Annotated in this window: 214 protein-coding genes and 1 other RNA gene (2 of these 215 cut by a window edge); 139 read left to right on the top strand and 76 right to left on the bottom strand. The window is 41.0% G+C overall.

All coding sequences use genetic code 11. From position 1 onward, the window contains the following. Nucleotides 1–1,201, top strand: partial view of a translational GTPase TypA gene (gene typA, locus BST86_RS08580; RefSeq protein WP_105982910.1) — the 3' portion only. It extends 605 nt beyond the left edge of the window; the window shows 1,201 of its 1,806 coding nt (coding positions 606–1,806); its start codon lies off the left edge, out of view; the stop codon is at nt 1,199–1,201. A 159-nt stretch (nt 1,202–1,360) separates the two neighbouring features. Here typA and BST86_RS08575 read toward each other — a convergent pair whose 3' ends face one another. From BST86_RS08575 to BST86_RS08565, 3 genes are all read right to left on the bottom strand, one after another. Continuing rightward, nucleotides 1,361–3,901, bottom strand: coding sequence for a M14 family zinc carboxypeptidase (locus BST86_RS08575; RefSeq protein ID WP_105982909.1), 2,541 nt, complete (start codon nt 3,899–3,901; stop codon nt 1,361–1,363). Between the two features lie 72 nt (nt 3,902–3,973). Then, complete coding sequence (locus BST86_RS08570) at nt 3,974–4,360, bottom strand: PUR family DNA/RNA-binding protein (RefSeq protein WP_105982908.1); 387 nt, start codon at nt 4,358–4,360, stop codon at nt 3,974–3,976. 68 nt (nt 4,361–4,428) lie between these two features. After that, a complete protein-coding gene (locus BST86_RS08565; RefSeq protein WP_105982907.1) occupies nt 4,429–6,177 on the bottom strand; it encodes an ABC transporter ATP-binding protein in 1,749 nt (582 codons plus the stop codon). 109 nt (nt 6,178–6,286) lie between these two features. On the opposite strand from BST86_RS08565, the gene BST86_RS08560 reads away from it, so the two are divergent. From BST86_RS08560 to BST86_RS08540, 5 genes are all read left to right on the top strand, one after another. Beyond that, nucleotides 6,287–7,411 carry a Glu/Leu/Phe/Val family dehydrogenase gene (locus tag BST86_RS08560; RefSeq protein ID WP_231717829.1) on the top strand — a complete coding sequence of 375 codons (1,125 nt, stop codon included), beginning with the start codon at nt 6,287–6,289 and terminating at the stop codon, nt 7,409–7,411. A gap of 113 nt (nt 7,412–7,524) precedes the next feature. Beyond that, nucleotides 7,525–8,463 carry a transcription antitermination protein NusB gene (locus BST86_RS08555; protein WP_105982906.1) on the top strand — a complete coding sequence of 313 codons (939 nt, stop codon included), beginning with the start codon at nt 7,525–7,527 and terminating at the stop codon, nt 8,461–8,463. A gap of 70 nt (nt 8,464–8,533) precedes the next feature. Further along, a complete protein-coding gene (locus tag BST86_RS08550; protein ID WP_105983984.1) occupies nt 8,534–8,998 on the top strand; it encodes a DUF1573 domain-containing protein in 465 nt (154 codons plus the stop codon). An 8-nt stretch (nt 8,999–9,006) separates the two neighbouring features. Continuing rightward, nucleotides 9,007–9,300: a preprotein translocase subunit YajC gene (gene yajC, locus BST86_RS08545; RefSeq protein ID WP_105982905.1), complete on the top strand. Its 294-nt coding sequence runs from the start codon at nt 9,007–9,009 to the stop codon at nt 9,298–9,300. Nucleotides 9,301–9,425: 125 nt separating this feature from the next. Further along, nucleotides 9,426–9,737, top strand: a complete 312-nt coding sequence (locus tag BST86_RS08540) for a GIY-YIG nuclease family protein (RefSeq protein ID WP_105982904.1) — start codon at nt 9,426–9,428, stop codon at nt 9,735–9,737. A 273-nt stretch (nt 9,738–10,010) separates the two neighbouring features. On the opposite strand, the gene BST86_RS08535 is transcribed toward BST86_RS08540, so the two are convergent. Then, nucleotides 10,011–10,490, bottom strand: coding sequence for an SRPBCC family protein (locus BST86_RS08535; protein WP_105982903.1), 480 nt, complete (start codon nt 10,488–10,490; stop codon nt 10,011–10,013). A gap of 112 nt (nt 10,491–10,602) precedes the next feature. Here BST86_RS08535 and BST86_RS08530 point away from each other — a divergent pair, with 112 nt between their 5' ends. The 5 genes from BST86_RS08530 to BST86_RS08505 all read left to right on the top strand — a co-directional run bounded on the left by BST86_RS08530 (nt 10,603) and on the right by BST86_RS08505 (nt 17,357). Continuing rightward, the gene (locus tag BST86_RS08530) at nt 10,603–12,537 is read left to right on the top strand and encodes an alpha-1,4-glucan--maltose-1-phosphate maltosyltransferase (protein ID WP_105982902.1); all 1,935 of its coding nucleotides are present in this window, start codon (nt 10,603–10,605) and stop codon (nt 12,535–12,537) included. A 103-nt stretch (nt 12,538–12,640) separates the two neighbouring features. Beyond that, nucleotides 12,641–14,263, top strand: coding sequence for a maltokinase N-terminal cap-like domain-containing protein (locus BST86_RS08525; protein WP_105982901.1), 1,623 nt, complete (start codon nt 12,641–12,643; stop codon nt 14,261–14,263). Continuing rightward, the gene (gene glgB / locus BST86_RS08520; protein WP_105982900.1) at nt 14,260–16,158 is read left to right on the top strand and encodes a 1,4-alpha-glucan branching protein GlgB; all 1,899 of its coding nucleotides are present in this window, start codon (nt 14,260–14,262) and stop codon (nt 16,156–16,158) included. Before BST86_RS08525 ends, glgB begins: the two co-directional genes overlap by 4 nt. A 432-nt stretch (nt 16,159–16,590) precedes the next feature. Continuing rightward, complete coding sequence (locus BST86_RS08510; RefSeq protein WP_105982898.1) at nt 16,591–16,872, top strand: hypothetical protein; 282 nt, start codon at nt 16,591–16,593, stop codon at nt 16,870–16,872. Between the two features lie 86 nt (nt 16,873–16,958). Further along, nucleotides 16,959–17,357, top strand: coding sequence for a GlcG/HbpS family heme-binding protein (locus BST86_RS08505; RefSeq protein ID WP_105982897.1), 399 nt, complete (start codon nt 16,959–16,961; stop codon nt 17,355–17,357). Between the two features lie 107 nt (nt 17,358–17,464). On the opposite strand, the gene BST86_RS08500 is transcribed toward BST86_RS08505, so the two are convergent. Continuing rightward, nucleotides 17,465–18,247: a DUF4382 domain-containing protein gene (locus BST86_RS08500; RefSeq protein ID WP_242446497.1), complete on the bottom strand. Its 783-nt coding sequence runs from the start codon at nt 18,245–18,247 to the stop codon at nt 17,465–17,467. Between the two features lie 249 nt (nt 18,248–18,496). Here BST86_RS08500 and BST86_RS08495 point away from each other — a divergent pair, with 249 nt between their 5' ends. Next, nucleotides 18,497–19,087 (top strand): DUF4136 domain-containing protein, encoded by a 591-nt coding sequence (locus BST86_RS08495; RefSeq protein ID WP_105982896.1) that lies wholly within the window; start codon nt 18,497–18,499, stop codon nt 19,085–19,087. Nucleotides 19,088–19,248: 161 nt separating this feature from the next. Here BST86_RS08495 and BST86_RS14900 read toward each other — a convergent pair whose 3' ends face one another. Continuing rightward, entirely contained in the window at nt 19,249–19,401 is a 153-nt protein-coding gene (locus tag BST86_RS14900; RefSeq protein WP_172443336.1) for a hypothetical protein, read from the bottom strand. 35 nt (nt 19,402–19,436) lie between these two features. Here BST86_RS14900 and BST86_RS08490 point away from each other — a divergent pair, with 35 nt between their 5' ends. Further along, on the top strand, nt 19,437–21,842 hold the full coding sequence (locus BST86_RS08490; RefSeq protein WP_105982895.1) for a glycoside hydrolase family 31 protein: 2,406 nt from the start codon (nt 19,437–19,439) through the stop codon (nt 21,840–21,842). A gap of 121 nt (nt 21,843–21,963) precedes the next feature. Here the strand turns inward: BST86_RS08490 and BST86_RS08485 are convergent, their stop codons facing one another. From BST86_RS08485 to BST86_RS08465, 5 genes are all read right to left on the bottom strand, one after another. After that, entirely contained in the window at nt 21,964–23,178 is a 1,215-nt protein-coding gene (locus BST86_RS08485; RefSeq protein WP_105982894.1) for an amidohydrolase family protein, read from the bottom strand. Between the two features lie 130 nt (nt 23,179–23,308). Continuing rightward, entirely contained in the window at nt 23,309–24,544 is a 1,236-nt protein-coding gene (pepT, locus tag BST86_RS08480) for a peptidase T (RefSeq protein ID WP_105982893.1), read from the bottom strand. A gap of 155 nt (nt 24,545–24,699) precedes the next feature. Next, nucleotides 24,700–25,119: a hypothetical protein gene (locus BST86_RS08475; RefSeq protein WP_146126736.1), complete on the bottom strand. Its 420-nt coding sequence runs from the start codon at nt 25,117–25,119 to the stop codon at nt 24,700–24,702. Between the two features lie 23 nt (nt 25,120–25,142). Further along, complete coding sequence (locus tag BST86_RS08470) at nt 25,143–26,573, bottom strand: CCA tRNA nucleotidyltransferase (RefSeq protein ID WP_105982891.1); 1,431 nt, start codon at nt 26,571–26,573, stop codon at nt 25,143–25,145. A 5-nt stretch (nt 26,574–26,578) separates the two neighbouring features. Continuing rightward, on the bottom strand, nt 26,579–27,226 hold the full coding sequence (locus tag BST86_RS08465; RefSeq protein ID WP_105982890.1) for an L-threonylcarbamoyladenylate synthase: 648 nt from the start codon (nt 27,224–27,226) through the stop codon (nt 26,579–26,581). Between the two features lie 114 nt (nt 27,227–27,340). Between BST86_RS08465 and BST86_RS08460 the strand changes: the two genes are divergently transcribed. Both BST86_RS08460 and BST86_RS08455 read left to right on the top strand, forming a co-directional pair. Further along, on the top strand, nt 27,341–28,117 hold the full coding sequence (locus BST86_RS08460) for a lipopolysaccharide kinase InaA family protein (RefSeq protein ID WP_242446496.1): 777 nt from the start codon (nt 27,341–27,343) through the stop codon (nt 28,115–28,117). 1 nt (nt 28,118) lies between these two features. Next, nucleotides 28,119–28,958 carry a glycosyl transferase gene (locus BST86_RS08455; protein WP_105982888.1) on the top strand — a complete coding sequence of 280 codons (840 nt, stop codon included), beginning with the start codon at nt 28,119–28,121 and terminating at the stop codon, nt 28,956–28,958. Here the strand turns inward: BST86_RS08455 and BST86_RS08450 are convergent. Continuing rightward, nucleotides 28,938–29,702 carry a glycosyltransferase family 2 protein gene (locus BST86_RS08450; RefSeq protein WP_105982887.1) on the bottom strand — a complete coding sequence of 255 codons (765 nt, stop codon included), beginning with the start codon at nt 29,700–29,702 and terminating at the stop codon, nt 28,938–28,940. The genes BST86_RS08455 and BST86_RS08450 overlap by 21 nt on opposite strands. 87 nt (nt 29,703–29,789) lie before the next feature. On the opposite strand from BST86_RS08450, the gene BST86_RS08445 reads away from it, so the two are divergent. Further along, a complete protein-coding gene (locus tag BST86_RS08445; protein ID WP_105982886.1) occupies nt 29,790–30,635 on the top strand; it encodes a glycosyltransferase family 2 protein in 846 nt (281 codons plus the stop codon). A gap of 51 nt (nt 30,636–30,686) precedes the next feature. On the opposite strand, the gene BST86_RS08440 is transcribed toward BST86_RS08445, so the two are convergent. The 3 genes from BST86_RS08440 to BST86_RS08430 are packed head-to-tail and all read right to left on the bottom strand — an operon-like array spanning nt 30,687 to nt 33,446. Beyond that, nucleotides 30,687–31,625, bottom strand: coding sequence for a stealth family protein (locus BST86_RS08440; RefSeq protein WP_105982885.1), 939 nt, complete (start codon nt 31,623–31,625; stop codon nt 30,687–30,689). A 45-nt stretch (nt 31,626–31,670) separates the two neighbouring features. Next, the gene (locus BST86_RS08435) at nt 31,671–32,585 is read right to left on the bottom strand and encodes an ATP-grasp fold amidoligase family protein (RefSeq protein ID WP_242446495.1); all 915 of its coding nucleotides are present in this window, start codon (nt 32,583–32,585) and stop codon (nt 31,671–31,673) included. A gap of 45 nt (nt 32,586–32,630) precedes the next feature. Next, the gene (locus tag BST86_RS08430; protein ID WP_055413787.1) at nt 32,631–33,446 is read right to left on the bottom strand and encodes a 2,3,4,5-tetrahydropyridine-2,6-dicarboxylate N-succinyltransferase; all 816 of its coding nucleotides are present in this window, start codon (nt 33,444–33,446) and stop codon (nt 32,631–32,633) included. Nucleotides 33,447–33,539: 93 nt separating this feature from the next. Here BST86_RS08430 and ruvX point away from each other — a divergent pair, with 93 nt between their 5' ends. From ruvX to BST86_RS08415, 3 genes are read left to right on the top strand one after another with little or no spacing between them, the layout of a single operon-like run. Further along, the gene (ruvX, locus tag BST86_RS08425) at nt 33,540–33,953 is read left to right on the top strand and encodes a Holliday junction resolvase RuvX (RefSeq protein WP_105982883.1); all 414 of its coding nucleotides are present in this window, start codon (nt 33,540–33,542) and stop codon (nt 33,951–33,953) included. A 19-nt stretch (nt 33,954–33,972) separates the two neighbouring features. After that, nucleotides 33,973–34,563 (top strand): peptide deformylase, encoded by a 591-nt coding sequence (def, locus tag BST86_RS08420; protein ID WP_105982882.1) that lies wholly within the window; start codon nt 33,973–33,975, stop codon nt 34,561–34,563. Between the two features lie 43 nt (nt 34,564–34,606). Next, on the top strand, nt 34,607–35,014 hold the full coding sequence (locus BST86_RS08415; RefSeq protein WP_055413421.1) for a DUF5606 family protein: 408 nt from the start codon (nt 34,607–34,609) through the stop codon (nt 35,012–35,014). A gap of 107 nt (nt 35,015–35,121) precedes the next feature. On the opposite strand, the gene BST86_RS08410 is transcribed toward BST86_RS08415, so the two are convergent. From BST86_RS08410 to rlmD, 4 genes are read right to left on the bottom strand one after another with little or no spacing between them, the layout of a single operon-like run. Continuing rightward, nucleotides 35,122–35,823, bottom strand: coding sequence for a DUF6048 family protein (locus BST86_RS08410; protein ID WP_105982881.1), 702 nt, complete (start codon nt 35,821–35,823; stop codon nt 35,122–35,124). Beyond that, entirely contained in the window at nt 35,804–36,316 is a 513-nt protein-coding gene (locus BST86_RS08405; RefSeq protein WP_105982880.1) for a DUF6452 family protein, read from the bottom strand. Before BST86_RS08405 ends, BST86_RS08410 begins: the two co-directional genes overlap by 20 nt. Then, complete coding sequence (locus tag BST86_RS08400; protein WP_105982879.1) at nt 36,309–37,772, bottom strand: TlpA family protein disulfide reductase; 1,464 nt, start codon at nt 37,770–37,772, stop codon at nt 36,309–36,311. Before BST86_RS08400 ends, BST86_RS08405 begins: the two co-directional genes overlap by 8 nt. Before the next feature lie 4 nt (nt 37,773–37,776). Continuing rightward, a complete protein-coding gene (rlmD, locus tag BST86_RS08395) occupies nt 37,777–39,198 on the bottom strand; it encodes a 23S rRNA (uracil(1939)-C(5))-methyltransferase RlmD (protein WP_105982878.1) in 1,422 nt (473 codons plus the stop codon). Between the two features lie 145 nt (nt 39,199–39,343). On the opposite strand from rlmD, the gene rocD reads away from it, so the two are divergent. Continuing rightward, nucleotides 39,344–40,615, top strand: a complete 1,272-nt coding sequence (gene rocD, locus BST86_RS08390; RefSeq protein ID WP_105982877.1) for an ornithine--oxo-acid transaminase — start codon at nt 39,344–39,346, stop codon at nt 40,613–40,615. A 90-nt stretch (nt 40,616–40,705) separates the two neighbouring features. Here the strand turns inward: rocD and BST86_RS08385 are convergent, their stop codons facing one another. Genes BST86_RS08385 through BST86_RS08375 form a run of 3 tightly spaced genes read right to left on the bottom strand, consistent with a single transcriptional unit; the run spans nt 40,706 to nt 43,366 of the window. Next, nucleotides 40,706–41,068, bottom strand: coding sequence for a CCC motif membrane protein (locus BST86_RS08385; RefSeq protein WP_105982876.1), 363 nt, complete (start codon nt 41,066–41,068; stop codon nt 40,706–40,708). 13 nt (nt 41,069–41,081) lie between these two features. Further along, a complete protein-coding gene (locus tag BST86_RS08380; protein ID WP_105982875.1) occupies nt 41,082–41,375 on the bottom strand; it encodes a DUF2752 domain-containing protein in 294 nt (97 codons plus the stop codon). 5 nt (nt 41,376–41,380) lie between these two features. Then, the gene (locus BST86_RS08375) at nt 41,381–43,366 is read right to left on the bottom strand and encodes a T9SS type A sorting domain-containing protein (protein ID WP_105982874.1); all 1,986 of its coding nucleotides are present in this window, start codon (nt 43,364–43,366) and stop codon (nt 41,381–41,383) included. Nucleotides 43,367–43,477: 111 nt separating this feature from the next. On the opposite strand from BST86_RS08375, the gene BST86_RS08370 reads away from it, so the two are divergent. Both BST86_RS08370 and BST86_RS08365 read left to right on the top strand, forming a co-directional pair. After that, nucleotides 43,478–43,669, top strand: a complete 192-nt coding sequence (locus BST86_RS08370) for a hypothetical protein (protein WP_055413411.1) — start codon at nt 43,478–43,480, stop codon at nt 43,667–43,669. Then, complete coding sequence (locus BST86_RS08365) at nt 43,662–44,198, top strand: Smr/MutS family protein (protein ID WP_105982873.1); 537 nt, start codon at nt 43,662–43,664, stop codon at nt 44,196–44,198. Before BST86_RS08370 ends, BST86_RS08365 begins: the two co-directional genes overlap by 8 nt. 3 nt (nt 44,199–44,201) lie before the next feature. Here the strand turns inward: BST86_RS08365 and BST86_RS08360 are convergent, their stop codons facing one another. Beyond that, on the bottom strand, nt 44,202–45,179 hold the full coding sequence (locus BST86_RS08360) for a hypothetical protein (RefSeq protein ID WP_105982872.1): 978 nt from the start codon (nt 45,177–45,179) through the stop codon (nt 44,202–44,204). Between the two features lie 71 nt (nt 45,180–45,250). Between BST86_RS08360 and BST86_RS08355 the strand changes: the two genes are divergently transcribed. Further along, nucleotides 45,251–46,408, top strand: a complete 1,158-nt coding sequence (locus BST86_RS08355; protein WP_105982871.1) for a cysteine desulfurase family protein — start codon at nt 45,251–45,253, stop codon at nt 46,406–46,408. On the opposite strand, the gene BST86_RS08350 is transcribed toward BST86_RS08355, so the two are convergent. Further along, nucleotides 46,405–48,882: a TonB-dependent receptor gene (locus tag BST86_RS08350; protein WP_317046537.1), complete on the bottom strand. Its 2,478-nt coding sequence runs from the start codon at nt 48,880–48,882 to the stop codon at nt 46,405–46,407. The genes BST86_RS08355 and BST86_RS08350 overlap by 4 nt on opposite strands. A 9-nt stretch (nt 48,883–48,891) precedes the next feature. Next, a complete protein-coding gene (locus BST86_RS08345; RefSeq protein ID WP_105982869.1) occupies nt 48,892–50,601 on the bottom strand; it encodes a M23 family metallopeptidase in 1,710 nt (569 codons plus the stop codon). 118 nt (nt 50,602–50,719) lie between these two features. Here BST86_RS08345 and BST86_RS08340 point away from each other — a divergent pair, with 118 nt between their 5' ends. From BST86_RS08340 to rny, 4 genes are all read left to right on the top strand, one after another. After that, nucleotides 50,720–51,007, top strand: coding sequence for a hypothetical protein (locus BST86_RS08340; RefSeq protein WP_105982868.1), 288 nt, complete (start codon nt 50,720–50,722; stop codon nt 51,005–51,007). Between the two features lies 1 nt (nt 51,008). Beyond that, nucleotides 51,009–51,299 carry a cell division protein ZapA gene (locus BST86_RS08335; protein ID WP_055413405.1) on the top strand — a complete coding sequence of 97 codons (291 nt, stop codon included), beginning with the start codon at nt 51,009–51,011 and terminating at the stop codon, nt 51,297–51,299. A gap of 51 nt (nt 51,300–51,350) precedes the next feature. Next, nucleotides 51,351–51,460, top strand: a non-coding RNA gene (gene ssrS / locus BST86_RS08330) — 6S RNA. 45 nt (nt 51,461–51,505) lie between these two features. Beyond that, the gene (gene rny, locus BST86_RS08325; protein ID WP_105982867.1) at nt 51,506–53,083 is read left to right on the top strand and encodes a ribonuclease Y; all 1,578 of its coding nucleotides are present in this window, start codon (nt 51,506–51,508) and stop codon (nt 53,081–53,083) included. A gap of 228 nt (nt 53,084–53,311) precedes the next feature. On the opposite strand, the gene BST86_RS08320 is transcribed toward rny, so the two are convergent. After that, entirely contained in the window at nt 53,312–54,259 is a 948-nt protein-coding gene (locus BST86_RS08320; RefSeq protein WP_105982866.1) for an aldo/keto reductase, read from the bottom strand. Between the two features lie 69 nt (nt 54,260–54,328). Further along, nucleotides 54,329–55,231 (bottom strand): site-specific tyrosine recombinase XerD, encoded by a 903-nt coding sequence (xerD, locus tag BST86_RS08315; protein ID WP_105982865.1) that lies wholly within the window; start codon nt 55,229–55,231, stop codon nt 54,329–54,331. A 201-nt stretch (nt 55,232–55,432) separates the two neighbouring features. On the opposite strand from xerD, the gene BST86_RS08310 reads away from it, so the two are divergent. Together BST86_RS08310 and aroQ are read left to right on the top strand one after the other, a co-directional pair. Next, the gene (locus BST86_RS08310) at nt 55,433–56,026 is read left to right on the top strand and encodes a porin family protein (protein ID WP_105982864.1); all 594 of its coding nucleotides are present in this window, start codon (nt 55,433–55,435) and stop codon (nt 56,024–56,026) included. Between the two features lie 94 nt (nt 56,027–56,120). After that, nucleotides 56,121–56,552: a type II 3-dehydroquinate dehydratase gene (gene aroQ, locus BST86_RS08305; protein WP_105983982.1), complete on the top strand. Its 432-nt coding sequence runs from the start codon at nt 56,121–56,123 to the stop codon at nt 56,550–56,552. Nucleotides 56,553–56,624: 72 nt separating this feature from the next. Here aroQ and BST86_RS08300 read toward each other — a convergent pair whose 3' ends face one another. Continuing rightward, on the bottom strand, nt 56,625–56,972 hold the full coding sequence (locus tag BST86_RS08300) for a TM2 domain-containing protein (protein WP_105982863.1): 348 nt from the start codon (nt 56,970–56,972) through the stop codon (nt 56,625–56,627). A gap of 46 nt (nt 56,973–57,018) precedes the next feature. On the opposite strand from BST86_RS08300, the gene BST86_RS08295 reads away from it, so the two are divergent. Continuing rightward, entirely contained in the window at nt 57,019–57,897 is an 879-nt protein-coding gene (locus BST86_RS08295) for a hypothetical protein (protein ID WP_105982862.1), read from the top strand. A gap of 310 nt (nt 57,898–58,207) precedes the next feature. Here BST86_RS08295 and lpdA read toward each other — a convergent pair whose 3' ends face one another. Then, the gene (lpdA, locus tag BST86_RS08290) at nt 58,208–59,599 is read right to left on the bottom strand and encodes a dihydrolipoyl dehydrogenase (RefSeq protein ID WP_105982861.1); all 1,392 of its coding nucleotides are present in this window, start codon (nt 59,597–59,599) and stop codon (nt 58,208–58,210) included. Between the two features lie 75 nt (nt 59,600–59,674). Here lpdA and BST86_RS08285 point away from each other — a divergent pair, with 75 nt between their 5' ends. The 4 genes from BST86_RS08285 (at nt 59,675) to BST86_RS08270 (ending at nt 62,202) form a co-directional block, all read left to right on the top strand. Beyond that, nucleotides 59,675–60,787 (top strand): quinone-dependent dihydroorotate dehydrogenase, encoded by a 1,113-nt coding sequence (locus tag BST86_RS08285; protein WP_105982860.1) that lies wholly within the window; start codon nt 59,675–59,677, stop codon nt 60,785–60,787. 177 nt (nt 60,788–60,964) lie between these two features. Next, nucleotides 60,965–61,582: a LysE family translocator gene (locus BST86_RS08280; RefSeq protein WP_105982859.1), complete on the top strand. Its 618-nt coding sequence runs from the start codon at nt 60,965–60,967 to the stop codon at nt 61,580–61,582. Nucleotides 61,583–61,631: 49 nt separating this feature from the next. Further along, entirely contained in the window at nt 61,632–61,883 is a 252-nt protein-coding gene (locus BST86_RS08275) for a ribbon-helix-helix protein, CopG family (RefSeq protein ID WP_105982858.1), read from the top strand. Then, complete coding sequence (locus BST86_RS08270; RefSeq protein WP_105982857.1) at nt 61,870–62,202, top strand: type II toxin-antitoxin system PemK/MazF family toxin; 333 nt, start codon at nt 61,870–61,872, stop codon at nt 62,200–62,202. Before BST86_RS08275 ends, BST86_RS08270 begins: the two co-directional genes overlap by 14 nt. A 31-nt stretch (nt 62,203–62,233) precedes the next feature. On the opposite strand, the gene BST86_RS08265 is transcribed toward BST86_RS08270, so the two are convergent. Beyond that, on the bottom strand, nt 62,234–64,012 hold the full coding sequence (locus tag BST86_RS08265) for a glycoside hydrolase family 15 protein (RefSeq protein WP_105982856.1): 1,779 nt from the start codon (nt 64,010–64,012) through the stop codon (nt 62,234–62,236). A gap of 95 nt (nt 64,013–64,107) precedes the next feature. Between BST86_RS08265 and BST86_RS08260 the strand changes: the two genes are divergently transcribed. From BST86_RS08260 to BST86_RS08190, 14 genes are all read left to right on the top strand, one after another. Further along, entirely contained in the window at nt 64,108–66,324 is a 2,217-nt protein-coding gene (locus tag BST86_RS08260) for a bifunctional alpha,alpha-trehalose-phosphate synthase (UDP-forming)/trehalose-phosphatase (protein ID WP_105982855.1), read from the top strand. A gap of 36 nt (nt 66,325–66,360) precedes the next feature. Then, nucleotides 66,361–67,224 (top strand): hydroxymethylglutaryl-CoA lyase, encoded by an 864-nt coding sequence (locus BST86_RS08255; protein WP_105982854.1) that lies wholly within the window; start codon nt 66,361–66,363, stop codon nt 67,222–67,224. Between the two features lie 834 nt (nt 67,225–68,058). Next, the gene (paaE, locus tag BST86_RS08245; RefSeq protein WP_105982852.1) at nt 68,059–69,135 is read left to right on the top strand and encodes a 1,2-phenylacetyl-CoA epoxidase subunit PaaE; all 1,077 of its coding nucleotides are present in this window, start codon (nt 68,059–68,061) and stop codon (nt 69,133–69,135) included. Nucleotides 69,136–69,337: 202 nt separating this feature from the next. Beyond that, nucleotides 69,338–70,300 (top strand): 1,2-phenylacetyl-CoA epoxidase subunit PaaA, encoded by a 963-nt coding sequence (gene paaA, locus BST86_RS08240; RefSeq protein ID WP_055413390.1) that lies wholly within the window; start codon nt 69,338–69,340, stop codon nt 70,298–70,300. Nucleotides 70,301–70,354: 54 nt separating this feature from the next. Beyond that, nucleotides 70,355–70,651, top strand: coding sequence for a 1,2-phenylacetyl-CoA epoxidase subunit PaaB (paaB, locus tag BST86_RS08235; protein WP_055413389.1), 297 nt, complete (start codon nt 70,355–70,357; stop codon nt 70,649–70,651). Nucleotides 70,652–70,692: 41 nt separating this feature from the next. Next, nucleotides 70,693–71,046 carry a four helix bundle protein gene (locus tag BST86_RS08230; RefSeq protein ID WP_105982851.1) on the top strand — a complete coding sequence of 118 codons (354 nt, stop codon included), beginning with the start codon at nt 70,693–70,695 and terminating at the stop codon, nt 71,044–71,046. Between the two features lie 53 nt (nt 71,047–71,099). Then, nucleotides 71,100–71,900, top strand: coding sequence for a 1,2-phenylacetyl-CoA epoxidase subunit PaaC (gene paaC / locus BST86_RS08225; RefSeq protein ID WP_105982850.1), 801 nt, complete (start codon nt 71,100–71,102; stop codon nt 71,898–71,900). Nucleotides 71,901–71,960: 60 nt separating this feature from the next. Then, the gene (gene paaD / locus BST86_RS08220; protein WP_105982849.1) at nt 71,961–72,458 is read left to right on the top strand and encodes a 1,2-phenylacetyl-CoA epoxidase subunit PaaD; all 498 of its coding nucleotides are present in this window, start codon (nt 71,961–71,963) and stop codon (nt 72,456–72,458) included. A 106-nt stretch (nt 72,459–72,564) separates the two neighbouring features. After that, complete coding sequence (locus BST86_RS08215) at nt 72,565–73,344, top strand: enoyl-CoA hydratase-related protein (RefSeq protein ID WP_105982848.1); 780 nt, start codon at nt 72,565–72,567, stop codon at nt 73,342–73,344. 44 nt (nt 73,345–73,388) lie between these two features. Next, nucleotides 73,389–73,742 (top strand): four helix bundle protein, encoded by a 354-nt coding sequence (locus BST86_RS08210; protein WP_105982847.1) that lies wholly within the window; start codon nt 73,389–73,391, stop codon nt 73,740–73,742. After that, on the top strand, nt 73,742–74,959 hold the full coding sequence (locus BST86_RS08205; RefSeq protein WP_105982846.1) for a 3-hydroxyacyl-CoA dehydrogenase NAD-binding domain-containing protein: 1,218 nt from the start codon (nt 73,742–73,744) through the stop codon (nt 74,957–74,959). Before BST86_RS08210 ends, BST86_RS08205 begins: the two co-directional genes overlap by 1 nt. Beyond that, on the top strand, nt 74,956–75,363 hold the full coding sequence (locus BST86_RS08200) for a PaaI family thioesterase (protein ID WP_172443335.1): 408 nt from the start codon (nt 74,956–74,958) through the stop codon (nt 75,361–75,363). Before BST86_RS08205 ends, BST86_RS08200 begins: the two co-directional genes overlap by 4 nt. Nucleotides 75,364–75,428: 65 nt before the next feature. Further along, nucleotides 75,429–75,809 (top strand): four helix bundle protein, encoded by a 381-nt coding sequence (locus BST86_RS08195; protein ID WP_105982845.1) that lies wholly within the window; start codon nt 75,429–75,431, stop codon nt 75,807–75,809. Nucleotides 75,810–75,841: 32 nt separating this feature from the next. After that, nucleotides 75,842–77,050, top strand: a complete 1,209-nt coding sequence (locus BST86_RS08190; protein ID WP_105982844.1) for an acetyl-CoA C-acyltransferase — start codon at nt 75,842–75,844, stop codon at nt 77,048–77,050. Between the two features lie 12 nt (nt 77,051–77,062). On the opposite strand, the gene BST86_RS08185 is transcribed toward BST86_RS08190, so the two are convergent. From BST86_RS08185 to BST86_RS08175, 3 genes are all read right to left on the bottom strand, one after another. Beyond that, complete coding sequence (locus BST86_RS08185) at nt 77,063–77,788, bottom strand: hypothetical protein (protein ID WP_105982843.1); 726 nt, start codon at nt 77,786–77,788, stop codon at nt 77,063–77,065. A gap of 82 nt (nt 77,789–77,870) precedes the next feature. Continuing rightward, nucleotides 77,871–78,671: a hypothetical protein gene (locus BST86_RS08180; protein ID WP_146126735.1), complete on the bottom strand. Its 801-nt coding sequence runs from the start codon at nt 78,669–78,671 to the stop codon at nt 77,871–77,873. Nucleotides 78,672–78,675: 4 nt separating this feature from the next. Next, nucleotides 78,676–79,479, bottom strand: a complete 804-nt coding sequence (locus tag BST86_RS08175; protein ID WP_105982841.1) for a hypothetical protein — start codon at nt 79,477–79,479, stop codon at nt 78,676–78,678. Between the two features lie 318 nt (nt 79,480–79,797). Between BST86_RS08175 and paaZ the strand changes: the two genes are divergently transcribed. The 6 genes from paaZ (at nt 79,798) to BST86_RS08145 (ending at nt 88,080) form a co-directional block, all read left to right on the top strand. Next, nucleotides 79,798–82,341, top strand: a complete 2,544-nt coding sequence (gene paaZ, locus BST86_RS08170; RefSeq protein WP_105983980.1) for a phenylacetic acid degradation bifunctional protein PaaZ — start codon at nt 79,798–79,800, stop codon at nt 82,339–82,341. A gap of 149 nt (nt 82,342–82,490) precedes the next feature. Further along, nucleotides 82,491–82,796 carry a GIY-YIG nuclease family protein gene (locus tag BST86_RS08165; RefSeq protein ID WP_317046534.1) on the top strand — a complete coding sequence of 102 codons (306 nt, stop codon included), beginning with the start codon at nt 82,491–82,493 and terminating at the stop codon, nt 82,794–82,796. Between the two features lie 90 nt (nt 82,797–82,886). Beyond that, entirely contained in the window at nt 82,887–83,639 is a 753-nt protein-coding gene (locus tag BST86_RS08160; protein WP_105983979.1) for an enoyl-CoA hydratase/isomerase family protein, read from the top strand. Between the two features lie 49 nt (nt 83,640–83,688). After that, on the top strand, nt 83,689–84,297 hold the full coding sequence (locus tag BST86_RS08155) for an acyltransferase (RefSeq protein ID WP_105982839.1): 609 nt from the start codon (nt 83,689–83,691) through the stop codon (nt 84,295–84,297). 193 nt (nt 84,298–84,490) lie between these two features. Continuing rightward, nucleotides 84,491–85,864 (top strand): dihydrolipoamide acetyltransferase family protein, encoded by a 1,374-nt coding sequence (locus BST86_RS08150; RefSeq protein ID WP_105982838.1) that lies wholly within the window; start codon nt 84,491–84,493, stop codon nt 85,862–85,864. Between the two features lie 11 nt (nt 85,865–85,875). Beyond that, nucleotides 85,876–88,080 (top strand): alpha-ketoacid dehydrogenase subunit alpha/beta, encoded by a 2,205-nt coding sequence (locus BST86_RS08145; protein WP_197709225.1) that lies wholly within the window; start codon nt 85,876–85,878, stop codon nt 88,078–88,080. Nucleotides 88,081–88,136: 56 nt separating this feature from the next. Here BST86_RS08145 and BST86_RS08140 read toward each other — a convergent pair whose 3' ends face one another. Next, nucleotides 88,137–88,619 carry a GIN domain-containing protein gene (locus tag BST86_RS08140; protein WP_105982837.1) on the bottom strand — a complete coding sequence of 161 codons (483 nt, stop codon included), beginning with the start codon at nt 88,617–88,619 and terminating at the stop codon, nt 88,137–88,139. Nucleotides 88,620–89,033: 414 nt separating this feature from the next. On the opposite strand from BST86_RS08140, the gene BST86_RS08135 reads away from it, so the two are divergent. Genes BST86_RS08135 through BST86_RS08125 form a run of 3 tightly spaced genes read left to right on the top strand, consistent with a single transcriptional unit; the run spans nt 89,034 to nt 91,528 of the window. Further along, nucleotides 89,034–89,456, top strand: coding sequence for an OsmC family protein (locus BST86_RS08135; RefSeq protein WP_105982836.1), 423 nt, complete (start codon nt 89,034–89,036; stop codon nt 89,454–89,456). Next, nucleotides 89,453–90,619, top strand: coding sequence for a trans-sulfuration enzyme family protein (locus BST86_RS08130; protein WP_105982835.1), 1,167 nt, complete (start codon nt 89,453–89,455; stop codon nt 90,617–90,619). Before BST86_RS08135 ends, BST86_RS08130 begins: the two co-directional genes overlap by 4 nt. Nucleotides 90,620–90,655: 36 nt before the next feature. Beyond that, nucleotides 90,656–91,528 (top strand): cation diffusion facilitator family transporter, encoded by an 873-nt coding sequence (locus tag BST86_RS08125; protein WP_105982834.1) that lies wholly within the window; start codon nt 90,656–90,658, stop codon nt 91,526–91,528. A 173-nt stretch (nt 91,529–91,701) separates the two neighbouring features. On the opposite strand, the gene BST86_RS08120 is transcribed toward BST86_RS08125, so the two are convergent. The 5 genes from BST86_RS08120 to BST86_RS08105 form a co-directional block, all read right to left on the bottom strand. After that, complete coding sequence (locus tag BST86_RS08120) at nt 91,702–92,121, bottom strand: META domain-containing protein (RefSeq protein WP_105982833.1); 420 nt, start codon at nt 92,119–92,121, stop codon at nt 91,702–91,704. A 109-nt stretch (nt 92,122–92,230) separates the two neighbouring features. Then, entirely contained in the window at nt 92,231–92,770 is a 540-nt protein-coding gene (locus BST86_RS08115) for a DUF4136 domain-containing protein (RefSeq protein ID WP_105982832.1), read from the bottom strand. Nucleotides 92,771–92,867: 97 nt separating this feature from the next. Beyond that, nucleotides 92,868–93,023 (bottom strand): C1orf53 family protein, encoded by a 156-nt coding sequence (locus tag BST86_RS14895; protein ID WP_172443334.1) that lies wholly within the window; start codon nt 93,021–93,023, stop codon nt 92,868–92,870. A gap of 52 nt (nt 93,024–93,075) precedes the next feature. Beyond that, on the bottom strand, nt 93,076–95,325 hold the full coding sequence (locus BST86_RS08110) for a PA14 domain-containing protein (protein ID WP_105982831.1): 2,250 nt from the start codon (nt 95,323–95,325) through the stop codon (nt 93,076–93,078). Nucleotides 95,326–95,564: 239 nt separating this feature from the next. Then, nucleotides 95,565–96,716, bottom strand: coding sequence for a hypothetical protein (locus tag BST86_RS08105; RefSeq protein ID WP_105982830.1), 1,152 nt, complete (start codon nt 96,714–96,716; stop codon nt 95,565–95,567). A 201-nt stretch (nt 96,717–96,917) separates the two neighbouring features. On the opposite strand from BST86_RS08105, the gene BST86_RS08100 reads away from it, so the two are divergent. From BST86_RS08100 to hemL, 3 genes are read left to right on the top strand one after another with little or no spacing between them, the layout of a single operon-like run. After that, complete coding sequence (locus BST86_RS08100; RefSeq protein WP_242446494.1) at nt 96,918–98,198, top strand: 1-aminocyclopropane-1-carboxylate deaminase/D-cysteine desulfhydrase; 1,281 nt, start codon at nt 96,918–96,920, stop codon at nt 98,196–98,198. Then, nucleotides 98,182–99,027: a glucosaminidase domain-containing protein gene (locus BST86_RS08095; RefSeq protein WP_105982829.1), complete on the top strand. Its 846-nt coding sequence runs from the start codon at nt 98,182–98,184 to the stop codon at nt 99,025–99,027. The genes BST86_RS08100 and BST86_RS08095 overlap by 17 nt, the downstream gene beginning before the upstream one ends. 2 nt (nt 99,028–99,029) lie before the next feature. Then, entirely contained in the window at nt 99,030–100,322 is a 1,293-nt protein-coding gene (hemL, locus tag BST86_RS08090; protein ID WP_105982828.1) for a glutamate-1-semialdehyde 2,1-aminomutase, read from the top strand. 60 nt (nt 100,323–100,382) lie between these two features. On the opposite strand, the gene BST86_RS08085 is transcribed toward hemL, so the two are convergent. Together BST86_RS08085 and BST86_RS08080 are read right to left on the bottom strand one after the other, a co-directional pair. Beyond that, entirely contained in the window at nt 100,383–100,763 is a 381-nt protein-coding gene (locus tag BST86_RS08085) for a hypothetical protein (protein WP_105982827.1), read from the bottom strand. A gap of 111 nt (nt 100,764–100,874) precedes the next feature. After that, a complete protein-coding gene (locus BST86_RS08080) occupies nt 100,875–101,324 on the bottom strand; it encodes a hypothetical protein (RefSeq protein WP_146126734.1) in 450 nt (149 codons plus the stop codon). Nucleotides 101,325–101,415: 91 nt separating this feature from the next. Between BST86_RS08080 and BST86_RS08075 the strand changes: the two genes are divergently transcribed. Further along, on the top strand, nt 101,416–101,691 hold the full coding sequence (locus tag BST86_RS08075; RefSeq protein WP_105982825.1) for a hypothetical protein: 276 nt from the start codon (nt 101,416–101,418) through the stop codon (nt 101,689–101,691). Between the two features lie 79 nt (nt 101,692–101,770). Here the strand turns inward: BST86_RS08075 and lysS are convergent, their stop codons facing one another. Continuing rightward, nucleotides 101,771–103,462: a lysine--tRNA ligase gene (gene lysS / locus BST86_RS08070; RefSeq protein ID WP_105982824.1), complete on the bottom strand. Its 1,692-nt coding sequence runs from the start codon at nt 103,460–103,462 to the stop codon at nt 101,771–101,773. A 204-nt stretch (nt 103,463–103,666) separates the two neighbouring features. Between lysS and BST86_RS08065 the strand changes: the two genes are divergently transcribed. Then, nucleotides 103,667–103,825, top strand: coding sequence for a YqaE/Pmp3 family membrane protein (locus BST86_RS08065; protein ID WP_105982823.1), 159 nt, complete (start codon nt 103,667–103,669; stop codon nt 103,823–103,825). Nucleotides 103,826–103,861: 36 nt separating this feature from the next. Here BST86_RS08065 and BST86_RS08060 read toward each other — a convergent pair whose 3' ends face one another. Then, nucleotides 103,862–105,427: a TlpA family protein disulfide reductase gene (locus tag BST86_RS08060; protein WP_105982822.1), complete on the bottom strand. Its 1,566-nt coding sequence runs from the start codon at nt 105,425–105,427 to the stop codon at nt 103,862–103,864. An 87-nt stretch (nt 105,428–105,514) separates the two neighbouring features. Here BST86_RS08060 and lipB point away from each other — a divergent pair, with 87 nt between their 5' ends. Together lipB and BST86_RS08050 are read left to right on the top strand one after the other, a co-directional pair. Further along, entirely contained in the window at nt 105,515–106,213 is a 699-nt protein-coding gene (gene lipB / locus BST86_RS08055; RefSeq protein WP_105982821.1) for a lipoyl(octanoyl) transferase LipB, read from the top strand. Nucleotides 106,214–106,280: 67 nt separating this feature from the next. Continuing rightward, the gene (locus tag BST86_RS08050) at nt 106,281–107,366 is read left to right on the top strand and encodes a DNA topoisomerase IB (protein WP_105982820.1); all 1,086 of its coding nucleotides are present in this window, start codon (nt 106,281–106,283) and stop codon (nt 107,364–107,366) included. On the opposite strand, the gene BST86_RS08045 is transcribed toward BST86_RS08050, so the two are convergent. Together BST86_RS08045 and BST86_RS08040 are read right to left on the bottom strand one after the other, a co-directional pair. Continuing rightward, nucleotides 107,367–109,799: a hypothetical protein gene (locus BST86_RS08045; protein WP_146126733.1), complete on the bottom strand. Its 2,433-nt coding sequence runs from the start codon at nt 109,797–109,799 to the stop codon at nt 107,367–107,369. Between the two features lie 67 nt (nt 109,800–109,866). Next, nucleotides 109,867–110,466, bottom strand: a complete 600-nt coding sequence (locus BST86_RS08040) for a ribonuclease HII (RefSeq protein WP_105982818.1) — start codon at nt 110,464–110,466, stop codon at nt 109,867–109,869. 125 nt (nt 110,467–110,591) lie between these two features. On the opposite strand from BST86_RS08040, the gene BST86_RS08035 reads away from it, so the two are divergent. The 5 genes from BST86_RS08035 (at nt 110,592) to BST86_RS08015 (ending at nt 117,199) form a co-directional block, all read left to right on the top strand. After that, on the top strand, nt 110,592–112,568 hold the full coding sequence (locus BST86_RS08035; protein ID WP_242446493.1) for a putative porin: 1,977 nt from the start codon (nt 110,592–110,594) through the stop codon (nt 112,566–112,568). 179 nt (nt 112,569–112,747) lie between these two features. After that, nucleotides 112,748–113,752, top strand: a complete 1,005-nt coding sequence (locus BST86_RS08030) for a YncE family protein (protein WP_105982817.1) — start codon at nt 112,748–112,750, stop codon at nt 113,750–113,752. Between the two features lie 88 nt (nt 113,753–113,840). Further along, nucleotides 113,841–114,128, top strand: coding sequence for a hypothetical protein (locus BST86_RS08025; protein WP_105982816.1), 288 nt, complete (start codon nt 113,841–113,843; stop codon nt 114,126–114,128). Nucleotides 114,129–114,179: 51 nt separating this feature from the next. Beyond that, nucleotides 114,180–116,624: a TonB-dependent receptor gene (locus BST86_RS08020; protein WP_105982815.1), complete on the top strand. Its 2,445-nt coding sequence runs from the start codon at nt 114,180–114,182 to the stop codon at nt 116,622–116,624. Nucleotides 116,625–116,647: 23 nt separating this feature from the next. Next, a complete protein-coding gene (locus BST86_RS08015) occupies nt 116,648–117,199 on the top strand; it encodes a type 1 periplasmic binding fold superfamily protein (protein WP_105982814.1) in 552 nt (183 codons plus the stop codon). Nucleotides 117,200–117,454: 255 nt separating this feature from the next. Here the strand turns inward: BST86_RS08015 and BST86_RS08010 are convergent, their stop codons facing one another. From BST86_RS08010 to BST86_RS07985, 5 genes are all read right to left on the bottom strand, one after another. Then, nucleotides 117,455–117,622, bottom strand: a complete 168-nt coding sequence (locus BST86_RS08010) for a lmo0937 family membrane protein (RefSeq protein ID WP_105982813.1) — start codon at nt 117,620–117,622, stop codon at nt 117,455–117,457. A gap of 136 nt (nt 117,623–117,758) precedes the next feature. After that, nucleotides 117,759–119,300: a cryptochrome/photolyase family protein gene (locus BST86_RS08005; protein ID WP_105982812.1), complete on the bottom strand. Its 1,542-nt coding sequence runs from the start codon at nt 119,298–119,300 to the stop codon at nt 117,759–117,761. A 363-nt stretch (nt 119,301–119,663) separates the two neighbouring features. Then, a complete protein-coding gene (locus BST86_RS07995; protein ID WP_105982810.1) occupies nt 119,664–120,974 on the bottom strand; it encodes a DASH family cryptochrome in 1,311 nt (436 codons plus the stop codon). 126 nt (nt 120,975–121,100) lie between these two features. Further along, nucleotides 121,101–121,244, bottom strand: a complete 144-nt coding sequence (locus tag BST86_RS07990; RefSeq protein ID WP_082438634.1) for a DUF2256 domain-containing protein — start codon at nt 121,242–121,244, stop codon at nt 121,101–121,103. A 23-nt stretch (nt 121,245–121,267) separates the two neighbouring features. After that, complete coding sequence (locus tag BST86_RS07985; RefSeq protein WP_105982809.1) at nt 121,268–121,912, bottom strand: flavin reductase family protein; 645 nt, start codon at nt 121,910–121,912, stop codon at nt 121,268–121,270. Nucleotides 121,913–121,995: 83 nt separating this feature from the next. Here BST86_RS07985 and BST86_RS07980 point away from each other — a divergent pair, with 83 nt between their 5' ends. Together BST86_RS07980 and BST86_RS07975 are read left to right on the top strand one after the other, a co-directional pair. Next, a complete protein-coding gene (locus tag BST86_RS07980) occupies nt 121,996–122,790 on the top strand; it encodes a class I SAM-dependent methyltransferase (RefSeq protein ID WP_105983975.1) in 795 nt (264 codons plus the stop codon). An 85-nt stretch (nt 122,791–122,875) separates the two neighbouring features. Next, entirely contained in the window at nt 122,876–124,402 is a 1,527-nt protein-coding gene (locus tag BST86_RS07975; RefSeq protein WP_105982808.1) for a GH3 family acyl-acid amido synthetase, read from the top strand. A 54-nt stretch (nt 124,403–124,456) separates the two neighbouring features. Here the strand turns inward: BST86_RS07975 and BST86_RS07970 are convergent, their stop codons facing one another. From BST86_RS07970 to hemG, 3 genes are all read right to left on the bottom strand, one after another. Then, a complete protein-coding gene (locus tag BST86_RS07970) occupies nt 124,457–125,041 on the bottom strand; it encodes a hypothetical protein (protein ID WP_105982807.1) in 585 nt (194 codons plus the stop codon). Nucleotides 125,042–125,175: 134 nt separating this feature from the next. Continuing rightward, nucleotides 125,176–127,386: a TonB-dependent receptor family protein gene (locus tag BST86_RS07965; RefSeq protein ID WP_105982806.1), complete on the bottom strand. Its 2,211-nt coding sequence runs from the start codon at nt 127,384–127,386 to the stop codon at nt 125,176–125,178. Nucleotides 127,387–127,549: 163 nt separating this feature from the next. Next, nucleotides 127,550–128,857, bottom strand: coding sequence for a protoporphyrinogen oxidase (gene hemG / locus BST86_RS07960; protein ID WP_105982805.1), 1,308 nt, complete (start codon nt 128,855–128,857; stop codon nt 127,550–127,552). A 174-nt stretch (nt 128,858–129,031) separates the two neighbouring features. Between hemG and guaB the strand changes: the two genes are divergently transcribed. The 11 genes from guaB (at nt 129,032) to rimO (ending at nt 138,028) form a co-directional block, all read left to right on the top strand. Next, on the top strand, nt 129,032–130,507 hold the full coding sequence (gene guaB / locus BST86_RS07955; RefSeq protein WP_055413338.1) for an IMP dehydrogenase: 1,476 nt from the start codon (nt 129,032–129,034) through the stop codon (nt 130,505–130,507). Then, on the top strand, nt 130,508–131,122 hold the full coding sequence (locus BST86_RS07950; RefSeq protein WP_105982804.1) for a fumarylacetoacetate hydrolase family protein: 615 nt from the start codon (nt 130,508–130,510) through the stop codon (nt 131,120–131,122). Continuing rightward, entirely contained in the window at nt 131,119–131,451 is a 333-nt protein-coding gene (locus BST86_RS07945) for an Hpt domain-containing protein (RefSeq protein WP_105982803.1), read from the top strand. The genes BST86_RS07950 and BST86_RS07945 overlap by 4 nt, the downstream gene beginning before the upstream one ends. Nucleotides 131,452–131,454: 3 nt before the next feature. Beyond that, entirely contained in the window at nt 131,455–132,711 is a 1,257-nt protein-coding gene (locus BST86_RS07940; RefSeq protein ID WP_105982802.1) for a competence/damage-inducible protein A, read from the top strand. Nucleotides 132,712–132,770: 59 nt separating this feature from the next. Then, nucleotides 132,771–133,010, top strand: coding sequence for a 50S ribosomal protein L28 (gene rpmB / locus BST86_RS07935; protein WP_105982801.1), 240 nt, complete (start codon nt 132,771–132,773; stop codon nt 133,008–133,010). Nucleotides 133,011–133,030: 20 nt separating this feature from the next. Then, the gene (gene rpmG / locus BST86_RS07930) at nt 133,031–133,213 is read left to right on the top strand and encodes a 50S ribosomal protein L33 (RefSeq protein ID WP_055413333.1); all 183 of its coding nucleotides are present in this window, start codon (nt 133,031–133,033) and stop codon (nt 133,211–133,213) included. A gap of 7 nt (nt 133,214–133,220) precedes the next feature. Further along, nucleotides 133,221–133,373, top strand: a complete 153-nt coding sequence (locus BST86_RS07925; protein WP_082438633.1) for a DUF4295 domain-containing protein — start codon at nt 133,221–133,223, stop codon at nt 133,371–133,373. Nucleotides 133,374–133,593: 220 nt separating this feature from the next. Continuing rightward, on the top strand, nt 133,594–134,547 hold the full coding sequence (gene ftsY, locus BST86_RS07920) for a signal recognition particle-docking protein FtsY (protein ID WP_105982800.1): 954 nt from the start codon (nt 133,594–133,596) through the stop codon (nt 134,545–134,547). An 85-nt stretch (nt 134,548–134,632) separates the two neighbouring features. Then, nucleotides 134,633–136,300, top strand: coding sequence for an amidase family protein (locus tag BST86_RS07915; protein WP_105982799.1), 1,668 nt, complete (start codon nt 134,633–134,635; stop codon nt 136,298–136,300). Between the two features lie 3 nt (nt 136,301–136,303). Next, a complete protein-coding gene (locus BST86_RS07910) occupies nt 136,304–136,633 on the top strand; it encodes a hypothetical protein (protein ID WP_105982798.1) in 330 nt (109 codons plus the stop codon). A gap of 90 nt (nt 136,634–136,723) precedes the next feature. Further along, complete coding sequence (gene rimO / locus BST86_RS07905; protein ID WP_105982797.1) at nt 136,724–138,028, top strand: 30S ribosomal protein S12 methylthiotransferase RimO; 1,305 nt, start codon at nt 136,724–136,726, stop codon at nt 138,026–138,028. Here the strand turns inward: rimO and BST86_RS14890 are convergent. The 7 genes from BST86_RS14890 to BST86_RS07875 all read right to left on the bottom strand — a co-directional run bounded on the left by BST86_RS14890 (nt 138,025) and on the right by BST86_RS07875 (nt 151,114). Further along, the gene (locus tag BST86_RS14890; protein WP_172443333.1) at nt 138,025–138,189 is read right to left on the bottom strand and encodes a hypothetical protein; all 165 of its coding nucleotides are present in this window, start codon (nt 138,187–138,189) and stop codon (nt 138,025–138,027) included. The two genes, rimO and BST86_RS14890, sit on opposite strands and share 4 nt — an antisense overlap. 76 nt (nt 138,190–138,265) lie before the next feature. Then, a complete protein-coding gene (locus BST86_RS07900; protein ID WP_146126732.1) occupies nt 138,266–139,132 on the bottom strand; it encodes a PorT family protein in 867 nt (288 codons plus the stop codon). 33 nt (nt 139,133–139,165) lie between these two features. Beyond that, a complete protein-coding gene (locus tag BST86_RS07895; protein ID WP_146126731.1) occupies nt 139,166–146,089 on the bottom strand; it encodes a beta strand repeat-containing protein in 6,924 nt (2,307 codons plus the stop codon). A gap of 20 nt (nt 146,090–146,109) precedes the next feature. Continuing rightward, a complete protein-coding gene (locus BST86_RS07890; protein WP_242446492.1) occupies nt 146,110–146,703 on the bottom strand; it encodes a phage tail protein in 594 nt (197 codons plus the stop codon). A 479-nt stretch (nt 146,704–147,182) separates the two neighbouring features. After that, nucleotides 147,183–147,872 carry an ABC transporter ATP-binding protein gene (locus tag BST86_RS07885; protein WP_105982794.1) on the bottom strand — a complete coding sequence of 230 codons (690 nt, stop codon included), beginning with the start codon at nt 147,870–147,872 and terminating at the stop codon, nt 147,183–147,185. Between the two features lie 48 nt (nt 147,873–147,920). Next, nucleotides 147,921–148,700, bottom strand: a complete 780-nt coding sequence (locus BST86_RS07880) for an O-methyltransferase (RefSeq protein ID WP_105982793.1) — start codon at nt 148,698–148,700, stop codon at nt 147,921–147,923. Nucleotides 148,701–149,236: 536 nt separating this feature from the next. Next, entirely contained in the window at nt 149,237–151,114 is a 1,878-nt protein-coding gene (locus BST86_RS07875) for an ABC-F family ATP-binding cassette domain-containing protein (protein ID WP_105982792.1), read from the bottom strand. 1,192 nt (nt 151,115–152,306) lie between these two features. Between BST86_RS07875 and BST86_RS07865 the strand changes: the two genes are divergently transcribed. The 23 genes from BST86_RS07865 (at nt 152,307) to BST86_RS07755 (ending at nt 176,555) form a co-directional block, all read left to right on the top strand. Continuing rightward, nucleotides 152,307–152,570, top strand: coding sequence for a hypothetical protein (locus tag BST86_RS07865; RefSeq protein ID WP_105982790.1), 264 nt, complete (start codon nt 152,307–152,309; stop codon nt 152,568–152,570). Nucleotides 152,571–152,880: 310 nt separating this feature from the next. After that, nucleotides 152,881–153,666, top strand: coding sequence for a polysaccharide biosynthesis/export family protein (locus BST86_RS07860; protein ID WP_105982789.1), 786 nt, complete (start codon nt 152,881–152,883; stop codon nt 153,664–153,666). Continuing rightward, on the top strand, nt 153,667–156,135 hold the full coding sequence (locus BST86_RS07855; RefSeq protein ID WP_105982788.1) for a polysaccharide biosynthesis tyrosine autokinase: 2,469 nt from the start codon (nt 153,667–153,669) through the stop codon (nt 156,133–156,135). Between the two features lie 15 nt (nt 156,136–156,150). Then, a complete protein-coding gene (locus BST86_RS07850) occupies nt 156,151–157,005 on the top strand; it encodes an ABC transporter permease (protein ID WP_105982787.1) in 855 nt (284 codons plus the stop codon). 13 nt (nt 157,006–157,018) lie between these two features. Next, the gene (locus tag BST86_RS07845) at nt 157,019–157,735 is read left to right on the top strand and encodes a glycosyltransferase (RefSeq protein WP_105982786.1); all 717 of its coding nucleotides are present in this window, start codon (nt 157,019–157,021) and stop codon (nt 157,733–157,735) included. Then, complete coding sequence (locus BST86_RS07840) at nt 157,723–159,165, top strand: DUF6056 family protein (protein ID WP_105982785.1); 1,443 nt, start codon at nt 157,723–157,725, stop codon at nt 159,163–159,165. The genes BST86_RS07845 and BST86_RS07840 overlap by 13 nt, the downstream gene beginning before the upstream one ends. A gap of 16 nt (nt 159,166–159,181) precedes the next feature. Then, nucleotides 159,182–160,018, top strand: a complete 837-nt coding sequence (locus tag BST86_RS07835) for a polysaccharide pyruvyl transferase family protein (protein ID WP_105982784.1) — start codon at nt 159,182–159,184, stop codon at nt 160,016–160,018. Further along, nucleotides 160,008–161,318, top strand: a complete 1,311-nt coding sequence (locus BST86_RS07830; protein ID WP_105982783.1) for an ABC transporter ATP-binding protein — start codon at nt 160,008–160,010, stop codon at nt 161,316–161,318. Before BST86_RS07835 ends, BST86_RS07830 begins: the two co-directional genes overlap by 11 nt. Further along, nucleotides 161,319–162,611: a class I SAM-dependent methyltransferase gene (locus BST86_RS07825; RefSeq protein WP_105982782.1), complete on the top strand. Its 1,293-nt coding sequence runs from the start codon at nt 161,319–161,321 to the stop codon at nt 162,609–162,611. 196 nt (nt 162,612–162,807) lie between these two features. Next, a complete protein-coding gene (locus BST86_RS07820; protein ID WP_105982781.1) occupies nt 162,808–163,704 on the top strand; it encodes a class I SAM-dependent methyltransferase in 897 nt (298 codons plus the stop codon). After that, nucleotides 163,704–164,990, top strand: a complete 1,287-nt coding sequence (locus tag BST86_RS07815; RefSeq protein ID WP_105982780.1) for a glycosyltransferase — start codon at nt 163,704–163,706, stop codon at nt 164,988–164,990. Before BST86_RS07820 ends, BST86_RS07815 begins: the two co-directional genes overlap by 1 nt. Then, nucleotides 164,987–165,763: a glycosyltransferase family 2 protein gene (locus BST86_RS07810; protein ID WP_105982779.1), complete on the top strand. Its 777-nt coding sequence runs from the start codon at nt 164,987–164,989 to the stop codon at nt 165,761–165,763. The genes BST86_RS07815 and BST86_RS07810 overlap by 4 nt, the downstream gene beginning before the upstream one ends. A gap of 61 nt (nt 165,764–165,824) precedes the next feature. Continuing rightward, the gene (locus BST86_RS07805) at nt 165,825–166,601 is read left to right on the top strand and encodes a glycosyltransferase family 2 protein (protein WP_105982778.1); all 777 of its coding nucleotides are present in this window, start codon (nt 165,825–165,827) and stop codon (nt 166,599–166,601) included. A gap of 3 nt (nt 166,602–166,604) precedes the next feature. After that, nucleotides 166,605–167,549: a glycosyltransferase family A protein gene (locus BST86_RS07800; protein WP_105982777.1), complete on the top strand. Its 945-nt coding sequence runs from the start codon at nt 166,605–166,607 to the stop codon at nt 167,547–167,549. Between the two features lie 5 nt (nt 167,550–167,554). Next, nucleotides 167,555–168,415 (top strand): glycosyltransferase family 2 protein, encoded by an 861-nt coding sequence (locus BST86_RS07795; RefSeq protein WP_105982776.1) that lies wholly within the window; start codon nt 167,555–167,557, stop codon nt 168,413–168,415. Continuing rightward, on the top strand, nt 168,409–169,284 hold the full coding sequence (locus tag BST86_RS07790) for a glycosyltransferase family 2 protein (RefSeq protein WP_105982775.1): 876 nt from the start codon (nt 168,409–168,411) through the stop codon (nt 169,282–169,284). The genes BST86_RS07795 and BST86_RS07790 overlap by 7 nt, the downstream gene beginning before the upstream one ends. After that, entirely contained in the window at nt 169,284–170,066 is a 783-nt protein-coding gene (locus BST86_RS07785; protein ID WP_105982774.1) for a glycosyltransferase family 2 protein, read from the top strand. Before BST86_RS07790 ends, BST86_RS07785 begins: the two co-directional genes overlap by 1 nt. After that, nucleotides 169,952–171,145, top strand: a complete 1,194-nt coding sequence (locus BST86_RS07780; RefSeq protein WP_105982773.1) for an acyltransferase family protein — start codon at nt 169,952–169,954, stop codon at nt 171,143–171,145. Before BST86_RS07785 ends, BST86_RS07780 begins: the two co-directional genes overlap by 115 nt. Nucleotides 171,146–171,157: 12 nt before the next feature. After that, on the top strand, nt 171,158–172,114 hold the full coding sequence (locus BST86_RS07775; protein WP_105982772.1) for a glycosyltransferase family 2 protein: 957 nt from the start codon (nt 171,158–171,160) through the stop codon (nt 172,112–172,114). Further along, nucleotides 172,111–173,286: a glycosyltransferase family 4 protein gene (locus BST86_RS07770; RefSeq protein ID WP_105982771.1), complete on the top strand. Its 1,176-nt coding sequence runs from the start codon at nt 172,111–172,113 to the stop codon at nt 173,284–173,286. The genes BST86_RS07775 and BST86_RS07770 overlap by 4 nt, the downstream gene beginning before the upstream one ends. Before the next feature lie 85 nt (nt 173,287–173,371). Next, nucleotides 173,372–174,451, top strand: a complete 1,080-nt coding sequence (locus BST86_RS07765; RefSeq protein WP_105982770.1) for a glycosyltransferase family 2 protein — start codon at nt 173,372–173,374, stop codon at nt 174,449–174,451. Between the two features lie 66 nt (nt 174,452–174,517). After that, nucleotides 174,518–175,675, top strand: coding sequence for a glycosyltransferase family 4 protein (locus BST86_RS07760; protein ID WP_242446491.1), 1,158 nt, complete (start codon nt 174,518–174,520; stop codon nt 175,673–175,675). Nucleotides 175,676–175,685: 10 nt separating this feature from the next. Further along, entirely contained in the window at nt 175,686–176,555 is an 870-nt protein-coding gene (locus tag BST86_RS07755; RefSeq protein WP_172443331.1) for a beta-1,6-N-acetylglucosaminyltransferase, read from the top strand. 505 nt (nt 176,556–177,060) lie between these two features. Here BST86_RS07755 and BST86_RS07750 read toward each other — a convergent pair. Further along, on the bottom strand, nt 177,061–178,017 hold the full coding sequence (locus tag BST86_RS07750) for a class I SAM-dependent methyltransferase (RefSeq protein WP_105982767.1): 957 nt from the start codon (nt 178,015–178,017) through the stop codon (nt 177,061–177,063). Nucleotides 178,018–178,210: 193 nt separating this feature from the next. On the opposite strand from BST86_RS07750, the gene BST86_RS07745 reads away from it, so the two are divergent. From BST86_RS07745 to BST86_RS07685, 13 genes are all read left to right on the top strand, one after another. Continuing rightward, nucleotides 178,211–179,371: an acylneuraminate cytidylyltransferase gene (locus tag BST86_RS07745; protein WP_105982766.1), complete on the top strand. Its 1,161-nt coding sequence runs from the start codon at nt 178,211–178,213 to the stop codon at nt 179,369–179,371. Further along, a complete protein-coding gene (locus BST86_RS07740; RefSeq protein ID WP_105982765.1) occupies nt 179,364–180,239 on the top strand; it encodes an N-acetylneuraminate synthase family protein in 876 nt (291 codons plus the stop codon). Before BST86_RS07745 ends, BST86_RS07740 begins: the two co-directional genes overlap by 8 nt. A 352-nt stretch (nt 180,240–180,591) precedes the next feature. Then, complete coding sequence (locus BST86_RS07735; RefSeq protein WP_105982764.1) at nt 180,592–180,900, top strand: GIY-YIG nuclease family protein; 309 nt, start codon at nt 180,592–180,594, stop codon at nt 180,898–180,900. Nucleotides 180,901–181,259: 359 nt separating this feature from the next. Then, nucleotides 181,260–182,678: a glycosyltransferase family protein gene (locus BST86_RS07730; RefSeq protein ID WP_105982763.1), complete on the top strand. Its 1,419-nt coding sequence runs from the start codon at nt 181,260–181,262 to the stop codon at nt 182,676–182,678. After that, nucleotides 182,678–183,832 (top strand): glycosyltransferase family 4 protein, encoded by a 1,155-nt coding sequence (locus BST86_RS07725; RefSeq protein WP_105982762.1) that lies wholly within the window; start codon nt 182,678–182,680, stop codon nt 183,830–183,832. Before BST86_RS07730 ends, BST86_RS07725 begins: the two co-directional genes overlap by 1 nt. 38 nt (nt 183,833–183,870) lie before the next feature. After that, complete coding sequence (locus BST86_RS07720; protein ID WP_105982761.1) at nt 183,871–185,379, top strand: glycosyltransferase family 2 protein; 1,509 nt, start codon at nt 183,871–183,873, stop codon at nt 185,377–185,379. Further along, nucleotides 185,376–186,161, top strand: coding sequence for a glycosyltransferase family 2 protein (locus tag BST86_RS07715; RefSeq protein WP_105982760.1), 786 nt, complete (start codon nt 185,376–185,378; stop codon nt 186,159–186,161). The genes BST86_RS07720 and BST86_RS07715 overlap by 4 nt, the downstream gene beginning before the upstream one ends. After that, nucleotides 186,158–187,189 (top strand): exostosin domain-containing protein, encoded by a 1,032-nt coding sequence (locus BST86_RS07710; RefSeq protein ID WP_105982759.1) that lies wholly within the window; start codon nt 186,158–186,160, stop codon nt 187,187–187,189. The genes BST86_RS07715 and BST86_RS07710 overlap by 4 nt, the downstream gene beginning before the upstream one ends. Then, nucleotides 187,186–188,229 carry a glycosyltransferase family 2 protein gene (locus BST86_RS07705; RefSeq protein WP_317046531.1) on the top strand — a complete coding sequence of 348 codons (1,044 nt, stop codon included), beginning with the start codon at nt 187,186–187,188 and terminating at the stop codon, nt 188,227–188,229. Before BST86_RS07710 ends, BST86_RS07705 begins: the two co-directional genes overlap by 4 nt. 269 nt (nt 188,230–188,498) lie before the next feature. Next, on the top strand, nt 188,499–189,515 hold the full coding sequence (locus BST86_RS07700) for a hypothetical protein (protein ID WP_105982758.1): 1,017 nt from the start codon (nt 188,499–188,501) through the stop codon (nt 189,513–189,515). Beyond that, complete coding sequence (locus tag BST86_RS15170) at nt 189,512–191,356, top strand: glycosyltransferase (protein WP_394340885.1); 1,845 nt, start codon at nt 189,512–189,514, stop codon at nt 191,354–191,356. The genes BST86_RS07700 and BST86_RS15170 overlap by 4 nt, the downstream gene beginning before the upstream one ends. 127 nt (nt 191,357–191,483) lie before the next feature. Beyond that, entirely contained in the window at nt 191,484–192,566 is a 1,083-nt protein-coding gene (locus BST86_RS07690) for a glycosyltransferase family 4 protein (RefSeq protein WP_105982757.1), read from the top strand. Beyond that, the gene (locus tag BST86_RS07685) at nt 192,553–193,968 is read left to right on the top strand and encodes an O-antigen ligase family protein (protein WP_105982756.1); all 1,416 of its coding nucleotides are present in this window, start codon (nt 192,553–192,555) and stop codon (nt 193,966–193,968) included. Before BST86_RS07690 ends, BST86_RS07685 begins: the two co-directional genes overlap by 14 nt. Nucleotides 193,969–194,141: 173 nt before the next feature. On the opposite strand, the gene BST86_RS07680 is transcribed toward BST86_RS07685, so the two are convergent. Then, entirely contained in the window at nt 194,142–194,894 is a 753-nt protein-coding gene (locus BST86_RS07680; protein WP_105982755.1) for a hypothetical protein, read from the bottom strand. A 653-nt stretch (nt 194,895–195,547) separates the two neighbouring features. On the opposite strand from BST86_RS07680, the gene BST86_RS07675 reads away from it, so the two are divergent. From BST86_RS07675 to BST86_RS07665, 3 genes are read left to right on the top strand one after another with little or no spacing between them, the layout of a single operon-like run. Next, complete coding sequence (locus BST86_RS07675) at nt 195,548–195,790, top strand: hypothetical protein (protein ID WP_146126729.1); 243 nt, start codon at nt 195,548–195,550, stop codon at nt 195,788–195,790. Beyond that, nucleotides 195,790–196,902 (top strand): glycosyltransferase family 4 protein, encoded by a 1,113-nt coding sequence (locus BST86_RS07670; protein ID WP_242446490.1) that lies wholly within the window; start codon nt 195,790–195,792, stop codon nt 196,900–196,902. Before BST86_RS07675 ends, BST86_RS07670 begins: the two co-directional genes overlap by 1 nt. Nucleotides 196,903–196,937: 35 nt before the next feature. After that, the gene (locus BST86_RS07665) at nt 196,938–198,329 is read left to right on the top strand and encodes a sugar transferase (RefSeq protein ID WP_105982753.1); all 1,392 of its coding nucleotides are present in this window, start codon (nt 196,938–196,940) and stop codon (nt 198,327–198,329) included. Between the two features lie 329 nt (nt 198,330–198,658). Here BST86_RS07665 and lnt read toward each other — a convergent pair whose 3' ends face one another. Then, nucleotides 198,659–200,287 carry an apolipoprotein N-acyltransferase gene (gene lnt, locus BST86_RS07660; protein ID WP_105982752.1) on the bottom strand — a complete coding sequence of 543 codons (1,629 nt, stop codon included), beginning with the start codon at nt 200,285–200,287 and terminating at the stop codon, nt 198,659–198,661. A gap of 68 nt (nt 200,288–200,355) precedes the next feature. Continuing rightward, nucleotides 200,356–201,426 carry a putative type IX sorting system protein PorV2 gene (locus BST86_RS07655; RefSeq protein ID WP_105982751.1) on the bottom strand — a complete coding sequence of 357 codons (1,071 nt, stop codon included), beginning with the start codon at nt 201,424–201,426 and terminating at the stop codon, nt 200,356–200,358. Nucleotides 201,427–201,544: 118 nt separating this feature from the next. Here BST86_RS07655 and BST86_RS07650 point away from each other — a divergent pair, with 118 nt between their 5' ends. After that, nucleotides 201,545–202,309, top strand: a complete 765-nt coding sequence (locus BST86_RS07650; RefSeq protein ID WP_105982750.1) for a CDP-alcohol phosphatidyltransferase family protein — start codon at nt 201,545–201,547, stop codon at nt 202,307–202,309. Here the strand turns inward: BST86_RS07650 and lptB are convergent. Further along, complete coding sequence (gene lptB, locus BST86_RS07645; RefSeq protein WP_055413284.1) at nt 202,306–203,052, bottom strand: LPS export ABC transporter ATP-binding protein; 747 nt, start codon at nt 203,050–203,052, stop codon at nt 202,306–202,308. The two genes, BST86_RS07650 and lptB, sit on opposite strands and share 4 nt — an antisense overlap. 83 nt (nt 203,053–203,135) lie before the next feature. Here lptB and BST86_RS07640 point away from each other — a divergent pair, with 83 nt between their 5' ends. Next, entirely contained in the window at nt 203,136–203,366 is a 231-nt protein-coding gene (locus BST86_RS07640; protein ID WP_055413283.1) for a hypothetical protein, read from the top strand. Then, nucleotides 203,359–203,934 carry a phosphatase PAP2 family protein gene (locus BST86_RS07635; protein ID WP_105982749.1) on the top strand — a complete coding sequence of 192 codons (576 nt, stop codon included), beginning with the start codon at nt 203,359–203,361 and terminating at the stop codon, nt 203,932–203,934. The genes BST86_RS07640 and BST86_RS07635 overlap by 8 nt, the downstream gene beginning before the upstream one ends. Here BST86_RS07635 and meaB read toward each other — a convergent pair. The 9 genes from meaB to BST86_RS07590 all read right to left on the bottom strand — a co-directional run bounded on the left by meaB (nt 203,917) and on the right by BST86_RS07590 (nt 212,990). Continuing rightward, nucleotides 203,917–204,933, bottom strand: coding sequence for a methylmalonyl Co-A mutase-associated GTPase MeaB (gene meaB / locus BST86_RS07630; RefSeq protein ID WP_105982748.1), 1,017 nt, complete (start codon nt 204,931–204,933; stop codon nt 203,917–203,919). The two genes, BST86_RS07635 and meaB, sit on opposite strands and share 18 nt — an antisense overlap. A 39-nt stretch (nt 204,934–204,972) precedes the next feature. Further along, nucleotides 204,973–205,317 (bottom strand): DUF3140 domain-containing protein, encoded by a 345-nt coding sequence (locus BST86_RS07625; protein ID WP_105982747.1) that lies wholly within the window; start codon nt 205,315–205,317, stop codon nt 204,973–204,975. Nucleotides 205,318–205,815: 498 nt separating this feature from the next. Continuing rightward, a complete protein-coding gene (gene secA / locus BST86_RS07620; RefSeq protein ID WP_105982746.1) occupies nt 205,816–209,232 on the bottom strand; it encodes a preprotein translocase subunit SecA in 3,417 nt (1,138 codons plus the stop codon). 117 nt (nt 209,233–209,349) lie between these two features. Next, the gene (locus BST86_RS07615; RefSeq protein ID WP_055413277.1) at nt 209,350–209,571 is read right to left on the bottom strand and encodes a DUF2795 domain-containing protein; all 222 of its coding nucleotides are present in this window, start codon (nt 209,569–209,571) and stop codon (nt 209,350–209,352) included. Nucleotides 209,572–209,763: 192 nt separating this feature from the next. Then, complete coding sequence (locus BST86_RS07610; protein WP_105982745.1) at nt 209,764–210,336, bottom strand: cob(I)yrinic acid a,c-diamide adenosyltransferase; 573 nt, start codon at nt 210,334–210,336, stop codon at nt 209,764–209,766. Nucleotides 210,337–210,341: 5 nt separating this feature from the next. Then, complete coding sequence (locus tag BST86_RS07605) at nt 210,342–210,695, bottom strand: PH domain-containing protein (RefSeq protein WP_172443330.1); 354 nt, start codon at nt 210,693–210,695, stop codon at nt 210,342–210,344. 131 nt (nt 210,696–210,826) lie between these two features. After that, complete coding sequence (locus BST86_RS07600; RefSeq protein ID WP_105982743.1) at nt 210,827–211,183, bottom strand: carboxymuconolactone decarboxylase family protein; 357 nt, start codon at nt 211,181–211,183, stop codon at nt 210,827–210,829. Between the two features lie 4 nt (nt 211,184–211,187). Next, nucleotides 211,188–212,021, bottom strand: a complete 834-nt coding sequence (tatC, locus tag BST86_RS07595) for a twin-arginine translocase subunit TatC (protein WP_105982742.1) — start codon at nt 212,019–212,021, stop codon at nt 211,188–211,190. Further along, entirely contained in the window at nt 212,022–212,990 is a 969-nt protein-coding gene (locus BST86_RS07590) for a KpsF/GutQ family sugar-phosphate isomerase (protein WP_172443329.1), read from the bottom strand. An 86-nt stretch (nt 212,991–213,076) separates the two neighbouring features. On the opposite strand from BST86_RS07590, the gene recQ reads away from it, so the two are divergent. Further along, on the top strand, nt 213,077–215,269 hold the full coding sequence (gene recQ, locus BST86_RS07585; RefSeq protein WP_105982740.1) for a DNA helicase RecQ: 2,193 nt from the start codon (nt 213,077–213,079) through the stop codon (nt 215,267–215,269). A 91-nt stretch (nt 215,270–215,360) separates the two neighbouring features. Here the strand turns inward: recQ and BST86_RS07580 are convergent, their stop codons facing one another. Continuing rightward, complete coding sequence (locus BST86_RS07580; RefSeq protein ID WP_105982739.1) at nt 215,361–215,894, bottom strand: hypothetical protein; 534 nt, start codon at nt 215,892–215,894, stop codon at nt 215,361–215,363. A gap of 305 nt (nt 215,895–216,199) precedes the next feature. On the opposite strand from BST86_RS07580, the gene BST86_RS14750 reads away from it, so the two are divergent. From BST86_RS14750 to BST86_RS07540, 8 genes are all read left to right on the top strand, one after another. Beyond that, nucleotides 216,200–216,784, top strand: a complete 585-nt coding sequence (locus BST86_RS14750; RefSeq protein WP_146126728.1) for a hypothetical protein — start codon at nt 216,200–216,202, stop codon at nt 216,782–216,784. A gap of 111 nt (nt 216,785–216,895) precedes the next feature. Then, nucleotides 216,896–217,828 (top strand): peptidylprolyl isomerase, encoded by a 933-nt coding sequence (locus BST86_RS07570; RefSeq protein WP_105982737.1) that lies wholly within the window; start codon nt 216,896–216,898, stop codon nt 217,826–217,828. Nucleotides 217,829–217,941: 113 nt separating this feature from the next. Beyond that, nucleotides 217,942–219,036, top strand: coding sequence for a BT_3928 family protein (locus BST86_RS07565; protein WP_105982736.1), 1,095 nt, complete (start codon nt 217,942–217,944; stop codon nt 219,034–219,036). After that, complete coding sequence (locus BST86_RS07560) at nt 219,033–220,106, top strand: ABC transporter permease (RefSeq protein WP_105982735.1); 1,074 nt, start codon at nt 219,033–219,035, stop codon at nt 220,104–220,106. Before BST86_RS07565 ends, BST86_RS07560 begins: the two co-directional genes overlap by 4 nt. Nucleotides 220,107–220,209: 103 nt before the next feature. After that, nucleotides 220,210–220,806: a hypothetical protein gene (locus BST86_RS07555; protein ID WP_146126727.1), complete on the top strand. Its 597-nt coding sequence runs from the start codon at nt 220,210–220,212 to the stop codon at nt 220,804–220,806. Then, nucleotides 220,803–221,555 carry a triose-phosphate isomerase gene (gene tpiA / locus BST86_RS07550; RefSeq protein WP_105982733.1) on the top strand — a complete coding sequence of 251 codons (753 nt, stop codon included), beginning with the start codon at nt 220,803–220,805 and terminating at the stop codon, nt 221,553–221,555. Before BST86_RS07555 ends, tpiA begins: the two co-directional genes overlap by 4 nt. Beyond that, complete coding sequence (gene prmA / locus BST86_RS07545) at nt 221,556–222,404, top strand: 50S ribosomal protein L11 methyltransferase (protein ID WP_105982732.1); 849 nt, start codon at nt 221,556–221,558, stop codon at nt 222,402–222,404. A gap of 60 nt (nt 222,405–222,464) precedes the next feature. After that, nucleotides 222,465–222,740 carry an ATP-dependent Clp protease adaptor ClpS gene (locus BST86_RS07540; RefSeq protein WP_055413777.1) on the top strand — a complete coding sequence of 92 codons (276 nt, stop codon included), beginning with the start codon at nt 222,465–222,467 and terminating at the stop codon, nt 222,738–222,740. Nucleotides 222,741–222,795: 55 nt separating this feature from the next. Here the strand turns inward: BST86_RS07540 and BST86_RS07535 are convergent, their stop codons facing one another. Further along, on the bottom strand, nt 222,796–223,470 hold the full coding sequence (locus tag BST86_RS07535) for a M24 family metallopeptidase (protein ID WP_105982731.1): 675 nt from the start codon (nt 223,468–223,470) through the stop codon (nt 222,796–222,798). 148 nt (nt 223,471–223,618) lie between these two features. Here BST86_RS07535 and BST86_RS07530 point away from each other — a divergent pair, with 148 nt between their 5' ends. The 6 genes from BST86_RS07530 to BST86_RS07505 all read left to right on the top strand — a co-directional run. Then, on the top strand, nt 223,619–224,296 hold the full coding sequence (locus BST86_RS07530) for a TetR/AcrR family transcriptional regulator (RefSeq protein WP_105982730.1): 678 nt from the start codon (nt 223,619–223,621) through the stop codon (nt 224,294–224,296). Then, nucleotides 224,293–225,972, top strand: coding sequence for a peptidase domain-containing ABC transporter (locus BST86_RS07525; protein WP_105982729.1), 1,680 nt, complete (start codon nt 224,293–224,295; stop codon nt 225,970–225,972). The genes BST86_RS07530 and BST86_RS07525 overlap by 4 nt, the downstream gene beginning before the upstream one ends. Before the next feature lie 2 nt (nt 225,973–225,974). Further along, nucleotides 225,975–227,330, top strand: coding sequence for an HlyD family secretion protein (locus BST86_RS07520; protein WP_105982728.1), 1,356 nt, complete (start codon nt 225,975–225,977; stop codon nt 227,328–227,330). Between the two features lies 1 nt (nt 227,331). Beyond that, the gene (locus BST86_RS07515) at nt 227,332–228,774 is read left to right on the top strand and encodes a TolC family protein (protein WP_242446489.1); all 1,443 of its coding nucleotides are present in this window, start codon (nt 227,332–227,334) and stop codon (nt 228,772–228,774) included. A 227-nt stretch (nt 228,775–229,001) separates the two neighbouring features. Beyond that, entirely contained in the window at nt 229,002–230,099 is a 1,098-nt protein-coding gene (locus tag BST86_RS07510) for an L-dopachrome tautomerase-related protein (RefSeq protein ID WP_105982726.1), read from the top strand. 43 nt (nt 230,100–230,142) lie between these two features. Next, nucleotides 230,143–230,686 carry the 5' portion of a 3-ketoacyl-ACP reductase gene (locus tag BST86_RS07505; RefSeq protein ID WP_105982725.1) on the top strand. 176 nt of this gene lie beyond the right edge of the window, so the window shows 544 of its 720 coding nt (coding positions 1–544); its start codon is at nt 230,143–230,145; its stop codon lies off the right edge, out of view.

The raw sequence follows: 230,686 nt of genomic DNA, 5'->3' as shown, positions 1-230,686 counted from the left end.
CACTCAAATGTTGATTACTTCTCTAGACTTCTCAAACTACACCGGTCGTATAGCGATAGGTAGAGTAAAAAGAGGCTCCATTAAAGAAGGACAAAATGTAACGTTGTGCAAACGTGATGGTTCTATGACCAAAACAAAGGTCAAAGAAGTATACGTTTTTGACGGTATGGGAAAAGCCAAGGCAGAAGAAGTCATGGCAGGTGATATTTGTGCGATCGTAGGTCTGGAAGGTTTTGAAATAGGCGACAGTGTTGCTGACTTTGAAAATCCAGAAGCTATGGAAACCATCGCTATCGATGAGCCTACCATGAGCATGCTGTTCACCATAAACGATTCACCATTCTTTGGTAAGGACGGTAAGTTTGTGACCTCACGTCACATCAAGGATCGTTTGACTAAGGAATTGGAGAAAAACCTTGCGTTGCAGGTACACGATACCGGTGCTGCAGATAAGTTCATGGTATTTGGCCGTGGCGTATTGCACCTTTCTGTATTGATTGAAACCATGCGTCGCGAAGGTTATGAATTACAGATAGGTCAACCACAGGTAATCATCAAGGAAGTAGATGGTGTAAAATGTGAGCCTATTGAAGAGTTGTCTATCGACTTGCCAGAGAATGTAAGCGGTAAGGCCGTTGACATGGTTACTTTGCGTAAAGGTGAAATGACCAGTATGGCACCTAAGGGCGACCGTATGTTGATCGAATTTAAGATCCCATCACGTGGTATCATAGGGTTGAGAAACCAATTGATCACCGCCACTGCTGGTGAGGCCATCATGAACCACCGTTTTATAGGTTTTGAACCTTATAAGGGTGAGATTTCTGGACGTATCAACGGTTCCATGATCTCTATGGAAAAAGGAACAGCGATTCCTTACTCCATGGACAAACTTCAGGATCGTGGTAAATTCTTTATCCATCCAGGAGAAGAGATTTATGGTGGACAAGTAGTAGGTGAGAACTCAAGACCAGATGATCTTGCGATCAACTTGACTAAAACCAAAAAACTTTCCAACGTACGTAGTGCAGGAAACGATGACAAGGTAAAGATTGCGCCACCGGTAAAGTTCACGTTAGAAGAAGCCCTGGAATACATCCAGAAGGATGAATATGTAGAGGTAACTCCTAACCACTTGAGATTGCGTAAAATCTATCTTGACGAGAATGAGCGCAAACGTAGAGGTAAAGAATTGAACTAGATGTAGCTTCAATCATATATTAAAAAAAAGCAGATTCGTGAGAATCTGCTTTTTTGATTTATGTAGGTATCATGCACTGGTGCTGTTGTGGTGTTCCGCTTTCGCGAAAGCGAGATCACCTAAAGTCCAGCCTGCATCACAAAACTTTTTGCACTACCATTACATAGCCTTTGCAAAGAATACCGCGTTCATCATCAGCTTGTTGGTGCCGTACCAAAAGGCTCTAAAATTGGTATTGTCGGTAAAGCCAATAACATCGCCACGGCCATAGTTGTTGTGGACAAAGGGTCTGGTATTTCTCAAAGCTTCTAGGTTGGGTTTTGAAATATATCCAGCCATGAGTGGTTCATTGGTGTATTTGATGGGATTGCGATAGGAAGTGCTATCAGCCTCTACAAATAGGGTAGAGTTTCTAAAAATAGGCAGCTGGCTGTCCTTATACCCAAAAGCAACAGGATGCGATCGATCCAGTTGGGTTTCAAAAATAGCTCCACCTATGACCTGCGCACCGTTAAAATCGCCACGCTGCTCAAAGGTCACGTTTTTGGCAGGATTTTCAGTGGACTTAAACGTCACGGGTAAAATTTTGCTACTGGACATCCAGCGCAGCGAGTTGCCAAAACCTATAAGGGTACCGCCAGAGCGCACCCAAGACTGCAGGCTTTCCATCGTGCTCTTGTCTGGCGACCCATAAGAATTGGGATATATGATGGTGTTGTAATTGCTCAAGTCGGCACGGCCTAGACGATCGCGTTCTATCTTAGTGATCGCAATATCATAACGCTGGTCCATCAAATGCCAGATCTCACCAGCGTCATAAGAATCAATGCCATCGCCTATCACTAGCGCAATTTTCGGGTCTTGCAAAGGCACAAATGAATTGGATCCTAGATCGATTCCTGTCGTTAATCCCGTAGAAACAGCATCCACAACCACTGCAGTCTCGCTAGTGTATTCCTGCAAACGCTCCTGCAGTTCATTTTTGGAAAAAGGCTGTCTCGATACGGGTATCATGATCGTACCATAGTCATACGTTTTACCGTTGAGCGTGAAGGGCTGCATCGCTACCTTGGCAATGATCTCATCCCTCAACAGTTGGTTCAATACCTTAGGTGTTTCGTATTCATTCCATTCCATCAGGTAGGCGTAGTCTGAAACCGCAAGAGGCTTTTTGGTACTGGAAGCTTTATTGACCTCAAAAGAATTTTGGTCCATCGTGGCGGTTACATCGGCACCGGTAGCGATATTTCCAGCATTCATGGAATAGTCCAGATCAAAAGCCAGTGGGAACGTCCATGCGCTAATGTCATAGAAAAGACTGTCTGTAAATTCAGTGTCTTTTTGAAACAAGGCTTGGATCAATCTGCTTTTCTTCTGCGACTTGGGAATGACATATGCATAACCTTTCTTGTATTCTTTTCCGTCTACTTTGACATCTTGGTTGAGTTCTTTTAATCGTATCTCGTGGCGTAGTAAAACCTCTGCAAACGCATCGGTTTTCCCAGAGTCTTTAGAATCGCCAAAAATGATATTGCCTGATTTGGTTTCATTAGCAGCATCTTTGAAGAACTTCGTTTGATAATTCAACAGTTTGTCTTTCATGCCGTTGGCGGCAGCCAGCGTGCTTAGCGCTGCGGTAAATTGATTGCGTATGGTAAATGGGAAAGTCAAAACCCCATTAACTGATTCCTGTGCGTGCCCACGGGAACTCGCCTGCTCAAACAAAATTCCTATACTACCATTTACATCTGGAAAAGTAGAACCTTTACCATAGTAAAAATCGTCATAACTTTCTTCTGTATAATAGAAGGATCCTATTTTATCTAGTGCCGCGGCATGATAGTTTCCTATTTCCTTGGTAAGGTCTTGGTTCATTTGCGGCGTCAATGGATTAGTTCTGGATGGAATTCCTGGCTGGAAAAAGAAGCTGGAATTGGTTCCCATCTCGTGATGGTCGGTCAAGATATTGGGCATCCATTTATTGAAAGTAGCGATGCGTGCTCTGGATTCTGGCAATTGTACCGGCAACCAGTCGCGATTCATATCAAACCAATAGTGATTGGTACGTCCACCAGGCCACGCCTCGTCATATTCGCGGTCGTTACCATCGATAGTAATGTTTTCATTTTTATGCTGATTCACCCAACCTGCAAATCGCTGCAGTCCATCAGGATTAAAACTGGGATCCAGTAACACCACGGTATTGTCCAGCATCTCATCAATTTTGGGCCCTTGTGTAGCGGCCAGATAGTAGGCATAAAGCAATGCAGCATTAGAACCACTGGCTTCATTTCCATGAATGGAAAAACCCTGATAAATCACAATAGGACCATTCTCGCTGGATTTCCCATCAATTCGATCTTGGCGTGCCTGTTGCAATGCCTCTACATTTTGCAGATTGCTGGGCGAGCTCACCGTGAGTAGGATCAAGGGTCGGTCCTCAAAGGTCTTGCCTCTATTCTCAATAGTGATGCGGTCGCTGGCACTGGCGAGCGCCGTCATGTACTGGACCAGCTTGTCGTGGGTCACGTGCCATTTCCCAGGAACGTATCCTATCACTTCTTCAGGTGTTGGGATGTTAGGATTATAGGTGACGTCTGTGGGTAAATAATAATCCATTTGTGGATCAACAATGGTTTGTGCGGTTATCGCTTTCGCGAAAGCGAAAAAAACAGCCAGCACTAGTAAAAGATTCTTCATGTGGTTTTGGATTAGGTCAATAAAATAAAAAGCCTTTCACAGGGAAAGGCTTGATGGTGTATATGCTTATTTTTAAATATCGTCAAAATCGACGTTGGTAAAGCTTGCTGGGTGATTAGGCTCTGCAGCATCATCTGACGCTGGCGAGGCGGTATCATCTTTTTTGAAATCGGCTTTGTGACGCTCTGAAATGACCTCGTCACCTTTCTGGTCAATGATGTAGTTGGTCACCTCTTTAAGCGTATCACCAAATTCTGCAAAGTCTTCCTTGTACAAGTAAATCTTGTGTTTTTTGAAGTGAAAGCTGCCATCATCGTTGGTGAACTTCTTACTTTCTGTAATTGTGAGGTAGTAGTCGTCTGCCTTTGTAGATCGTACGTCAAAGAAATAAGTGCGTCTTCCTGCACGAACTACTTTTGAATAAATTTCTTCCTGCTCCTGATAATCTCTATCGCTCATGTCGGTCTTTTGGGTGTTAAGCACTCAAAAATAGGAAAAAACTTGAAAAGCCTATCTATAATTTTGGCTTACTGTTCCAGCATTTGATTGGCATACAAATCGGCATAATAACCGTCTGCTTCCAGTAACGACTCATGATCACCGCTCTCTATGATGCTACCATCCTCTAAAACGATGATAAGATCTGCATTCTTGGCAGAGCTCACACGGTGGCTCACGATAATGGTCGTGGTGTCTCGGGTGACTTTTTTGAGGTTATTGAGGATCTGCTCTTCAGTCTCTGTATCTACGGCACTCAAACAGTCGTCAAACAACAAAATGTTGGGTTCTTTGATAATGGCCCTTGCAATGGAAACTCGTTGCTTTTGTCCACCGCTTAAGGTGATGCCTCGCTCGCCCAGCACAGTTTCGTAGCCGTGAGTGAAGTTCTTGATGTTCTTGTGAACGACTGCATTTTTTGCGGCCGCAACAATTTCTTCCTCACTGGCATCCTTGTTTCCAAAGGCTATATTGTTCCCGATAGTGTCAGAAAATAAAAAGGCATCTTGAGGCACGTATCCTATGGATTGTCTCAAATCATCCAGATTCAAATTCTTAATAGGTTTTCCGTCAATCTTGATCACGCCATCGGTTACATCGTATAGGCGACCAATCAATTCCAGAACAGTAGACTTACCGCTACCTGTTTTACCTAGTATGGCCAGTGTGCCGCCACTGTGAATCTTAAAGGAAAGGTCTTTAAGCGCGTGAATGTTGGTGTCTTCATAAACAAAATTGACCTTGTCAAACTCTATGCTTCCTTCCACACGAGTAGTTTCTTCTACCAGGTTTTGAATCTGGGGTTCAATGTCCAGAAATTGATTGATGCGTTTTTGGGAAGCCTCAGCTTGCTGGATCATGTTGGTCACCCAACCTACAACGGCAACCGGCCAGGTGAGCATGTTGACATAAATCAGGAATTCTGGAATGGTTCCTACTTCAATTTCTCCTGCAATGACCTGACGACCACCTACATAAATCACCAGAATATTGCTAAGTCCAATTAGTAATACCATCAAAGGAAAAAACAAGGCTTGAACCCGTGCAAGGTCAATGTTCTTGTCCTTACTGTCATTAGCCACTTGTGCAAACTGCACGTTCATTTGAGGTGCGAGATTGTAGGCCTTAATGACAGAAATGCCACTAAAAGCCTCTTGAGATATGGTGTTGAGATTGGATAAGTATTGCTGTACCAGTGTGGAGCGCTTGTGAATCTCGCGGCTTACCACATAAATAGCGATAGACAAAAATGGCAATGGTACGATGGTGTAGAGTGCAAGCGTTGGTGCCGTGTCGATCATTGCAGGAATCACCACAGCAAATAAAGTAATCATGTTGATTCCATACATGATGGCTGGACCCATGTACATGCGTACTTTAGAAACATCTTCGCTTATGCGATTCATCAAGTCACCCGTACGATTCTGTTTGTAGAAGCTTAATGATAATCGCTGGTATTGCTGGTAAATGATATTCTTGAGATCATATTCTAGATGCCTGGAAACCACAATGATCAATTGGCGCATGATAAACGTCAAAATCGCTGCAAGTAGGGTAGTGCCTAAGATGATGCCTATGTAAAGGAGTAGATCGTCCTTGACCTGTTCTAGATCGGTACGTTCACCGTTCCCATAGGCGTTGAGAAGATTGATGATCTTACCTACGTACTTAGGCAAGTAAAGAGACAAATATCTGGAGGCAATCGTGACAATAATTCCAAAAATGAGTTGCCATTTATACTTGGCAAACAGCTTATTGAGCTTCAGTAATTCCTTCATAGGTACGTGTCGTACATTGTTAACTATTGTAAATTGAAAATAGGCGATAAGTCCATTGTTGATTATGTAAAATCAAACTACTTTTGCAGCGCAAAATCAAACGCCCTTAATGGGTTACACCATGTCTCAAGACTATACTACTTTAGAAAAAATCATTAATCAGGATCCAGTTTTTGGACAGTTGTCCTTCAACGATCATGAGCAAGTGGTTTTTTGCAACGACAAAGATACAGGATTAAAGGCCATCATAAGTATACATAATACGGTATTGGGCCCAGCTTTGGGCGGTACGAGAATGTGGAATTATGACAACGAATGGTCTGCTCTAAATGATGCCTTAAGACTCTCTCGAGGCATGACTTATAAAAGCGCTATTACCGGTCTTAATCTAGGTGGTGGTAAAGCAGTGATCATTGGGGACGCCAAAACCCAGAAGACTCCAGAGATGATGCGCAAATTTGGCGAATTCGTGCACAGTCTTAGCGGTAAGTATATCACTGCAGAGGATGTTGGGATGAATACAGAAGATATGGACCTGGTGCGTGAAGTAACTCCTTACGTCACGGGAATTTCAGAAAGTAAAGGTGGCTCTGGTAACCCATCGCCCATCACCGCCTATGGTGTGTTTATGGGAATGAAAGCCGCAGCACAGTTCAAGTATGGTAGTGATGTACTAGAGGACAAAGTCATCTATGTAGAAGGTGTAGGCCATGTAGGTGAAACCCTGGTGGAATACCTCACTGAAGAAGGTGCAAAAGTCGTCATCGCAGACATCAACCGCGAGCGCCTGGAAGAGGTAAGCTCTAAATATAGAGCTACCATCTATCAAGGTGCAGACCTGCATTCTGAACCTATGGATATCTATGCGCCCTGTGCGTTAGGTGCCACGATCAACGACAACTCTATCAACAAGCTACAGGCACAAATCATCGCTGGAGCGGCTAACAACCAGCTAGCCGATGAGGCTAAACACGGCATGTTGCTACAGCAACGCGGTATCGTATATGCGCCAGATTTCCTGATCAACGCTGGTGGTATCATAAATGTCTTTGCAGAGCTGGAGGGTTACGACCGTTCAGAAATAATGCGCAAGACAGAAAACATCTATACAACGACCATTGAGATCCTTAAAAAGGCCGCAGATAATGGGGTCACGACGCACACCGCTGCGCTACAGATCGCTCAGGCACGTATCGATGCAAGACGAGCAGAACACAGCAGTCAATCCCATTAATAGTAGTATTTTTGCAGTCCTCAAGCTGTAATTTGCAGTGAGGATATTGATAATTACGCTTTCGCGAAAGCTGACTCAACACCAGCCGCGTTGCATTTATAAAAAACGTTCTTATGCTTACCCGTAGACATTTGCGCATCAAGGTCATGCAGGCCGTTTTTGTCTTTCATAGACAACGACCCGATGACTTGAAGGAATTGGAAAAATTTCTCAATGGCAGTATGACGCAAACCTTTGTACTGTTTCTTTACATGTTGCAGCTACTGGTAAAAATCCATGAACTGGCAGAACAGCGCTTCAAGCTGGCCCAGGACCGCTTCACGGGATCTGAAGCTGTCAAAAACCCTAGTCGCGCACTTATAGAAAACAAGGTCTTGATCGAGCTTGCCAAAAGTCCAGCCCTTAAGGAAGCTCTCAAGAAACGCAAATTGGATCCTTGGCATCTAGATTCAAAATATGTGGAGCGTCTTTATGAGCAGATCGTCAATGACAAGATCTTTGTCATGTACGCCAGTGAGGAAAGTGATAGCATCAAGAAAGATCAAAACTTTGTCAATTCCATATTTTCTGAAATCATAGCACCAGATGATGAATTGATGAGTTATTTGGAAGATGCGAACATCACATGGATGGATGATTATCCACTGGTGAATACAGAGATCATCAAATTTGTAAGAAAGATAAAAGTCAATAAAGAGATCACGCTTCCAGAATTAGTCAAGGACAGTGAAGACATCAAATTTGCGATGGACCTTTTTAGACGTACCATCTTGAACCATGATGAATTATGGAACCGTCTGGAAGGAAAAACCCCCAACTGGGATTCAGAACGTATTGCACAAATCGATGCGGTCATGATCATGATGGCGCAATGTGAATTCTTGTATTTCCCTAGCATACCGGTTAAGGTATCTCTTAACGAATATCTGGAGATCTCAAAAGATTACAGCTCACCCAAGAGTCGCATCTTTATCAATGGAATTTTGGACAACTTGCTCAAGCAGTTCCAAAAGGATGATATGATCAATAAAATAGGGCGCGGCACCATGTAACGGAATGGTTTTTGTCGTTGTTCATCCCCAAGCATTTCCTTATATTTGAACGCTTTAAAAAATGAATAAAATGAAAAAAATAGTTTTGTTGTTTGCAGCAGTTGCTGCCGTGACACTTACAAGCTGTAATGAATCCGCATCTGCAAAGATTGATGAGGCTAACCTTACTGCTGCTGCAGACCGTGAGTCCGTAGAGGAAAATTATCCAGTGATGACTTTTGACCAGCCAGAATATGATTTTGGAACGGTCAATGAAGGTACCGTTGTTGAAAAAGAATATACTTTCAAAAACACAGGAACGTCTCCATTGATCATCGTGAATGCAAAAGGTAGTTGTGGATGTACGGTTCCTACGTGGACTAAAGAGCCAGTAGCGCCAGGAGAAGAAGGAACCCTTCTTGTCAAATTCAATACCAGTGGTAAGCCTAATGCACAGAGTAAATCTGTAACTATTACTACAAATACTGAAGCTGGAACAGAGGTGATCGTCATCAAAGGTTTTGTGACTGGAAAGTCCAGTACGCCTAACGCCTAATCCCTTTTATGGAGCAGTTTATAGCATTTGCGCCTTACGTAGGTATTGCACTGATATTTTATTTTCTAATTATCAGGCCACAGTCTAAACGTCGCAAAGAAGAAAAACAATTTGCAGAATCCCTTAAAGTAGGAGATCGTGTCATTACCACCAGTGGTATTCACGGTAAGGTCAACCAGATCAATGCAGACAAGGGAACCGTAATGATTGAAACTGGAGCAGGAAAGATGCTTTTTGAAAGAACTGCCATTTCGGTAGAGCTTACTAAAAAGCTCAACACTCCAACAGATGTCAAGAAATAATTTGAATTTATAGTAGTACCAAGCCCTTGAGAAATCAAGGGCTTTTTTTTGGCTTCGACTCCGCTCAGCCATCACAAATAGATTCTATTTTGAAAACATCCCTTAGTTGTAACTATATTACGAGGATGAAAGGATGGATGTACATATTGCTTTGTTCAAATGGTAGTTACTATACTGGCAGCACCAATGATCTTAATCGCAGAATCATCAAACATCAAGCAGGGTTAGGTGCAAATCATACCAAAAAGTATTTACCAGTAGAACTCATCTATTTTGAAGAATTTGATAGAGTTCAGGATGCGTTCTATCGAGAAAAACAAGTTCAGGGCTGGTCCAGAGCTAAGAAAGAAGCACTCATCAATGGATTTTCTGACGAATTGAAAAGGTTGGCAAAGTGTTTAAATGAAACTTCCCATGAGAAATGGCGTAAGGAATAAATAATTCGATTTCTGGATCCGGATCATTTCGACTTCGCTCAATGACCTGCTTTGCAAGACAATTTTCATGTCCAATAAGTGCTATGTTAGCATAGCCGAATGAGCGGTGGCTCAACGTGGTCAGATTCGTGTGACTGGCGTAGCCAGATTCAGGTAACTGAGCGTGGTCAGAGTCGCGTGACTGGCGTAGCCAGATTCTGGTGACTGAGCGTAGCCAGAGTCGGGTGACTGAGCGTAGCCAGAGTCTAGTCTGGTGACTGAGCGTAGCCGAAGTCACATCCCAGGCAGCTCCTTCCAGCTACCATCTTCGGCGGTTTGTTTTAAAAAGTGGTTGCGTTGCTCTAACAATCGAGTCATATATTTCTCAAGAAAAAGGAAATCGGCAAGATGGCCTAGCCAACCTAGTGGCGAGTCGTAGTCAAAGATGTCTTTCATCAATGTACTGCCATCTTCTTGAAGGCTAAAATGATGCTCATGACGGAAGTGTTTAAAAGCACCGCTCACCAATTCATCAGCAAAAAAGTGATGCGGTCGCACGTCTGTGATCAAACTTGTAAGTTGCTGTTTGATGCCAAAGTGTACCGCTTCCCAGGTCACGGTTTCACCTTCTTCTACCAGTCCAGTCGTTCTGCCGGCAATGGCCTTCTCTTTGGTGTGTTGTAGGGAATCTTGATGTAGGTCTATACTGCGCGCCAGGTCAAAAACCAACTCGAGCGGTGCGTTGACTTTGGTATGCAGGACTATTTTAGGCATGAAGACTTTTTGTAAAGATAGACCTCAAATTTTGGGGATCGCGCAATCGCTTTCGTAAAAAGAGCAACAGCAGTTGCGCTCTTTTATTACATTTGAAAAAACCTTTCCATCCATGAATCAAGAACGTGTAGTTATAGAAAATGTCCAGCCAGTCATTAATGCTGGTCGTCACGCCATCAAAAGAGTAATAGGAGAAACCGTGCAGGTGAGCGCCACCGTTCTTGTTGACGGCCACGATGTCATTCAAAGTGCCGTTTTATACAAACATGAAAAGGCGAGAAAATGGCAGGAGCAGCGCATGGACTCCATTGGGAACGATGATTACAAGGCGAGTTTTCAAGTAGAAAAACTGGGCAAACTCCAGTATAAAGTTCAAGGTTGGGTCGATTATGCCCTCAACTGGCGCCATGGGATCTCCAGAAAACTGGCCGATGGCCAACACGTCAAAAGTGAATTGCTTGATGGAGTGATTCATTTAGAGCACGCTTACGCGAAAGCGAACAAAACCGAACAGTCCTTGCTACAATTCGGGATTGAGTCATTTCAAACCGACTCTCGATACGATGAGGCCGTTGAGGTCGCCCTATCAGATAGGCTAAAAGACATATTCCTTAAATATCCCGCAAAGCAGATCGCCGCAGAAAGTGAGGTTTTCATTTGTAGTGTAGACCGCGAGAAGGCAAGATTCTCGACATGGTATGAATTTTTCCCACGCAGCGCTGGACAAAATTATAATCACGGGACTTTTAAGGATTGTATCGAGCTATTGCCCTATGTGGAAGAAATGGGCTTTGATACCTTGTATTTTCCACCAGTTCATCCTATTGGAGAGGTCAACCGCAAAGGAAAAAACAACACCACAACAGCACATGGTGATGATGTAGGTTCTTGTTGGGGAATAGGTTCAAAAAATGGCGGACATATGTCGCTGCACCCGCAATTAGGTAATGAGAAGGATTTCAAGAAGCTGGTGCAAGAGGCAAAATCCAGAGGTATTGAAGTAGCGATGGATTATGCCTTACAGGCAGCACCAGATCATCCTTGGGTAAAAGAACACAAGGAATGGTTTAGATGGCGACCAGATGGAACCGTACAGTATGCAGAGAATCCGCCGAAGAAATATCAAGACATTCTACCTATCTATTTTGAAACTACCGATTGGAAAAATCTGTGGAAAGAGTTACTGCGAGTTGCCTTGTATTGGGTAGAAGAATTTGATATCAAGGTATTTAGAGTAGATAATCCGCATACTAAACCTTTTCATTTCTGGGAATATCTCATTGGCGAAGTCAAGAAAAAACACGACGATGTCATCTTTTTGGCAGAGGCTTTCACAGCACCTAAAGTGATGAATCAGCTGGCTAAGGTTGGTTTCCAACAATCCTACACGTATTTCACGTGGCGCAACAACAAGCATGAATTGCAGGAATATGTGCACGAACTCACCACCAGCCATCAAAGAGAATACATGCAACCCAACTTCTGGCCCAACACGCCAGACATCAACCCATATCATTTACAGTCCGGTAATGAGAGCGTTCACTTGAATCGATATGCACTCGCAGCCACGTTGAGTTCCAGTATAGGAATTTATGGTCCCGTGTTTGAGCAAATGATCTCCAGCGCTCTTCCTGGCAAGGAAGAATATCTGGATTCTGAAAAGTTCCAGATCGCTAATTATGACTGGAGCAAGAGAACCAAACTTACCTTGATCATCACTAAGATCAATCAAGCGCGCAAGAATCTCGCGGCGCTACAACAAACCAATAATATCAAGTTCCTGCACCAGGACAACAATCAATTGATCACCTTCTACAAATGGAGTGATGATCGAAAGAGCGAAGTGATCGTGGCCATAAACCTTGATCCTTACTACGAGCAGGAAACTTGGGTGCCCATGCCTTTACAAGAGATGGGAATTGATGAGCATCATGGTTTTACCGTTAGAGATGTCATTACAGATAGTAGTTACCACTGGAGCGGCACGCACAATTATGTAAAGATCAATCCCGTATTGCCATTCCATATTTTTGAGGTGAAGAGATAAGTGTTTGATTACCTCATAATCTTTCTATATTTATAGGGTAATCAAATCAAATTCTCAAGAAGATTCTTATATTTTTGAGATCTACTCAATTTATTGATAATAAGTGTCCAAAACCAAGCTCACAAACCCAAAACCCTGGGAACAACTTCTAGACGATGCTGCCTTTAAAAAGCAGTTGACTCATGATATTTTAGAGAGCTATGTGGTACAGCAACGCTGGTATGGTGGCAAGAGCAGCACGCTCAAATATCTTGAGATTAGTGAGTTTTTTACCATTGCTCACAAGGGCGATCACTTTTACGGCTTATTGCTGGAAGTCAATTTTAAAGAGGCTTTTTATCAGCATTACTTTTTGCCCTTAGGTTTTGTAGTGGATAAATCTGCCGCAATAGAAGGTTTGATCGCGCCCATCAAGCTGGGCGATCAGGATGGTTATTTAGTAGATGCGCTATATCTGGATAGTTTTAGAAAGGTACTTTTTGAAAAAATCATTGAATCCCAACCGGTAGAAGGATTGGGTACGATCACTTTCCATGCTGGAGAAGAACTGGATGAAACGCAATACGTTTCCAGCCGCTTTCTAGGCGCAGAGCAATCCAATACCAGTATCATCTTTAATGATAAACACATCATTAAGTTTTTCCGTAGGATTTATAGTAGTACCAATCCAGACTATCAAATATCGCGCTACCTTACAGAGCAAACTTCGTTTGACCGTTCGCCTACGTATACAGGTTCCATTAACCTCAATATTGTCAAAAAGCACGATATCACACTGGCATTGATGCAAAAATTAGTGGACAATGATGGTGATGGTTGGGAATGGATGTTGGAAGAGTTGAAGGTTGTGTTTAATACGCTTTCGCGAAAGCGGATTGACATCAAATCCTTACCAGACGTCAAGCTATTTACCAGATTAAAATTACAAGAGGTGCCACACGAGATGGTCGACTGGACTGGACTGGACCTTTTGAAAAGAATCAGAACCCTGGCACTGCGCACTGCACAATTTCACGTGGCTATGGGCGGCGAGCGCAACGATCTAAAATTCACGGCAGATAAGTATAACGGCGACTACAACGTCTGGCTTAAAAACCGATTGTTGTACATGTTCCAGAATAGGCTCAACACGGTGGAAAATAACCTGCATAAATTGAGTGGAGAAGCGCTGGATCTAGCACAGGAATTACTCGAGCGTAAAAATGAGATACGCAACCGTTTTATACAATTTGACTGGCACCACATGAAAGGTGAACGCATACGTATCCATGGCGATTACCATCTAGGCCAGGTACTGGTGGACGGCGAGGACTTTTATCTTTTGGATTTTGAGGGTGAACCAGAAAGTACCATACGAGACCGCAAGGTCAAGCAAATGCCACAAAAGGATCTTGCTGGGATGTTTCGCAGTTTTCATTACGCGATCTATTCCACGATTTTCGATCACGGAGAAACCACGGGAATTTCAAGAGACGACCTTTACGAGGCAGGTGAATTATTGTATAAGTATTTGATTTCCATTTTTATGGATACGTATTTGCATCACGTGCACAATAATAACTTGAACATAGGCTACCGCAAGGAAGTCAATTTTTTACTACAGTTTTGCCTGCTGGAAAAGGCCATTTATGAATTGGGCTATGAGTTCAATTCTAGACCTAGCTGGGCCATCATTCCATTGCGAGGCATCCACAGTATCATGAACCATAAACAAGAAAAAGTATGAGCCAGGTAATCACGCACTCGCTATTTACAGATTTTGACATTAATCTTTTCAAATCTGGAAAGCATTACAGGCTTTACGAAAAATTCGGCTCGCACATTCTTGAAAAAGATGGCATCAAAGGAACCTATTTTGCGGTCTGGGCACCAAGCGCTAAGGCTGTGAGCGTCATAGGAGATTTTAATTTTTGGGTAGAAGGTGAGCACCAGTTGCAGGTACGTTGGGACAGCAGCGGTATATGGGAAGGATTTATTCCTGGAGTGGAGCAAGGCGTCACCTACAAATACAAAATCCACTCGTCACACAACGATATCAAGACAGAAAAAGCAGATCCATATGCACGTCGCTGTGAGCATCCGCCCAAAACGGCCAGCGTCGTATGGCAGTATGATCCCAAGTGGAGCGATGCAAAATGGATGAAAGCGAGGGCAAAAAACAACGCACTTGATGCGCCCTATTCTGTTTATGAGGTACATCTGGGCAGTTGGAAACGCAAGATTGAGGAGGATCGCAGTTTGAGTTATCTAGAACTGGCAGATGAGTTGGTCGCTTACGCGAAAGCGTTACAATTCACCCACGTAGAGTTCATGCCCATCATGGAATATCCCTATGATCCTTCATGGGGCTACCAATTGACGGGATATTTTGCGCCTACAGCAAGATTTGGTTATCCGGAAGAGTTTGCGCAATTGGTTGATGCGATGCATAAGGCTGGAATAGGAGTCATCCTGGATTGGGTACCATCCCATTTTCCAGAAGATGCCCATGGACTGGGATTTTTTGACGGCACCGCTTTATATGAGCATCCAGATCGCAGACGTGGTTATCATCCGGACTGGAAATCCTTGATATTTAATTATGGTCGCAACGAGGTCAAAAGTTTCTTGATTTCAAATGCACTGTTCTGGATGGATCAATACCACATTGACGGCTTGCGGGTTGATGCCGTGGCTAGCATGTTGTTTTTGGATTATTCCAGAGAAGATGGCGAGTGGGAACCTAATGTTTTTGGCGGTAGGGAAAACTTGGAAGCCATGGCATTTTTAAGAGAAATGAACGAGGCTGTTTACCTCAATTATCCAGATACACAAACCATTGCCGAGGAGAGCACCAGCTTCCCGATGGTGAGTAAACCTACTTCTATAGGTGGTCTTGGTTTTGGGATGAAATGGATGATGGGATGGATGCACGATACTTTGGAATACTTTAAAAAGGAACCTATTTATAGACGTCACCATCAAAATGATTTGACGTTCTCGATGACTTATGCGTTTACCGAAAATTTTATGCTACCGCTATCGCATGACGAGGTGGTTTATGGTAAGAGCTCTATCATAGGTAGAATGCCCGGCGACAAATGGCAAAAGTTTGCCAACCTGCGATTGCTTTATGGTTATATGTTCACGCATCCTGGCGGTAATTTATTGATGATGGGATCAGAATTTGGCCAGCATGATGAATGGAAATTCAATGGCAGTCTGGACTGGCATCTCACACAGTTTGCAGATCATCAGGGAATTATGAATGTGATTACTGATTTGAACAAGTTGTATAAAAAACAACCGGCTTTGCACGAGAAGCAATTTGATGCCGCTGGATTTGAATGGATTTCCCATGAAGATGCAAACAACAGCGTCATAAGCTATGTGCGCAAGGGAAATGATTCTCAGATTGTTGTCGTTTGTAATATGACACCTGTACCTAGAGAAAATTATAGAGTAGGTTTGCCAGCAATAGGTAAATACAAACTGCTATTTAACAGCGACGATTCAAAGTACGGCGGATCTGACTACAAGATAAAAAAGTCCTTTACGGCTCAAAAGGAGAACTGGCAATATCGCGATCAAAGTGTCGAGTTGAACTTGCCGCCACTTGGGGTTTTGGTTTATGGGGTTTAAAATTGGCAGGTTTAGATATGTATTGATAATAGTTGTTTTATTTCTGTCCTTTTTATCTATAGCTCAAGACAGTAGGGAAGATTTGGTGGAATTGGTTTTGAAGGAATTGAGTCTGAGCAAATCTAATATTGCCGAAGATCTTCTTGTCATTAAAATGATTTCCGAAAAAGAGTCAGCAATTCTAATTCCTGAGATTGTAGAGCAAAGCGAAGAATTCATTGATTACAAATTTGACCTGGTAATAGTCCAAAACTCGACTGGACTTATTCTGTCGCAATTACAAAAACAAATCTTTTTGACAAGTGATGCCACTAGATTGTATAATGCCGAGGTTGATTACAATTCAATAATGGTATCTGATCGATTCGATTCCCTTAGTGTATCATAGAATATTATGGTAGCAGTCGTGTCAATCCACACTCTTCAAAAAACTTGTATGCATTTGAGCGAGTTGGCAATGAAATAAAAACAACACTCGAAGACTTTGTCATTCATGAGATCATTGGAGAAAACGATGGCGGATTAAATGGATCTTACAAAGAATTAAAAAGACTTATTATCCCAGTGAACCTAACACAACACCATTCAGATCTTAGAATTCAAGAGGTGGTTTTAAAAAGTAAAATGATTGATGGAGAAGAAGAGATTACGGGTATTTCCAAGAATGATGTTGCTATACTTAAATTTCACAATGGAAAATATCACAGTAAGTAGCAATTAATTGGATTTCCCGTTAAACTTCACACAATCATACTTTTTAAGATGGAAAACCTATTAGTTTAATGTTCAAATAATTAAACATGAATATTACACTTAAACAAGCCCAAGCGATCATTGAAAAAGCGATGGCCAAAGCAAAAGAAATCAACACAAAAATGAACATCAGTGTCGTAGACGCTGGTGCAAATCAAGTCGCGTTTGTCCGTATGGATGGTGCATGGCTGGGAAGTGCTGACATTGCTCTCAAAAAGGCCAAAACTGCTCGATTTTTTGACATGCCGACCGGTGAGATAGGCAAAATATCACAACCAGGTGAATCTCTTTTTGGAATCGAGCACTCTAATGGAGGTCTGATCAGTTTTCCAGGTGGACTACCTGTTATAAATAAGGATGGAGACATCATAGGAGCCATAGGTGTGAGCGGCAGTACTGTAGAAAATGACCACGAGGTGGCAGCAGCTGGAGCAGCAGCCATCTAGTGAAAACACTATAAATGCAAAAAGGTCCACTTGTTCAAGTGGACCTTTTTTTTATTCAAACCTCAATTGAAAATTTCCAATCTCAATGTTTGTGTGTTTGAATGTGATTAATTCAAGTTAGTAGTGCCTAGGGCGGTAACCTCGCCATTCACAACGACAACATCATTGATCACAACGGTTTGTAACTCGGCTGCTGGATCTGCTTCAATGGTAACGGTGTAAGTCCCGTTAGGTACACCATTAAGTCTATACAGTCCATTCACGTCAGTAAATGTGCTTATCTCGTTGACTCCATTGCTGGCTGTTACTTCAACCTGAAAGGTTGTTGGTTCCACATCACCTATGATCGCTCCAGACAAGGCCGCTAATTCAGTTCTTATTACGGGTTTTAAAGAATAGCCACCATTACCTTGACGTACGATGGATTTATCTGCGTCAAAGTCTAGAATGAATTCATAAAGAATACCGCCTTCCAATTCTTGATTCACATTAAGCTTCAAACCAGATTGTTGGGCGCTAGGCGTTGATAATGGGAATTCTTGACCGTCAACAACAACAGAGTTGTCGTCTCCTAGGATCAACCTGATTTGGTTGATTCTTCCAGCTGGGATTTCGTCATCTGCTAGCACGACGTTATTTCCACCTGTCAATTCGAGAAGGTCATAGATACCGGTATTATCCATATCAAGCACCAATTCTTCATCATCTGCATCGCCGTTAAATTTGATGGCAACGGCCTCTACATCTATAAAGACGTTATCATAATCACCAGGCGCATCCACAAGTTTAATGTTAACTCTAGCTGGTTGTGTGCTGTCATTGTCGTCGCTACAAGAAAATAATGTCGTTGTCATCGCAACCAACATCAGGGAATAAATTAGTTTCTTCATTTTTAGGGTTTTAAATTAATTAAGGAGTTCAAACTTAATTTAAGTTTCAGGCTTGGGTTCCTATATGCTTGTTAATAAAGAGACTCTTAACAATTTGGATTTTATAAAGCAATCTGACATTTGAAACAGAAAATGAAACAGGCAGGTGAGGAATTTATTCTGTGATAGAGAGAGTTGTTAATATAAGATCAATTAGGCTTTTTGTAGGACAAGTCGCTGCAGTGCAGTCGTATCTTGAAAATAAAAACTATGAAAATTTTAAAACCTTTATTTTTTATACTTACCGTGGCTCTTATTTATAGCTGTGGTCCTGCGGTTAATACAACCAAGCCCACTGACGACAGCCTGAAAAAATATCAGAGCTTTTCCTATTTGCCTAACTCTGCCATTGAGATGCCAGATATGGCTATGAATGATGATGTGAACACACTGGTAATTCAGCAAATCAACGATAGAATGATGGATGCTGGGTACGAATTAGACAGAACCAAACCAGATTTGTTGGTACTGGTAAGTACTAAAGTTGATGAAACTACAGAGACAACCACAGATCCAGTATATGCTCGATATGGATACTATAATAGACCAGGATTAAGAGTCAATTCTTATTACAACAATTACTACTACAATGGTTACAACACATTTCCAACCGTAGTTGGGTACGATACAGATACCTATAATTATAAGGATGGTACATTGATCATTCAATTGGTGGATCGTGAGTCACGTGAAACGGTGTGGAAAGGAATAAGCAGTACCAGTATCTACAACAGTGGCGACACTGCTGCTATGACCAGTCTGGTCAACGCGATTTTTGAGGAATACCCATTATTGAAATAGATAGAAATCTAAATAGAACGAAAGCCCGTTTAATTAACGGGCTTTTTTTATGAAACACCTACGCTATAATTTGCGCTCTTTTTTAGTAGGAATCTTTCTTTCCAAGCTTTGAAAAAATGCAGGATTGGCAAAAAATGGAAGTCCTGATCGCCATTTCTTCACTAGTTCACTTTTACATGATATGGACTGTAATAATTTCGCTTTCGCGAAAGCGATATCTTCTCCATCTTGAAGAAAACGGTTGCGTAACTAAACGTATTTATGCGTGAAATTCCAATGGTTTTTTTATACTTTCCCACGTTTGTACGGTACATACTAGTGCTTTAAGAAATTTGAACAACATCATTTTATGATTACAAATACAGAATTACATAAATCTGGTAATGTCTTTCCCGGGATGATTATCAGCTTCACTCATGTGGTGGATACATTGATTTTCAACTCTAACAACGGTGTCATCCTTCAAGTACAGGTTTTGAGAGACAGCGTCCTGAGGTTTAAATATGGTACAGGCGGCAAGATGGAAGAAGATTTTTCCTATGCCATTGATGACGATGGAAATAGAGGATACAACAAATTAAAAGTCACAGAAGAAGAGGCTTATTATGAAATTACCACTTCTAAGATCATTTGCCAGATTGCCAAAATCGATCTGCGCAGCCGCATCTTTGACATTGATGGAAAAATCATTTGTGAGGATGAACTAGGCTTTCATTATGAAGAAAGCTATGAGTATGGTGGCGAGGTTGTCAAAATGTCCAAGAAGGCGCAACCTGCAGAGAGTTATTATGGGCTAGGCGACAAGCCAGCCGACAATAATATGCGCGGTAAGAGATTTGAACTTTGGGGTACAGATCAATACGCATTTGGAAAACAAACCGATCCTTTATATAAGAATGTACCTTTCTACCTAGGGCTTCACAACAAGATGTCTTACGGGATCTTTTTTGACAACACCTTCAGATCCTACTTTGACTTTGCTCAAGAGCGTCACCATGTGACCAGTTTCTGGGCGCAAGGTGGTGTGATGGATTACTATTTTATCTATGGTCCAGATGCAAACAGCGTCGTGAGCGGTTATACAGATTTGACCGGTAAACCAGAATTGCCACCATTGTGGGCATTAGGTTTTCACCAGTGTAAATGGAGTTATTATCCAGAAAGTAACGTACGTGAGGTGGCTCAAAGGTTTAGGGATTTAAAAATTCCTTGTGATGCTATTTATCTAGACATCGATTATATGGATGGATTCCGTTGTTTTACATGGGATAACGAGAAGTTCCCTAATCCTACTCAAATGATTAGCGATCTACGTGAAGATGGTTTTAAAACCATTGCCATTATCGATCCAGGTATCAAGGTTGATCCAGATTACAGCGTCTATCGAGAGGCCATGGAGAAGGACTACTTCTGTAAAAGAGCAGATGGTCCATACATGAAAGGAAAAGTATGGCCTGGTGAGTGTTATTTCCCAGATTATACAAATCCAGAAGTGAGAGAGTGGTGGGCTGGGTTGTTTAAAGGACTTATTGCAGACAATGGGCTAGCAGGAATCTGGAACGACATGAATGAGCCAGCCGTTATGGAGGTTCCCAACAAAACGTTTCCAGACGATGTGCGTCATGACTTTGATGGACATCCATGTTCTCACAGAAAGGCGCATAATATCTATGGTGCCCAAATGGCTAAAGCCACCTATGAAGGTGTCAAGAAATTCATTTATCCCAAACGACCTTTCGTCATCACAAGATCAGCTTATTCTGGCACACAGCGCTATACTTCAAGCTGGTTTGGTGATAATGTTGCTACTTGGGAACATTTGAGTATTGCAAATATCCAGGCGCAGCGTATGGCATTGTCAGGAATGTCGTTTGCAGGATCTGACATTGGTGGTTTTGCAGAGCAACCTACAGGTGAATTGTTTGCCAGATGGATCGCGCTAGGGATATTTCATCCATTTTGTAGGGTGCATTCCAGTGGTGATCATGGCGATCAAGAACCATGGACGTTTGATGAAAACATCACAGACATCACCCGCAATTTTATCGAGCTTAGATATAAGTTGTTACCGTATCTATACACAACCTTCTGGCAATATGCCGAAGAAGGCACACCTATGTTGAAGTCACTCGTGCTTTATGATCAAGAAGATCCACAAACACACTATAGAAATGACGAATTCATTTTTGGTGATAAGATGTTGGTTTGTCCTGTTCTGGAACCTAATGCCAAGGGCCGCCGCATGTATATCCCTAAAGGTGAATGGTACAACTTCTGGTCTCGTGAGACCATTACAGGTGGTAAGGAAGAATGGGTAGATGCCGATATTGATAGCATCCCATTGTTTGTAAAAGCAGGATCCATAATACCTAGATATCCAGTCATGCAATATGTAGGTGAGAGCAAAATCGAATTTCTTACTCTTGATGTTTACTATACACTAGGATCTGATAAATCTGTGGTTTACGAGGACGCCTCAGACGGTTATGATTATAAGAAGGGCCGTTTTAGCTTGCGTAATTTGAGATTTAAAGGAACTAAGGATCAAATGACCATATCTCAATTTAAAGATGGCAAGTATACTACAGAATATGAAACGCTACGTTTCAATTTCATAGGTATGCCGTTTGAGATTGATTATGTAGAGGTGGACAATGTTCGCATTCCGCTGGAGGATCTACAATACGATCGCAAAACACAGACCATGCTTGTCAACAAGGAATTTAGTGAGTTCCATGTGGTAGGTAAGAAATAAGTGGACCGCTGTACTGTCTGCCTACAAAAGGCAGGCGCGAAAGCAATATTTATCCCAATAAATACAGCTTGCAAAAATCATTTTTGCGAGCTGTTTTGTTTTTAGCCAGACATTTATTGAGTTAATAAATGATAGGTGCTGGATTGCTAAAGGTTTTTTTGCCATCCTTCCAACCAGCAAGCGCTTGGGGTAATTTGCGCACGGCACTAGCAATGGAATCGGTATTCCATAAAACGAGATCTGCGGGCTGTCCTACTTGAATCGTTCTGGTTTTTCTTAAAATTTTAAATGCGTTGGTAGTGATCATTTCAAAGCACTGTCTCATTTCGTCGTCTGTCGACAATTGGCTCACGTTTGCATACAGATTTGTCATACGCAACAAGTTGCCGTCACCATAAGGCGTGAAGGCGTTTAGAATATTATTGCTACTTATCGCGGCATTGAGATCCAGATCATCAAATTCTGTCGGTCTTAGAACTCCGCGAGGTATGAGTTTTTCATGATCGCGGCCATTCAAAAACAAATCTGTTGCAGGCAATACACAAACGGATACATCATGATCTGCCAGCATTTTTTCCAAATCTTTACGCCGATCTGTTTTTAGAGCCATGAGTTTAGTCACGTGACCTATGGATACCTTGTTCTTGAAATTTGTTCTATCCATCACCTCGCACATGTATGGAATAGAACTGTTGCTGGCTTGAAGATCAAAATCCATATGAAAATCTACATTCAAGTTATATTCTTGAGCAAGTTTAAAAACGAGATTTATGTGAGCTTTGGGATCCTTGTCTTTATAGGGACAACCGCCTATGGTTTTGATTCCCGATTCAAAAGCTTGCTGGAGAAGCTTCACTGTTTTAGGAGCCGTTGTTAGACCGTTTTGGGCAAAAGCCACCATTTCAATATCTACCTGGTGGGAAACATCTTTTTGAAGCTGCTGCAAAGCTTTAAGACTGCGCAGTTCTGTTTTTGAGTCGGTTTCTACATAGGTTCTCACGCTAGTGGTTCCATTTGGCAGGATCATCTGGATCACATTTTTGGCACGCTCGTAGACGTCTTCTTCGGTAAATTCTTCTTTGGCTTGACCCGTTTGTTCCACGGCCTCTTCCAGCGTTCCTTCTTCAATAGTCGAACGATCCAAAATACAGGCCTTATCCAGATGCAAGTGACTTTCTGCAAGGCCAACGGTGACCAGCTTTCCATGGCGATCCAAGGCGTCATCTGGGGTCTTGGCATGATGTTCTATGCGAGAAATTACCTGATCTTCAACGTGAATATCGAAAGTTTGCTCTTGTTGATCCAGCTTGCAATTGTAAAGAATCGTTTCGCTCATTAATGGTAGTTATAAAAATTGTAGTGGTATCCACTTTCGCGCCTGCCTGTCAGCATACAGATAAGCAAACTCTACCAAAATAAAAAAGACGCTCGATAAGAGCGTCTTTAAATTCTAAATTGTGATTTTTTTATTTCTTCTTCTTAGCAACCAACTTTGCAATTCTGACAATCACTTTACTAGCTGCGATCATGCTTTCTACGGGTACGTACTCATAGGGTCCGTGAAAATTATGGCCGCCCGCAAAAATATTAGGACAAGGTAAACCCATATAACTCAACTGGGAACCATCGGTTCCACCACGTATGGGTTTTATGATAGGCTCAATGTCTAGATCCTTCATCGCTTGCTCTGCAATATCAACAATATGCATGACAGGCTCCACCTTTTCCCTCATATTGAAATACTGATCCTTGATCTCGATGGTTACTGCTTCACGCTCATATTGAGCGTTCATGTCTGCAGCAAGTTTGTGCATCACATTCTTACGAGCCTCAAAATGGTCTTTATCGTGATCGCGTATGATGTAGTGTAGCTCTGTCTTTTCAACAGCACCTTTCATATTGTGCAGGTGGAAAAAACCTTGGTAACCTTCAGTATGTTCTGGAGTTTCCAGTCTAGGCAAAGAGTCGATAAACTCTGAAGCGATGTACATCGAGTTGATCATCTTTCCCTTGGCATAGCCAGGATGTACAATTTTACCTGTAAACGTCACTACGGCTCCAGCTGCGTTGAAGTTTTCATATTCCAATTCGCCTATCTGGCTGCCATCCATAGTGTAGGCCCAATCTGCACCAAATTTTGCCACATCAAATTTATGAGCGCCTCGACCTATTTCTTCATCTGGAGTGAACCCTACCTTGATTACTCCATGCTTAATTTCTGGATGGTCAATCAGGTGCTTCATCGCCGTCATGATCTCTGTGATTCCTGCTTTATCGTCTGCAGCGAGTAGGGTAGTACCATCGGTAGTGATGATGGTCTGGCCTTTGTATTGTTTAAGATCGTCAAAGTAGTCTGGTGAGAGCACCAGGTCGCTACCTTTTAACGGAATGTCGCGCCCATCATATTTCTCTATAATCTGTGGCTTAATGTTTTTTCCCGTAAAATCTGGAGTGCTATCAAAGTGGGAAATAAATCCAATTGTGGGTACTTCAAAATCCACATTAGTAGGTAGCGTCGCCATCACATAAGCATTCTCGTCAATGCTCACATCCTTCATTCCCATGTCGATCAATTCTTGGTGCAGTTTGCGTGCAAGATTCCACTGTTTATCTGTGCTGGGCGTGGTCTCGCTTGCTGGATCTGACTCTGTATCAATCGTAATATAACTTACAAACCGGTCAATAATGGCTTGTTTTTCCATAGCTTAAATTTGATGGGTAAAGATAAGATTTGGCTCTTGAAAGGAACTAAAAATTATCAAAAAGCCAGATGCCAGTGTAGCTGGTTAAAGAAGGTATGAAGTGGAATGGAGTTCGCTTTCGCGAAAGCGAAATATTTAATTACACCATAACACTTTTAAAACTGAAGATTGCGGGAAAAGGGATTTTCTACCTGTGAAAAGATCGTATTTCTTCCAGCTTCATACAATGCTGGATTTTGAAGTTTGTATTTCAAGGCGTATTCGTCAAGAATCGTAAAGTTGATGACCAAGTTATCGTACAATTTGGCAAGTCTGTCATTGTCTGGATCTACCATCACCATGGGCTGTGTGTTGTTAGTCTGAAGGTTTTGTGACCAACCAAAACTTCTATTGGAAACCTGAAGCCTACCTGATTGTGGTAATCTAGTCATAGAATTGAGCAGAGATTGCGGCTGATAGCTGGTCTGAACTAATGAAACAGAAGTCGTTTTGACTGGCGCAGATTGTGCGTTACTCATGTAGCAGCTCGCGAAAATAAACGCTATAGTGAGGTATAATGTGATCAAGATTTTCATCCTAACCAAGTTAAGAAAAATTATTAAATGGTTTGAGGCTTTAACCCTAATTGCTCACCTTTTTGCAACATCAATTGATACGCTGCATCGTGCTCGTTAGGAATATCACCGTCCAGTATGGCTTCTTTAATCGCAGATTTGATCATTCCTATCTCACGGCAAGGCTTCAAGTTGAAGGTTTGCATAATTTCCTCACCAGTGACTGGCGGTTGGAAATTACGTACGTGATCACGTTCTTCAACCTCGACGATTTTATCGCGTACCTTCTGGAAATTGTTGTGGTATTTCTTGAAGCGCTTTGGGTTTTTAGTAGTGATATCTGCCTCACAAAGAGTCATCAAATCCTCGATGTGATCGCCAGCATCGTGTACCAATCTCCTAACGGCACTGTCTGTGGCAGCCTCATCAATAACCGCAATGGGTCGTGAAGACATGCGCACCATTTGCTGTACAAACTTCATCTTATCGTTAAGTGGCATGCGCAACCTTTTGAAGAGATGATAAACCATTTTTGACCCTTTAAACTCGTGACCATGGAAGGTCCAGCCTACCTTTTTGCTAAATCTTTTAGTTGGTGCTTTACCTATATCGTGAAGCATGGCCGCCCATCGAAGCCATAAATCATCTGTATTTCTGGAAATATTGTCCACCACTTCCAGCGTGTGGTAAAAGTTGTCTTTGTGCGTTTGTCCTTCTACCTCTTCAATACCTTTAAGAGCGGTCAATTCTGGCAATATAAGTTCCAGTAGACCTGATTTTTCCAGTAATAGGAATCCATGTGACGGAGCATCGCACATCATGATCTTATTGAGTTCTGTGACGATGCGCTCGTTAGAGATGATCCCAATGCGGTATGCATTTTTTTGAATACTTTTAAAAGAACCTGGTTCTATGGTAAACTCCAGCTGGCTTGCAAATCGTATCGCACGCAACATGCGTAAAGGATCGTCGCTATATGTGATATCTGGATCTAGTGGCGTCTTGATGACTTTCTTTTTCAAGTCGTCCAGTCCATTAAATGGATCCAATAAGTCGCCGTAATTATCAGGTTGTAATGAGAAAGCCATCGCGTTGATGGTGAAATCACGACGGTTTTGATCATCTTCAAGAGTTCCATCTTCTACCACAGGATTGCGGCTGCCGCGATCATAGCTTTCCTTTCTCGCGCCCACAAATTCCAGTTCTAGATCATTGGTTTTTATCATGGCAGTCCCATAATTCTTGAAAATGCTAATCTTGGTGCTTTGTGGGAGCAGCTCTTTAGTCCTTTGTGCCAGTTCAATTCCGCTGCCTACGGCCACGATGTCGATGTCTTGTTTGTTGCCTCTTTCCAGTAAAAAGTCACGTACAAAACCACCTATGACATAGGCATCTACACCTATGTCTTGTGCTGCTTGGCTCAGCGTTTGAAACACGCTGGACTTTATCGCTTCCTTAAAATTATGCTGAGGCATGTAACTTACTTTCTAATGACCTTGATCACGCCATTGTTGGATATTTTCATGATGGCGCTAGGTTTGACGTTTTTAGCTGGTAAAGGTAGATCCACGATGTGATCAATGCGCTCTTTCAATTCTTCTGAAATGTCTTCAAAATGAACCGGTGAGGGCTGCCCACTTATGTTTGCGCTGGTAGAAACGATAGGTTTACGCAGTCCTCTAATAATCGCGCGGCACAAAGGATCGTTGGTCACACGTATAGCAAGCGAATTGTCGCTGGCGATGAGGTTTTCTGCAACGCTTTTAGGCCTATCATAGATAATGGTCAATGGATCTTTATTGACTTTAAGAACCTCCCAAGCCATTTCTGGAACTTCTTCAATGTATTGATCTAGCATAGGGAAACTATCCACCAGGATCAAAAGGGATTTTGATGGATCACGTTCCTTTATTTCATAAATCTTTTCTACAGCCTCATAATTTGTGGCGTCGCAACCTATACCATAGATGGTATCTGTAGGGTAGAGAATGGTCTGGCCCTTTTTGAGCGCAGCAACAGCTTCTTGAACAATCGCTTTAGGAACTTCTATTTCTGGTCCCTTTGTTTTCTTGTTTTCGCGACCTCTTATCTGGTCTCTTCTATTCTTATGTCTATCGCTCTTACTCATTGGTGCAAAATTAAGGATTCTAGAGGCATGTTGTAAAAATTGTGGAGCTATTGTTTATGAAATGGTCAACTAGTTCAACCTGCTTTTGATTTGTAAAGAACTAAAATTGTTACTTTGCACATCAAACCTGAAAGGATCATGCGCAGTGAGATATTTGTGAGTAGTACGCTTTCGCGAAAGCAGTTTCAAAACATCCTGGAGCTTTTTCACGAATCTAATCGAAAATTGGGTGATGATCGCAATGAAATAAAGATCGTGGAATTTGAGAACAGAAGGCTGGTCGTCAAGTCTTTTAAAGTTCCTAACATCGTGAATCAAATTGCTTATCGTTTTTTTAGAAAATCAAAAGCAGAGCGCTCATACCTAAATGCTATTTATCTAAAAAACAATGGAATAGGAACTCCTGAGCCTGTAGCTTACCTGGAGCAGCGGCGCGCAGTAGGTTTTTATAAGAGTTACTATGTCAGTGAGTATGCCTCCCATGACTTTACCTTTAGAGAATTGATTCACGACGATTCTATTGAGAATAAAATTGAGATTCTAGAGTCTTTTACGCAGTTTGTTTATCGTATGCATGAGGCACAGATCTACTTTTTGGATAACTCACCTGGCAATACCTTAATTTCAATAAATGAAAGTGGTTATAAGTTTTACCTAGTTGATTTGAATAGGATGAAGTTTTATGACATACCGGTTGAAGACCGACTTAAAAATTTTGAAAGGCTGTCACCTCAAAAGTGGATGTATGAAATCATGGGTGATAAATATGCAGAACTAGCAGGACTCGATGAAGATCAGACCATTCAAACCATGTGGCATCATGCAGAAAAGTTCAGGCAGTATTTCCAAAACAAAAAGCGTTTAAAAAAGAAATTCAAAAAATTCATCTAACATGAAACTCAAAGAGTGGCCATCTTCTTTATATCATAGTTACCGTCTAAGTAGGATAAATATTTCTCAACTCATTGACAGAGACGTTCCAGAAATAGATGCGATTGTTTCCCTAACTTCAATACCATCTAGACTAGGTACTATTCACATTACATTGAAGAGTATCATGCTACAAGATTGTAAGCCAAAGAAAATCGTTTTATGGCTTCATAAAGATCTAGAGGGTACGTTACCCACATCACTTACAGATTTGACTCAAGGCTTGTTGGAGATAAGGTACTCAGATTACACTTTTTCACATCGAAAACTCATTCATAGCGTGGTTGAGTTTCCTGATGACATGATCATCACCGTTGACGATGACATTATTTATCATCCATCAACTTTGTCAAGCCTTTATAAAGCAGCCATCAAAAACCCCAAGAAGGTGACTTCTCATAGAGGCCGTAATATTTCGTTTGATGATAAAGGTAGAGTGTTGCCCTATGCTCAATGGAAATATGCAAACAAAGATACGGCAGACAAAAACTGGTTCATGCCTATAGGCGCTTTCACGGTAGCTTATCCTGCAGGTGTTTTAAACGAACAAGTCACTGATGTTGATACTTTTATGAGAATTACTCCCAAAAATGATGATCCATGGTTTAAAGTGATGGCTTTGTTGAATGGGAATAACAGCGTGATTTCTGGATATAATCTTCCAGAACCTATTCCTATTGCAGGAACCCAAAAAATCTCACTTAAGAAAGTCAATGTAGATAAGGATTTTAATAGAGAGCAAATGGAAAATATACTAAATGAATTTCCTGATCTCAGAAAATTAATCAATACCTCTGCGTAGCAGCCATAACTTGACGTAGCGCATAAACACCATGTAACCTCTCAAATAGGCTATGGTCAATCCTACAAAGCCGTCAAGAAATCCGCGTTGTATGAAATAGTGCTTTGTGAACGACCATATAGGTTTGACGATGATATGGAAGAAGGTGATTTTTCCTGTCTTTTGATCATAATCTAAGGCTTGATGAGAGGCATATCGCTGTAGCTTTCTCATGTGCGCATCGATCCCAATATACTTATAATGAGTCAGTTTGTTTTTGAGATATCCTACGCTACCATTGGCAATGATTTCAGAATGGACATGTTTGTCTGCATAGCGACATTTTGACTTTCTAAAAAAGCGTATGACTTTATCATTTTTCCAACCACTGTAACGCACTTGTTTACCCATGAAAAAATTAAGCCTACCTATCCAGTATCCTACATGAGGTTGCTCGTCAATTTTTTCAAATAAGTTTAGGATCTCTTCCTTGAGTGCTGGAGTTACTCGCTCATCCGCATCTACCAACAAAATCCATTCATTCCTTGCTTGTGGAATGGCCCAATTCTTCTGACTTGCACTATGCTCGTATTCCCTAACAAGCAGCTTATCGATGTATGGCTGGGCAAGCGCCACAGTGTTATCTGTGCTGTTACTGTCAACTAGAATCACCTCATCGCAAAATTCAACCGATTTTAAAACCTCTACTATATTATGTGACTCATTATAGCAGGGAACTATAGCCGATATCTTGTACTTCTGCATAAAAGCAATTCTCTTTTTAAACAAAAATAAACTTGTTACCGACTTCTCCTACTTTGTATTACTTATTTTTCCGAAATTTGTTCATCTATGGTCCACGAACCCATCATCTCAGTAATTATAAGTACTTACAACTCGCTAGAGTGGCTTAAAAAAACGCTGTGGAGTTATGAGCAACAAACTTTCAGAGATTTTGAGATCATCATTGCAGATGATGGTTCTGATGAGGAAACAGCCAATTTTATAAAACAATACCAACCAGAATCCAATAGAAAAATAATTCATGTTTGGCATGAGGATAATGGATTTCAAAAAAGTGCCATTCTCAATAAGGCACTTTTAGCTTGTTCTACAGACTATGTTGTGATGAGCGATGGAGACTGTCTCGCCCGAGAGGACTTCCTTCAGGTACATTATGAAAGGCGTAAGGAAGGATATTTTCTTTCTGGTGGTTATTATAAACTACCATTGGATCTTTCCCAAAAAATCACCAAAGACGATATCCTAACCCAAAAATGTTTCAATCTACAGTGGCTTAAGAGAAATGGTTTGCCAGAAAGTTATAAAACCCAGAAGCTCAACTCAGGTTTTGTGCAAGCGAATATCATGGAAAGATTGACACCTACCAATGCTAGCTGGAATGGTCATAATTCTAGCGGGTGGAAAAAGGACCTTTTGGCAGTTAATGGGTTTGACGAACGAATGCAGTATGGAGGACAGGATAGAGAACTGGGTGAGCGTCTTTTTAATTATGGTATCAAGTCTATCCAAATAAGATATAGTGCCATTTGTTTGCATCTGGATCATAGTCGTGGTTATAAAAACCAAGAATCTATTGAGAAGAATAAGGCTATCCGAAAGAATACTAAAACTTCAAAGTCTGCTTTTACAGAATATGGCATTATCAAAAGTTCACCAGTAAAGCACGAGGATTAGGAATATCATTTGAATATTTCAGATCCAACCTTTTAAGTTAAAGCAATTCAATCACGATAAAATTCGGTTTGTCAACCAATCAAAAAAGAAATTAAGAGTTTTTGGTGGACAACGATCCAGACTTTGAAGACCCATAAATAATTTGTCGCTAGATCTGTATTGTAGTTTATACTTGTACCAAAGCAAAGGCTTCTTGTAGGATCTAAAGTAGATGAGTTTTAAGTTATTTTCTAGATAACAAGTTTTATTTTTTATCTCAAGATGGTTGGACAAACCTTGCGGCAAAATCTGAGTTCTATTTCTGAACCTGTGTTGAATGTTGTTTAAAAAAACATCCTGATGTTTAGAGAAATATTCCGCAAGAGTCGATTTCTTCAACGGGTGAGGTGTATGTCTGAAATTATAATATCGTGAATGTCCCGCGAGTTTTGCAGAGGCCTGTTGGGCATATTTATGACCATAACGTTGCTTGCTGAATTTTTTATAAAAAATATTCTCGTCTAGATTCAACCATTTACCTCTCAGAACCGGAAGACCATTTCTAAAGAAATCCTCTGGCACGGTTTTGTTGATGAGGAAAAAGTCATCATTCATATAAATAAAATGCTCAGCGAGGTTGGGTATTCTATGTATACAGCTCTCGATGGACCTGTTGTTAAATGTAGGCAAGTATTCTTCAAATCCGTCAAACACCTCTTTGTGATCCACTATTACAACCTTCTCAAATGAATGGTCAGAGCCTTTTTCTTTAAGAAACCTAGGCGTTTGATTATCTGTGATGATGAAGATATTTCTTATGAACGGAGCGAACTTAAGGATCGAATTTACCGTAAACTCAATTTCATTTACTTGATCAAATCTGGTTCTAAATCCTTCATCATTGATTTTAGAACTTACCTCGAGATAAGGAAGCATTTTTTTGCGGTGTTCCTTATCATTTCCATCAACCCACAAAATGACTGCATCTATCGTAAATTCTGTTTGAGTCATGGATATGGATGAATTAATTTAATATTGAGGTGATATCAAATCTCACTAAGGAAAACTAGTGATGGGCTCTTTTTCTTCATTGAGTTCTGGTAAGACAAAATAATCTCCTATAATCTTATTGTATTCTTCTGGAAGCCATTTAAGCCGAGCATCAGCTGGATAGAGTGTAAGTTCGCCAAAAATTGTTTTACCATCAATAGAATAAAAGTCCACTCTTACAAAAGGTAGGTTTTCAGATAATTTAGTCGCTAGCGTGATCATCTCTTCAAGATTGCTAGGCTTTTCGATCGCCTCAGCTTCACTATCATGAAGTGTTTCATGACCGAATGGTAGCAGATTAAAATCTACATCATAAGTGGTATGGTTATGACCGGTAAATCTATCTAAGTGAGCTGTGAAGAACTTGATTTCTCCATTAAAACAATAAAATTTATAATCGACTAAAAAGGATCTTCCTTCTTCTTCTAGAAATTTTTCTACAACAATTCTGGGTTCAATATCTTTATAGGCCCATTCTTGACCTTTGCGGTAATATTGATTTATGCCTAACCATTTATCGAGTTTCTTTATGGTTTTTTTTCTATCCAGATTTGACTTATCCTTTACAATGATATTGAAACCACTCGCATGAGTGGCTTTAATTACAAATCGATCTGGTAGTTCATCAAAGGGTATTTCCTCACCTTTTTTGTAAACTCCATATAATTCGTTGAGGTATTGTGAGCCTATTTTTCGCTCTACATAGGCTCTAACAGCATATTTATCTGCTAGTTGGTTTAAAATTTTGGGATGATAAAAAACTTTATACCATTCTAATTTTTCGTTGAATTCTAAGGGATTGTCAAGATCCATTTTCTTTCCTGAGAAATATTCATAATGACATTTCACATAAAACTTAGGCGGTAACCAGCGCATTTTTCTCAAAGTGCGCATCGCAAAATGACGTATCGGATTTGACATTATAAATTTAGATCAGTGTACGGTTTGTAATATAGTCTTAAACTGTTACACCGCGACATCATACTCGCGCAAGGCATCGTTGAGCGACGTCTTTTTGTTGGTGCTTTCCTTTCTGGTTCCTATGATTAGGGCGCAAGGCACATTAAAAGTTCCTGCTGGGAATTCTTTAGCATAACTACCAGGGATCACTACAGATCTTGCAGGAACAACGCCTTTCATCTCTTTAGGTTCATCACCAGTCACGTCAATGATTTTTGTACTAGCGGTTAGTACTACATTAGCACCTAATACCGCTTCTTTCTCCACGCGTACACCTTCTACCACGATACATCGCGATCCTATAAAAGCATTATCCTCAATGATCACTGGAGCGGCTTGTAGTGGCTCAAGGACACCGCCTATACCAACGCCACCACTCAAATGCACATTGGCACCTATCTGGGCGCAGCTACCTACGGTCGCCCAGGTGTCCACCATGGTTCCTTCCTCAATGTGCGCACCTATGTTTACATAACTGGGCATCAAGATCACACCTTTAGAAATGTAGGCTCCATGACGTGCCACTGCATGAGGTACTACTCTTATGCCTTTATCTTTATAACCCGTTTTAAGCGGAATTTTATCGTGAAATTCAAGAGGACCACATTCTATGGTTTCCATTTTCTGGATTGGGAAATAAAGCACGACCGCTTTCTTTACCCATTCATTTACCTGCCAGCCATTGTCTGTAGGTTGTGCGACGCGCAGTTCACCACTATCTAGTAGATCTACCACGTTGCGTATCGCATCTTGTGTTACTTTATTTTCTAATAGGCTGCGGTCTTCCCACGCGTTCTCGATGATGTTCTTTATCTGTTCCAAAAAATTATGCTTTAAAAATTCAAAGATAAACGCAAAAGTTGAATATGGTATCTTCATTTACGAACTGGGCTATTATGCCTATTTTTGCAAATTATGGGACGCATATTGGCGATAGATTATGGGAAAAAACGCACCGGCATTGCCGTGACAGACCCCATGAAGATCATCGCGTCGGGTTTGTGTACCGTAGCGACCTATGATCTTAATAAGTGGTTGGAAGAGTATATCGTGAGTGAAGATGTGGAGACGATCGTCATAGGTGAGCCCAAGCAAATGGATTATACCGATAGTGAGTTGGGTGGCGTGATTAACGCTTTCGCGAAAGCGTTACAAGTCAAATACCCTAACATCAAGATAGAACGCATGGATGAACGTTTTACCTCAAAGATGGCTTTCCAGACCATGATCGATAGTGGTTTGAATAAAAAACAACGTCGCAACAAAGCTCTTGTAGACGAGATTGCTGCGACCATCATCCTTCAATCCTATATGGATAGAATAAGATAAGAACTGAAACAGTACAAAAATGATTTTACCAATAGTTGCTTACGGTGATCCAGTGTTGCGCAAGGAAGCGCAAGAAATAACGCCAGATTACCCTAAGCTGGAAGAAGTAATCGAGAATATGTGGGAAACCATGTATAACGCTGCTGGTGTAGGCCTTGCCGCGCCACAGGTAGGATTGCCCATACGCATGTTCATGATCGATACAGAGCCATTTAGCGATGATCCAGATTTGAGCGAGCAGGAGCAAAAAGAGCTTGCGGGCTTTAAAAAGGCATTTATCAATGCTCAAATCATAGAAGAAACCGGTGATGAATGGTCTTTTAATGAAGGTTGTCTAAGCATACCTAACGTGCGCGAGGATGTTTTTAGACCTGAAAAGGTTACCATTCAATACCAGGACGAAAACTTCAAAACTCATACAGAGACATACGATGGTTTGATCGCCAGAGTCATACAGCATGAGTACGACCACATTGAAGGGATTTTATTTACCGATAAAATTTCAAGCCTCAAAAAGCGTTTGATCAAGAATAAATTAAATAACATATCTAAAGGGAAGACAAGTGTAGATTACCGAATGCGTTTTCCTGATGCAAAAGGCCGCAGATAATTACGGTTTTATATATTTGCGACCGCTTTAAAAGAAAAATAACATGAGTCTAGACAGCATTTTGTCCATTACAGGGAAACCAGGATTATACAAATTGAAGACTAAAGCCCGCAGTGGCTTTGTCGTGGAATCTCTTATGGACAACAAAACATCCATTGTAGGGATGAGTCACAACGTGAGTGTTTTAAAAGATATCTCCATTTATACCTATGAGGCAGAGGTTCCTTTGAAAGAAGTCTTTAACAAGATCGCCAAAAAAGAAGACAAAGGAGCCGCCATTAGCCACAAAGCCTCGAAAGATGAGTTGAGCAACTATTTTAATGAAGTACTACCAGAATACGATGAAGATCGTGTTTATGCCAGCGACATCAAAAAAGTAGTGCAGTGGTATAACATTCTACAGCAAAATGATTTGTTGGACAGCTTGTCAAACTCTGAGGAAGAAGAATAGAGTACCAATACATACAAAGAAAAAGCCTTTTCAATGTTGAAAAGGCTTTTTCTTTGCTGTCCAGTTAGGATTAATTACTTAAGGGAACTACGTTTCAAAAAGCAGAATTACTTTTTGTAAATAGGAATACGGTAGGAAATGCCATAAGAATAACCAACGCCTATTTCGCCTGTATCATAGGTACGTCCAAAACCAGGTATATAAAGATTGTCAAAATTATCAGGTTGATCTTCCGCAACAAGTCTTTTTAGCTGAACATTTAAGGACAGATAGACGTTGTTCAATACTTGAACTTTTACTCCAGCTTGAATCTCTGCCCAGAAAGCCGTTAGTCCATCAAACTCCTCATTAGGGAATCTACTAGGCGCTGGAAAAGAGCCTGCCTCTTCATAAAAGTCAAACCTATTCAGGGTTTGTGAAAAGCTTGAGGCACCTGCTCTAAACCCTACATAAATCATATTGTCTAGATCGAGCCAGTTGCCATAGAAATTATAATCTGCGCCAGCTTTGATATAGGAACCGCTGGTTTCAAAATCAATTTGATTGGTTTCTCGATCAAGAGTTTCGGTTCCCAGTTCGCCGGCGACATACCAGTCCTTGGTAAGTCTATAATCTGCCATGACTTGAAAGCCTGTGTATTCATCGTCAATAGCTGTGCGTACGAGACTGGCTAGATCTATTCCTGCTCGCAGTCCATAAGTCGTAGGATATATGATGGTATCATTTGCCACAGGTTCCTGTGTGGTTTGCTGTGCACTTGCAAGGCAAGCCACCATTACGAACAATAGGCTAGTGGCGTATCTCAACATGAATGTCATTTTTTGAGATGACGTCAGCATTTCTTATGATGACGTTGCTTATCCATGGATTTACGGGATCTTCATCAGGTCTTTCCAAACTAAGATCCAGAAAAGATGAGGTAAAGCCGCAGGCACGGTTGAGGTATACTTCTTCTTCGGTATAACTAAAGTTGATAGGGTCTGCATTGACAGCGCCGTTGGACGTACGAGTGAATGCAAAATTGGTCACGTTTTGATCATTTCGTAAGGGTATAGAAATCGAGTCTACTTGTGTGAGACTAGTTGCGCCCGTATCATTTAGACTGACTGCAAAATTCTCTTCGGTTTCAAAAACTTGGAGCCTTTCCACTGGTTTGCGCAACAATGGGTTTCTAGCATCTAGAAAAACGATCACCAGTCGTGGCACATCCAACTCTTCTGGAATGCACAAGTCATCCTTCTCACAAGATGAGAAGCAACAGGCAACAAGCAGTAAAATCGCTATGATTTGATTTCTATTCATTAATGAGTTTTGTCAGCAACTCTGTTGTAGCAGGATAGCTGGGTCTGTGAATATAATCAGATAGAACGATCTCTCCAGATTTATCAATAACGGTATAGGTAGGATAGCCTTCTAATTCTATCATTTGTCTCACAACCTTTGACTGATCCTCATCAAGGAAATAGTGTTTTCCTTTGATCTGAAACTCCGCAATGGATGGTATATATGCACGTTGTTCACTACTGTGACAGAAATATACAAACTCAACATCATCATTGAATTTTTCGTGCAGTTTAGGTGATGCCTCTTTAAATTCGGCTTTACAGGGACCACACCAGGTTGCCCAGTTGTCAATGTAGACAACTTTACCATTGGCATTCTCAATAATCTCTGCTAAGTAATCCTTTGGATCTTCACTTTTAAATTCCAGAAGTTGAGCTTCCTCAGGAAGTTCTGGGCTTTCCAATAGCTTTTTTTCACTTTCATACCTGGAAGTGATGCTGTTTCTGATTTCATCATCGGCAACCTTAGATAAGTACTGGTCGCTAGTAGATTCATAAATGTCAATATTATGATCCTGCAGCTGGTTGAGATAAAACTCATGAATGACCAGGTCATGTAGCAATGACCCGTCTGATGAGTTCGCTGCTAATTCAATGGCTTTGGAATCTACGCTTGCGCCTTCTTCCACGAGCAATCTGGCTCTGCTTTGATAGTGGTATTTTAGGGTGTACACCAATCTTTGTATGATAGAAGTATTGATCAAATCTTCTTTTTCAAGCTTAGGAAGGCTGTTCAGGAAATTGAAGTATTCGCTGTCTGCCGCAGGAGCTTCCAGTCCATAATAATCTCTGTACATCGCATAATCAATCTTCGAATTGGGAAAGAAAAACTTCTCACGCGAGGTGATGTAATCCTGCAATAATGCATCATCTATAGATGACATGAATTTCTTGTTGTAATCTACGATGGTGGTTTGTTCCGCTTTCGCGAAAGCGATAAAATCATCTGTCGCCTGTGCTTCTTCATTGTTGTAATACGATTGCACGTCAACTGGAAAATCCTTCAAATAGCGTTGCAGATTGTTATTAGTATCTGCATGATCTCCCGAAAATTTAGGTGCGATCACCTGTGTAGTATCCACAGCCTTTGCAATAGTCACATTGATGGAATCGCCGGGAACGGCAATCAAGCTAAAAGGTCTAGAAGCAAAAACGGTGACTTCTCTAGGATCTGTCAGTTCCATCTCCAATTGGAAGCTGCCATCCTCGTTAAGGTCTGCCGTGTACTCGTCGTAATCGCTCTTCAAATAATCATAGGCATAAACCTGCACCTGAGAAACATCCAGCGAGTCTGCTGGGTTTACCATACCGGCAATGGTAACCGTATTGCTTGCGATAACGGCCTCTTCAATCACTTCATCTTTACAGGCAAAGAGTAGGATTGTCGTTAACAACAGTAAAATAACTTTTTTCATGGTGTTATTTTAATTCAAGTAAAACTACATTTTCCACATGATGGGTTTGCGGGAACATGTCCACGGGACGCACACGCACCACTTTATATGCATCATCCAGTAACGCTAGATCACGTGCTTGTGTTGCGCTATTACAACTAACATAGACAATTCTAGGTGCCGCAAGTTTCAAAAGTTGTGCAACTACATCTTTGTGCATACCATCTCGCGGCGGATCTGTAATGACGACATCTGGCGTGCCGTGCTCATTGATAAAGTCTGTGGTGAACACATCCTTCATATCGCCCACATAAAATTCTGCATTTGCTACATTATTAAGTCGCGCGTTTGCTTGCGCATCCTCGATAGCTTGAGGTACGGACTCAATCCCCACGACTTTGGCGGCTTTACCAGCAACGAATTGGGCAATGGTACCAGTACCGGTGTATAGGTCATAAACGATCTGAGAACCGTCCAGTCCAGCAAAATCCCGAGTAACCTTATACAGTTCATAGGCCTGTGCAGAGTTGGTCTGATAGAACGATTTTGCACTAATTTTAAACTGCAGGCCCTCCATTTTTTCCATGATAAAATCGTCACCGTTGTACAGCACCACATCTTGATCATAGATCGTGTCGTTTGCCTTCTCGTTAATGATGTATTGCAGGGACTTGATTTCTGGAAACGATTCTTTCAAATGCTCCAACAAAGCGATGCGCTGTTGCTCATGATCCTGATAAAACTGAATCACTACCATCACGTCGCCAGTGCTGGACATGCGCAACATGAGTGTGCGTAAAGTGCCAGACTTTTCTCGTGGTGAGTAGTAAGAGATGTTTTCCGCTTTCGCGAAAGCGTGGACACTCAAACGTATCTGCTCACCAATGGCTGGGTGCAAGTGACATTCATCCAGGTGTAGGATCTTGTCCCACATTCCAGGAATGTGGAAGCCTAGAGCCTTTTTATCGTCATCGTCTAACTGCACGTCAGACTGAATCTCTTCTAGCGTCAACCACCGATTTGCAGAAAAGCTGAATTCCATCTTATTGCGATAGTAGTATTGCTGCTCGCTGCCTAGGATAGGTTCAACCTCTGGCAAGGTAAGGTGACCTATGCGTGTTAGGTTCTCAACAACTTCCTTTTGTTTGAAAAAGAGCTGGCTATCGTAGGCCATTTCCTGCCACTTGCAACCGCCACAGGTGTCGTAATGTTTGCAAACAGGTTGTGTGCGTCGTGTGGATCGCTCGTGAAACTGAGTCACCTTTCCTTCATAAAAGGACTTGCGCTTTTTATAGGTCGTGATATCAACGACATCGCCTGGTACTGCATCAGTAAGGAATATGACTTCACCGTCGGCAGTTTTTGCGACACTTTTACCTCTAGCTCCTGCATCAACAACAGGTACTTTTTCAAAAGTTTTTTGGGCTCTTTTTCTTCTTTTGGACATGGACCAAAATTAAGCCAATTGCCACGACTAGAAATGGGTTGGCGCCATATTTTGAACCACTCTAATCAATAATGAATTAACGCGCCCTAAACGGATTGCGCCAAGGCTTTTTTGTAATTTGCAACAAAGAAATTAAAATACACAAATGAATATTACAGCATCCAGATCAAAAGAACTTATAGAAATAGAAGAAAAGCACGGTGCCCACAACTACCATCCATTACCAGTGGTGTTAGAGCGTGGCGATGGTGTCTATGTCTGGGATGTAGAAGGAAAGCGTTATTATGATTTCCTGAGTGCCTATAGCGCCGTTAATCAAGGTCACTGTCATCCTGCAATTATTGATGCAATGACAGAGCAGGCACGTACATTGACACTTACCTCAAGAGCTTTTCACAATGATAAGTTGGGTAAGTTCAATAGTTACATGACCAGCTATTTTGACTTTGACAAAGTACTGCCCATGAATACCGGTGCAGAGGCTGTGGAAACCGCCATCAAAATTGCTCGTAAATGGGCCTATGAAAAAAAGGGCGTTGCTGAAACCGATGCTCAAATTATTGTTTGTGACAACAACTTCCATGGTCGTACCACCACTATAATCTCGTTCTCGAATGATGAGAACGCCCGTAAAAACTTTGGACCCTATACACCTGGTTTTATCAAGATACCCTATGATGATACTGAGGCTCTGGAAAAAGCCTTACAACAAGATAATGTCGCTGGATTTTTAGTTGAGCCTATTCAAGGTGAAGCTGGAGTTTATACACCAGCAGATGATTTTATGCGTCGCAGTAAGGAATTGTGTGAAAAATATAATGCGCTCTTTATCGCAGATGAAATCCAAACTGGTATCGCAAGAACAGGCGCATTGCTTGCTGTTTGTGGAAAATGTACTTGTGAAGGATCGTGTGAACGACAAGAAACCTATGCTAGACCGGATATCTTGATTTTAGGAAAAGCATTATCTGGTGGAGCGTTTCCCGTAAGTGCCGTTCTTGCCGATGATGATATCATGAACGTGATCCATCCAGGACAGCATGGAAGTACTTTTGGAGGTAATCCAGTAGCAGCTGTAGTAGCCATTGCTGCTCTTGATGTAGTCAAGGAAGAATCGCTCGCTCAAAATGCCCGCGAGTTAGGAAATTACTTCCGTAAAAAAATCAATGAGTACATTGAGACCACAGATACTGTCACTTTAGTAAGAGGTCGTGGTCTATTAAATGCGATCGTGATCAATGATTCTGAAGACAGTGATACAGCATGGAATATTTGTTTGAAATTGCGAGACAATGGTTTACTCGCTAAACCTACTCATGGGAATATCATACGATTTGCGCCACCATTGGTCATGACTAAAGAGCAACTGGATGAGTGTATAGATATCATTATCAAAACGCTAAAGGATTTTGAATAGTTCTAAAGCCTAAATGGAGTAGAGATCTAAAAAAATAAAAAAGGGGAAAACGTTAGTTTTCCCCTTTTTTGATTATAGTGCGGTTCTCAATTACATACAGCCTGCTTCTTCCATGGCTTGGTAAAGAGGTGCCAACTGCTCTTCCGTTACATTAGGATTGTCAGCAAACGCATCAATATACCATTGGTAGAATGCACATTGGTTAAAGTAGAAGGCTACTATAAGTGCTAACCCTATTAAGGATATGATAAGCGAAATGATCGCTACCGTTTTAGCCGTTTTCATTGCTTTTCCATTGGAATACAAATCTGGATTTTCGTTGTATTTCTTCAACTCCTTAGAGGCTATCACTAATGCTATAATAGCGGCTACGGTTCCAATCCCGTATATACAGCAGCATAGAAACCCTACAATGGAAAGAATGTAAACTACAGTGGTATTTAATTTTTGCATAATAGTTGGTTGTTTAGATGAATGATAATTTAATGATGTAACTGGTCAATATGGTTCCTGTGACGATTATGGTTCCCCATAATTTGATTTTCTCTCCATACTTTATATTGACAAACATATCAAAAATTAAGAAACCTAATAGAAATATTGCAGGCAATAATGCGGGATACATAAAAAAGGAATCGATCACCTTTCCCTGTAATAACAGAGAAATGGACCGCTGGATACCACATCCAGGACAGTCCATTCCTATCATTTGCTTAGTGAAACAAGGCAGCATCCAGCTGTCGTCCACAACTATACTCATAATTTCTAATTAGAAATAATCACTTTTTTGGCTAACTCTTCATCATCAGGCGTAGAGACCTTGACAATGTAAATCCCAGCGGAATACGATGACGTATTAAAGGTGAATTCTTGATTTGCTTCTTTTGGATTTTGGCTTGCCACTAATCTACCAGCTAAATCAAACACACTGATGTCAGAAACATTTTTGCCAGCTGGGTTTTGAATGGTCAACAAACTAAGCTCATTGTTTTGAAAGATGTTGAACGCATCTACAGCAAGTAATTCATCACCATTACTCAATGTTGATTTTTCTTCAAAAACGATTTCGTAGCGGTCTGCTACAGTTCCTTTACCAGTTGTAATGATATAAGAATCATTCAAAATATCATGATAGGTGTCGGTTTGTTTGTCGAGTAGTAAAATTTTCTCTGGAGAGAAGTTCTCACTACCATTAACTTTAATTTTAAAAGTGGAATTTTCAACAACAGATTTGAAACTAATTGGTATGCTCGCTGAACCACCCTCAAATGGAAGAACTTGGATAATGGCTTGACTGTTACCAATGGGCATATAAGCATCGTTAGCTACCCGATTAGCAATGTTACTAGCTTCCATACCCCAATCCCAGTTTTTTGTTGCTATATCCATAAAACCCACGATCATATTTCTACTGTATTGTTCATTAATTAATACTTCAAAACTAAATGCGGGTTTGATGTTAGCTGCATTTGCATCTCGACGTTGATCATTTCCAGCACTGGGTGCGGCTTTGAAAAAACTATCTGAACCATCTTCTTTCTCAAATACTCGCTGACTGTTTCTAAATTCCACAACACCAGTAGTTCCTGCGGCAAATGATTCAATCTCACTAGTGTCTGGATTATCCAAAGGACTTCTCTGGATAACAAAGCCTTGGCCTATTGCAGCATAACGTCGTGATGTTGTCGATGGGTCACCTACTGGTCCTGCTAGACCGCCACCAGTAGGTGCATTAGCATTAGGAATACCATTACTGTCATATTTAAGAAAGACAGCAGGAGTATAATAGCCATCGCTGCTATCCATTATTTGTGGCGAATAGGTGCCATAACCACCCTCATATTCTATTAAAAGGTGTGACGTAGCTCTAGAATCCCAAAAGTATAGTTGACCGTCAATGATACCTTGATTATCAATCATAAATTGTTTTAAATCAAGAGCTGAAGGGTACGGGTTTCCCACTAATGAAAAATCACCCGTTGCAACTCCAACACTTATGGTACCATTATTAGGAATACCTCTAAAATCATAACGTTGTCCAGGTTGCACACCACTGGTTACAATATTAGGGCCGTTACCAGAGATACCTTTCATAGTAAATCCATATCCAGGTCTTACGGTATCGTCATCTTGATGCATGTCAGTCCACCCTTCGTAACCGCCACCACCTTCATTTAGAAAAAAACTATTATAGCTATATAACCATCTTGAGGCTATTCTCAAAGGCTGAATGACTGTAGACGTTGATGAATCTTGATCATCGGTAGCACCGTCCCTTTGTCCTACTGCAAGAAATCTAGCTTTTTGAGCATCAATAACTAAATCTGTGTCAGTATCACTAATGGTGGCATATCCTGAAGTTAACCGCGGGAAATAAATTTGCGTTCTTCTAAATCCCTTTATAGGTAATAATTCGGTTGATGGATCGTAAACAGGAGACGACCAGTAATTGTAGGTAAAATTTCCTGCCGCTCCTTCTTGAAATACAGATATAAAACCGTCTCCAGAATTCGCAACATCATCATCTTGAATGAGCTGCGCCTCATCTCTCAAATAGATGGCAGAACCGCCTACAGACTCATCCGTAGTGCTAGTAGTATTTAAAGATGCCGGTGTAACCAGATTGATTTCTTGCTTAACATAAATATTGGTACCCTTTGAATAAATAAAGGCATCATTAACAACATTGACTTGAGCCATAGAAGCACTCACAACAAAAAGAATTGCGATAAGGAATGTAAAGTTTTTCATAGAGGTAACTTTTACTAAGACAAAAATATACTCTTTAAAAGAGTAATATTGTTAATTTCAAATCTAATTAATCTTGTCCTAGATTCTGTCGGCAAAATACATAATTATTCGATGAACGATAACAAAAAACAGCTTTTTAACGGTATTTTAGTCGTGGTAGGTGCGGCGTTACTGGCTTATTCCCTTACAGTTACGGGCGTGAGCGTGTATGTGCAGATCGTCGGATTATTCATTCTGATGATAGGAGCGTACCGTGCGAGCAAGCATTGGGCAAAACATAAAAACGACCATTTAGATGAGTAGTAAGTTTTCTAAAGGAGATAAAGTGCTGGTACTGGACGACGATATGAGTGGAGTAGTCGCTTTCGCGAAAGCGAAACAAATCACCATCACTACTGCAGATGGTATTGATCTCACCTTTCATGAAGATGAGTTGATTCTTGATAGGCGGTTACAGGTAAAACACGTTGAAGTGAAAAAGGAACCAGCTCCCAAAAAACCCAAAAGACGCATACAGTCCCGTAAAAAAGCAGCATTTATCCCAGCGGTAGAAGTGGATTTACATATCCACCAGTTGACCGATAATGAGCGGTATATGGATAATTATGACATGCTCAACCTGCAAATTGATACTGCCAGAGACAAGATAGAATGGGCGCACCGCAACAACATTCCAAAGCTGGTTTTTATCCATGGCGTAGGCGCTGGAGTACTCAAGCAAGAATTGGACTTTTTGTTTGAACGTTACGATTACCTAAAACATTATGATGCCGATTTCCAGAAATATGGAAAAGGTGCCACTGAGGTGTATTTGTTTCAAAACCCTAAATAAGATTTACTGTTCTACAAAGGCTGGAGTGACGGTAACCTGTCTCTGTGGTCTAATGTATGTTCCAAAGTTTCTGATTTGATCAAAGTTGTCAAAAACAATGGTTTCTTCTCCTCTTACTAAAGTTAGGTTAGGTATTTCAATCTCAACCACAGAAATTCTTTGATAGCTGTGCGGTATAAAAATATCTATGGCGGGTGAGACGGCAGTGGCAACCTCAGGATTTAGATAATCTGGCCTGCCGTTAGTGATGTCATTAATAGGATCAAGATCACGATTAGCATCTTCTTGAATGGTTAAAACACCATCGTTATCATCATCATTGTCTAGATAATCGGGAATACCATCGCCGTCTGTATCACGACTCTGGGTTAAAGAGATGGTACCATCATTTTCAAGTACCACGCCTTCATCGATAGTTGGAATATTATCACCATCATCGTCTGCATCAATTTTATCCGGCAACCCATCGCCGTCAGTGTCTTGACCGGATGGTTCTAGATAATTAGGGATGCCATCCAGATCGCTATCAAGACCTTCTTCCTCGTCGTTATTAAGGGCCGCTGTGGATGTTAGGTTTTGGTTAGAGGCAATCAAATTCACCTCTCCAGATCTTGAAATAAGAGCATCAATAACAGTAGGTGTTGCTGGCGGCAGCAGGCTACAAAAATAATCATCGCCAGGTGCTGCGTTGTATTTTCTATATTCTACACGGTTCATATTACCTATTCCAAAACCAGTGTAGGAGCCATCTATATCCAGTAAGTTTATATCAGTAGTAAGCTCCACGCTCAAACTTTCAAAACTATTGTTATCTACTTTGTAAAAAAGATAGGTTCTAGAGTCTGTATCTGTACCTGTATCTGTTTCTGGTAGGCAAGCCTCAACGTCAATGCCTTGAAAAGAAAGATCTTCAACAATAATTTCACCATCATCGCAGGACACCAGCGCTAGCAGCAGTAAAAAACAGTATATATTCTTCATATTCCAAAGGTAGTATATCAATATAATATGATCATGTGCTTTATTGTTTCCTAAAATTTTATTTTTGCCGTATGAAGCAAGTATATCTAGATAATGCAGCGACCACGCAATTGCGACCAGAAGTGGTGTCTCGCATGACCGAGGTTTTGTCAAACGTGCCTGGCAATCCCAGTTCAACACATAGCTATGGACGCAGCGCTAAATCTTTGATAGAGACCGCTCGCAAGAATATTGCAAAGCAATTAAACGTCACTGCTGCCGAAATTATTTTCACCTCTGGTGGTACAGAGGCTGATAATCTCGCCATACACAGCTGCGTTAGAGATCTAGATGTCAAACGCATTATTACTACAGGCATCGAGCACCACGCAGTAGTATATATTGTGGATTACTGTCGGGATAAATACGGGATCGAGGTAAAGTACGTAAAATTGAAAGAATGCGGCACACCAGATTATTACCATCTAGAGCAACTGCTTCAAGAGTCTGATAAGAAAACCTTGGTTTCCTTAATGCACATCAATAATGAGATAGGCAATAGGCTCGACATAGAACGTGTGGGTGGCCTGTGTCGTAAATACAAGGCCCTATTTCACAGCGATTGCGTTCAATCCATAGGTCACTACGAGATGGATCTTGCGGAACTTCCCGTGGATTTTACCGCGGTAAGCGCCCATAAATTTCATGGCCCTAAGGGCGTTGGGTTTGCCTTCATAAGAAAGGGAACTGGCTTGAAGCCCTTAATCCTAGGTGGTTCACAAGAACGTGGCATCAGGGCAGGAACTGAAAGTGTTCACAATATTGTAGGCATGGATTTAGCCATGCAATTGGCATACGAAAACCTTGAAAAGGATCGAGCCTACATCAAGGACTTAAAAGATTATTTTAAAAATTCGCTCGAGGCGAAAATTGATGGCGTCAAATTCAACGGTAAATGTGCCGATGGTGATAACTCCACCTACACGCTATTGAACGTTTGCCTGCCATGTCCAGTCGAAAAAGCTGCAATGCTGTTGTTCACTCTGGATCTTAAAGGAATTGCATGTTCTAAAGGTAGCGCTTGTCAAAGCGGTAGTCAAAAAGGCTCTCACGTCCTGTCTCAAATTTTGAATGAGGAAGATCTGGACAAACCTAGTTTAAGATTTAGCTTCTCTATCTATAATACCAAAGAAGAATTGGATTATGTGGTAGATGTTTTGAAGGAGTATCTGGACACTGCCAATAATTAAAACCTAGCCACCACTCTAAAGTTAAGCACTCGTGGCGTCAAGAAGTTTGGGATCGCGATCTGCCTGCTAGTGGCAATGTCTCTGACCCAGATATTTGTGATGCTGTTCTGGTTATCAAAGATGTTGTAGATCTCGGCACCTATGTAGAACTCATCAAAATTGGCAAAAGTCTTGCTGTTATTATTGTCATCCTTGAATACATAATTGATACCCAAGTCTGCTCGACGATAATCCCGCAATCTAAACTGAAAATCATAGGGATCTGCATAATTAGGTGAGCCGCCAGGAAGACCTGTATTGTAAACCAAGTTCAAATACATGCGTAGTTGTGGTAAATTAGGTACATAATCCTGAAATAGCATGGCAAATTTGAGACGTTGGTCTGTTGGTCTGGAAATGAATCCGCGGTTGTTGAGGTTCTCTTCTGTTTTAAGATAGCCAGCACTAATCCAGCTTTCGGTTCCTTTGATGAATTCACCGTTAAGTCTCAAGTCCAGACCGTATGCATAGGCTTTGGCATTATTGTTTGCTCGATAACGTATTCTCACATTTTCCAGCGTGTAAGTGTTGACGTCGCTTAGATTTTTATAATATGCTTCACTAGTCAGCTTGAAAGGCCTGTCATTCCACTGGAAACTCCAGTCGTTCCCAACCACAAAATGTATGGATTGCTGGGCTTTTACATCTGGGTTGACGCTTCCATCCTCATCACGTAATTCTCGGTAAAAAGGTGGCTGGTGATAGACTCCAGTAGAGATTCTAAAAAGCATGTCCGTTTCTTCCCAGTAGGGTTTGATGGCAAACTGTCCACGAGGTGAAAAAACGGTTTGATTGGAGTCTTCAAAGGTATCACCATTAACTGTCCAATTGTGAAAGCGTGCGCCTAGGTTCCAGAAGATTTCACTATTTCCCCAGTAACCGCGGCTGCTATATTGAGCAAAACCCTGGATACGAGAAACCTTCACTTCATTATCTGCATTGATAGAGGTGAACGGTACTAGAGGCGCGGTAAAAGGCGTGTATGGCTCATCATTTCTCAGGTTACCTTCAGGTGGACGCACATTAAACCCAGCACTATCAACAACCGTATATTCTCGCACGCGATCCCTAATGTCTTCCACATTGGCTTTAATGCCCCAATCCAGCTGGTCGTTAGAGTTGCCTTCTTTTTTAAAAACGAATGTTCCACGATGTTCAAGGGTAGCGATCAAAGCGTCCAGATCATTACGGCCATGTTCCAGTTCTGACCCTATACCGGTGACAAAATCCACCTGTCCAAAATCACGACTGCCTATATCTGTATTGGGACTACCTAAACCATACTGGGCGAGAATGTCATAATGCTCTTGTTCCTGCGTATGATAGACGCTTGAAATGAGTCTTAAATTAAGCTGGTCATTCACATCATAACTTGCTTTTAAAGCGCCAAAATACGTCTCGTATTGATCTTCTTCCTGGCCTTGATAATCAATCACCACCGCAACAGGTTCTTGGATAGTTCCAAAATTTGTCTGTCGGTCACGTGGCTCAAAATCATAACTGTTGATTGCGATGTTTCCTAAAAAGCCCAGTTCAAATTTGGGATTGACTCGATAGGTGATGTAGGTCTGCGCATCGAAAAATCTAGGAACTGCATTGGCTACGGTTTCCCTAGAGTTGATGAAAAGACTGTTGTCTCTATATCGCAATCCAGCTGTTGCGGTCATCGCTTTCGCGAAAGCGGTTCCCTCAACAAACGCATTTGCTCCCAACAAACTGGCGTCTATGCCAGCGGCAAAATCTGTAGGCCTGCGGTATTCCAGATCCAAAACCGAACTGAGCTTGTCACCATATTTTGCCTGAAAACCACCAGCTGAAAAATCAACACTGCGCACCAGATCTGTATTGACAACGCTCAGGCCTTCCTGCTGGCCGCTACGTATCAAAAACGGACGATACACTTCGATTTCATTGATGTAGATGAGGTTCTCATCATAATTTCCACCTCGCACGGCGTATTGAGTGCTTAGCTCATTGTTGTTATTCACACCTGGTAGCGATAGCAAGATGTTTTCCACACCAGGTTGGGCGCCTGGGATTCTTCTGATCATTTGTGGATCCATTGTGGTCACACCGCTAAACTGGCGGTCTGTGGTCGCACTAACGACAACCGTTCCTATTTGTTCTACCGCAACTTTCATGACAGGGTTGATCTCCAGAATCTCACCACTTTTCAGCAGGAGTTGTTGGATCGTCAAAGAGCTGTAGGAGACGCTTGAGAACCTCAGGTTTATAGAGGTATTGGCTTCAACCTTGATCTCATAATAACCGTTGATGTTGCTTACGGTACCTATCGTGGTGCCTTGAACATTTACATTGACATTTGCTATGGGTTGCTGTTGCTCGTTAAGTATGATACCTTGAATGGTCGCTTGTTGGGCGTGAGCAGCCATGGAAGCGGTCATCATAAAAAGTAGAAGGATGAAGTATTTCAATGTGGTCGATTATTCCTTGCGGTGAAATGTAGCTTCAAATTTACTGCTATTTCCCACATTGTCCGTGACGATGACCACCAGCTCATTATCAGTGTCTGTAACGACGCCATCTTCAAAATAATGTGTCAATAGGTCTGTTTTGTAATCGTATTCCATCAAAATGAATTTACCATTCACCGTCGCACGATAGGCCTGGACGCCCGTATCTTTATCGTTAATCTTTAATTTGAGCGTTTGGTTTTTACTGATCCATTGTCCATCCTTGAAATTGACGGGTGCGATGGTAGGATCTTTGGTATCCTTGCTAATTGCGTAAGTCCCTAGGGTTTTAGTAAACGCAGTTAATGTGTTTCCTTTCAAACGTGAAGGAGTGTAGTAGGCAGCACCCCAAGAAGTAGTCCTCGCGATAAAATATTTGTCGCGATCCTCATCTTGTTTGCTGCTCATGTCATAATTGATCACCATGTTTTTATGCAACGGCACGATGTCCTCATGAACTTTAAGCGTGTCAGAGTTCTGTTTGATGTTCAAAAAAGTATCCTCATAAAGCGACCCTTGAGGGATGGTAAGCGTGAAAGCTCCTAAAGTTGTAGTATAAGTCTCATTGTGTGGTATCAAAGTAGCGTCTTTTGGGCTATCAACTTGCAGGTTTTCTAATTTGGACTCGTTGGTAATGTCCATCACGATCTCGCTGTCGTTGCCTTTAAAATCTGTGATATTGACTTTATAAACATGAGTGGATCCAGGATCAAAAAGCTGTAACTTTCCTTGATTGTTGACATCGCCGTAAAGACTAAGCGGGCTACCATCTGGAATATATAGTCTAGAAATACGGCTCTTACTTTTTTTGAAATGTTCAAAATCAATCATTTGATTGATGTATCGGGTTTCATCAAAAGAAAATTTATCAAACGTCATTTTAAAATGTGGACTACCATTAAAGTAGGTTTTTATGGTATAGACACCATTTTGATTGTTGGCTCCATCCAGTCGGTCATTAGTATTGACGCCCATTCCAATGTTTCCGTATGCTGAAAAAGGTTCCACTTTGAATTTACCATCCTGTAAGGGAACCACACGAAGTAATTGCGCCTCATTTTTTCCATTTACGGTTGACTCTGCATCTAGTGGATAAGCTTTGACTTGTTTCACTAAGGGGTTTCTGGAGTCTGGAATATCGATTCCAAAAAGCATGGGATTCATGGGGCGTGCTGCTCCATCGCGTATTTCAAAGTGAAGGTGTGGTCCACCGCTACCGCCAGAATTACCGCTGTAGGCAATGATCTCATCCTGATCTACTCGCAATTCCAGATCGTCTGGATACAGTTGGATCTCATAACTTTCTTGGGCATATTGTCTTGCCTTCACGTATTCTTCAATTCTTGGGCTAAATTTTTCAAGGTGAGCATACACGGTAGTATAGCCATTAGGGTGCGTGACGTATAGCGCCTTTCCATAACCATAGTGCTCTATCTTGATGCGACTCACATAGCCAGCTGCAGCGGCATGAACGTTAGCGCCTGTTCTTTGGTTGGTTTTGATATCCAGACCACTGTGAAAATGGTTGGAACGCAGCTCACCAAACGTACCGCTTAGAATAAGTTTGATGTCCAGAGGATGATGGAAATAATCCTGTGGAAGCTCTTTTGTAGTTTGGCTTTCGCCAAAGCGAACTATAAATAATCCCAGTAACAGGAAACAGATATATTTTGTTTGCATCTTCTAAATATATGGTTAGGAATGTTGATCGCAAAAAGGTTTTCAAACTTTGTTCCATAAATATTTGATTTGTCTGTGTGGAAAGTTAATTTTGTTGGAACCGCATTAATTTTGCCCAATGTCCACCCTTTTAAACCGCATTGATCAGATAGAGCTTAAGGTCAAAGCCTTAATCATTGAAAATCAAAGGTTGAAAAAGGAATTAGATTCTAAACAAGAGTCTATTGAAGGATTTAAAAAGCAGCTAGAGGTCGCGCAAGAGGCCATTCAAGAAGGCAATGAGACGATCGTTATGCTTAAAACGGCAAATGCGATGCTAGGTAGTGATGATTACAAAACAAAAACAAAACTCAAGATCAATGCACTGGTCCGTGAAATAGATCAATGTATTGCACAATTAGCATAGGTTGGAAGGTAAACTCAAGATTAAGATATCGATTGCAGATAGAGTCTATCCTTTGACGATTGACCCTTCTCGAGAAGAAGGTTTGCGCAAGGCGGCAAAAAATATCCAGGCGATGATCAAGCAACTGGAACAAAGCTATGCCGTGCGTGACAAGCAAGATGTCCTTGCCATGTGTGCGCTGCAGTTTGCAGCAAGATCTGAGCAACATACTATCGATAAGAGTGATGATAATGAAGAAGTCCAGGATCGTTTACAGATACTGGAACAATTATTGAACCAACACTTGTCATAAACGTTCTTTAAATAAACAGTTACTACCTGCACTTGTTTCATTTTTTGGTGAACTCAACACTTAATTCTTTAAAAAAAGTGAGTCGTGGTTGTAAAAGCAAGCCGTGCCTAGAGCCGGATCCTTGATCAGCCAGTTAGCTTTAAACTTTATTTAGGGAGTTCAGACAAAACCGAAACTCGTGCAGGTTTTTTTATATATAACAACCAATGGATACAACAATAGTGATTATAGCGGCGATTGTCGCACTTATAATAGGACTCGCCATAGGCTTCTTCATAGCCAAGGCAAAAGTCGAGAAAGGTAAAGCCTCGCAACTCATCATTGATGCAAAAAAGGACGCCGAGTCCATCATCAAGGAAGCCGAGGCGAAAGGTGAAAAGATCAAGTCTGAGAAAACCTATCGCGCCAAGGAAAAATTCATAGAGCTCAAATCACAGCATGAAAAGGAAATCATGCAGCGTGAGAAAAAAATGAGCGATGCTGAAAAGCGAACCAAAGACAAAGAGTCCAAAGTATCTAATGAGCTAGCGCAAACAAAACGTTTAAGCCAGAGTCTTGATAGCAAAATCAAGGACCTTGACGAGAAGCGTGAAGCTTTTTCCAAAAAGCAGGAAGAAGTGGAGAAACTTCATGAGCAGCAAATCAAGCAACTCGAAGTCATAAGTGGTATCTCTGGCGACGATGCTAAAAAACAATTGGTAGAATCTCTCAAGGACAAAGCTAGAACTGAGGCAATGTCTATCATTCAAGACACGATTGAAGAAGCAAAACTAACAGCCCAACAAGAAGCGCGTAAAGTGATCATCAATACGATCCAAAGAATAGGTACTGAAGAAGCCGTTGAAAACTGTGTTTCAGTTTTTAATCTGGAAAGTGACGATGTCAAGGGACGTATCATAGGCCGTGAAGGTCGTAACATACGAGCTATTGAAGCTGCCACAGGAGTAGAGATCATTGTTGATGACACTCCAGATGCTATTATCTTAAGTTGCTTTGATAGCGTGCGCCGTGAAGTAGCACGATTGTCATTACACAAACTGGTAACAGATGGACGAATTCACCCGGCACGAATTGAAGAAGTGGTGAGCAAAACTAGAAAGCAAATCGATCAAGAAATTGCTGAGGTAGGTAAAAGAACCGTTATCGATTTAGGAATCCACGGTCTGCATCCAGAGCTTATAAAAATGGTAGGTAGAATGAAGTACAGATCTTCCTACGGTCAGAATCTTCTACAGCACAGTAGAGAAGTAGCAAAATTGTGTGGTACCATGGCTGCAGAACTAGGCTTGAATGCTAAGCTTGCTAAACGTGCTGGTCTCTTACACGATATAGGTAAGGTTCCAGAAACGGAAGACGAGACACCACACGCTATTTTAGGAATGAAGCTCGCAGAAAAGCATGGTGAAAAACCAGAGGTTTGTAATGCGATAGGTGCACACCATGATGAGATTGAGATGACCTCGTTATTATCACCTATCATTCAGGTTTGTGATGCGATAAGCGGTGCGCGTCCAGGAGCTAGAAGACAGGTACTGGATTCATACATACAGCGTCTTAAGGATCTAGAAGATATTGCCTTCGGTTTTGGAGGTGTGGAAAAGGCTTATGCCATTCAAGCAGGAAGAGAATTGAGAGTGATGGTGGAAAGTGAAAAGATTTCAGATGATAGGGCGGCGCAGTTATCCTTTGAGATTTCCCAAAAAATTCAAACCGATATGACCTATCCTGGTCAAGTGAAAGTGACTGTTATTAGAGAAACAAGAGCGGTGAATATCGCTAAGTAACCTTAATGTTATAAATAGCAAAAGCCGCTCGATATGAGCGGCTTTTTTTGTTTCTAATGTCCCTAAGATCAGAAACTTTTGCTAAGTTCCAATCACACATCCTTACGGGTGCTTGAGCTGATTGACTCTTAACGCTGTCTATAAAATATTACCCCTAATAACTTTAATAGACATTCCAAATATCAGAAGGAACATCAAGCAAATCAATACCCCATAAAGGGTATATTTTTACTCATCATATATATTGTCATAACCTTTTTCTGGAACTTCAAAGAACTTACCAGTGACATAACGGTAGTGTCTGTCAAGGCTTGCGAGATCTTTAAGATCTTGCTCGTCAAAGTTCACTGCGGCAGACGCTATGTTGGATTTGATGTGGCCTTCACTAGTAGATTTAGGTATCACCGCTGTACCTCTTTGGTGAGACCAGGCGATAAGAATCTGTCCAGGTTCGACATTGTGTTTTTTCGCTAGAGCTTGAACGGTCTCCAGTTCCATCATGTTAGGCTCATCGTCCTGTTTCATTCCGTCAGATCTGTCGCCACTACCCAATGGTGAATAAGCAGTCATGTTTATTCCATTCTTGCTGCAGTATTCAAATAAGTCATCTTGCTGCAATAGTGGATGCAGTTCTACCTGATTCATTTCAGGAACGTCATCTGTTTTGGAAATCAAGTCCTTTAATTTTTTTACTGAAAAGTTGGAGACTCCTATATGCTTGGTAAGACCCGCTTTTTTGAGTTCAATCATAGCATTCCAGGTGTCGATGATAGGTGCTTCTTCTGGCGTCAAATAATCTTCTGGTCCAGATGGATTACTAACGTCTGGTTTAAAAGCCACAGGCCAGTGGATCAAATAAAGATCCAAGTAATCCAGCTGTAGATCCTTAAGTGTCTTCTCTAGCGCTGGCTTTACATCTTTAGGCAAGTGTGCGTTGTTCCACAATTTTGAAGTGATCCACACATCTTCTCTTTTGATTTTCCCTTCAGAAAACACTTCGTTAAACGCTTCACCTATCGCAGCTTCATTACCATAGGTCGCGGCGCAATCAATGTGACGGTATCCATTGTTTAAAGCGATTTTGATGGCGTTTTTTACCTTCTCGTCATCAGATTTCCAAGTTCCTAGTCCTATAGCGTCAAGCTCGTCGCCATTTCTAAATTTTAAAGTTTTCATGTTGTTTTTTTTGAAAGTTACGCTTTCGCGAAAGCGAACTCAAAACAACTGCCTTACTTTGACACAACTTTAATAACTAGCTCGCGGATGGAATTTTTCCAGCACTTCCTTTAAATAGGTACGATTCACATGGACATAAATCTCTGTGGTGGTGATGCTCTCGTGGCCCAGCATGGCCTGTATGGACCTTAAGTCTGCACCGTTTTCCAACAAATGTGTCGCAAAAGAATGCCTAAAGGTATGCGGACTTATCTTTTTCTTGATTCCGGCGATTATCTTAAGGTCCTTAATAATCGTGAAAATCATCGCCCTTGTCAGGCCGTTACCACGCCGATTGAGAAACAAAGTGTCGGTATGTTTAGGTTGCACTGGCACATGACTGCGTATGAGCTCGATATAGTCGTTAATTATAGAAATGGTTGCGTCGCCTATGGGAACGTAGCGTTGCTTATCGCCTTTACCGGTAACCAGTATGACGCCTTCTTCAAAATAGAGATCGCTTATCTTCAAAGCAGTAAGTTCTGAAACGCGCAAACCACATGCATAGAGCGTTTCTAGAATAGCACGGTTGCGCTCACCATGTGGTGTGGATCGATCGATGGCATTGATCAAACGGTCTATTTCCATAACGCTTAAGGTGTCAGGCAATCGCCGGCCTGTCCGTGGTGTTTCAATAACTTCGGTGGGATTATCCATACGGTAATCTTCCATTTGTATATAATTGAAAAAGCCTTTGAGACTGCTTAAGGTTCTGGCTTGAGTGGTAGGCTTGACCGAACCAGCGATGTGATGTATATAATCCTTGACATCACTTGTGTCTAATGTTATAGGACTTTTTAGTAGCTCTTCTTCTTTCACCCAGTCTGCAAGCTTATGAAGGTCGCTAACATAGGCTATTATCGTGTTGATAGATAAGCCACGTTCTAGCTTGAGGTACAACTCGAAATCATGGATGTGCTTTTCCCAGTTCATGGGTTAAAGGTCGGTAATTATTGCTTTGATCTCATGCCACACCGTACGAAGAATCCTAAACTGCTGATTATGAATAAGTACCTTTAAAATATCTTTTTTTTGTTGATTCTTTAACAATCGGCTCTATAATTTGATAATTCGTTATGATATTACGTTTAAGGAAGGAAATAATATTGCACTATAAACTTTAAACAAACTATCATGAAAAAAGTATTAGCAATTGCAGTAATCGCGTTAGGATCCATAGGCTTTGCCCAGGCACAGGAAATTGATTTTGGTGTACAAGTAGGGTACAATGCCGCAAACCTTCAAGGTGACGACGTGGATGATGTCGATGCTCGTAATGGTATCAATGTAGGTATTACTGGAGAGTATAAATTTGGTCCAAGTTTTGGTCTTTTAGTAGGAGCTATTTACTCTCAACAAGGTGCGGATCTTGATGGAGCAAAGCTTAAATTAGATTACATCAACGTACCGGTTTTAGCTAAGTTCTACTTAGGCGGTTCTGGTTTCTCTATTGATGCAGGTCCACAAATAGGATTTAACGTAAAAGATGAGGTTGAAGTTGATAGCGGCATATTTGAAGGATCAACTGCAGACTTTGAAGCAGAGACGATCGATCTAAGCGTTGGTGGTGGTTTAACTTACAAGTTCAGAGAAGGAACAACCCTAGAAGGTTTGTCTCTAGGCGGTAGATATATGGTAGGTGTAACCAATATTTATAACGACGACGATACTTTTAGTGACGACGTTACTAACCAAGTATTTTCTATCAACCTAGGATACAAGTTCTAGTCAGCAATAAACCATGAAAATAGAAAGCAGCTCTTTTGAGCTGCTTTTTTTGTTTTCGCTTTCGCGAAAGCGTAATTACCAATATCTTTCCATCATGAAAATACTCATCATCAATGGTCCTAATCTCAATCTGCTGGGTAAGCGCCAGCCAGAGATTTATGGATCTGTGACGTTTGATCAATACTTTGCAGATCTCCAGTTTCTTTTTAAGGAAATTGAACTGGCCAGCTACCAATCCAATGTAGAAGGTGAGTTGATCAATAGGTTACATGAGGCGCAGGAAGAAGACTACGATGGTATTGTCCTAAATCCTGGAGCTTATACGCACACTTCACTAGCACTAGCAGATGCGGTATCATCCATAGAAACACCTGTGGTAGAAATCCATATTTCAAATGTCATGGACCGTGAGCAGATTAGGCACATTTCCTACATCTCAAAAAATGCGGCTGGAGTTGTTTCTGGTTTTGGTCTTGATGGCTACAAACTGGCGATTCAATCCTTTGTAAACCTTAGGAATCAGTAAATTAAGTTGCCTCCAATAAAAAACCCGTCTCGATGGATACCGAGACGGGTTTTATCATTTTATGAGGTCTAATTATAGACCAGGATAAGTTCCTGTAATAATTTCAATACCATCAATAACCCATCCTACAACAAAGAATCCAATGGTTAGGATAAATAACACGTTCCAGTACCATGGGCTCTTCAAGAACCAGCGGTGTCCAGCAAATCCTCCTAAAAAGAACCATAATAAAATAGCGATAGTTTGGTTTTCTGACCAAGCTACAGCTGCCGGTGAGCTAAGGACTGTTGTGCTTTCTTCAATAGAAGTTTCGGCATTGACAGATACGATTGTTTCACGTTCCACTGGAAATGAAGCGTAAGAAAATGAGCCCACAAGCATGAAAATGCTCAACAAGGCAAGAGTAAGTTTAGAATTCATAAGCGTTAGTTAAGTTAGTTATCTTTGTCAAATATAAATTTTTTGAATGAAAAACCTCACCTCACTCTTTCTATTGTTGGGCTCCTTTTTATCGTTAGCACAGCAAATAGAATATACAGGATTACTTGCATTGCAAGACAGCACTTTTATCCCGTATAAGATTGAACTTACCCAAGAAAATGGTGTGCTCAAAGGCTTTTCGTATACTGACTTGAATGGCGCACATGAGTCAAAAAATACACTTGTAGGCAGATATAATGACAATGAGGACACAATTGAATTTAGAGAAGTAGATATCGTTTACACAAAGTCACCTATTAAAGAATTAGATTTTTGCTACGTATATTTTACAGGCAAGCTGCGTAATCTCAATGGTAGGGCAAAAATAGAAGGTAATTTTAAAAGCTATTACGATGATCTACAACCATGCATTAATGGTAAAATGGTCATGCAAAGCGATGAAAAAATAGAGCGCAAGGCAGATAAATTGATGTCTAGAATAGAAAAGTCCAAAAAGGTTCCAGACAGTATCAAGCAACGTCTAGCAAAAAATCCTTTGCTTATGGGAAACAAGCAGCAAGGCCTGAAAGGTGGCGAGACACTCAATGTTTTTTGGGAATCAAAAATCGCCTATCTGGAGATTTGGGATCCCGGTAAGGTCGATGGCGATGCCATGTCCATTATGTTGAATGAAAATGTGGTCAAAGAAAGTTATGCACCGCTCAAGGCGAAAACTAAAATACCACTCACGTTCAATAAAGAGATCAACACTTTAACTCTTAAAGCGCTGTCTGAAGGAACCGATCCACCCAACACCGCCCAAATAAGAATTACTGACGGTAACGGTAAAGAAATAAGTATGCTGTCCAGCTTTAAAGTAGGTGAACAAGTCAAAGTGGTTTTCTATAAAAAGGATTTGAGATAGGGTAGTGGCAGTTGGAAGCTGTAAAAGATGAGTAGAATCATGTGAATCTCTTTTTTCGCGCTTCGCAAGCTCCTTATTAAACTGTCATGCTGAACTCGTTTCAGCATCTTGTCAATTAGAGTTCACTTGCCTTACATTAATTGCATATGAACCCAAAAAATTGAGCTCAAAACATTGATAAGACCCTGAAATAAATTCAGGGTGACAATCGTTAAACCAAAAAAAAGCCCAGAATCCGCAAGGATCTGGGCGTTTTGAATTATCAACGTTTTAGTCTTAGTACTAACTACTAATTACTAACAACTCAATGCTACAAGTGAATCACCTCACCATAAGCATCTGCTACGGCTTCCATCACCGCTTCACTCATGGTTGGGTGTGGATGTACTGCTTTAAGCACTTCGTGACCGGTAGTTTCTAGTTTACGACCTAGGACCGCCTCGGCAATCATGTCAGTAACACCAGCACCTATCATGTGACAGCCTAACCATTCACCGTACTTGGCATCAAAGATCACTTTTACAAAACCATCCTTGGCTCCAGAAGCACTTGCCTTACCTGACGCGCTAAATGGGAATTTACCAACCTTGATATCATATCCAGCTTCCTTAGCTTGTGCCTCGGTAAGACCTACACTGGCAATCTCTGGAGTAGAGTAGGTACATCTTGGGATGTTCCCATAATCCAATGGCTCCACGTGCATGTCAGCGATTTTCTCTACACACAGAATACCTTCGGCACTTGCGACGTGAGCCAGTGCTGGACCAGCAGTGATGTCACCTATGGCATAATAACCTGGGATATTGGTTTGGTACCAGTCGTTGACTAATACTTTACCACGATCTGTAGAGATTCCTACTTCTTCCAGTCCTATATTTTTAATGTTGGTTTCAATACCAACGGCACTTAAAACAATATCTGCTTCAAGAATTTCTTCTCCTTTTTTAGTTTTAACGGTAGCTTTCACGCCATCGCCGCTGGTGTCGACACCTGTTACCTCACTAGAGGTCATGATATTGATACCTGTTTTCTTGAAGCTGCGCTCCATTTGCTTAGATACATCAACATCTTCTACAGGAACGATACGATCTAGATATTCTACAATAGTCACCTCAGTTCCCATGGAGTTGTAGAAATAAGCAAACTCAACGCCTATGGCGCCAGAACCTACGATAATCATTTTCTTAGGCTGCTTTTCAAGGGTCATGGCCTTGCGATATCCTATGACTTTTTCACCATCCTGTGGTAATGATGGTAAAGAACGTGATTTTGCTCCAGTAGCAATAATGATATGATTTCCTTCTACAGTAGAGGTAGAACCATCTTCTGCTTTTACTTCAATTTTCTTTCCTTTTTTGAGTGTTCCATAACCCATGATGACGTCGATCTTGTTCTTCTTCATCAAAAACTGCACGCCTTTGCTCATACCTTCTGCTACATCGCGAGAACGTTTCACAACCGCATTAAAATCTTTGTCAACGCCAGAGACTTTCAATCCGTAATCTTCGGCATGGTTTAAATAATTAAAAACATCGGCACTTTTTATAAGCGCTTTGGTAGGAATACAACCCCAGTTCAAACACACACCACCTAGACTTTCTTTCTCTACGATCGCTACTTTCATTCCCAGTTGGGAAGCGCGAATGGCAGTCACATAGCCTCCAGGACCACTACCCAAAACGATTACATCATATTTACTCATATCTATCCATTTTTAAGAGACGTAAAAATATAGAATAAACGGCTAACGATTGTATTTTTGACCAACCCATTTCCCATGTACAAATCCATCATACGACCGCTATTATTTTGCTTTGATCCAGAAGGTGTGCACCACTTTTCATTTAAGGCGATCAAATTATTGAGCAAGGTGCCTGGTTTTAGTTCGCTTTCGCGAAAGCGATACAAACTTCAACACCCTGCATTAAAAAGAAATCTATTTGGCCTCGAGTTTGAGAATCCTGTAGGAATGGCTGCGGGATTTGATAAGGATGCCAAAGCATTTGCAGAGTTTTCCAACCTTGGTTTTGGATTCATAGAAATAGGAACGCTCACGCCAAAACCCCAGGAAGGAAATCCCAAACAACGGTTATTTAGACTTAAGGACGATGCAGCCATCGTTAACCGAATGGGATTCAATAACGGTGGCGTCGACGCAGCGGTAGAGCGATTGAAGCAAAACTCGGTCACTTCGACTCCGCTCAGAGACCAGCATCTGGAGGCTTCGACTTCGGTGGCTGAGCGAAGTCGAAGCCACCGAAGTCAAAGCCACATCCTGATAGGTGGCAACATTGGAAAAAATAAGGTCACACCTAATGAAAATGCGGTGGACGACTACATTATCTGCTTCAATAAGTTGTTTGATCACGTGGACTATTTCACGGTCAATGTGAGCTCGCCCAACACGCCTGGATTGCGGGAGTTGCAGGATCGCAAGCCGCTCACGCACATCCTGCAAACCTTGCAAGATCTAAACAACGCAAAACCAGCTCGCAAACCGATTCTCCTCAAAATAGCTCCAGATCTGACCAATGATCAATTGATGGACATTATCGGGATTGTTGAAGATACCAATATCGACGGCGTGATTGCCACAAACACGACCATTGAGCGTAAGGACCTAAAAAGTGACTTCAACCTACAAAAAGAAGCTGGCGGCTTGAGCGGCGCACCGCTTACCAATCGCGCGACGGAAGTGGTTTCATTTCTGCATCAAAAAAGCAATGGCGCTTTTCCTATCATAGGTGTAGGCGGTATCATGAGCGCACAAGACGCGATCGATAAATTAAAAGCAGGCGCAAGTCTAGTACAGTTGTACACGGGTTTTGTTTATGAAGGACCGGCTTTGGTACGTGATATTAATAAGGAAATTATTAGACAAGGTTTGTAACAATGTATGGTCATGCTGAACTCTATTCAGCGTCTTCATGTATGAAGGTTAAATGATTATTTTAAATTAGAATATCGACGTTAAGACAAACTCCGTCAGACCCTTAAATAAATTCAATGTGATAAAAATCGCCATAATGCTGAATTCATTTTCAGTATCTCTCAGAAATATAATTCAATGCTAGAATCCTGCATCGCTTTTTCCCTCGCGGCTTTCCTGCTGGCCATCTCGCCTGGACCCGATAATATTTTTGTCCTGACGCAGTCTGTGGCTCGAGGCTCTAGGTATGGCATTGCCGTAGCCAGTGGTTTAATTACAGGCTGCATCTTCCACACGTCATTAGTTGCACTGGGATTTGCCGTGATTCTGCAGGATAACGAGTGGCTGCTTTTAATGATTAAAATCTTCGGTGCGATTTATTTGCTGTTTCTGGCTTATAAAGTCTATCAATCGGATGGATCTATTCATTTAGAGGAGAACACTACAAATCATCAAAGTTGGTTTAAACTTTACCGCATAGGGATCACCATGAATTTGTTGAATCCCAAAGTGACTTTATTCTTCTTGGCTTTGCTGCCACAGTTTGTAGTTCCTGGCGCTATGGAAGAATGGATACAGATCTACATTCTAGGAGGTATTTTCATGCTCGTATCACTCATCACCTTTTACCTAGTCGCTTTTTTAGGTGGCAGCGTGGCACAATTTATACGATCTTCCAGCTGGTTTGGTCCAGTGATGAAATGGACGCAAATTGTTGTTTTTGTAGGTATTGCGGTGGCGATATTCATATTGTGATTATATATTGTAAATATGATTTATATTTACAATATATAAATATTCTACAATGGCTACTTTCACATCATCACTTCCAGACGATCTGCTGCAACAGCTAGCAAAAAAAGCAAAGGAATTAAAACTTCCTAAAAACCAGCTTATTGAAAAGGCACTAAGTATTTACCTGGAGCAGCTGGATCGAGCAGCTTATATTAAATCATACAAACGAGCTGGTAAAGATCCAGATATGATTGCTATGGCAGAAGAAGGTATGGCAGACTATTTCCAGCAACTTCAAGATCTCGAGGATGAAACAGAATGATATTTATGAAGCCTATTTAGATCCTGTTGTTGGTAGTGAGCAAGGTGGAAGGCGTCCTGTAGTAATTGTTTCAGGAAACCTAATCAATGAAAACGCTGCAAACATTTTGACTTGTCCATTAACAAGCAGCTTGAAATACTATGAAGGCAATCCGATCCTAGAACCAACCAGAAGCAATGGACTTGGCAAAACTTCTGAAGTCATGGTGTTTCAAATACGAAGTGTTTCAAAGGAGCGTTTGAAAAGAAAAATCGGCAAAATATCTAATCAGCAGATGGACCAAATCAAGCAAACTTTAGTCAAATTAATGAATTATTAAAAGATTACGCTTTCGCGAAAGCGAACTCATGTCAAGCTTTTGTAAATTCTTTACTAAAATTAATCGCCGTCTCAATCAACGCCAGATGCGAGTACGCTTGCGGGAAGTTCCCCAATAGTCGCTTGGTCTTGAAATCAATATCCTCGCTAAACAAACCTAGGTGGTTACTATAATAAAGCAATTGGTCAAAGTATGCTCTAGCTTTTTCGGTTTCACCTATTTTATGCAAGCTATCGATCAACCAAAACGTACAAATCGTAAAACTGGAGCTAGGCTCGCCAAAATCATCATTATTCTTATATCTATACATCAAACCATCGTTGCATAATTCTTTTTCGGTAGCTTGAACGGTGCTTATAAATCGTGGGTCATCTGCCTCTATAAAACCGTATTGTTGCATGAGTAATGTGGAAGCGTCCAGGTCTTTAGAGCCATAGGATTGCGTATAGGCCTTCACTTCTTCATTCCAACCATTGTTATAGATGTCGTCGTGGATCTCGCTGCGCAATTGTCGCCATTCTTTCAAATATTTGACGCGTCCTAGAATCTCGCTTATTTTGATCGCGCGATCTATCGCTACCCAGCACAACAGTTTTGAGAATACAAAATGGCGATCTTCAGTACGCAATTCCCAGATGCCTTTATCTGGCTCTTGCCAGTGCTGATTGACAATAGAGGTCACACTTTTGATGATGGTCCACAGTTCCTCGCTATTCTCCAGACTTGTCTCAAATTGTACAAACTGCTGGTAGATAACTTCCATGAGGATGCCATAGATGTCATTTTGCTTTTGGATATAGGCAGCGTTTCCTATGCGCACTGGACTGGAGCCTTTGTACCCAGAAAGATGGTCCAGAAACTCTTCGGTCAGGTCTTTCTCGCCATTGATACCGTACATGATCTGTATCTTTTCGTCTTTTTCTGGTATGGTGTTGACGATAAACTGAAGGAACTTGCGGGCAGATTTCATGTGTCCCAATCCAGCTATAACGCGTATGACCATTGAGGCATCACGTATCCAGCAAAAACGGTAATCCCAGTTTCTTACTTCGCCAATGGTTTCTGGCAAGCTGGTGGTCGCTGCCGCAAGCACAGCACCTGTCTTCTCAAAAGTTAGTGCTTTAAGCGTTAATGCGCTGCGTACAATCTCCTCTTGGTATAACGGATAGCGAGTCGTACGCTCGCTCCAGTTCATCCAGTAGGTTTTGGTACGTTGAAATTTTAAATAGGCGCGATCCAGCGTTTGAGCGGTTAATTTTTCATGGTAGGATAACAGTAAGAAAGCATTGGAATCTAGAGTGATCGTGTTTTGATCAATTATGTCTTGAAGTTTTAGATCGCTGTATAGAAAGACAGATTCATATTCACCTTCGGTGGTTTTGCTATGGATGTACTCGCCTTCTTCTTTGGTTTCGGTTTTGCCTAGGGCGTATTTCAATTTAGGGTCGTACTCAACTTGAAACTGCGGTGTTCCCTTGATCAACCTTATAAATCGTACAATATCTGGCGGTGAATAAAAACTACCATCCTGATGTGGATACCTAGGCATAAAATCAATGACTTGAAAGGCGTCGGCACCATTGTCAAAGGTCGTACTCAAGATATTGGTTTGCCATAAATATTCCTGCTGGACGGTATAATCGTCAGCTACTTTAAAAGAAAGACTACCACCTTTTTCATTGTCTAGAATTTTGGCAAAAACAGAGGCGCTATCAAAAATGGGCAGGCAACACCAGTCGATGGATCCTGTTTGAGATACCAGTGCCGCACTCTTACAATTTCCAATAATTCCGTAATTCAGGTTCTCCATAAAATGTTATCTTAATTTAAATCTGCTCCAGATTTCAAAATGAAAACCCGAAATTTAAGGATTAAAGAACCATCCACATAAAATCAATTCAGTTTATGAGCAAAACTATCATCGTATCCAACAGATTACCCTTGCAACTCTCTATTGAAGATGGCAAGGTAAGCTCAGAACCCAGCGTTGGCGGGCTGGCCACAGGCCTTAAGTCAGTACATCGAGACAGCAATGGCTTATGGATAGGTTGGACAGGACTTACGGTAGAAGAGACGCCACAAGAGCTGGAAAGTGATATTGAAGATGCAGTTCAAAACCAGCAATGTGCTGCAGTAGAGTTGACGCAGTCAGATATGGATGGTTTTTACTACGGTTTTAGCAACCGTACCATCTGGCCACTCTATCACTATTTTATGGAATATGCAGAATTTGATAGCGAAAATTGGGAAATCTATAAAAGCGTCAATCAAAAGTTTGCCGATGTTGTTCTGGAAAATCTGGAAGAAGGTGATAACGTCTGGGTACATGATTACCAGTTGATGTTGTTGCCACAATTGATCAAGGAAAAGCGGCCAGACGTGTCCATAGGATTCTTTTTACACATACCATTTCCATCTTATGAGGTTTTCAGGACGCTGCCATGGCGTGACCAGATCTTGAAAGGACTTTTGGGAGCAGACTTGTTGGGCTTCCATACCTATGATTATGAACGCCACTTTTTGAGCTCAGTGAGCAGGATCTTGGGGCATGAGGTAAGCTTTAATGAGATAACCTATAAGGATCGTCACATCAAGGTAGACAGTTTCCCTATGGGAATCGATTATGAGAAGTTTCACGCTTTCGCGAAAGCGAACTACGAACAAACAGACAAGACGCAAAGTGAATTACAGCGTCGCCTAGACTTGCATGCAACGGCCACTCCAGATGCCAAAATGATCCTGTCCATAGATAGACTGGATTATACCAAAGGAATTGCAAACAGGCTTAGGGCTTTTGAACATTTCCTGGAGAAATATCCTGATTATACAGAAAAGGTAAGACTGGTGATGCTGGCGGTTCCTAGCCGTTCGAACGTTCCACAATACCAAGTACTTAAAAAAGAAATCGACGAGCTGGTAGGACGCATCAATGGGAAGTTCTCAACCGTGAGTTGGACACCGGTATGGTACTTCTATAGATCCATGCCGTTCAATAATTTAATTGATTTGTACACCTCTTGTGACGTGGCGCTTATCACACCTATACGTGACGGAATGAACCTGGTGGCCAAAGAATATATCGCCACGCGCATCGATCGTACAGGTGTGCTTATTTTGTCAGAAATGGCTGGTGCATCTAAAGAAATGAATGAGGCATTGCTCATCAATCCCAACGATATCAACCTAATTGCAGACACGATCAAAGAGGCGCTGGAAATGCCAGAAGAAGAGCAGAAAAAGCGCAACAAATACATGCAAAAGCGACTGGAACGCTATAATGTAGAAAAATGGGCCGGTGATTTTATGACCAAATTGGATTCCGTGAAGAGTACACAGTCCGTTGCCAAGGCAACCTATCTTAACGAGAAACAAGAAACGGAAATTCTAGAACGGTTCAAAAACGCTAACAAGCGTATTTTCTTCTTAGATTATGACGGTACCTTGAGAGGCTTTGTCAACAATCCAGGCGACGCAAAACCAGATCAAGCATTGCTTGAAATGGTTAAAGATCTACAATCCAATGAAAAGAATGAAGTGGTGGTGATAAGCGGTCGTGATTCCGTCACGCTTGGAGAATGGTTCAAGAATGTGCCAGTGACTTTGATTGCAGAACATGGTGTGCTCAAAAAATACTACGGTAAGGATTGGGAATTGACAGAAACCATGAATAATGATTGGGTACCTACCATCCAGCCTGTGATGCAAAATTATGTGGATCGCACTCCAGGAACTTTTATAGAAGAAAAAAACTACTCGCTAGCATGGCATTATCGCAAGGCAGATCCAGAACTAGGTGAGCAGCGAGCAAACGATCTTTCAAATGTGATAAGAGAGCTGACCAGCAATCATGGTCTTAGTGTGCTGTCCGGTAACAAAGTTATCGAGATCAAAAGTAGCAATGTGCATAAGGGAAAGGCGTCCAACAACCACATTCTCAATAAAAACTATGATTTCATCTTTTGTATAGGCGATGACTGGACTGATGAATTCATGTTTCAGGATCTACCAGAAGATGCCGTAACCGTTAAAGTAGGTGTCGCCAGCACGGCTGCTCGTTATTATGTCGATGATACGGATCATGTGCGTGAGGTGTTGACTAAATTTAGGCAAGCATCATCATAATGATAATAATCTGCGGTAAATACTATCTTTACTGCAATGGATACAGTAAAAATTATAGAATGTCCACGTGATGCGATGCAGGGAATCAAGGACATGATTCCTACAGCCACTAAGGTTCAATACCTGCAATCGCTGTTACGATGCGGCTTTGATACCATAGATTTTGGCAGTTTTGTGTCGCCTAAGGCGATTCCTCAAATGGTCGACACCGCTGAGGTTTTAGCACAGCTGGACCTATCAAAAACCGATTCAAAACTTCTTGCCATCGTTGCAAATTTACGTGGTGCACAAGATGCTTGTGAGCATCCAGAGATTGACTATTTAGGGTATCCATTTTCTATATCTGAGAATTTCCAGATGCGTAATACGCACAAGACCATTGCTCAGTCCGTAGAATTATTGCAGGAAATTTTAGATCTCGCTTTCGCGAAAGCGAAAAAAGTGGTCGTCTATATATCAATGGGATTCGGTAATCCTTACGGTGATCCCTGGAATGTAGAAATAGTAGGCGAGTGGACCGAAAAATTAAGCGCCATGGGCGTTGAGATCTTGTCGTTATCAGATACCGTAGGAACCTCAGATCCAGAATCCATAGACTACCTGTTTTCAAATTTGATTCCTAAATATCCGAAGATCGAATTTGGTGCGCATTTACACACAACGCCCAACAAGTGGCATGAGAAAATAGATGCCGCCTACAAAGCAGGTTGCCGCAGATTTGACGGCGCGATACAAGGGTTTGGTGGTTGTCCTATGGCTAAAGATGAACTCACCGGCAATATGCCCACCGAAAAAATGGTAAGCTATTTCAATGCGGCAAAAGCCAACTGCAACGTCAACGCCATGCCTTTTGAGAGCAGTTATAATGAAGCGACCAAGATTTTTAGGCAGTATCACTAAGAACGAATGTTGAACTCGCAATTTTTAGATTAAAAGCGTACAAACGTTTTGGTAAAAAGGGTTTAGGTGCAGATGTCAAAATACTTTTGTAGATTGATTTTTTAAATAACTACTGATGAAACGCAAACTGTTTTGTATTCTTTCCATATATGTTTACTTGATACCTTTACTATTGATGGTGATAAGTATCTGGAACAAACCAATAATTAATACTGAGATTTTAAACCATTTGAAATGGATACCACTTTCACTATTTGTCCTTCTATTATTTCACTCGATTAGTTTGCATCGTCGTACGCTGCAAGATTCCCATAGGAATTTCCATAATCCAATCTCTCATACTCTTTTTCTGATTTTGTTTTCAATCTCTGGACTTGGAGGACTTGTAGGTGGTTTTATGTCGTTGACTGGGAATATTCAATTGGACACCTTTGGATCTCTTTTTGTTGGAATCACATGCTTTTATTACGCCTTCGTCTTTATTTATTCCATGTTTCTTTTTCCTTATAAGAAATCAACTAATACAATTTCTGCACAACCGATTCTTGATTAGAGACAATCGGTAAAAAGTCCTTGCAAAGTTATCGCCTAGTAAAGTCTTTACCTGAACCGGCGCTATAATGCTAGGTTGAAAACTAGGGTTTTCAGTCAAGCACAACCTGCGATGGCTTCATAGCATTACTCATATTTCTAAAGTATAAAAACATAAAATTTTTTAATTCCTGTTTCGAGCGATAGTCGAGAAAAGGAATATGCAAAATCACTCACTGTTAAACCACTTGCACATCAAACTAACAAGTGTTAGTTTCGTAGGGAATTAACGACTTAATAAGAGTGAATAAGTTCCACGACATACGATTATCAGAGGTGTACAAAGAAACAGGGGACACTGCAGTTCTCACTTTTGATGTGCCAGAAGAGCTACGATCTGACTTTGATTACCGTCAAGGACAATTTTTGACCTTGAGAGCGACGATCAACGGCGAGGACGTGAGGCGCAGTTATTCGTTGTGCAGCAGTCCGCTAGATCAGGAATGGAAAGTGGCTGTCAAAGAAATCTTTGAAGGCAAGTTTTCTACTTATGTCAACCGTGAGCTTAAAACAGGAGATACATTACAAGTAGCGGCTCCTAGTGGTGATTTTGGGATTGAGTGTGTAGATGAAACGGTGACCAAAAATTATGTCGCGTTTGCTGCTGGTAGTGGGATTACACCTATGCTCAGCATTATAAAAACGCATTTAAAGAGCGAGCCAAATGCCAAATTCAAGTTATTCTACTTGAACCGCACGGCAAAATCCATTATCTTCAAAGAAGAGATAGAAGCACTGAAAAACAAATACTTAAGCAGGTTTGAAGTCTTTTATTTCCTAAGTAGGGAACATCGCGACATTCCTCTGTTCAACGGGAGATTTGACAAAGAGAAATTGCAACAGTTGACTCAAACGTTAATCAACGCACCGCACACAGATGATGCATTTATCTGCGGTCCAGAAGAAATGATTTTCTTGATTAGAGATGAGTTGGTCGCTGCAGGAATGAAAAAGGAAAACATTCATTTTGAGTTGTTTGTGAGTGGCTTAAGTGATGCCGACAAGACACGAGCAGCTGCGGCTCTCGAGAAAAAAGTACAAGGTGTAGACGTCACTATCATTGATGGTAGCAAGGAGTTTCACTTTGTGCTTGCAGATGAGTTTGATAACGTCCTCGATGGTGCCATAGCGGCAGGAGCAGATTTGCCATATGCTTGTAAGGGTGGCGTTTGTAGCACTTGCAAATGCAAGGTTGAGGAAGGTAGTGTAGAGATGAAAGTCAACTATGCCTTGACTGATGAAGAAGTAGCTAAAGGTTATGTTTTAAGCTGCGTGAGCGTTCCTACCAGCAAAAAATTAGTAGTGAATTATGATGTGTAGTTGCAATTTCCGCGTAGGCGGAAATCTGTTAGAACGAAGCACGGTGTTTAAGATTTGTTCGCTTTCGCGAAAGCGGAATAACTGATAAACATCTAAACAGAAATAAATGTCAGCCTGAGCTTGTCGAAGGCGAATTAATAAAGGACCGTAGGTGTCGAATCCAAGAGATTCCTGCCTGCGCAGAAATTAAAAAATAGAAACCATGAGCGAAGCAGAAATCAAGAGTTTAGAAGAGCAATTTGATGCAAAAATTGCCCGTGACGAGAAAATCGAGCCCAAAGACTGGATGCCAGAGAAGTATCGTAAAACACACATACGCCAGATTTCCCAGCATGCGCATTCTGAAATTGTCGGGATGTTGCCAGAAGGAAACTGGATTACTCGTGCGCCTTCCTTACGACGTAAGGTCGCTTTGCTGGCTAAGGTTCAAGATGAGGCAGGACATGGTTTATACTTGTATAGTGCTTGTGAAACTTTAGGAATCACACGTGAGCAGATGTATGAAGATTTGCATTCTGGCAAGGCAAAATATTCTTCAATATTTAATTATCCAACGATCACATGGGCAGATATGGGCGCGATAGGCTGGTTGGTCGATGGTGCAGCGATTATCAATCAAGTACCGCTATGTAATACATCCTTTGGCCCATATGCTCGTGCCATGGTGCGTGTTTGTAAGGAAGAAAGTTTTCACCAGCGTCAAGGTTATGAAATCATGTTATCACTTTGTAATGGAAGTGAGGAACAAAAAGCAATGGCACAAGATGCATTGAATCGCTGGTGGTGGCCATCATTGATGATGTTAGGCCCAACTGATGCAGAAAGTACGCATACAGAACAGTCCATGAAATGGAAATTGAAGCGTAAAACGAATGACGAATTGCGCCAGCAGTTTATTGATCAAACGGTACCGCAGGCAGACATTTTAGGTTTGACGATTCCAGATCCAGATTTGAAGTGGAATGAAGAAACAGGACACTACGATTTTGGCGAGATCAATTGGGATGAGTTTTGGCAAGTGGTAAAAGGCCATGGACCTATGAATAAATCTAGGCTTGATGCACGCAGAAACGCTTGGGAAAATGGTGCTTGGGTACGTGAAGCTGCAACCGCGTATGCAGACAAGCAACGCGCTAGAAAGGAAGAAGCTGCGCAAGCCGTATAATTAATAAGGCGAGCCGTCGTAAGGCGGCTTTGCTAATTTATCACACCTAGTTATATGAGTAATTCAAGTAAAAGAGAAATCCCGCTTTGGGAAGTATTTATAAGATCCAAAAACGGTCTAGAGCACCGTCATTGCGGTAGCCTTCACGCCGAGGATGCAGAAATGGCGTTAAATAATGCACGCGATGTTTACACAAGACGTAATGAAGGCGTGAGCATTTGGGTGGTTGAATCTACCAACATCACCGCAAGTAGTCCTGATGATAGTGGTTCATTATTTGAGCCAGCAAACGATAAGGTGTATAGACACCCTACGTTTTATGAGTTGCCAGATGAATTAAAGCATATGTAAGTTTTAAAGATCAAGCTTAAACCTAAGATCAAGTTTAAGAAATGGACGATAAGAAATACGATTTAGAGGATAGACTAATCAAGTTTGCAGTAGACGTTATAAAGATTTCTCGAAGGGCAGATTGGAATGATTATGCATCAAGATACTATCAGGAACAAATCATCCGATCATCTGGATCTGTAGCTTTAAATTTTGGAGAATTTTTAGGCGCCAGCAGTCAGAAGGATAAGTTGAACAAACTGAATATCGCGCACAAAGAAATAAAGGAATGCAGGAACAACCTTCTTATACAACTTGGGGCAGAGTTAAACATTCAATCAGAATTAGAATCACTATCTCAAGAATCGCTAGAAATAATCAAAATTTTACGGTCAATTATAAAATCTAAATCGTGAACCAAGTTAAAGATTTTTAAACTTAGTCTTAAACTTCAATTTAAACTTCTCACATGCAGCCTATAAAAGAACTCAACCCACAATTCCTAGAATCAAAAGAAAACAAAAAGCACTTAATGGATTACTTGTTGGGCGTTGCAGATAATTATTTGATCCTAGGGCAACGTCTTGGTGAATTATGCGGTCACGGCCCCAATCTGGAACCAGACATCGCGATCACGAATATATCATTGGATCTACTAGGTCAAGTGCGCAGTTATTATCAATACATCGCGCAATTAAAAGGTGATAAAACCACTGAAGATGATATTGCTTTTCTCAGAACAGAACGCGAGTACAAGAATGTATTGCTGGTAGAGCAACCCAATACAGATTTCGCTTATGTGATTGTCCGCCAGTATTTCTTTGATGTGTACAACAGATTGTTCTTAAATGCTTTACAGCAAAGTGCCGATGAGACCCTAAGAGCATTAGCATTCAAGGGCATCAAGGAAGCAAGCTATCACGAACGCTTTTCTGGTGACTGGTTAAAGCGACTAGGTGATGGTACCGAAGAAAGCAAGGCCAAAACTCAAGAAGCAGTCAACAATCTATGGATCTTCACAGATGAACTGTTCCACAAAATGGAGGCCGATACTGCCATGGTTGAAGCTGGCGTAGCACCAGACATGCTCCAACTCAAGGAATATTATTACGAGAAATTAGAAGAACAATTGACCGTAGCCACCCTTGAAATTCCAGAGGTAGAGTATTTCCAGAAAGGCGGTAAACAAGGCATTCACAGCGAGCATATGGGTTATTTATTGAGTGAGATGCAATACATGCAGCGCACATATCCTAATTCGCGCTGGTAATTTTAATGTTTGTTCGAGCGTAGTCGAGAACTTTTTAAGAATGTCAAATCCATAATTTAAATGATCCAGAACTTCAACATAACTCCAGAACTTCTAGAAATTCTTGAATCCGTTAAGGATCCAGAGATTCCGGTTTTGAATGTGGTGGATCTAGGTGTGATTAGAGATGTAGAGGTTAGTGGCAAGGAAATCACGATAAAGTTAACGCCTACCTACAGCGGTTGCCCGGCGATGGATGTGATAGGTGATGATCTGGAACGCGCTTTCGCAAAAGCGGGCTACAACACAACCATACAGCTCATTATGAGTCCGCCGTGGACGACAGACTGGATCACAGATCGTGGTCGCAAGGCTCTAGAAAAGTACGGTATCGCTGCACCGTTAGATGAAACAGCTGATAAAGATGTACTTCTCAATGAGAAGAAACTAGTTAAATGTACCAATTGCGGTTCGCAAAACACAAAACTCGTGAGCCAGTTCGGTTCCACGGCGTGCAAGGCTATGTTCCAGTGCGAGGATTGCCATGAGCCTTTTGATTATTTCAAATGTTTGAAATAATGATTGATTTGACATGTTTTCGCTTTCGCGAAAGCGAAATTTTCAAAATATTTCCAATAAACTATTAATTGAAGCTGTACCACCAACGGCTTGACAACAACAAAAAATGTCAGACTCCATACAACTAGAAATCAACGACGGCATTGCCGAAATAACATTCAATCGCCCACAGGTATTCAACTCCTTCAATAAAGAGATGGCATTTTCCCTACAGCATGCGCTGGATCGCTGTGCTCAAGATGACGTGAGAGCCGTCATGATTACGGGTAATGGCAAGGCATTTTGTGCAGGTCAAGACATTCAAGAAATTACAGATCCAGAATTGAATCCAGGTTTTGAAGCCATTCTCGATGATCATTACAATCCGATAGTGGTTAAAATTCGCAATTTGGAAAAACCAGTGGTTGCAGCGGTGAATGGTGTGGCCGCTGGTGCTGGAGCAAATCTGGCCTTGTGTTGTGACATCGTGATCGCCACAGAAAGTGCCGCTTTCATTCAGGCATTTTCAAAAATTGGTTTGATTCCAGACAGCGCTGGCACCTTCTTTTTGCCACGTTTGATTGGTTTTGGCAAGGCGAGCGCCGCCATGATGCTGGCAGATAAAATCACTGCAAGCGAGGCAGATCAATTGGGAATGATCTACAAAGTGGTCAAGGATGAAGAATTTCTCGCTTTCGCGAAAGCGACCACACAAAAACTTGCGCAACTACCCACAAAAGCACTGGCAAATACTAAAAAGGCGCTCAACGAATCCATGACGAATAACCTGAAGCAGCAACTAGCCCTAGAATCCAAACTACAAATAGAAAGCGCCAACACCGCAGACTATCAAGAAGGCGTCGCGGCTTTTATGGAAAAAAGAAAGCCGAATTTTCAGGGAAACTAAAGATATCAGATTGCAGATTTTTGATATATGATTTTTGATTTGATATGAATGCACAGATTTTAGAGGATAGATTGATTGAATTTGCGGCCAACATTATCGTTGCTGGTCAACATCTTGATAAGAGTTTTGCTGCAGAACATTTGTCAAAACAATTGATTCGATCTGCAACATCGGTTGCTTTGAACTATGGTGAGGCGCGTGCTGGTGAATCGACTAAGGATTATTTACATAAAATGAAAATTTGCTTAAAAGAACTAAGAGAGAGTTATGTAAATCTAAAAATCCAGAAACAGTCAAAGACCATGACAAATCAAGATCTTATTGACAATCTACTGGATGAAAATAATCAGCTCATATCAATTTTTGTCGTGAGTATAAAAAACACAAAAGCAAACTGATGTCAGAAAATCAAAAATCAAAAATCAAAAATCAAGATTCTAATATCTATAATGTCGGTATCATAGGCGCAGGAACTATGGGCAGCGGTATCGCGCAAGTGGCAGCGACAGCTGGTTGTCAAGTAAAGATTTTTGACTTGAACGCAGACCAGTTAGAAAATGCAGCATCTGCCTTGGAAAACATCCTTAGCCGACTGGTGCAGAAATCCAGAATTGATGAGGCCGAAAAAAGTCGGATTCAAGGTAATATACAATATGTCAATACCCTAGAAGATTTATCAGATAGTGATTTAACGATTGAAGCCATCGTTGAAAACCTTGAGGTAAAAAAGAAGGTTTTTGCACAGTTGGAAAGTTTAGTTTCTGAAGATTGTATTATTGCTTCCAACACTTCAAGTTTGAGCATTACCAGCATTGCAGCTTCACTTGAAAAACCAGAACGCTGCATCGGGATTCATTTCTTTAATCCAGCGCCGTTGATGAAATTGGTAGAAATTATCCCAGCGGTACAAACGGAAGACCACATCACAGAAACTTGTGTAAATACGATCAAAAATTGGGGAAAGACTATGGCAGTAGCAAAGGACACGCCTGGATTTATCGTTAATCGTGTTGCCAGACCGTTTTATAGTGAAGCTTTGAGAATGTATGAAGAAGGCATGGCAGATATCCCAACCTTGGACAAGGTGGTGAGACAAATGGGTTTCCGTATGGGGCCATTTGAATTGATGGACTTTATAGGTCACGATGTAAATTATGTGGTGACCGAATCGGTTTTTGCAGCCTTCTATTTTGATCCGCGTTATAAGCCTTCATTGACTCAAAAAAGATTGGTAGAAGCTGGATGGCTGGGAAAAAAATCTGGTAGAGGTTTTTACAAGTTCGAAAACGGAAACAAAATCGAGCCAGAACACGATCCAGAAATGCTGACTGGCGCTGACGTAAAAGCTATCCAAGACCGATTGCTGGTCATGCTCATCAATGAAGCTGCCGATGCGTTGTACCTGCAAATCGCAACCGCTGAAGATCTAGATAACGGCATGACTAAAGGAGTCAACTATCCCAAAGGATTGCTCGCTTGGGCGGATGAGAAAGGACTGGACTGGTGTGTAAATCAGTTAGATGCTTTGTATGATTTCTACAGGGAAGATCGCTATCGTTGCTCTCCATTATTACGCAGCAAAGCCAGCAAAAAAGAAACCTTTTTTCCAGCATGATAGAAGGTAAAAAAATTCCTGCCAAAATGCTTTCTCTAGACCCATTTTCTACCTGGTTGGGAATCGAGATCGTGAGCGTTGAGGTAGGCCGAGTGAAGTTAGGAATGACCATCAGGCCAGAAATGCTGAATAGTATGGGCAAGGCGCATGGCGGCATCACTTATTCGCTGGCAGATACGGCTTTTGGTTTTACTTCAAACACACACGGCAAAAAAGCGGTTTCCATCGAGACCAGCATCAACCATATAGAGGCGCTTGAAGCAGGCGATCACATCACAGCAGAGTGCACGCTGGATAAAACAAAAACCAAAGTAGGTTTCAACATTGTTGAGATCAAAAAAGACGATGAGCTCGTGGCACTTTTTAAAGGCGTAGTTTATAGAACCAGTAAAGACTGGGAATAAGCTCGCTTTCGCGAAAGCGTAGTAGGGATGAGGCTGTTGGTATTAGGGATTAGTATATTTGGTACATGAATAGTGCATATAGTTTTAAGTTTGAGGATCTGCTAGTCTATCAAAAGGCAATGGACTTTGCCGAACTGGTTGATGAATTGACCAAAACTTTTCCAAAGCATGAGTTATACGCTTTAAGTTCCCAATATCGTAGAGCATCAGACTCCATAGGACTTAATATTGCCGAAGGGTATCCCGGCAGTGACGCTCAATTCTGTAAGCATATCAATATTGCCATATTTTCTGCAAATGAATGTGTTGCAGCCTCAACAAAAGCACTGCGACGTGACTACATCACTTTTGATCAAAATGAAGAAGTACGCCGTCGATTAGTTGAAATAACCAAAATGCTTTCCAGTTTGAGGAAAAAGATTCTTGAACGTAATTCAGCCAACTAATCCCTAATCCCTAACAACTAATACCACAAATAATGAACACCTACATCATAGACGGCATAAGAACAGCTGTCGGTAATTATAAAGGAACCTTAAGCGCAGTGCGTGCAGACGATCTGGCGGCGCACGTGATCAAAACCATCGTTGAAAAACATCCAGAAATCTCACAAGACGCCTATGCCGATGTGATCATGGGTTGTGCCAATCAAGCTGGTGAGGACAACCGCAACGTGGCGCGTATGGCAGGACTGCTGGCAGGATTGCCGTATTCCGTGCCTGGTGAAACGGTGAATCGTTTGTGTAGTTCTGGTTTAAGTTCCATTGTGCATGCACACCGTGCGATACAGACTGGCGATGGCGATGTATTTATATCTGGTGGTGTAGAAAACATGACTCGTGGACCACTCGTGATCGCAAAGCCTAGCACCGGTTTTGGAACGGATGCTAAGATGTATGATTCGAGTTTTGGCTGGAGGTTTGTTAATCAGAAAATGGCCGATATGTACGGTGTGGACGGTATGGGAAATACCGCTGAAAATCTGGTGGAGAAATTTAATATTTCGCGTGAAGATCAAGATGCTTTTGCAGCATGGTCGCAACAAAAAGCAGCCGCGGCACAAGAGTCTGGTAGATTGGCAAAAGAAATTGTACCTGTCGAGATTCCTCAACGCAAAAAGGAGCCCATAATCTTCAAAGATGATGAATTCATTCGAGCAGGAACGACCAAAGAAATTTTATCAAAATTGCGTCCAGCCTTTAAAAAAGATGGCGGATCAGTCACTGCAGGAAATTCCAGCGGTTTGAACGATGGCGCCGCAGCAACGATCGTTGCCAGTGAAGACGCTGTCAAAAAATATGGACTCAAGCCTATGGCAAGAATTCTAAGCAGCGCCGTAGTAGGCGTGGAGCCTAGAATCATGGGAATAGGTCCTGTTGAGGCCAGTAATCGTGCATTAGAAAAGGCAGGACTTACCATGGCAGATATGGATGTCATTGAGCTCAATGAGGCGTTTGCGTCACAAGCTCTGGCTTGCATAAGAGAATGGGGACTTGAAGACAACGATCCTAGAATCAATCCCAACGGTGGTTCCATAGCTATGGGTCATCCATTGGGAATGACGGGAACGCGTCTTGCTTACACGGCAGCGTTGGAGTTATCGCTTTCGCGAAAGCGATATGCCCTTATCACCATGTGCATAGGTGTAGGTCAAGGATATGCGATGGTGATTGAAAATGTGAGTTAGAGGGCTCTTTTTTTATGGTAGATCCAACACTTTCTCAATGAAGAAACTGCTGGCATTAGCCCGATTGAAAAAAGCAGTGCCCGTAAATTCTGGTGCCACTGCCTTGCATAAGATACTCAGCTCATCACCAGCGCTCAATTCGAGCGTTTGTGTAAATGAGATGGAACCATTAGTGGATCCTGAGTTAGGATCCATTTCTGAACTACGAAAGTATGGACCTAGACCAGTATCATTAACCTGTAATCTGGCTTCGACTTGTGCTTGATTTATACTTGAGGCCATGGAAAGATTCACGGTAATCTGGTATCTACCATTTTCGGTAATTCTAAGATTTTTATTGTCCAATCTGATGTACAAATTAGGACCATCATTAAAAATAGGTTCTGCTGCTACATCACCAAAAATAGATGCTTTGACACCAGTTGGATCGTTCAGGTTATTAGATGTGTCTTGATTCTCATTTGCAAATTTTGCCATTGCACCTATAGCGGCATTAAAACGTTGCCATTTAGTAACCGTCCAGTAGTAATAACCAGTTTGTAAATTGACATTGGTATTATAGACAAGAGTTCCCAGTTTGATGCTGGAAGGCAAAGGATCTGTGTCACTTAGGCTTGTCAAGTGAACTTTTGGAAAAAGAACACCTGATTTTTCAGTACCATCTACATCCTCAATATGTAGAATAGTACCTGTTGCTGGTGCACCTGTACCTATTCCAATCTGCGCGTTCCCAAGCATGCAAAAACAAACCGAAAACACTATAGATAGTGAATGGAAGAATCTGTTAAGTAGGTATTTGTCCTTCAATGCTATGAATGATTTATAATAGTTTTTGAATAAATATAGTCGAGGTACCTAGGGATCTTAATCTCACAATTCCAACGTTTTCATTTTTAGAAGGATTGTATCTTAAGGTAATCGTTTGACCGGCGTCGATCTTTACAGATTGTGTAAATGATAAAGATCCGAAATCCACGTCGCCTGGAGTGGCGGTCATATTCATTTCGGTACTGCGATACAAGGGACCTCTGTCCGTACCGTTCACACGTATTCTTATATCAATTTCTGCTCTTGAATTTCTCGGAGGTGTGCCGGTAGTCCCATAGGTTCCAACTAATGATAAAGCCACCGTTACTTGATAAATTCCAGTTTCGTTGACGGTAATTCCTGTGTTGCCAGAAGCTTGATACAAAACTGGATTGTCATTGAATTCTGTATTGCCTACGATCCTCACATTACCAGCACCACTATTCATGTTAGGTCCAGTCACACCAGCAGATGGATTGCTGTATTTTGCCATCTGGCCTATATAAGCGTTAAAGCGAGTCCAAGCCGTTCCATCCCAAAAATAATATCCTTTACCAGTACTGGTATTTGTGTTAAAAACCAATGTGCCTAACTCTGTTCCCAAAGGCAATGGGTCAACGGTAAATAAGTCTGTAATATTTACATCTGGCAAAACAACTCCAGACGATTCTGGTGCAGCGTTCACGTCAAGCAACAGACCAGCCGAAGGCGCTTCAGTACCTATACCAACTTGCGCTATACTCAAATAAGGAATAAACGCTATAAAAAGCGACATCAATAGAACGGATGATTTGTTTGAAATCCAGTTGATCATGATGCTAATTGATCTTTATGATATAGAAGGAACTGGGTCTATCTGAATTGAGCCAAACAATATTATTTCCGCTGTTGTTTGCACGGTAAGAAACTAGACTTAACACATCGCCTTCTTCTAGCTCTAGAATCTCTACAAAACTAACGGCGCCATCATCATCTTCACCAGTTCTATTGTCTTCCATTTCAGAACTATGTTGATCGGCACCAGGATAACTAATGACTCCTAGATTACTTGTTACTTGGATTTTGATTTCGACAAGGTTATCATCGATAGAATCATCATCTTCTTGTGCTTCTAATCCTAGGGTGACAGCGATGCGATACCTGCCTTTGGCATTCACTCTCAAATTTTTTCTGCGTTCTACGGCACTAGCTCCAACCATTTCATACAAATTATTGCTATTCTCAAACTCTGGATTACCGAAAATTGGAATTTTAAAACCAGCACTCACATCTTGGTTTAAATCACCAGCCATATTGTCTGCAACAGGGTTACCATAAAGTTCCTTTTTACCTATAAATGGATCCACGAACTTCCAGGTATGTGCCGGTTCATCCCACCATACGTATCCTAAACCAGTTGTCGTGTTCGTATTAAAAGTGAGGGTTCCATCTTCAATACCTACCGGTAATGGAAATTCTGTGTCAAGGTCTTCAATATTAGATCTTGTTAGGATCACACCTTCCGCACCATTTCCAGTAACCTCAAAAGCTACTCCATCAGAAAATTGACTGGTGTTTACGCCTACCTGACTTCTACCTATAAAAAAGGCTGAAAAAGTTAAAATGTAGGAAAGCAATTTCATGGAAACCAATAGTTTATATTTAAAGATAATTGACAGATCAATGGGTTGATTTAATGACGCGATTTATTTGCAAATTCAGCGGTAAAAAGTGTTGTTAAACGAATGATCGATCCACTTACGCAAATATTAGGCCTATAGTTGTGCCGACAGCAATTTAACAATGTAGGTTTATTCTTGCGTATCGAATAAGCGGCAGTGCATTTATACTAACAACTGTTAGTTACGTTTCATCATTTTCGTATTTTAGCAGAAGGCATGATGGGATTTCGCTTTCGCGAAAGCGAATTTCAAAAACAGACATTTACACACTCAAATTTTATGATCCTAAAAAGTTACATCAACGGTCAATGGCAAGCTGGAAAGCAGGACGGTAACGAGCGCTTCATGTGGGATGCGATCACTGGTGAGCAAATAGGTGCTACTAGTACGGCAAACCTTGATATTGCTGGTGTTTTGCAATATGGTCGCGATCACGGTAAAGTGTTGCGGGACATGACGTTCCAGCAGCGCGGTAACATGATCAAAAAACTGGCGCTGTATCTGGAAAAACACAAAGCTAAATTCTACGAGATCAGTTATCGTACCGGTGCTACTCGCGCCGATTCCTGGGTAGATATAGAAGGTGGTTTTGGGAACCTTTTTGCCAACGCCAGTTTACGTAAGCTTTTCCCAGACCAGAGTTATGCTGTAGAAGGTGATCCTATCGATCTTTCTCGTGGTGGCCGGTTCATGGCACACCACATTCTCGTACCTCGCAAAGGTGTTGCGGTACACATCAACGCCTTTAATTTCCCAGTTTGGGGAATGTTGGAAAAATGTGCGGTCAACTGGATGGCAGGTATGCCAGCAGTAGTCTTGCCTGCACCACAAACCGCTTTCTTGACAGAAGCTGTCGTGCGTGAGATCATCGCTAGCGGTATTCTACCAGAAGGTGCATTACAATTATTGAGCGGTTTGACCACAAGCGTTTTGGACACAGTCAATGCTACAGACGTTGTCACGTTTACGGGTAGTGCAGCCACTGGTAGAAAATTGAAATCACATCCACGATTGCTTGAAGAATCAGTTCCATTTACCATGGAAGCCGACTCTTTGAACTCGTCGGTTTTAGGACCAGATGCCGTTCCAGGAACTGCAGAATTCGACATATTCATCAAGGAAGTGCGTAAGGAAATGACCTCAAAAGCAGGTCAAAAGTGTACCGCAATCCGCAGGATAATGGTGCCAGAAAACCTGATGGAAGATGTGCAAATAGCCTTAGGAAAACAACTTTCCCAAACCGTCATAGGCGATCCTCTATTGCGTGAAACACGCATGGGCGCTATGATCAATAACAATCAGCGTGATACGTTGAAAGAACAAATTCAGAAAATCTCCAAGACTGCAGAAATCGTCTACGGTAACCTGGATGAGGTAGAAATACTGGGTGATCGCGCCCAAAAAGGTGCCTTCATGTCGCCCATTTTGATGCGTGAAGACCAGCCGTTTAAAAACAAGGCCGTTCACGAGGTGGAATGTTTTGGTCCTGTGAGTACTTTGATGCCATACAAGAATCAAGACGAGGCGATTGAGCTGGCACACATGGGTAAAGGCTCGCTGGTGAGCAGTGTGGTTACTGGAGATGACGCTTTCGCGAAAGCGTACACCATCAACGCCGCATCGTCCCATGGGAGAATTTTGACACTCAACAAAGAAAGCGCTCCACAATCTACTGGTCACGGTTCGCCATTGCCACTATTGGTTCATGGTGGTCCAGGACGTGCTGGCGGTGGCGAGGAAATGGGCGGTTTGCGCGGCATCAAGCATTATATGCAACGTTGTGCCGTTCAAGGAAGTCCAACTTCGTTAACTGAAATCACGGGAATCTACCAGCCCAATGGTGATTATAAGGAAGCCGAAAAGCATCCTTTTGCCTACCATTATGAGGATATCAAGCCAGGAATGTCGCTGGAAACCCATAAACGCACCATCACAGATACGGATATCCAGAATTTTGCAAACCTCACTTGGGATCATTTTTATGCGCACACAGATATTACCAGTCTGGAAGGCAGTATTTTCAAGAAACGCACGGCACATGGTTATTTCATCATAAGTGCGGCCGCAGGACTTTTTGTTTATCCTAATAAAGGACCGGTTTCTGCCAACTATGGTTTGGAAGACATTCGGTTTTTGCGACCGTTATACCACAACGACACGATTTATGTGCGTTTGACCTGCAAGGAAAAACGCGAGCGTGACGTTTCTGGTCGCGAGCATCCTAGCGGAATCGTAAAATGGTATGTTGAAGTTTTTGACGCAGAACCAGTCGATTATGAAAACGGTAAAACCGATGAAGAGGCAGAATCACTGGTGGCGATAGCCACCATCCTGACTATGGTAGAAAAGAAACAAGACGTATTCAAGGAGATTACAGAGGAGTATATTAAGTCCGCTTTCGCGAAATTGAACTCAGATACCAAACCTCAATGGGGTTCCATGACTCCTCAACATATGGTGGAGCATCTGGAAATGAGCTACCGCATCGCCAGTGGAGAAAAGCAAGATTTTGACATCGCTACGCCCGATGAGCATTTAGAAAAAGTCGCCGCGACCTTGTGGAATTATGATAAGATGCCTCAAAACCATAAAATGCCGCTCATGAAACAAGACGGTACGTTGGAAGATTTGAAATATGAAAACCTGGAAACTGCCAAGGCAAAAATGCTGGAAGCTCGAAAGGAATATTTGGATTATTTCAAAAAGAACCCAAATGCAACCACCAAAAATGCTGTTTTTGGAGAACTAAGCAAATATGAATGGACCCTGCTAGAGCGCAAACATTTGAATCATCACTTTGAACAATTTAATCTACAAGATTAAATTGTTCAAAGCATCCGCGTAGGCGGATGTCTCTAAGTCCAAACGCACCAAATAAAATTGCTATCAGCAGGCAGATGGCTCTAAGGCCCTAAGTCCGAACAAACCAATTTAACTTCGGCAAAACAACCTTAAATTAAATGCCTCACTACGTGTACATAATAACAAACAAAAATAATGGTACACTCTACATAGGAGAAACAGGTAATATTAAAAGAAGAATTAGCCAGCACAAAAGGAAAGTACATCCAGCCAAGTTTTCGGCTAGGTATAACTTAGATAAATTGGTTTATTTTGAAATACTAGATTCTCTTGATGCGCGGAGGATAAGAGAAAAGCAATTAAAAAAATGGAATCGCGATTGGAAAATTAGAATCATCGAAGAAAAGAATCCAGACTTGATAGACTTAAGCCTCAATTGGGATTTGAGTTTTAAGATGATGGAAAAAGAAATATAAGTTTAATTCAAGCAACGTTTTACCTGAAGGTCAGGTGAATTAGGTGCTTTATCAAAGAGACATCCGCCTGCGCGGATGCAGCCGAAGGCTATGACAAAACCATACGTAAAAACAACACCAGACAACGCAATAACTACCATAGAATTCTTCCATCCGGCGCACAACTCGTTGCCAGGTGATATTCTGGCACAACTCGCACAAGCCATTACTGATGCAGGAGAAGATAACGCGACTAAAGTCGTCATCCTCAAATCTGGTGGTGAGCGTACTTTTTGTGCCGGCGCCAGCTTTAAGGAATTGATCGCGATTGATGATGAGAAAACGGGCGAGATCTTCTTCAGCGGGTTTGCTAATGTGATCAACGCTATGCGCAAATGTCCTAAGTTCATCATAGGTCGCGTGCAAGGAAAAACAGTCGGCGGTGGTGTTGGTGTAGCTAGTGCGACCGATTATTGTTTCGCGACCAAATTTGCAGCGATCAAACTTAGCGAGTTGAACATAGGTATCGGACCATTTGTGGTAGGTCCAGCCGTAGAGCGTAAATTAGGTTTGACCGGCATGAGCCAGATCGCGATAAATGCCAACGAGTTCTACTCGCCAGAATGGGCTCAACAAAACGGCTTATTTGCTGAGGTTTACGAATCGACAGAAGAAATGGATGAAGCGGTTCAAAAATTTGCAGAAAATCTGTGCACTTATAATCCTGAAGCGATGAAGCACATGAAACAAATGTTTTGGTCGGGTTGTGAAAATTGGGATGATTTGCTTGCTGAAAGAGCAAAGATTTCTGGAAAATTGGTGTTGAGTGAGTTTACTAAAGAGACTTTGAAACGATTTAAATAATCCTAACAACTAAGGCTGCTGCGGAGTGGCGTGACTTAATTCTAGCGCAATGGCCATTTACAGTTTCAAAGGACACATTCCAGTGATACACGAGAGTTCGTTTATTCATCCGCTGGCGGCGGTGATTGGTAATGTGATCATCGGGAAGAATTGTTATGTAGGGCCTAGCGCTGTGATACGTGGCGATTGGGGCGAGATCATTCTGGAAGATGGCGTCAATGTGCAAGAAAATTGCACGGTGCATATGTTTCCTGGTAAGAGCATTCGCTTTGCAGAGAGCGCACACATAGGCCACGGTGCTGTGATTCACGGCGCGAATTTGGGACGCAATTGTCTCATCGGTATGAACAGTGTGATCATGGATGATGCTGTGATAGGTGATGAGTGCATTGTTGGTGCTATGTCATTCGTAAAAGCCGAAGCCGTTTTCGAATCCAGATCATTAATAGTCGGAAATCCCGCCAAAAAAATCAAAGAAGTAAGCGACGAGATGATCGCCTGGAAAACCGCTGGCACAAAACTCTATCAACAACTTCCTACAGATTGTCACGAGTCGATGCGCGAAGTGGAGCCGCTACGAGAAATACCTAAAAATCGACCAGTGCAAGAGGATTTTTATAAGACGTTGCAGGAAAACAAAAAAGATAGTTCCGTATAATCTTTCGGGTTTAACCATTCCAAATCAAAACTTGCAATCAATCGTTGGTCCATTTTAGTCGATAGATTTTTCCGAGTTTAAAAAGACACTTTTGATCCTAAGGCCTGCAGATTGCCATAATTCCGCTTTCGCGAAAGCGAAATCCAACATAATCTTCACGACTAACAAGTGTTAGTTTTTGTAAATTTGAGTCATGGCAACAACGACAGATTTTATACTGCCCAAAATGGGCGAATCCATTACTGAAGGAACCATTCTCAACTGGCTGGTTCAAGAAGGTGAATCCTTTGCAGAAGGCGATATTCTGGTAGAAGTAGGAACGGACAAAGTAGATAACGAGGTGCCGGCACCATGTGACGGGACAATGGTCAAGCATTTGTTTGGGAACGGTGACGTGGTTGAAATAGGTGAGCCTATCGCGCAGATTGAACCCAGCGATGGATCTACAAAAGAAAACACTTCTTCAAAACTAGAAGCAAAGATTCTCAAAAAACCTAGCGGACTGGAAGACATTCAAAAAGGCAGTAAAGCCAGTGCGGCCTCTCAAAATAAGACCGGTTTGAGTCCCGATAGCTATCGGGATCGAGAACGAGTCGCCTCAAGAACTCAAAAACCGATTTCCAGTTCGTACATCAACAAAGACCTATTCGTCAGCCCTTTAGTAGATAAAATTGCTCGCGAGAATCACATGTCTTATGAGGAACTTGCACGTATTCCTGCCACTGGAACAGAAGGTCGTTTGCGTAAAAGTGATGTCATCCAGTATTTAAATGATGGTCGTCCGCATCAGTTTGCACAAGCTGTAAGCAACGAGCCAGACCCTACAGCCTACCGTATTCCTCAATTGAAGTTTGATAAAGGAACCGGTAAGATCATTGAAATGGATCGGATGCGATCCATGATTGCAGATCATATGGTGTATTCAAAACATACCAGCCCGCACGTGACGGCTTATGTAGAAGCAGATCTAACCGATTTGGTGAACTGGAGAAATGCGAATAAAGTAGCTTTTCAGGAAAAGCATGGAGAAAAGCTCACTTTTACTCCACTATTTGTAGATGCAGTAGCGAGAGCCATTAAGGAATTCCCGAATATCAATGCCAGCGTTGACGGTAAGAACATTATTGTCAAAGAAAATATCAACGTAGGAATGGCAACCGCATTACCATCTGGAAACCTCATAGTTCCCGTTGTAAAAAATGCTGACCAAAAATCGTTAGCAGAAATTGCTGCAGATGTCAATCGCATGGCAAACTTGGCCAGAGAAAACAAACTAGGTGGTGACGATATCAAAGGCGGAACATTCACGATTTCAAACGTGGGAACTTTTGGTTCGTTGATGGGAACGCCCATTATCAATCAGCCAGAGGTTGCTATACTAGCCACAGGAATCATAAAAAAACGCGCTGAGGTCATTACTAGAAATGGAGAAGACAGTATTGAAATCAGGAGTATGATGATGTTATCACTGTCCTTTGACCATAGAGTTGTGGATGGGTTTTTAGGAGGAAGTTTCCTGAAGCAAGTGGCTTTGAATCTAGAGGAAGCTCCGCAAACTAATTATTAAGCGAAGCCGCCATGCAGCGGCTTGACTATAAAAACAAAGATTTGGAAAAGTCAGTATTAGAAAAAGGGTTTCGAAATTTGGTGACCGCGAAAGCCATGACAGAACTCTATGAAGAGAACTTCAAAACGGTTTCTAAATATGTGCACGCGACCAGTCGCGGGCATGAGGTGATCCAGACGGCGGTTGGTATGCAATTATTGCCGCAGGATTACATGTTTCCGTATTATCGGGATGATGCGATGTTGCTGGCGATAGGCATGAAGCCCTACGATTTGATGTTGCAGTTATTGGCAAAAAAAGCCGATCCGTTTTCTGGTGGCCGTACCTACTATTCACATCCATCATTGAATGATATTGATAAGCCCAAAATCCCGCATCAATCCAGTGCTACTGGGATGCAAGCGATTCCTGCTACTGGAGTTGCTTTAGCCCTGAGTCTTCGCGAAAGCGGAGACCTCCTCACTGGAATCAATGAGCCAACCGTAGAGCAAAAAGCCATCTTTGGTACCGAATCTGGTGCCAGTTCGAGCGGCAGGCGAGAACGAGTGACAGAAGACTCTAATCCGCATGAGATGCTGAAACAAGTTCAGCATGACAGAGCAAACGGCATTGTCGTATGTTCCCTAGGCGATGCGTCTGTAACTGAAGGTGAGATTGCCGAAGCGCTACAAATGGCAGCCCTCAAGCAACTTCCCATTCTTTATTTGGTTCAGGACAACGGTTGGGACATCAGCGCTAATGCTGCTGAAACCAGAGCTCAAAACGCCTATGAATATGCCGCTGGATTCCACGGGATTGAGCGCATTTCCATTGACGGGACTGATTTTGAGCAGAGTTACAACACTCTGAATAAGGTGATTGAAACTATGAGAACTGAGCGTCGACCGTTTTTGGTTCACGCGACAGTACCGCTATTGAATCACCATACCAGCGGTGTGCGTATGGAGTTCTACCGCGATGATTTGGAAGAATCCAGAGAGCGCGACCCTTATCCTAAAATGAGGCAATTATTGCTGGACAATGGTTTTACAGTGCAAGATGTGGATGGTTTTGACGCTTTCGCGAAAGCGGAAACCAAAAAAGCTTTACAACAAGCGATGGAAATGCCAGACCCAGAACCAGCCGACTTGTTCACGCACGATTTTGCACCAACGCCCATCACCGAGGAGCGCGGCGAGCGATCACCAAAGGGCGCAGAAAAAGTGGTGATGGTAGATTGTGCACTATTTGCCATTGAAGAATTGATGCGCAAACACCCAGAATGCTTGTTGTACGGGCAAGACGTAGGCGGCAGATTAGGCGGCGTTTTTAGAGAAGCCGCAACGCTGGCACAGAAATTTGGCGATAACAGAGTCTTCAACACACCTATCCAAGAGGCATTCATCGTAGGAAGCACCGTAGGAATGAGCGCGGTAGGATTAAAACCCATCGTTGAGGTACAGTTTGCAGACTACATTTGGCCAGGATTGAATCAGCTGTTTACAGAGGTTTCCAGATCCAATTATTTGAGTAACGGTAAATGGCCGGTTTCCATGATATTGCGCGTACCGATTGGAGCTTACGGTAGCGGTGGACCGTATCATTCCAGTTCGATGGAAAGCGTGGTCTCTAATATTAGAGGTCTTAAAATTGCGTATCCATCTAACGGTGCCGATTTGAAAGGCTTGATGAAAGCGGCCTATTATGATCCAAATCCGGTAGTGATTTTTGAACACAAAGGGCTGTACTGGAGTAAAGTCAAAGGCACCAAAGGAGCGACCAGTGTAGAGCCTAGCGAGGATTATGTATTGCCTTTTGGCAAGGCTTGGGTCTTGCAGGAAATCTGGAAAAAGGAAGAAGAAGAAACCTTGAGCATCATTACTTACGGTATGGGCGTACACTGGGCGATGAATGCCACAAAGGAACTTGGTTTACAGGATAGAGTAGAAGTAGTGGATTTGAGAACCCTGCATCCTCTGGACTATGATACCGTTTTTGCCAGCGTTAAGAAATGCGGGAAATGTCTTGTGGTGACTGAAGAACCTAGCGAGAACAGTTTCTCACGCGCCTTGCAAGGCCGCATTCAGGAAGAATGTTTTAAATACATTGATGCTCCAGTAATGGTCATAGGTTCAGAAAATATGCCGGCTATACCATTGAATTCTGTGCTTGAGGAAACCATGATCCCATCGACGGAAAAGGTGAAGGTGAAAATTCAGGAGATTTTGAATTATTAGAAATAAAAAGGGCCGCAATCATTGCGGCCCTTTTGCTATTAAAATATTTTTTAAGACTAGATCGATTCTGAGTCTTTGCCATCCACTCGATAGGTAGCTCCGCTGGCTGCAGCAACTCTTACAGTGCTGTCTTTATCTTTATCTACCACTAAGTTGGTGACTACAATAGATCCAAGGTCTACTAGAGCATCTTTACTGGTCTTGATAGATAGACGGTCCAACGTATCAAACCCTTTAAAGGTCACGATAGCATTGCCTTCAATTTGCAAAGCCTTCAAGTCATTAGTGTAAATTCTGTAACGACTGTCCTTGTCATTAGAGGTGCGCAATTCAAGAGTTCCAGGCTCGTTGGAAATGATGTATTGATCTAGTTGATCTTCGCTACCAGAGAACTGAATTTTGGACGTCTGCGATAAATGAACTTCAATCTGGGCATTACTGTCAATTTTGAGTCGGTTAAAGCGGCTCAGGTCTTTTGAAACTTGAGCGTTGATAGTTCCAGCGATCGCTAGGCAAGCAATTAAAATGATCTTTTTCATAATGTCAATTTTAAAAAGTGTTTATATTTTTTATTAGAGACACCAAAATTCTTCAATAGTTGCATGGGAAAATGAGTTTTAATAATTCCGTAACATTCAGTTAACCAATCTTTACCCTAGTTTAAAAGACCTTAATTTTCGTTAAGAAATCATTGGCAATCTGAATCAAATCTCCTTGGATTTTGCAGTCCAAATTGGACATTTATATGACGGCTTAACATTAAGTTATTGTTGTGATCATATGCTACTTTTTCAAGCTAATAGTCCATTTTTAATGCTATTTGTTATGAGTTGGAATGAGTTTGCTTTCGCGAAAGCGAACCACTTAAAAGTCCTTTGAACATCGTAAAATTTTAGGCAACCTAGTCGGGCAATTCAATATGAATCACGACCTTTAATTTTAAATAGTTTGCAATGAAAGTGACTCTAGAAAGAAAAAACACGGAATACCTGCTGGAAGCCAAAGGAGCCTCTGGAATTCCTGTAATGATTGACAATAAAGGCAGTGAAGTAGTACAGGGTTCCAGTCCCATGGAGCTGATCCTAATGGGTGTAGGTGGTTGCAGTGCGATTGATATTATTTCCATTCTCAAGAAACAGAAGCAGGAAATTGAAAGTTATAAAGTTGAGGTGACTGGCGATCGAGTGGAGCAGGACGGCTCCAAACCTTTCAAAGCCATTCAGGTGATGGTTTCTCTGGAAGGAGCAATTGATGCTGCCAAGGCACAGCGCGCAGCAGATCTCAGTTTCCAGAAATACTGTAGCGTCTCTAAAACATTTGATAGTGTTGTAGAGATCACGTATCATGTCATACTTAACGGTAAAGCCATCTCATGAAGCATTTTGAAACTGAGGCGATAAGAGCCCAAATGGAACGTTCTCAGTATAAGGAACATTCCACACCTTTATATTTGACATCCAGTTTTGTTTTTGACGATGCAGAGGAAATGAGAGCCTCTTTTGCAGAGGAAAAGGAACGTAATCTGTACAGTCGTTTTACGAATCCCAATACATCAGAGTTTGTAGATAAAATCTGTAAACTGGAAGGCGCTGAAGCTGGTTATGCCTTTGCTACAGGAATGTCTGCCATCTTTACAACCTTTGCTGCACTACTCGATAGTGGCGATCATATTGTATCGTGCCGCAGCGTTTTTGGCAGTACTCATACGTTGTTTACCAAGTATTTACCTAAGTGGAATATTACCACCAGTTATTTCACGGCAGATGAAGTGGATCGAATTGAATCCCTTATAAAGCCAGAGACTAAGGTCCTTTACATTGAAACGCCTACAAATCCTGCGATTGATATTCTGGATATGGAAAAGATAGGTGCGATTTGTAAAAAGCACGATATTGTATTCTTGGTGGACAATTGTTTTGCGACTCCATATCTGCAGCAACCCATCAAATATGGAGCAGATCTTGTCATTCATAGCGCGACGAAATTACTGGATGGTCAAGGCCGTGTTCTGGGTGGTGTGACCGTTGGCAGGAAAGATTTGATGCGTGAAGTGTATTTATTTGCACGCAATTCTGGTCCAGCGATGTCACCCTTTAACGCTTGGGTACTTTCTAAAAGTCTGGAAACACTAGCTGTAAGAGTGGATCGTCATTGCGACAATGCTCTCAAAGTAGCTGAGTTTCTAGAGCAACAGGATAAAATATCCATGGTGAAATACCCATTTCTCAAATCTCATCCGCAATATGAGACGGCCAAAAAACAAATGAAAAAAGGTGGTAACATCATTGCATTTGAATTAAAAGACGGGCTTAAAGCTGGGCGAACCTTTTTGAATAATATCAAGCTGTGCTCGTTAAGCGCCAATTTAGGAGACACCAGGACGATCGTGACCCATCCAGCATCTACCACGCACGGCAGGCTTGCAGTAGAGGATCGTCTAGCTGTTGGTATCACTGATGGATTTGTGCGTATATCAGTTGGCCTAGAGCATGAAGAAGATGTCATAGCAGATATCGAGCAGGCGCTTGCAGCCGTGTGATAGAGCCGTACTTTTGCGATTCTATATTTGTAATTGATGAGTAACGAACAGTCTGCCATACGAACCACCTACTTTAGTATCATAGGCAATACGTTACTGGCTATAATCAAAGGTCTGGCAGGGATTTTTGGTAATTCCTATGCGCTTATTGCAGACGCTATAGAATCTACTACAGATATTTTTGCATCGGTATTGGTGCTTTTGGGTTTCAAATATGCCAAACGACCTGCCGATGAAAACCATCCTTACGGTCACGGTAAAATAGAGCCATTGGTCACTTTTGCGGTGGTGGCTTTTTTGGTCGTTTCTGCTACGGTTATTGCTGTTGAAAGTATCGAGAATATACAGACGCCGCATAAGGTTCCCAAAGCTTGGACGCTTATTGTTCTAGGTGTAATTATCATATGGAAAGAGGTTTCCTATCAAATCGTGATCAGAAAAAGTCGAACCACCAATAGTTCCAGCTTGAAAGCAGATGCCTGGCACCATAGAAGTGATGCATTTACATCGATAATGGCTTTTATAGGAATTAGCATCGCCATTACTTTTGGGAAAGGTTATGAAACCGCAGACGATTGGGCAGCATTGCTAGCTTCTGGATTCATCCTTTACAACAGCTATTTGATTTTACGACCGGCATTAGGTGAGGTCATGGACGAGCAGATCTATGACGAGCTTATTGAACAAATACGTTCTAGATCCTTGGATGTCGAAGGCGTGTTGGACACCGAGAAATGTTTTGTTCGCAAGTCTGGAATGAAATTTCATATTGATCTGCACGCTATCGTGGATGGAGATATATCCGTGAAATCAGGCCATGATATTGCTCATGATTTGTTGGATCATCTAAGAAATGAAATCCCTAGTTTAGGTCATGTGTTGATCCATGTGGAGCCTTTTGAAGAATAAGTGGATTGCAAAAAATAAAAAGTTGAGAATTCAAGAAAGGGATCATCACTCTCTGCGGATATCGTGTATTCAATTTAATTTCGAGATTTCGAAAAAGCTTATTAGATTTTACGTGAAATAAAAAAAACCGATACTTTTTCAAGCATCGGTTACAATTCTTAAAACTAACTTGGTTAATTAGCCGCCGCAGCCTTAATAACAATAGTATTGTTGGCGTCCAGTAAATTTAATGTACCGTCTGTCTTTTGGTAGGAAGTGACCTTATCAAGAGCTGCTAGAAAATCATTTTCCGCTTTCATATCCGGACAAGATTTTCTGGTCAATGCTACATCACCTATGGTAAGCTGATAGGTTTCAATAGTAAATGAAGCATTGTAAGTATTGCACCCAGCATTTCCACTAACCGTTTTACCCAATCCGTTGAAATTGATGGTTTGGTTGTTGTTGACCGTAGTGCCGTTCAATTGGGTCACATTGTAGCTGCCATTTAATTCCACACGGCTACCGGTATTTAATACCTGGCGCGTCTCATCACAGCTGTTGAGCGAGATCAAGAGAAAACCTACTAGGAAAATTGAAACTAATGTTTTCATGATTTTTATTTTAAAAGTAACCTCTTTAGAAGATCGCTTATCTCAAATTATTGATAAAAAAAACGGCTGCGATAAGTTATCGCAGCCGTTTTTTAATAATCGGATGTCCTTATCTCTTCGGTTTTGGAGGGAATTGCATCAATATCTCACGTACCATTTCATTAGTGCGTTCGACCTTTTCCTCAGGAGAAGATTTTAAGGAAGCAGTACCTACACCTTGCCAGATCAACTCTTTATCTTTTGCATCGATAAGGTCTATATAGAGAACACCTTCAGTAGTTCTATTCACATTGTTATTGAATGGGCCGTTGAATCCAAAGCCGCCCCAGCCGCCCCAACCCCAGCCAAAGCCCCAGCCGAAATTGTTATAAACATCTACACGTTCTTTAGTATCAGTAAAAATGCTTACCAAAACATCTGGATTTTCAGACTTGGTAAAACCTCTTGCGCCCATCTCACTGTCAATGGCTCTAAGAATTCGCTTTTTGTCCAATTCAGAAATCTTCGCCTCATCAACACCTTTTTTGAAGTAGGCATACGTTTTATATTGATTGAAATCAGTACCTATGGTATAATCTTGAGAGACACGCACGGTCTGGCATCCTACCAGAGCGACAAAGGCAAATAAAAGTAAAAATGTATTTTTCATAGCTTGAATGAATTAGGGTAAGTTCGCTTTCGCGAAAGCGCAATTATTTTCAATCTATAGCATCAAAATTAATGCCGCTTTACATTCTCAAGCCTATCTAATTCTTATTTTTCTTGTTGAAGCCATAAGGACAATGACGACAACCACTCTCGCAACAATAGCCTCGTTTTAAGTGATATTGCTCAGTAAAACACCGGTAACCATCTGGAGTTAGATAATAATCGCCATCCTCAAGAGGAATGAATTTTTTCATGTGGTAAAGGTAGCAACTAATCCTAATTTCAAATTAAGTAATGCGAACAGGCTTACTCTACTGTGAATTGATTGGCCCGAATTTCGCCAGAATTACCATCAGGATTTGAACCCCAATTAAACCTAAAATTCTCACCGCCAGCATTCTCGTAATGCCAGAACTCAATCTTATGTTTACCCTTAGCAAGATTCACTGTTGCGGAATTAGTATCATTGGCACCGTCTGTCCAAAAGTTTAACACTAAGGTATCATCTATATAAATTCTTGCACCATCATCATTAACTTCTGTAAAAGTAAAATTTCCCGAGTTTTTTACTTCATAAGTACCAACCATTTTTATTGCAAACCTATCCCTTGTTGCGGGTGCCATCACCGTGTAGGCAGTATTAGAATTCAAAACACCACTGTAGCTACCGGAACGAATGGGTACAACATTGGTTCTCAAATTATTAACGTCTGGAGATCCTCCTGAAATAGCATATGTATAAAACTGCATACCTGGCTGTCCTAAGCTCCTAGAAGCCTTATGGACTACACCATTTGCGTCTATTGTCATTAAGTCGTCTGAACTACTTCCTGTGGTAACTCCTTCAACCCGCAAAGCTGCCAAACCGTTATTTGGAACAATATGTAGCTTCGCTGTTGGCTCATTGACACCTATTCCAACTTCATTCGCGCCACCGCCTGTATTGGGCAGTAAAATTAATCGTTCGGTTTGGAAATCATAACTTATAAAATCGGAATCCTGTTCTCCCGTGCGTGTGGAGTAGGCGTTCATTGAGAAGGCTCCAGCACCACCATATAAAGAATAAGTTGGATTGATACCTATTCTAATAGTACGATCTCCAGTTTCTAATAGCTGGACTACAGACCCACCGTTGGGATTCGTTAATCTTGCTTGAAGGTTTACACTCTCTGCGAGACCTATGGAAGGCGAATTACTACCACCGACAATGTGCATTTTACTTGTTGGCATATCTATACCAACACCAATATTACCATTGTCAAGGGAGACAAACTCTGTATTGGCTGTTCTTGCAGTGGTTCCATCGCTTTGTGAACCTAATATAATCCTGGAATTACCTGGATCATTGACCCATGCATCGTCTGTACCATCTGCCCCAGAAACTGGAGAAGAACTAATGACATTACCAGCCGCATCTAGACCCAAAATTCTAGTAGGAGTTTCGTTCTGGAAATTACCAACATAAGATGGTAAAGCAAGCTGAGAAGTATTAAGAATTGTTAATGCATCGGTATTATCCGTTCTAAAATTGAAAGCATTGTTTGTTTGAAAAGTAAAAGGAGTATTAATATCTGTAACGTCTGGTTGTAATATATTTAATGGCCTACCAGAAGATGTATTTATTTGAAATATGATGTGGTCCAGGTCGGCAGAGTCCTCGTCGATTTGTAAACGAGCATTAGGATTTACAGTACCTATACCAGTATCACCGTTAGCGTTTACTCTAAAATAACCACCAGTGTAAGTTCCGTTAGAGCTTGGTAAGGCACCTAGTTGAATACCGCCAATAGACCAAAAATCATTATCGGTAATATCTACTCCCCAAAAGGGTGCGCCTTCATCTACAGTTCTACCAGAAATCCAATATTTGTTAGCGCCTGGATCAGAAGAAGTGCTAGCCAGTTCAATGAGGCTAAAGCCATCATCACCAGGATTAATAGAGCCGCTTTTTAGAACCTTTAAAACAGAGCTATGGTCCTGACCGCCACCACCTATGTCTTGATCCTCAACAGTAAAAACATCCTTCTCACCAGTAAGATTGTTCGTTTGAGTAAACCTAAAGGCGTCTTCATTCCTAGTGCCTTCTACGTCCAGTTGTCCATTTGGATTGGGCTTATTAATACCGAAAGAACCATTAGTAAAATTAAGATCTTGTGAATTAAGATCATAGGTCCTGGTTTCTGCATCTTGCGTCAGATTTGTAGTAGCTAGATTGGTATCATCAACGCCAGCTGCCACTTTTAACCAGATAGATCCATCAAAAAAGTAATAGCCCGGCGCATCAATATTTATTGTTTTTGCAGATGGACTTGAGGTGACTGCAGCGCTGGCATATATAAGCGTTCCCGTTTGATCAGTGCCATATTGCGCATCTTTGTCTCTAATTTGATCACCAGTCAATCTGGGCGCTATGAGACCTTCGGCTGTACTGGAATTGGTTTCAATGGCTTCAATATCCATAGTTGCTTTGGGGTCTACACTATTGATACCTACCTGAGCCATGATAGGAAGTGATGTTAACGCAATTAGTAGAGAGTAGAGTAGGCGTGCTTTCATAAAGTCTAAAATGAAAGACAAAAGTAATGACTAACATCGATTAAAAGCAATATTATAGGTTAATCAGGTATGATAACCTGTAAAATACTGATAAACAATCGATTGAAAAATCGATAAAATACGCTAATCATCTATCTATGAGCGTTTTCTCTAGTTTTTATATTAATTTTCTATTGAAAAGCATTCATATTAAACTGTAATAAATTTTCAACGATTGACTAAGTGTAAGCTTTAAAGAATTATCGGTGAACTACCGCCTGTATAGAATCATATGTTGTAGTTCCAAATCTCATCCTGAAATCAAAACCTGCACCAAAACCTCGAGCAGTTAATGTTATGTTATGGGTACCAGCATCTAATTCTACATATCCGCTACCATTTAAATAATAAAATCCTGAGGCATAGGTTCCTGACGCATTATTGACATCTGGATTATTGGTATAGGTTCCCGTATTATACCCGTAATGATTAGTATTATCTCCATCTACAGTAAACCATGCTCGAAATAGTCTCGACGCACCGTCCGTCAAAGCAGTGCCGTCCGCACGTGTAATGACCACGCTAAATTGATAAGAATAATGGACTAAAGATCTTTGCGTTAGCGTAATTGAAGAAGTGTTCAAATCAATATCTTGTGATGACCCGTCGTTAGAGGTTATTACGACTTCATTTGTAAAATCTCTTAGATTTAATAACATGAAACTCTGTATCAAAGGCGGTTGTGTTACTAGATCGCCATCGTTGTTTACATAAACCGGTACAGGATCTGCTGCGATATTGTTGCTGTTGTTTGTTGTATTTAGACCATCAACACGAATAGTCCCAGTAGCTCCGCCTACGTGCAAAGGCATTATAGGGTCAATTCTATCAACTCCTACACGACCAGAATTGTCAATGGTTAAAGCATCCTTGGCATCGGTTACAAAGTTATAGGAGTTATTGGTTTGAAAGGTGAATGGTGCATTGATGTCAGCAGGATCGGCAGGTATAAGTTTTAGGGTTCGTCCAGCGCTATTTGAAAAGAGTAGTTCATTTCCATCCATGTTGACGGTCCTATCTTCGCTTAAGGTTCCATTTTTCGTGTAGATGGTCTCATCCGTATCATTTGAGATTAGTTGTACCCATTTAGTCGCATCCCAGTAATAAAAACCTGGTGAATTTGGTCCGTTATCATTAAACACTAGTGTTCCTAATTGAGGTGTTGTAGTCAACGGTGCCGCAGTGGTCACATCATCAATTTGAACCTTCGGGATTAATATTCCTTTGGTACCACTGCCGTCATCGACATGCAATAGTGTAGAAGAATCTGGATGGGCGGTGCCTATACCTACCTGCGAGTGTGCATGGAAAACAAACAAACAAATGATAATTAAAAAAGCTATATCTTTCATAATTAAAGGCTTTAATCCCTTAAATATACATATTTTAAATATAAAAAACACATATTATCGATAAAGTGCTACGGGTCTAAAAAAACTTATTTTGATCGTTGATCGTTGGATTTATTAAGGTTTTTAAAGAAAGAGCCTAATTTTTTTCATTCTTGACTCTATTACCTTTTATCGATATTTGTCTGCTTTAGAGTTTTTGGCATGGTCATATTGGTGGTAAAAAGTATTGAAAGATGGCATGTCTCGGGTTTGACACTCTACCCATTTATCTTAATTTCTGACAAGCATTTAGCAAATAATCAGACCTTTATTAATCATGAACGTATTCATTTAAGGCAGCAACTGGAGTTGTTGATTTTACCTTTTTACCTTTGGTATCTCGTAGAGTATCTTATCGGTCGTTTGACGATGAATCACGATCAGGCCTATCGTAATATTATCTTTGAGCGCGAGGCTTATGCCATGGAAAATGACCTGAACTATTTATCTAAAAGGTCTAGGTGGAGCTTTTTAGACTTCTACGGTAAGTCTAACCATCAAGAACTCTTTAAAAGCGCCCCATCCAAAATCCAACTTTTCGCTTCATTTCCTGAACAACAGATCACCATTGACCTAAAAAGGGAAGACCTGTTGCACCCAACAGTTTCAGGTAACAAGTTGCGTAAATTGAAATACAATCTGCAGGATGCTATCAATCATGGCTTTGACCAAATCATTACTTACGGCGGTGCGTATTCCAATCACATTGCTGCGACCGCAGCCGCGTGTCATATTTTAGGAATAAAATCCATCGGTGTTATTAGAGGTGAAGAGTTGGGTGTAGATCTAGAAAAAACATTGGCACAAAACGAAACATTAAGAACAGCAGCCAGTAACGGAATGACATTGGTTTTTGTTACAAGAGAAGAGTACAAACAAAAGGATTCCGCGCTTTTTGAAGAACAAATGAAGGCGAGGTACGGAACCAGTTATTTTATTCCAGAAGGTGGTACGAATGATCTAGCCGTCAAAGGAACGGCAGAGATTTTGACATCCAGAGAAAAACAACATTATCAGTATATATGCGTTGCAGCTGGCACTGGTGGCAGTGCCGCAGGAATCATCAACAGTACTACAGATCACCAGCACGTTCTCGTTTTTTCTGCGTTGCAAGGTGATTTTCTCAAGAAAGAAATTGAAAAATATACCGACAACAAGAATTTTACGTTATTTCCTGAAGATGCATTTGGTGGATATGCAAAGTCTACAGATTCCTTGATAGATTATTTGAATGTTCGCTTTCGCGAAAGCGAAATTCCACTCGATCCCATCTACACAGGTAAAATGATGTATCGTATAGAACAGATGGTAGCAAGCGGCTTTTTTAGCGACAAAACTCGTATTTTAGCCATCCATACAGGCGGTCTTCAGGGTATCCCTGGATTCAATCGCAGACTAAGGAAAAAAGCACGTCTACAACTACAGTATGAAGATTACATTTAAGACTTTTCTCATTTTATTTCTAGCTTCGGGACTGCTGGTTTCCTGCGGTTCCAAGAACAAAGTGGTCACGACAAAAAAACGAAGCAGAACCACAAAAACGGTCAAGAAATCTCCAGATGAACGGTCTGTCGTGGTTAAGGAAACTGACGAGAAAGTCACCAGGACCGTCACGCCATCTGATAAGGATGACGTGAGTATCTACATCGATAATTTTGCTGCAGATGCCATGAAGGAAATGCAGCTGTATAAAATCCCGGCAAGTATCACTCTCGCCCAAGGGATTCTGGAAAGTGGATCTGGAAAGGGCCGACTCGCTGTAGAGGCGAACAACCACTTTGGCGTTAAATGTCATACGGGCTGGACTGGTAACAAAATCTATCACGACGACGATGAAGATCAAGAGTGTTTTAGAAAATACAAGGACGCTTCTTATTCTTATAGGGATCACAGCCTTTTCCTCACTGAAAGATCTAGGTATCGTGATTTATTCAAATTGGATGCTGACGATTATAAAGCCTGGGCTAAAGGTCTTAAAGATGCCGGTTATGCCACAGATAGAAGATACCCAGATAAATTGATAAGTCTCATAGAGCGTTATCGACTGGATCTGTACGATGCTCAGGTACTGGGCAAAGCACCTAAAGCCTTATCAAGAACGAACGACGATAGTTCCCAAATCAAACATACGGTCGTTAAAGGTGATACTTTGTACGGCCTTGCGACAAAACACAATACTACCGTAGAGCGTATCAAGCTTATTAACGGTTTGAGGGACAATTCCATTAGTCTAGGCTCGACACTTTTGATTGAACCCAACACAAAAAATTAAGCATGTCATTTACTTACAAAAGAAGTAGCTCTCTATTTAATGAGGCTCAAAAATATATTCCTGGTGGAGTCAATTCTCCAGTTCGCGCATTTAACGCTGTAGGCGGTGATCCTGTTTACGTCAAAAGTGCCAAAGGTGCCTATTTGCACACTGAGGACGGTCATCAACTTATCGATTACATCGCTTCATGGGGTCCCATGATTTTGGGTCATGCCTTTGAACCAGTGGTAGATGCCGTGATTGAAGCCACAAAAAAGGGAACATCTTATGGAATGCCAACAGAACTGGAAACTCAAATTGCAAAATTGGTAGTTTCCATGGCGCCTAATGTAGATCAGGTAAGAATGGTCAATAGCGGTACGGAAGCTTGTATGAGCGCCGTGCGACTCGCTCGCGGATTCACCGGTCGTGATAAGATCATCAAATTTGCAGGATGTTACCATGGTCACAGCGATTCCTTTTTGATTCAAGCGGGTAGTGGTGCGGTCACCTTTGGTAGTCCCAACAGTCCTGGAGTGACTATAGGAACGGCTCAAGACACCTTGCTGGCTACATACAACAACCTGGATCAGGTCGCGGAAATTTTTGAGAAGAACAAAGACCAGATCGCTTGTGTCATCATTGAGCCTATAGCAGGCAACATGGGTTGTATTGTGCCTCAAGAAGGATTTCTGGAAGGAATACGAGAATTGTGTGATGCAAATGGTGCATTATTTGTTTTTGATGAGGTGATGACAGGTTTTAGACTAGCTCGCGGTGGTGCCCAAGAGACCACTGGTGTCAAGGCAGATATTATCACTTATGGTAAAGTAATAGGTGGTGGTTTGCCGGTAGGTGCTTTTGCCGCAAGACAGGAAATCATGAACCATCTGGCACCTTTGGGTCCTGTATATCAAGCAGGAACTTTGAGTGGTAATCCATTAGCGATGAGTGCAGGACTAGCCATGCTGGAGCATCTTAATGACAATCCAGATGTCTTTGTCAACCTCGCCCAAAAGACCGAGCACCTTCATAAAGGTATTGAGAGCGTGCTTTCAACAAAGGGAATCGATCACCAAATCAACAGGTGCGGTAGCATGATGTCGGTTCACTTCACAGACCAGCCAGTAATTGATTTTGAATCGGCTGCTACGGGTAATAATGAGTGGTTCAAAAAATTTTTCCACGGTTTGCTGGATCGTGGCATCTACTTGCCGCCTAGCGCCTTTGAAAGCTATTTCCTTAATGATGCGTTGAGTTATGAAGATCTTGACCGCACAGTGACTGCAGTAGAAGAGGTCGTTTCTAAGTGGTAGAAAGGTTTTAGTTTTTCGCTTTCCTGTCTGCCGACAGGCAGGCGCGAAAGCGAATTCTAATTAATCAGTGTGGACAACGACCAGCAGTTTTTTGTAGTTATCCTCACCTAACAATTGTTTAAGCTCAAACTTATAGCGAGTTTCCAACTCCTTGAGTTCCATTTGTTGCTCACGCGTTAAAGTGGCGCTCTTGCGATACTTGTTGGAAGCCTGGGCGTGCTTTTTTATTAGCTGCTTTAAAACTGTTGTGGCTTCTTTATCTAGATCGGTTTTGGAAAGGATGAGTTGGGTTTCTTTTTTTGCATCCACAGGCTTTAAAGTGTTCTTGATGGGATACTGGACTTCAAAGCTGGTATTTTCTACGGTTTGCTGCTCTTGTGCAAGCCCAACGATGGGAAATGTGATAAGAAAAAGTAGGAAAAGCGATGTGAGATGGTTCAAGGTGAAGACTGTTTAAATGCTGTAACGTAATATAAGAAAGGATCGTATACTAGAAAAGCTCTAAAATCTTAAAAGATTCTAGAGCCTTTCATCAATCAACCAACCATTAATTTATTTTCTAGTGACGCGAGTTTTAGCCATGCGTTCACGTATGTTGCGTTTTTTCATGTACGCCATCTTTTCAAATCGAGCATATTGTTCATCGTTCAAGATGTCTTTGAAAGCACGTTTAGTGGCTATCTTTTCGTCCATTCTTGCTTCGGCTTGTGCAATTTTTTCTTCTTTCGAGAGTTCCTTGCGGTCTTTTCTGGTAGCCATTATTTCTTTTCTCTTGGTAGCGTTAGCCAGTAGTACTTTTTCTACTTGTGTTTCTTGCTTGTCACTCAAGTCAAGAGCTAAAGTCATTCTTTTGGCGTGCATAGAGGTTAAGACGGCTGGGTCCATTTTTTCTATACGCTCACTGCGTTTTTCCATGCGATTCTCTGCACGTTCTGGATTTTTTTGAGCGGTCATGGCAGTTATTCCTAGCAGCATCATGAAAGGGAGAATAAGATGTTTCATTCTTTCTTTGTTTTTAATTGTTCAACGACATTGTGACCTACCATTAAAAGAAAAGTTTAATTTTATGAATTAACCAACCAAAACCAACCTTATGGAAAGTGACCAATTTTTACAGCAACATCAAACCGAACCCGTAATAACGCCTATGAAATGGGTTCTCTATTTTATAGTGACCTCATTACCAGTGATAGGTACCGTTCTATTGCTGGTATGGGCTTTTAGCAATGATGGCAGACCTACTAGGCAAAATTGGGCAAAAGGCATGTTATTGTTCTATGTATTGACCATTATAATACTTGGGCTATTCTTTGTCATTTTTGGAGCCGCGATCTTCGCCGCAGCCGCGTCCAATGGATCCAATTATTAATTAAAATCTTAAATGAGAAAAGCCTTTTTCAATTTTGAAAAGGGCTTTTTTTTTGATCGTAGTTTGTAATTGATCTTTCCTACACCACTTCTATAAAAAGACCATCATCGGTTTTGGAGACTTTAGCAACCTTTTTGCCTGTTAATCCTTTGACAGCTTTATCCCATTTTTTGTTGGATAGACCACTCTCATCCTTGAGTTGATTCAGGTCTACTTTTTCATGCTTTTTAAGACGCTCAAAAACTACTTTTTCGTCTTCATTAAGCTCAACACCAGCTTTTTTCTCTGGACGCATTTGAGGAAAGAACAATACTTCTTGAATGGATGGATTATTAGTCAAGAACATGATCAATCGATCCATACCTATTCCTAGACCCGATGTTGGCGGCATACCATATTCCAATGCTCTCAAGAAATCTTGATCGATAAACATTGCTTCGTCATCACCACGATCTGCAAGGGCAGCCTGGGCTTCAAAGCGTTCTCTTTGATCAATAGGGTCGTTAAGCTCGCTGTAGGCATTTGCTATTTCCTTACCGCAAACCATCAATTCAAAACGCTCTGTCAATTCTGGATTGTCGCGGTGCGTTTTGCATAATGGGCTCATTTCCTTAGGATAGTCAGTAATAAAGGTAGGCTGGATAAAGTTACCTTCACATTTCTCACCAAATATCTCGTCAATCAACTTTCCTTTACCCATGGACTTGTCGACGTCGATGCCTTGCGCTTTCGCGAAAGCGAACAACTCTTCCTCATTTTTACCGGTAATATCAAACCCTGTAAATTGCTTGATCGCATCTGTCATGGTCACTCGTGGATACGGCGCCTTCCACTCGATATTATGCTTGCCAAAGGTGCTGGTCGTCTTTCCATTGACTTTCATAGCGCAGTGCTCCAGTAAATTCTCGGTAAACTCCATCATCCAGTTGTAATCCTTGTAGGACACGTAGATCTCCATGGCAGTAAATTCTGGATTGTGGGTACGGTCCATACCTTCATTCCTGAAGTTCTTGCTGAATTCATACACACCATCAAAACCACCAACGATCAAACGCTTTAAATAGAGCTCGTTAGCAATTCTCATGTATAAGGGTATGTCCAGAGAGTTGTGGTGCGTTACAAAAGGTTTTGCTGCAGCACCACCAGGGATAGGCTGCAAAATGGGCGTTTCTACCTCAAAATATTCACGCTCATTAAAAAAGGAGCGCATGGCGTTGAAAAGCTTGGTACGCTTGACAAAAACATCTTTTACTTTAGGGTTGACCACAAGGTCTGCATAGCGCTGGCGATAGCGCATCTCTGGATCGTTAAACTCGTCATAGGTGTTTCCATCGGCATCAGTTTTGGGTAACGGCAATGGTTTCAATGCTTTACTCAAGAGTTTAAAGTTTTTGACCATTACGGTTTGCTCGCCCACATTCGTGGTAAAAAGCTCACCTTCAATCCCTATGAAATCGCCTATGTCGAGAAGCTTTTTATACAGGTCGTTATAAAGCGACTTGTCCTCGCCGGGACAGATCTCATCACGGTTAAAGTACACCTGGATTCTTCCCTTTCCATCCTGAATCTCTGCAAACGAGGCTTTTCCCTGTATTCTTCTGGACATCAAGCGGCCAGCGATGACCACCTTTTTTTCTTCTTGAAAATCTGCTTTGATGGAGGCTGTGGTAGCGTCCACATGATATTGAGCCGCAGGATACGGGTCGATTCCCATCTCGCGTATTTTCCCTAGTTTTTCACGGCGTACGATTTCTTGTTCAGAAAGTGGCATTTGGCAATTGATTTAAGCGTGCAAAGATAAGTTTGTAAAGTCGTGCTGCAAAACCTATCTATGGTTCGCAAGGTGGTTTTATGGGATATCGCTTTCCTGCCTGCCGGCAGGCAAGGCGCGAAAGCGTAACATCCACTAATCTTTTGATTTTCCATGTAACAAAGTCTTTGTTTTAAGGTCTATTACATCAAACACTTTTGCCATATGTCCATCTGGAGAGTCATCCTAGCCATCATATTGCCGCCACTAGCCGTGCTGGACAAAGGCTGCGGATCCATTGTTATTGTTTTTATTCTCACGTTACTGGGTTGGGTGCCCGGCGTGATTGCTGCGCTGATTATCTTGAATAATCCTAATAATTGATTTCTTAAGTAACAGTAAAGTTCTACTAAATACTGTTTATTTAGCAATGGCTTCAAGCAAGTTGTAAATATTAGGGTCATCTGGTGCAGCAGCTTTTGTATCATATAATTTCCCGCTTTGATCGTAAATGAAGTATCGAGGTATTTCATTGAGGTTTTCTTTTATCACAAAATCTGACAATTCATAATTCAATGCTATAAAGCTATTCTCAGCTTTTAGTGATATTTGCCGTTCTGATTTTTTCCAGCTCTGCTCGTCCGTATCGATGGAGATATAGATAAAATTCACTTTGTCGCCTAGTCTTTTTTCCAGTGCTTTTGAAGCCGGCATATTGTCAATACATGGAGGACACCAGCTGGCCCAGAAATCAACGTAAACGGGCTTACCTTTTTGGGCTTTTATCAAATCGGTCAGGGATATTGACTTGGTCAATGTATTTGCCAGTAAAAGATCTGTGTTATCCAGAGATCTTTCAAGGTTAAGTTTTTTGGCATTTTGAATTTCAAATTCTCTGATATACTTGTCGCTTCCATAATTGGAAATATAATCATCATAACACTTAACGATCTCTGGCCAAGGTTCATTCCAGCTCATCATTTTATGAATGGCAGTGCTTTTTGCAACTTTCAATAATTCACCATCCAATCTTTCAGGAAGTTCAAAATAAGTTTTATGAAATTTTGATTTAATCCAATTTTTAGTGGCATAGCTGTATTTTGATTGAAGCACATTCAAGTAGGAATGCATTGTGGAGGTTCCATACTTTCCAACCAAAATTTCTTCATTCATATACTTTGGATCAGTAATCGCATTGATTAAGAAGCCTTCATCACGAGCTTCAGATAATTCATTGAAGTTAGGGTTTAGTCGTATCGCATTATTTTCTCTCACGTATCTTGACCATGAAGACAAAATATTGAAGTAATCTCGCAAAGCAACAGATTTAAGCAGCTTTCCTGTTCTGGGATTGAAACTTTTATTTTCGATTTCTTCATCTATATATTCAAGTTTAAGATCTAATGTTTCTCTTTCTAGTGCAATAATTTTTGCGATGGAATCCAATTCTTTGTTTATCAATTCTCTATTATAAAAGCCGCCTGCGTATAGCTCTATCAGTTCATAGTCATTTATAAATTTGGTTGGCTTTAGCCCAGGTTCACTCTTTGTGAAATATCGCCCGTGAAGTTGATCTCGTAGATTTTGAACGGAGTCAATCTCACTTGTCTCAATCACTTTAAATGTTTCCCAATCAACAACATCTCCAGTGATATGGAGAACTGAATCTTTCAATTGTACGCGCAAGGTGTCATTAGGTTTTATAAGCAAAGTTTGAAGCTTATTGATGCGACTAGAGATTCGAACGATGTCATCGCTATTTTTTCTCCAGGTTAAGGTGTCGACCCCATTATTAAACAAGAGAATATTTGATTGGCTATTTTCAAAAGAGGGCAAGTCTCTAATCACAACAGGTATCGAATCCATTTGATTGTCAATGATGATAACCGCATTTACATATTGCTTTGTTGGTTCAATGGCTGCTGGCTTTTCATCTTTGCATGAAACCAATAAAATAAGAGTTACAATAAATAAAAAAAGTTTCATCGTTGGATTTTGACGGTCATTCTATAAACTTAGAACAATCTGGATAACTTTCAGAATGATTGCCGCTTCAATTCCTACCTTTACACCATGAACAAAACCGTCCATTTTCAAGATTTAGGCCGCAAGGATTATAAGGAAACTTGGGATTTTCAAGAACAACTTTTTAAGGATATTCTAGATACCAAAATCAAGAATAGGAGAGAAGATGCCGGACTGGAGACCCAAAACCACCTTTTGTTTGTAGAACACGATCATGTGTACACCTTGGGGAAAAGTGGTGATGAGGAAAATTTACTGGCTAATAAAGAATTGTTGGAACAGATAGGCGCCACCTATTATAAGATCAATCGTGGTGGCGATATTACCTATCACGGGCCTGGACAGATTACAGGTTATCCCATTCTGGACCTGGAAAACTTCTTTACTGATATCCATAAATACCTACGATTCCTAGAGGAGATCTTTATAAAAATCCTTGCAGATTATGATTTGAAAGGCGAGCGCAGTCCTGGCGAGACTGGTGTATGGCTGGATGTAGGAACTCCATTTGCACGCAAGATTTGTGCATTGGGCGTACGCGCCAGCCGCTGGGTAACGATGCACGGTTTTGCATTTAATGTCAATACAGATTTGGGCTATTTTGATCATATTATTCCTTGCGGGATTCAAGACAAAGCAGTGACTTCACTGGCATCAGAGTTAAAGCGCGAAGTAGACCATAATGAGGTCAAGGATAAAATCAAGCAGTATTTTAGTGAGTTGTTTGAGGCGCAGCTCAAGGATTAAATCTCTACTCGATTAAATTGGCGTTTTATTAAGTGTCCGCTTTTTCCTACTGATTTATTTTTAGATCATGACGCTTACTCCAGAACAAATTAAAAATGCCCTAACCGAGCCAGAAATGGCGGCGCATCTTGCCGATCTTGTGTATATACAGGACGAACACCTTTCTATCTACAGAAAAAAATATGGCAAGGGCTTCACCTATCTCATCAACAACAAGGATCGGGTAACGGATAAGAAGGAACTCAAGCGCATCAAGTCGCTAGTGATACCGCCAGGATGGAGCGATGTGCGTATTTCGGGAATTGAGAATGGGCACCTGCAGTCTGTTGGGCGTGACGATAAAGGCCGCAAAGTGTATAGGTATCATGACTTATGGAATGTTCTTAGGAACCAAACCAAGTTTTTTAAAATGTCCGCTTTCGCGAAAGCGTTACCCAACATAAGAATCCAGCTGGAAAAAGACCTAGAACTTTCAGGAATGCCACTGAACAAGTGCCTCGCGATCGTCTTGTCGGTCATGGATGCGACCCACATTAGAGTTGGGAACGAGCAATATGCGCGCAAAAACAAGACCTATGGGCTTTCCACACTTAGAACTAAACATCTGGATGAAACCGATGATGGCGTAGAGTTCCATTTTAAGGGGAAAAAGGGCGTGCAACAAACCAAAAGCATTATCGATGCTGACCTGGTAGAATTGATTCATCAGTGCGAGGAAATTCCGGGCTGGGAACTCTTTCAATATTATGACGAGCAAGGCAAGCATCACGGCATCGACAGCGGCATGATCAACGATTACATTCACAGAATAGGTGGCGAGATCTTCACGGCAAAAGATTTTAGGACTTGGGGTGCGACGACTACCTTTTTTGAAACCATGCTAGAACTTCCAGAACCAGAAAAGGAGAAGGAAGTGGATAAGAATATTTTAAAAGGATATGATGCTGCTGCCGAGGAATTAGGCAACACAAGAGCCGTGTGTCGTCAATATTATGTACATCCTGAGGTGCCCAACATTTACAAGGACGGTAATTTTGAGCCTTATCGTAAGAAAGCCAAAACCTATAAAGACAAAAACCATCTCACGGCAACTGAGCGCTGCGTGAAGGAAATCATCCAAAATTTTGAAATTGAGTTTAAGGTAAAGGAATAGTTACCACTTATAAATCAAAACTTCATTCCCATCTAGAGTCACCAGATATCTAGATTTACCACCAGCGATTTGCGCAGCCGTATTTCCATAGACCGGCAGGAAAGGAACGGTTTCTCCTTGATCGTTAAGAATATAGACCTTGTTTTCTCCGTTATCAATAATCGTCACATAATCCTTGTTGTTGATTCTTGACAAACGGGCTGGAAGATAGGTGCCGTAAGGCAAACTACTCTTGGTCCCATTGATTTGCAATACATTTTTATTCTGGATGAGCTGGCTGCGTGAGGTAAAACCTATGTGTGAATCGGTATCAAGGGAAGTGTTGGTGACGGTCACTTTTCCAGTTGATGGATTCACGTGCAGGAGCTTATCATCAGAATTCACAAACTGAATTAGGTTGTTGTAAAAATAGAGGTCTGACTTGGCTTCAATTTTTGTTTTAACGCTGGTTCTGGTTTCACCGGTACGATTGATCAGTTTGAGTTCTTTCTGATCTGTAGTAAAAGCGATGTAATCCTTGTTTCCTTTTCTAAAATGTTGCGGGCTATTTAAAATAATACCATCTGGTCTATAATTAAAACCGCTGACTTTGTTGCCTTTTGAATCAAGCATGGTGAGATCCTTACCTGTGGTTATGACAAACCTGTAGTTGCGGTTGTTGTCATAGTCAAATACACTCAATGGCTGAGTTATATCCTTTTTAGGATTGTATGGGAACTTGTCCACGTCGTTCCCTTTTCTATCAAGTAGGTACACTTTCTCTTGGTTGGCAAACAGTAGCTGCTTGCGATCATTTTTGTAAACATCAACACTTTGGATCTCTCCTAAGATTTTGGTATTTAATTCCTTAGTCCAGTGCACTTCTCCTGTTTCAGAAAGCAAAGTCAACTTGAAATCTTCTGTTTGTATCGCGACATCATAGGTGTTGTTCAAATGGTTGGGAAACAGAAACGGTCCTGCGATGATGTCGCTTTCGGATTTGTAAGAACCGATCTGGGCCACTAGCGGCTGCTCTGCAGCTGTAGATCCATAAGGGATCTCAAGTCTGTAAAATGCATACGCATCTTCATGCACATATTGACTGATCATTGCTTTAAGAGTAGTGTCATCCATAGACTTCAATACCTTGTCATCTTTCTCGTCAATACTTATGAAGGGATTTTTAAATTTTTCAAGACTAGTGACATTTAAAAGAGAACTGCTGCTACTCATTTTTTCGCGAGCTTCTTTCCACCAGTTTTGACTGGAAAGCGTGGTGCCGTTTTGATAGCCTGCAATAATTTCTTCCAATGTTTCCTGATTGGCAGAAAGTACCAAGAAGCGATCGATCAAGGTCAAGTACCCAACGGTAAGATTGGGAACCAACGGCGCAATTGATTTCGAGTCCAAAGGTGCAGCCAATGTATATAGCGCCACATCGCGATAAGTACTTTTGGCAGCGCTCAAGCTATCGAGATCCACAAATAAATCTTCAAAAGGCAATAACGAGAATGCGATCGCAGTGCCATTCTCTAATTCGATAGTCGATACCTCTTGAGAATTGACCATCAAATCCTTAAGTAATTCTGGAATGACTGGTTTTCTATTGTGGTATCTTGATAGATTGCCCATCAATTGTTCTGGATCGCTATACGTCGTAGAGGACAAAAACCTGAAGGTAGCCGGTGCTACTTGATCCAACTGATTTTCCCTAGCATCCAGATCATTGTAAAGGCTATGCTTTTGATTCAAACTATCCTTATAGACAATTAGCCCATCCATATAAATGGAGTTACCTGTCATACTGGGTTCCAGCTGATACCACTCACCATAATTGTGAGCATCGGTTTTGTTTTTACCTAGTAAAAACTGATACAACCATTGCTCGTCAGAGGCGTTTACATAAATACTTATATCATCGTGAGTACGCTCATATAATGTCACAAAGGATTCATCAAAGACATAATCGGTTAGATTGCGTCTTATCAAGCTTTCCAGAACCAATATGGAAGAGCTCGCCATGTGTGATCCATTTTTATTGGCGGTGTAATACGTATTACCATCTGCTGTTTTTTCTAGGATCTCTACATCATTATACTCAATGCGTTTCACTACGGTAGTAGAATCGGTTTGAGAATCGTGTACCTCAGTCAATAGCGTGATGGCCACCTGATTCTTTCCTTCCATGCTCAAGGTCACAAAAGATTCTGACTTTAGATCGTAGGTATTCAAAAAAGAGCTCGCGGTTTTGATTTCCTTGACTCTAGAGAGCGACTCCAACTGGTCAAATACTGGGTTGTTCTCCAGCAGATCAGTAACTTCTTGTAAGTCTGAGAGCGCAATGACAATTTTGGAATGGTCTGGAATATTGTAAATGAGAGCTGTATCCTTAACCTCATTATCGCAACTTATTAATACTGCGAAAAGAAAAAATAAAGTGAGTAATCTGTTCATACCTAGGAAAAATCGCATCTGGCAAAAATAGAATTTATGACCTCAAACGGCTTGGTTTTTAAGAAACTTATAGAGGCATTTTCAACTGCTCTGGCAATAGCTTGAAACTCATGCGGTGATAAGTAGTGGTACCGTGTTCCCGTATGGCGTCGCGGTGTTGTTTTGTGGAGTAACCTTGATTGTTACTCCAGTGATACATGGGAAACTCTTGATGTATTTTTTCCATGAACTCATCGCGATAGGTCTTGGCAAGAATGGAAGCGGCAGCGATATGTAGGTATTTGCCATCGCCTTTGATCACGGTGGTGGCTGGAATATCTGGATATGGATGAAAACGATTACCATCCACAGCGATGTGCTCAGGTGTGATCTTAAGACCCTTTATGGCAAGGTGCATGGCCTGTATACTCGCGTTGAGAATATTTATTTTGTCGATCATAGCTCGATCCACATGGGCTACATGGTATGATAAAGCTTCTTTTTCAATGACTTCACGCAGTTGGTTTCTTCGCTTTCGCGAAAGCGTCTTACTATCATTCAAACCTGCACATGAAAAACCTGGTGGTAGTATCACCGCTGCGGCTGTGACCGGTCCAGCGAGACAGCCGCGGCCGGCTTCATCTGTGCCGCATTCTATCAAATTGGGATGTATTTTTTCAATCAACATGGGTTGCAATGATATGGAATTTATCAAATCTGCTGATGTGCTGCAATATCCAAAGCAATTCAAAGTTCATAAAAGGTCGCGTAAAATTGGATGCGGCAATATGTATAATACCTATTTTTGGCATCGTGTCAACATTGATAAAATCCTTCTTATTATTCTCGCTACTCCTGGTAACGGCCAGTGCGTATGCATTGCAGCAACCGGTTAGGGATAACCTGGGCAATAATGGACGTCAACGTCCCTTGAGCAATAAGGAAGTAAGTGTTGAGGGCGAGAAGCCACCTATAACAGATTATCTTATCATAAGTCAGGACAGAGATACGACTTATGTCGATACCACGTTGTCCATGGCCAAGGAGTTTAAATTCAACTACCTGCGTCAGGATAATTTTGAACTGATGCCGTTTCCTAATATAGGGCAACCTTACAATAGATTGATCAAGCGTTTTGACATGGAGCAGCTCACGCCTCGCATGGGTGCCGAAGCGCGTCACGACAATTACTATGAAATTAGTGACATCAACGATTATTACGTCCCAACACCTCTTACAGATCTTTACTTTAAAACGGCGATCAATCAAGGACAGCAGCTGGATGCACTGTTCACATCTAACATTTCTCCTCAATTCAATTTTTCCATTAGTTATAAAGGGATGCGCAGTGCTGGAGACTTTGTCAACACCTTGACCAGTACCGGTAATTTTAAGTTTACGTCAAATTATTTTAGTAAGGATAAAAGATATCGATTACGTCTACACACGGTCTTTCAGGATTTGAGCAATCAGGAAAGCGGTGGCCTGGCGCCTGATGCGCTTCAAGGTTACCTGGATCAAGATGAAAACCTTGACGATCGAGGTCGTCTGGAACCTAATCTGGATGATGCCGTGAGCTTACTGGACGGGAAACGATTTTATATCGATCATGACTATGAATTATTAAAATCTGCAGATAGTTTAAAGAACTACAGCTTGCGCGTTCATAACAAGATGTACTTTGAGGATAAGTTCTATCGATATGAAGAGGACAATGCCTCTACCGAATTTTTAGGAGAGGCCTATCAGTCTACCAATATCAAAGACAAAACCAACTATGAGGAAAGCTATGTAGAAGTAGGCGCATCGCTCGATCATTATTTGTTTGGTTATATGAAAGCAGGTATAGCTAAGTTGGATTACAATTATGGCTATGACCGTATCGTAAATCGCGGCACAGAAGTGATCACTAACCGGCTAGCATCTGAGGTTTACCAATTCAAAGCAGCATTTGAAAAACGTCTAGGTGTTTTCGAATTTCAAGCACATGGTGGTATTAATATCGCCGGTGAGCTAGATGGTCAATATCTCAACGCTATGGCCAGTGTGGATTTTAAAGATTTCACCGTTGCGGCTGGTGCAGGCATAAGTTCTAGAGCGCCTAATTTTAATTTGTTGCTTCACCAAAGCGAATATGAAGAATACAACTGGCAAAATTCATTTAACAACGTAGAGAAGCAACAACTCAATTTGCAAGTGAAATCAGAGAAATACTTTGATGTAGAACTAGAGGTAAACACGATTCAAGATTACGCTTATTTCAGAGAAAGAAACCGTGAGGACGTTGCTCCTGATTTTACAGGTTATGTGGTTGAGCCTTTTCAAACCGACGAGCAGCTTACCTATCTCAAAATAAAAGCCCACAAATCCTTTGAGTTTTTAAGGTATTTTGGAACGGACCACACGCTGGCCTTTCAAACCGTAGATCAAACTGCCGATATCATTAATGTACCTAGTTTTCTGACTCGCAACAGTTTATACTATAAGGATCGCTGGTTCAAAAAAGCGATGCTGGTTCAAACCGGTATTACTTTAAAGTATTTTGATGAGTACAATATGGATGGATATGATCCAGTGTTAGGGGAATTCTATTCTCAAAACTCTGCCAAATTGGGAGCTTTTCCATTGGTGGATATATTCTTCAATGCAAAAATCCAGCAAACTAGAATATTTGTAAAGCTGGAAAATGCAACCTCACCTTTGGGTGAGCCTAATTTCTTTAGCGCACCTCGAACTCCGTTTAGAGATTTGAGTTTAAGGTTCGGTCTAGTATGGAATTTCTTTCTTTAGAAGCACGGACGCTCGATACAGAAAATTAAAGTTCTGCTAAAATCGTTAAATCTGCTTTGTAAAAACGCTTGTTCATCAATTTGTTGCAGGAATTTTTTGTTAATGTTTGGTTTTCCTTGAGAAACCGTTGAGAACTACGGAAAGCGATCTAGCGTAAGTTTGGGCAAAAATCAAATACTATGAAATTTACCAAATTAACAATCGCACTTCTATCTGCTGCAACTGTGTTCGTATCCTGTAATGATGATGACGATATCACTGAAGGACGATTTGACCGTGCAGAGCTTTATGCTACTAGTAATACTAGTGGTAACATTACTGTTTATGACCTTTCTGATGGGGATGATCCAGAAACAAACACCTTTACAGTGGCTGGAACTCAGGACAATGAAGGAATTGTTTATGATCCATCAACAGACCAAGTCATTTTTGCTTCTAGAACTACCAACTCCGTTCATATTGGTGATAACATAGAAGACATGATTGATGGTACAAGTAAGTCTTTGACCGTTACTGCGAGTAATGCAGAATTATCTAGTCCTAGATCTGTCGCTATAAATGGAAATTTTATTGTAGTGGCAAATAACGTTTCCAACCAATTATTCATTTATGAAAGAACCGGTAGTAATGTGACGTTGAGAAATACTTTACAGGTTGGTTTTGCTTTATGGGAAATTCAATTTGATGGTGACGACCTTTTTGCAGTTGTTGATAATACAAATGGGATTGCAGTTTTTAATAATCTAGTAACTGCTAATACAACTAATGGACTCGTAGAACCAACTAAAACGGTCTTTATAGAAGGTATTCAAAGAACTCACGGGTTTGTTTACAATGCAGAAGATGATATCGCAATAGTAACTGATATAGCAGACGCTACTGTTTTTGATGATGGTTCTTTCCACATAATTACAAACTTCTCTACTAAATTTGATGCTGTCACAAATCTTGGAACTCTGCCAGTTGCAGGAAATCAAGTAGAAGTAATTGGTGCATCAACCTTCTTAGGTAATCCAGTCGCTGCCGCTTATGATGCAGAAACGAACACAATTTTTATAGCTGAGAATAGAAATGGTGGAGGTCGTGTTTTAGGCTTTAGCGCTAGTGCGAGTGGTAATGCTTCCCCAATTATTGATAATGCACTACCGCGTGTAAGTACAGTTTTCTTTTACGGTCGGGACTAATCCACAATAAAATTTAAAACTCTTAAAAGCCTCCTAATTTTAGGAGGCTTTTTTATGTTACAACTTTTGACACTCGTATCTTTAGGCCATGCAGAAAGTTAAAACATACATATCTGTAGGCTTCATTCTACTATTTCTATCCATGCAACTGGGCTCCGTGCACCAGTTCACGCATGATGATGGTAGTTTGCCATGTACGATATGTTTGGTTTCCCAGCATGCACAAACTCTGGACTACACGCCGGCAAACTTCATTGAGGTACCTGTGTTCTTTATGCCTCATGTAGAGCAGGATGTCGTTATAGAGTACGCTTTCGCGAAAGCGGAACATCTTTCCCACTATCACTTATCCAGACCGCCACCGGTAGATTGCTAAAAAGTCAAGGACACGTTTGCCGTGTCATTTTTAGTAATCAATTTTTATATCATGTTTAAACAGCTAGGTATAGTTGCAGCAATATTGTTTTTTGCCGTAACTGTAAATGCTCAGGACTGTCGTATTGAGCTTAAGGGAACTATCACAGATTTTCATGATGGTGAGCCGCTTGCATTTGCACAACTTTATATCAAGGACCTGCAAAAGGGTACTTCTACCAATGAAAAAGGTGAGTACGTATTGCGCAATCTTTGTGCAGGTGATTATGACATGGTCATCACACATTTTGAGTGCGAGACTAAAACCGTTCGCATAAGCATACGTGATGATAAGGTTCAGGATTTTACCCTTGAGCATCATATCAATGATCTGGATCAGGTAAAAGTAGTCGCAGATGTGCATGACGACCATGATGGGACGCAGTCTAATACTCGGGTTCTTAAAGAAACGATTAACAAATATAGCGGTGCGACCCTAGGTGAGGCACTGGCTACGGTTCAAGGCGTTTCTATTTTAAAAACAGGTAATAGCGTCACAAAGCCAGTTATTCATGGACTATACGGCAGCAGAGTGACCATTGTTAATGATGGCATGCGGCAGCAAGATCAGGAATGGGGCGTGGAACATGCTCCTAATATTGATCTAAATACAGCGAGCAATATTCAAGTTGTAAAGGGTGCTAGTGCCTTGCGATATGGTGGTGATGCTATAGGTGGAACTATTTTGATTGACCCTGAACGAGTCATAGTTACTGATACACTTAAGGGACAACTCATATCGCAGTTACAAACTAACGGTCGCGGTGGTAGTATTACTGGAACTGTAGGTAACTACAATGACAGCGGTTGGTACCAACAGGCAACGCTTACCTATAAAAAGCTAGGTGATTTTGAGGCTCCTGATTATATTCTGAGCAATACGGGTAGTACAACGTATGCTGCAAATCTAGTAGCTGGATTTAAATCGTTTGAGTATGGAGCTAGTCTTAAGTATTCCTTCTATGATAGCGAGCTAGGTATTTTAAGAGCCTCGCACATAGGGAATGCGGCAGGACTTGCTCGCAGTATCAATTCAGGACAGCCACAAATCATTCGAGACTTTACCTATGATATTGCACCACCTAAACAGGCCGTACAACATCATGCAGTCCAGTTTAATGGATATAAACGATTAAAAGACCTAGGAAAGGTTGAGGTGGATTATTCCTTTCAGTATAATAATCGATTGGAGTTTGACATACGTCGTGGCGATAATCGTAATCGCGCATCGCTAGATCTTGATTTGTTTACCCATAATCTAATGACGTATCTATCGATTGATCGCTATGATGGTACTGAAATCGAGCTAGGAATTGATGGAATGCTACAGACCAATATCCCAAACCCAGATACTGGAGTACGCCGGTTAATTCCTGATTATAATAGTCAGAAAATAGGTGGCTTTGCATCGGTCAACCATAGATTGAACGATCAGTGGTTACTGGAAGCTGGCGCTAGATATGACTATTACCGCATTAATGCAGAAAAGTTTTACTTCATTTCTCGCTGGGAAGACTTGGGGTACGACGAGCAGTTTCCTCAGTTTGAAGTGAGCGAGAACGATGGTCAGATTTTTACTAATCCTGTATTGGACTATAATTTAATAGCTGTCACGGCTGGTGCAAAATACTTTATGGATGATCATTATGATTTTGCCATCAACTTAAGTACAGCAAATCGTGCGCCTAATCCTTCAGAGTTGTTTAGTGATGGATTGCACCATGCTCTCGCTACTATTGAACTGGGTAAGCTCGATCTCAATAAGGAACAGTCCTATAAAGTCAACATGACGGCTCACGCTGTTCATAAAAACTTTGATATTGAGGTCAACCCTTACCTCAATGTGGTGCAGGATTTTATCCAATTGGTACCTGTAGGCCTGGAAACTACAGGTAGAGGAGCATTTCCCGTGTATCAGTTTGAGCAGGTTGATGCGGTACTGGCAGGAGTTGATGTGGGCGCTAGGTGGAATATTATCGATAGATGGCTTATTGATCCAGAAACACAGGAAGAAAAAATGGAAGAACAGCTCACGCTGGATTCCAGATTTTCCTATATATATGGTCAAGACACCACTCAGGAACAGCCTTTGATTGATATGCCACCAGCAACTTTTGATAATGAAATTGTCTGGAGTAATGGAGTCTTTGAGAATTTGTCATTGAGTCTATCCAATATGACCATGCTCAAACAGACTCGTTTTCCTGACAATGATTTTCCAGCAGAGGTTTTTGATGATCAAGGTAATTCCAGCACTGTTATTGTTGAAATTTCAGAATCGCCAAAGGCTTACTCATTGTGGAATCTGGGTGCTAGTTACGCTTTCGCGAAAGCGCAACTCAACCTGAGACTCAACAATGTTTTAAACACTACATATCGTGATTATCTCAATAGACAACGGTTCTATGCAGACGATATAGGTCGCGATATACAATTACAATTCATTTATAATTTTTAGAAACAAGCATTAAAACAACAATCATGAAAACAACATTTAAATTCTTACCAGCTTTATTATTTGCAGCCGTTCTAATTTCTTGTGAGGATGACGATTCACCAGTTCAAATCAATGAAGATGAGTTAATCACCACTGTAGAGTATCAACTTACTAATACAGCAGATGCTACTAATGTGGTAACATTCCGTCAAGTGGATAATGATGCAGATGGGCCCAACATGCCTACGGTTACCATCACAGGTACCGTATTAGCTGGACAGACCTACACCGGTAATGTCAGATTCTTGAATGAATTAGAATCACCTGTAGAAAATATCACGGAAGAAGTTGAAGAAGAAGGCGATGAGCACGAGGTATTTTACGGTGTCAATACTGCTGGTGTGACCATCAACAAAATAGATAATGATGCAGATGGTAATCCTCTTGGGCTGCGCACTAATGTTAGTACTGGATCTGCAGGATCAGGTAGTCTTACCATAACACTTATTCACGAGCCGGTAAAACCTAACACGGGCTTAACAAGTGCTGGTGGTGAGCCTGATGCCATTGCAACTTTTAATTTCAATGTCCAGTAAGTAAACTGTTATATTGAATATGGTTTAAAAAAACCGTCCTGATACGCAAGCATCAGGACGGTTTATTATTTGAAAAAATGAGGTGTCACTAATCTACTGCATCTTCTACGTCGTCAGCAACATCTTCTATTTTGTCGCCTACAGTTTCTTCCTCTTCTCTACAGCTTGTGATGCTTACAGCAAATAAAGCTATCATACTTAGTACTAGAAATTTCTTGATCATGGTTTTAAGTTTTTAAGATTATACAATAACGATTATAAAGGTCTACGACCAGAAATGATATTGATTAGAATCACGATTACCGCAATTACTAATAGAACGTGAATCAAGCCACCAGTTGACATACCAGGTATAACACCTAATAATCCCAACAACCATACAACGATACAAATTACAGCTACAAGCCAAAGAATACTTCTCATAATAGTTAGTTTTTTAGTTTACGAGACGAATTTACTTACATAAAAAGGCGGTCCTTGTTAACGAAATGGCAATTAATTAAAATTTAATAAGATTCTTTGTAAGGTTTTCAATAAAACCGTTGCAGACGTTAATTTTTTAATACTTTGAGGGATTCTCTATAACATCCTGAGCGCGTTCTTGATGCGCTTTAATCGTATCGTCGCCCATCTTTTTAAGTAACGACATCATCATGTTCATACGCTGGTTATTGGCAAAGTGCTCTTTCTTTTCTTCCAAAAAATTCCAGTAGAGCGAGTTGAATGGACACGCATCATCCTCTGCTTTTTTCTTGCTCACCTTGTAAGCACAACCCTTGCAATAGTTGCTCATTTTATTGATATAACTACCGCTGGAGACATAAGGTTTTGTAGCTACAAGACCACCATCTGCCCATTGAGACATACCACGCGTGTTGGTGATTTCTACCCATTCAATGGCGTCTATGTAAATGCCCAGGTACCATTCATCCACATAGCTGGGATCTGTCATGGTGAGCAAAGCATAATTTCCCGTAATCATCAACCGCTGGATGTGGTGCGCATAGGCATTATCCAGTGAGTTGTTGATGGCATTGCTCAGGCAGTTCATTTTGGTCTCGCCAGTCCAGTAAAAATCGGGTAGTGGGTTTTTGTTTTCCAGTTTGTTAAGCGTCTGGTAATCGGGCATTTCCTTCCAATAAATGCCGCGCATGAATTCTCTCCAGCCCAGTATTTGTCGTACAAAACCTTCCACTTGCGAGATGTGTATGTCGGTATCGCTTTCGCGAAAGCGAGAAACCGCAGCCTCAATCACTTCTAGCGGACTTAGTAACTTGCTATTCATGGCAAAACTCAGTCGCGAGTGGTACAGATATTCCTGATCTGTGTGCATCGCGTCCTGAAAGTCACCAAAGCGCACCAATAGATGCTCGCAGAAGTAATTGAGGACGTCCAACGCATCCTGCCGCGTGGTAGGCCAGTTAAAGTTGGTCTCATCAATCCTACCAAAAGTCTTTACGCCTTCTTTTTCCAATAATTTTACAATCCCAGCAACATCCTTACGAAAACCGCGCTCGTGCGGGATCTCTGTATCTCCATCCCATTTTTTGCGGTTGCTCTGGTCATAGTTCCATTTGCCGCCTTCAGGTTCTTTGTCGCCTTCTATCATGATGTCGTATTTCTTGCGCATATCGCGATAGAAATATTCCATGGTGAGTCGTTTTTTACCTTCAAAGAAGGTTTCAACGTCCTTGCGTTTAGTCAAGAAATGTTCTGTATCAAATCCTTCCCATTCTATATCCAGCGACTTACAAAAATCCCTCAATTGTTGGTCCAGTCTCCACTCGTCTGGAGCTAGGTATTCAAATTTTTCAATATCCTGATCCTTGATCAGTTTCTTGAGATTCTTGACCAGGTCCTGGCTGTTGTCCTTATGGTCCAATTCATAATAGACCGTGTTGAAACCTCTGTCATTCATCCATTCATTGAAAGATCTCATGGCGCTAAAGAAAGCGACTACTTTTTGAATGTGGTGTTTGACGTAGTCGGTTTCTTGGCGCATTTCGGCCATGTGATAGGTGATATGGTCTTGATCACCATTAAACCAACTGTGTTTGTGGTTGAGTTGATCACCTAGGATTAGACGTAATGTTTTTGCCATGTTGTACTATTTAAAATTTTTAAAAATCACGATATCAATGTGATCTTGAACTTTTCAGGACTAATAATAAGAACAGAATCCAATTGTTCGTTATCGTAGAGAATTCAAAAGCTAGTTCACCTTTTGTAACAAATCATCTCGTCAAACTACTTATAGTTCAAATAGATGATCATGAAAGGAATTCCAAAACTTACTCTACTATTGACCGCAGCCTGGCTGCTTATTCTTTGTTATTTTTCTTTTTTCACGTCAGCCTCAGCAAATACCTTGATGATTATTTACATTACAGGTCAAGGTTTTTTGACGGCTCTTGTTATCAGTCAATGGAACAAGAAGCGTATTTCGTGTAAAAAGACTGCTTAATTAGTCCAGCCACAAGTTTCTATACTCTTTGTCACCATCATAACGATCTGCCTGTGATTGTATATTGAAGGTGCGGTTCCTGGGATCATTGCCCACGCCGCTATTGTACATCCAGTTTCCATAATTGGAATGGACGTCATAGTCAATCAATATGTGTTCAAAATAGGCAGCGCCTATGCGCCAGTCTTGTTCTTGATGCATGGACCAGTAACTCGCCACATTTTGACGCCCACGATTGCTCATAAATCCTGTCGCAGCGATTTCCTTCATGTTCGCATTGACAAAATCCTCATGGGTCTCACCTTGAATCCACTTTTCAAGCGCTCGCTCACTGGATTTCCATTCGTAATCCTTTTCTAAAATACCGCCTAAGGTGAAGATCTTTTCTTCATGTTTAAGGGAAACGTATTTGAAAAAATCTCTCCAGATCAATTCAAAGATGAGCCAATAAGTATCTTGATTTTTCTTGATTTCCTTTTCAAACTTCTTGACTTCCCAGTAGATCTGTCGTGCGCTCATGTTACCTAGGGCCAGCCAGGCACTAAACTTACTGCTGTAGTCAGTGCCCACAAGGCCGTTGCGAGTTTTCTTGTATTCTTGTAGCTTTTTCGTTTCCCAGAAGTAATGTTGAAGTCGCTCCCAGGCGCTAGTCTCGCCGCCAGACCATGGAAAAGCACTGCGAGAATCTTTTTCAAATTCTTCTAATCCCAGATTTTCAAGGCTTGGAATAGTGGTTTCTAGCACCTTTAATTGTTCTTGCTTGTAATCGTCAATGTTTACTACATCTCTTACCTCACATTCTTTCTCGAGTTTCTTTCTAAACTGAGTAAATACTTGTGGTATCTGCTTTTTGGAATACGGCACATCATCTGGATGATATAGAAATTGATCGTAGACTCGATGGCCTTTGGGTTTTTTCTCCAATTGATCCAGTTCGATCCCTAATAATTGTTCTTGGTCGGTTTCATCACGGGTCCACTCTTTCTGCAGAAAAATATCGGTGACGTTGTATTCCTTCACCAATTGCGGGATCACTTGGTCAGGTGCATCGTGGTACACCATAAGTGGTATGTGATGTTTGGCAAGTTGGTTTTTTAGATCTTCTACAGCTTCTCTAATGAATTGAGCTCTGAATTTTCCTGTTTTACCAAAAGGCAAATCGATTTCTAGATCCATCCCAAAATCACTTTCTTGATAAAATCGTGGGTCAAAAAAATAAACGCCTATGACATCGCCATCTGCGTCACAAGCTGCTTTCAAGCTATGATTGTCCTGTATCCTTAAATCGTTTCTAAACCAAACTAAATTCATATCTCTTTATAATTACAAGTCCCATCGAATATTTAAAATTATTAGCCGCTATACGCGAATAACTTTAAATCAAAACCTTTTCTCGACTATCGCTCGAAACAGGTTTGTCAACATCTTTCTTAACTCTTAACTAGACTTACTACACTTCTTACTGCAATACTTCACATGTTCCCAATTTTTTTCCCATTTCTTGCGCCATGTAAACTCGCGTTCACAAACTGGGCAAACTTTGGTAGGTAGATTATTGGGGTTTCTGGCGCTTTGCTTCATGTCTTTTATGGATAGTCGCAGTTTTAGTTGATATCCAACTCCTTGAGCTCTTCATCTACCTTGGCATAGCTCAACCGTTTTTCCATTTGAGTTGTGGCATAACCGTCCAGACCGTTGATCGTAACCGTTCCGGCTTTTTCCAGATGCAGCCATCCATCTTCAGTCTGTATGCCTTCTTTGATAAAAATATCGGTGATGCGGCATATGACCAGGATGCAATCATTTTCCTTAAGGTAATACTCGCTTTCATACTGCGCGGCAACTTGTATGGCAGCGTTTTTTACAAAAGGAGCAGTAAAACCTTCTCGCACCTGTTTTTCTATTTGTAGATGCTCAAATTCTGACACATTGGGATCGTACTTTGCGCTACTTTGGTGCGCACGATCCACGAGTTCACTATTGATGTGGTTGAGCGTTAAATAGCCGGTTTCCTTCAGGTTCTCATAGGTGTGACCTACACCATAACCCAGCGGTCGCTGCACAAAACTAAAAAGCGGCGGATTGCTGCCTAAATGCGTCACACTACTAAATATGGCGACGTTATCAATGCCGTTTTTGGATTGGGTACCCAATAAATTCGCACTCTTGAAACCTGTCACGCTATTGATCAAATTACCGCGATAGATGCGTTCCATGGATGAGAGGTCTGCACTGTTAAAATGAGTCATGTGTGGAAGGTTTACACTCAAAGGTAGAACAAATGGCTAGCGACCTTAGGTTTAGCAATTCTAAAACTTTGCTAAATTGCCACATGGATCTGCATAAGGCGTTTGCTACAAATAAAGAGACTTGGAATGCTCGCACGCAGTTTCACTATGACAGTCATTTCTATGATAAGCTCGCTTTCGCGAAAGCGAAAAACTCTCTAAACCATTACGAACAAGAAGCTTTAGGCGATGTCACAAGCAAGAGTATGCTGCATCTCCAGTGCCATTTTGGGCAGGATTCCCTAAGTTGGGCGCACAAAGGCGCAGTGGTAACTGGCGTAGACATTAGCGATACGGCTATTGAACTCGCTAGACAGCTAAGTCAAGAACTTTCCATCCCAGCGGATTTTGTGTGCTGTAATGTTCTGGACACTTCTCAATACATTCAGCAGAAGTTTGACATCATTTTTACCAGCTATGGTACGATAGGATGGCTACCAGATCTCAAACCTTGGGCAACCATGATTGCTCAACGCCTTCAACCTGGCGGCACATTTTATATGGTAGAATTTCATCCCATTGCCTGGATGTTTGATTATCAAACATCACCACCGCAAATGACTTATCCTTATGCCAATGCTGGAGCGATCTATGAAGATTACAATGGCAGCTACGCCAGTCCAGATGGGTCATTCCAAAGTCGTGAATATTGCTGGAACCATAGCCTGAGCGAGGTCGTCCAGTCCTTGATTGATGCTGGTTTGCAGATCACCATGCTGGCAGAGCATGACGGTAGCCCGTACAATGTATTCCCAAATATGATAAGTAAAAACGGGTTGTTTTACCATAAAGAAGCCTTGTATCCTACGATCTTTGAGGTCAAGGCCGTGCTCCATTAGTCTTTGGTTAAAGCTATATTAACTTTTGAGCATTGCGAATTATCGCACAATCAATAACCTTATTTTTGGATCAAAATCTTACCTTATGGCTATCCTGGGACCTATTATTAAAGCTGCACTTAACATCCATGAATTTTTCACTCATGTAGATGATCATAAAACAGCTCAAGAAAAGGTGCTTAAGAAATTGCTGGAGAAGGCTGCTGATACGGCTTTTGGAAAAGAATATGATTTTAACTCTATCCTAAAGGAAGATGATCTTCACGAGGCTTTTGACAATGCGGTCCCGTTTCACGATTATAACAGCATGGATGAAAAATGGTGGAGCAGAATCAAAAATGGTGAGGAAAATGTAACCTGGCCAGGCATGCCTGGCTATATGGCACGCAGTAGTGGTACCACTGGCAAGAAAAGCAAAATGATTCCAGTGACTGATGATATGCTGGACGCGATAAGCTCTGCTGGGACAAGACAGGTAAGCGCTCTTACTAACTTTGAACTGGATGCAGAGGTTTTTGAAAAAGAAGCACTGGCATTAGGAAGCTCTACAGATCTTGATGATGTGGATGGTTTCAAGGTAGGTGAGATAAGCGGTATTGCAGCGAGTAACATTCCAGAATTTCTAGAAAGTAAATACCGTCCAGGCCAAGAGATTGCCAGAATAGAAGATTGGGATGAACGCGTTCAAAAAATTGCAGAATTATCCGGCGAATGGGATATTGCCATGATAAGTGGTATTCCATCATGGTTGGAATTAATGCTCAAAAAAGTAATGGATTATCATAAGGTTGATTCCATTCACGAGGTTTGGCCGTCATTGAGTGTTTATACTACTGGTGGTGTGGCCTTTGAACCGTATCGCAAGAGCTTTGAAAAACTCTTTACAAAACCGGTTACTATCGTGGATACCTATCTAGCTAGTGAAGGATTTATCGCCTGCCAGCAACGCCCAGAAACCGATGCTATGCAGCTCATTACAGATGGCGGTATCTATTTTGAATTTGTTCCCTTCAAGCCTGAATATATTCTGGAAGATGGAAGCTTGAGGCAAGATGTAACGACACTTGATATTTCTCAAGTAGAAAAAGATGTGGATTATGTTTTGATCATCTCTACGGTAAGTGGTGCATGGCGTTATCTTATAGGTGACACCATCGCTTTTACAGACGTTAATCACGCAGAGATCAAAATTACTGGCCGTACCAAATTTTTCCTCAATGTAGTGGGCAGCCAGCTATCGGTATTGAAAATGGAAACGGCTCTGAATGAATTACAAGAAGAGCTCAATACGACATTTAAAGAGTTTACCGTCTATGCCCGCAAAATCGATGGTGAGTTTTATCACAAGTGGTTCCTCGAAACAACTACAGATACTCCTGAAGAAGATCTAGCGGCATCGCTTGATGAAAAACTACAGGAAGCCAATAAGAACTACTCAGTCGCTAGAAGTAAGGCGTTGAAAGGCGTGAAGGTGACTAAAGTACCTGAAGGGTTTTTCAATGCCTGGAATGCCCAACAAAAGAAAATGGGCGGACAGGTAAAAATGGCAAAAGTCTTGAGCGAGGACAAACAAGACGAGTGGGAAGAATTCGTAAAAGAAAAACTGGGATAGTCCCAGTTTTCAACGCCTAGAGATTATGTTCAAAATTTGAATAAGTAGGCTTACCTAACTCATCTCTTCCATAGAAGGTTTTCTTCCGGTTTCACCGTATCTATTGATCAGGTCTGTAATTTCTTCTGGTGACAAGTAAAACTGTCGCATGTGATTTTTGTAAGTATCTGACAGGCTGGTGTGATTAAGAATAAAATTCTTGGTCTTTAAAATGTAGTCACCCATTCCATGCTTCACGGCATAATCATCTGCAGCACGCTCTACTTCTTTGATGTGTGCTTTAGAATACAGATACTTTAATCCAAAAAATATCATCCCAATAGTAGATCTACTACGATAGTCCATCACGTGACCCAATTCATGACCCAACCAGCCGGTAAGGACGTCATCTGGGATTTCATCGATGGTAAAATAGTTGTTTTCGACCTTGAATTTCTTGCTGATTAGGATGATGTAGGCGCGATTTTTACGGGAACTAAAAAGGCTTTTCCACTTAGGTTGCGCCTGCATGAAATTCTTGCGCACCATATTATTGTACTTGAATTCTACCTCAGTATCGGCTAGTTCTGGATAGAAAGACATGGCCATTTCGGCCTCTTTGCGTATGTTTTCGGGTACAATTAACTTTGGGTACTTCATGAATGGGAAAGATAGCCGTTGAGGTGGTTTTTGCCGTGAAAAATGAGTTAAAAACAAAAATCGGTAGGACGTGTGATCCTACCGATTTTTGCTTGAAACAATGTTGAAGGTTGTTTCGCTTTCGCGAAAGCGAACTAAAACTGAGCTATTATCCCAGCATTGATCCCAAAAGGATGTCCAGGTCTCAACCCAGCAGGTTGTCTAGATACGGCATATTCGTTATCCAATGCATTAATAATATTTGCGGTAAGCGACAGGTGGCTGTTGACATGATATCTTCCAGAAAGGTCGAGTACAAAGTTGCTATCCACTTTTTCTGTTGCTGGGATGGTGCCTTGACCGGCAACCGTTCTCATGGCGCCCACAAATCTCGCGTTGAGGTTGATGTCAAAGGTATCGTGTGATACACCAGCAAGCACGTTGAACTGGTTTTTTGCGATGTAGGGAATCTCGTCGCCTATCTCCACTTCTCCGTACACATCGCTGTCAAACGCATTACGGAACTCGGTATCTGTAAAGGTGTAGTTGACGCTTATAGGTAGCGACCAGTTGTCGCTCATCTCAAGAAAGTCATAGGTCAATGCAAATTCAAGTCCGGCTACGTTTGCAGCTCCAGCGTTGAACTGGTCTGTCGTACCGCCACCACCTGCAGCGGCTAGATCACTTCCTAACAGGTTGGAGTAATCATTGAAGAATAACGTGCTTTCACCGCGTATTCCTGCGATGTTGAATCTGCTACCCAATTCATAGTTCACGCTTTCTTCCTGATCCACATCTGGAGCGCTACCTGGAGGTGAGAAGCCTTTATGAACACCTCCAAAAAGTGAGATGCTGTTGTTGAATCTATAGTTAGCGCCTATTCCCGGAATAAACACATCGATGGTATTTTCTCTGGAGCTTAAATTGATACCGGTACGTTCTGGGTCTGCACTACCGTAATCATCGCGTGTCAACTCAATGCTCTCATATCGCAATCCTGGTGTCAGCGTCAGGTTACCTGTTTTGAATTTGTATAGTGCGTGAGCGGCAATGGCCGTTGCCTCGCTTATTCTATTTGCATCTGTGCCTGGTGTGCCTGGACTTGTGATAATGAGCTGGTTGTTTTCAACACCGTACAGATCCACATATTGAAAACGATCTTCTTGATCTTTATGATAACGCAATCCTACTTCTAATTCACTACTGGTAGTTGTTCCAAAGAAAATATTGGCTTTAGATTGAATGCCACGACCATAATAGTTGCGATTGTTTGCCTTGACGCCCAAAACATCTTCTGCCGTGTCAGCGCCGCTGGAAATGGCTAGGTATTCACTTTGGTTAGAAACAGGATCTCTAAGAATAGAGGCAAGACCGACATTTCCGTTTCCTGTATTGACATAATCCAATTTATACCAGTTGCGGGCAAAATTGTTGGAGTACGCTGTCGTGGTGATGAATAAATTTTTGGCAGGTTGGATCAAGTGCGTTAACTGTATTTGATCGTGTTCTGTCGTGATATTGTCTGCGGCACTTCCCAAGTATCTTCTATAGGGATCAGTTTCAAAATCAGATTGGGTCAAACCTAGGTAAGTTTCATTGTCTAGGCCTTCGCTGTACTGAAGCTTTAGGGTTATGGACTGAAAAACATCAGCATCTGCTTTTGTGCTGTAGCGTATTTTGGCGCTATAATCATTACGGTCAAAACCCGTGTTGCCGCCACCATCAAGACTTTTAAAGCCATCACTATTGAAGTTAAGGTATTCTACCACATAACCCAGTTGCTCGCCACTATCACCTACTTTGAGTTGGGTTTGCTTTGAGTTATAGTTTCCTATGTTCATTCTCGCATAGCCTTTAAGCTCGTTAGGTATGGTGCTGGAAACAAAGTTGATGGCTCCACCAGTGGTAAATGGTCCGTATTGTACCTGACTACTTCCCTTAAGGACTTCAATGGCTTCCATACGTGCTACGTTAGGAAAATAATATGCGGCTGGAGCAGAGTATGGCGCTGGAGCTATAAGCACACCATCTTCCATGAGCGTGATTTTAGCAGATCGTTCTGCTTGAGTACCACGCAAAGAGATGTTTGGTCGCAGCCCAAAACCATCTTCCTCGGTAATATTGACTCCAGGAACGGTAAGCAGCGCACGATTCACGTCAGTGTATTGAAACTTAGCAAGGTCTTCTGATGACAAGAAATAGGAAGAACCTGTACGGTTTTGCGCCTCAAACTTACTGCCAAACAAAGAATTTGATCTAAGCTTGATGGTACGTAGATTATTGATCGAATCTTGCTGAGTCGTTTGCTGGGCAGTACCACAAAGACTTGCTAACACTAGAAATAAGAGTGAAAATCTATTTTTCATTTATTTAGACTAAATATGAATAGTTGTTTTGAGCGTGCAAAACTAAAACCTTATTTAGATTAAATAAAAATAAATTCGCAAAATTTAGATCGATAAAATCAATAGGAGAAAGTAATGGTATAAGAAATAACTTTTATTACTGAATTTCAGAAACTTGCGCGGGTCAAATGTTTTTGGCAATTTGAATGTGGTCATGAATACAGTCGCCTATAGAAACACCGTACACCGAGTTCCCTGCGATATGAAAACCATTGTGGCTGGATTCCCAATTCTTAATTTCCTGTATTTTATGCTGGTGTCCCACTACCTTTTGCGGAATCGCTTGCGGCCAAAATCGGCTATGGATAAGTTCAAGATCACATTCGATTCCCGTCCATCTTCTAAAAAGCGGTAGGCATAAGGTATCAAATATGACCTGAGGATCCTCAGTTTCACAATGATCAGGTCGCACAAAAAAGTTCATAAGTGCATCATCGCCATGGATGGCCGTTTCAAACACATTGCCATTAAATAATACGCCTATAAAATCCTTACGCTCAAATGAGGACGCTAAAAATCCGAACCCTTGGGTGTTGGAACGCAATTCGGTTAATGGGATTTTGACCTGCAAGGTTAACATGGGATTGTACGGAATCTCTATTTCTGGAAAACCTGTGGATAACAGTTGTTTTTCCAACCTAAAAAAAGGAATAGTGGAGATCACTTTTTGAGCGTGAATGGAATTTCCATCTTGTAAATGTAGCTTCCAACCATCGCCTACTTTTTCAATGGAAGCTACAGATGTATTCAAATGAATATGGTCGTTCAGCTTTCGCGAAAGCGAACTAATCAACGTCTCCATACCATCTTTAAAACTTACGATCTTGCGAGGAGCAGATGGCGATTTGATGAGTCCCTTCAGCAAACTACCGTACTCTTTTTCCAATTCTACAAATCGAGGAAAAACAGAGGCCATCTCTAGTTGGGCCGCATTTCCTGCATAAATACCGCTGACGATGGCACCTGCCATGCGTCGTGCTACTTGTTTTCCAAACCTGCGTGTGAAGAATTCCAAGACACTTTCTCCTGCCGGCGATGCGCTAGAAATAAATGGTTCTCTAAGGATACGTAGTTTTGCCGAGGTGGATAGGAGTCCGGTCGAGAGCAACGTTAGTGGCGATGCTTTCAAAGTGTGCAACTGGTTGTCCCATAAAATCTGTCTTATTTTACTCTCTTCCATGGCCGGTAAGAGTGCGTCAAGAATGTCAAGTTCCTTGAGTAGGGTTTCAACTTCTGGAGTTAGCGCCATGCTGTTGGGACCATGTTCTACCATCAAACCATTAATGACTTCAGATTCTATGACGCCGCCGGATCGCGCACTGCCTTCAAGAATGGCAAAATCCCGATCCTCTTGAAATAGGGAATAACCAGCACTCAAACCAGAAATCCCAGCGCCTAAAACAACAACGTCATAACTAGATCTTAAAGCCATAGGACAAAGGTAATGCCTAGAAATGTTGCACTATCATTTAAAATGGGATTGAAATACAGATAAATTTAAGATCGTAGTCAAGAAAGAGTTATTCAAGACTAAAGGCTACTGTGCTTTTCTCTCATAAAGCATGCGTAAAAACCGTACCTTTGCATGCAATTAAATTGAATTGCAATGATCTCACACGATGCTAAGTTTGTAGGCGAAGGTCTCACTTACGACGATGTACTTCTAGTTCCTGGCTACAGCGAGGTACTGCCTAGAGAGGTAAGTATACAAAGTAAATTTTCCAAAAACATCACGCTTAATGTTCCTATTGTATCTGCAGCGATGGATACGGTAACAGAAAGTCGTATGGCAATCGCCATGGCTCAAGAAGGCGGAATCGGAATTCTACATAAAAACATGTCGATCGAGGCGCAAGCCCAGAAAGTACGTCGTGTAAAACGTGCTGAAAGTGGTATGATCATCGATCCCGTAACACTTACTGAAGAGGCGACCATAGGTGATGCCAAAGCCAGCATGCGCGAGCATGGTATAGGTGGTATTCCTATCGTTGATGAAGATGGATACATTAAAGGGATCGTCACGAATCGTGATTTGCGCTTTGAGAAAAAAGACAGCCGCAGTGTGACTGAGGTGATGACTTCAGAAAACTTGGTTACGGCCAAGGCTGGAACATCCTTGCAACAAGCTGAGATCATTCTACAGGAACATAAAATAGAAAAGCTTCTTGTCGTTAACGATGAAGGCAAACTCATAGGTCTAATCACATTTAGAGACATTACTAAGCTCACCTTGCAGCCTAATGCGAACAAAGACCAGTATGGTCGTTTGCGTGTTGCGGCAGCTATAGGCGTAACCGGCGATGCAGTAGATCGAGCAAGAGCGCTGGTAGAAGCTGGCGTGGATGCGGTAGTGATTGATACGGCACACGGCCATACTAAAGGCGTGGTTGATGTTCTAAAAAATGTCAAGAAACACTTTCCAGAACTGGATGTTGTGGTAGGTAATGTAGCCACTGCTGCAGCTGCAAAATACCTAGCAGATGCTGGTGCAGATGCCGTTAAAGTTGGTATAGGTCCAGGATCTATATGTACCACAAGAGTAGTGGCAGGAGTTGGTTTCCCACAACTAAGTGCGGTGATGGAAGCAGCTCATGCCTTAAAGGGAACTGGGATACCCGTAATTGCAGATGGTGGTATACGATACACTGGTGATATACCTAAAGCTATTGCTGCTGGTGCAGATTGCGTCATGCTGGGTTCATTGCTTGCAGGTACTACAGAATCTCCAGGAGAGACCATTATATATGACGGCCGTAAATTCAAATCCTATCGTGGTATGGGATCTGTAGAAGCCATGCAAACAGGTTCTAAAGACCGTTACTTCCAGGATGTGGAAGATGATATTAAAAAACTGGTTCCAGAAGGAATTGTAGGTCGCGTTCCTTTCAAAGGTGACTTGGTAGAAAGCATGACACAATTTATAGGAGGCTTAAGAGCTGGAATGGGTTATTGTGGTGCAGGCGATATTGAAAGCCTCAAAGAAAAAGGTCAGTTTGTCAAGATTACAGCTGCTGGTGTTCACGAGAGCCATCCGCATGATGTGACCATTACTAAGGAAGCGCCTAACTACAGCCGCAACTAGATGAAAATCATTTGCATAGGCCGCAATTATGTCGAGCATATCAAGGAGCTGGACAGCGAGAGGCCCGATGAGCCTATCGTGTTCCTAAAACCTGACACATCTATCTTGCTGGATAAGAATCCGTTTTTTATCCCAGATTTTTCCAATGATGTGCATCACGAGGTTGAGGTAGTCGTCAAGATCAATAGATTGGGAAAGCACATTGATCAGAAATTTGCGCACAAATACTATGACGAGATAGGATTGGGCATTGATTTTACGGCAAGAGACCTTCAAAATGAATTAAAGTCCAAAGGCTTGCCTTGGGAAAAATGTAAAGCTTTTGATGGTGCTACGGTGGTTTCCAGAAACTTTATTGATAAAGCAGAATTGGGAGATTTGAATCAGTTGGATTTTCAGCTTTATAAGAATGATGTCCTGCAGCAAGATGGCAATACCAGCCTCATGTTATGGAAGATTGATGAGCTCATAGAGCACATCAGTAGATTTTTTACCCTTAAGATAGGAGATCTTATATTTACCGGCACTCCAGCAGGTGTTTCCAGAGTTCAAGAAAATGACGCCCTTAGAGGTGTTCTTGCTGGAAAGGAACTATTTTCAATACGCGTCAAATGAGCAAGTTGTACGATTTAAGTAAGATAAAGGAGTTGTCAGAGAATGATCCTGATTTTATCAAGGCCATGGTAGATACCTTTATAGAAGAGATTCCAGAAGATCTAGAGCAGCTCGCCATGGGCGTGGTCGAGGATGATCGCGCTGCTGTACATGAGTACGCACACAAAATGAAACCTACGGTAGACATGTTCGGGCTTTCCTGCCTTTATGATGTGTTGGTGCTCGAGGCTTGGGGAAAGTCAGACGACCAGATGGACATCAATGAGCATTTTATGCGCGTTCAAGAAGAACTGCAGAAAACCGTGACCCAATTGAGGGAAGATTTCTAGAACATGAAAGCAACCATAATCACCATAGGCGATGAGATTCTCATAGGCCAGATCGTGGATTCCAATTCCGCATGGATGGGCAAGGAGCTCAATAAGATTGGGGTTTCGGTGTATGAGATTATTTCTATTGGTGACGATAGGGATCATATTTTGTCCGCTTTCGCGAAAGCGGAACAGCAATCAGACATTGTGCTAGTCACCGGCGGTTTGGGACCTACCAAGGATGACATTACAAAGTCCACCATTTGTGAGTATTTTGAAGATGAATTGGTACTCAACGAAAACGTTTTGAAGCACATACGCGAGATGTTTGCCAAGTACGTCAAAGATGCCATCGTGCCCGCTAATGAGTTACAGGCGATGGTGCCATCCAAAGCCAAGATTCTCAACAATGCCTACGGCACAGCTCCTGGAATGTGGCTGGAGCGTAATGATACCGTTTTTGTATCCATGCCTGGCGTACCCTTTGAAATGAAATCATTGATGAGTAATGAGGTGTTGCCCTTATTGCGAAAAATAGAAGGTTTGCCTTTTATATATCATCGTACCATTCTAACGGCTGGTCAAGGCGAGAGCACGATTGCAACTCGTATTGAAAAATGGGAAGATGAACTGCCGTCAACCATAAAACTGGCATATTTACCTAGCTTGGGATCGGTAAGATTGCGTTTGTCCAGTACGGGCATGGATCGAGATCAAGTGACCAGTGCGGTTGACCAGAGTGTTTTGTCTCTGTACGAAATCATTGAGGACATTATTATAGGTGAGAGCAATGATGAATCTATGGCGCAACAAGTTTCGGCCTTGCTCAAAAATGCTGGATTGACACTTGCCGTGGCAGAAAGCTGTACCGGTGGACAAATCGCACAACAACTGACGGAAAATGCAGGTGCCTCACAATTTTTTATGGGTGCATCAGTCACTTATGCCACGAGATCAAAAATTGATTTGCTGGATGTGGATCCATCCATCATCGAGGAGCATAGTGTAGTGAGCGAGCAAGTAGCCATGGCAATGGCAAGAGGAGCGAGAGTAAAATTTCATTCTGACATTGCGGTGTCAACGACTGGCAATGCTGGGCCTAGCAAAGGTGACAGCGACGCAGATGTGGGAACTGTATATATAGGCATAGCTACAAGTAGTGCAAGTTTTGCCGTTCGTTTTAATATGGGAAATCATAGAGAAAGAGTCATCCAGAAGACCGTCAACAAGTCGTTTGAATTATTGCAAAAAGAAATATTGAAAATACAGGCAAATTAGGTTTGTGTGTTCCAATTTATATTTGTTATTTTGCAGTCCGATTTTAAACACAGATAATCATGTCACGAGTTTGTGAACTTACTGGTAAGAAAGCGATGTCTGGAAACAATGTTTCCCACGCTATGAATAAGACAAGACGTAAATTTAACGTGAACTTGTTCAAAAAGCGCTTCTACCTTCCAACTGAAGATAAGTGGATCACGTTACGTGTATCTGCTAAGGCAATAAAGAACATCAACAAAAAAGGAATTACTGCAATGGTAAAAGAAGCTCGTGCTAACGGGATTCTTTCCAAGTAATTTCATAGAATAGCATTAAGATGGCAAAGAAAGGCAATAGAATACAGGTAATCCTTGAATGTACCGAGCATAAAGCAACTGGCGAGCCAGGAACTTCTCGTTACATCACTACCAAGAATAAGAAGAATACTCCAGATCGTCTTGAAATCAAGAAATTCAACCCGATCTTGAAGAAGATGACTGTTCATAAAGAAATTAAATAATTAAGACATGGCAAAGAAATCAGTAGCAACCCTACAAACTGGGTCAAAGAGATTAACAAAAGCCATTAAGATGGTTAAGTCACCTAAAACAGGTGCCTACACATTTGTGAGTGCTATCATGGCACCAGAATTAGTAAACGATTTCTTGGATAAGAAATAAGTTGGTTAGTTAAAATGATTGAGACCGCGTTGCCATGGCAACGCGGTCTTTTTTGTTAAATACATGAAGAAAAGATCAAGGTGCATAGGTTTCAAGAGTTCGAAAGCTGTTCCCTTGCCATAAATGGTATTTCGCCACATACGATACGTCTCAATTCAATAAAAATTAGCAGCACCTCATAACCATCGATATCTTAACTTTGCACGACCAACTATAAGCTATGAGTTTTTTCAAGAATATATTCAATAAGGAGAAAAAGGAAACCCTTGATAAAGGGTTGGAAAAGACCAAAACCAATTTTCTCGATAAGCTAGGTAAGGCCGTTGCTGGTAAATCAAAGGTCGATGACGATCTGTTGGATGATTTGGAAGATGTTTTGGTTTCCAGTGATATAGGAGTGGCAACCACTATAAAAATCATTAATAGAATTGAAGAGCGCGTAGCTAGAGATAAGTATTTAGGTACAGAAGAGCTTAATAAGATCATGCGGGAAGAAATCGCAGGATTGATGAGCGAGGTCAATAGTGGTAATGCTACAGAATTTACCGTTCCTAAACAAGATACACCATATGTGGTCATGATTGTAGGTGTCAATGGAGTAGGTAAAACGACAACCATTGGTAAGTTGGCCTATCAGTTCAAAAAGGCAGGTAAAAAAGTAGTGTTAGGTGCTGGAGATACTTTTAGAGCTGCAGCGGTGGATCAATTACAAATCTGGGCAGATCGAGTAGGAGTGGATATTGTAAAGCAAAAGATGGGAAGTGATCCTGCAAGTGTAGCCTATGATACTTTGCAAAGTGCAGTAGCTAATAAGGCAGATGTAGTGCTGCTAGATACTGCTGGACGTTTGCACAACAAAGTGAATTTGATGAACGAGCTCACTAAAGTCAAACGCGTTATGGATAAAGTAATTCCAGACGCGCCACACGACGTCATGCTGGTTCTGGATGGTTCCACAGGTCAAAATGCATTTGAGCAGGCAAAACAATTCACGGCCGCGACTGAGGTTACTTCGCTAGCCATTACAAAATTGGACGGTACGGCAAAAGGAGGCGTGGTCATAGGAATCTCAGACCAATTTCAAATCCCAGTTCGATACATAGGAGTAGGTGAAGGCATGGAAGACCTTCAAGTATTTAATAAAGTTGAATTTGTAGATAGTTTCTTCAATTAAATCAATCCGTACAAATCATATAAAAACACTCGCTAGACCGTGAAAGTTCTAGCGAGTGTTTTATTTTTAGAAAAAGAATCAATACATGAAAAAGTTACTTCTGCTACTGGCTTTGATGGCCACGATGTTGTCCTGCAAAACGTCAGATACAAAGCCTTCTTCTAGAGAAAAATCTAACGAAAAGGCACAAGCAAATGAACTAGACACGCTAAGCCCTCTCGAACTAAAAGTGTTGGATTCAAAATACATCACTAAAGATGATGTGTTTGCAGGTCTTGAAGATGAAGTATTGCAGTTCAGTATCAATTCACCTAACGGGACTCGCATGGCCGAGTTGTTGAATGAGTTAGTTCAAGAAAAGAGCATTCCGCAAATACAGCAGGCGATCTATGATGGTAAGTTCACATATGAGGACTTGACCTTATACTTCCTCAACAGAATTTACAACTATGACCGTAATAATGAATTGTCCTTAAACTCGGTCATATCACTTAATCCTGACGCGATAGAGCAAGCCCGACAAGCCGATGCCACTCTTGCCACCATGAAGGAATATAGTGAGACGCTAGATCCTTATGTCATCACCGGGATGCCTATTTTACTTAAAGACAATATCAATACCAGCGAGGTGCCAACAACAGCTGGAGCTGCAGTATTGATAGACAATCAAACCGCAGATGCACGATTGGTTCAAAATTTGAAGGATGCCGGTGCAATTATTCTAGGTAAAACCAATTTAAGTGAATGGGCTTATTTTTTCTGTGGAGATTGCCCTAGCGGTTATAGTGCCGTAGGTGGACAAACACTTAATCCATACAAAAGAACGTATTTTGATACCGGTGGTTCCAGTAGTGGTAGCGGAGTAGCAGTAGCAGCAAATTTTGCTGTGGCAGCGGTTGGTTCAGAAACCAGTGGATCCATTCTATCACCATCGTCCCAAAACTCTATCGTGGGCTTAAAACCCACAGTAGGAACAATTTCTGGCGAAGGAGTGGTGCCCATCTCCAGCTACCTGGACACGGCTGGCCCAATGGCTAAAAACGTCGTCGATGCCGCCATCTTGATCAATGCAATGCGCGGTGATGAAGCTGACGTGATTGAAAGCAATCTGATCCCTAAATTGAAGGACTATTCTCTAGAAGGAAAGCGTTTTGGGATTTTCAAGAGATTTTTAGAGAATCCACTATATGCAGATGCCATCGCCACCATCAAAAACCAAAGAGCTACCATCATCGAATTGGAAGATCGTGATCTAGAACTCAACGGATTTTTAAAACTGCTCAATGCAGATATGAAACAAGACTTGCCTACCTATTTTCAGACTGCTGGAAACCCAAGGTACAAGGATTGGGATGTGGCTCGAGTAATGCAGGAAAACCGTAAAGATTCCGTTAATGCTATGCCTTATGGCCAGCGATTGTTTCAAGGAATCCTTGATGAACCTGAAATGACTGATGAGGAGTTTGCGAGTTTTAAGGAGAACATGACAGCCTCTGCTCAAGAATATCTCAACTACTATTATTCTAGATATAGACTGGACGGTATCCTTTCCATAAACAATTACACGGCTGGAGTTGCTGCCGTCGGTTTCTTTCCTGCGATGACCGTTCCCATGGGCTATGACAAGGATGGCAAGCCATTTGGCCTTACCTTCATCGCGCCTACCGGTAAGGATCGCGAGTTGTTTGGCTGGGCAGCAGCCTATGAACGCGTAAGTAAGAAGCGTCAAATGCCGACTGACTACTCAAAGTAATCCATGTCCCAAGATAACAAGCCACCTTTATTTTCAGCAAAGAGTCTACGCACCTTTACAAAGATTGTCGCTATTTATGCCGGATTCTATATTCTAACGGTGGTTGCACAGACCATAAGCCAGCCGGTGAGTGAGAATCCCGACGCGCCTCAAAATGCCTACATGCCTTTGTATTTTTTGGCGGCGGTACATCTGGTGCTGGGTTTGGTTAACCTTGCGTTGATATTACTCAAAAAATACAACTGGCTCGTTCCCTCGATCAGCGCAGCGGTGATGTTGCTTGCGAGGATTTACTATGAGGATATTGCCTTGTGGGTGTGGAGCTGGTCCTAAAAAGCTTATGGATAATTGCGCTTTCGCGAAAGCGATATTAACAACCACCTACACTGCAAACCAACTGCTTGTCGTAAATTTGCAGCCGCTATGAGAACAAAATCAAGAAAGAAGAATCGTATCAACGTCATTACACTAGGATGTTCTAAGAACGTCTATGACAGTGAAGTGCTTATGGGCCAGCTCAAGGCCAGTGGCAAGGATGTGGTGCACGAGGAAGAAGGTAACATTGTCGTGATCAATACCTGCGGTTTTATTGACAATGCTAAGGAAGAAAGCGTTAACACCATTCTTGACTTTGTGGATCGCAAGAGCCGTGGCGAGGTAGATCAGGTGTTTGTTTCGGGTTGTTTGTCAGAGCGTTACAAACCAGATCTTCAAAAGGAAATCCCAGATGTAGATCAGTATTTTGGTACGACGGAACTGCCGTCACTGCTCAAAGCTCTAGGTGCAGATTATAAGCACGAACTCATAGGTGAGCGTGTTACGACCACACCTAAAAACTACGCATACTTCAAAATTGCCGAAGGTTGCGACCGCCCATGTTCCTTTTGTGCCATTCCATTGATGCGCGGTGGACACAAAAGCACGCCTATTGAAAACCTGGTCATTGAAGCAGAAAAACTGGCCGCAAAAGGTGTTAAGGAACTCATACTTATCGCCCAGGATTTGACCTATTATGGTCTCGATCTCTATAAAAAACGCCGTCTCGCCGACTTATTGAAAGAGCTTGCCAAAGTCGATGGCATCGAGTGGATACGCATGCATTATGCTTTTCCAACCGGTTTCCCAGTAGATGTGCTGGATGTGATGAATGAGGAGCCTAAGGTGTGTAATTATCTGGACATACCGTTGCAGCACATTTCCACGCCTGTGCTCAAGTCCATGCGCCGCGGTACTACTTTTGAAAAAACGAATGCATTGTTGGATCGCTTTCGCGAAAGCGTGCCACAAATGGCCATTAGAACCACATTAATCGTTGGGTATCCTGGCGAGACTGAAGAAGATTTTGAAATCTTGAAACAATGGGTAAAGGACCAGCGCTTTGAGCGTATGGGCTGTTTTACCTATTCACATGAGGAAAATACGCATGCCTATAATCTGGAAGACGATGTGCCAGCCGAGATGAAGCAGGAACGTGCCAATGAAATCATGGAGATTCAATCCCAGATCTCTTGGGAACTGAATCAAGAAAAGATCGGGAAACAGTACCGTGTTATGATCGACCGTAAACGTGGGAATCACTTTGTGGGTCGCACAGAATTTGATAGTCCAGATGTGGATAATGAGGTACTCATTGATGCGAGCGAGCATTATTGTAGTGTTGGCGAGTTTGTAATGGTAGAAATCACAGATGCCGAGGATTTTGACCTGTATGCCGTGCCGGTAGCCTAGTGGTCTGAATTCTTTTCGCGCTCTGCACGTTTCTCTCTAAAGCTTTCTCTAAAATTGCGCCGTTTGCGATCCTTAACCGATTTCTGACGGGACTTGTTCCAGCCCAGAAAAACAAAAAAGGCAACAATCACCGCTCCTATATAGATCCAATCTGTATTCATGTAGTAAAAATAATTCTTTTAAATAAAAAAGGGTCGCTTCGAGAAGAGACCCTTTTTGCTTTTTGAATGTTCGCAATTATTGCTTACTGCTCGGCGCTTTAGTACCAAACTGATACCTAATCTTGATGCCGCCAAAAATAAGTTTAGCTTCCTCAACCTGTCTTGAGTTACCATTACTGGCATTAAAGCTGCCATTGGATACAAAATCAGTTGGGCTCGTTGGATTAAAACTCAATGTCCCATCTATCACTGGTGAATCTACAACATCATTGAGACCGTAATCCAGAAACGCACCAAAGTACATCGCAGAATTATGGGCCAGAAGCTGTTTGATACCTATTTCAAAAGTCGCGTTAACGCTATTACTCAGTTCAAAATCCTGTTCTGAAAATTGAATATCGTTGTAGGTTCCAAAACCAGCAAAAGCTGGTGCCGTCAACGTTCCATTGAATCTAGGGAAATAGCCGCTGGTAGTTAGGCTGGAAGCTCTAGACTCCTGCCTGGCATTACTCAAAAGGTTGTAGGATGCTCCGGCTTTAACGTATAATCTAGTAACTCCAGAACCTTCATATTGTACGTTCAACGGTATGGAAACATTATTAAATTTTTGAGTCTCTGAATAACCGCTTATCTGGTAATTAAACGTGAAGTCTTCACCTTCAGAATCGACAGTGGTTTGGGAACCTTTCAGTAGATTGCTCGAATTGCGGGCCTGATGAAACGCATATCCTACACCAGAGTTTAAACTCCAGTGTTCCGATAATTTAAATTGAATTCCCAACTCAAGGCCTGCTCCAGGTTCTATATCTGTATCACTCAACGCACCTTCTATATCAAAGGTGGAGAAATGAAACTGCGTTCCTAAAGAAAAATTGATTTCTTGAGCCTTGCTGATGATTCCGGTCAATAAGAAAAGTGAACCTACAAGTACTGAACTTTTCATTTTAAAATTTTTCATAATACGATTCTACTAATTTTAGTTTTTGATAAAGTTCAGGCTCTTACTTGATCCATTGATTTGTAAGACTAAGCGATACACGCCTACAGGAAGGTTATCTGGTAGTTCTATAGAAGTATCTATTGCTACTGCAGCTGTTTCTTTCACCAATCTACCATTCTGATCATAAATGAAGTAGACCGCGTTCTCAAGTTGTCCTTGAGGATAATCTGCCCTTACGTTCAATGTTTTTCCTTGTAATACTGGGTTTTGAAGTATAACAAAAGAGAATGTATTCCCAAGGTTGATCGTGGATTCACAAGTTTGAAGAACATCACCATTTGCTAATGTCATTCTAACCATGTACCTCGCGCTAGGATCTAATCGATCGCTAGCATTATCGCCTTCAGAGAAGAATTGATCGGTGCTTACCAGTCGGCCGTTTTTGAACCATTCGTAAGCTACAAAAGAATACCCGCCATTATTCGCTGGATTGTTATTCACCACTAGAACGTTGCCGTACTTCTGCTCAACAATGGCGTCAAAAACAAATCTCTTTTCAATCAATAGATTAAAAGTTCTTGTATCACGTCCGTTTTCAGCAGTGATAACAATGGTTCGGCGATACAGACCAGGAGTAGCTGTTTCTACGATAAAAGATTCACCAGTCGATGCTGTGGCACCGGTTTCACTCACAATTTCTACATCAACGCTTTCAATGCTGTCGTCGCAATCAATCAGATAGAAAATGTTCGTATCGGGATTCGTAAATACCTCACCATTGATAGATATAGATTCTATAGTAGTATCAGTATTCAAGAAAACTTCTAGCTCTTGGGAAACTGGTGTCGCGGCGAGGTAATTATTATTACCAGGTTGCGTCGCAGTAATCAATAGGAATCCCTCTGATTGAAGCGTTACAAATCCAGTAGCACTTACATCTGCCGCAGGCGGTTGTGTCAAGGCAGTTGTTTCATAGACAACTGGTAGTCCTGAAGAAGCAGTTGCTGTCAATTGGAAATCAGGATCTGTAGATAAACGTCTACGTGTAAGTGCATCAAAAGTAACAGTCTGTTCAGCTTGTTCAATGGTAAGTATACCATCAATAGTCACTTGTGGACAATCTGTGCTTGAGCTGCTAATTACTGCCGTTACTACGTAGGTTCCTGCTTCAGTTTGATCATTGTTTGTATAAGTCACAGTCGCATCTGCTGGGATGTTTTCTACGGCTAATGATCTCACGCTTCCGTCGTAAACAAATGTTGCATCGGCCAGCGTCGCATTTTCGATATCACTACCAGCGATAACAACGTTTTGGGTTTGAGTGGTTGTATTTCCATTCCCATCATCAAAAGTCCAAGTCACAATGGTTGTTCCTTGAGTCGAGATTGGCAATACGGCATCGCTGGTCACTGTTACCGTGCCTCCACAGTTATCGGTGGCAGTCGGCGCGACAAGAGAAGTTACACTACACTGTGCCGTAACATCAGCAAGGACAGCAAGATCCGCTACCGGAGCTGTTGTATCATCGATGATCACATTCTGGGTTTGTGTAGAGGTGTTTCCGTTACCGTCGTCAAACGTCCAAGTTACTACGGTTGTTCCTTGAGTCGTGATTGGCAATACGGCATCGCTGGTCACTGTTACCGTGCCTCCACAGTTATCGGTGGCAGTCGGCGCGACAAGAGAAGTCACACTACACTGTGCCGTAACATCAGCAAGGACAGCAAGATCCGCTACCGGAGCTGTTGTATCATCGATGATCACATTCTGGGTTTGTGTAGAGGTGTTTCCGTTACCGTCGTCAAACGTCCAAGTTACTACGGTTGTTCCTTGAGTCGTGATTGGCAATACGGCATCGCTGGTCACTGTTACCGTGCCTCCACAGTTGTCAGTGGCAGTCGGCGTGACAAGAGAAGTCACACTACACTGTGCCGTAACATCGGCAAGTACAGCAAGATCCGCTACCGGAGCCGTTGTATCATCGATGATCACATTCTGGGTTTGTGTAGAGGTGTTTCCGTTACCGTCGTCAAACGTCCAAGTTACTACGGTGGTTCCTTGAGTCGTGATCGGCAATACCGCATCGCTTGTTACCGTTACTGTGTTACCACAGTTATCAGTGGCAGTCGGCGCGACAAGAGAAGTCACACTACACTGTGCCGTAACATCGGCAAGTACCGCAAGATCCGCTACTGGAGCCGTTGTATCATCGATGATCACATTCTGGGTTTGTGTAGAGGTGTTTCCGTTACCGTCGTCAAACGTCCAAGTTACTACGGTGGTTCCTTGAGTGGTGATCGGTAATACCGCATCGCTGGTCACTGTTACCGTGCCTCCACAGTTATCGGTGGCAGTTGGCGCTACAAGAGAAGTCACACTACACTGTGCCGTAACATCGGCAAGTACCGTTAGATCTGGCGTTGGCGGTGTTGTATCATCAATAATGATGTTTTGATTTTGGAATGTAATATTCCCATTTCCATCATCGTAAGCCCAAGTAATAACTGTTGTTCCTTGAGTTGTGATTGGTAACGTAGCGTTGTTTGTAACGGTAATCATACCACCACAATTATCAGACGCTGTAGGTGGTGTAAGAGAAGTTACTACACATTGCGCAGTCACATTTGGTAATGTGGCAAGATCTGGCGTTGGTGGTGTTGTATCATCAATAATGATGTTTTGATTTTGGAATGCAATATTCCCATTTCCATCATCGTAAGCCCAAGTAATTACTGTTGTTCCTTGAGTTGTGATTGGTAACGTAGCATTGTTTGTAACGGTAATCACACTAACGCAATTATCAGTTGCTGTAGGTGGTGTAAGTGAAGTTACTACACATTGCGCAGTCACATTTGGTAATGTGGCAAGATCTGGCGTTGGTGGTGTTGTATCATCAATAATAACATTCTGGGTTTGAGTAGTGATATTCCCATTACCATCATCAAAGGTCCAAGTCACAACGGTTGTTCCTTGAGCCGTGATCGGCAATACTGCATCACTGGTTACCGTTACTGTGCCGCCACAATTATCAGTCGCGGTTGGTGCGGTAAGAGCTGTTATAGAACACTCTGCTGTAACATCAGCAAGCACGGCTGTATCAGGTACAGGTGCTGTGTTGTCTTCAATGGTTACAACTGTTGTGCTTAGATTTGGGCAATCACCGTTAGTGGTGTAGGAGATCGTATAAGTGCCTTGAGTTGAAGCGCTTAGATCAATTACTCCGGTAGAAGTGTTTATGCTAAGCCCAGCACTGGAACTAAATGTGCCACCTGTAAGCCCAGTAATCGTAGGTGTAGGATCTACTTCATTAGGGCAATATTGTGCTTTCGCGAAAGCGAAACTGGCATCATCCAAACCATTTACAATAATAGTAGCAGTAGAGCTGTTAGGACAAGTCCCAGCAGTCGTATAGGTCACCGTGTAGTTTCCAGGCGTTGAAGCCGAAAGATCTACCACACCTGTGGTTGAATTAAGGGAAAGTCCAGCCGTCGAACTAAAGGTTCCACCAGCAAGACCGGTAATGGTTGGCACAGGATCAGTCGCATCAGTACAGTAGGTGGTATCGCTGTACGCGAAAATGGCATCGTCTAGCGCTAACACTTCTATAGTATCACTCGCGCTATCAGCACAACCATTGGTATTTGTGGTATAAACAATTGTATGAATTCCAACTCCAGCAGTGACCGGATCAAAGGTATAAGTCGACCCATTACCGTCATCAGTCACTCCAGGACCAGAATATACACCGCCTGTCGCAGTACCACCAGAAAGTCCAGTTTGTAAGCCGGCATCAATGCAAACATCTGCAGGTGCTGTAAAAGTTGTTGCAGGTGTAATAGTCACTGGAACGAGGACCCTTTCACTTTCACAGCCGTCCACTGTATCTGTAGCGTAATAATCGCCATCAGTCAATAAATCGGTGGAGCTCAAAGGTGTGGTAGATGTATTAGAGCTATAAATTTTAATATCTGTTCCCGTTCCTATAGAAATTAAGTCGTTTACCGTATCACCAGCGCAAAAACTATTAGTATCACTAGAATCGATAGTCATCGTGCCATCCGTACATGCAGTTCGTACCCACCCGCTGGATGGTGGGTTTAAGCCGGCTGAAACAGTGGTGTTTTCATACCCGTTATTGGTAAAATCATTATTGGCATATAACACCCATTTAGAACCATCATAACCTATTTCATAAAATGGATCAGCTTGGTATTCATAATTGTTTTTTCCATTGATAGTTCCATTTAGAATATAAATACCGTTAAGAACGCTACATCCACCTGTGATGCTGACATTAATGGAGTTAGAGTCCCCATTACCAAATATCGGTTCTGGAGTAGAAGTAATTTCAAGTGAGACATTAGACGAATTAGGACAAGCTCCAGCCGTAGTATATGTCACTGTGTAAATTCCAGGCGTAGAAGCCGAAACATCTACCGCACCTGTCGTAGCATTAATGGAAATTCCAGCCGTTGAGCTAAAGGTTCCACCACCAAGGCCAGTAATGGTAGGTATAGCATCTGCACCAGTCGCACAAAATTCTAGATCACCATAACTGAATGACGCATCATCTAAAGTGTTAATTGTAAAAGAGATTGAAGAGCTATTTGGACAAGCTCCAGCCGTAGTATATGTCACTGTGTAAATTCCAGGCGTAGAAGCCGAAACATCTACCGCACCTGTCGTAGCATTAATGGAAAGTCCAGCCGTTGAGCTAAAGGTTCCACCAGCAAGGCCGGTGATAGTAGGCGTTGGATCTGAATCATTGGTACAGTATGCCGCAGCGGCGTAATTGAAACTCGCATCATCTAACGCGTTCACGGTAATCGTCTGGCTGGCTGTGTTTTGACCAGGATTCATAGTGGTATAAGTCACCGTATAAGTTCCAGGTGTAGAAGCCGAAACGTCTACCGCACCCGTTGTAAAATTAATAGAGAGTCCGGCTGTTGAGCTGAATGTTCCACCAGCTTCACCAGTTATCGTTGGTAATGGATCTACCTCATTTACACAAAAGGAGGCAGCACTATAACTAAAAGAGGCATCATCCAATTGCACATCAATGTCAAGATTAACCGAACCAAAGTTTATCGTCCCGCCGCCTCCAGATCCAGAATTACCATTGTCGCTTCCGGTTATTGTAAGTACCGCGGCATCATTACCTGTTAATCCAGAAGCAGTAGTTACTTGAATGTTACTCGCCGTGTCTAAATAAGTATTGATGTTAGCAATTGCACCTGATAAAGTAATGCTAGCGGTTCCAGAATTACTTACGGTAACACCTCCAGAGGTGCTAGCTGCTAATGTTCCAGAACTCGTTGCAATCGTCAAACTAACAGATTGTGTTCCGGCATCAACATCTGCTAGAACAGCTGTACTTAGATCAATGTTGGATGCTGTGTTTTCAGTCACCGTCAGATCAGAAGGTAAACTGCTTAAGGTCGGGTCATCGTTTATGGCGGCAATAGATAAAAATGCAAAATTGCTGCTCGAGACCGAGTTACCACTTGCATCTGTCACTGTAAAAACAAAACTTCTATTGTTTCTGGTGTTACCAACGCTTGGGTCGTCACCAGTATTCACAAATGTAGCTGTCCTAATAGCTGCCTGTGCCTGTGCTGCGGTGCCAGTTCCTGTTAAAGTAAGCACTCCTGTAGTTGAATTGAAATTTGCCGTGTAGGGCCCAGGAGCGGTTACGGCAATAGATTCTCCATTATTAGGAAAAAAGGAAGTGATGCTTAGTGACACCAGATTGATATTTTCACCATCTGGTTCGTCAATAGTAAATGAATTGTTAATGGTTACAGCGGTTCCTCCTTCCAAAAATGATACACCTGGATTAGGATTGGGAATAGTCACCACTGGATCATCATTGACCGCAGTCACGTTTATAAGCACGGTGTCTGCTGTACCATTGATGGTTCCATCATTAGGTGTTACCGTCAAGGTCGCTGTGGTGGTATCATTAAGCGCGGTGGTATAGGTAATCTTTGAAGTATCATTAAGATATGTGTTAATATTTGCAACACTACCTTGTAAAGTCATGGATGCGGTACCAGAATTTGTAATGATCACGCCACTGGTCGTTCCATTACCATTGACGCTGGCAATCGTCCCGCGGTCAACGCCTAGGGTTACGGTAACAAGGTCACCATCTGCATCGGTGATGTTGTAGGCAGAAAGATCTATGGCTGTTGCAACATCTTCCGTTACCGTAACATCTGCTGGTGTTCCTCCTAGATCGGGCGCTGTGTTTCCTGCAAAGACGCTACCGGTATAAGTGCTTGGAGCAGAAGGAACATCGTTTGGATGGGTATACTCGCCAGGTGTCCAGTTACTTGTGGTGTTGAATTGTGTAGCACAAGCTTCTGCTGTTCCATTACATGTGGTTGGGCCGGTGTATCGTCCTTCAAGAAATCCAACAGAGCCAACTTGTGCATTGATTCCATCAGTTAAACCAGTTCCCGCGAGTGTTGCGCCAGCTTCTAAAGTACCATAGAAAGTAAGAAAGGTACCTGGTACAGCTCTAGTTCCTGTCACGGCATAAATCTGATCGCTATTACCATTGATGTTAAAGCTATCTTCGACCTCATCAACAATACCTATGGAGGCTGCTTCTCCCGGGCCGTCAGTATCTGTGATATTAACCACGGTTCCTGCAGCAATCTGGCTGCCAGAATTATTTGTCCAGAGCAATTCTCCTTCTGCCGTGGGTGATTGGAAGGTGGTCCCCAACCATTCTTCATCAATGAACCTTATGGTGGCGCCAGCAGGTGCGTTATCTAATAATATAAAAGAAAAGCCGTCTTCTTCTCCAGCAGTACCATCATCACTATGTAGAGCAACGATGGCAATGTCGCCAGGTGCGTCGATGAGGTTGTTTTGGGTTTGTGCTTTCGCGAAAGCGAACACAAAAAAAGTCACGGCAAACATTACGAGTTTGCTTGAGTAAAATTGTTTCATAGTATGGTTGGCTAAATAATCTAGTTGCGGGCTGGGTAAATACCTTGAAGGGCGATAATATAATGTACGCCTTGATACGGGTTACGTATATTGAAAGGTAGGTTACCACCAGTATTGCCAACAGTGACATTTGCTGGCATCGAGTCTGCAGATGCAGATGATGCATATTGATCATCACCCGTATTACTTAATACTCCATTTGCTGGACTAACTTCATCGTTATCACCAGAAATGGTGTTGACAGGAATACTACCAGTAGCAATATGAGAATGAGAAGGCATTTCTGCAAGAGATAAGGTGTGAGTCTCAGTACCTCCTTTTTGCCCTACTTCAATGAAAGACAAACCTGGGCCATTTCCTGGTCCTACAGGCGTACGACCTCTTAGGTCTGGTAAGGCAAAAGTAGTTCGTCCATCGCCTCCATAGGTGGTTTCCAGAATGGAAAACAATGCAGAGTTTTGATTAACAGCAAGGAGCTGCCCATTACAGAAAGCCCAGCCGCGTGGAGCAAAATTGCCGGCGAACATTTTAATCTCGCCTATCATCGGGTCTTGTGCCTGACAGGTGATGGAAGTAAATGTTAGAAATGCGAGAAGGAGTAGAGTTTTTTTCATGATTGGAGGTTTTAGAATTAATTATTTTATTAAAAGTAAGATTCATAGTTTTTAGAGAAGGACAGTTTTACCATTGTTGAAAATGATGCTCATTTCTGTGGGAAAAAGGCCTTTTCTTATTTAAATGTTATAGGGCTTACCTATCGGTGCTCATTTACATCTCATTATTAAATTAGTATTCGTTGACGGTTATTATTGTGTACAAACTAACAGTAGGGCCTGTTAGAACTGGTCATGCTCGGGTGCGTTTAAGCCCAAGATGGTTTTGTAGGGATGGAGCGAATTTAAGATACTTTTATTAAGAAATGTTAATTATGTTAATAAAATTAACATGTGTCGTGTAGGAATAAAGTCTGTTTAACATGTTCACAATATACTTTTGTGACATAAAACGTTGTGCTAAATAGCGTTCAAGAGATTTCAGAACAAGGTTAATCTTCAAGATAGAATTGGAAAATAGAACTATATCGATTTTCCGTTTATCGATTCCTTACATCACTTTCCACCAAGCCATCTCTCAAACGTATCACACGATGGGCATGCTCTGCGATGTCTTCTTCGTGAGTGACGAGAATTACCGTATTACCATCGGCATGGATTTTATCAAAGAGAGCCATGATTTCCACGCCTGTTTTGGAGTCCAGGTTCCCGGTAGGCTCATCGGCTAGGATGATGGATGGGTTGTTGACTAGGGCACGACCTACGGCCACGCGCTGGCGTTGTCCACCAGAAAGCTGATTGGGCTGGTGGTCCATACGGTCTGCAAGACCTACGCTGGTTAAAACTTCGGTAGCTCTAGCGATGCGATCCTTTTTTGACATACCGGCATAAATCATGGGCAAGGCTACGTTATCAAGAGCCGTGGTACGCGGCAAAAGGTTAAATGTCTGGAAAACGAAACCTATTTCTGTATTTCTTATATCGGCAAGCTGGTCATCGCTTAAACTGGAAACATCAGTTCCATTAAGTCGATAGGTGCCTGAAGTAGGTGTGTCTAGACAGCCCAGCAGATTCATAAAAGTGGATTTTCCAGAACCTGATGGTCCCATAAAAGCGACATAATCACCACGTTTGATATCAAGGTCAATGCCTTTAAGCACTTTTACCTCTTCCTGACCCAACTTGAAATTACGCACGATATCGCGCACCTCGATGACATTTTCACTCATAACTACTAGGTTGCTTATGCCTCATAGGACGCAGGATTTCTAGAGACGTTACACATGAATATGAAAAGCTTGTTGCCTCTGTTCTTTTCTAAAAAACAGAATACCCCATTGATAGGTATCAATGCTTGCGGTGACTTTGGGATGATGTATCAATTGTTCCCATGCTCGGGTCATGCCTTTTGACCAATAGATATCATCAATCACCACTACAGACTGCTCGTTTAAGAAAGGCTGCAGTGCTTCAAAATAGCGCAGGGTTGCAGCACCATCATGATGTCCATCTATAAAAACCAAGTCATAGATCCCACTGGGCTGCTCATGCAAATTACCGTCAAAAAAATCTTGAAAAGTTCCAGTGATCAAATGCGCATTTTTTACACGAGCCGCCTTCAATCGTGCAGAGGCATAACCGTGAACCTCTGGACTCGCCTCAATACTGGTGACTTGCTGGCACGCCATCGCAAGCGCGTGAGTGCCTATTCCTAGGGAAGTGCCTAGTTCCAGAGCGCGTTGCACGTCCAAATAATGCGTAAGAAGAGACAATAGCTGGGCTCGCTTCAAACTACTGCAATTGTGCTTTAAGATTTTGCTGCTTATTCGCGTGTTCTCTTGCAAACGTTTACTGCCCGCACCATGATCTTCTATATGTAATAATTGAGGATGGTTTTTTACGCTTTCGCGAAAGCGAACTATTTCCTCATTCACCGCAAGATTTGATCTCTTTTGCAAGCAGTCACGATTCAATGTAAAAACAAATGGTGAATGAATACCGTGCAGGTGGAAGGATTTCCAGTGATGTTTGAGGTAGTGTTTGAGTTGGTGCAGCACGATTCAAAATTAGAGAATTGTTTTATCATCTGTTCACCCTGATAATTTACACTTGTTGTCACCCTGAACTCGTTTCAGGGTCTCACGCTGCAAGTTTCAATTCTTGTCACACTGAACTCGTTTCAGGGTCTTCTGGACTTCCTCCACAATCTATACCGCAATGTGGCGCTTAATAACGTGTATTTCAATCAAATAAGCTTAAAAACTCGAATCCATCAGATGCTGAAACAAGTTCAGCATGGCAAACTAAAAAGAGAACGGTCAACATGAACTCGTTTTAGGGTCTACCAGATGTTGAGGTAGGGCTCTGTGAAGATCCGCTTTTGTTTCTAATTGTAGCCGCTTCGAGCGGCAGTCGAGAAGGAGCGATTGTGAAGGAAAAACGATTTTTGGAAACTGTATCGAGACGGACACTCGATATCAGTTCAAGGAACTGGAATAATGACTTGACCAGTTTAATGGTGATAGGGCTAAGCAATTTTTGCGATTTGAAACTTGGAATTTGAGATTTGGAACTTGCTATTTGCTTTAAGTCATTAAACTCCCAATCGCTCTGTGAGTTCCAGCCATTCCATTTCCTTTTCTTCCAGTTCTTCCTTGACTTTTCCCAGCTTGATACTGTTTTCGGTCATGGTCTCTGGATCTATGGATTCATCGAGAAAGCTGTCTTGCAACTTTTTGCGTTCCGCTTCCAGTTGCTTTACTTTATTTTCCAGTCGGCTCAGTTCTTTTTGATCTTCGCGGGAAATGCCAGTGTTGGATTTGGGTTTTTCTGGTTTTGGAGCTGCCTTGACCTCTGGAGTCTTGACGGTTTCCTTTTCCAAAGCAATATCTGTCGTACCCACATAGGCTCTAAAATCAGAATAATTTCCCGGGAAATCGGTAATCTCACCAGACTGATTGAATACCAAGAGATGGTCCACAATCTTATCCATAAAGTAGCGGTCGTGACTTACCACCACGATACAACCTGGGAAATCCATCAAAAAGTTTTCCAGCACGTTCAACGTTGGGATGTCCAGGTCGTTGGTAGGCTCATCAAGGATCAGGAAATTGGGATTTTGAATCAGTATAGTACATAAATACAAGCGCTTGCGCTCGCCACCACTAAGTTTCTCGACAAAATCATGTTTCTTTTTATTGTCAAAAAGAAAGCGCTCCAGCAACTGACTTGCACTAATGATTTTTCCTTTCTGTAGCGGTATGTACTCGCCATATTCCTTAATCACATCAATCACCTTTTGTCCTGGCTTGATGTCGATGCCACCTTGCGTATAGTAACCTATCTTGATCGTTTCACCTATGGTTACCTTACCCGTATCTGGAGCAAGATCACCATTAATGATGTTGAGAAAAGTAGATTTTCCGGTCCCATTTTTCCCAATAATACCCACACGTTCGCCACGCTGGAAGTTGTAATCAAAGTTTTCAATAAGTGTTTTGTCGCCAAAGGATTTTGAGATCTTGTGCAATTCTACCACTTTGGTACCCATGCGTTGCATGTTGATTTCCAGCTCTACGTTGTGTTCCTTGCGACGGTTGGAGGCTGCCTCTTTGATTTGGTAAAAATCGTCGATTCGGGATTTGGACTTTGTCGTGCGCGCCTTGGGCTGGCGACGCATCCATTGCAATTCCTTTTTAAAGAGTTGTTGTGCTTTTTCCTGGGTGGTTTGCTCGATCTCGAGTCGCTCTTCCTTTTTCTCTACATAATACGAATAATTGCCTTTGTAGGTGTAAAGATGACCGTTGTCCAATTCAATAATTTCATTACACACACGATCTAGGAAATAACGGTCGTGTGTTACCATCAATATGGTGTAATCTTCCTGCTTAAAATACTCCTCCAGCCACTCGATCATCTCTAGATCCAGATGGTTGGTAGGCTCATCCATGATCAACAATTGCGGATCTGATAATAAGGCGATCGCCATGGCGATGCGCTTTTTCTGGCCACCACTTAGCTTGCCTACTTTTTGCGAAAGATCGTCCAGCTTGAGTTTGGATAGGATCTGTTTGTATTTGGTTTCAAAATCCCAAGCCTGTGCAGATTCCATCTGGTCAAATGCTTTTTGGTAGGCATCTGCATCATCCATGTTCTCCATCGCCTTTTCGTATCGAGCGATGATCTGGATGGTAGGAATATCAGAGGCTAGAATGACCTCCTCAATCGTTTGGTTTGGATCCAGGTCCGGCTCTTGCGATAGAAACGCCATACGCAAATCGCTGCGTTTGTTGACGCTACCAGAGTCCGGTTGTTCCCTGCCGGCAATGATATTGAGCAGTGAGGTTTTACCGTAACCGTTTTTTGCTACAAAGCCAATTTTTTGGCCTTCGTTGATGCCCAGCGATACATTTTCAAACAGCGCTTTGTCTGCAAACGCACGCGATACATTTTCTACACTCAAATAATTCATGGAATTCTGCTCAGAAATAAGCGGCAAAGTTACGGTATTTCCTAGGCTTGTAATGCTATCAACTTTAACTTAAACCTAGATCCTAAAGTAAACGTTCTGCTTCATGGAACGCACCCAAATTTATAGTAATGAAATAAAGACCTGGAAATAATTTCAGTTTGTTGGATGGAAATACGCTTTCATTTTCGCTTTCGCGAAAGCGAAACATAAATCAAGCTTATGTCGTTGCATCTGGGTAGAAATGCGGACGATTATAATGACTTTCGCATAAATATCTATGTTAAAACAAAAGAAAAGTTTTAAACCGGCATTGGCAGGTCTGTCGTTAAAAATGAAGGAGCTGTAGCCTTTGGAAAGAAATTCGTCGGCTTGTATTGCGTAATTTACCTTTTGATAAGACCATCGGGATCGAAATTCTATTGCATCCGAAAGCGTTTTAATTTCTTTGGCGGAAGCTTTGAAATTTTTAGACAGACATGCCACAGCCTAGCATCAACAAACTTGTCATGCCGCACTTGATGCGGTATCTGCAATGGAAAGATTAACAGAGAAGAGATTTGCTATGACTAAGCGGGTCAAGTAAATTTCTGGATTCTATACAAAAGAGATCGTGATTTTTCGGGCTATACCTTCCTAGGTTTTTGCTCATTATGAATGCCAATGAAGCTGTTTTTAAACCGGCATTGGCTGGTCTGTCGTCAAGAATGAAGGAGCTGTAGCCTTTTGAAAGAAATTTGTCGGCTTGTATTGTGTAATTTACCTTTTGATAAGACCATCAGCACCGAAATTCTATTGCAACCGAACGCGTTTTAATTTCTGTGGCGAAAGCTTCAATAGTTGCAGACAAGTATGCCACAGCCCAGCATCAACAAACTTGACATGCCGCACTCGATGCGGTATCTGCAATGGAAAAAGTAACAGAGAAGAGAGTTGCTAATGTCTAAGAGGCTCAAGTAAATTTCTGGATTCTATACAAAGCAGATCGTGATTTTTCGGGTCATACCTTCCTAGATTTTTGCTCATTATGAATGCCAATGAAGCTGTTTTTAAACCGGCATTGGCAGGCCTGTCGTCAAGAATGAAGGAGCTGTAGCCTTTTAAAAGAAATTTGTCGGCTTGTATTGTGTAATTTACCTTTTGATAAGACCATCGGGATCGAAATTCTATTGCAACCGAACGCGTTTTAATTTCTTTGGCGAAAGCTTCAATAGTTGCAGACAAGTATGCCACAGCCAAGCATCAACAAACTTGTCATACAGCACTCGATGCGGTATCTGCAATGGAAAAAGCAACAGAGAAGAGATTTGCTAATGTCTATGAGGCTCAAGTAAATCTCTGGATTCTATACAAAGCAGATCGTGATTTTTCGGGTCATACCTTCCTAGATTTTTTGCTCATTATCAATGCTATTGAAGCTGTTTTAAACCGGCATTGGCAGGTCTGTCGTCAAAAATGAAGGAGCTGTAGCCTTTGGAAAGAAATTTCTCGGCTTGTGTTGCATGATTTGTCTTTTCACAAGATCTTCAGGACCGAAATGCTATTCTTTCCGAAAGCGTTTTAATTTCTTTGGCGGAAGCTTCGAAATTTTTAGACAGACATGCCACAGCCTAGCCTTTTTGGTTACTTTTTCGGTAATGGAAAAAGTAACGAAGACAATACTTTACCGCAATAAATTCCCAGACAGGTGTGTTGAAGCATAGAAGACATTTTAAATAGGCTATCTATTAAGATAATTTTATATTTACCGGCTATACACCAAAGAGAATATGCGTAGGCTCACGTTTGTATGGATGATAGGATTGCTGCTTGCAATATCATCTTGCATCCCTTTAAATAAAATCACTTACCTGCAAGAGTCAAAATCTGTAGCTGTGGATAGCTTGATGATGGCAAGACGTTTACAACCACCGTACCGATTACAGGTGAACGACGTATTGAACATCAGCTTGTATCAAAGTGCAGACGAACGATTGACAAAGCTATTTTCGCCTGCAAGTGGTGAATCCGTGAGCGGCGCTGGAGTGAATGGATATGGGATTGATATACGTGGTGACATTAGACTGCCTGAGATAGGAACGGTAAAAGCCATAGGCCTGACCACCGATGAACTGCAGGAAAAGTTGAAACAAATTTTACTGGAAAAATATTTCAAACAAGAAGAGGAGCTGTTCTTGACCGTAAAGCTAGCAGGTATTTCGTACACCATGGTAGGTGAGGTAGGTGGAACGGGTATTCAATCCGTCCAACGCGAACAGATCAACATCATCGAGGCCATTGCTGCCGGTGGTGGTGTCCCGGTTACCGGAGATTTGACAGCGGTCAAAATTGTTAGAAATTATCCTGATGGGGTAAAGGTGCATGAGTTGGACCTTACCAATCTTGATATTGTGTATTCGCCATATTATTACATCCAGCCCAATGACATGATTGTGGTCGATCCGCTGCCGCAAAAGGTTACTGGCGTGGGAACTACGGCTATATCTACCTTTGGGACCATTGTGTCAGTATTGGGGACTATTGTTACTTCTGTATTACTATTCACGCGTCTATAGATGGAAGAAGAAAAAGAAGTTAACGCGTTATCAGGCATTTTTGATGTCAAGCAGTTCCTGCAAAAGCTATTGAAACTTTGGTGGCTGTTTTTGCTGTGCATGATCATAGGCTTGTCATATGCCTATTACAAGAATCAGTTTATCCAGACGTTTTACAGAATTGAGTCCTTGATCAGTATCAAAGACAACAATAACCCTTTATTTACGAGTAATCAAAGCTTGACATTTAATTGGGGTGGAACTACAGACAAGGTTACTACGGCCATCACCCAATTCAAATCCAGATCCCATGCAGAGGTGGTTGTGGATCAATTGCAATTCTACGTCAACTATATCAAAGAAGGAGATTATTACAATATTGACGCCTATAAGCAAACTCCATTCTATGTTTTTGTGGATACGTCCAATGCCCAATTGTATCAAAAAAACATACGGATTAAGGTGTTGGACAATGATAGGTTTGAATTGAGCACCACCTTTGGCGGGACTATAGCTGGCGGATTTGATTATGCAAAAAAAGAACCCACCAGCGTCCAGGTGCCACAAGGAGACTGGAGTCAAATCTTCCGCTTTGGAGAAAAGATAGAACTACCCTTTTTAAAAGTAACCATCGAGCGACGATCAGATCAGGTCAGTGCTGGAGAATGGTTGTTCAACCTAGGTAATTATTGGGGAACGGTCATGCGTTATAAAGGCATTGCCGTAAGCCAGCAACCCGATGGATCCTCCATTTTGAACCTGAGTATGCAAGGTCTGAACAAACAACGGCTTATTGATTATATTAATAAGAGTAGCGAGGTGCTGGTTACAGAAGAGTTGCGCAAGAAAAACAAGTTTGCGGTAAGTACGATCAAATACATAGACAGCAGCCTTCAAAAACAGAGCAAATTGTTGAAGGAGTCAGAAGAAGAGTTGTCAACTTTCAGGAACAACACACAACTGTTAGATGCTACGGTTCAAAATACAGATTTCAATTCAAAACTTACCGGCTTTGAAATCCAGAAAAGGGATTTATTGAACCGATTGAATTATTACGAAAACCTAGACACCTATTTAAAGCGCAGGTCAGATTATACTGCGATTCAAGCGCCGTCTGTGGTAGGTATTTCAGAAGGTAGTATAGGCGGATTCATTGCGCAATTGATAGGACTTTCAGAAGAACGCAAGCGTCTGGAATTCAGTTTGAAGCCAGATGCTCCAGCCTTTAGGGAAATTGACCGTCAAATTGATGCATTGAAAACGGTGATCTATGAGAATATAGAAAACTCTACCTCACTACTGGAAAGTGAACTTTCTCAGATCAATAGAGAAATAGGGAAGCTGGAAAATCAGATCAAAAGATTGCCTAAGGAACAACAGGAATTTTTGAAGATCCAGCGTCAGTTTGATATTACCCAACAAGCTTATAATGTATTCCAGGCTAAACGCGCAGAGGCAGAATTGGTCAAAGCGGCTAATGTATCTGACGTGTACATCATCGATGAGGCAAAGGATACCGGTCAAGGTGGTAGCCAGCGGGATAGTAATATCAATTACTTGATCGCACTATTGATAGGAATCGCAGTGCCTGTGACAGTAGCGTTTATCCTAACGTTATTGGATAGTTTTATTCATTCTCCTAAAGATTTGGAAAAATTATCGCCAGTTCCATTGATAGGAGTCATAGGACAAGTCAAGCACGACAATAATCTTGTGGTATATGAAAAGCCAAGATCTGCCATTGCAGAAGCTTTTAGAGGATTGCGATCTAGTCTGCATTTTATCTACAATCAGGATACAGGTTCCAACACCGGCTCAAAAACGATTATGGTGACCAGTAGTGTCAGCGGTGAAGGAAAAACCTTTACTAGTATCAATCTGGCAACAGTGTTTGCATTAAGTGGCAAAAGAACCATATTGGTAGGATTGGATTTAAGAAAGCCTAAAATATTTGATGATTTCTATATTGAAAACACCATTGGAGTCTCCAATTATTTGGTGAAGGATGCAACACTGAATGAGATCATAAAATCTTCGGGAATAGAAAATCTGGATCTAGCGCTATCAGGTCCTGTGCCGCCTAATCCTAGTGAGCTTATATTAAAAAAGCAGATGGCTATCATGATAGACGAATTGAAGCAATCTTATGATTACGTTATTCTAGACACGCCGCCTCTAGGACTGGTGGCAGACGCCATGGAAATATCAAAGTATGCAGACGCCAGCCTGTATGTGGTGCGCCAGGGATATACTAAAAGAGGCATGCTCGACATTGTAAATGATAAATATGTCAAGGGAGAATTAGGTAATGTAAGCTTACTGTTTAACTACTTTAGTGACAAGGCGCGTTATGGCTACGGTTATGGCTACGGCTACGGTTATGGAGCCTACGGTAACGGTTATCACCAAGATAATGCCCCTAAAACAGCAGCAGATCGACTGAAGCAACAGATTAGTAAATTATTTACGCTTTCGCGAAAGCGAGGTTAGAGAAAGCCACAATTTATGAATGAAGAAAAGTGGTTATATGAAATCAAGCCTAAAGGGAAGTTGATTGACCTCAATCTTAAGGAGATATGGCGATATAGAGATTTGCTAGTACTATTTATAAAACGAGACATCACAACAGCGTATAAACAAACCATCTTGGGGCCGCTTTGGTTCCTCATCCAGCCGTTGTTTACTAGTGTAGTTTTTACCTTAATATTCAATGAAGTAGCAGGTATAGACAATGGTGCCATACCTAACTTCTTGTTTAACTTGACAGGCCTGACCTTATGGAGCTATTTTAAGGAAGTATTGAGCGTTTCAAGTTCAGCTTTTACGTCCAATGCAGGTCTATTCGGTAAAGTGTATTTCCCTCGCTTTATTGCACCAGCTTCTAGGGTGCTATCAGGTTTGTTTAAGTTTGGTATTCAACTGATCATTTTAGTGATTTTCTATGCCTACTATTATTACAAGGGAATGGACATTCTACCTAGTGTAGGCTTGCCTTTGGTATTAGTCATATTGCTCAATATTATCTTGTTAGGCATGGGGTCTGGACTAATCCTTTCCGCCTTGACGACAAAATATCGCGATTTGAACGTGTTAATCGGGTTTGGATTGAACCTACTGCTATACCTGAGCGCAGTAATGTATTCATTAGAAGCGGCAAGGGATAAATTAAAAGAGTATTACTGGGCCGTAGAGTGGAATCCCATTGCTCACGTCATAGAGAGTTATCGCAGTCTGTGGTTCAATAGTCTGGAAATTCACTGGACGGGCATCTATACTGGACTAGCCTTGGGTATAATCATCTTTTTTTTAGGATTGATTGTCTTTAATAAGACAGAGAAGACTTTTATTGATACGGTGTAACGAGAGTCAACAAATGATTGCAGTTATTGTCCCATGCTACAATGAAGAAAAACGCCTGAAAGTATCAGCGTTTAAAGAGTTCATAAAGGCAAACGGTAAATATCATTTCTTTTTTGTGGATGATGGTAGTACAGATGAAACTTATCAAATGTTATATGATAATTTTTATGAAGATTCCAGATCAAATATAATTAAGGCTGATTTTAATTTAGGTAAAGGTGAAGCTATACGCTTTGCAATCAGCAAAATACCCCATCAGTCATTTCATTACCTTGCTTTTATTGACGCTGATTTAGAAATCCCGTTAGATCAATTAATTGAACTGGAAAAAGCTTTCTATTCAATACCTGATACGATTGCTGGCCTATCTATAAGAATCGAAATAGGTAACAAGAAATCCTCGTTGGTACGTAGGGTTGGAAGTTCTATGATTAGAAAAATTTCGTCAAAACTCATAGGCTTTAGTGTTCCCATTCGGGATACTCAGTGCGGTTGTAAGATGTTTTCAGTCCGTATTCTAGATGTTTTCAAGGAACCATTTATATCAAGTTGGCTTTTTGATATTGAGATCATTTTGAGAATCAGGAATAAATATGATAAAGAGGGACAATCCATACGTCAAATTCCGTTACGTAAATTGAATTCCGTTGATGGAAAAATTAATTATAAAGCGGCTGCTATTTTGAAGTTGACACAACAATTAAATAAGATACGTAGATGCTACAATTAGATAAAAATTCGCATCAAGGACTTATGATAATTATACTATTAGGTTTCTTTGTTGTTATTCCTTTTCTATTTGTTGTAAAGTATGCGACATTGTCTGCAGATGATTTTCCAAGAGCGGTCTTTGATATTCAAGATTTTTTTAGGAATTATAGTTCCTGGTATAAAATGCATAATGGGCGTTTTGTAAACGCATTTTTTAGTCTACTTCCAATCTATAGCCCTACGCCTCTCCGATTAATGCTTTTTATAAACTTTGTCTTCAATTTTATAGCCTTAAGATTTTTTCTGTTCGAACTATTTTCCTTTTATGGGATACAAGTATCTAAGAAAGTCAATTTCATAGCCACGATCGTTTTCTTTTCTTTATTAATAGTTCAAATGCCATCCTTGGTCGACTACTTCTATTGGTATGCTTCAATGACCGTATATTCCATATCGTTCTGTTGCTTTTTAATGACATTAGCATACCTTTTTAAAATGATGCGAGGCGATAAAAGAGCAATTATCTGGTCTATGCTGTTTTCGATACTAGCCATTGGTAGTAGTGAGCTGTTTATTTTATTACTCAATAGCATAGTAGCCGTCTTTCTATTCGTAGATTACATAAACAGAAAGCAAGTAGTACGCTCTTTAATTTACCTTCAGCTTATCGTCATTGCCGCATCAGTACTGGTAATTTTATCTCCTGGGTCGGCTAATCGCCAACAAGCATTTGAACAAAGTGGTAATTTCATCAATGCCCTTTCGGTAACCTGGAGAGAGATATTATTTTTCTTTAGTAATGAGTTCTCTAACCTTCAAGATTATCTTACTTATAGTGTTATAGTCATGCTTATTGCATTAGTTCTCATCAAATCAAAAAATAGCGTTTCACTCAAGTACATAAACCCTTTAATACTATTGCTTTTCAGTATTACTCTTTTAATCTGTATTTTATTTACACCAAGCTATGCCATGGGAGGATTACCGTTCAATTATGGAAGGGTTGGGAATCTAATCCATTTGCTATGGTTAGTGATAGTTTTAGTTAATACAATAAACTTGATGGTTGCTTTGAAAAAACAACAATGGATCGATTGGTCTATTGGCGAGTACTGGTGTTTGCCAACTCTATTGGTTCTGCTTACGACGTCAGTTGTGCGTAGTTCTAATGTAAATAATATTTATGACGACTTGATTAATGATCGCTTTGAAAAATCAGAGAATGATAGGAACGATAGATTATTGAGAGTTATAAATTCTAGAGAGGTCAATATAGTTTTAGAGCCTATGATGATGCCCAAAACCCTACAATACACAGATGTTACCTCAAATCCAGACCACTGGTATAATAAAAGTTACGTGAATTATTTCAATGCTAAGTACGATATAAATATCAACACAGTAAGAGTTGAGAATAAGACTGCTTCTGCCGTTGAAGCGCTTGACTAAATTAGAATAAACGTATATGAGCGCAAAAACGATTAGACTATATTGGTGGAGTGAGATCTACATTCAAAAGAAAGAGCGAGAGAACTATGGGGACTTGCTGGGTAAATATTTGGTAGAGAAAATAACAGGTAGAAAAGTTTCTTGGCTACGGGCAAATAGGTTTTATATAAAAAATTGGTGGAGACCGGTGTACGTCACTATTGGAAGTATTTTGGAACACATAGGCAGTCATTGTATTGTCTGGGGTAGCGGTATGAGCCATCGGGATGCACAAATTGCAAGGGCAACTTTTACGGCAGTAAGGGGTCCGCTTTCGCGAAAGCGGATACTTGAGATAGGCTATGATTGTCCAGAAGTTTATGGAGATCCAGCATTGCTATTACCTCTTTACTTAGAAGATCATCAAACCAAAACGTACGAATTAGGCATCATCCCACATATCAATGATTATAAGATCGTTCAAAGCATGGCTGGGAACAGCCCAACCTTGTGCATCATAGATTTTTTGACCAATGAGATTGAAGAAACGACCCGACAAATATTATCTTGCAAACGCATCATTTCTTCATCCCTACACGGCATCATAGTTGCTCACGCCTATAACATTCCAGCAGTCCAAGTCAAATTTTCAAATGCTATCTTTGGCGATGGCGTTAAGTACCATGATTACTTGCTTTCAGTAGGTCTTGAGACTTACGATCCTTTATTGATAGAAAATCAATTTGACAGTGATTACTGGATGGATCATGTGGATAAGCATAAATATAAACTACCAGACCAACTTACGATCAAAAACTTGCAAGACGGATTGATGAAAGCATGCCCATTTTTAAGCGGTGAAGATGAAAGATGATATTATCCTAAAAATTGAAAACCTTTCCAAGCAGTATCGTTTAGGTACAGTAGGTACGGGTACGTTGGGTCATGACATCAATAGAGCCTGGGCAAAAATGCGAGGCAAGGAAGATCCTTATCAAAAGATAGGCGCTGTCAACGACCGCAGTACAGCGGCAAGTTCTGACTACGTATGGGCGTTGAAGGACATTAATTTTGAGGTAAAGCGCGGAGAGATTGTCGGGATCATTGGTAAAAATGGTGCAGGTAAATCCACATTACTTAAAATTCTTTCAAGGGTGACAAGTCCCACGACAGGTAGTATCAAAGTAGGTGGTCGCATGGCAAGCCTCTTAGAAGTTGGAACTGGAATGCATCCAGAATTAACAGGTAGGGAAAACATCTATCTCAACGGTGCAATCTTGGGAATGACAAAAGCAGAGATTGCTAGCAAAATAGATGAAATCATTGAATTTTCAGGCTGCCAGATGTACATCGACACACCAGTAAAACGCTATTCCAGCGGTATGGGCGTGAGGCTGGGGTTTGCCGTTGCTGCTTTTTTAGAACCTGATATCCTGGTAGTGGATGAGGTACTTGCTGTGGGCGATGCAGAGTTTCAAAAGAAAGCGATTGGTAAAATGCAGGATATTTCAAGTTCTGGTGGAAGGACGGTGTTGTTTGTGAGTCATAATATGGATAGTGTTCAGTCTTTATGTACTAGAGTAATTCATATAATGAATGGTTGCATAGTCAACAGTGGCTCCACAAAAAAAATTATTAGCGAATACTTAAATGCAGGGTTGACGCATCACAGAGTCCTTGAAGGTATTTCTGAGAGAAAAGGAAATGCTCAATTACTTATGAAAACAATCGATTTATTTGCATTAGATGAATCAATGCCTAAGACTGTTTTCAGTTTAGGAGAAAGATTAAAGCTTATTCTTACTGTAGCGAAGAGCTCATCAAATATACCAATAGAAAGTATCAAAATAATCCTTGGGATCTACAACGAAAATGGAGAAGGTATTATCCGTATAGATAAAAATATGAGCATTTTGACGAAACCTGATTTGAACAATCACTCTGACACGCTTATTTTTGAATGCAAAATTCTTGATCCTCTAAATATAGTTCCAGGGAATTATAGTATTAACATCGCTATATTTAAAAATCAACAGTTAGCAGATTACTTATCAGGTAAGATATTGTTTTCCATTATTAATGAAAATTATCTAGGCAATGGTAAATTACCAGAAGATCTAGGTTTAGCTAAAATCGTTTGCAGAAGTAAATGGTCTATTCAAAAAATTGCCTAAATGGATATCGTAAATAACACACCCTATCTTTATGATAAATCTGGGCGGATACTGGTAACAAACGATACGGTTTACAGGATAATTGAAAAGAAGGATAAGATAGATAGTTACTTGAGGTTACTGCGCTCTGACAATATTTTTAAATTATATAATAAAGGGCTGATTGAAACTAAGATAGTAGAAGAAAAATCTAATACCAATCTGTTAGTTCTAGAACATAAATATCTTCCATTTATTTTACATCCTGCGGAATACACATGTGAGATGTACTGGCAAGCGGCAAGACAATTTATTGAACTTAATCAGGAATGTCTGAAAGTAGGATTTGTCACTTATGATGCACACCCCTACAATATTACCTTTTATCGTTCCAATCCTGTTTTTTACGACTTTGGCTCTTTAATTCAAGCACAAGTTGTTTCTATTGAATGGTTTCAGGAGTTTTGGGAAAAGTTTGTAATACCTATATGGCTAAGCTCTTTTTCAAAAAAAACATTTAAGTTTTCAAAAGAATTAAGAAAAGAACATCAATATGGTTTTGGAACCTCTTTGCTCACCTCTTCATTTAGTAAAAAATTGCTGTTTCGTAAGTTTTTGAAATTAGTTCAACTGAGAGAATCTCCGGAACTTTTATTCAATGAGATTTTGAAATGGTTAGATGATCACAGGCCTATACCTGTATCCAAACAATATTGGTCTAATTATTACAAAGGTGAGGAGTTTGACCTTCTGACACCTCAGAATATGAAAGAAAGATTTTGTCTAGAAATATTTCAAAATAATAAATACGATAAGGTAGTGGATTTAGCATCTAATAAAGGCTACTTTTCTGAAATGGCAGAATATTTTGGTGCCGAAGTTTTATCATTTGATTATGAAGAAGAGGTAGTTAATTCATTGCTAAAAAGGAATAAAGTAACTGCTGCTCATATTGATTTTAATATCCCGACTCCAGCATTGGGGGTTAGTTTATTCTGGGGCGACATGTTTTCACGGTTACAAGGAGACTTAGTTATAGCTTTAGGTTTAATTCATCACATCTGTATAAGACAAAAAACTCCAGTTTATTTGTTTTGCCAAACATGTTTACAATTAGCCTCTAAAGGAATATTGCTTGAATTTGTATACATGGAGGATAAGCATGTCAAACAGTGGAATGAACCCAAACCGCAAAATTATGATATTGAAACCATCGGTAAATTTTTTTCACCAAAATTCACTAACCGTATGACAAGCAAACTCGAATCAGCAGATGGACTTAAGAGGAGATATATTTATTTTTTTACAAATTAACAATGTAGAATCTTAAGTTTATTAGATCCATACTACTCTCAAAGCTAATATTCTCCTTCTTTATCATCAATGTTATTGATATTAAAATAAAAGGCTTCTAATCTTAAAAATCTGGATTTCTGTTTCTTGAGTCGCGATTTAATAGATTATTTTCGAAGTTTTTAGTCAGAGAAAGACTTTTCAAAATCCCTACACGATGTTTGAGGCGAGACCCGATAAGAATGCATTTTTAGTCAAAAGCTATGAAACAAAGGAGCTTATTTCTAAATACAAAAAGCAGCTCAATTACGATATTAGCAGATTTGTAGACGGTCTATCCGAGATACATCTGTATGAAGATAAATACACTGGTTATCAATTTTATTATCCTATGGATATATTTGGTGATAGTGCTTTTTATGAACACCTGCAGAAGTTTGACTGGTATTATATGCCATGGAAATGGGAACACGAATATTTGTTAAATCAGCTTGATGTTAAAGATAAAATATTAGAAGTTGGGGCAGGCGGACTAGGATTCATTCAAAAGATTTCTGCTCTAAATGTTGACTGCATTGGATTAGAATTAAATGAAAAAAGTGTTGACAAGGCAAAACAATTGGGATTAGATGTAAGAAATGAATCTATACAGGCATTTGCGGCAGCAAACACCGAATGCTTCGATGTCGTTTGTTCATTTCAGGTGCTTGAGCATATAACTGACGTTCATTCTTTTCTAGCATCCAAGATCAAGTGTTTAAAAAAAGGTGGTAGACTTGTTATTTGTGTACCTAATAATGACTCATTTATTAAATATGACGAAGGTGGTATTTTAAACTTCCCTCCGCACCATGCCGGTCGATGGAATCGACAATCTCTTAATTCTATCGCATCATGTTTTAATTTACAGATTGCAGATGTCGTATATGAGCCGCTGCAGGAATACCACTCTACATGGTATGTACGATCAACTTCTAGGCGTCTAAAAAACAATAAATTAATTAACAGAATTAGTAAAATCATTTCTATCGATAAAATTATAAACGCTTACGTGAAAAGAAACCAAAGTCGCATCCGCGGTCATTCAATAATGTTTATCTATAAAAAAGAGTAGTGAAAATTCTCCTGGTAAATACCTTCGACCGCGGCGGCGCAGCAAATGCGTGCATTCGACTTCATCTTGCATTGTTGGATCACGGTATCGACAGTAAGTTACTGTTAAAAAAGAAAACTAAAAGTATCCCTCAAAGTTTTCAGTATAGCAAAGCTACCGTATCAAAATCTAAATTAAATAAAATTTGGGGTCGATTCAGTCGTCTGATTTCTATTTCTTTGCCAGTATCACTTAGATCTTCAACAAGACTCAGTGTTGAAGATGAGTTTTTACGAGGGCGTGATAAACGACTTTCTCTATTTTCATTCCCAGGGAATGAAATCGACATTACCGAAAGTCCATTCTATAAGGAAGCTGATATAATAAATTTTCATTGGGTTGCAAAATTCATTGATTTTCAGAGTTTTTTTGAAAAGAATAGCAAGCCTCTTGTTTGGACACTTCATGACATGAACCCCTTCACAGGTGGAGAGCATTATCAAGATCAGATACTAGGCCTAAATCACAATGACGAACCAATTATAAGAAGACTTACGGTTGCAGAACAGGAGGTGCATCAAGAAATAATTAAGATTAAAGCACTTTCTTTATTATCAGTCCAAAATATTCAAATCGTCGCGCCGTCAAAGTGGTTGCTTAATGAGTCTTCTAACAGTCGATTATTTAAAAAATTTAAGCATCATCATATTGTTTACGGATTAGAATCGAGTTCTTTTAAGGCAGTTAGCCAAAAATTTGCAAGAAAACTTTTGGGATTGCCTAAAAATAAGAAGATCTTACTTTTTCTAGCAGAATCAACATCAGACAAACGCAAAGGTCTAGATTTCCTTCTAAGCGCCTTGAAGAAGATCAAAAATTCTGAATTAATTGTTTGCGCAGTCGGTGAAACAAATAATCGACTTGCAGATGTAGAAAATATATACCCTTTGGGTTACATAGGTGATCCAAGACTATTAAACCTATGCTATAGTGCGGCAGACGTGTTCGTTATACCTTCGCTTATGGACAACTTACCCAACACGGTCATAGAATCGCTTTTCTGTGGAACACCTGTAATAGGATTTCGGGTTGGAGGTATTATTGACATGGTTCAACATGAAGAAAATGGTTTAATAGCCGATGAATTAACTAGTGAGGCATTGAAAGATAGAATCCTTGATTTTTTTAGAGACCCTAGCCGGTTTGAACGAAAGAAAATTAGAGCTAATGCTATAAGTAAATACTCTGCAAGTTTGCAGGCCGCAAGGTATCTAAAACTATTTGGGTCATTGAGTAGCAAAGTATGAAAATTTCTGTAATTACTATCAATTACAATAATCTGGACGGTTTAAGAAAAACGATTCAAAGCGTATTTTCTCAGGACTTTACGGATTTTGAATTCATTGTTATTGATGGTAACTCTACAGATGGTAGTCGCGACTACCTTATCGAACATCAATCTCATATTGATTATTGGGTCAGTGAACCTGATGAAGGGATTTATCATGCTATGAATAAGGGCATTCATGTTTCAAAAGGTGATTATCTTTTTTTTCTTAATAGTGGCGATTGGTTCTATTCTGCGGAAGTTTTAACTACTATTTCACTTAATAGTAAGTGTGGTAAAGATCTTTATTATGGGGACGTAGTCCTCAAATTTACAGACCGTAAAATGTTACATACTTATCCACAATTTTTGAGGTTAAGTCATTTTGTAAAAGGAACTATTTGCCATCAAGCTGTAATTATTAAAAAGGAACTCTTTGATCGATTAGGTTATTATAATACAGATTATAAAATAATAGCAGACTGGGATTTTTTGGTAAGGGCGCTTTTCATAAATGGAGCAACATATCTCAAACTAGATGTCATTTTTACAAATTATGACATGTCTGGTGTCTCAGCAGATCCTGAAAACAGAATTACTTCGAAAAATGAAAAACATAAAATACTAAAGGAGCTTTTTTCTGGAATTATCGAGGATTATGAAGACTATTTTGATGCACGATTAACTTTGGGAAAGATAAAATACTATTTTGGTGACGAATTTTTCTTATTGTTGAAACGACCTTTTTTTTAAAAGCAATGAAATTTATAGTGAGTGTTTTTAACATGCTTTATAAAATAAGACGTCAACTAAAATGAAGGTTTCAATTATTACTATAAATTTTAATGATCTTAAAGGGCTCAAGAAAACTATTGATAGCGTTCAACGACAGGTTTATAAAGGTTTTGAATTAATCGTAATTGATGGTAACTCATCAGACGGCAGCAAAGAATTTTTACAGCAAAATGCGCACCTGTTTACTCACTTTGTAAGTGAACCTGATGCTGGCATCTACGATGCGATGAACAAAGGAGCCGCTTTCGCGAAAGCGGAATATTTATACTTCCTCAATAGTGGCGACGATCTTCACGGTAACGACGCACTAGATAACATCATAGATCATCTAGATGGGACTGACATTGTGTACGGCGATATCAATATCGTGGAGGGCAACAAGCAGACCATAAAAACAGCTCCTAAACAATTGAGTTTTAGGTACCTGTACGACGACTTACCAGCACATCAAGCAACCTTTGTAAAGCGCTCGCTTTTTGAAAAAATAGGCGGTTATGATGCTGATTTAAATATAGTTGCAGACTGGAAGCTTTTTGCACTAGCAGTTATCAAATACAGCGCAACCTATAAGCACATAGATCCTGTCTTTTCTAATTTTTATACAGGTGGAATTAGCTCTCAAGTAGATAACAGCGATGCACTGATCAATGAGCGCCAGGCAATATTAGAAGAAGAATTCCCTATTTTATTAGTTGACATAAAAAGACAATTTTTACTGGAACGTAAATTGCGCAACTTGAGAAAATCAAAGAGAATACAATGGCTGCAGAGATTAGGTTTATTAGATAAATTCTAACGTATGAAGTTGGAAATTTCAGTCATTATACCTGTTTATAATGCTATCAGATTCTTAGAAAAAGCTGTGCTAAGTGCTGTGAATCAGGATGAGGTGATTGAGGTCCTTGTGATCGATGATGGGAGTACAGATGGCTCATACGAGTTGTTGCAGGAACTTGAACAGAAACATCATAAAGTCAAATTATTACTGCACCCAGAACACATCAATAAAGGAAGATCTGCCACGCGCAATCTAGGTATTACCAGCGCTAGCGGAAATTTAATCGCGTTTCTTGATTCAGATGATTATTTTCTAGAGAATCGTTTTAAGAATGATATTCATGTCCTAAATAAATATCCTGATTCAGATGGCGTTTACAATGCCGTAGGTTTTGAGATACATGATGCATCAAAAAGCAATCTGTCACAAGTTCAAAAATTATATACAGTAAATCAAGTTGTTGAACCAGACGTTTTATTTGAAGGTCTCGTAGCTGGAAAAGTGGGTCACTTTCAAATAAATGGTCTAACGGTTAAGAGATCCCTTTTTTATAAGACTGGATTGTTTAACGAAGAATTACAAGTTGCAGAAGATTCCGATATTTTCTGGAAGATGGCAATGAAAGGAAGGCTCTACACTGGTAAGATAGATGAGGCCGTCGCTATTCGCGGTGTTCACGAATACAATAGTTTCTATCAGGTGTATTTATATGACAAATATATATATACTATGTATGACTCTTTAATATCTTGGTCTAGTAGGAACAAGGTTCCCTTGAAGAGAATAGACTTATTGTTGAAAGCGATATGGATACTGAAACACAAAAAAGAAGAAGGCTTAGTTGATGAAATTAGATTTTGGGCGAAACAATTTTGGGGTAACCACAGGATAATTTTTTCATATCTTTTTATTAAATATTTTCCTATCGTAAGAAGAAGAAAATTGCTTTTCCCGTTCCTAAAATAGTAATCATGAAATCCCATCTTGCATCCAATATCACTGCAATCATTCCCTGCTACAATGATGGAGCATTTATTATGGAAGCCGTTAACTCTTTACTCAATCAAACCTTGAGTCCAGAAAAGATTTTGATAGTTGATGATGGCTCTGGTGTTACAACAAAAAAAGTGCTAGCAGCGATTGATCATCCCGCAATAGAAATTATTCATCAAGCAAACAAAGGTGTAAGTTCGGCGAGGAATAGAGGTGTCGAACAGGCAACAACAGAATGGATTTTAACGTTGGATGCAGATGATTATTACGAAGTTGACTTTGTGGAAAAAGCGTTAGATCTTATAAACAAGAATAGTAATATTTCAATAATAACTTCATACTATAGAAAATTTGACAAATCAAATAATGTAAATGATATAATTGAGCCAGCTGGTGGTTCCGTAAGAAATTTTCTAGTTAGGAATAACGGTGTAGCTAGTACGCTTTTCAAAAAGGAGTGCTGGAAAGTCGTTAACGGCTATGATGTAGAATTTGATCGTGGTTATGAAGACTGGGATTTTTGGATCTCTGTGCTTTCAAAAGGCTATAAAATGCATGTCATACCGCAAGTCCTCTTTAATTACAGAGTCAAAGCCTTTTCAAGGGATCAAGATGCCTTGCGTCATTATGATGAATTTCTAAGGAGAAAACTTTATCATAAACATCGAGACGTATATCTTGAACACATAGACGATGTCATTTTACAACTGATCAAAACAAACGCATCTTTTAAGAAGACAATTGTGAAAAGGGAGAATAGTCTGGATTATAGATGGGGTAAGTCGATGTTGGCTCCTCTAAGATGGATAAATCAAAGTTTCTTTAGAAAAGAATGCTAACACATCAAGTCTCCATCATCGTTCCTTGCTACAATCATGCTCATTTTCTAGACATGTCACTAGAGTCTGTTTTGAGACAATCATACAGCCACTGGGAATGCATCATTGTTAATGATGGTAGCCAAGATCATACAGAAGTTGTAGCGCAACAGTGGATCAATAAAGACCAACGTTTTAAATACGTATATCAGCACAATGGCGGCCTTTCCAGTGCGCGCAATGCTGGGATTAAAGCTAGTAAAGGCCAACTTATTCTCCCGCTTGATGCAGATGACGTATTACATCCAGCATATCTATCTAAGCTCGTACCTTTATTAATAGAAAATCATAAACTGGCGATCATCTCCTGCTACACTGGTTTTTTTAAGTCCAAGCCTTCTAACACTTACTTTATACTTGAGCCAAAAGGTACAGAAATCAAAAACATGCTCTACTTAAATCAATTGGTAGCGACATCTCTTTATAGAAAATCTGATTGGGAACAAGTAGGAGGTTATGACGAACAGATGAAAACTGGTTTTGAAGACTGGGAATTTTGGCTACGCATATTAAAGGCAACGGGAGAATCCTATCGCATTATCCCAGAAGTCTTGTTCTATTATAGAAAAGCAAAGCAATCCATGCTAGTAGATGCGGTGACCAACCACCAGGAATCCATAAAAAAATACATCATACAAAAACATCCCGAACTATATATTGCCGACTTTAAGAATTTCACCGCAGTACAATTTCATCATTTAATGACCGCTAGAGAAAAGGAGAAAAGCATAAAAAACTCTGCGGAATTCAAACTGGGTCGCCTCCTACTTAAACCCTATAGGTGGTTAACTTCGCTCGTTGCAAGGAATAACAGATCAAAACAAGGCTAATGAAATTAAGCGTGGTCATCAGAGCTAAAAATCAAGCGCCAGCGCTGGAGTTTCTCTTAAGAAACCTCACGCAAAGATATGCGGCAGACGTGGACGAGATCGTAGTGATCGATAACCTAAGTACTGATGCCAGCAAGCAAATAACCTTGAAGTATGGCGCAAGATTTGAAACCATAGAAAAGTTTAGTTATGGCGGTAGTGCCAATTTTGCTGCTGCTCAAGCCACACATCCCATCGTGGTCATCTTCAGTGCGCATTCGTATCCTGTAAGTCATGATTTTTTCAGCCTGATTAAACAGCGTTTTGCAACGAACCCCAATCTAGCAGGATTGCGCTGCTTGCACAATTCCAATGATTATCGACAGTATATCAACGGCATTTCGGCAAGTGAAGATCCCAATAGATCTGGATTGATTTTTTCGGGTTCCGCTTTCGCGAAAGCGGTATGGCAAAAGCATCCTTTCAGAGAAGATGTAGCTACGTTTGAAGACAAAGAATGGTCAAAACGCGTGCTGGAAGCAGGTTATGACATTGAGCTTGTACCTGCTATTTTCAATTATCAGATCAAGCGAACTAGAAAACAGGAGCTGTTTAGATTCAAAAATGACCTAGTAGGTAATTATCAGTTATGGCATCAAGAGGTCTCGATATGGTCTGCTAGTAAGGGATGGATTGCGAGCAGCAGCAGGACTATTTTAAGGATGTTTGCAGATCTATGGCAAGCTCTGCAACGCTTGTTGATTGTAATAAAGTTTTATATAAAAAAACCGAACAAGTTTTAGAAACAACCGCCCACATACAGCAACAATACCGTAGTAACAACTTCGATTTTCTCAGGTTTGTCTTTGCTCTTTTGGTAGTGATTTCTCATTCCTATCCGCTATCAGGTACAGCCGAAACTTCCCAGTGGATCGTACAGTTGACCGACGGTCAGACAAATTATGCGGCCATTGGCTTGAATGGATTCTTTGTCATCAGCGGTTTTTTTATCTATAGAAGTTTTGATCGCAGTCCATCTATCTGGGTGTTTTTAAGAAAGCGGGCACTGCGTATTTTTCCAGGCCTATTCGTAGTGCTGCTACTATCGGTCATGACGGTTCCCTTGGTTTATGAAGGTGATGTGCCTCTTTTGCATAATAAGGATTGGTTCACCTATCTACCTTATAATTTATCGCTCTATGGTTTTCAAGGTGTGGTCTCTGGGGTTTTTGACAACAATTTTTACCACGCGATCAATGGGTCTTTGTGGACAATACGTTATGAGTTTACACTTTATCTATGTATTTCGGTCTTTTATTTGGTTCAGGGCAATCAGCTTTTAATCCGCCTAGCTTTGTTGATTACCAGTTTGTTGATGCTGGTGGGTTATCTGTTTTTTAAGAATCAATTAGGGCCAGTCTCACTGTTAGGCTTAGTAGGATACAACATCCTTAATCTCGGGACTTTTTTTGTGCTAGGCAGTTTACTGGGCACTTTTGTTTTTGAGCGATATGTTCGTTGGGTCTTTGTGTTGGGACTACTTGTGCTGCTAGTTGCTTCTATATATTTCAATCTCTATGACCTTTTTAAGCATGTCCTGTTCACACCATTAATATTGATGATAGGCTTTTTGACTGTGCGTGGAATAAGTAAGTTTGGTAAATGGGGCGATGCATCCTACGGCATCTATATCTATAGTTTTCCGATCCAGCAGCTATTGGTGTATTATTTTGCACCTAATGTTACTGTATTAATGGGTTTGTCAGTACTCTTATCAATTATATTTGGAATACTATCGTGGCACTTAATAGAAAAAAGAGCTTTGAAATTAAAGAACAAGCCGTTCTCCGTGTATCGCAGAAAATGGCTGTCGCCTCGTTAATTCAGCGGATTTATGAGTCAATTAGTATCCATTATCATTCCTACTTACAATCGGGCCCATATTATTGGTACAACCCTGGACTCTATCGTCGCCCAAACCTACCAAAACTGGGAGTGCGTCATTGTTGATGATGGTAGCACGGATGATACTCTAGAAGTCTTACAAGCTATTTCACGAAATGATCCGAGATTCAAAATTCATCAAAGACCTTCCAATTTACCAAAGGGAGCTTCGTCCTGTCGGAATATTGGAATTGATAATTCTGATGGAGATTATATCATCTTCTTAGACTCGGACGACACTTTAGAGGTTCATTGTTTGAAAACGAGAGTTGATATCTTTAACAAAAAGCCTAGCCTAGATTTTTTAGTTTTCCCGATGGGTGTTTACTCAAATGAACATATTTTAAAAGCGAATCTTGATGATACAGTTAATCACTTAAATGAATTTTTATCATATCGATTGCCGTGGTCAATCATGTGTCCAATTTGGAAAGCAAATTTTATTAAAGAGTTAGGTGGTTTTACCATAACATATCCACGATTGAATGATCCTGAATTAATGATAAGGGCATTGCTAATGCCATATGTTTCATATCAAGTTATTAGTGATGTCCCCTATGATAGTGTTTACTATCCCAGCATATCTAATTGGCCTTTGATCATTGATAAATACTTTCAAAGTCTTGAATTATTAATTCCGGACGTTGTTAATCGATTAAATAGAAGCAATAGATCTGAACTGAAAGTATTTTTAAGAGGATACCTAAAAGTATGGTATTATAGTTTTTACTTTCCCTCAAATAAAAATTATCTCTTTTATAATCTAACGTTAATTAAATTATTTTTAAATCATAACATTATTTCTCGTTGGCAAAGCTTGTGGCTTGGTTTTTATATAACGCTTTATGTTGGTTTAGGATTTTTACTTAGCAAGGTCAAATCAAATAAAATATTTCGGTTTGAATGAAGCGGGTTAAAGAACTAATTCGAAAAGGCATTGGGTGGATATATTTATATGTATTTGCAATTCGACGATCGAAGGTGATTAAAAAATCAGATCTCGTCTTTATATTTCCATACTATCATCTAGGCGGTGCAGAGCGAGTTCATCTATATATTACTAAAATTTTTGAGAATAGTAATGTAACCGTCATTTTTACCCATTCATCTGCTACAGATATATACCTTGAATCCTTCAGAGAGTCTGCAAGTATTATTATACTAAATCCAATTATCAATAAAAGAAGCGATGCAGTAACCAAACGACTGTTCAAAATAATAATTAATGCTATTAATCAGAGCAAAGAGATCAGTTGCGTTTTTGGGAGTAATACAAAGTACTTCTATGAGATCGTTCCCTTTTTGAATAAAAGGTCAATCGATTTAATTCATGCATTTAGGGACTTAGATGATCGCGAAGACATGTTTTGCGAATCCGCAAGATATTTAGATAAAAGGGTTGTCATCAGCGAACACGGTCATAACGCACTGAGCCAAATTTATGCTCGACAAAATTTATCAGAGTATTTAGGTAATGTTGTAATTATTCCAAATGCAGTGCGATCAGCATCATTAAATCAAAAAATGGTCAATTCTAGTAATGAGCAAATCGTGGTTGGGTATGTGGGCAGATGGGCTCCTGAGAAAAGACCAGAGCTGTTTTTAAAAATTGCAAAGTCATTTCAGGGTAAACTGAATTACATATTTGTGATGGCTGGTAGCGGTATGACCGCTTATAAAAAAGTCATAACAGATGCTGGCGTCATTTTTAAAGGCCAAATAAATAATCCAATTGTGCTTCAGGAATTATATAAACAGCTAGATGTAATTTGTATAACCTCAGAATATGAAGGTTTTCCTATGGTTATTATGGAATCAATGATGTCTGGAGTTATACCTATCAGTGTCAACGTTGGTGGAGTATCAGAGCATATTATTAATGGAAAAAATGGAGTTTTAATAGACAATAAAGACGAAATGTCAGTGACGGATAAAATGATTAGTAGTATTATTGAGTTAAAGAGCGATTTTAGTTTGAGGAAAAACCTTTCTAACAATGCGACTGTGTATGCCGAACGTTCATTTTCGATGGATAATTTTATTCATGGTTACCGTGCATTACTGAAAGAAAAAACTTAGGTGAATATTGAAACGCTTTTAAAGTTTATATTATTAAAATAATATTGATCATTGATTTCAGTGCTATTTCCTTTAGTAATTTAATATGCTAAGCATTCCAACCTTAAGTATTGTAATTCCAAATCGCAACCGGAAATTAGAAATTGTTCAACGCTCTTTAGATTCAGTAGCTATGCAATTGAATCAAAATGTAAAAGTAATGTTCATCGATTACGGAAGTTCAAAGATTTATCAAGAGAAACTCCAAAATCTATTGACTTATTATCCTGCAATTGAACTGAAACTTTGCCCAACACAAGGACAGTTGTTCCATAAAACCAGATGTATTAATATGGTATTGAAGCAGTGTACCAGTAAATATTTTATGGTTATGGATGTGGACTGTATCGTTCATCCAAAATTTGTAGCTAAGGCTTTAGAACTTGCTAGTGATGGGACAACCTATAATTTTCCCTATGGGTTTTTAACAGAAGCTGAAAGCAATACCAGTAAACCTTTTGAAGACCACAAGGTTAAGTTCATAGGTGGACTAACAGGGACAGCAATTTTTAACACAGAACAATTGATCCAACTTAATGGTTTCGACGAGTCCTATCACGGCTGGGGCGCAGAGGATGCCGATATGTTTAGAAGGCTCGAGACTGCTGGTAACAAAGTGGTTTTATATCAATCTGAGCTACTGGTACTGCATCAATGGCATGCTAAAGGCTACAGATCTACAAATACTAATCAACCGTTTCATCAAAGTCTTGAACGTATCAACCATAGATTGTTTGACTTATCGAAGTCATTAAATTCAAAAGTTACTAATAGACACTTACCTTGGGGCATGCACTGCAGTGCATCGGCTTACAACCAGTTGGACGTAATAGTTCAGTCAATATTTGTCGAAAACTCGTACGAAGAATTGAGAGCATGCAGTTTCCAATTGTTGCATAACCAGAAGCCAGGGACAACACTATTGACGGTCAGAGAAATGGGAAAAATTCATTCTTTGAAAAACAGATTGAAAGCAATATTTAGTAATCGTGTTTTTAGAGCCGTGCCAATGGAACAGGTCAATGAGTACTTACTGGAGCAGATCATAATGAATTTTCGTAATTTACCTTACCAATATGAATTTGATCAAGAACTTAGACAAGTTAAATTGAAAATAAATTTTTAAGTGTTGATCAACAATTAAGTAAACGACATCTACAGCGACTGTAATATGAAAATCTTAATGGTCTCCATGAACAACTTACACTTCCAGCGCTGGTCTGATCAGTTACGGGATAGCGGGCATGAGGTCTTTTGGTTTGATATTCTGGATCAGGGTTACGCACAATCCTTGTCTTGGATGACCCAGATAACTGGCTGGAAAAAACGATTTCTAAAACGTCGAGGACGAACCTTTTTAAAAACGAAATTCCCTAAGGTTTATAGTTGGCTGGAGTGCAACTATGATGTTCGTGTTGAGGACGCTTTTGAGCGCGCCTTGCTGGAAATACAACCAGATGTCGTGCATAGTTTTGCATTGTATGTAGCTGCGGCACCTATAAAAAACGTGATGCAAGTACACGCTCACATGAAATGGGCATACAGCGCTTGGGGAAGTGATTTGTTTTATTTCCAGCATCAACCCAATTATTTAGCAGATATAAAACAAGTGCTTCAACGAGTCGATTACCTATTCACGGATTGTCACCGCGATCATCAAATTGCTGTGAAATATGGTTTTCAAGGTACGTTTTTGGGTGTTTTTCCAGGTGGCGGTGGTTATGAATTGGACAATTTAAAACAATACCAACTTCCCATAAAACAGCGCAAGATTATTGCTGTCAAAGGATACCAAAATCGGTCTGGCAGAGCTGTTTCTGTCTTACAGGCTCTCGAGATGATCAAGGATCAGCTTACAGATTACGAGATCGTAGTTTTTGGAGCAGATCATCAGGATGTGTTCCGCTTTCGCGCGGTCACTGAGCACGGTCGAAGTGAAAGAGAGATTCCCAACATCACCATTCACGGGAAGTTGACACATGAGGATATTTTCAAGCTTTTCGGGAAGGCGTTACTTTATATAGGCAATTCTAATAGCGATGGTATGCCTAACACATTACTTGAAGCTATTTGCTGTGGTTGTCACCCTATACAATCCAATCCAGGAGGTGCAACGGCAGAGATTATTACTGATGGACTAAACGGTTTATTGATAGAAAATTGTGAGGATGTAGAGCTTATAGGACAAGTAGTAAAAAAAAGCTTAACCGACCTGGATTACCTACTCAAGTCCGCAGAGTATAATTATATCAATATCGTGCCAAAACTGGATAGGGATTTTATAAAAAAAAAAGTTATAGACGCCTATAGCGCCTGTCTCCCAAGCACAGGCTCTATATTTTTATCTTAAGCCCATGCCCTTGAAACAAGCTATACTTATTACCGCATACAAAGATTTCCCACAATTAGAACGACTGACCAGTGAGTTTGACGAGCGTTTCAATATCTACATCCATATCGATAAAAAGAGTAGTTTGACTTCAATCGAAAGAAATGTGTTTTTGCGCAATGGTAATATCAAATACCTAGGACAGGATTACAGGGTGAATTGGGGTGGTTTGAACCATCTAAGAGCCTACCTTCAGTTGGTACAGGTAGCTTTAAAGAATCTGGATAATCAATACTTCCATCTTATCACAGGTCAAGATTTTCCAATTCAAAGCAACTCCTATTTTGATAGGTATTTAGACGGGAAACAGGATCATATGTCAGCCTTTACCATGCCAGCTGCTGGCTGGAAAAATGGAGGCATGGATCGATTGAAATATTATCAATTCTATGACCTGTTCAATGCAAGAAAGTCCACCTTATGGATTTCGAGGTTTAGAAGACTTCAAATTAATTTAGGTTTTAAGAGAAAGATCCCAGCATATTTGGGTCAACTCTATGGAGGTAATACTTACTGGTCACTTTCTAGGTCTACCTTAAAATATGTTGTTGATTTCACAAAGAAAAACCCTAGATTTTTCAATCGCTTCAGACATACTTTTTGTGCAGAAGAAATTTATTTCCAGACCATAATTATGAATTCGACATACAGGGAGAATGTGATTACCGATGATCTTAGATATATGGACTGGAAATCGGGAAGAGGTGGCTTTCCTGCCTTTCTCGATCCCACAGATTTTGAGGAGATCATTAACAGCAACAAATTGTTTGTTCGTAAACTAGATATGAACGCAAACAGTCTATTTGAGATGCTCAGCAGTCACCGCAAGAACAATCCGTGAATTGGTATTAGAAATTTAACGTGCAACTTTCCCTAAATTTCCCAACAGCAGTCCCATATGAAATCAATCGGCTTTATTCCGTTACGCAAGAATTCCACAGGGATTCCTGGCTAGAACAAGTAGAAATTAATGGGTAGACCATTTTTCTGCTGCGTACTAGGGGAAGCTATTGCTTCTTATCTAGATCAAGTAATTGTATATACTGATGATCTTAAAATCATCAATTTTGTGAATAGAGAATACTCTAAAAACCGATAAAATAATTGCCAAGAATCGCAGTGAAGAAAGTTCTATCTCAATCCGATCGTGTATATATTTATTGAATTACCACGATTACTTAGTACTGGAAAATCAGTTATTATGGATACTATGAAAAGATTCTAAACCTAAGAGCTTTAAAATATCCGTAGAAATTAGCTATTGGCTTTATTTGTAGGTAAATGGATGCTTTTTACAATGACTCCTGATTGAGGTATTTAGCAAAGTTACAATAATTAGTTGATCACTATTTTTTCAACTCAAAATACTCATTCAGCAATTCACTATTTGATCTCTTTACATCATCCTTTTCAAAAAGCATACTAAATCCTTTAGGGACGGAGATCGACCTTCGGTTCACTGTTGAATTTAGTTTGTCTAGGTATTTCCACCATCCGAATAATATCCGTGAAATAAACAACATTATACTGCGCAAAAGTCTGTTAGAAAATAAATCGATCAGTAATTGGCTGTTGTAAGTGGCTACTGCACTTGCATTTCCTTCACCAATTTGGCACTCAACCATTTTTGATTTATTAAATAAACTACGCAATCCTGTAAACGTAAACCTGAAAAAATCATAAGGCATACCGTGATAAGGAAAATTGAAGGGTACCTCAATAAGCATCTGGCCACCACTTTTACAGACACGTTCAATCTCGCTTGCTACTACCCAAGGTTGAAATGTGTGTTCCAGCACTTGTCCAGCAATTACAATATCAAAGGTTTTGTTTTCAAAAGGAATCTGATGAGCGTCAATCACGACATCTGGAATGTATTGCGAATGAACATCAGACGTTATCACAAGCGCGCCGGCAAACATTTGAACGTACCACTCAATTTTATCACCAGCCCCTATCACGAGAACTGTTTTACCACCGCAATCACTTGCGAGTCGTTTATAACGTTCTTTAAATGTAAAGTCGTGCGATAAGGAAGGAAGTAGCTTTTGTCTTATAAAAGTTTTCCATCCTTTCTTGCGATACGTTTTGTTTTGCGTGGTCGGAATCTCATTCAAAACATCGCTTGTCCTAAAAATACTTTCCTGCTCATTGAAAAGAACTGGCACTCCATTATGAATCGGATAGGAGTGATTTGTGAAAATAACTTTGCTAGCTGTCAGTTCAACAACTTTACGTTGAGAAACTGGATCAATAAGATGCGCTTTTAAAAATTCAGTTTTAATTTGATCCACGTTAATCATTCCAGCCTAATTTGTCGTGAAAATATGTAAATAATCTTTTATTCTGGGCTGGGAGTATTTTCTACTTTACAGTAAAACACCTTCGATGAAAAGGGCTTTTTGATTAATGTCAGGGAAACTTTAAAATTATTTGATCTGCACAAAAGTCAAGTGTATTTGGCTTCTTTCCCTAAATTTGCCACAACAGTCCCGTATGAAATCAATAGGCTTTATTCCGTTACGCAAGAATTCCAAAGGGATTCCTGGCAAGAACAAGAAGAAATTATTGGGCAGACCACTTTTCTGCTGGGTGCTTGGAGAAGCCATCGCCTCTCAACTAGATCATATGTATGTTTTTACAGACGATCACGATATCATTAGGTTCATAGAAAAGGAATATCACTGGACAGACAGGGTAAGTGCAATAGAACGCAGCGCTGCAAGTGCGTCGGATACCGCATCTACAGAAAGCGCGATCCTCGAGTTTATGGATATACACAAAGAACCCATCGACTTCTTCTGCTTGTTACAAGCCACATCACCTTTTACAACTGCTGCTGATATCAATAAATGCCTACAGATGGTATCCTCTGGTGATTACGATTCCGCGTTGACCGTTGTCAATTCGCATCGATTCACTTGGAATAAAAATGGTACTCCTAAAAATTACGATGTGTTCAATCGGCCACGTCGTCAAGACTTTGAAGGTTTGTTGATCGAGAATGGTGCTTGTTACGTCTCAAGTGAAACCGCTTTACGCGAAAGCGGAAATAGAATAAGCGGTAACATAGCTACCATACACATGCCAGAAGATAGTCTCACAGAAATCGATTCGCTAACCGACTGGAAAATTGTGGAAGAACTACTGGCAGCTAGGTTGAAAAAAGAAAAGAAAGCAAGCAAAATAACGCATCTGATCCTAGATGTTGATGGGGTGTTTACAGATGGCTGCGTTTACTACGGCAGCGACGGCGAGCTTATGAAAAAGTTTGACATGCGTGATGGAATGGGATTGGAAATCCTACGTCAATACAATATCAATGTCATGGTCATGACCTCAGAAGATTCTGCTATCGTCGCTAGCCGCATGAGAAAGCTTAATATCGTAGATGTCTTTTTAGGCGTTAAAGACAAATACAGCTTACTTTCAAGAATTGCTCATGAGCGCAACCTATCATTTTCAAACATGGCCTATGTAGGCGATGATGTTAATGACCTAGCAAACATCTGTGCAGCAGGCTGGTCATTCACTCCTGCAAATGCGACAACAACTATAAAGAATCACGCCGATGTTATTTTAAATAACGACAGTGCAAACGGTGCCATCCGTGAGGCCTGCGAATTCATCATCAAGTACAACAACCGTTATGAATAAATACAAAGTTCCCTATACCATTGCAGAAATAGGCGGCAACCATAAAGGCGACATGGACATCGCCAAAGAAATGATCCAGATGGCTGCCGTTTTTTGCAAGGTCGATGCGGTCAAGTTTCAAAAACGCCACAATATAGAATTATTGACTACCGAGCAATACAACGCACCGCACCCTAATCCTATTAATTCGTATGGAGATACCTATGGAGCGCACCGTGAGTTTCTAGAGTTCGACGTCCATCAACATGCAGAGCTTAAAGAATATTGTGAGTCGCTTGGAATTACTTATGCCACTAGTGTTTGGGATTTGACCAGTGCCAAAGAAATCGCTGGATTACAACCAGAATTTATTAAAATACCTAGTGCTTGCAACAACCACTATGAGATGCTCGAGTGGTTGTGTAAAAACTACGACGGAGAGATCCATTGTTCCACAGGAATGACCACTCCAGATGAAATTGATGAATTGGTCAACTTTTTTGAAAAGCAGGACCGCGCGCAAGATCTTGTGTTATACAATTGTACATCAGGCTATCCAGTCCCATTTCCAGATGTTTGCCTATTAGACATTTCAACCTTGCTGGAAAAATATGGAGGTCGGGTAAAGCACATCGGTTTTTCTGGGCATCATCTTGGGATTGCTGTAGACATCGCTGCTTACACATTAGGAGCAAACATCGTTGAACGTCACTATACCCTTGATCGCACTTGGAAAGGTACAGATCACAGCGCTTCTTTAGAACCCGCTGGAATGAGAAAGCTAGCCAGAGATTTAAGAGCAGTTCACCAGGCACTCACGCACAAAACCATGGACATTCTCCCTATAGAACAAGTTCAACGCGATAAATTAAAGTACCGCAAAGCCTAATCTATTTACGAAGAAAAGCCTCAATGTCAGCCTGAGCTTGTCGAAGGCGAGTAATTAGGAAAATACTCTTCTTTCCACCAACCTGCTTCGACAAGCTCAGCATGACACCATGTGAAATGTCAGCCTAATCCTGTCGAAAGCGCTTGACAAAAGAAAAACCCCAATGTCAGCCTGAGCCTGTCGAAGGCGAGTAACGAGAAAAATGCTCTTCTTTCCACCAACCTGCTTCGACAAGCTCAGCATGACACCAAGGAAAATATCAACCAGAACCTGTTGAAGGTATATTCTAAAAAAGGCAGATATATAAAACCAATAAAATCCCTAACTTCAATCTGTCAGAAATTACTAACAGATGAAATACTTTACCGTTTACATACTAGAATGTGCTGACGCAAGTTTCTACACGGGAATCACTTCAAATCTCGCAAGCAGAATAGCGATTCATCAATCTGGAAAAACAAGAGGTTATACCAGCAGCCGACTTCCAGTAAAATTGGTATGGTATAAAGAATTTATTGATGATCCCAGCCAAGCTATTATTTGGGAAAAAAGAATAAAGGGATGGAGCAGGAGAAAGAAAAAAGCTTTGATTAATGGCGATTGGGATAAAATGGTGCAGTACTCCAAGAATTATACAGAATACAATCATAAGATTGATTAACAAGAATATCCATATATAAAAGAAAGTATTCAATTCGTTTTACGGCTACGACGACCACTTTCAGCCAGAACCTGTCGATGGCGAGTCACAGAAGAAAAAAACATCACTGTCAGCCTGAGCCTGTCGAAGGCGAGTGCCTAGGAAAATGCTCTTTGCATCACCAACTTGCTTCGACAAGCTTAGAATGAATACGGAAATTCTCAACCTGAGCTTATTAATGGCAAAAATGAACAGTTCAATCGAGCTTTTGTTATGGTTATGATTATAAATCCTTTTATTCACCAAAAATCACCTTCCCAATAATACTCTTAAACCTAACTCGATAAAATTTATATTTACAGCTTAAGTAAAAGAACCCCTTGACTTCCAATACATCTTCAAACAAAAAAGTATTTATCCTTTTCCCAGACGGCGTCGGCCTGCGCAACTTTGCCTTCACGCAGTTCAAAGAGATTGGCGAGGAGCAAGGTTTTGACATCACTTATTGGAACAATACCATATTTCCACTGCAGGAAGAGTTGGGATACAAGGAAATAAAGATCGCTAGCACAAAGATTCATCCTAAAACGCCTGTGTTAAATCATGCAAGAAAAAGGGTGGAGTTATCGCTTTCGCGAAAGCGAACTAACGACAAGGTGTACAGCACGTATCGATTTCCGTTAAGATGGAACAGCTTGAAGAATATGGTCAAAAGCAGCTTTGTCAAATACCATGAGCAATTCAGCGCAAGCCAAAAGGGCTGGCAACAATTAGTAGATCAAATGTATGCTGCTGAACGATCAACGCAACGCTACCTAGAGGTAAAAGCACAGTTGTCAGAACACAGGCCTGATCTAGTTTTTTGCACCACACAGCGCGCTACTCAAGCGATTGCACCTATTCTTGCCGCACAGGATCTAGGAATCAAAACAGCTTGCTGGATTTACAGTTGGGACAATCTGCCAAAAGGAATGTCAACCATCGAGACGGATTACTACTTCGTCTGGTCTGATTTGATGAAAGCTCAGTTGTTGGAGTATTATCCTAAAACCAAACCAGACCAAATCTTTGTAACCGGTACGCCTCAATTTGAGCCGCACTATGATGAAGACATTCTGCTTTCGCGAAAGCAATTCTGCGAAGAGCATGATCTCAATGAAGCTACAAGGTATATCTGTTTTTCTGGCGATGACCAGACTACTTCACCGTTGGATCAATACTACCTGGAGGACACGGCCGTGGCCGTAAGAAAGCTTAAAGAAGAAGGCTTTGATATCGGTATTATTTACCGTCAGGTCCCCATTGACTTTACGGGTAGATATGATGATGTTTTGGAAAAATATCGCGATGTGATCACACCTATAGCACCTTTATGGAAACCTATGGGACAACAATGGAATCAAGTGATGCCCACTAAAGCTGATTTTGCCAGGCTGGTCAACACCTGCTACCATAGCGAGCTGGTGGTCAATATTTGCTCGAGCATGGTTTTTGATTTTGTGATACACGGTAAGCCAACCATTTATCCCAATTACGAACAGCCGCAGCTTACCAACGGAACTCGTGATATTGGGCAAAATTACGAGTACGTACATTTTAGATCCATGCCAAATCGGGAGAAAAGCGTGGTTTGGGCAATGAACAAGTCTCAGCTATATGATGGCATAAAAGGCTTGCTTGACGGCAGTCTCAATCCAGTGCCTGTCACTCAAGAATGGTATGGTATAGTGAATAAACCAGAATCACCACAGGGTGCTAGTAAGCGCATCTGGCAGGGAATAGCTATAATCTTAGACTAATGCACATCGCCTATCTCACCCCAGAATATCCACACGAACGCATTGGCTCCAGCGGTGGCTTAGGTACGAGTATTAAAAATCTAGCAGAGGAATTAATTGCTTCTAAAATTGAAGTAAGCATCATCGTTTATGGGAAGCACATGTCGGATCATTTCAAGGAAAACGGCATCAATTTTTACATTTTAAAACAGAAGTATTATAAGGTAGGCGGTTTCTATTTTTACCGTAAGCATATCAATGCTTACTTAAGTAGACTCATAAAAGAAAAAGGCATCGATCTTCTGGAAGCACCGGACTGGACGGGTATTACAGCCTTTATGAAGTTCAAAGTTCCGCTGGTGATTCGTTTTCATGGGAGCGACACTTATTTTTGCCGCATCGAAGGAAGACCTCAAAAATGGAAAAACCGTTTCTTTGAGACCAACGCGATCAAAAGAGCGCAAGCATTCATAGCCCCAACAAATTTTGCAGGTCAAAAGAGTGCAGATTTGTTTAAAATGAAGGTTAACGATGTGAAAGTGATACATTATGGTTTACAGCTAGATAAATTTGAAAATCCTCATCCTGATAATTATCAGGAATTCAATCTTCTCAACATAGGTACACTCATACGCAAAAAAGGGGTTTTTCAGTTGTTGCAGATTTTTACGAAAGTATTAAATCAATTCCCTAAGGCTTCATTAACGTTGATTGGTGGAGATGCTCCTGATATTGCAACAGGTAGCTATTCTACATGGGAGCTTATGAAAGCTAGTGTTTCGACAGAGGTCCTAAGCCGTATAGATTATGTTGGTAAGTTACCTTATAGCGAGGTGCAGGAAAGGGTCAAGAATGCACACCTGTGTGTGTTTCCGTCACTCGCAGAAACCCTGGGAATGGTTACCATAGAATCCATGGCACTTAAAAAAGTAGTAGTGAACACAAACATAGGATGGGCCCAGGACATCATCGAGCAAGGTGTGGATGGATTCATGCATCATCCTAATGATGTCAACGCCTTTCTAGCTTCAATCAAGACACTTTTTGAAAATAAGGATAGGATGTTGAAAATCGGTGCTGCAGCACGAAGGAAGGTAGAGTGCGATTTTAATATCCATAAAATAGTGGCCACTAATATCAATTATTATCAGCAAATTAAGGATAACCATGGTTGAAGTTCTCAAGTATGTCGACGATTAACTAATTTTGAATAATGATTGAATTTATTCAGCATCCTAATTCAAAGGATAATCTAGCTTTCCATAATGGTGTGGAGCTTGTCTTAATAACCGGGCCTACCATTAATCAACTTATTGCTTTAGCGAAAAGTCATCCAAAAGAATGGATTGGCTGGTCGAAATCTAGACTCATGTCTATAGATTGGTTAGAGTTAAAACGAGTTGCAAACAAACCTTATAAAATGGTTAGTAAAGGTGCAGCTCCTTGTTTTTTAACGGACTACATTGATTATATAGAAGACACACCTTTTATCAATTTTAAGGAGAATTATTGGTACCCCACTTGGATCATGAGTACCGATCTTGGGCTTATACATTCTTCTGTATTGGTCAAAGTCGGTAAATTTAATTCAAGTAATAATTTTGAATACGATCTTAATTTAATTTCACGCAAAATTCAACCACAAGGTGTCTTCTGCTATTCAAAATTGACTAAAAAATCAATCTGTAGAGATCAAAATAGTCGTCTTTTTTTATTTGTAGCACAATCGAGAAAAGCTAGATGGCTTTTATTCCTGTTGCTCTGCTTCATTATATTTGAAAAAAAGTTTCCGTTATTCGCTTCCGCGAAAGCGATGCTATTAAACTCCTCTCATTTTAATCCAGAAGTAGAGTTTTCCTATGGTCAGAACCAAGAACCTTTCAACGACCAACTTGAGTATGATGTGATAATACCAACTATTGGTAGACCTAATTACCTCAAGAACGTATTAAGAGATCTTGATAGCCAGCAATTAAAGCCGAAAAAAGTAATTATCATTGAACAAAATACTGTTCGAGAAGCTGTTTCTGAATTAAACTTTCTAGAAGAAGAACTATGGGGTTTTGAGATTATCCATTCATTCACCCATAAGGCTGGAGCCTGCCGTGCTAGAAATGAGGCGATTAGTAAAACAACTGCTCCATGGATCTTGCTATTTGATGACGATAATAGATTTTCTAGCGATTTAATGCAAAAAGTAGCTAGGTCGCTAAATGAAATAGGATGTAAAGTATTAAACTTCGCATATTTGCAAGAAGGCGAAAGCGAAAATCAAAAGGGTTATCTGCAATGGGCGTTTTTTGGTTCAGGATGTTCGATCGTTCATAGGGATGCGATAAAAAAATGTCGATTTGATCAGGCTTTGGAATATGGTTACGGAGAGGATGCCGATTATGGGATGCAGCTGCGCAATAATGGTTTTGATGTAATTTATGCTCCAGAAATTCAAGTGCAGCACCTTAAAGCTCCAGTAGGTGGTTTTAGACAGCCAGTAAAATTTGATTGGAGTGATGATGAGCTTAAGCCACAACCTTCACCTCATGTGATGTATTTTAGACGTAAGAATTATACCAGCAATCAGCTGCACGGTTATAAATTGAAGTTATTTTTTCAGAACTACCTTAGTTCGGCCACCAAAAATCCCTGGCGCTATTATAAACAATTCAATAAAAGATGGCAGGCAAGCGTCTATTATTCTGAAAGACTTACTAGCTCAATATGACACGCATCAGTTTCTTAATCACTCACTATAATAGACCTGGTGCCTTAAAACTATGCGTTGATAGTATTCTAAAGCTAAAGGGTGAAAACGATGAAATTATTGTTAGTGACGATTCAAGCAATCAGGAAGCTATTAATAGTATTTCAAATTTGCGTAGTGTAAGAATTATAATGTCTGATGTTAATGAAGGCCTAGCAAGTAATATTAATAAGGGAATTAAGGCCTGTTCAGGTAAGTATATTATCTACTGTCAGGAAGACTTTAGATTGAACTTAAAATTAAAGGACTATTTACCTGATTTGATAGACTCAATCGAGAAGAATTTTGTTGACTTAATAAGATTCAGTTCGTTTTTAAAATTCAATCAAACGATTTCTATTAATAACTTTTTAGCAGTTATCCCTCGGTTTTCATGGGAAAACTTTTTTCAAAACTTTTATAGATACAGTGATCACCCCTTTCTGGTAAAAAAGGAATTTTATGAGAAATATGGATATTACCTAGAGAATACTTCTGGTAGGTACGGTGAGACCGAATACGGTGTAAGATTAGCAAAATCAAAAGCCATAATTGGGATAACCAAGCAGCAATTTGCTTTTTCTATTGAAGAAAGTGAATCTACCTTAATTAATGAAATTGCTCCAACTGTTGGGAGCGGGATGCTCAATAAAAAGTCTCGCGTTATTCTTCGCGCTTTCCGCTTATACTTAGAATGGCTTTTATATAATAACAATAAACGTGGGTTGATTACTTATCGTAATGGGCGTAAGCTAAGCTCATGATAAAGCTCTACACCATACAAGAAATGCTGGTTCCAGAGCATCGAGGTTGTGCGCATCCGCTAATTTTTGATCTGCATTATTTTGAAAATACAGATCCGATTACACATGAGCATTATTCATTAATAGAAAATCCAGAGGATGCGGATGCTTTTATTTTTCCAATTGATATTTTATCGCGAGAGTTCAGACTACACAAAAAAGAGTATGCAGACTTTTTGAAGATGGCAAAAAGCCATTCAAAAAAAGTTTTCGTTTACACGGGTGGCGATTATGGCACCACAATCGAGGACCCTGCTGTTATCACTTGGAGGCTAGCTGGGAGCGCATCAACAAACAGCGCACAAACCATCATCATGCCGTCCATGATCAATGATCCAGTGCAGCATAAAATAGCAGAATTGCTTTATCTACCCTTAAAATCAAAACCTCAAATTGCCTTCACAGGATTTGCAGATAAAAGTCCTATCGAAACAGTCCGATATTTACTTGCTAATAAAATAGCAAACCTAAAGCGACTGTTGGCAATCGATCGCAGCGATTGCCAGGATTTTTTTAATGCACCCGCAAAGCGCTACGATTATCTAAAAAGTTTAGAGATGTCTAAGGTAATAGATACGGACTTCATTTATAGAAAAAAGTATCGTGCAGGAGCGACTAACCAAGAAACCCGAAAGAAGACAACACTAGAGTTTTTTCAAAACCTCACGACATCACCGTATACATTCTGTATGCGTGGCGCTGGAAATTTTTCTGTAAGGTTTTATGAATCGCTTGCCTGTGGTAGGATTCCAGTCGTGATAGATACCGACATTGTACTACCGCTGGAAAACATAATCGATTGGAATAAACATATTTGTCTTATAAAACCAGATCAACAAATCGATGAAAAATTGTATGATTTTCATCAACAGTTTACTGAACAGACCTTTCTTGAATGTCAAGCCGGTAACAGAAAGTTATATGAGACGCAACTAGTCAGGCATCACTATTTTTGCAGTATCCACGATCATTTAAAGGCTATGCTTTGAAATTGAAGATTTCACTCATCATTTGCACCTACCAACGACCTGATGCCATCACGCGTTTGATAGCTTCGGTAAAATCTCAATCTAGGTGTCCAGATCAGATGATCATAGTAGATGGTTCGCAAGATCAAAAAACTAAAGATCGACTAGGTGAAATAGAAATAGCAAACTTAAAATACTTCCAAGTCTCTGACGGTGATCGTGGCCTTACGAAACAACGTAATTATGGAATCTCAAAAGTTTCTGATGACATTGACATTGTAGCCTTTTTGGATGATGATGTCGTTTTAAACTTAGACTACTTTGAACGCTTATTGGAGACCTATGTAAATTATCCCGACGCCATGGGAGTAGGAGGCTATATCACCAATGAGGTAGTTTGGGAAAAGACTCATCACATTGAAGAGAACGATATACGTAATTTCTACTTCGACGGCTACCGTCGTAAGGAAAGCAGTAGGTATAAGCTGAGACGTGAATTAGGCCTGGTTCAAAAAGAACCTCCAGGTTTTTATCCAGATTTCGGACACGGCAGGTCCATTGGATTCTTACCGCCTTCAGGTAAAATATATCAAACCGAAACCTTGATGGGTGGCGTTTCCAGTTTTCCTTTACACGTGCTAAAAGAGCATAAGTTTTCTGAGTACTTTAAAGGTTACGGGCTATATGAAGATGCAGATTTTAGTTTACGCCTTTCCAAGTTAGGAAACTTATATGTAAACACTGCAGCACAGTTAGAACACCACCATGATGCGTCAGGTAGACCGAATTCCTATAAATACGGAAAAATGGTTGTGCGCAATGGCTGGTATGTCTGGCGTGTCAAGAATCCTGATCCAACTCTACGCGATAGGTTAAAATGGTATCAGATCACATTGCTCTTAATCGCAATTAGATGTGTCAATATTGTTACAACTCAAGAAAGGAGGAGCGCCTTTCAAGAAATGATGGGTCGGTTGACTGGAATGTTCTCGTTAATAGGCAATAAGCCTTCATCAACACAAACATATACCTGCCTTAACATTTGTAAAGTCTTAAAATAAGTTTTGACTCTCCAAAATGCATGTTCTGAAAATTGACATTGACGTTTCTACAAAATACTTGTTTACAAAAAAAACTTTTAATGCAAGCTTGTATTAGTGAGGGATGTTGCGATTGCAACTTATGATAATATCAATCCCGATACATCAGATTTACTGTTAATGACATTAAAAGCAGCGAAATTTCAAATGAGCAAGGAAAAATGAAAACCTCATTCTTACGTTTGTAACGCAATAACCTATATTGTGTATTATACTAATAATATAATGGAATGGTTCTGAAAATATCAACTTGGACACACCACCTTAATCATTTGATATACTCTTATTTGTTTTATTGTGAAAAGAATAAGCTAAAAACAAATATTAAGTACGAACCAGCAATTGTTCATAATGGCGCTTTGCTGGAGGTTGATAATCTTTCAGTATTTTTTGATTATTCAGACAGTCCTCTCTTTATAACTTACCAGAGTGCCTTTGACCTATATTTTAAAAGGTCTTTGCGAAAATCCGATCGAGGCCCGAAAATATTCCCTCTTAATTTTAATGTGCCTATTTCGTACAAACCGTTTCTATTGTTATCGAAACTAAAATCAGAATTTTTGATGGCACGACCGAATAGGATTGAGTTAGTTCGTGCACTTGATCGCTTTAGCTGGGTAACAAACTCCAGTCACCATATTTTTGATTTCCGAAAATTTCCAGATCAGGTTTCAGATAATAAAGGAAGCATTGTTTTTTGCACAAGGCTTTGGAACCCTGAGAACAACGCAGGTTACGAAGAAAAAAATCGCCGGGAGAAACAAAACCAGTTTCGAATCGAAGCATGTCGCATCATCAAATCAAATTTTAAGAGCGCGAGGGTAGGCTTATTCCCGGACGAATATTCTAAGAAACAAGCTCCTGATATTCTATTAGATGAGAATTTATCTAAGAAGAAAGCGTATTTAAAAAGTCTTAAAAGCTTTGATATAGGGGTTGCAGATGCAGGTTTGAAAGATTCACCGGGTTGGAAAATAGGTGAATATTTATTAAATGGAATGGCAGTAGTTACCACACCTTTAGATATTTGCGTCGATGATTTTACACAAAACAAGAATTATAAAGAATTAAGTAATAGATCGGCCGCAAGCGAGATACCAGAGATGATAGAAGAATTATTAGTTAATAATAATTATCTAAGACAGGGAAAAAATAATTTAGAATGGGCACAAGAGTACATAAGTCCTTTGAATTATTTTTCTAGAATTTTGAAAATAATTGAAGAATCTAATCTGAACTTCATATGAATCTTCTGGTAATTTCAGATGCTCACCTACTGACAATTGACGGTAAAAAAGTCGCATACGCACCCTATATTAAAGAAATGGATTTGTGGATGGATAAGGTGTGCGCAACGACCATTGTTAGTCCTGATAAACTGGATGGTTTTCTACTTTACAAACCATTCGCACGTCAAGATTTTAGACATATAGGAACCAAAAGATTAGAGTTTCATAAGATCAGTTCCGCAATTACATCATTATTTTCAATTCCATTCCAAATATGGACCCTGTACTTGGAAATGAAAAAGGCAGACCATATTCACCTACGGGCTCCAGGAAATCTAGCCTTGTTAGCAGGGTTGGTAGCCATATCGCTTCCGCGAAAGCGTAAATCCGTTAAATATGCCGGGAATTGGGATCCTAATTCAAAACAACCTTTATCCTATCGCTGGCAAAAGCGTCTCTTTTCAAGCTCAAAATGGAGTAAGAATACCAAAGTGATGGCCTACGGGCAGTGGAAAAACCAATCGGAAAACATAGTGCCCTTTTTCACGGCTTCGTATTCTAAAACTGACAGAAAGGTATTCCTAAAAGAGTTGGTGAGTCCAGTACAAATCATCTTTGTCGGTACGATATCAAAGAACAAAAACCCGCAATTGTTGATAGAATTGATAGAAGGACTACATGAGCACGGCATTGCCGCACAAGCTCATTTCTACGGCGACGGCCCCATGATGCATCAACTAAAACAACACGCCAACCCAACCATGGCGACTGAGCTTAGCCGAAGTCAACCCCAAAGCGACCTCAATGCTGGTTCGAGTCTGTCGACTGAGCGCAGCCGAAGTCAAGTCGAGGACAGTTCAACACCTCAATGCAATCCAGTCTCGAGCCTGTCGATTGAGCGTAGCCGAAGTCAAGTCGAGAATAGTTCAAAACCACAAAGCAATCCGGTTTCGAGCGACAGTCGAGAAACGGATGGTGATTCAAACCATCTTTCCCCACTGAAAAAACGTCCATCCCACACAGAGCGTAGTCGAAGTGAGGACAATGGCGCCGATACCGATGCAACTAGGGTGACTGAGCGTAGCCGAAGTCAACCCCAGAGCGACCCCAATGCCGGTTCGAGTCTGTCGACTGAGCGCAGCCGAAGTCAAGTCGAGGACAGTTCAACACCACAAAGCAATCCAGTTTCGAGCCTGTTGACTGAGCGTAGCCGAAGTCAAGTCGAGAACCGTTCAGAACCTCAAAGCAATCCAGTTTCGAGCGACAGTCGAGAAATGGATGGTAGTCAAAACACCCATTCCTTTCAAAAAAAACCTCCATCTCGCACTGAGCCTAGTCAAAGTGAGGACAATAGGACTAGCAACCTTTCCCCTCTGGGGAAATGTCCGCAGGACAATGGGGCTTTCACCTTCCACGGCAACCAACCCGCTGAGGTGGTCAAAAAGGCCTATAAACAAGCCCATTTCCTATTTTTAGCCTCCCAAAGTGAAGGATGGCCCAAGGCAGTGGCCGAAGCCATGTGGCACGGCTGCGTACCTATAGCCTCACCAGTGAGCTGCGTACCTTGGATGCTGAATAACAATGGTGATCCTGATTTAGAAACCTTATTTCAAAATACTCCAGGTCAGTCTGAGCCTGTCGAAGACGTGTTAGTAGCAAATAAGCTTAAAGCAAAATCAGAAACTCCAAGAGGCCTCATCTTTACCAAAACAAATCACACCATAACCGACCTACAATGGCTTATAAATAATCCAGATCATTATCAAATGATTTCCCAAGCAGCACAAACCTGGTCACAGCAATACACCCTAGAAGACTTTGAAAAGGAAATCGTAAAATTGCTAAAAAATCAAATCTAATAAAACCTAAAACACAACCACTCTGTATTCTATTATCTATACTATACCTATTTTCAAAAATCAAAAATCAAAAATCCCTAATCCCACATCCCTCATCCCTCATCCCCAAACCTTCATCCCCAACAACATGCGCATCCTCCAACTCATCGACAGTCTTCACCCTGGCGGCGCAGAGCGTATGGCGATCAACATAGCGAACGCTTTGGTAGGTCAAGTTGAAGTATCGGCGCTTTGCTGCACTAGGGAAGAAGGAGATTTAAAAGATCAGCTGGAGTCCGGTGTACGGTATCTTTTTGCAGATCGTAAAGGGCGATTAGGGGTACGCGGTATCTGGAGAATAATAAAATTTGTAAAAAAGCATAAGCTTACCCACATTCATGCACATTCTTCATCCATCTACATAGGGTTTATACTAAAATGCATCATACCAAGACTCCATTTGATCTGGCATGATCATTATGGCAACGCAGGTTTTGTTTCTCAAAGATCTATAAGGAGATACCAGTGGATGTCTGTTAAAATTGATGTGATTATCGCGGTCAATAAGCAATTACAGGAATGGGCGCTAGATCATAAGCTTTCTCAAAAAGTCGTGTACTTACAAAACTTTATAAGACCATCATCAAATAAGCTAGTTGCCCGAAAAAATTTTTTAGAAACCCAATCAAAAACAGTGATTTGCTTAGCAAATTTACGCCCTCAAAAAAACCATAAGCTGCTCATAAAAGCTTGGGCGACACTTAAAACTGAATATCCCGATTGGGAACTTCTATTGATCGGGAAGAAGTTTCAAGATGAGTATCAGCAAATGCTTATAGATTTGATCAAACAATATGGCTTGTCTCAAGAAGTAAAACTTTTGGGTTCTGTGAACAATGCTTCCGTATGGATGGATAAAGCGAGTATTGGTGTTCTAAGTTCGTCATCTGAGGGTTTGCCACTTTCCTTATTAGAGTACGGCCTGGCAGGATTACCGGTGGTCGTCACTGATGTGGGTGCCTGTAGGGAAGTGGTAGGCAACACCTCCATAGTTATTCCTGCAGGAGATTTGGATCAATTCACACATGCCCTAAGCCGATTAATGTCTAATTCAGCTTTAAGGAGTAATTTAGGCCAAGCATTTAAAGGCCGAGTGGAAGCAGAGTTTGGAGAAGAGAAGTTTCTCCAATCCCTGTTGGAACTGTATCGATCCGTTCATGATAAAAATTGAAAATCTACCTTATCCTATTTTGATTGGTGCTCATGCGGTGATGGCACTAGCCATAGTAGTATCGCCTCTTTTTGCGCAACTTTTTCTATATTCTTCTATTGCATATTTCTCTCTAAGAGTGTTAAATAATGCAGATCGAGGTCACGAGGCCCTCATGGCGGCAGCATATCTTACATGTCTGGAGGTCCTGCTCCGCATGACCAACGCTTTGTTTTTTTATGAAATGATCAAGTATCTAGTCCTTGTATTTATGTTGATAGGGATTTCATTTCGTGGTTTCAGTATCAAATCCATACCTTATGTGATCTATTTATTGTTGATGGTTCCCAGTATTGTGATTGCCTCTCAAAACATTCCTTTGGGAGAAAGTCTTCGTAAAGCGGTAGCCTTTAATCTTAGTGGTCCAGTAACGCTAGGGATAGTGGCGTTATACTGTTATCAGCGTACTATTAGCGATTTTCAGCTCAGGAAAGTATTGAAGTTATGTGTGGGGCCTATTGCTATGCTCATGATATATTTGTTCATAGTAACGCCAAATACTAGGGATGTGATAACAGGAACTGCATCAAATTTTGCAGCTTCAGGTGGTTATGGTCCTAACCAGGTAGCGACTGTTTTAGGAATAGGAATGTTTTTATGTTTTGTTCGCTTCTTACGGGTCAGAAACTTTTGGATCAATGTACTGGACATTATCTTATTATTTGGGATGACCTTTCGAGCGTGGGTTACATTTTCCCGTGGTGGGGTAATTACGGCGGCCCTAATGATCGTGGCAACCATCATCACCATCTTCTTTCTAAAACGATCAAATTTTAAGGTATCCATGCTTCCTAAAATTGGGGTAGTGGTGATAGGTTTGTTTGTGGTTTGGGGATTCACTTCCTTGCTTACGAACGGGTTAATTGATAAACGCTATGCCAACCAAGACGCGGCAGGTAGGATAAAGGAGGACTTGAGTACAGGTAGAGAGGAATTAATTTCTATCGAGTTGGAGGCGTTTGCGGAAAATCCGATAGTGGGAATTGGAGCTGGTCAGGTAAAATATTACCGAGCAAGAAAGGACGGTATTGTGGCTGCTTCCCACAACGAATCAAGTAGATTGTTATCAGAACATGGTGCCATTGGGATACTATCTATTTTGGTTTTAGTCCTTACTCCATTGATATACCGTTTGTCACATAGAGGCAACATCTATTTTTATGCCTTTCTGATATTCTGGTTTGCTACCATCAATCACAGCGCGATGCGTATAGCGGCACCATCCTTTTTTTATGGCTTGGCTTTATTAAAAGTAATTAACGTGAAAAAGAAAAGCTTAAGAAGGAATCCCCATCGTTGGACACGTATACCTCTTGATCAAAATAGGGAAACCAATATTCCAGCCTTAAGTGAAGGGCTGTAGCCATAAGAGAAGTATTGATTTTCGTTCATCTTTTCAACCATAGAAGATAACTATAGGGCGTCCTAAAAATGGATAAGGAAGAAAGTCTTAGAAATTTAATCAAATACAAAAACCCTTATAGAAAGCTCTATAAGGGTTTTCAAGAAGACACCTAAGGGTAAATCGAATCTTATCTATAAGACCTCAATCAGATTGAGCACATTATAGGCGCCATTCCGTAAATCGTACAGAGTTCCATTCACCTCTTGACTAAAACTCATAAGGAAGAACAACATAGTGGTTCCAGATCCAGAAGGAACGGCTTGAGGTGTCAATACGACATCTACTGGATCCACATCATGGACCGCAATAGTTTCTGCATTGCTTAGGGAAAGGCTAAAATCCTCAGTAAGAAAGTCTACATTGGCATAAGCCGAAAGCAGGGTCACATGGGTGCTACCAGAGGGCGCTGCGATTTCCAATTTTGGTCTCAATTGATTCAATGTAATAACGCCAGTACTGGAATCTACATCCATAGCGCTATAGAGAATGCTACCTAAGACCGCTTTGTTATTAAAATCAAATCCTTTCAGATAGGATTTTCCTAGATCGGTAGCTAAACCGTTGAACACCGTTCGCTCTCCTCGTTGCGAAGTGGCATCAGAGTTTTTGACAGCGCCCATGACCTTAACTAATCTAGAGGTTACCTTAGTATCCTTTGCTTGCAATAGCAACGGGCGTATGGCTGTTCGTAAGACTTTGCCGCTACGGGCAATTTCTCCAAATTCTTTGCCATTTTCCCGTGTTCTGGAAAAGGCAGGATCGTTGTCAATGCGCTGTTTGCTAACACCGCTTTTGGTTTTCACTAGAAAACCATCTTGGGACTTATAGAAAGTCAGCTCTCCCAGCGTTCCTTCTATTTTTAAAAGGCTTGTATTTTTTGCCATAATAAAAAAATTAAATGATGAATAATGGCCAAATCTAAAAGCACTAAAAATGGGTTTCCGTAAAAAATGACGAATCAAGAAAAATCAATAAAAAGGAATTAAAAGAAGTAAAAAGCGAACAAAATCTGATGCTTATCATCAATTTTTGATAAAATCCATCAAAAATCGAAATTGAGAATTCAGGGAAAATAATTGGAATTCACAACTCAAAACCAAAAATGGAGCTTCAAAGCGCTTTTGAATAACGAAATCGATCAATGGAAGCGGGTGTTTTTTTTGGAAAAAAATCGATTTCTTTCTTGAATAAAAAATCCAATATATTTCGGAAGTGTTTGTATAACAATAAGATAACCATTAAAGTGCTAGATAAATTTAACATAAATCGGTGTTTATAACTATGTGAAAAACGCATGCGTTAGTAAGCGCTGCAAGCTGGAATACCCGTCTAAATTTGTATAATGCTCCTATTGTAAATAAGTGAAATACGGGTTTATAGGTATGGAGAGTGTATGGTCTACTCGACGAGAGTGTATGCGTTACTCGACAAACAAGTATGAATCAAGTATGGATCAAGAATAGGAGACTAGATAAAAACGCAACAAACACTGGGGTAATTATGGAAAAACATCCAAAACGACATTACAAGAATTATTATGATGAAATCAAACGCGCAATCAGGCAAAGCCAGTTCAGTCCCTTTATTCATTAGTATGGAGCAGGTCAAGGAAGTGATGCAGTGTGGTACCACTAAGGCCTACAGACTATTAAAGGAAGCTCGCGACTTTAAGGATATAACAAAACGTAAGCACGTCACTTTTGACGAATTTGCAGAATTCATGGAGATTTCTGTAGAACAGTTATATAGTAGATTAAACATTACCCAAGATGCCGCATAATGCTTACCATACGGCATCACCTAGTGGTACAGATGCAGACTAGGGTTCTATACATAGGCAATCAGCTTGCCAGTAAGAATAGAACAGCCACCACCATTGATACGCTTAGCGATCTTCTACGCAAGCAGGGCTATCAGGTAAAAACAGCTTCTTCCGTCAAAAACCAATGGTTACGTGGGCTTCACATGGCCTGGGTCACGCTACTTAATAGGAACTGGGCGCAGTTCGTTCTCATAGATACCTACAGTACTCGTAATTTCTGGTATGCGATATCCATTGGATACATTTGCCGTTGGTTGAATATCAAATATATTCCCATTCTCCACGGTGGTAATTTGCCAGCAAGGCTCAAAACCAACCCTAAAGTATTTCATCATTTTTTAAGCAATGCACACCGAGTGGTAAGTCCTAGTGATTATTTGAAATTCGCTTTCGAGGAGCGCAGCGACGAAGAAGTTCATGCTGAGCACCTGACTGGACAGGCAGGTAGTCGAAGCACGAAAGCAAACTTTAAAAAAATCACAGTAATCCAAAATAGCTTAGAGCTTGAAAATTATGATTTTAACAAGCGATCACGCGTCCAGCCTAAGCTGCTCTGGGTAAGATCCTTTGCGGAGATCTATAATCCCATGATGGCTTTGAAGGTGCTGGAGCGATTACTGGAACAGTTGCCCAATGCCTGCCTCACCATGGTGGGACCCGACAAAGATGGATCTTTGCAACGCTGTGAACAGTACGCATTGGAAAAGGGTCTACCGGTTCATTTTACGGGACTATTATCAAAAACGGAATGGATCGCTCTAAGTCGTGAGCACGACATCTTCATTAATACATCACACTTTGACAATATGCCGGTCAGTATATTGGAAGCCATGGCTCTGGGATTGCCTGTGATTTCTACAAACGTGGGTGGCATTCCAATACTCATCCAAAATGAGTCTAATGGTTTGCTAGTAGATGATGATGATGTTATTAGAATGGTAGAATCCATAATATCACTTACCAAAAATCAAGAATTAGCAAATAGATTATCGACGAACGCATATATTCTTGTAGGTAAATTCTCATGGGATACGATCAAAAATTCATGGAATGAACTGTTAAGATCTTAAAGAATATATTTGAGGCAAGAATGCTAATCCCCTAAATGGCAAATTCTAGTTCCATACATTTTGAGATTTCAGAACGCAAAGTATTGTTGCGCGTTATTGATGTGTGCGTAATTCTGTTTTCTCTTCATTTAGTGGGTTATTTTTTTGACATGAATTATTTCATGATCAACCTTGATCAATGGCTGGGGTCTGTAATTCTCTGTATCTACATTCTCTTTTTTGCAACAGTTTTTGAATTATACGACCTACAGAAGGCCAGCCGAATCACCAGCACTTTACAAGGTGTTTTTTATACAGGAATTCTCACCTCTCTTGCATATTTATTGACTCCATTTCTTACACCGGTATTACCAGATAATAGATTGCAAATATTTTATTTTACCGCCACGGTTCTCATATCGCTTATGAGCTGGCGATCGATTTATGTGAAGCTGTTTGCAAGTTCTAGATTTAATAAGAAAATCATCATCGTGGCAGATGCGGTGGATGCCTTGGAAATCTCCAGTCAACTGCAGTCAGCAGATCCTAACTACACCATTATAGGCTACATCAATACAGATCGTAGCATCGATATGGGATATGATGACAGGATTACGGTATTGACCGTAGCTGAAGCAGAAGAAAAAATAAGAAAGGAAAATGTGCGTGAGATTGTCATTGCCAGTATGAATTCGGCTGGTATTACTACACAAATCTACACGTGGCTCATACAGTTGGTGGAAAACGGCTTTTCAGTTAGGGAATACTCACAGGTTTACGAAGAGATGACAGATCGTGTTCCCGTCAATTTTGTGGGTAAGGATTTTTATAGGTATTTCCCATTTGCAAGAAGCAATCAAAATAGACTCTATCAGGTCTACCACCGCTGTTTTGACATCGTCATTAGCGTCATAGGCCTCATCGGTTTTGTGGTGATTTTACCTTTGGTGCTGTTTGGAAATTTGCTGGCAAATCGTGGCCCACTTTTTTACTCACAAACCAGAATTGGTCGTAATCGTAAGGAGTTTGAAATTTTAAAATTCCGCACGATGATCACTAATGCAGAGGTCGACGGTGCGCAGTTCACCGTCAAGAAAGATAGCAGGGTTACAGCATTTGGTAAGCTATTGCGCAAGACACGCTTAGATGAGATCCCTCAATTTTTCAATATCCTACAAGGAGACATGAGCGTCATCGGGCCGCGACCAGAAAGACCTGTTTTTGTCAAAAAGCTTACGGAGAAGATACCGTTTTATGAAACCAGACATGTCGTAAAGCCAGGATTAACCGGTTGGGCACAAGTAAAAGCTAGTTATGGGGAAAGCTATGATGACCATCTTAAAAAACTACAGTACGATCTGTACTACATCAAAAAACGCAGCATTTTCCTAGATATCAGGATTTTAGTAAAAACGCTTAGTACCGTTATTTTCTTAAAAGGTCAATAGTTATAGGGATAAAAACCTAATAATTTAACATTAAAAATATGGTTTCCAAGAATTAAAAAATCACATTACCACATTACCACATTACCACATTACCACATTACCACATTACCACATTACCACATTACCACATTACCACATTACCACATTACCACATTACCACATTACCACATTACCACATTACCACATTACCACATTACCACATTACCACATTACCACATTACCACATTACCACATTACCACATTACCACATTACCACATTACCACATTACCACATTACCACATTACCACATTACCACATTACCACATTACCACATTACCACATTACCACATTACTTCCGCTTCATGGTTCCTCTCTTGAAAACCCCAAAGAGTAAAATAAATAGGCCCATTCCCATGGCAATGCGTGCAATGTAATCACCGTGTTTAGAGTAGAAGGTAAGCTCATCAGAGAGACCAATGGTCGCTTTGATAGTTCCTTGCTCTTCATAATCTAACCGGTCCACCACGGCTCCAGATGGAGCAATCACGGCACTGATCCCAGTATTGGCACTACGGGCGACCCATCTCCTAGACTCTATGGCTCTTAACCTAGCAATACTTAAATGTTGCTGGTGACCTTGTGTATTTCCCCACCAGGCATCATTAGTGATGATGGCAAGAAACTGCGCACCGTTCAGTACATAGTCGGTCACATAATCTCCATAAACCGATTCATAACAAATAATAGGAGCCACCTTGGAACCTTGTGTACTCTCAAATACCGCTCGTTCAGGTTGAGTGGTTTTTGTGGCTACCGTACCGCCTAAATCAATCATGGCATCACCTAGAATAGGTTGAAGAATACTCTTGTAAGGAAAGTTCTCGACACCTACCACAAGTTTGGATTTGTGATACAATGCAGATTCACTCTTGTCTTTTAAAAATAAGGCGCTATTAAAATCGTTGTAATAAAAATCTCCGTCAGCATAGTAATTGCTTTGTGTGGTTACTTTTTCTTCATCCCTAAAACGTTCCAGCATCGATATCCCACCTAGATAGGAGGTGTTGGGATGCTGCGTGACATATCCTTGGAGTGCATTCACGCTGGGATCAAAAGGAACTGTGTTCAGTTCTACGGATCTCGCGAGCACGGTCTCTGGCGCGATGATGATATCAGTAGAATCGGTTATTTTTTGTTCAGTTAGGTTGAGTAAGAGATTGACAATGCTAGAATTATCAGTATTGTACTTTTCAGCATACGGGTCAATATTCGGTTGTAATATGACTACGTCACTCGTGTCGCCATCTAGCAAGTCATCGGGCTTTAGGAAAAGGGATATCAATATTGGGATTCCAATTAAAGTCAGTGAAATGCGAGTGACTTTAACAGATACAAACAGATTGAGTTTTGTTCCGCTTTCCTGCCTGCCGGCAGGCACGGCGCGAAAGCGTTTCCACAATAAAAACAGGGAAATGTTCGTGCCCCAAACCCATAAGCTACCACCAAAGGTTCCTGTGTATTCATACCACTGGATCCAAGAGGTATACTCGCTAAAACCATTGCCCAGATTGAGCCAAGGCCATGAAAAATCCCAGTGTAAGTGAAGGTATTCAAAGCCTATCCATAAACAAGCGAGAAAGGTAAGTGAGGCGCCAGTAGTCGCCTTGCGGGCAAATAGATGATAGCACCAAAATACGATTGCCATCAATAAGGAGTTGACCAATACGGCAAACCACATCCCAAATGGTGTGGCAAAATACAGCCAAGAGGTCGTGCAGATATTCCAAGTGAAAAATGTGATGTAAGACAATCCCAACACCTTCCAGCCAGCAGCTTTGACAGATTGATGCCGTATTCCATACTCAACAATCAATAGCGGAATGAAGGCAAAAAACAACAATAATGGAAAGCCGTAAGTAGGCCAGCCTAGCCAAAATAGTATTCCCGATAATAACGCAAGTAGAATGTTTTTAAGCATAGAGGCAAATTGTTTAAACCACTAAAATACTAGGTTATTAAGAATAGAGAACTCTTGTTTGAAGAAACCTAACGACTAAAAACCGATAGATCCACATTTACCGAAAAGATATTGGAATACAGTGCTGCGCTGGAATCTCCTATATCTGTCAACGCATAGTCCACAGATATGCCCTTGTATTTAAAGCCTATGCCTATATTGGGCTGGAAAGTGACATTGTCATTACCGTCCAGCTGCATTTCATTCTGGAAATTTCCCATACCGGCACGCACAAATACAAGGTCTGTATAGCCGTATTCTAGTCCTAATGCAGGCGTCGCACTCACACTACTGCTGGAGATAATGTCATTGGTTTGGATAAACCTCATATTTAGATCTACCTCGGCAGTTAGGACATGATCATAGTGAAAGGTAAATTCTCGAGCGATTCCCAGTTGGAGTTTTGGGAGCGTGATTTCGGTAGTCTCTGGGAGTTCTTGATTTTGATTGGCCACGGCACCTTGCACGGTAGCAAATTCATCTTCGTCAATGGACCAGGTGTTATAGGTGGTAGTGATATCTCTAGCCATAAGTCCAAAACTCCAGTCACCACGTTGCATTTGCAATCCTATATCCAGCCCAAAACCCAGTGAAGTCGCAAAATCACCTATGATTCTGCGTATGATTTTGACATTACCACCATAAGAAAAACCGTCCAGTTTTGATTCTCGAGCATAGGACAAGGTAAATGCCCAATCTGCCGTAGAGAATGTGGAAATGCGGTCATAATTGATATTTCCTTGATCATCTATAAGTTGGGTGGTATTCAAGATGTCGTCGACAGAGAATCGTATCACAGAAAACGCAAAGGCACTGCGGTCATCAATAGGCATCGCATAGGCACCATAGTTATATTGGGCGATGTTAGCAAAATAACTGGCGTGCATGAGTGATAATTCACGCTCCTCCAATTGCATCAAACCAGCTGGATTCCAGTAACCAGAATTCACGTTACCAGTTTTTGCGACCACGGCATTGCTCATCCCTAAAGCCGCAGCATCGACACCTATGTTCAAAAACTCGTTGGAATAGGCTCTTGAGGTTTGCGCTTTCGCGAAAGCGAAACTCAGCAAAGTCAGTAAAACAAGGGGAAATCTCAAGGCAGCAATGATTCTAGTGGTAAATATCCAAAGTTATCCTCTAATAACTTCATAACCTTGTGGATATTGTCCTACAACAGCTACAATTCCAGCCGATTTTTACCGCATATTTGCAAATATGAAACAATGGATTCCCAATATAATAACATTACTTAATCTGCTTTGTGGTTGCATCGCGGCTGTTTTTGCGCTTAATGACGACTTGATTACCGCTGGAATTCTTGTGGCAGCAGGAATTTTCTTTGACTTTTTTGATGGTCTTGCTGCGAGAATGCTCAAAGTAAGCAGTGAATTGGGCGGTCAATTGGATTCCATGGCAGACCTTGTTACCAGTGGTCTTGTACCTGGTATTGCCATGTATCAGATGCTCAATGATTCGCTAGGTGTCAATTTATTTGAGGACTCTTTGTCTTTTCAAACTGCTACTGGCGATTATGCCATTGCCCATCCATTTCTCCCATTGATAGGTTTCTTGATCACGGCAGCCAGTGCTTTGAGACTGGCGCGCTTTAATCTAGACACGAGACAAACAGATTCTTTTATAGGAGTACCAACTCCGGCTAATGCTATTTTGATTATTTCGCTAGCTATTATCGTTCAAAGTACGCATGTAGACTGGATTTATGGATTGCTGAGTAATCCATATATACTCACAGGAATCATTCTTTTAAGCTGCTATTTGCTTAATGCAGAATTGCCCTTGTTTGCTCTTAAGTTTAAAAACTTTGGATTTAAAGGCAACGAGATGCGATGGATATTTCTACTGATCTGTTTGGTGCTGATTGCGACACTACAACTTTATGCGGTTCCTTGCATCATCGTACTTTACATCGCGATGAGTCTGTTGAATAATACGATTTTGGACAAAAAGAGTAAGGCTTAATCAAAGATCTTTTTCTTCCTCAATTCAAAGTTTTGACCTAGATATACGCGACGTACCACTTCGTCTTCGGCGAGCTCTTCTGGATTTCCCTGTTTTAAAATTTTACCTTCAAACATGAGGTACGTGCGGTCTGTAATCGCAAGGGTTTCTTGTACGTTGTGATCGGTAATCAGGATACCGATGTTTTTCTTCGTCAGTTGTGCTACAATACGCTGAATATCTTCTACCGCAACTGGATCTACTCCTGCAAATGGTTCGTCCAGCAAGATAAAATTGGGATTGGTCGCTAGGGCTCGCGCAATCTCTGTACGACGACGCTCACCACCAGATAGTAAATCACCACGACGTTTACGTCTATCAGTCAAACCAAATTCCTCCAGCAGCATATCACGACGCTCCAGCTGTTCTTTTTTGGAAAGATCTGTCAATTGCAAAACGCCCAAAATGTTATCTTCAATAGAAAGCTTTCTAAATACAGAAGCTTCTTGCGCTAGATACCCTATACCGTTTTGCGCACGTTTGTACATGGCATATTTGGTAATATCGGTCTGGTTCAAAAAAACCTTACCAGCAGTAGGTTTTACCAGTCCTACCATCATATAAAACGTGGTAGTCTTACCAGCACCATTAGGTCCTAGCAAACCTACGATCTCACCTTGATTTACCTCAAGGGAAACTCCTTTTACAACTGGCCTGCCCTTGTAGGCTTTCTGTAGATTATCTGCGGTTAGCTTTTCTTGCATAGGTGACAAATTTAAGGGTTACCATTCTGAATTCTGATTTCTGAATTCATAATTTAGTAGCTTGCACTATAATACCAATAATCATGCAACTTCCTAGATTTTTAATGGGCGACCATTCTGACCATCCTGACGACATCTTTGTGATCCATACAGAATACCCGCGATTTATCATCAACCTTATTGATGACGAACTGGAATTCATAGACGATATCCAAAAGGCTGATAAAGAAGACCTAGAAGCCGAAACCAAAAATCTCATTGAAGAGGCTAGTCGCTTCTATGATGAGCAGATGGAATTCTACGAGAATGAATGATCTTAAGGAGCTGGATTGGGAAGCTACCGTTGCCTTAAACGATTGGGGTAATGATACTGTCGATCTGTTCTTTAATATCGTGACCCACAAGCTTTATTCCATTCCTTTTTACTTGGTGTTGCTGTTCTTTTTCTATAAAAAATTAGGCTGGAAAAACACCTTGATAAGCGTTGTAACCATAGCGATACTCATCGCAGCCAGCGACCAGATTGCCAATCTTTTTAAAGATGGTTTTGAGCGCCTGCGACCTTTTAGAGAACCAGCACTAGAAGGTGTCATTTCAAAAGTAGGTCGCAGTGGTGGTACTTTTGGGTTTTACAGCGCTCATTCGAGCAGTGCGATAGGACTGGCCACTTTTGTAGGTCTTTTACTTTGGAAGTCGCAACGCGTGCTCTGTATCATTACCGTCATATGGGCAATCTTGGTCGCCTATAGCCGAGTCTATCTGGGGCTTCACTATTTAGGCGACATCTTGATGGGTGCCGTGATGGGAATTTTGCTTGGGATAATTTGCTTTAAGTTATTCGCTTTCGCGAAAGCGAAATATGGATCAACCTCTATCCAATAAACGATCTGCTGCCTCAAAAGCTGTCATTTTTTTAAGGAGAATTTGCTGCTCCAGCTCATTCAATCGTTGCTCGATTTCTGGTCGCCCATAAAACTCAGATTTTAATCGGTCCTCAATAGTTTGATGTAGCCAATATATTTCCTGCTGGTTTCTTTGCTTCTCAATGCTGTTGTCAGTGTTACTATGAGATTGAAACGCCTCAATTTGCTCTAAAACATCTGTGATGCCTTCCTGCTTTAAACCGCTGGCAGTGATTACTTTGGTGGACCAGCCATGATTTTTGGGATGTAGTAGGTGCAAGGCGTTTCTGAATTCGCGTTGAGCGTGTTTTGCTGCTGTACGGTTTTCTCCATCGGCTTTGTTGATGACGATGAGGTCTGCCATTTCCATGATGCCTTTTTTGATGCCTTGCAGATCGTCACCAGCGCCGGCGAGTTTGAGCAATAGAAAAAAGTCGGTCATGCTGTGTACGGCCGTTTCGCTTTGACCTACACCAACCGTTTCAATAATGATAAAGTCAAATCCAGCGGCCTCGCAAAGTATGATTGCTTCACGAGTTTTTCGCGCGACGCCTCCCAAAGTCGTTCCCGCAGGACTAGGTCTGATAAAGGCTTGATCGCTTTTGACCAATTCTTCCATCCGGGTTTTGTCGCCCAGAATGCTTCCTCGAGAAATACTGCTTGATGGATCAATGGCGAGTACGGCCACTTTTTTTCCTGTCGCAATCAAACTAGATCCTAAGGCTTCTATAAATGTTGATTTTCCAACGCCAGGAACACCTGTTATTCCTAATCGAAATGATTTTCCCGAATAGGGTAGTGCCTTTGATAAAATCGCTTTCGCGAAAGCGATATCCTCACCAGCGGTACTTTCTACTAAGGTAATGGCTTGGCTTAAAGCACTTATATTCCCTTTCTTTAACTGCTCAAACAGTGGATCGATATCCACAGCCTTTTTGTGGCGACGCAGGTTGGGATTGATATGGGAAGAAGTAGGCAATGGTAGGATTTATGACCTAAAGATCGCAATAAATCTGGACTAACAATCCATTTCCTTGCAGGGATCGTGGCCCCAATTTTTAAGACTATAGCGCCAGTCAGATTCCTTGATGTCGCTGCTGGGCTTTTGTGCCTTGTGACGGTTGATGTAGCCTATGACTTTGTTCATGTGGTCATAGTTGGTATCAGTTAGTTCGTCTTTTTTCTTGTTTTTGATCTTGATGATCTTGCGTCCCGATTTGTGTCCAATGGCCTCACCGTCGCCGCTGTCCTGACCTACACCTTTCGACTTATCTGTATCCAGCCAGTCTTCCAGTTCGCTGGGCGTCATATTTACCAGATCATAGAATTCATCATAAATCTCATCCTTGCTTTTATCGCTCATCGTTTTTGTTTTGAAGATAAGCTGATTTTTGAATGGAAAATCTTACAGGACTGTTAAGTGAGTCAATCTTAGCATTTGAAATAATAGAATCACCGCTTCTCGACTGTCGCTCGAAGTGGTTTCATTGGTGAAATTCAAAATGCCGTAAACCAATATCGAGAGTTAGTTGTGAAATAATCGCTGTTAAGAGGATTGTCTTTTTATTCATCACCGCTTCTCGACTGCCGCTCGAAGTGGTTGCATTGTCTATTTAATAAACCAGTATCGAGCGATAGTCGAGATATGGTTGTATAAAGTGATCGTTGCTCTATTTATCACCGCTTCTCGACTGCCGCTCGAAGTGGTTGCATTGTCTATTTAATTAACCAGTATCGAGCGACAGTCGAGATATGGTTTTGTGCAGAAGCTAAATTTTTGAAATAGATCAAATCTTTTACAAACAACAAAGCCTGAACGATCGTTCAGGCTTTGTTAAATGACGCTTTCGCGAAAGCGATATTAATATTTATCCAATACCCATTCACCTTTATTGATCAATGGAATGGCTTGTTTGTATTTACATTCCTTGGCTTCACCAGTCATGATGTTCTTGATGGTAACTTGATCGTTACGGCCTATTTTAGGTTGGTCGCGTGTGATGGTTTCCGTAACTGGTTGGCGTTGTTGCTGGCTTGCACCGGCACCAACGGCCCTATTGCGGGCTGCCTGCTCATCGCTATTCAAGACTTCATCTTTTGAGGTAGTTGTCTTTTCAGCTTTTTGTTCGCGGGCTTCTTGGATGGCTCTGGAATCCTGAGTGGGCAAGTCGCCTTTGAACATGAAGCCAATAACTTCTTTATTCACCTTATCGATCATCTCCTTGAACAACTCAAATGCCTCAAACTTATAGATCAATAATGGATCTTTTTGTTCGTGAACGGCGAGTTGTACACTTTGCTTCAACTCGTCCATCTTGCGAAGGTGCGTTTTCCAAGCATCGTCAATGATCGCAAGCGTAATATTCTTCTCAAAGTCTGTCACTAGGGACTTTCCTTCTGAATCGTACGCGTCTTTCAAATTCGTGGACACATTGAGCGTTTTGATGCCATCCGTAAATGGAACGGCGATACGCTCATAGTTGCGCTCGTCATTTTCTACCACATTTTTGATGACTGGATAAACTTCTCTCGCCGTGCGTTCCATCTTCTCTTTATAGTGCTGGTAAGCAGCCTTATAGATGGCAGATGTTATTTGTGGCTCTGATTTGGATTTGAATTCTGCTTCCGTCAACGGGCTACTCATGGAGAAGTAGCGAATCAATTCAAAATCAAAGTTTTTGAAGTCTTGTGCGATCTTGTTGGTCTGTGTGATATTTTCTGCAATATCATAAATCATGTTTGCAATATCCACCGCAAGACGATCACCGAACAATGCATTGTAACGACGCTTGTAAATCACCTCGCGTTGGGCATTCATCACGTCATCATATTCCAATAGACGTTTACGAACTCCAAAGGCATTTTCTTCCACTTTTTTCTGTGCACGCTCGATGGACTTTGAAATCATGGAATGCTGGATGACTTCGCCTTCTTTCATTCCCAGTCTATCCATGGTTTTGGCCATACGCTCAGAACCAAATAATCGCATCAAGTTATCTTCCAATGAAACGTAAAACTGTGAACTTCCTGGATCTCCTTGACGACCAGCACGACCGCGCAATTGTCTATCGACGCGACGTGAATCGTGACGCTCTGTACCTATGATGGCAAGACCACCAGCTTTTTTGACTTCTTCAGACAACTTGATGTCTGTACCACGACCTGCCATGTTTGTGGCGATAGTGATTTGTCCAGCGTTTCCAGCTTCTGCAACGATTTCAGACTCTCGTTTGTGTTGTTTTGCGTTCAATACGTTGTGCTCAATACCAGCACGTTGTAGGGTTCTGCTCAACAACTCAGATATATCAACCGATGTGGTACCTATCAATACAGGACGACCAGCTTCTTTTAATCGGGTCACCTCTTCTATAACGGCGCCGTACTTTTCTCGCTTGGTTTTGTAAACCAAATCTTGACGGTCATCACGAGCAATAGGTCTGTTGGTAGGAATCTCTACCACGTCTAGTTTATAGATTTCCCAGAATTCGCCAGCTTCAGTGACCGCAGTACCAGTCATACCAGCCAGCTTTTTGTACATTCTAAAGTAATTCTGAAGCGTGATGGTAGCAAAGGTCTGCGTGGCATCCTGAATCTTTACATTTTCTTTTGCCTCAATCGCCTGGTGCAATCCATCGCTATAACGACGGCCATCCATGATACGACCTGTTTGCTCATCAACGATCATGACTTGTTCCTCACTCACCGTTTTGATCGCGCCAGTTGTGGCATCGCGTGTCTTTTTATCTTTAGACATCACGACATATTCTGTATCGCGTTCAAATAGGGTATAAGCCTTCAACAGCTGATTCAACGTGTGAATACGTTCTGATTTGACCGCAAACTCCCGGAAGAGTTCCTCTTTCTTCTCTGCTTCTTCTTCCTTGCTCAATCCAGCGCTTTCAATGCGACCTATTTCAACACCTACTTCTGGCATTACAAAGAATTCTGGATCATCATCTCCAGAAAGGAATTCAATTCCCTTATCTGTCAGTTCTACCTGATTGTTCTTTTCATCAATTACAAAATACAACTCTGCATCTACAGTAGGCATCTCGCGATTGTTGTCCTGCATGTAGTGGTTCTCAGTCTTTTGCAATAACTGCTTGATACCTTCCTCACTTAAGAACTTGATCAAGGCTTTGTTTTTAGGCAAACCGCGATACACTCTTAGCAATTCAAGTCCACCTTCTTTGGTGTCACCTTCTGCAATTAATTTTTTGGCTTTCGCCAAAGTTTGCACAAGTTCCTTTCTTTGAACACTAACAATGTTTTCTACGGGACGTTTGAGGACATCAAACTCCTGACGATCACCTTCTGGTACAGGACCTGAAATGATCAATGGTGTACGGGCATCATCGATAAGAACAGAATCCGTTTCATCAATGATCGCATAATTATGTTTGCGCTGTACCAAGTCTGCCGTGGCGTGAGCCATATTATCCCTTAAGTAATCAAAACCAAATTCATTGTTGGTTCCATAAGTGATATCTGCTAGATAGGCCTTGCGACGTGCTTCAGAATTGGGTTTGTGATAATCAATACAATCAATACTTAAACCATGAAATTCAAACAATGGTCCTATCCAGGCACTGTCACGTTTAGCCAGATAATCATTCACGGTTACAACATGAACACCATTACCGGTCAAGGCATTAAGGTACACAGGCAAGGTTGCCACAAGAGTTTTACCTTCACCAGTCTGCATTTCTGCAATTTTACCCATGTGAAGCGCGGTACCACCTATAATTTGAACATCGTAGTGAATCATGTCCCAGGTAATAGGCTTCCCAGCGGCATCCCAAGAGTTGGACCAGATTGCATGATCGCCATCGAGTATCACATAATCCTTTTCACCGCTTAACTCGCGATCTCTAGAGGTTGCTGCAACTTTAATTTCAGTATTGTGATAAAAACGCTTTGCTGTTTCTTTCATTACCGCAAAGGCTTCTGGCATGATCTCGTTCAGGACAACTTCGGCTTCTTCATAAGCCTGCTCTTGAAGTTTATCTATTTGCTCATAGATCTCTTCACGCTTGTCAATGTCATCTTCATTATTGGCATCTTCCTGTAAAGAAGATATTTGCTGTAGCGTGTTCGCTTTCGCGGAAGCGATCTTCTCTTTAAACTCAGTAGTTTTATGGCGCAGCTCGTCTATCGATAGGCCTTCCATCTCTTTTTCAAAACTCAAAGTCTTAGTGACATTGGGCTGTAGCTCTGCCACGTCTTGTTTTGATTTGTCGCCTACGAATATTTTTAAAACGGAATCTAATAGTCCCATGTGGTGTTATATAATTGATTAATAGCTATTTAAATATTTTAAATCGCTCTTGCTAAGGTCTTAAATTTAAAGCAAAAAAAAAGCCTCATTACGAGACTTTTTGAAAGTTATAGGTGTCTAGTATTCATCCTCATTCCAGAGGTAATCATCGTCTGTAGGATAGTCTGGCCAGATTTCCTGGATAGACTCATAAGAATCACCTTCATCCTCAATAGCTTGCAGGTTTTCTACAACCTCTAGAGGTGCACCGGTACGGATGGCATAGTCGATAAGCTCATCCTTTTCTGCTGGCCAAGGCGCATCGCTTAAATAGGATGCAAGTTCTAGTGTCCAATACATAATTTTACTCGTTTATTTTTTTTGCAAAAATAGACCGTTTGTCCACTTTTCCAAATTTTTTTGATAATTTAAGATTCAAGATTTTAAAGAGCGGTTAAGCTTTTGGAAATCAAATTGTTTTGTCAAAATGTAAAGTGTGAATCCTCAAGGTTGAACTAGCAAATCGTCTTAAATGAAACTGCTAATTATGATCTAATGTTTTTTAGGAATCCACTTGATCTCTTCTGCTTGTAGATCTTTAGACAACTTGCGTGCCAATACAAATAGGTAGTCAGAAAGTCTGTTTAAATACTTGATCACTTGTGGATCGATGGGCTCGCTGATATTCAAATCCACAGCGAGACGCTCTGCACGTCTACAAACGGTCCTTGTTATGTGACAGAATGACACAGACTGATGGCCGCCTGGCAATATAAAGTGCGTCATTTGCGGTAAACCTTCTTCCATTAGATCCATCTGAGTCTCTAGTTGCGCCACGTGATCGTCAGAAATTTTAGAGATGTTAAGTCGCTCTTGGCCATTTTTGAGCAATTCCTTTTCTGGTGGTGTGGCTAGAATCGCGCCTATGGTAAAAAGGTGGTCTTGGATTTCTATGATAAACTTTTTTGTCGCATCGTCCACTGGTTGGTCTCTAAGCAATCCCATCCATGAATTGAGTTCATCAACGGTTCCATAACTGTCAATTCTCATATTACTTTTAGGAACTCGAGTGCCTCCAAAAAGAGAAGTTTCTCCTGTGTCACCAGTCTTGGTATAAATTTTCATAAATTTTAATTGATAGGAGCGCCTGGAAAAATATCATCCTTGTCGTCCTTGACGACAATATCGGGATTGAGCTCCAATAGTTTTTCAATGAACTTCTCATTGTTAGCTGGGCTAATGTATAGTTCATTGTAATTATCATATTTGACGATGATACCGTTGCGAGCAGTCGCTGGTTTCAAGCCAACCCAAAGAGTTGTGTTTTTAATTACCTGTTCAATCTTCGAGATCCTGACAGATCCTCTTATGGGACCAGACACGTATTTAAGTTCACCATCTTCCAAAACGTAATAGGTCTGAAGGTAAATCCATAGCAGGAAAACAGGAACTGCTAGCATCAACACGATACTGGGAATCCACATTGCGAGGTTTTTTTGCGTATTGCTTAAAGATGAGAAAAGAAGATAGAGCAACAATGTGGTAACAAATACTATCACACTTAGCATTAAAAGTCCTTTTTTACTATTAAATCTCATCTTTAGCTCATTGATTTTTATTCAGCTTTAGCTTGCTGCTCTACAGCGTCCCAATATTCATAAGCACGGCGCAAATGTGGTATCACGATGGTACCACCTACAAGTGTTGCAATGGATAAAGCTTCCACAACTTCTTCTTTGGACAAACCTGCCTTGTGACTTTCTTCAAGGTGATATTTTACACAATCATCACATCGCAGTACCGTACTGGCGACAAGACCCAATAACTCTTTGGTTTTCTTGTCCAGTGCGCCTGCTGTAAATGCATTGGTATCGAGGTTGAAGATACGTTTAAGGATCTTATTGTTATCCTGAGTAATAGCGCCATTCATGCGCTCACGATACTCGTTGAATTCTTTTACTAAGTCGCTCATTTTGTTATGCTGCTAATTTTCTTTTTCTGCGTGCGTCTCTCATCAAGACGAACTTTGATATATAAATACTTACTTCATAAAGCAATAATACTGGAATCGCTACAATCACCTGGCTTGCGATGTCTGGTGGTGTGATGACCGCGGCCACGATCAATACAATCACCAGGGCGAACTTGCGCGACTTGCGCATAATCTCTGGTGTTACCAGACCAATCTTAGTTAAGAAATAAATGATGATGGGCAATTCAAATAATAAACCAGAAGCCAAAACAGATGCTCGAATGTAGGCGATATAACTCGCCAGGCTAGGCTCGGTTACCACTTCTGCGCTCAAATTATATGTCACCATAAAGTGGACCGATAAGGGTGCAATGATATAGTAGCCAAAAACCACACCTATGAAGAACAATAGCGAACTCACAAAAATGAAACCGCTGCTGTACTTTTTCTCATTACTCTTAAGTCCTGGAGCGATAAACTTCCATACTTGATATAACACCCAAGGAAAAGCAATCACAAATCCTAAGGTAATAGAGGTCCAAATGTGAGCCGAAAATTCATCTGACATCTCTTTGGACTGCACTTTAAAACCAAAGTTAGGATCGCAAAAGTCGCTTTCAATCCCAAAGAACCTACCTATGTTACAAAAGAAGTCATAGGTGAAGAAATCGGCACGTTTAGGTCCAAAAATGATGGTATCAAAGACAAAATCCTTTGCAATGAATACCACAACGGCACCAATCATAATTCCCACTAGGGACCTGATTATACACCAGCGTAATTCCTCTACGTGGTCCAGAAAGGACATGTTATTGGGGTCAACTTTCTTTCTTGCCATCTAGATAATTCCTTCTCTGATTACATCATGAATGTGAACCACACCGGCATAATGATTTTGATCGTCAATGGTCACGAGCTGAGAAATATGCTTCTCTTCCATGAGCTCGCGTGCCTGTATGGCCATAGCGTCTGCAGGAATAGTTTTAGGGTTTGCGGTCATGATATCACTGGCTACTAGCGAGTCAATATCTTTACCGCTGGTGAGCATGCGTCTTAAATCACCATCTGTAATGATGCCCAGTATTTTTTGATCTTCAACAACGACGGTCATTCCCAGCATGTTTTCTGAAATATTCACGATCACCTCACGCATTGATGTTTGTGGTATCACTTGAGGTTTTGGTCGTTGATCTGCCAGATCTTTTACTCTTAAATAAAGTTTTTTACCTAGCGCACCACCTGGATGGTAGCGGGCAAAATCTGCATCTGTGAAGCCTTTCAATTCCAGCAGGCTTATCGCTAGGGCATCACCCATGACTAGTTGCGCCGTGGTACTTGTGGTAGGAGCAAGGTTGTTGGGGCAAGCTTCCTCGGCAATAGGAGCGTGCAGTATAAAATCTGCTTCGGTGCCTAAAAAGGATTCCTTATTACTGGTAATCGCAATTAGTTTATTGTCAAAATTCTTAATAAGTGGAACGAGTACCTTTATTTCTGGAGTGTTTCCACTTTTTGAAATACAAATCACCACGTCGTTTTTTTGAACGATTCCCAGGTCACCATGTATGGCATCTGCGGCGTGCATGAAAATCGCTGGCGTACCAGTGCTGTTCATGGTGGCCACGATTTTCTGTGCAATGATGGCGCTTTTGCCTATACCAGTAATGATGACTCTGCCGTTTGAGGTGTGTATGTGTTGCACCGCTTTCGCGAAAGCGATATCCACACAATCTTCCAGCTCCTTAATGGCATTTGCCTCGATACGAATCGTGCGGCGGGCGACTTCCAGAATTTTATTTGTGTTGCTCAAGAGCGTTCGCTGTTTATATCGTTTGTGAGAAACGAATTTAATTGTAAATTGTAGCGAACAAAGATAAACAAAAAGGGAGCAGCCGTATGGCATTTAAGCAATCTGGATTAGAGGAAAACCTCAAAAAATACTTCGGTTTTAGTCAGTTTAGAGGACTGCAAAAAAGCGTGGTCACTTCAGTATTAAATCAGGAAGATGTATTTGTCATTATGCCTACTGGCGGTGGTAAATCACTTTGCTATCAGTTGCCTGCACTCATGCAGGACGGTACGGCGATCATAGTTTCACCACTCATTGCGTTGATGAAGAATCAGGTAGATGCCATACGTGGTATATCAGATGATGAAGGCGTGGCGCACGTTTTGAACAGCAGCCTGAATAAAAGCGAGGTGCAACGAGTCAAGGATGATATTGTCAATGGAGTCACAAAATTGCTCTATGTGGCACCAGAATCTCTTACTAAAGAAGAGTACGTAGAATTCCTGAAGGATCAGAAGATCAGTTTTCTCGCGGTCGACGAGGCGCATTGTATTAGTGAATGGGGTCATGATTTTAGACCAGAATACAGGAATCTTAGACGTATCATTGATCGTATAGGTGACGATATTCCTATTATAGGGTTGACGGCAACGGCGACACCTAAAGTACAGGAAGATATCCTCAAGAACCTTCAAATTCCCAATGCTACCACGTATAAAGCTTCGTTCAATAGACCAAATCTATTTTATGAAGTACGTCCCAAGACCGATCAGGTGGATGCAGACATCACGCGATTTATAAAACAAAATGAAGGCAAGTCTGGAATTGTTTACTGCTTGTCTCGCAAGCGTGTGGAAGAATTGTCGCAAGTGCTTCAAGTCAATGGTATCAAAGCCGTGCCGTATCACGCAGGTCTTGATGGCAAGACCAGGGCTTCTCATCAAGATAAATTCCTGATGGAAGATGTAGACGTGGTGGTGGCGACGATTGCCTTTGGTATGGGAATCGATAAGCCAGATGTGCGTTTTGTAATCCATCATGATATCCCAAAAAGTATTGAATCCTATTATCAAGAAACCGGTCGTGCCGGTCGTGATGGTGGTGAAGGTCACTGTCTAGCCTACTATAGTTATAAAGATATTGAAAAGCTCGAGAAATTCATGTCTGGCAAACCTATTGCCGAACAAGAGATAGGACACGCCTTGTTACAGGAAATGGTAGGCTATGCAGAAACGAGCATGAGCCGCAGGCAGTTCATCCTGCATTATTTTGGTGAGGAATTTGATCCAGCCTCAGGCGATGGCGGTGACATGGACGATAACATGCGCAACCCAAAACCACAGCGGGAAGCCGTTGACGACGTCAAAAAACTGATCGAAGTGATTGATGCTGCAGGCGAGCGTTATAAAGCCAAGGATATTGTCAAGATTCTAGTAGGTAAAAGCAATGCGATGATTACCAGTCACAAGCTGGATTCCCATGAATATTTTGGTAGTGGTAAGGACAAGGAACCAGCCTTCTGGACTGCCTTGATACGACAGGTAATGGTCGCGCGCTATATAAGAAAGGACATAGAATCTTATGGAACGCTTAAGATTACAGATGCGGGTCGCGAATTCCTAAAAACAGGAAAGACCTTTATGATGAGTGATGATCATACCTATCATCAAGAAGATTCCATGCCAGCGGCATCTGGTAAAGCAGCAGCACTGGACGATAAGCTGGTCAAGATGCTCAAGGAACTGCGCAAAAAAGTCGCCACTCAAAAGAAAGTGCCACCATATGTAGTATTTCAAGATCCATCGATTGATGATATGGCCACAAAATATCCTATTACTCTGGAAGAGATGGCAAACATCCATGGAGTAGGAGATGGTAAGGCTCGTAAATTTGGTAAACCGTTCGTAGAGTTGATCGCGCGATATGTAGAAGATAATGACATCACTAGAGCTGATGACTTAGTGATAAAATCTACTGGTACTAAATCTGGCAATAAACTATATTTCATTACCAGCATTGACCGTAAACTTTCTTTTGATGACATTGCAGATGCCAAGGGCATGGAAATGCACGAACTTATCAATGAGTTGGAAAGTATCGTTTTTAGCGGTACAAAGCTCAACATAAGTTACTGGGTAGACGAGATGCTGGATGAGGAGCAACAGGAGGATTTACATGAATACTTCCTAGAAGCCGAAAACGACCACATCGATGCCGCCATGGAAGAGTTTGACGGCGAGTACGAGGAAGAGGAAATCCGCTTGTATCGTTTGAAGTTTATTAGTGAGGTTGGGAATTAACTGTAGTAACAGCTAATTGATTTCAAATTTCATTACCAAAAATGCCCAGCAATCGCTGGGCATTTTTAGTGGAGTTTAATCGTCTATAAAATCAATTATCATTCAAAAGATACTGGACGTTTGTTATTTCAATAGAATTGATAATACCTACATCCAGGCGTTCTTCAAAATCTACAGAGAATATGCAGCTGGAGTTTGCTGGTATGTTGAGACAAGGTTCTGTTGCTTCATTAACAAATAAACTGCCTGTAGTAGTAATCTCATCTGCTACTACGGTGCTAATAGGTTGTCCTGTGATAGCGGCATTACTGTTGTTATTCAATTGGATGTCAAACTGCAGCCTTCTGGTGTCGTTTCCAGTATCAGGCGTGAATTCAAAGAAAAGAATCTCGTAAGAAAAATCTGCTAGAAATGGTGGTTCAATAGGTTGCGCCGCAGTAGGATCTGGAAAATCGCAAGGTACGTCTATCGTGCCTTGAGTTGTGTAGATTTGATTGCCCACTTGATAAAATTGAGGAACGACGATGGATCGCATACAATCGTCATCAGAGGACCCGCAGGAGGTTGTGACGATGATGAGGCATAGTGCCAAAATTGTTCTGAGAAAGGTCTTTTTGGTTTTCATAGAAAACGAAGATAACGGCCGACCGTAAATATCATTAGATTTTAAAGGATATTTTTTTGCTCATTTCCAACTTACGGACCTGTAAAATGGGTTTCTGCTATCTCAAAAGCAGTTGGAATAGATGTGGTCTGAAGAATATTTCGCTTTCGCGAAAGCGAACTCATTCTATTCATTAATAGTGATTTGATCCAATCTTTACAAACGAGTTACGCAAACGATTTCGTAAATGGCACGATGCTTGGAATCCACTCTATAAGCGGATGCCGAAAAGCTTATAGAGTAGGCGACACCCTAATACTATAGTTATGAAAAAAATTCTACTATTTATGGCAGCTTGTCTAATGTTGACTACTGCGCAGGCAATGGACACATCCTCAAGCGATGGACTTATCGAAGGGTACTCAAAGCGTTACAAGAAAGTGCAGCCGGTACTGTTCACTCACAATTTTATTGATTTTGCCCTCTATCCTGACGGCAGGCTGGAGTTTAACATTCCTAGATACTCAAATGCTACGATTTGCATAAGGCCCGCTATGAATAGACGACGCAGTGTAGGCGTGAGCCAAGGAAATGTACGTTATAACAGATTAGGTCAATTGACTTTGATCAATAACACGAGAGTATCCTACAATCGTGATGGTACTGTCGCTAGAATAGGCCGTCTGGATGTGGACTATTACCGCGGTATTCTGGATCGTGTTGGCGGACTAGAAGTGAGATACGATAAAAAAGGCAGACTTATTGCCGCTCGTGGTCATGTAGATGTTTATGCAGATTTAGGAAGACGTCACGATTGTGCTTCCCATAATTTTGGACATTTCGATGATGGCTATGCCCGTAACGATTGGGATGATGGAGTTTATTTCAAACGCGCAAAAATTAAAAAATAACTATTTAAAACTTAAACGCCTTGTTATCCAGCAAGGCGTTTTTATTGGTGGTGGTAGTTCTAAAATTGTTTTTTAGATCACTTAACTTTGCAAACTGAAAAATTAATAGACATGCAAGACGGATTATACGCCAAACTAAATACTTCTAAAGGAGAAATCCTTTTACAATTACACTACAAAAGAACACCGGGAACGGTTGGTAATTTTGTAGGACTAGCTGAAGGAAATCTAGAAAACAGCGCAAAACCTCAAGGAACACCATTTTATAATGGATTAAAATTTCACAGAGTCATTCCAGACTTCATGATTCAAGGTGGTGATCCACAAGGTACCGGTGCTGGTGATCCAGGTTACAAATTTGATGATGAGTTCCATCCAGAATTGCGCCATGACGGTCCTGGAGTTTTGAGTATGGCAAATGCTGGTCCTGGTTCCAACGGCTCGCAATTTTTTATTACTCATATAGAGACAGCATGGTTGGATGACAAGCATACGGTTTTTGGTAAGGTTGTAGAAGGACAAGATGTTGTTGACGCTATCGCTCAAGGTGATGAAATAAAAGGCGTTGAAATTATTCGTGAAGGTGATGAAGCTAAAGCATACAACGCTGTAGAATCGTTCCGACAATTTACTGGTGCGGCCAAGGCCCGTGAAGAACAGGCAAGAAAGCAGGCAGAACAAGAATTGGATGAAATTGCTGCTGGATTTGATAAAACCGACAGCGGTTTGAGATACAAGATCATCAATAAAGGATCTGGTACTAAAGCAGAGAAAGGAAAGATGGTAAGTGTTCACTACAAAGGAATGCTTCCTAATGGTAAAGTCTTTGACTCCAGCTTTGAGCGCAAAAAACCAATCGATTTCCAGTTAGGAGTAGGTCAGGTAATTGCTGGATGGGATGAAGGTATCCAGTTATTGCAAGTAGGCGATAAGGCAAGATTTGTGATTCCATCACACATTGCCTATGGTAGTGCTGGCGCTGGTGGGGTGATTCCACCTAATGCCACATTGGTCTTTGATGTAGAGTTGATGGCCGTTAGATAAATATCTTTTAAATAATTAAAGTCCCCAAGCGTCTCACGTTTGGGGATTTTTCATGTTACGATTTTTCTGATTTCTCGAGTTGGGCTTAGTATCTTTAGGGCAATTATATTTTTATGAAGTTATTAGTTGGTTTTTGTAGGGTCTTTGTCGGTATTCTTTTCATTTTTAGTGGTCTGGTAAAACTGAATGATCCTGTAGGGTTTTCTTTTAAGCTGGATGAATATTTTAGTGCCGCGGTACTGGGATTGGAATTTTTACAACCTTTTGCCTTGCCTCTAGCCATTTTCTTGGTCATTCTTGAAGTGATTCTAGGCGTGATGTTGTTGATTGGATTTCAAAAAAGGTTCACAGTATGGTCGCTTTTATTGATGATCATTTTCTTCACGTTTCTCACGTTTTATTCGGCATATTTTAATAAAGTGACTGATTGTGGGTGTTTTGGCGACGCTATTCCATTGACGCCATGGCAAAGTTTTACTAAGGATGTGATCTTGTTGTTCATGATTGTGATTCTTTTTATGAATGTGTCTTTAATAAGGCCATTGTTTAAAAAGTTTACAGGCATGTTGACCACGATGTTGGTAACGATTGGCTGTTTTGGAATTGCGTATTATGTATTGATGCACTTACCTATCATAGATTTTAGAGCTTATAAAACTGGAACTGATATTAACCAAGCGATGCAACCTGATCCAGATAGACCTGATGTGTATGGTTATGACTGGTATTATGATGTTGATGGTAAAGAAGAAATAATTACTACCAAAGGATTACCACCAGAAGGAAGACCTAATTATACAAAAGTAGAGACCAGACTTCTTGAAAAAGGTTTTGAACCGCCCATTCACGATTTTGCCATAACTTCTGAAGAACAAGGTGACATCACTCAAGAAATTTTAAGCGAGCCTAAAGTGGCACTTTTGGTGATGTACAACCTTAATAATGCTGAAAATCGCGGGATGCTCCAGTTGTCTAAGTTTGTGAAATCTGCTAAAGCTGCTGGCTATCGAGTCATTGCTTTGAGTTCTTCTGCGCCTAGCGAGACGGATCAAGCAAAAGAAACCTATGGGCTCGATGTCAATTTTTACACCACTGATGGTACAGCTCTCAAAACAATGATACGTTCTAATCCTGGTGTGGTATTAGTCAAGAATGGCGTGATCACCGGTAAATCGCACTGGAATGATTTTGATGAGCTCAATCTATGATCCAATACCTGATTAAAAAATTGGGGTATGCGTTTCTCACACTGTATGGCGTGGTGACTGTCGTGTTCCTATTGTTTTATCTATTACCTGGAGATCCAGCACAGATGATGTTGGGACAAAATGAAAGCGAAGAGCAACTCGCGGCAGTGCGAGCTAAATACGGGTTTGATCAATCCTTAGGTCAGCAATATGTGTACTTTCTCAATGATTTGAGTCCGCTATCCATTCACTCCAATTCAAGTGATGATTTCACCTACGATGATGGTAAATACACAGGTGTTCGTTTGATCAGCTTTTCAGCAACGAGTTTGATGCTCAAACTACCTTACTTGCGGGAATCCTTTCAAAAATCTGGTAAAAAGGTAAGCCTAGTGATAGGTGAGACCTTGCCCAATACCATCATTCTCGCTGTGGTCGCAATAACAATTGCTTTGTTGATAGGCCTTGTTTTAGGAGTCATCTCTGCTTTGAATAAAGGCAATTGGGTAGATCATACCATACAGTTAGTCAGTACCATGGGCATGAGCGTGCCTAGTTTTTTCAGTGCCATCATCTTCGCATTTTTATTTGGTTACCTGTTGCATGAATTGACGGGCCTACGTATGAGCGGTAGCTTGTATGAATTGGATGATTATGGCGAAAACATACAGTTACAATGGCGCAATTTGATTCTTCCAGCTGTTGTTTTGGGAATACGTCCGTTGGCGGTAATTAGCCAGTTAATGCGCAACAGCCTGTTGGAAGTAATGAGCCAAGAGTATATTGTTACCGCTTACGCGAAAGGTCTTACTAAATACCAGGTCATCACAAAACATGCCTTTAAGAATGCACTTAATCCGGTGATCACTGCGGTGAGCGGTTGGTTTGCCAGCATGCTGGCTGGTGCCGTTTTTGTAGAGTATATTTTTAACTGGAATGGATTGGGCAAGGAAATTGTCGAGGCGTTGAATACGTTGGATCTACCCGTTATAACGGGTGCCGTTTTAGTGATTGCGACATTGTTTATCATGATCAATATCTTGGTAGATTTGATCTATGTGTGGCTGGATCCACGAGTAAAGTTGGACTAAGGTTGCTTCACCCCAATCTTATAGATAGCCGTAAAGACCATTAAGTTCAATATCTTTGAAATAAGTTTAATCGGAAGCTATGCAGCTTCAGAAAAAAATAGTCTTGAAAAATCTTTTATTGTTCGTTTTTCTGACGACATCCTTTATGGGCGTTGCACAAAGTGACGAGGTCCAACTCAAATCAGACTTTGCCAAGTATGCAAGCGCCTTGAAAAGCCGCCAGTACACTCAAGCTACCTCCTATATGCCTGACAATCTCTTCAATGTTTATAACAAAGAGAAGCTGGTCCAGGAAATGAAGCAAACCTTTGAAAGCGCAGATACTGAAGTTAAAATAAATAGTGTAGAAGTTGTGAGCATGGATAGTAAAATCGTGGACGGCAGTCAGGTTTACATACCATTCCAGTTCCGTCAACAATTTGAGCTTAAATACATCAACCTATTTGATGCTACAGATGATGAGCAATCGCGAGACTCCACGACAAAATTTATCGTAGATATGCTCAATGAATCCTTGCCAGATTCATCCATACGTTTTGATAAAAAGAAAGAAGTATTTGCTATCGATAATTTAAAAAATGCGTTAGCCGTTAAGTCAACTACAGATGATACATGGAAATTCCTGGTAATAGAACCGTCACTTAAAAATGTGATGGGTAGATTATTACCAGCAACCGTGATCCAAAAAACAAAATTATGAGAAACAACATACTAGCAGGAAACTGGAAGATGAACTGTGACCTGCCCATGACGCAGGAGCTTATCTTCAACATTAAAAAGCAATTGCCAGAGCAGTTGGATTGCGAGATCATGGTGGCGCCATCGCACCCATTTCTCTATGCAGCTTTCAACGATTCCTTAGAGTCACCTATTGAGGTCATCGCACAAAATGCGTCGCAGCATGATAGCGGTGCTTTTACTGGTGAGGTTTCTATTGACATGCTACAAAGCGTAGGAATCAAAACTGTGATCTTAGGTCATTCAGAACGCCGCGATGTATTCCTTGAAACAGATGATATCCTTGCCGCAAAAACGCACAAAGCTATTGAAAAGGGAATGCGTGTGATATTTTGTTGTGGTGAACACCTTGAACAGCGCAAGAGCGGTGAGCACTTTAAGACAGTTACAGAACAGATTGATAAGGCGCTTTTCAAGCTAACAGCCAAAGATTGGAAACAAATCGTTATCGCCTATGAACCCGTATGGGCCATAGGAACTGGTGAGACTGCCAGCCCAGAACAGGCGCAGGAAATGCACCACCATCTTAGAAAATTTGTAGAAGATAAATATGGTGAGAAAACCGCAGATAAATTGAGCATCCTTTATGGTGGCAGTGTAAAGCCTGCTAACGCTCAAGAAATTTTTGCCCAGCCTGACGTGGACGGTGGTTTGGTAGGTGGCGCATCGCTGGATGCAGATTCCTTTGTAGCGATCGCAAAGTCCTTTTAAATGTCAAAGATTACTGATCAGTTGTACGTGGAGTATACCTTTACTGTAGCTCCGATAGAACCGTGGAACGATGTCTTGGCAGCCCAATTGGGCACCTTGGGATTTGAAAGTTTCATGGAGACAGAAGAAGGTCTTTTGGCTTACATCCAGAAAGATCTGGATCAAGAAGATTTATTGAAGGATCTGGAAATCCTGCAAAGTGATCATGTAGATATCGCTTTCGCGAAAGCGGAAATACCACCAACCAACTGGAATCACGAATGGGAATCCAACTTTGAAGCCATCATGGTAGACGGTCGCTGTGAGGTACGAGCACCCTTTCATGAGAAACACGTTGTGGATTATGACATTGTGATTGAGCCCAAGATGAGTTTTGGGACAGGCCATCATCAGACTACCTATATGATGATGGAACATTTGCTGGAATTAGATTTTAAAAATCAAAAGGTACTGGACATGGGAAGTGGTACTGGCGTTCTTGCCATACTTGCCCAGATGCGCGGTGCAAATGCCGTTGATGCTGTCGATATCGATACCTGGTGTTATGAGAACGCACTGGAAAATGTAGAGCGCAACAAAGCGGATAAGGTAACGGTGATTCTGGGTGGTGCAGAGGTGTTGCAGGACAAATTTTATGACGTGATCATCGCCAATATCAACCGTAATATTCTGTTAGTCGATATTCCAACCTATTCTAAATGTTTGTCTACAGGTGGTTTGTTACTGCTTAGTGGTTTTTATGAGGAAGACCTTGAGGCCATAGAAGCAGCCTGTTTGCAAGCTGGTCTGGAATATCAGGGACATAGAAAAAAAGACAATTGGATCGCGCCGATGTTTCTCAAAAAGTAAATTTGAGTTAAACCAATACCGTAGGTGAGCAACTTTTTTTAATTTTGTATCATTATGAAAATGAGTACATACACACAAGAACTTCCAGAACTGGATGTAGAAGTAGCCGAAAAAAAAGAGAACAAAATTGTCCTGTTCAATGATGAGGTGAATACATTTGACCATGTGATCGATATGCTTGTAGAGGCTTGTGATCATACACCTATACAGGCAGAACAATGCAGCCTTATCGTGCACTACAAGGGAAAATGTAATGTCAAGACTGGCGATTACAGTGATCTAGAACCTCGATGCTCAAAATTGCTGGAAGCAGGGTTGACTGCAGAGATTCAGTAGATACTGATAGTCAAAAACTAAAAACCATCACAACTGTGATGGTTTTTTTATGGTATCAAATCGCGATCTGCTCAAAGAAGGAGCCTATCCTTTTCTCACGATCTACCAGATGGATTTCAATAATCCAGTGCCTTGGCTGGCCAGAGGTGTCTAGTTCCCTTAAAGCCACGTGATTCTCTGGATGGATGTAATTGGTCTTTTCTTCACCATCCAGTTGCTCATGTGGAAAGTGTCCTATCAAATGCCCGGCAATAGGTCCGCCAAATTCCCATCCAGCTTCTTGTGCGAACTGGACGCAGTAATTATACAGTTCTGCGCCAGTGATTTCTGGATGTTCCAAAACATGTTTTTGAGCTACAAACCACAAACGCTCACTATCGCTAGCCAGCCGTTTTTTAGTAGGGTCATTCCCTAATACATAAGTTCTTCCATAATCTGCTTCCCATTCTTCCAGAATAGGGCCAAAATCAAGAAAGACAATATCATCTTTCTTCACCACAAGATCTGGTGGATTTTCATCATAGGGATGCAAGGTGTTCTCACCTGCACGAACAATGCGTTTGTGCCAGTACTTCTTAATTCCAAAAAGCTCTTCAGCCAGCTCAAATACTTGTGTGTTGATCTGTTTTTCGGTCGATCCTGCTCTGATGATGGCTCGCTTTTCGATTTCTTCAAATAGCTGCGCCGCCTTTTTTTCGGCAAGTTGAAGTTGTTCTAGTGTGTTGCTCATGGTATAAAAATAGAGATTAATTGGGGTTCGCTTTCGCGAAAGCGAACTCAAAATATCCCGAGGAGAAAATTCTTTTATTTGTTAAATAAAACTAGCGATATTGATTTATGATAGTAATGCTATTATTTTTACGCACAAATAATTTGGAATGGATACACTACTCAAAAATCTAAAGGTAGAAATTAATGAAAAGATCTTTCTGAAGGATCCTGAATCTTCTGATCTGGGTCGCAGGATCGTGGAAAAAAGCATTCAGATGATTCATGAGATGGGTTTTGAGCAGTTTACGTTTAGAAAACTGGGTAAAGAAATAGGCAGTAATGAGAGTTCTATTTACAGATATTTTGAAAATAAACATAAGCTCTTGTTGTACCTTACTTCGTGGTACTGGAGCTGGTTGGAATACCAGTTGATTTTAAAGACGATGACGATTTCAGATCCTTTAGAAAGGTTGGAGACGGCAGTTTCTATATTGACGAGAGAAGTAGTGCAGGACATGAATTTTGGTCATGTGGATGAGGTAACTCTAAGTAAGATCGTTGTAGAAGAATATTCCAAATCCTATTTGACCAAAGAAGTAGATGAAGAAAATAAAAACGGTTATTTCTCTATTTATAAACGACTAGTACTTAGGTTGCGCGATATGATTGTGGCGGTAAATCCAGAATATAATTATGCGGCGAGTCTAAGTAGTACGATTATAGATGGATCATTGCACCAGCATTTTTTAAAGCGTCACTTTACAGCTTTGACAGACTGTAATCATGAGGTTACAGCTACTGATTATTTCCTTAACCTTATTCACCTTATTGTAAAACCAACATGAAGAAAGATAAAAACATCCTAACCTCCTGGCAGCGATTGACGAGAATGCTGGAGTTGGATAAACGTGATGTCTATCAAATTTTTTACTACGCAATTTTTGCTGGTCTTGTGGGTTTATCGCTGCCACTAGGGATACAGGCGATTATCAACTTGATTCAAGGTGCGCAAATAACAACCTCATGGATACTGCTTGTGGTGGTGGTAACGTTAGGGGTTGCCTTTGGTGGGGTTTTGCAATTAATGCAGATACGTATTACAGAGAACGTCCAGCAGAAAATCTTTACCAGGTCATCGTTTGAGTTTGCCTATCGATTCCCGAAAATAAAGATGAGTGAGTTGCGTAATTATTATCCGCCAGAGTTGGCCAATCGTTTTTTTGATACGCTTACCATACAAAAAAGCCTTTCAAAATTATTGGTGGATTATCCAACCGCGATCTTGCAAATCATTTTTGGGTTGATTCTACTTTCTTTTTATCACCCATTCTTTATCGCTTATGGCTTTCTATTATTGGGTTTAGGCTTTGTGTTGTTCAAGTTTACAGCAGACAAGGGTTTGAAGACCAGTTTAAAAGAGTCCAAGAGTAAGTATAAGGTAGCGCACTGGTTGCAAGAGGTTGCCAGATCCATCATCAGCTTTAAGCTTTCTGGAAACACAACTCATGCAGTAGATCGCAATGATGAGCTCACCACAGAATATCTGGAATATAGGGAAAGTCACTTTAAGGTGATCATCATACAAGCCATCCAGTTTATAGGATTTAAAGTTCTAGTAACGGCCGGTCTACTTCTTATAGGAGGTTTTCTAGTACTTAACCAGCAAATGAACATAGGTCAATTTGTAGCGGCAGAGTTGATTATTTTGATCATCATCGGTGCTGTGGAAAAGATAATTTCAGGATTGGAGTCTTTTTATGACATGCTTACTTCTCTTGAAAAATTAGGTGAAGTAGTTGACAAGGAACTTGAATCCACTACAGGAGAAAAGCCATTTAAAACAGAGGAGAATTTCAAGGTAGAGTTGGAAGACGTTACTTATACGGTAGAAAATCGCACGGCTCCTATATTGAACAACATATCATTGAAACTCACTAAAGATTGTTCTGTTGTTATTAATGGTCCCAACGGCAGTGGAAAGTCCACTCTTTTAAGGCTCATTGCTGGAATCATTGAACCTACTGAAGGTAATGTGTACCTAAACAACACCAACCTAAGAGGCGTAAACCTCAATTATTACAGATCTAACATAGGTCAATCCATGAGCGGTGAGACTCCATTTGAAGGTACCCTACGAAATAACATTACCTATGGTGATCAAAGGATCACTGATGACGAAATATATTGGGCTATGGAGAATGTTGGATTATTACCATATCTCAAAATGCTACCTTATGGACTTGAAACTCATATTTATCCAGAAGGGAAACAAATAAGTCATACTGTAGGTAAGAAGATAGTGCTCGCTCGTAGTATTATCAAAAAGCCTAAAATGTTGATTCTTAAAGATCCGTTGGATCAGTTTGAACCTGAAGAAAGCGAACGCATCATGAAATTTTTGACAGATCCATCTCACGGTTGGTCTATTATAGTGGTAAGCCAGAGTCCACGATGGATGGATCATTGTAGTAGGGTAGTCACCCTTGAAAATGGAAGAATCATAACTGATAAATCGATCTAAGCATGTTGAATATTTCAGAAAACAAAATCATTAACAAGCTGGATTTGAATGAATATACAGCTGGTAAAAGGGTCTTCAACAGGACTCATTTTGAATATTTTAATCGGTTCCTTTTTGGCTTCTCTATTGTGTTACTTATCATTTTATTCATGCCATGGACTCAAACGGTCAATGGTAATGGAGCTGTAACTACCTTGACTCCAGAACAGCGACCTCAAACTTTACAATCACCTATTCCTGGTAGGTTGGAAAAGTGGTATGTACGTGAGGGCGATCGAGTGAGAAAAGGAGATACCATCCTGCAAATAAGCGAGGTGAAAAGTGAGTATTTTGATCCATTGTTAGTAGAACGTACTGGCGATCAAATTAATGCCAAGATCAATAGTGTTAACGCATACGGTCAAAAAGTAGAAGCATTGACGCAACAAACTGGCGCGCTGGCATCAGAGCTATTATTGAAACTCGAGCAAGCTCAAAACAAAATCAAGCAAGCTCGATTCAAGGTAACCAGTGACAGTATTGATCTGGAAGCGGCTCGTACTAATATTGACATCGCGCAGCGCCAGCTGGTTCGTGAACAAACGCTACAGGATGAAGGTTTGAAGTCTGTTGTAGACGTGGAACAAAAGCGTCTCAAACTTCAAGAAACGCAGGCAAAATTGATTTCTCAAGAGCAAAAGCTGCTTCAAAGCCGCAATGAAGTCATTAACGCAAGAATTGACATCAACCGTTTGGAGCAGGAATATGCAGAGAAAATTGCCAAAGCTCAAAGTGATCGATTCAGTGCAGAGTCTGCCCAGTTAGATGTAGCTGCACAGGTAAGTAAATTAGAAAACGATCGTTCCAATTATAGCATACGTAGTGGGATGTTGTTCATCGTCGCGCCACAAGATGGTTACATCAATAAGGCCATCGTCTCTGGTATAGGCGAGACCTTTAAAGAAGGCGAGCCGTTGGTAAACATCATGCCGGCCAACTATGACCTAGCGGTAGAGACTTTTGTTGATCCACTGGACTTGCCGTTACTTTATGTAGGCGAGAAAGTGCGTGTGCAATTTGACGGCTGGCCAGCCATTGTATTTTCTGGATGGCCCAATGCAAGCTACGGTACCTATGGTGCAGAAATCGTTGCCGTAGAAACCTTCATCAGTTCAAATGGAAAATATAGAGTGCTACTCGCTCCAGACGAAACTGATTATGAGTGGCCAGATGCGCTGCGTCCGGGATCAGGTGCCTACACGATTGCGCTGCTGGACGACGTACCTGTGTGGTATGAGTTATGGCGTCAGCTCAACGGCTTCCCGCCTAATTACTACCAGCCTACAGATGCAAGTGGTACTGTTAAAACAAAGAAATAGAATGAGGTTCACGTTATTCATAGCTCTTTTAATAGTGTTGCAGGTAGATGCTGTTTCGCTTTCGCGAAAGCAAACTCAACAACAACCGCCCGAACAAGTTTTGCAGGACACTACCGTTCTCAGCTTTTCAGAGTATTTAGGATATGTCAAGCGCCACCATCCAGTTGCTAAACAAGCAGAGCTACTGCTGGACGAAGGTCAGGCCAACTTGCTGCGAGCGCGTGGTGGTTTTGATCCCAAAATTGAAGTCGATTATCGCCGCAAGGACTTTAAGGGAACGGAATATTATGATGAACTAGCTGGTGTCTTCAAGATCCCAACTTGGTATGGTATAGAATTCAAGGCTGGAGCAGAGCGTAATGAAGGATCCTTTCTGGATCCATCACTTACCGTTCCAGATGGCGGTTTATACAGTGCTGGAGTCAAGGTAGACCTGGCACAAGGATTGTTGATCAATGATCGTATGGCGACCTTGCGCAAGGCGCGACTCTTTGAGCAACAAACCGCAGCAGAAAGAGATCTTGCCGTCAACCAGATCCTATTTGATGCATCTACGGCCTATTTTGAATGGTGGCGAGCTACTAAGGAAGTTGAGGTGTATATCGATATTTTGGACGCTGCCATTACAAGAGAACGCGGCGTGATCATAAGCGCTCGCGCTGGTGATAAAGCTGCGATTGACACGGTAGAGGCTGGCGTGGCAACACAAAACCGATTGCTGGGATTAGAGCAGGCAAGAGTGAACGAGATCAAAAGCAGGTTGCAGCTTTCCAACTTTTTATGGCTGGATGGCGTGCCGGTAGAATTACAACCCAATGTTGTTCCACAGCCCGATTTAAATTCGTCCATAGACGTGACGCTGGGACTTATGGGAACTAGCCTGTCAGAATTTAACGTTGAAAACCACCCTAAAATTCAGGCGCTTAACTTTAAGTTGGATCAACTGGATGTGGACCGGCAATTGAAAGCCAATAAGCTTTTGCCTAAAATCACCGTCGATTACAATTTCATCACTCCAGATTGGGACCGGCTTAATTCCATCACCCAGGATAACTACAAAGCTGGATTGACCTTTGCCTATCCCATTTTTACCAGGAAGGAACGTGGAGATTTACGTCTTGCCAAAATCAAGATCGATGACGCACGCTACGGCCTGCAGTCTGAAACGCTCATTTTGCGCAACAAAGTCATATCTGTGTTTGCAGAGTTGGAAGGTTACAACAGACAGCTAGATATCTCGTCTAACTTAACTACCGGTACGGCACAACTGCTTGCTGGTGAACTGCGCAAGTTTGAATTGGGAGACAGTTCTCTTTTCTTGATCAACTCTAGGGAAGTCAAGTTTATTGAGGCTCAATTAAAGCAATTAGAGGTTCAAAAAAAGTTGTTTGAATCCAAGGCTGCCTTATTTAGAAGCCTGGTGATATTGCCTGAGAATCTGTAATGTAAATTTCCTAACTTTTCTCATTTTGAAAAGCAGGTTTTGAATCTCGCTTTCGCGAAAGCGAATACTCAAAAGGTCTTTCATCTATTAAACTTCCTGAAGAACTGATTCATTCTTTGCCATCAGTTTTATGAAGGGTTTAGGAGCGTATCGAGGCTTCGGTTTTTAACTTTGGTTTTCTTTAAAGCGACGACGATAAAGAGCGTCGCAATTTTGAAATCCAATCTATGAGCACTTTCTTAAAACACACTGTTTTTATACTATTATCGGTTGCCTTTCTTGCATCCTGCAAAGAAACTAAGCCCACCGAATCCATTCAAGAAGAGTCTCTAGCTGTAGACTCCACTTCACAAACCATTACTGAAGTTGCCAGCTTCACAGGTCAACAGGTCACCGGAGTGACTCTGACTGCTGACGGGCGCATTTTTGTGAATTTTCCTAGATGGCGTGAAGGTGTGAAGAACTCCGTAGTAGAAATCAAAGCAGATCAATCCCAACAAAGCTACCCGAACGAAGTTTGGAACGCTTGGGAAATAGGACAGCCTACACAAATGGATCAATTTGTAGGCGTACAGTCGGTAATAGCTTTTGAGAATGAATTATATGTGATTGATACAAGAAGTGTCAAGTTCCAAGAGGTGCTGGATGCACCGCGCATTTACGTATTTGATCTAGAATCTGATGAATTAAAAAAAACCTACACTTTAGGAACTTCCAGCTATTTCCCAGATTCCTATATCAACGACTTGCGCGTTGATCCCATTAAGAACATGATTTACTTGACCGACTCTGGTCACGCAGGATTGATCGTGATCGATCGCGAGAGCGGAAATTCTCGAAGAATCCTTAACGAGCATCCATCTACCACAGCAGAGCAGTCTTATCTCACTTTTGATGGTAAAAAATGGGAAGGCACCATCAATTCTGATGGTATTGCGTTAGATGCGGTCAACAATCAGTTGTATTATCATGCGCTGACAGCCTACAGTTTGTATTCCATCCCAACAGATGATTTACTTACTCAAAGCGAGAAGCAAATCGATCAAAGTGTGACTGATTTGGGTACGACCGCAGCTCCGGATGGGATGATCTTAGATGCTAATGGCAATCTATATTTCGCAGATCTAGAGCACAACAAAATTCAATACAGAAAACCAGATGGCTCGATCCATACTTTGGTCGAAGGAGATAAGGTTCGCTGGGCAGACACGTTTAGCATTTACAATAATGAGTTGTACTATACCAACTCCAGAATCAATGAGGCTACCGGTGACATTTCAAACATGACCTTTACACTTAACAAAACACCGCTGCCTACCAACTAGTTATTGGTGCAAATAAAAATTCACAAACAACAACGATACACATATGAGCCATATTAAAAATAAAAAAGCCATTATCACTGGTGGTAGTCGAGGATTAGGGAAAGCCATGGCGATCGCTTTCGCGAAAGAAGGAATCGACGTAGCAGTTACGGGAAGAGATGAATCTGCCTTGCAAGATACCGTTAGCGAGCTGGAAAAAATAGGAGTGAAAGCCTTCTTCGCGACTTTTGATGTGAGTAATCACGAAGAGGTCAAAACTGGCGTGAACGATCTTATTAGTAAGCTTGGATCTGTGGATATCCTGGTGAACAATGCAGGAATCGCAGCATTTGGTTCTTTTCAAGAGATGGAAGTCGAGCAGTGGTCACAGATAATACAGACCAATGTGATGGGAATGTATTACATGACCAAAGAAGTTTTACCGCACCTTATCGATAAAAATGAAGGAGACATCATTAACGTGAGCTCCACGGCAGGACTTTCGGGTAATGCCAACACATCGGCATATTCTGCATCAAAATTTGCTGTCATTGGTATGTCAGAATCTTTGATGAAAGAAGTACGCAAGAACAACATCAGGGTTTGTA

It is taken from the genome of Nonlabens agnitus (assembly GCF_002994045.1).
GTDB classification, from domain to species: Bacteria; Bacteroidota; Bacteroidia; order Flavobacteriales; family Flavobacteriaceae; genus Nonlabens; species Nonlabens agnitus.
Note: the sequence above shows the minus strand (reverse complement) of the source record. Positions and strands in the feature narration are given on the sequence as shown.

Excerpts from the sequence above, each read along its gene's own strand:
- BST86_RS08155 (WP_105982839.1), top strand. The coding sequence starts at position 83,689 with ATGGCCATTTACAGTTTCAAAGGACACATTCCAGTGATACACGAGAGT.
- BST86_RS08445 (WP_105982886.1), top strand. The coding sequence starts at position 29,790 with ATGGTCCACGAACCCATCATCTCAGTAATTATAAGTACTTACAACTCG.
- BST86_RS08295 (WP_105982862.1), top strand. The coding sequence starts at position 57,019 with ATGAAAAACCTCACCTCACTCTTTCTATTGTTGGGCTCCTTTTTATCG.
- BST86_RS07780 (WP_105982773.1), top strand. The coding sequence starts at position 169,952 with ATGGATTGCGAGCAGCAGCAGGACTATTTTAAGGATGTTTGCAGATCT.
- BST86_RS08210 (WP_105982847.1), top strand. The coding sequence starts at position 73,389 with ATGAATGCACAGATTTTAGAGGATAGATTGATTGAATTTGCGGCCAAC.
- BST86_RS08505 (WP_105982897.1), top strand. The coding sequence starts at position 16,959 with ATGAATATTACACTTAAACAAGCCCAAGCGATCATTGAAAAAGCGATG.
- rny (WP_105982867.1), top strand. The coding sequence starts at position 51,506 with ATGGATACAACAATAGTGATTATAGCGGCGATTGTCGCACTTATAATA.
- yajC (WP_105982905.1), top strand. The coding sequence starts at position 9,007 with ATGGAGCAGTTTATAGCATTTGCGCCTTACGTAGGTATTGCACTGATA.
- BST86_RS07690 (WP_105982757.1), top strand. The coding sequence starts at position 191,484 with ATGCGCATCCTCCAACTCATCGACAGTCTTCACCCTGGCGGCGCAGAG.
- BST86_RS08015 (WP_105982814.1), top strand. The coding sequence starts at position 116,648 with ATGAAAACAACATTTAAATTCTTACCAGCTTTATTATTTGCAGCCGTT.
- rlmD (WP_105982878.1), bottom strand. The coding sequence starts at position 39,198 with ATGTCCAAAAGAAGAAAAAGAGCCCAAAAAACTTTTGAAAAAGTACCT.
- BST86_RS07640 (WP_055413283.1), top strand. The coding sequence starts at position 203,136 with ATGCAACTTCCTAGATTTTTAATGGGCGACCATTCTGACCATCCTGAC.
- BST86_RS08080 (WP_146126734.1), bottom strand. The coding sequence starts at position 101,324 with ATGAAACATCTTATTCTCCCTTTCATGATGCTGCTAGGAATAACTGCC.
- BST86_RS07990 (WP_082438634.1), bottom strand. The coding sequence starts at position 121,244 with ATGAAGCAAAGCGCCAGAAACCCCAATAATCTACCTACCAAAGTTTGC.
- BST86_RS08405 (WP_105982880.1), bottom strand. The coding sequence starts at position 36,316 with ATGAATAGAAATCAAATCATAGCGATTTTACTGCTTGTTGCCTGTTGC.
- BST86_RS14895 (WP_172443334.1), bottom strand. The coding sequence starts at position 93,023 with ATGAAAAAATTCATTCCTCTTGAGGATGGCGATTATTATCTAACTCCA.
- BST86_RS07665 (WP_105982753.1), top strand. The coding sequence starts at position 196,938 with ATGGCAAATTCTAGTTCCATACATTTTGAGATTTCAGAACGCAAAGTA.
- BST86_RS08065 (WP_105982823.1), top strand. The coding sequence starts at position 103,667 with ATGTCCATCTGGAGAGTCATCCTAGCCATCATATTGCCGCCACTAGCC.
- BST86_RS07840 (WP_105982785.1), top strand. The coding sequence starts at position 157,723 with ATGCTACAATTAGATAAAAATTCGCATCAAGGACTTATGATAATTATA.
- BST86_RS08320 (WP_105982866.1), bottom strand. The coding sequence starts at position 54,259 with ATGAAAACTTTAAAATTTAGAAATGGCGACGAGCTTGACGCTATAGGA.
- BST86_RS07995 (WP_105982810.1), bottom strand. The coding sequence starts at position 120,974 with ATGAATTTAGTTTGGTTTAGAAACGATTTAAGGATACAGGACAATCAT.
- BST86_RS07775 (WP_105982772.1), top strand. The coding sequence starts at position 171,158 with ATGAGTCAATTAGTATCCATTATCATTCCTACTTACAATCGGGCCCAT.
- rocD (WP_105982877.1), top strand. The coding sequence starts at position 39,344 with ATGAATATTACAGCATCCAGATCAAAAGAACTTATAGAAATAGAAGAA.
- BST86_RS08530 (WP_105982902.1), top strand. The coding sequence starts at position 10,603 with ATGAATCAAGAACGTGTAGTTATAGAAAATGTCCAGCCAGTCATTAAT.
- recQ (WP_105982740.1), top strand. The coding sequence starts at position 213,077 with ATGGCATTTAAGCAATCTGGATTAGAGGAAAACCTCAAAAAATACTTC.
- BST86_RS08345 (WP_105982869.1), bottom strand. The coding sequence starts at position 50,601 with ATGCAAACAAAATATATCTGTTTCCTGTTACTGGGATTATTTATAGTT.
- BST86_RS07970 (WP_105982807.1), bottom strand. The coding sequence starts at position 125,041 with ATGAAGTACCCAAAGTTAATTGTACCCGAAAACATACGCAAAGAGGCC.
- BST86_RS08095 (WP_105982829.1), top strand. The coding sequence starts at position 98,182 with ATGAAGATTACATTTAAGACTTTTCTCATTTTATTTCTAGCTTCGGGA.
- BST86_RS07915 (WP_105982799.1), top strand. The coding sequence starts at position 134,633 with ATGAAAAAGTTACTTCTGCTACTGGCTTTGATGGCCACGATGTTGTCC.
- lnt (WP_105982752.1), bottom strand. The coding sequence starts at position 200,287 with ATGCTTAAAAACATTCTACTTGCGTTATTATCGGGAATACTATTTTGG.
- BST86_RS07685 (WP_105982756.1), top strand. The coding sequence starts at position 192,553 with ATGATAAAAATTGAAAATCTACCTTATCCTATTTTGATTGGTGCTCAT.
- BST86_RS07885 (WP_105982794.1), bottom strand. The coding sequence starts at position 147,872 with ATGAGTGAAAATGTCATCGAGGTGCGCGATATCGTGCGTAATTTCAAG.
- BST86_RS08300 (WP_105982863.1), bottom strand. The coding sequence starts at position 56,972 with ATGAATTCTAAACTTACTCTTGCCTTGTTGAGCATTTTCATGCTTGTG.
- BST86_RS08075 (WP_105982825.1), top strand. The coding sequence starts at position 101,416 with ATGGAAAGTGACCAATTTTTACAGCAACATCAAACCGAACCCGTAATA.
- lysS (WP_105982824.1), bottom strand. The coding sequence starts at position 103,462 with ATGCCACTTTCTGAACAAGAAATCGTACGCCGTGAAAAACTAGGGAAA.
- BST86_RS08110 (WP_105982831.1), bottom strand. The coding sequence starts at position 95,325 with ATGAAAGCACGCCTACTCTACTCTCTACTAATTGCGTTAACATCACTT.
- BST86_RS15170 (WP_394340885.1), top strand. The coding sequence starts at position 189,512 with ATGAATCTTCTGGTAATTTCAGATGCTCACCTACTGACAATTGACGGT.
- aroQ (WP_105983982.1), top strand. The coding sequence starts at position 56,121 with ATGAAAATACTCATCATCAATGGTCCTAATCTCAATCTGCTGGGTAAG.
- BST86_RS08205 (WP_105982846.1), top strand. The coding sequence starts at position 73,742 with ATGTCAGAAAATCAAAAATCAAAAATCAAAAATCAAGATTCTAATATC.
- guaB (WP_055413338.1), top strand. The coding sequence starts at position 129,032 with ATGATCTCACACGATGCTAAGTTTGTAGGCGAAGGTCTCACTTACGAC.
- BST86_RS07615 (WP_055413277.1), bottom strand. The coding sequence starts at position 209,571 with ATGTATTGGACACTAGAACTTGCATCCTATTTAAGCGATGCGCCTTGG.
- paaD (WP_105982849.1), top strand. The coding sequence starts at position 71,961 with ATGATCCAGAACTTCAACATAACTCCAGAACTTCTAGAAATTCTTGAA.
- BST86_RS08470 (WP_105982891.1), bottom strand. The coding sequence starts at position 26,573 with ATGCCTCAGCATAATTTTAAGGAAGCGATAAAGTCCAGCGTGTTTCAA.
- BST86_RS08465 (WP_105982890.1), bottom strand. The coding sequence starts at position 27,226 with ATGAGTAAGAGCGATAGACATAAGAATAGAAGAGACCAGATAAGAGGT.
- BST86_RS07860 (WP_105982789.1), top strand. The coding sequence starts at position 152,881 with ATGCGTAGGCTCACGTTTGTATGGATGATAGGATTGCTGCTTGCAATA.
- BST86_RS08040 (WP_105982818.1), bottom strand. The coding sequence starts at position 110,466 with ATGTTGATTGAAAAAATACATCCCAATTTGATAGAATGCGGCACAGAT.
- BST86_RS14750 (WP_146126728.1), top strand. The coding sequence starts at position 216,200 with ATGAAAAAAATTCTACTATTTATGGCAGCTTGTCTAATGTTGACTACT.
- pepT (WP_105982893.1), bottom strand. The coding sequence starts at position 24,544 with ATGGAAAAACAAGCCATTATTGACCGGTTTGTAAGTTATATTACGATT.
- BST86_RS08175 (WP_105982841.1), bottom strand. The coding sequence starts at position 79,479 with ATGAAATTGCTTTCCTACATTTTAACTTTTTCAGCCTTTTTTATAGGT.
- BST86_RS07845 (WP_105982786.1), top strand. The coding sequence starts at position 157,019 with ATGATTGCAGTTATTGTCCCATGCTACAATGAAGAAAAACGCCTGAAA.
- BST86_RS07895 (WP_146126731.1), bottom strand. The coding sequence starts at position 146,089 with ATGAAACAATTTTACTCAAGCAAACTCGTAATGTTTGCCGTGACTTTT.
- tatC (WP_105982742.1), bottom strand. The coding sequence starts at position 212,021 with ATGGCAAGAAAGAAAGTTGACCCCAATAACATGTCCTTTCTGGACCAC.
- BST86_RS08020 (WP_105982815.1), top strand. The coding sequence starts at position 114,180 with ATGTTTAAACAGCTAGGTATAGTTGCAGCAATATTGTTTTTTGCCGTA.
- BST86_RS08230 (WP_105982851.1), top strand. The coding sequence starts at position 70,693 with ATGGACGATAAGAAATACGATTTAGAGGATAGACTAATCAAGTTTGCA.
- BST86_RS08120 (WP_105982833.1), bottom strand. The coding sequence starts at position 92,121 with ATGAAAACATTAGTTTCAATTTTCCTAGTAGGTTTTCTCTTGATCTCG.
- BST86_RS07625 (WP_105982747.1), bottom strand. The coding sequence starts at position 205,317 with ATGAGCGATAAAAGCAAGGATGAGATTTATGATGAATTCTATGATCTG.
- BST86_RS07740 (WP_105982765.1), top strand. The coding sequence starts at position 179,364 with ATGAATAAATACAAAGTTCCCTATACCATTGCAGAAATAGGCGGCAAC.
- BST86_RS07790 (WP_105982775.1), top strand. The coding sequence starts at position 168,409 with ATGCTAACACATCAAGTCTCCATCATCGTTCCTTGCTACAATCATGCT.
- BST86_RS08535 (WP_105982903.1), bottom strand. The coding sequence starts at position 10,490 with ATGCCTAAAATAGTCCTGCATACCAAAGTCAACGCACCGCTCGAGTTG.
- BST86_RS08115 (WP_105982832.1), bottom strand. The coding sequence starts at position 92,770 with ATGAAAAATACATTTTTACTTTTATTTGCCTTTGTCGCTCTGGTAGGA.
- paaB (WP_055413389.1), top strand. The coding sequence starts at position 70,355 with ATGAGTAATTCAAGTAAAAGAGAAATCCCGCTTTGGGAAGTATTTATA.
- BST86_RS08495 (WP_105982896.1), top strand. The coding sequence starts at position 18,497 with ATGAAAATTTTAAAACCTTTATTTTTTATACTTACCGTGGCTCTTATT.
- BST86_RS07985 (WP_105982809.1), bottom strand. The coding sequence starts at position 121,912 with ATGACTCATTTTAACAGTGCAGACCTCTCATCCATGGAACGCATCTAT.
- BST86_RS07750 (WP_105982767.1), bottom strand. The coding sequence starts at position 178,017 with ATGATTAACGTGGATCAAATTAAAACTGAATTTTTAAAAGCGCATCTT.
- BST86_RS08030 (WP_105982817.1), top strand. The coding sequence starts at position 112,748 with ATGAAATTTACCAAATTAACAATCGCACTTCTATCTGCTGCAACTGTG.
- hemL (WP_105982828.1), top strand. The coding sequence starts at position 99,030 with ATGTCATTTACTTACAAAAGAAGTAGCTCTCTATTTAATGAGGCTCAA.
- BST86_RS08270 (WP_105982857.1), top strand. The coding sequence starts at position 61,870 with ATGAAACAGAATGATATTTATGAAGCCTATTTAGATCCTGTTGTTGGT.
- BST86_RS07800 (WP_105982777.1), top strand. The coding sequence starts at position 166,605 with ATGAAGTTGGAAATTTCAGTCATTATACCTGTTTATAATGCTATCAGA.
- BST86_RS07675 (WP_146126729.1), top strand. The coding sequence starts at position 195,548 with ATGATGAAATCAAACGCGCAATCAGGCAAAGCCAGTTCAGTCCCTTTA.
- BST86_RS08195 (WP_105982845.1), top strand. The coding sequence starts at position 75,429 with ATGAATAGTGCATATAGTTTTAAGTTTGAGGATCTGCTAGTCTATCAA.
- BST86_RS07670 (WP_242446490.1), top strand. The coding sequence starts at position 195,790 with ATGCTTACCATACGGCATCACCTAGTGGTACAGATGCAGACTAGGGTT.
- BST86_RS08540 (WP_105982904.1), top strand. The coding sequence starts at position 9,426 with ATGAAAGGATGGATGTACATATTGCTTTGTTCAAATGGTAGTTACTAT.
- secA (WP_105982746.1), bottom strand. The coding sequence starts at position 209,232 with ATGGGACTATTAGATTCCGTTTTAAAAATATTCGTAGGCGACAAATCA.
- BST86_RS08160 (WP_105983979.1), top strand. The coding sequence starts at position 82,887 with ATGACAAAACCATACGTAAAAACAACACCAGACAACGCAATAACTACC.
- BST86_RS07820 (WP_105982781.1), top strand. The coding sequence starts at position 162,808 with ATGTTTGAGGCGAGACCCGATAAGAATGCATTTTTAGTCAAAAGCTAT.
- BST86_RS08370 (WP_055413411.1), top strand. The coding sequence starts at position 43,478 with ATGAACGATAACAAAAAACAGCTTTTTAACGGTATTTTAGTCGTGGTA.
- BST86_RS07680 (WP_105982755.1), bottom strand. The coding sequence starts at position 194,894 with ATGGCAAAAAATACAAGCCTTTTAAAAATAGAAGGAACGCTGGGAGAG.
- BST86_RS07570 (WP_105982737.1), top strand. The coding sequence starts at position 216,896 with ATGCAAGACGGATTATACGCCAAACTAAATACTTCTAAAGGAGAAATC.
- BST86_RS14900 (WP_172443336.1), bottom strand. The coding sequence starts at position 19,401 with ATGTACCGTACAAACGTGGGAAAGTATAAAAAAACCATTGGAATTTCA.
- BST86_RS08570 (WP_105982908.1), bottom strand. The coding sequence starts at position 4,360 with ATGAGCGATAGAGATTATCAGGAGCAGGAAGAAATTTATTCAAAAGTA.
- BST86_RS07720 (WP_105982761.1), top strand. The coding sequence starts at position 183,871 with ATGATTGAATTTATTCAGCATCCTAATTCAAAGGATAATCTAGCTTTC.
- BST86_RS07605 (WP_172443330.1), bottom strand. The coding sequence starts at position 210,695 with ATGTGGATTCCCAGTATCGTGTTGATGCTAGCAGTTCCTGTTTTCCTG.
- BST86_RS07785 (WP_105982774.1), top strand. The coding sequence starts at position 169,284 with ATGAAATTAAGCGTGGTCATCAGAGCTAAAAATCAAGCGCCAGCGCTG.
- BST86_RS08125 (WP_105982834.1), top strand. The coding sequence starts at position 90,656 with ATGAGTAACGAACAGTCTGCCATACGAACCACCTACTTTAGTATCATA.
- BST86_RS08215 (WP_105982848.1), top strand. The coding sequence starts at position 72,565 with ATGTCAGACTCCATACAACTAGAAATCAACGACGGCATTGCCGAAATA.
- BST86_RS08275 (WP_105982858.1), top strand. The coding sequence starts at position 61,632 with ATGGCTACTTTCACATCATCACTTCCAGACGATCTGCTGCAACAGCTA.
- BST86_RS08360 (WP_105982872.1), bottom strand. The coding sequence starts at position 45,179 with ATGAAGAATATATACTGTTTTTTACTGCTGCTAGCGCTGGTGTCCTGC.
- BST86_RS07760 (WP_242446491.1), top strand. The coding sequence starts at position 174,518 with ATGAACAACTTACACTTCCAGCGCTGGTCTGATCAGTTACGGGATAGC.
- hemG (WP_105982805.1), bottom strand. The coding sequence starts at position 128,857 with ATGGCTTTAAGATCTAGTTATGACGTTGTTGTTTTAGGCGCTGGGATT.
- BST86_RS08380 (WP_105982875.1), bottom strand. The coding sequence starts at position 41,375 with ATGAGTATAGTTGTGGACGACAGCTGGATGCTGCCTTGTTTCACTAAG.
- BST86_RS07900 (WP_146126732.1), bottom strand. The coding sequence starts at position 139,132 with ATGAAAAGTTCAGTACTTGTAGGTTCACTTTTCTTATTGACCGGAATC.
- BST86_RS08190 (WP_105982844.1), top strand. The coding sequence starts at position 75,842 with ATGAACACCTACATCATAGACGGCATAAGAACAGCTGTCGGTAATTAT.
- paaA (WP_055413390.1), top strand. The coding sequence starts at position 69,338 with ATGAGCGAAGCAGAAATCAAGAGTTTAGAAGAGCAATTTGATGCAAAA.
- BST86_RS08255 (WP_105982854.1), top strand. The coding sequence starts at position 66,361 with ATGGATACAGTAAAAATTATAGAATGTCCACGTGATGCGATGCAGGGA.
- BST86_RS07745 (WP_105982766.1), top strand. The coding sequence starts at position 178,211 with ATGAAATCAATAGGCTTTATTCCGTTACGCAAGAATTCCAAAGGGATT.
- lptB (WP_055413284.1), bottom strand. The coding sequence starts at position 203,052 with ATGCAAGAAAAGCTAACCGCAGATAATCTACAGAAAGCCTACAAGGGC.
- BST86_RS07965 (WP_105982806.1), bottom strand. The coding sequence starts at position 127,386 with ATGAAAAATAGATTTTCACTCTTATTTCTAGTGTTAGCAAGTCTTTGT.
- BST86_RS07580 (WP_105982739.1), bottom strand. The coding sequence starts at position 215,894 with ATGAAAACCAAAAAGACCTTTCTCAGAACAATTTTGGCACTATGCCTC.
- BST86_RS07975 (WP_105982808.1), top strand. The coding sequence starts at position 122,876 with ATGGCTATCCTGGGACCTATTATTAAAGCTGCACTTAACATCCATGAA.
- tpiA (WP_105982733.1), top strand. The coding sequence starts at position 220,803 with ATGAGAAACAACATACTAGCAGGAAACTGGAAGATGAACTGTGACCTG.
- BST86_RS07850 (WP_105982787.1), top strand. The coding sequence starts at position 156,151 with ATGAATGAAGAAAAGTGGTTATATGAAATCAAGCCTAAAGGGAAGTTG.
- paaZ (WP_105983980.1), top strand. The coding sequence starts at position 79,798 with ATGATCCTAAAAAGTTACATCAACGGTCAATGGCAAGCTGGAAAGCAG.
- BST86_RS08560 (WP_231717829.1), top strand. The coding sequence starts at position 6,287 with ATGGGTTACACCATGTCTCAAGACTATACTACTTTAGAAAAAATCATT.
- BST86_RS08045 (WP_146126733.1), bottom strand. The coding sequence starts at position 109,799 with ATGAACAGATTACTCACTTTATTTTTTCTTTTCGCAGTATTAATAAGT.
- BST86_RS07855 (WP_105982788.1), top strand. The coding sequence starts at position 153,667 with ATGGAAGAAGAAAAAGAAGTTAACGCGTTATCAGGCATTTTTGATGTC.
- BST86_RS08140 (WP_105982837.1), bottom strand. The coding sequence starts at position 88,619 with ATGAAAAAGATCATTTTAATTGCTTGCCTAGCGATCGCTGGAACTATC.
- BST86_RS08550 (WP_105983984.1), top strand. The coding sequence starts at position 8,534 with ATGAAAAAAATAGTTTTGTTGTTTGCAGCAGTTGCTGCCGTGACACTT.
- BST86_RS07910 (WP_105982798.1), top strand. The coding sequence starts at position 136,304 with ATGTCCCAAGATAACAAGCCACCTTTATTTTCAGCAAAGAGTCTACGC.
- BST86_RS08440 (WP_105982885.1), bottom strand. The coding sequence starts at position 31,625 with ATGACTCAAACAGAATTTACGATAGATGCAGTCATTTTGTGGGTTGAT.
- BST86_RS08555 (WP_105982906.1), top strand. The coding sequence starts at position 7,525 with ATGCTTACCCGTAGACATTTGCGCATCAAGGTCATGCAGGCCGTTTTT.
- BST86_RS07735 (WP_105982764.1), top strand. The coding sequence starts at position 180,592 with ATGAAATACTTTACCGTTTACATACTAGAATGTGCTGACGCAAGTTTC.
- ruvX (WP_105982883.1), top strand. The coding sequence starts at position 33,540 with ATGGGACGCATATTGGCGATAGATTATGGGAAAAAACGCACCGGCATT.
- BST86_RS07810 (WP_105982779.1), top strand. The coding sequence starts at position 164,987 with ATGAAAATTTCTGTAATTACTATCAATTACAATAATCTGGACGGTTTA.
- lipB (WP_105982821.1), top strand. The coding sequence starts at position 105,515 with ATGAACAAAACCGTCCATTTTCAAGATTTAGGCCGCAAGGATTATAAG.
- BST86_RS08475 (WP_146126736.1), bottom strand. The coding sequence starts at position 25,119 with ATGAAAATCTTGATCACATTATACCTCACTATAGCGTTTATTTTCGCG.
- BST86_RS07950 (WP_105982804.1), top strand. The coding sequence starts at position 130,508 with ATGAAAATCATTTGCATAGGCCGCAATTATGTCGAGCATATCAAGGAG.
- BST86_RS07525 (WP_105982729.1), top strand. The coding sequence starts at position 224,293 with ATGAAGAAAGATAAAAACATCCTAACCTCCTGGCAGCGATTGACGAGA.
- paaC (WP_105982850.1), top strand. The coding sequence starts at position 71,100 with ATGCAGCCTATAAAAGAACTCAACCCACAATTCCTAGAATCAAAAGAA.
- BST86_RS07795 (WP_105982776.1), top strand. The coding sequence starts at position 167,555 with ATGAAATCCCATCTTGCATCCAATATCACTGCAATCATTCCCTGCTAC.
- BST86_RS08365 (WP_105982873.1), top strand. The coding sequence starts at position 43,662 with ATGAGTAGTAAGTTTTCTAAAGGAGATAAAGTGCTGGTACTGGACGAC.
- BST86_RS08260 (WP_105982855.1), top strand. The coding sequence starts at position 64,108 with ATGAGCAAAACTATCATCGTATCCAACAGATTACCCTTGCAACTCTCT.
- BST86_RS08005 (WP_105982812.1), bottom strand. The coding sequence starts at position 119,300 with ATGGCAAAAACATTACGTCTAATCCTAGGTGATCAACTCAACCACAAA.
- BST86_RS07765 (WP_105982770.1), top strand. The coding sequence starts at position 173,372 with ATGCTAAGCATTCCAACCTTAAGTATTGTAATTCCAAATCGCAACCGG.
- xerD (WP_105982865.1), bottom strand. The coding sequence starts at position 55,231 with ATGAACTGGGAAAAGCACATCCATGATTTCGAGTTGTACCTCAAGCTA.
- BST86_RS07710 (WP_105982759.1), top strand. The coding sequence starts at position 186,158 with ATGATAAAGCTCTACACCATACAAGAAATGCTGGTTCCAGAGCATCGA.
- BST86_RS07835 (WP_105982784.1), top strand. The coding sequence starts at position 159,182 with ATGAGCGCAAAAACGATTAGACTATATTGGTGGAGTGAGATCTACATT.
- BST86_RS07925 (WP_082438633.1), top strand. The coding sequence starts at position 133,221 with ATGGCAAAGAAATCAGTAGCAACCCTACAAACTGGGTCAAAGAGATTA.
- BST86_RS07945 (WP_105982803.1), top strand. The coding sequence starts at position 131,119 with ATGAGCAAGTTGTACGATTTAAGTAAGATAAAGGAGTTGTCAGAGAAT.
- rimO (WP_105982797.1), top strand. The coding sequence starts at position 136,724 with ATGAGAACAAAATCAAGAAAGAAGAATCGTATCAACGTCATTACACTA.
- BST86_RS08025 (WP_105982816.1), top strand. The coding sequence starts at position 113,841 with ATGCAGAAAGTTAAAACATACATATCTGTAGGCTTCATTCTACTATTT.
- BST86_RS08100 (WP_242446494.1), top strand. The coding sequence starts at position 96,918 with ATGGTCATATTGGTGGTAAAAAGTATTGAAAGATGGCATGTCTCGGGT.
- BST86_RS08130 (WP_105982835.1), top strand. The coding sequence starts at position 89,453 with ATGAAGCATTTTGAAACTGAGGCGATAAGAGCCCAAATGGAACGTTCT.
- BST86_RS08265 (WP_105982856.1), bottom strand. The coding sequence starts at position 64,012 with ATGGAGAACCTGAATTACGGAATTATTGGAAATTGTAAGAGTGCGGCA.
- BST86_RS08340 (WP_105982868.1), top strand. The coding sequence starts at position 50,720 with ATGTCCACCCTTTTAAACCGCATTGATCAGATAGAGCTTAAGGTCAAA.
- BST86_RS08010 (WP_105982813.1), bottom strand. The coding sequence starts at position 117,622 with ATGAGAAGTATTCTTTGGCTTGTAGCTGTAATTTGTATCGTTGTATGG.
- rpmG (WP_055413333.1), top strand. The coding sequence starts at position 133,031 with ATGGCAAAGAAAGGCAATAGAATACAGGTAATCCTTGAATGTACCGAG.
- BST86_RS08575 (WP_105982909.1), bottom strand. The coding sequence starts at position 3,901 with ATGAAGAATCTTTTACTAGTGCTGGCTGTTTTTTTCGCTTTCGCGAAA.
- BST86_RS08455 (WP_105982888.1), top strand. The coding sequence starts at position 28,119 with ATGAAACTCAAAGAGTGGCCATCTTCTTTATATCATAGTTACCGTCTA.
- BST86_RS07825 (WP_105982782.1), top strand. The coding sequence starts at position 161,319 with ATGGATATCGTAAATAACACACCCTATCTTTATGATAAATCTGGGCGG.
- BST86_RS07540 (WP_055413777.1), top strand. The coding sequence starts at position 222,465 with ATGAGTACATACACACAAGAACTTCCAGAACTGGATGTAGAAGTAGCC.
- BST86_RS07560 (WP_105982735.1), top strand. The coding sequence starts at position 219,033 with ATGATCCAATACCTGATTAAAAAATTGGGGTATGCGTTTCTCACACTG.
- BST86_RS08050 (WP_105982820.1), top strand. The coding sequence starts at position 106,281 with ATGACGCTTACTCCAGAACAAATTAAAAATGCCCTAACCGAGCCAGAA.
- BST86_RS07830 (WP_105982783.1), top strand. The coding sequence starts at position 160,008 with ATGAAAGATGATATTATCCTAAAAATTGAAAACCTTTCCAAGCAGTAT.
- lpdA (WP_105982861.1), bottom strand. The coding sequence starts at position 59,599 with ATGAGTAAATATGATGTAATCGTTTTGGGTAGTGGTCCTGGAGGCTAT.
- BST86_RS08310 (WP_105982864.1), top strand. The coding sequence starts at position 55,433 with ATGAAAAAAGTATTAGCAATTGCAGTAATCGCGTTAGGATCCATAGGC.
- BST86_RS08180 (WP_146126735.1), bottom strand. The coding sequence starts at position 78,671 with ATGATCAACTGGATTTCAAACAAATCATCCGTTCTATTGATGTCGCTT.
- BST86_RS08135 (WP_105982836.1), top strand. The coding sequence starts at position 89,034 with ATGAAAGTGACTCTAGAAAGAAAAAACACGGAATACCTGCTGGAAGCC.
- BST86_RS07805 (WP_105982778.1), top strand. The coding sequence starts at position 165,825 with ATGAAGGTTTCAATTATTACTATAAATTTTAATGATCTTAAAGGGCTC.
- BST86_RS07715 (WP_105982760.1), top strand. The coding sequence starts at position 185,376 with ATGACACGCATCAGTTTCTTAATCACTCACTATAATAGACCTGGTGCC.
- BST86_RS08385 (WP_105982876.1), bottom strand. The coding sequence starts at position 41,068 with ATGCAAAAATTAAATACCACTGTAGTTTACATTCTTTCCATTGTAGGG.
- BST86_RS08485 (WP_105982894.1), bottom strand. The coding sequence starts at position 23,178 with ATGAGCGAAACGATTCTTTACAATTGCAAGCTGGATCAACAAGAGCAA.
- BST86_RS07530 (WP_105982730.1), top strand. The coding sequence starts at position 223,619 with ATGGATACACTACTCAAAAATCTAAAGGTAGAAATTAATGAAAAGATC.
- BST86_RS07875 (WP_105982792.1), bottom strand. The coding sequence starts at position 151,114 with ATGAATTATTTGAGTGTAGAAAATGTATCGCGTGCGTTTGCAGACAAA.
- glgB (WP_105982900.1), top strand. The coding sequence starts at position 14,260 with ATGAGCCAGGTAATCACGCACTCGCTATTTACAGATTTTGACATTAAT.
- BST86_RS07770 (WP_105982771.1), top strand. The coding sequence starts at position 172,111 with ATGAAGCGGGTTAAAGAACTAATTCGAAAAGGCATTGGGTGGATATAT.
- BST86_RS08435 (WP_242446495.1), bottom strand. The coding sequence starts at position 32,585 with ATGTCAAATCCGATACGTCATTTTGCGATGCGCACTTTGAGAAAAATG.
- BST86_RS08200 (WP_172443335.1), top strand. The coding sequence starts at position 74,956 with ATGATAGAAGGTAAAAAAATTCCTGCCAAAATGCTTTCTCTAGACCCA.
- BST86_RS07510 (WP_105982726.1), top strand. The coding sequence starts at position 229,002 with ATGAGCACTTTCTTAAAACACACTGTTTTTATACTATTATCGGTTGCC.
- BST86_RS07520 (WP_105982728.1), top strand. The coding sequence starts at position 225,975 with ATGTTGAATATTTCAGAAAACAAAATCATTAACAAGCTGGATTTGAAT.
- BST86_RS07635 (WP_105982749.1), top strand. The coding sequence starts at position 203,359 with ATGAATGATCTTAAGGAGCTGGATTGGGAAGCTACCGTTGCCTTAAAC.
- BST86_RS07725 (WP_105982762.1), top strand. The coding sequence starts at position 182,678 with ATGCACATCGCCTATCTCACCCCAGAATATCCACACGAACGCATTGGC.
- BST86_RS08450 (WP_105982887.1), bottom strand. The coding sequence starts at position 29,702 with ATGCAGAAGTACAAGATATCGGCTATAGTTCCCTGCTATAATGAGTCA.
- BST86_RS07890 (WP_242446492.1), bottom strand. The coding sequence starts at position 146,703 with ATGAAAAAAACTCTACTCCTTCTCGCATTTCTAACATTTACTTCCATC.
- BST86_RS08355 (WP_105982871.1), top strand. The coding sequence starts at position 45,251 with ATGAAGCAAGTATATCTAGATAATGCAGCGACCACGCAATTGCGACCA.
- ftsY (WP_105982800.1), top strand. The coding sequence starts at position 133,594 with ATGAGTTTTTTCAAGAATATATTCAATAAGGAGAAAAAGGAAACCCTT.
- BST86_RS08150 (WP_105982838.1), top strand. The coding sequence starts at position 84,491 with ATGGCAACAACGACAGATTTTATACTGCCCAAAATGGGCGAATCCATT.
- BST86_RS08565 (WP_105982907.1), bottom strand. The coding sequence starts at position 6,177 with ATGAAGGAATTACTGAAGCTCAATAAGCTGTTTGCCAAGTATAAATGG.
- BST86_RS08400 (WP_105982879.1), bottom strand. The coding sequence starts at position 37,772 with ATGAAAAAAGTTATTTTACTGTTGTTAACGACAATCCTACTCTTTGCC.
- BST86_RS08500 (WP_242446497.1), bottom strand. The coding sequence starts at position 18,247 with ATGAAGAAACTAATTTATTCCCTGATGTTGGTTGCGATGACAACGACA.
- BST86_RS14890 (WP_172443333.1), bottom strand. The coding sequence starts at position 138,189 with ATGAATACAGATTGGATCTATATAGGAGCGGTGATTGTTGCCTTTTTT.
- BST86_RS08415 (WP_055413421.1), top strand. The coding sequence starts at position 34,607 with ATGAGTCTAGACAGCATTTTGTCCATTACAGGGAAACCAGGATTATAC.
- BST86_RS07940 (WP_105982802.1), top strand. The coding sequence starts at position 131,455 with ATGAAAGCAACCATAATCACCATAGGCGATGAGATTCTCATAGGCCAG.
- BST86_RS07650 (WP_105982750.1), top strand. The coding sequence starts at position 201,545 with ATGAAACAATGGATTCCCAATATAATAACATTACTTAATCTGCTTTGT.
- rpmB (WP_105982801.1), top strand. The coding sequence starts at position 132,771 with ATGTCACGAGTTTGTGAACTTACTGGTAAGAAAGCGATGTCTGGAAAC.
- BST86_RS08375 (WP_105982874.1), bottom strand. The coding sequence starts at position 43,366 with ATGAAAAACTTTACATTCCTTATCGCAATTCTTTTTGTTGTGAGTGCT.
- BST86_RS07610 (WP_105982745.1), bottom strand. The coding sequence starts at position 210,336 with ATGAAAATTTATACCAAGACTGGTGACACAGGAGAAACTTCTCTTTTT.
- BST86_RS08060 (WP_105982822.1), bottom strand. The coding sequence starts at position 105,427 with ATGAAACTTTTTTTATTTATTGTAACTCTTATTTTATTGGTTTCATGC.
- def (WP_105982882.1), top strand. The coding sequence starts at position 33,973 with ATGATTTTACCAATAGTTGCTTACGGTGATCCAGTGTTGCGCAAGGAA.
- BST86_RS07700 (WP_105982758.1), top strand. The coding sequence starts at position 188,499 with ATGGTTCTGAAAATATCAACTTGGACACACCACCTTAATCATTTGATA.
- BST86_RS07980 (WP_105983975.1), top strand. The coding sequence starts at position 121,996 with ATGGATCTGCATAAGGCGTTTGCTACAAATAAAGAGACTTGGAATGCT.
- BST86_RS08410 (WP_105982881.1), bottom strand. The coding sequence starts at position 35,823 with ATGTTGAGATACGCCACTAGCCTATTGTTCGTAATGGTGGCTTGCCTT.
- BST86_RS07565 (WP_105982736.1), top strand. The coding sequence starts at position 217,942 with ATGAAGTTATTAGTTGGTTTTTGTAGGGTCTTTGTCGGTATTCTTTTC.
- BST86_RS07515 (WP_242446489.1), top strand. The coding sequence starts at position 227,332 with ATGAGGTTCACGTTATTCATAGCTCTTTTAATAGTGTTGCAGGTAGAT.
- BST86_RS08185 (WP_105982843.1), bottom strand. The coding sequence starts at position 77,788 with ATGCTTGGGAACGCGCAGATTGGAATAGGTACAGGTGCACCAGCAACA.
- BST86_RS08490 (WP_105982895.1), top strand. The coding sequence starts at position 19,437 with ATGATTACAAATACAGAATTACATAAATCTGGTAATGTCTTTCCCGGG.
- prmA (WP_105982732.1), top strand. The coding sequence starts at position 221,556 with ATGTCAAAGATTACTGATCAGTTGTACGTGGAGTATACCTTTACTGTA.
- BST86_RS08105 (WP_105982830.1), bottom strand. The coding sequence starts at position 96,716 with ATGAAAGATATAGCTTTTTTAATTATCATTTGTTTGTTTGTTTTCCAT.
- BST86_RS07535 (WP_105982731.1), bottom strand. The coding sequence starts at position 223,470 with ATGAGCAACACACTAGAACAACTTCAACTTGCCGAAAAAAAGGCGGCG.
- BST86_RS08145 (WP_197709225.1), top strand. The coding sequence starts at position 85,876 with ATGCAGCGGCTTGACTATAAAAACAAAGATTTGGAAAAGTCAGTATTA.
- BST86_RS08280 (WP_105982859.1), top strand. The coding sequence starts at position 60,965 with ATGCTAGAATCCTGCATCGCTTTTTCCCTCGCGGCTTTCCTGCTGGCC.
- BST86_RS08285 (WP_105982860.1), top strand. The coding sequence starts at position 59,675 with ATGTACAAATCCATCATACGACCGCTATTATTTTGCTTTGATCCAGAA.
- BST86_RS07600 (WP_105982743.1), bottom strand. The coding sequence starts at position 211,183 with ATGAGCGACTTAGTAAAAGAATTCAACGAGTATCGTGAGCGCATGAAT.